This window comes from Mycobacterium bohemicum DSM 44277, from assembly GCF_001053185.1.
Classification (GTDB): domain Bacteria; phylum Actinomycetota; class Actinomycetes; order Mycobacteriales; family Mycobacteriaceae; genus Mycobacterium; species Mycobacterium bohemicum.
The window spans coordinates 1,430,391-1,660,219 of the sequence record NZ_CSTD01000001.1 but is presented as its reverse complement, the minus strand read 5'-3'; the positions used below and the strand labels follow the sequence as shown (position 1 = coordinate 1,660,219).

The following is a 229,829-nucleotide window of genomic DNA, read 5'->3' as shown; positions in this document are numbered from 1 at the left end:
CGCCGCGGCCCTGCACCTCCCACGCGTCGGGGCGGCCGATGTCCACCACCCGGATCGACACGTTGCCGACGAGTTCGGTGTCCAGCCGGCTGCGGACCATCCGCGCGGTCAGCTTGTGACCCGGCACCTTGCCCGCCAGCGGCGAAGTGTTGGTGCCGACGGTCACCGATATCGCCGGCTCGTCGACGGTGATGCGCGGCAACGCGTGAGCGTGATCGGGGTCGGCCAGGGTGTCCCCGATCATGATCTCGGGCAGCCCGGCGACGGCCACGATGTCGCCGGCGATCGCCTCGTCCGTGGCGCTGCGTTCGACGCCCTCGGTCGCGAGCAACTCGGTGATCTTGGCGCTGGTGATGACCGGTAACCCGTCGACCTCGCGCATCCACGCGACCTGCTGGCCCTTGCGCAGCTTGCCGTTGTAGATGCGGATCAGCGCCAGTCGCCCGAGGAAGGCCGACGCGTCGAGGTTGGTCACCAGCGCCTGCAGCGGCGCCTCCGGGTCGCCCGACGGCGGCGGGATGTGCTCCATCAACACGTCGAACAGCGGGTCGAGGTTGTCACCGTCGGGCACCTGGCCGTCGGCGGGCTGCGTGGTGCTGGCCACGCCGGCGCGACCGGACGCGTACAGCGTCGGCAGGCCCAGCGCGTGCTCGGCGGCCTTGGCCGCCTCGTCGTCCAGGTCGGAGGCGACGTCGAGCAGCAGGTCGTGGCTGGACTCGACCACCTCGGCGATCCGCGCGTCCGGCCGGTCCGTCTTGTTGACGACGAGGATCACCGGAAGATGGGCGGCCAGCGCCTTGCGGAGCACGAAGCGGGTCTGCGGCAGCGGCCCCTCCGACGCGTCGACCAGCAGCAACACCCCGTCGACCATGGACAGCCCGCGTTCGACCTCGCCGCCGAAGTCGGCGTGCCCGGGGGTGTCGATGACGTTGATCACCGTCACGGTCCCGTCCGGGTTGTGGCGATGCACGGCGGTGTTCTTGGCCAGGATGGTGATGCCTTTTTCCTTCTCGAGGTCACCGCTGTCCATGATGCGTTCCTGGGTGTCATCACCGCGGTGGTGCAGCGCACCGGACTGCCGCAGCATCGCGTCGACCAGGGTCGTCTTGCCGTGGTCGACGTGGGCGACGATGGCGACATTGCGGAATGGCACGTCGGTGATTGTGGCAGTGGGGGCCTCAGATAGCGAACCGGCGCCGGGGGCGGTGCCGCCCGTTCGCAGTGAATCCAGGGTGGCGCCCCCCGGCGTGTCGCCGCCCTGGATTCACCGCGAAAGCCCAGGCCGCGCCGGTTACCAGCCCCTGCGGGGCGGTGCCGCGCCGACCATCTCGCCCTCGGCCGTCGCCGCGCGGCTGCGGTAGACGATGTAGGGCCGGAACAGGTAGACGACCGGCGCGCTGAACACATGGACCAGGCGGGTGAACGGCCACACGGTGAACAACACCATGCCGATGAGGGCGTGCAGTTGGTAGTCCAGCGGTGCGTTGACCATCACCTCGCCATGCGGCTGCAGGAGCCAGATCCGCCGGAACCACAAACCGACCGTGTAGCGGTAGTGAAACTCGCCGCCGTGCGGCCCGGTGCCGATCAGGTCGCAATACAGGCCCACCACGATGGCGAGCACCAGCACGACATACATCAGCTTGTCGCTCCGGCTGGTCGCGATGGACACCGCGGGGCGCGTGAAGCGGCGGTAGATCAGCAGACCGATACCGGCGAGCGTCGCTGCGCCCGCGATCGAACCGGCGATCACCGCCTGCAGGTGGTAGGCGTAGTCGCTGACCTTCAACATGTGCGTGACCCGCGGCGGGATGCACAGGCCCATCACGTGCCCGGCGAAGACGGCCAGAATGCCGAAATGGAAGATCGGGCTGCCGATCCGCAACAACCGCGACTCGTAGACCTGCGAGGAGCGCGACGTCCAGCCGAACTTGTCGTATTTGTATCGCCACCACGTGCCGAGCACCAACACCGTCAGCGTGACGTACGGCGCGATGTCCCAGAAAAGTACGCTACTGAACATGTGCCGCTCCTTCCCTGCGCCGCGGCGGCACGGTCAACGTGAAAGGTTGCAGCCCAACGGCTTCCGCGGGTGGGCCCTCCCGGGCGAGGCGCTCCGCGCGGCGCAGGTCCAGATCGGTCCCCGCCGGCAGCGTCGCGCACACAGCGGCCACGGTGTGCTCGTAGGGCGACTCGGCATCCGCGAGGGCGCCCCGCAACACGTCGATCGGCACTCGGTGCTCGGCCAGCAACCGCCTGCCGGATCGGGGGTCGACCGTGGCGGCGAACTCCAGCACGACGGGCAGGTGGTCCGGCGCCTCGCCGCGCGGTAGGCGGCGGCGAACGCCAGCATCTCCCGCCCGCGGTTGCGGGTATCCCCGGCGGTCCAGTACGTCAGATACATCGTGCAGTTTCGCCGCATGTCGAACGTCGCCACGTAATCCGCCGCGGCATCCATGGGCGTGCGGGCGCGCAACGCCGCGACCGTGCGGTCGAGCAGCCCGGCCGGGGCGCCGCCGGCGTGACCGAGCAACTCCTCGACGGTGTCGAGCCGCGCGCCCAGGCGAGGGTCCGGATAGGCCAGCAGCAGGGACGCCGCCTGCCACACCAGCCGGTCCCGCATCGTCTTGGCGTTCGACCGTTCCCGCAGCCTCATCGCGTCTGCTCCCCGGGAAACAGTCCGGCGGGTGCCTGGCGGCCGTCCCAGTTGAGCAGATTCACCCGCTGCACGGAGTGAAAGGTCTCGACCGACACCGGCACCGGGTCGCCCGACTCGTACATGCCCGGGCCGCCGTCGCCGTCCAGCGCGCAGCCCATCCCTTCCAGCTCGCGGGCCTGTGGTCCGAATGCCGTCGGGATGACATAGCGCTCTTCGTATTTCGCGATGGCTAGCAGCCGGTACATCTCGTAGACCTGTTCTTCGGTCATGCCGACGGACTGCGGGATGTGCGGCTGGGTCTCCCGGCCGAGATTGATGTCGCGCATGTAGGAGCGCATCGCCGCGAGCCGGCGCAAGACCCCCTCGACCACCCGGGTGTCGCCGGCGGTGAAGAGTTCGGCCAGGTACTGCATGGGGATGCGCAGCGCCTCCAGCGCGCCGAACAGGTTTCCGGCGTCCTCCCCGTCATGACCGTCGCGGCTGACCGCGTCGACCACCGGCGACAGCGGCGGGATGTACCAGACCATCGGCATGGTGCGGTATTCGGGATGCAGCGGCAGGGCGACCTTGTAGGTGTTGATGAGCGCGTACACCGGGGAGCGCTGCGCGGCCCGGATCCACTCGTCGGAGATGCCCTCGGCCCGGGCGCCCGCGATCACCTCGGGATCGCTGGGGTCCAACAGGATCCGACGCTGCGCCTCGTAGAGGTCGGCGTCGTCTTCCACCGATGCGGCCTCGAGCACCCGCTCGACGTCGTAGAGCACCAGACCCAGGTAGCGCAGCCGCCCGACGCAGGTCTCCGAGCAGATGGTCGGCAGGCCGACCTCCATCCGCGGATAGCACAGCGTGCACTTCTCGGCCTTGCCGGTCTTGTGGTTGAAATAGACCTTCTTGTAAGGGCATCCGGACACACACATGCGCCAGCCGCGGCAGCGGTCCTGGTCGACCAGCACGATGCCGTCCTCGCTGCGCTTGTACATCGCCCCCGACGGGCACGACGCCACGCAGGAGGGGTTGAGGCAGTGCTCGCAGATCCGGGGCAGGTAGAACATGAAGGTCTCTTCGAGCTTCAGCTTCACCTCCTCGCTGACCTTCTTCAGGATGGGATCGCCGGCCAGGATCTCCGGCGAGCCTGCCAGGTTGTCGTCCCAGTTCGGCCCCCAGGAGACCTTCATCGGCTCGCCGGTGATCAGGCTTTTCGGGGCGGCCGTCGGAAAGGTGTCACCCGCCGGTGCGGTGGTCAGGTTCTCGTAGTCGTAGGTCCACGGCTGGTAGTAGTCGTCGATGGTCGGCAACCTGGGGTTGGCGAAGATCCGCAGCAGCTTGTGGATTCGCCCGCCGTCACGCAGCCGCAGGCGGCCCTTGCGGTCGCGCACCCAGCCGCCGCGCCAGCGCTCCTGGTCCTCGTAGGTGCGGGGATAGCCTTGCCCGGGCCGGGTTTCGACGTTGTTGAACCACACGTACTCGGTGCCCGACCGGTTCGTCCACGCCTGCTTGCAAGTCACCGAGCAGGTGTGACAGCCGATGCACTTGTCCAGGTTCATCACCATGGCCAATTGCGCCATTACCTTCATTCAGTACCGCACTTCCTGGCTGCGCCGGCGCACCACCGTCACCTCGTCGCGCTGGTTGCCGGTCGGGCCCATGTAGTTGAACGCGAACGCGTGCTGGCCGTAGCCGCCGGCCAGGTGGCTCGGCTTGATCCGCACGCGGGTCAGCGCGTTGTGGTTGCCGCCGCGCTTGTTGTTCTTCTCGGTGCGCGGCGTGTCCACGGTGCGTTCCTGCACGTGGTAGACGAACACCACGCCGTCGGGCATCCGGTGGGAGACGATCGCGCGGCACACGTAGATGCCGTTGGCGTTGACCGCCTCCACCCAATCGTTGTCGCGGACGCCGATTTTCGCCGCGTCCCCCGGGCTCATCCACATCGTCGGGCCGCCGCGCGACAGCGATAGCATGTACAGGTTGTCCTGGTAGGTGGAGTGGAACGACCACTTCGAGTGCGGCGTGAGATACCGCACGGTCAGGCCGATCCCGTCACCGGTGGGGCCGAGCGAGGGCTCGCCGAAGAGCCGCGTCATGTCCAGGGGCGGCCGGTAGACCGGCAGGTGCTCGCCCAGCTCCTCGACCCAGTCGTGGGCCAGGTAGAAGTGCATCCGCCCGGTGAGCGTGTGGAACGGCTTGAGGTTTTCGATGTTGATGGTGAACGGCGCGTAGCGGCGGCCGCCCGTTTCGCTGCCCGACCACTCCGGGCTGGTGATCACCTGGACGGGGCGTGCCTGGGTGTCGGCATAGGTGACGCGACGTTCCTCGCTGCCTTCGGCCAGGTGCGCCAGGCGCTGACCGGTGCGCTTCTCCAGCTCGCGGAAGCCCTCCACCGCCAGCCGGCCGTTGGTGGTCCCGGACAGCAGCAGCACGACGTCGGCCATCCGCGCGGCGCTGGTGATGGCCGGCCGGCCCTGCCCCGCACCGGAATTCATCACGCCGAATTTCGCGCCCAGCTCCTCGACCTCCTTGAAGGGATGCACGGTGACCCCCTTGGTGGTCACCCCGAACTGGTCGACGAGCGGACCCAGCGTCAGCCACTTGTCGTAGACCGCGGCGTAGTCGCGCTCCACCACGGTCAGCCTGCCCATCGTGCGCCCGGGCACCGGAGTCGCGCCGGTGCTCAGCCAATCTTCTTCCGTGCCACCGGGATAGGCCATCGCGTCGGGTGTGTCGTGCTCGAGCGCGGTGAGCACCACGTCGCTGCGGGTGCCCAGGTGGCGCTTGGCCATCGCGCTGAACGCGCGGGCGATGGCGCCGAAGGCGTCGAAGTCCGAGCGGGTTTCCCACGGCGGGTCGGTCGCGGCGCTGAACGCGTGCACGTACGGGTGCATGTCGGTGCTGGAGATGTCGGCCTTCTCGTACCACGTCGCCGCGGGCAGCACGATATCGGACACCAGCGTCGTCGACGTCATCCGGAAGTCGATCGACATCATCAGGTCGAGCTTGCCCTCGGGGATGTCCCCGGGGCGCGCCGGCTCGGCCTGCACGTTGGAGTCGGTGCCCAGCAGGTGGCGCAGGAAGTACTCGCCGCCCTTGCCGGATGATCCGATCAGGTTGGCGCGCCAGACCGTAAGTACCCGCGGCCAGTTGGCGGGATTGTCGGGATCGGTGACGGCCAGTTTGAGTTCGCCCCGTCCGAGCCGCTCGGCGACGTGCTCGGCGACGTCACGGCCCGCGGCGCGGGCCTCGTCGGCGACGTCGAGGCTGGACCGGTCGAACTGCGGATAGAACGGGCTCCAGCCCATGGCGGTCGCGGAGGCAAGCACGTCCATGGTGTGCTTGCCGGCGAACCTGCCCCGGCCGATCGGGCTGGCGAGTTTGTCGGCCTGGTACCCGCCGTAGCGCCACTGATCGGTATGCGCATACCAGTAGGAAGCGCCGGGCACCTGCCGCGGCGGCCGCACCCAATCGGTGGCCATCGCCATCGTCTGGAATCCGGTGAGGGGCCGAACCTTCTCCTGGCCTACGTAGTGCGCCCAGCCTCCGCCGTTTCGTCCCATCGACGCGGTCAGCATCAGCAGCGCCAGGACCGCGCGGTAGATGGCGTCGCCGTGAAACCATTGGCAGATCCCGCTGCCCATGATGATCATCGACCGACCGCCGGATTCCTCTGCGCTGCGAGCGAATTCCCTGGCGACCCGGATGACCTGGCCGGCCGACACGCCGGTGATCGGCTCCTGCCACGCGGGGGTGTTCGGCTGGGTGGGATCGTCGTAGCCGCTGGGCCATTCGCCGGGCAGTCCGGGCCGCGCCACTCCGTATTGGGCGAGCATGAGGTCGAACACCGTGCACACCAGGTGCTCTCCGACGCGGCGGACGGGAACCCCGCGCGCGACGGTGGCACCTTCGCCGCCGACGGTGTCAAAGCTGGGCAGGTGCACCAGCGCCGTGTCGCAGTCCGATCCGGCCACGCTGAGCGCGGGCACCAGATCACCGAGATCGAGGTTCCACTTGCCCAGGCCGTCCTCGCCGTAACGGAAACCCAGCGAGCCGTGCGGCACTACCACGGCGCCGCTGGCCTCGTCCAGCACGGCAGGCTTGAGCGCCGCATTCTCGACGCCTCTGCCCAGGTCCGCCGCCGTGAGATTCTTTCCCGGCACCAGCATGTCGCCGCGGTGTTCGAGCTTGATCAGGAACGGCAGGTCGGTGAAGCGGCGCGCGAAGTCAGCGAAGAACGGAACTTGCTGTTGCACATAACATTCCGAGAGGATGACGTGGCCCATCGCCATCGCCAGCGCGCCGTCGGTGCCCGCGGCGCACGGCATCCACTCGTCGGCGAACTTGGTGTTGTCGGCGTAGTCCGGGCTGACGGTTACCACCTTGGTGCCGCGGTAGCGCGCCTCGGCCATCCAGTGCGCGTCGGGCGTGCGGGTGATCGGCACGTTGGAGCCCCACATCATCAGGTACGCGGCGTCCCACCAGTCGCCGGATTCCGGGACGTCGGTCTGGTCGCCGAAAACCTGCGGCGAGGCGACCGGGAGGTCGGCATACCAGTCGTAGAACGACGTCATCGGAGCGCCGATCAGTTCGAAGAACCGCGAGCCGGCGGCATAGGACACCATCGACATCGCCGGGATCGGAGAGAAGCCGGCGACCCGGTCCGGGCCGTACGCCTTGATGGTGTGCACGTGGGCGGCGGCGATGATTTCGGTGGCCTCGGCCCAGGTCACCCGAACCAGTCCGCCTTTCCCGCGGGCCCGCTGGTAGCGACGACGCCGCTCGGGGTCGGCCTGGATGTCCGCCCACGCCAGCACGGGATCACCGAGCCGCGCCCTGGCCTCGCGGTACATCTCGACCAGCACGGCCCGGGCGTAGGGATACCGAACCCGGGTGGGCGAGTAGCTGTACCAGGAAAACGACGCGCCGCGAGGGCAGCCGCGCGGCTCGTATTCGGGCCGGTCCGGACCCACGGACGGATAGTCGGTCTGCTGGGTCTCCCAGGTGATGATCCCGTCCTTGACGTAGATCTTCCACGAGCAGGAGCCGGTGCAGTTGACCCCGTGGGTGGAGCGCACCACCTTGTCGTGACTCCAGCGGTCGCGGTAGAAGGCGTCTGCCTCCCGACCGCCCCGCCTGGTGACCGTGCGCAGGTCGGACGAGATCTCGCCCGGGGTGAAGAACCGACCGCTGCGCTCCAGCAGCTCCTCGAGTAGTCCGCCGACGCGAGGTGTGACAGTCAAGAAGCAAACCCCTCCACTTCCGTGGCGTCGCGCCTTTCACCAAGCGGCTGGCTGCGACCGGAGCGGGCGTCATACGCGAAGGGCACTGTCGCGCAGGGTATTCGCGCCCTGAGCACCGCCCGTCCGGGATGGCCGCGGCCACGCAAACACCGCCGCGTCAGGTTCGACCGACGTCTTTCTTACAAGTCACTTTGTTATATATCCTAGTTCACGCCGGCGACCTGCCACGCGCCTGTGGGCAGCCTGCCGAACGACTGTGGACTCGTTATGAGGTCGCTTCGAGGGCTCGTCTCAAGTCCGTCAACCAGCCGCGATCGGCCGGCACCCAATCGACGTCGCCGAGCTCCGCCGCCGTGACCCAGCGCAGCGCGCGGTGGTCGTGGGCGTGCGGCTCGCCGCGGCGCAGCCCCACCCGGTAGGCACGCAGCGTCATCCCGGCATTGAGCGCGACGTCCGCGCCGAGGCGCTCGCCGACGCTGACGTCGCCGACCGACAGACCGAGCTCCTCGGACAACTCGCGGGCCAGCGCCGCCGGTTCCGTTTCCCCGGGCGCGACCTTGCCGCCGGGAAGCTCCCAGCGCCCGGCCAACTCCGGGGGCCGCGCCCGCTGCGCCACCAGGAGCCGGCCGCGACGGATCACGGCGGCCGCGACGACGATCTGGGTCGGCATGGCCAGAGACGGTATACGGTCGAGGTATGGCTGTGTTATCGGACGAGGAAGTGGACGCCGCGCTGCAAGACCTCGACGGATGGGAGCGCGCCGACGGCGCCCTGCGCCGGTCGATCAAGTTCCCGTCGTTTCTCGGCGGAATCGACGCGGTGCGCCGGGTGGCCGAGCACGCCGAAAGCAAGGATCATCACCCGGACATTGATATCCGTTGGCGGACAGTGACTTTCGCGCTCGTCACGCATTCCGAGGGCGGCATCACCGACAAGGACGTCGCGATGGCCCGCGACATCAACGGCATCGTCGGCGACTAGGACTCGGGCCTGGGCCTGGGCCTGGCCGCGATCCACGCGAGGGTCGCGACGGCGCCCACGATGTAGACCAGTCCGCCCCAGGCCAGATACCACGGGCGGTTGACCTGCCAGATCGTCGGCTGGGCAAAGCTCAGCAACCACGGCACGCCAATGATGGCGAGCGCCAACCAACCCCAGCCCACCACGCGCGCCCCGTGCCGGGCGCGCTGCGGCCCGTGGATCGCCCAGATCATCAGCGGCACCAGCCACACCCAGTGGTGCGTCCACGAAATCGGGGATAGCAGCAGCCCGAACAGTTCGACCACCAACAGCTTGCCCAGCCGATCCGGGCCGTCCAGCGCGCGCCAGGCCAGGACGGCGGTGACGGCGGTGACCGCGAGCGCGGCCAGCACCGGTGGGCCGTAGCCGGCGTCGTGGCCGACGATCCGCGAAATGCCGCCGCGCCACGACTGATTGAACGATGTGGCGATCGGGCCGACCCGATGCGCGTCACCCAGCAGTTTGGTGAAGTAGTAGCGGGTCTGGTCGCCGGCCGCCAACACCGACGCCCCGACGGTCGCGAGGAACACGGCCGCCGAAAACACCGCCGCCCCCCACCGCCGAACGCCGAGCAGGTAGAGCCCGGCGATCGCCGGGGTCAACTTGATGCCGGCCGCCACGCCGACCAGCAATCCCGACAGCCACCACCGCGAGCTGTAGGCCGCCCACAGCACCGCGAGCATCAGCAGCACGTTGACCTGCCCGTAGTCGAAGGTGCTGCGCAGCGGCTCGATCCAGATGGTGACCGCCGTCCACAGCATCGCCACGCGGGGTCCGCCGGCCGCGTCGGCATCGAGGCCCATCATGCGCTGGCTGACCCGAACGCACGCGTACAGGGCCGCCATGGTCGCGACCTGCCAGAGGAAGGCGACGAGGCCGAACGGCAGGAAGTGCAAGGGGTAGAAGATCACGGCCGCAAACGGTGGATAGGTGAACGGCAGCGGGAAGTCAGGCGTCTGGTCGGCGTAGACGTAGCCGTAGAGCGTGCCGGGATGGTCCAGGGCCGCGGCGCCGCCGAGGTAGACGTGCAGGTCGACGAAGTTGGCCCCGTGGGGCGTGAGGTAGGTCCACGCGAGCCGCGCGGCGACGCTGGCGATCAACAAAAGCGGCGCGGCCGCGTGCAGCCTGGCCGACCGCCGGGTCTCCGGTGCCGCCGCGGCGGCCGAGGTGGTGTCTATCCGCCCGACTCTAGCGATCGCGCTGCCGCCGAATGCCCTTCTCGGCCTCCCCGCCGGCCCCGCGCGGCCGCCAGGTCACCGCCGCCGCTCGTATCAATAACGATCACATAAATGCCACACGTGTCACTTGAGTCACACCAGTATCAACGTAGCTTCAGGCACGGACCTTGTCGTCGATACCAGGGAGAGTCATGCCAACCATCTGGACTTACTTGCGTGCAACCGCCGTCGTAGTCGGTTCGTCCGCCGCACTACTGACGGGCGGCATCGCGCACGCCGACCCCGTGCCGGCGCCGCCGGTGCCCAACATTCCGCAGCAGCTGATCGCCTCGGCGGCCAACGCGCCGCAGATCCTGCAGAACCTCGCCACCGCGCTGGGCGCGACGCCGCCGGCGGCCCCGGCCACCCCCGGCATCAGCTTCCCGGGAGTTCCGGCGGCCGGTGCGACCTCGCCCGCCGCGCCGACCAACCCGGGCGGCCTTGCGGGGATGCTCCCCGGCCTGCTGCAGCAGACGCCCGCGGCGCCGGCCGCACCCGCGGCACCCGCCGCCCCGGCCGCCCCCTCGATCCCCGGCCTGCCGGCGATTCCGGGGCTGTCGACGCCGCCCGCGGCCCACCCGCGGCTCCCCCGGCGCCGGCCCCGGCTTCGGCGCCCGCGGCGAACCCGGATTTCGGTCCTGACGCGCCGCCCACACAGGACTTCATGTATCCCTCGATCGGCACGAACTGCCTGGCCGACGGCAGCAACGCGATAGCGACCGCCCTGTCGGTGGCGGGTCCGGCCAAGATTCCGCTTCCCGGACCCGGGCCCGGTCAGACGGCGTACGTGTTCACCGCGGTGGGCACCCCGGGACCCGCCGAGGTGCAGAAGCTGCCGCTCAACGTCACCTGGGTGAACCTGACCACGGGTAAGTCCGGCAGCGCCACGCTCAAGCCGCGGTCCGACATCAACCCCGAGGGCCCCACGACATTGAGCGTGATCGCCGACACCGGTTCGGGGAGCATCATGTCGACGATCTTCGGGCAGGTCACCACCAAGGAACGGCAGTGCCAATTCATGCCCACCATCGGTTCGACGGTGGTGCCGTAGAGGTTGCCAGCGCGGACGCGCGTGTCACCGGACGGTGGCACGCGCGTCCGCGTCAGTACGCCATGAACAGAATGGCGTCGCGGTCGTAGTCGAGACCGGGGTGGACGCTGGCGAGGTGGGCCTGGGTCAACTCGACCAGCTCGTCCTCGTCCTTGCCCACGATGGCCTCCCCGCACGGACACGTGATGTGTGTCTTCACGTTGCTGCCTTTCCCTTAGCTGCTGCCTTCATCTGCTTCTTGTAGGAACGCACCTGGCCGCGCGACTTGTCGTCGACGATGTCGGCGACCGAGAGGTAGGTGCCGGGCCGGCCGAACTCCCCGGCCGCTTCCCGCCAGCCCGTCGGCGTCACGCCGTACTGCTTGCCGAGCAGGGCCAGAAAGATCCGCGCCTTCTGTTCCCCGAAGCCGGGCAGCCCGTTGAGGCGGCGCAGCAGTTCCTTGCCGTCGGGCTCGCCGGCGGTCCACAGGCCGGCCGCGTCGCCCTCGTAGCGGTCCACGATGATCTGCGCCAGCGCCTGGATCCGCTTGGCCATCGACCCCGGAAAGCGATGCACCGCCGGCCTTTCGGCGCACAGCGCCGCGAACTTCTCCGGGTCGTGATCCGCGATCGCCGCGGCGTCGAGCCCGCCCATCCGGTCCGCGATCTTCTTGGGCCCCGCGAAGGCGGTCTCGAAGGTCACCTGCTGGTCCAGCAACATGCCGATCAGCAACGCGAACGGATCGTCGTCCAGCAGCGCGTCGGCGTCGGGGTTCTGGGCGAGGCAAAGTTTCACTGTCGGCGACCTTCCTTCCGCTGAACACCCTACGACCGGCACCCATTCGGTTCGAGACCAACCGCCGAAACGCCGCGTACGGCCAGCGCCTAACCACGGCGTTATGGTGACGTGGTGGTCGATGAAGCCCAATTGACGCTGATGCTGGCCCGCGACGAACTGCGCCACCTGGTCACTGCCTACTGCCGGGCCGTCGACCGTGCCGATTACGCGACGCTTCGTAGCCTCTACCACCCGGGCGCGACCGACTCGCACGGCTCGTTCTCGACCGGCGGCGTCGAAGAGTTCATCGCGCAGCTACAGGCCGCGGAGCCCTATGTGCTTGTGTCGCAACACAACATCACCACAACGAACTTCGCGATCGACGGCGACTCGGCCCAGGGTGAGATCTACTGCCTGGTGTTTCACACCTTCGCCGGCCCCGACCACGACGTGGATGTCATCATCGGCGGCCGGTATCTGGACGAATACGCCAAACACGACGGCCGCTGGAAGTTCAGTCACCGCACCATCGTCGCGGACTGGGCATACCAAAACGACCCGTCCCAAGTGAACTTCGACCACCCCAGCACCCGGGGAAGCCTGCGGGGCAAGCCAGGGCAGGCAGACCCGTCGATCGGCCTGTTCGCTCGTGACCGCGGCGCCGGATCAGGCGGGCACAATGCCGCGAATTCGCCTGTGCGCGAAGGTTATTAGCCGCTCTTGCGGCGAAATTCCCGGCGCCCCTCCACCGGCCCGTGCGCCCGCGGTTGCTTGCCGCCCGCGTCCTTGTGGTCTGATCCGCCCGACGATTTCGCCAGCTTGCGGTCGAGGGCTTCCTTGAACTTGCGCTTGGTGTCGTCCTCCCCGGCCGACTCCGCCGACTCGGGGGACTTCGATGCTGCCATAGCGGGAGCCTAGCCCTGATGGTGGCGACCCGCTGCGCCCGGCTTCGCCGCGCTTGCGATCGCACTGGCCCTTTGGTGGCGACCCGCTGCGCCCGGCTCCGCCGCGCTTGCGATCGCACTGGCCCTGATGGTGGCGACCCGCTGCGCCCGGCTCCGCCGCGCTTGCGATCGCACTAGCCCTTTGGTGGCGACCCGCTGCGCCCGGCTCCGCCGCGCTTGCGATCGCCACTGGCCCTACCGGACGCCGGGGGGCATGCCGTACACGTGGGCGATCGGGAGCGTCAGCAGCACCCGGCGGTCGGTGACCATCGCCTGCCGGTAGTCGTCCCAGTCCGGGTGTTCACCGGCGATGTTGCGGTACAACGCGATCAGCGCCTCGACGGTGTCGTCGTCCGGCGCGGCGGCCGGCGGGGTGAGTTCGGCCGTGCCTTCGGCCACGGCGTACGACCAGCCGTCGTCGGCGTCGACCAGGATGGACGCCCGCGGGTCGCGGCGCAGGTTGCGCGTCTTGGCCCGGGGCTCGGTGATCGACACCTGGATCAGCAGCGTGCGCGGGTCGAAGTGGTACTGCACGTTCGACAGTTGCGGACGCCCGTCGCGCTTGATGGTGGCCAGCACCCCCAGGGAGTTCCCGCTGATCACGGCCAACAGCTTGTCGTCGAAGACTTGGCGTCCCATGCGATGAGCCTACGTCTCGCGTCCCGCGCCCCCGCGCCTGAGCCCGACCTGGTGAAATCGGGTGATGACCAGATATGCGGCGTTCCTGCGGGGTGTCAACGTCGGCGGGGTCAACCTGAAGATGGCCGACGTGGCCGACGCGCTGTCCGGCGCCGGTTTCACCGACGTGCGAACCGTTCTGGCGACCGGCAACGTGTTGCTGCAGTCTTCCGCCCGATCCGCCACCGTGCGCACCAACGCCGAGGCCGCGTTGCGCGCCAGGTTCGGCTACCAGGCCTGGGTCCTGGTCTACGACATCGACACGGTGCGCGAGATCGTCGACGCCTACCCGTTCGAGCCGGAGGTGGACGGCTACCAGTCCTACGTCACGTTCGTGGCCGACGGCGCGGTCCTCGACGAGCTCGCCGCGCTCGGCGAGGGAGCCGGTCCCGACGAGAAGATCAGCCGCGGCCCCCTGGGCGTCCTGTATTGGCAGGTGCCCAAGGGCGCGACGCTGGACAGCACGATCGGCAAGACGATGGGCGAGCCGCGATACAAGTCATCGACGACCACCCGCAACCTCCGGACGCTGCACAAGGTGCTGCGGTGACACCGCCGTCGGCTCAGTCGTCGGGTACGGCCTCGACGTAGCGCACCGCGTCGGCCTTGGCCAAGCCGAGGTCCCGGGCTATCCGCATGTACTCGCGGGCCGCGGCCGCCATCGCGGCGTCCTTCGGGTCGTAGCGGGCGACGAAGGTGCCGAACCGGCCGCGGGTTTCGATGATGGCCGCGTGCTCCAGCTCGCGATAAGCGCGGGCCACGGTGTTGACGGCGACCCCGAGCTGGCCGGCCAGCTCGCGGACGGTGGGCAGGCGTGTGCCGGGCGGCAAGGCGCCGTCCCGCACGCCGTCGATGACCTGGGTGCGGAGCTGGTCGAACAGCGGTCTGCCCGCATTCATGTCGACCCGTAGCCATTCCCGCAGCTCCATGGTCCCAGTATCACTCAGGCCCGACTATCTTGGTGGGATGCGAGTAACGGTGCTCAGCGGCGCGGGGATCTCCGCGGAAAGCGGCGTGCCGACGTTCCGTGACGACAAGAACGGATTGTGGGCCCGCTTCGATCCCTACGAGCTGTCCAGCACGCAGGGCTGGCGCGACAATCCCGAGCGCGTCTGGGGCTGGTATCTGTGGCGGCACTACCTAGTGGCCAACGTGCAGCCCAACCTGGGGCATCGCGCGATCGCCGACTGGCAGAAGCACGCCGAGGTCAGCGTCGTCACCCAGAACGTGGACGACCTGCACGAGCGTGCCGGCAGCGCGCCGGTGCACCACGTCCACGGCAGCCTCTTCGAATTCCGTTGCGACCGCTGCGATATGCCCTACACGGGGCGGCTTCCGGAGATGCCCGAGCCGACGCTGGAGGTCGAGCCCCCGGTCTGCCACTGCGGCGGGCTCATCCGGCCCGACATCGTGTGGTTCGGCGAGCCGTTGCCCGACAAGACGTGGCAGCACGCCGTCGAAGCGACCGAGGCGGCCGACCTGATGGTGGTGGTGGGGACCTCGGCCCTGGTCTACCCGGCGGCCGGCCTCGCGGAGCTGGCGCTGTCCCGCGGTACGGCCGTCATCGAGGTCAATCCCGAGGTCACGCCGCTGTCCCGGCACGCCACCTTGTGCGTGCGAGAGACGGCGACCACGGCATTGCCGGGGCTTTTGCAGCGGATTCCCGCGCTGCTGAAGTAGCCGAGCCTGCGCTGACGGCGCCGAGCCTGCGCACAGATCGCCGTCGGTCCACAGATCGCGCCCTGAACGCGGATTCGGGAAGCGCCGCGACCGGGCGGTCGGCCACTCTGCCGGCATGGCGATCGGCGAACCGTTCATCGGCAGCGAGGCGTTGGCGTGCGGAGCGCTGCGGCGCCATCAGCTGCGATCCCGATTCCGGGCCGTCTTTCCCGACGTCTACGTCAGACGAGACCGACAGCCGACGATCCGCGACCGCGCGGTGGCGGCCTGGCTGTGGTCGCACCGTCGCGGCGTGCTGGCCGGGCTGACGGCGGCTGCATGGCACGGCTCGAAATGGGTGGACGAGGCCCTGCCCGTCGAGCTGATCTGGTCGAATGCGCGACCACCCCGCGGGCTGCGGACCTTCGACAGGCGGCTGTGCGCCGACGAATTCGAGGAACTGGCGGGCGTCCCGGTGACCACGCCGCAGCGCACCGCCTTCGACATCGGCCGGCGGAAGGCGCTGTTCTTCGCGGTGGCCCACCTGGACGCCCTGTTACGCGCGACCGCGGTCAAGGTGGACGAAGTCGCCGAACTGGCCGACCGGCACCGCGGGGCCCGCGGCCTCCGGCAGCTCGAGCGCTCACTTGACCTGGTCGATGTCGGTTCGCAGTCGCCGAGGGAGACCTGGCTGCGACTCCTGCTGATCCGCGCCGGCCTACCGCGGCCGACCACCCAGATAAAGGTGGTCAGCGCCGACGGGCAGGTGTACTACCTCGACATGGGCTGGGAGCACGTCATGGTCGCCGTCGAGTACGACGGCGAGCATCATCGGCTGGACCGCTGGCAGTACGCCCGCGATGTTCGCCGTCGCGAGACCTTGGAGCGGCTTGGCTGGGTCGTCATCCGGGTGCTCGCGGACGATCGACCATCCGACATCGTCCGCCGAGTGCGCGATGCGCTGGACTTTCGCGCATCGAGCCTGCGCTGACGGCGCCGAGCCTGCGCACAGATCGCGCTTCGGTCGCTCAAGCCGCCCTGGGCGCAGCCTCGGCACATTCAGACGCCCCGGAGGCCCAACGTGTCAGGGCCGGCGGGCCCGCCCCAGCACCAGCTCCGACACCGGCATCGGCGCCCACACCGGAAGCGTCATCTCGCGCCGCGAAACCTCGACCTCGAACCCGGCCTCGCGGATCGTGCGTTCGGTGTCGCGGTGGGTGTGGCAGTTGCCGAGGAGCCTGGGCCACAGCGTCGCGTCGGCCAGCCGCTGGAACCGGCCGCGGAAACCGGCGCTGGCCACATGCTCGAGATACCGCAATTCACCGCCCGGACGCAGCAGCGAATACAGCCGCCGCAAAACGCCGGCGGGATCGCGCACCGAGCACAACACCAGCGAGCACACCACCGCATCGAAGGGCTCCTCGCCCGCGACCCCCTCCGCGGTCTCACAGGTGACGGTGATCGGGACCGGCACCACGGCGGCCGCGGCCTGGGCCTGGGCCATCAGTCGGGGCTCGGGCTCGACTGCCACCACCTGCTGCACCGAGTCGGGGTAGTTGGGGAAGTTGGTCCCGATCCCCGCGCCCACCTCCAGCACGCGGCCCGACAGGCCGGCCAGATTCTCCCGGCGCATGGCCCGGATCGGCCCGGCTTCGTGGGTGGCGACGATCGGCCAGATCCGGGCGAAGAACGGGTTGTCGACCTTCGACGCGACTGGCTGCTTCATCTCCAGGGATCCTCCGATTGCCGATGCGCCGCCACCCATGCCGCCAGCTTCTGGGGCGTGGCATCGGTGTCGCAGTAACCGATGACCACCTGCCCGCAGAACACCGAGCACAGGATCCGGTCGGCGAACGCCTCGGCATCGCCGAACGGCAAGTGCGGTTTCGCGATCACCATAGCCGCCACGCCATGCACCGCGCTCCACAATTGCAGGGCGACGCGGGTCGGGTCGTCGGCCAGGAGGATGCCGTCGTCCATCAGCCTGAGCGCGGAGGCCCGCAGGTGCTGCAGCACCGAGGCTTCCAGCGTCGCGTCGACGTCGCCGGCGAAGAGCCATTCCCGCATCGTCGCGATCCGGTAGAGCTCCGGTGTCCGGGCGGCGAAGCGGAAGTAGGCCAGCCCTTGGGCGCGCAGCGCGTCCACCGGACATGGTTGCTCGGCGGCCCGCCGCATGTCCGCGTCGAGCTTGTCGAAGTGACGCGCGCAGACGGCGTCCAGCAGGGCTTCCTTGTCGGCGAAATGCAGGTAGATCGACGGCGGCGTGACCCCGACGCGCCGGGCCACCGAGCGGATCGACACCCCCCTCGCCCGCCCGGTTTCCAGCAGCAGGTCGGTGGCCGCGTCCAGGATCTCCTCGCGCAGGCGGTCGCCGGATCCGCGCGGGGCCCTGGGGCGGCGCAGACCCTCGATCGACACGTCAACCAATCTTGGTCACCGGCTGCGTGATCACGCGACCAGTGTGCTGCGCCGGCTCGCCGGCCTCCCGGGCCGGCTCGGCGCTTCGCGTCCGCGCGGCGGGTCCCTCGCTGACGCCGAACCGATCGTGCAGCCGCACGAGGGACTTGGGCGCCCACCAGTTCCATTGGCCCATCACGTGCATGAACGCCGGGACGAGGACCATCCGCACCAGCGTCGCGTCGGCGAAGACCGCCAGCGTCAGGCCCAGGCCGAACATCCTCATGAACGACACGTGGGCGGCGATCAGCGCGGCGAAGGACATCGACATCACCAGCGCGGCGGCGGTGATCACCCGGCCGGTCCGCGCAACGCCGTGCGCGACGGCCTCGTCGTTGGCGACCTGCGCCTCGTCCTTGTTGGACGCCGCGATCCGGTATTCCAGCCAGTACTCGCGGATGCGGGAGACCAGGAACACCTCGTAATCCATGGACAGCCCGAACGCGATGCAGAACAGCAGGACCGGCATGTTCGCCACGAGGGTGCCGCTGGGCGTCGTACCCAGGGCGCCCAGGTGGCCGTCCTGGAAGATCCACACCAACGCCCCGAACGCCGCCGTCAGCGACAGCACGTTGCACACCAGCGCCTTGAGCGGCAGCACCACGCTGCCGGTGAGCAGGAACAGCAACGCGAAGGTGATGGCGGCCATCAGCCCCAGCACCAGGGGAAGGCGATTGGTGACGGCGTCGACGCTGTCGCGGTTGACCTGCGCGACACCGGCCATCTCGACGGCGCGGCCGCCCGGCCCGGCGACCTGGTGCAGCCGCCGGAGCTGGGCGTCGGAGGCGTCGGAGAACAGCGGGGCCGTCGTGCTGACCGTCAAGAGGGCGCTGCCGTCGGTGATCCCGGCGGCCGCGGCGGGCGGTCCGGCCCGCCGTCCCCCGACGAACGTCCCGCCCGGGGCCGACACCGCCGACACTTCGGGGACACGCGACAACTTGGCCGCGTACTGGTCGAGTTCCGCCGGGTTCAGCCCCCGGGCGTCGGGGACGACGATGGGCACGGCGGTCGCCGAGTCGTTCGCGAAGTCGGTGCGCATCCGGTCACCGACCTGGTGCGACGACGCCGAGACCGGCAGCACGCGGTCGTCGGGGAAACCCCATTTGACGCCGGCGAACGGGAGCCCGAGCAACACCAGGATCGCGATGACGGCCATCCCGATCGGAAACCAGCGCCGCATCACGAACTTGCTCGACCGGTACCAGAACATCTGCTCGACGGGCTTGTGCGCCGGCTCCGGCCGACGGAACAGGCGGCGCACCAGGCGCCGCGCGTCCAGCGAGTCCAGTCGCGGGCCCAGCAGCACGATGGCCGCGGGGGTGATCACGATGGAGGCGGTCGCGACGAACGCGACGGTCGCCACCCCGGCGTAGGCGAAGGACTTCAGGAAATACATCGGGAACAGCGCCGTCGCGGACATCGACAGCGCCACGGTCACCGCGGAGAACAGCACCGTGCGGCCCGAGGTTGCCATGGTCCGGATCAGCGCCTCGTGCCGGTCGCTGCCGGCGGCCAACTCGTCCCGGTAGCGGCTGAGGATCAGCAACGTGTAGTCGATGGCCAGCGCCAGGCCCAGCGCGGTGCTGAGGTTGAGGGCGAAGATCGACACCTCAGTGGTGAAGGTGATCAGCCGCAGGACGGACATCGATCCGACGACGGCCAGCGCGCCGAGGGTCATTGGCAGCGCGGCCGCCAGCAGCCCGCCGAATACCCACACCAGCACCAGGAAGCTCAAAGGGATGGCGATGACCTCCATCACCAGCAGGTCTTCCTGATTTTGCTTGTTGATCTGCGCGTATTCCATCGCCGAACCGCCGGCGCGGACGGTCACACCGTCGCGATCGTGGACGAACTCGTCGGACAGGCTCTGGGCGTTCTTCTGCGCGTCGTTCTCGCCGCCCTTGAGGTTGACGACGATGATCCCGGACTTCCCGTCGTTGCTGATGAGGTTCTTCGCGGCCTGCGGTGGCGCGGTCCAGGCCGACGAGACGTTGTACACCAGCGGTGAACGCTGCAGGTCCAAGACGAGATCTTTGCCCACCCGGCGGGCCTCGTCGCTGTTGACGCCGGCCGGTGCGGTCACCATGACCAGCATCTGCTGGCCGCTCTGCCCGAACTTGTCGCCGAGCACGGCGATGGCGCGGGCCGACTCCGAATTGGGGTCTTGAAAGCCGCCCGGGGCCAGGCTCTTGGCGACCGGCACACCGAACACCGCGGCGGCGATGAAGATCAGAAGCCCGATCCCGAGAATGCGGCGCGGCGCCGCGATAGCCAGTCGAGCAATGCGCTGCAGCATTTTGAAGCCTTCCCCCCGGCCGCAAGCGACCGGTTGCTGCTGATGCGCTGGCCGCTATCCGCGAAAACTTACCAACGCTAACTTACAGGTGTCAAACAACGTCTGCCATGACTACGGGGGCCGACGGGCCGCGGTTCACCAGCCGAAAACGGCCGATTACGCCACCGCTCAGGGGCCGGTCGGCGCGCAAGCTACTCGCGGGTAAATTGCCACCATTTTCCGAATCGAGACTCAAAGATTCCTTAAGCGCGACCCATACGCTCAGTGTCATGTGGATCGACGACTCAAGTGCCGACGTCATCAAGGCTGACTTCGAGGCCCTCTACCACGGCGACATGCTGGTGGAAGGCGAGACCTCGGAGCAGTTCGAAGACTTCCAGTCCCTGCCCACGGCCAGCTGAGCGACGACCATGAGTGTGCTTGCTCGCCTGCTAATGGCCGAACCCGCCGTCAGTCGCTGGTTCCGCCGATAAATCGACTTCATCCACAAACGTCAGCCCCCTGCCGATGGCGGGGGGCTTTCGTTTATCCGGATCCTCAGCGCGGCGCCATCCGGATGGCGCCGTCCAGGCGGATGACCTCGCCGTTGAGCATCGGGTTCTCGATGATGTGCACCGCCAGGGCCCCGTACTCGTCGGGATCACCCAGCCGGGCCGGGTGCGGCACCTGCTTGCCGAGCGACTTCTGCGCCTCCTCGGGCAGCGAACCCAGCAACGGCGTCTTGAACAGCCCCGGCGCGATCGTCACCACGCGGATCAGTTCCCGCGACAGGTCGCGCGCGATCGGCAGCGTCATCCCGACCACGCCGCCCTTGGAGGCCGAGTAGGCGGCCTGGCCGATCTGGCCCTCGAACGCGGCGACCGAGGCGGTGTTGATGATGACGCCGCGCTCTTGCTTGTCCGGGCCACCGATGGGCTCAGTTCTGGCGATGCGCTCGGCCGCCAGCCGCAGCACGTTGAAGGTGCCGATCAGGTTGACCCCGACCACCTTCTTGAACGCGTCCAGCGGGAAAGGGCCGTCCTTGGACAGCGTCTTGATGGCGTTCCCGATGCCCGCACAGTTGACGTTGATGCGCAGCGGGCCGAGCGACTCGGCGGTGTCCAGAGCCTTGGCGACGCCCGCCTCGTCGGTGACGTCGGTCTGCGCGAAGTGCGCGCGGTCGCCCAGCTCGCGAACCGCGTCCTCGCCCCGCAGGTCGAGCACCACCACCTGCGCGCCGGCGTCCAGCAGCCGCTTGGTGGTCGCCAGGCCCAGGCCCGACGCGCCCCCGGTGACGACGGCTACGGCATCTCTGATCTCCATGCGAGTCCTTCCCTATCCACCAGTTGGTCGGGGACTATACCCAATCGTTGAGGACGGCCTCGATGTCGGGCAGCGGCGCCGCCGGGGGACGCGGGGCGTCGGCGGGCGTGCGGGAAAACCGCGGCGCCGGCAGCGGCTGCAAGCCGCCCTCGGCCTCGTAGAACGTGTGCCGCTCGCTGATGTGCGGCTCGGTCAGCACCTCCCCGAACGCCAGCACCGGCGTCACGCAGGCGTCGGAATCGGCGAACACCTTGGCCCAGTGGTCGCGGTCCCGGCCGGCGAACCTCTCCGTGAGGGCCGCCCGCAGCTCGGGCCAGCGGCCGACGTCGTTCTGCGCCGGCAGGTCCGCGCCCTCCAGCCCGAGCCCCGCCAGCATGGCCGCGTAGAACTGCGGCTCGATCGCGCCGACGGCGACGTAGCGCCCGTCGGCGCACTCGTAGGTGTCGTAGTAGGGCGCGCCCCCGTCGAGCATGTTGGTGCCCCGCGCATCCGTCCACATGCCCATGCCGCGCATCGCCCACATCATCTGGATCAGCATGCTCGAGCCGTCGACCATGGCGGCGTCGATGACCTGGCCCTTGCCGGAGGTCTGCCGCTCCCACAACGCGGCCAGGATGCCGACCAGCAGGAACATCGAGCCGCCGCCGAAGTCGCCGACCAGGTTCAGCGGCGGCACCGGGCGCTCGTTCGCCCGGCCGATGGCGTGCAGGATGCCGTTGAGCGAGATGTAGTTGATGTCGTGGCCGGCCTGCTGGCTGCGGGGACCCGTTTGTCCCCAGCCCGTCATGCGGGCGTAGATCAGGCGCTCGTTGACCTTCGCGCAGTCTTCGGGGCCCAGCCCCAGGCGCTCGGTGACGCCGGGCCTGAAGCCCTCGATCAGCACGTCGGCCCTGGCGACCAGCCGCAGCACCTGCTCGCGGCCCGGCTCGGACTTCAGATCGGCCGTCACCACGCGGCGGTTGCGCAGCATCGCGTCGCGTGCCGCCCCGGCGGGACCGCCCGTCGGGCGGTCGACGCGGACCACGTCGGCGCCGAGGTCTCCGAGGATCATCGCGGCATGCGGGCCGGGTCCGATGCCGGCCAGCTCCACCACCCGCAGTCCATTCAACGGTCCAGCCACGACCCACCGACCTTTCGTCCGCACCGACGTTTCGACCGGGATAACAACCGGCCGTTGGCATCTTCGCAGCCGCCCCGGCGGCCCGCGCACGCCGGTCGCCTAATGTGAGGACATGCCGGAATCCGGGATCGCCTCGCTGAAACCCGTCCCAGGTCTGCTCGTCGCGCTGGCCGACGGTGTGCTGTCGGTGACCATCGACCGCCCCGACAGCCTGAACTCGCTGAGCGTTCCGGTGATCACCGGGATAGCCGATGCGCTGGAGTGCGCCGCCACCGACCCCGCGGTCAAGGTGGTGCGCCTGGGCGGAACGGGTCGCGGGTTCTGCTCCGGGGCGGGCATCAGCGCCGACGACCTGGCGGGCAGCGGCGGGATCCCGCCCGACGAGATCGTCCTGGAGATCAACCGGCTGATCCGGGCGATCGCCGCGCTGCCGCACCCGGTGGTGGCGGTGGTTCAGGGCCCGGCCGCCGGTGTCGGCGTGTCGATCGCCCTGGCGTGCGATGTCGTATTGGCTTCGGAGCAGGCGTTTTTCCTGCTCGCGTTCACCAAGATCGGGTTGATGCCCGACGGGGGCGCGTCGGCGCTGGTCGCGGCCGCGGTCGGCCGGATCCGGGCGATGCAGATGGCGCTGCTGGCCGAGCGATTGCCGGCCGCCGAGGCGCTGGCCTGGGGCCTGGTCACCGCGGTCTACCCCGCCGGCGACTTCGAGGCCGAGGTCGACAAGGTGATCGAACGGCTCTCGGCCGGCCCCGCGGTGGCGTTCGCCAAGACCAAGGAGGCGATCAATGCGGCCACCCTCACCGAGTTGGACGCCGCCCTGCAGCGGGAATACGACGGCCAGGCGCGCCTGCTGGTGTCGCACGATTTCAAAGAGGGCACAACCGCTTTCCAACAACGGCGAACCCCCAACTTCGCCGACCGCTGAATGCGTCCGCATTAGTCAGGCGGTTATCGGGCAATCCTTGCGTCGGGTCCCATCTGACGGGCGAGGAACGGAGCATCGATGGTTGAACAGGTTCGCTGTCTGGTGACCGGTGCGACCGGTTACATCGGCGCCCGGCTGGCTCCGCGACTGCTGGACGAGGGCCACCGGGTCCGCGCGCTGGCCCGCGACCCGTCGAAATTGGCGGATGTACCGTGGCGGGATCGCGCAGAGGTGGCGCGCGGCGACCTGGGCGACGTCGACTCGCTGGTCGCGGCGTTCGACGGCATGGACGTCGTGTATTACCTGGTGCACTCCATGGGGTCGTCCAAGGATTTCGCCGACGAGGAGGCCCGCGCGGTCCGCAACGTGGTGACGGCGGCCCGAAGCACCGGGGTGCGGCGGATCGTGTATCTCAGCGGGCTGCACCCGGAAGGCCGCAAGCTCTCGCCGCACCTCGAGTCCCGCAAGGCGGTGGGTGAGGCGCTCATCGAGTCCGGCATCGAAACGGTGGTGCTGCAGGCCGGCGTCGTCGTCGGCTCGGGCTCGGCGTCGTTCGAGATGATCCGCCACCTCACCGACCGGCTGCCGGTGATGACCACGCCGAAGTGGGTGCACAACAAGATCCAGCCGATCTCGGTGAGCGACGTGCTGCACTACCTGGTCGCGGCGGCCACCGCGACCGTGCCGTCCTCGCGGACGTGGGACATCGGCGGACCCGACGTGCTGGAGTACGGCGACATGATGCGGATCTACGCCGACGTGGCCGGACTCGGGAAGCGCTACCTGATAGTGCTGCCGTTCCTCACCCCGACCATCGCCAGCCTCTGGGTGGGAACCGTGACCCCCATTCCGCCGGGCCTGGCCCGGCCGTTGATCGAATCGCTGGAGTGCGACGCGGTGATGCGCGACCACGAGATCGACAGCGTCATCGAGCCGCCGCCGGGCGGCCTGACCGGCTACCGCCGCGCCGTGGAGCTGGCGCTGAGCCGGGCGGCGCGCGGCCTGCCCGATCCGTCGTGGTCGTCGTTGCAGTCCGAGCCGGCCGAGGCCTTGCCCAGCGATCCCGACTGGGCCGGCGAGATCGTGTACACCGACGTGCACGGCGCCGACGTCGACACCCCGCCCGACGAGGTGTGGCGCGCCCTGGAGACGGCCGCGAAGAAGGCCGTGGACCGCGGGCGCTGGAGCGTTCAGGAGGAAGAGCCCGGCCGGATGCTGCGGCTGCGGGCGCAGAACCGCGCCCCCGGGCGCCAGTGGCTCGAAATCACCGTGACGCCGCGCGACGGCGGCAGCCGGTACAGGCAGCGGTCCATCTTTCTGCCCCGCGGCCTTCCCGGGCGGGCGTACTGGGTCTTCGCCCGGTCGGCCAACGCCAGAGCCCGGCGCGCCCTGGCCCGCGAGGTGATCGGTTCGGCCACCGGCTGATTCGGCGCTCAGACGCCGAACATCGGGGGCAGCACGAGCACCATGATCAGGCCCCACACCACGTGGGTCAGCACCGGCGCCAGCACGCCGCCGGTGGCCCGGCGTTCGAACGCGCACACGGTCCCCAGGATGACGGCGGCGAATCCGAGCATCGGGTTGCCGCTGGCCATGGTGGCGGCGGTGTACAGGACGGTCGAGATCACCACCGGGTAGCGCTGGCGCCCGAGGGCGCTGTACAGCGCTCCGCGGAAGAACAGCTCCTCGGCGATGCCGTTGACCACGGTGATCACCACGATGAACGCATACGACCCGTGGTGGGCGAACAGCAGCACCCGGGTGATCAGTTCGGCGACGGGGGGAATCTTGCGCACGATCAGCCCGCCGACCACAAATGCCCCGCCCACCAGCAGGCCGATGGTCGTCCCCGTGATGACCGGCCGCTGGTTGCGGCCACGCCAGCAGATGCCGCCCAGGTGCAGCGGCCCGGACAGCATCGCGCCGGCGACCCACACCGCAGCCAACACCAGGGTCAGCCAATAGAAGCTGGACTCGCCCGGGTGGCGGCGCAGCGAGTACCCCAGGACCGAGGCCCCGACCACCAGCGTGACCGCCACGACGAACCGCCGGCGGTGCACGACGTTGGGTGGTTCGTTGTGCGGCACGGCGACGTTGGTGAGGGCACGGCGAAACTCGGTCGTCACGGTTGACTGGCTCATGCGAAACGCACCTTCGGAGTCAGGGCAATCAGGATGTCGAGGCTGGCCCGCAGGGCGCCGGCGACCGGTCCGGGAACATTGTCAACCAAACCCAGGGTGGGCCGCGCGACGGGCGGGGTGACGGCGCGGGCGAGCCGGCGGATCCGCAGGGCGTCGCCGCCGGCCCAGCCGGGGTCGCTGTCGGCGAGGTCATGGGGGTCGGCCAGGGCGTTGACGGGCCTGGGCCTGCGGTTGGCCCGGCCGGCCAGCGCCAGGGTGATGGCGTCGTCGATGCCGAGCAGCCCGCCGGGCGGGTCGGGCACCAGGCCGCGCAGGCGGCTGCCGGAGGCCACCATCGGATGGTCCAGCGACTCGACGAGGTCGCCGGCCAGACCCGGGGGAACCGGCAGCGCGAGCCCGGTGACCAGCGAGGCCAACCCGGTGTCGACCCTGCCGACGGACAGGGCGGCGTGCCACCTGCCGGAGATGCGCGCGTAGGTCCTGAGCAGCTCCCGGTACGAGGTGGTGTCGGGGCCGCAGATGTCGTAGGCACCCGGGGGCACGCCGGGGTCGGCCGCGGCGACGAGATAGTGCAACACGTCGCGGATGGAGATCGGATCGATCGGGTTGTCCATCCAGTTCGGTACCGGTATCAGCGGGAACCGGTCGCCGACGTAGCGCATCATCTCGAACGAGGTGGAGCCGGCGCCGATGATGAGCGCGGCCCCGAGCCACACCAGCTCCGGTCCGCCGGGCACCGCCAGGGCCTCGGCCACTTCCGCGCGGCTGGCCAGGTGCTCGGAGAGGGCCTCGCCGTCGGGCACGAATCCACCCAGGTACACGATGCGGCGCACCCCGGCGTCGCGGGCCGCGGCCGCGACGTTGGCGGCCGCCGCCTTGTCCAGCGCGCGGAACCCGGGCTGGCCGATGGCGTGCACCAGGTAATAGAGCACGTCGACACCGGAGCTGGCGAGGGCAGCTCGGACCGACGCCGGGTCGGCGGCGTCGAGAGCGACGGGCGTGACGTCGGCAAACCAGCCGAAGCGTTTCAGGCCCCTTGGGTCCCGGCTGGCCGCAAGCACCTGGTGCCCCTCGCCCAGCAACGCCGTGACCAGCCGCGATCCGACATAACCGGTGGCCCCCGTCACCAGAATCCCCATACCGACGACCCTACCGGCGCCGCCCGGCGGCCCCCGAGGGCTTCCGGGCGCTTCCGGGGGGGTTGAACCCGCGCCGCGACGGTAGCGTGATGCACTCGGGACGAATCGCCCGACACCGAGTCGGCGCTGAGATAGTGGGAGCCATGTATTACCTGCTGATCCTGGCGGTCGGGATCGAACGCCTGGCGGAGCTGGTGGTCTCCCAGCGCAACGCCCGATGGTCGTTCGCCCAGGGCGCCAGGGAGTTCGGCCGGACCCACTATGCGGCGATGGTCGGCATTCACACCGCGCTGCTGATCGGCTGCGTCGTCGAACCGTGGGCGCTGCACCGGCCGTTCATCCCGTGGCTGGGCTGGCCGATGCTGGCGGTGGTGGCGCTGAGCCAGGGGCTGCGCTGGTGGTGCATCAGCACGCTGGGCCGGCGGTGGAACACGCGGGTGATCGTGCTGCCGGACGCGCCATTGGTGGCCGAAGGCCCGTACCGGTGGCTGCACCATCCCAACTACGCCGCCGTGGTGGCCGAGGGGGTGGCGCTGCCGCTGGTGCACACCGCCTGGCTGACCGCGGTGGCTTTCACGCTGGCCAACGCGCTGGTGCTGCGGGTGCGGCTGCGCGTGGAGAACTCGGCGTTGGGCTACGCATGACGGACTACGCATGACGGATTACGACGCCGACCTGCTGGTCGTCGGGGGCGGGCCCGGCGGCCTGGCCACCGCGCTGCAGGCGCGGCGCCGTGGACTGTCGGTGATCGTGGCCGAGCCGCGCGACGGCCCGATCGACAAGGCATGCGGCGAGGGCCTGATGCCGGGCGGCCTGGCCGAGCTGACGTCGCTGGGCGTCGACCCGGCCGGCATGCCGTTTCACGGGATCGCCTACGTCAGCGAGCACCGGCGGGCGCAGGCGCGTTTCCGTACCGGGCCGGGGCGTGGCGTGCGGCGGACCACCCTGCACGCGGCGCTGGAGGCGCGGGCGAAAGAGCAAGACACGGAATGGATTCGGGCGAAGGTCGCCGATGTCCGGCAGGACGCGCACGGGGTGGCGGCCGCCGGCGTGCGCGCGCGGTACCTGGTGGCCGCCGACGGGCTGCATTCGTCGGTGCGGCACGCCGTCGGCATCGCCGCGAAGGCCGGAAAGCCGCGGCGGTACGGAGTGCGCCGGCACTTTCACGTGCCGGCGTGGTCTGACGTCGTCGAGGTGCATTGGTCGCGCTGGGGTGAGGCCTACGTGACGCCGGTGGAACCCGACCTGGTCGGCGTGGCGATCCTCTCCGGCGGCCGCCCCGACCTGGCCTGGTTTCCCTGGTTGGCCCGACGCCTGGAGGGCGCCGAGCGCGGCAAGGCCCGCGGTTGCGGCCCGCTCCGGCAGGTGGTTTCGCGCCGCGTCGCCGGCCGGGTGCTGCTGGTCGGCGACGCCGCGGGCTACGAGGACGCCCTGACCGGCGAGGGCATCAGCCTCGCGGTCAAGCAGGCCGCCGCGGCGGTGGACGCGATCGTCGACGACGCGCCGGCCTCCTACGAGGCGGCCTGGCACCGGGTGACCCGCGACTACCGGCTGCTGACCCGCGGGCTGGTGCTGGCCAGCGCGCCGCCGGTGGCGCGCCGGGCTATCGTCCCGGTGTCCACGCTGCTGCCCGGGGTGTTCCGCTGGGGTGTGAACGTCCTGGCGAGCTGACGCGCCGCTTTTAGGCGCGAGCGGTCGTTAACGCGCCTTCCAGACCGGCTGCCGCTTCTCGGCGAAGGCCAGCGGCCCTTCCCTGGCGTCCTCGGACCTGATCAGCGTGCGCATCTCGCGCACGGTGCGCTCCCAGCCGGGTTCCTCGTCGACGACGACGCCGTCGTCGACGCCGTAGGCGATGCGCTTGCTGGCCTGCACCGAAAGCGGGGCGTTGACGGTCACCCGCGCGGCCAGCGCCAGCGCAGCGTCCAGCACGGGGCCGTCGGCGACCACCTGATTGATCAAGCCCCACCGGCATGCGTCGGACGCGGTGATCGGCTCGCCGGTCATCAGCAGTTCCATGGCCACCTTGCGGGGCAGGTGGCTCATGATGCGGAACACACCGCCGGCGGCCGCGATCAGTCCCCGCTTGACCTCCGGCAGGCCGAACGTGGCGCTTTCGGCGGCCACCACCAGGTCGCTGGCCATCGCGATCTCGCTGCCACCGCCCAACGCGGTGCCGTTGACCGCGGCGATCGTCGGCTTGTCGATGAAGTGGTGCACGTATCCGGCGAAGCCCCACTCCCCGTGGTCGGGGTGGTAAAGGTTCTCGCGGCGCGCGATCGCCTTGAGGTCGGCGCCCGCGCAGAACGACCTATCGCCCGCGCCGGTGATGACGACGGCGCGGACGTCGGGATCGTGCGCCGCCTCCTCCAGGGCGTCCCCGACCCCGACGCTCACCGCGGCGTTGATCGCGTTGCTGGCCTCCGGCCGGTTGATGGTGATGACGGCGACGTTGCCGCGACGTTCGACCAGCACCGCCGGCCGGCCGTCACCGGCTTCGGTCACAGAAGCTCCACGATGGTGGCGTTCGCCTGGCCGCCGCCCTCGCACATGGTCTGCAGGCCGTAGCGAATTCCCTTGTCCCGCATGTGATACAGCAGCGTGGTCATCAGCCGCGCGCCGGAGCCGCCGAGGGGGTGGCCCAGCGCGATCGCGCCGCCGTTGGGGTTGAGTTTCTTCTCGTCGGCGCCGATGTCCTTCAGCCACGCCAGCGGGACGGGCGCGAAGGCCTCGTTGACCTCGTAGGCGCCGATGTCGTCGATGGACAGGCCGGAGCGCTTCAGCACCTTCTGCGTCGCCGGGATGGGCGCCGTCAGCATGATCACCGGGTTGGCGCCGGCGAGCGTCGCGGTGTGCACCCGCGCGAGCGGCTTGAGCCCGAGCGCCTTGGCCTTCTCCGCCGACATGAACAGCAGTGCGGCCGAACCGTCGGAGATCTGCGAGGAGTTGCCGGCGTGGATCACCCCGTCCTCCTTGAACGCCGGCTTCAGCGACGCCATCTTCTCCATGGGCGTGCCGCGGCGGATGCCCTCATCCTTCAGCACGACGTTGCCGTCGGAGTCCTTGATGCCGACGATCTGGTCGTCGAAAGCACCGGAATCCTGTGCGGCGGCGGCCTTTTCGTGCGACGCGAGCGAGAACTCGTCGAGCGCGGTGCGGTCCAGCCCCCACTGCTCGGCGATCATCTCCGCACCGAGGCCCTGGTTGGGGATCTGGCCCTCGTAGCGGTCCAGGAAGGCTTTCGGGTACGGCCGTCCGCCGTTGGCCAGCGACGAGCCCATCGGGGTCCGTGACATCGACTCGACACCGCCGGCGACGACGACGTCGTAGTGCCCGGCGATCACTCCGGCCGCGGCGAAGTGAATGGACTGCTGGCTGGATCCGCACTGCCGGTCGACGGTCACGCCCGGCACGGTCTCCGGCCACCCGGCGGTCAGCAGTGCGGTGCGGCCGATGTCGAGGGCCTGCTCACCGGCCTGCATGACGCAGCCCCAGATGACGTCGTCGACGATCTCGGGGTCGATTCCGGTCCTGTCGACCAAGCCGTTGAGCACCTGTGCCGACAGGTCCGCCGGGTGCACCCCGGACAACCCGCCGTTCCGCTTCCCGATCGGTGAGCGCACTGCCTCGACGATGACGGCTTCAGCCATGGTGATGTCTCCTTTGACGGTGGGTCTTCTCGGCGCTTGCCTCGATTGTCAACCAAGGGGTTGGGAGGCCGCTGGGCGGGGTGGCCCACGGCCTCAACCCGACGTCCAGAATTTGTGCGTTTTCTCCATTTATGTAATGCCACTGGACATTTCGGGGTCGCGCGTCTAATTCGCGCAAAAGGCGGCGTGCGCCGCCCCCAAAACCTTTAGCATCATTTGCACCGCGATAAACCCGTGATAGCAGGGTTCAAACGTCACTCAGGGGGTCGCATATGTCGTTTGTGATTTCGGATCCCGACGCGATGGCGGCCGCCGCGTCCGACGTCGCCAGGGTGGGCTCCACGCTTCGCGCCGCCAACGCCGCGGCGGCGGGATCGACGACGGTGGTCGTGTCGGCGGCGGCCGATGAGGTGTCCGCGAGCGTGGCGGCGTTGTTCGGCAGTGCCGGGCAGGAATACCAGGCCCTCATCACCCGAGCGGCCGATTTCCACGCCTGGTTCGTGCAGACGTTGGCGCAGAGCGCGGGGCTGTATGCGCTGGCCGACACGTCGAACACTTCACCTTTGGGGATGTTCGCGCGGGAACTGCTGGGCGTCTTGGGTGCACCGGTTGGCGGCAACACCGCCAACGGCGCGACAACCACCGGCGGCACGAACACCGGGGGTACGACAACGGGCGGCACGGGCACCGGCGGCACCGGCGGCACCGGCGGCACCGGCAACGGAATAACGGCGACTTACACGCTGACATCGCAATGGAGTAATGGTTTCACCGGCAATTACACGCTGACGAATTCGGGGGTGACTCCGCTGACCAACTGGCAGGCCCAATTCAGCCTGCCCGCAAACGAATCCGCGACGAGTGCATGGAACGCGCAACTCGCCCAATCCGGCACTCAATACACCCTGACTCCCGAGAGTTACAACAGCACCATTGCACCGGGCGGTTCGGTCACGGTGGGCTTCCAGGCCAGCCAAACCGGCGCCTACTCGCCACCGACGAATCTGCTGGTGAACGGCCAGACGGTCACCATAGGCGGCACGGGCGGGGGCGGAACCGGCGGTGGCGGAACCGGCACCGGAGGGACCACCGGCGCCACGTTGATCTCCACCCAGTACGGAACGACCACGATCCAAAACGCCTACGTCGTCCAGAACAACGCCTGGAACAACCCCAACGGGCAGGCCATCAACGTGACGTCGACCGGCTTTTCCATCGCCACGGAAAACGGCTCGGCCCCCACCAACGGCGCCCCGCTGGGCTACCCGTCGATCTTCGACGGCTGGCACTACGGCACCGGTTCCCCCGGTACCAATCTCCCCATGCAGCTGAGCCAGATCCAAACCGCCACCAGCAGCATCGATTACACCTATCCCGGCACCGGAACCTATGACGCGTCCTACGACATCTGGCTGAACCCGACACCCATCACCACCGGCGTCAACCAGCAAGAGATCATGATCTGGTTCAACCACGTCGGCCCCATCCAACCGGTCGGCTCGGCGGTCGGTAACGCCACGATCGACGGGCGCAGCTTCGTGGTGTGGGTGGGCGGCAACGGTTCGAACAACGTGGTGTCCTACGTCGCGGCCACGCCGATGACCTCCTGGAACGATTTCGACGTCCTGGGTTTCGTGGACAACACGGAAACCCTGGAGCCGGTGACCAACTCCTGGTACCTCACCAGCATTCAAGCCGGCTTCGAGCCGTGGACTGGCAGCGTCGGCGCGTCGGTCGACTCGTTCTCCGCGAGCGTCAACGGCGTCAGCTAGCCGCCCCCGGTCAACCGACCGGGTACCCCACCGACTTGATCTCGGTGTACTGGTCGAACCCGGCGATACCGTTCTGGCGGCCCACCCCGCTGGCCTTGTATCCGCCGAACGGGGTGTCGGCGCCGTACGGGGCGCCGCCGTTGACGCCGATGAAGCCGGCCCGGATCCGTCGGGCCACCGCGAGCGAGCGCTCGAGCGAACCCGACATCACGTTTCCTGCCAATCCGTACTTGCTGTCGTTGGCGATCCGGATCGCGTCCTCCTCGTCGTCGAACGGGATGACCGACAGCACCGGGCCGAAGATCTCCTCCTGAGCGATCGTCATGGAGTTGTCGACGTCGGTGAAAAGCGTTGGGCGAACATAGAATCCCTTGTCGAAGCCGGTCGGCGCGTCCGGGCCGCCGACCAGCGCCGTGGCGCCCTCTTCCACGCCCTTGCGGATGTAGCCCATGACGCGGTCGCGCTGGACCTCCGAGATCACCGGACCGCACAGCGTTCCGGGATCCTGCGGATCACCGCACGTGACGTTCTCGTAGATGCTCTTGAGGATCGCCACACCCTCGTCGTAACGGGACCGCGGCAACAGCATCCGGGTGGGATTCGCGCAACCTTGCCCGGCGTGCATGCACGGGGCGATGCCGATCGCGCACGCCAGCCCGAAGTCGGCGTCTTCGAGCACGATGGTCGCCGACTTGCCGCCGAGCTCGAGGAACAACCGCTTCATGGTGGCGGCGCCCTTTTCCATGATCCGCTTGCCGACGACGGTCGAGCCGGTGAACGAGATCAGGTCGACCTTGGGCGACAGCGTGAGCTCCTCGCCCACGAAGTGATCCGATGCGGTGACGACGTTGACGACCCCGGGTGGGATGTCGGTCTTTTCGGCGATCAGCCGGCCGAGGCGGGTCGCGTTGAACGGGGTGTTGGGCGCCGGCTTGAGCACCACCGTGTTGCCGGTGCCCAGAGCCTGGCCGAGCTTGTTGAGCGTGACCTCGAACGGGAAGTTCCACGGCACGATCGCCCCCACGACACCGACCGGCTCACGCCATACCTTGATCGCGGTGTTCGCTCCGGTGAGGCTGATGACCCGGTCGCCCAGGTCGGTCTCCCAGGCATACTCGTCGATCAGCCGGGCCGGGTATTTCAGGCCGTCCTGCAGCGGCGCGTCCAGTTGGGGGCCGAACGTGATGGCCCGGGGCGCACCCACCTCGAGGATCAGCTCCTCGCGCAGCTCTTCCTTCTCCGACTCGATCGCCTCGTGCAGCTGCAAGAGGCAGCGTTGGCGCAGTTTGTGATTGGTCGACCAGTCGGTCTCGTCGAAGGCGCGCCGGGCGGCGTCGATCGCCCGGTGCATGTCCTCCTTCGAGGCGTCGGCGACCTCGCCGAGCGGCTCCTCGGTTGCCGGGTTGATGTTGGTGAAGGTCCCGGCCCGGCCCTCGACAAGTTCGCCGTCGATCATCATCTTCGGCTCGAAGCGGACCTTTACAGCCTCGGTCATGTTTGTCACTCTCTTCTGAGTCGTTAAGGGGCTACGGAGAGCCTTACTGGAAACTAGCCGAATGACAAGTTCCCGCCGTCGCGGGGTCGGTTATCGGGGGTCGAAAAGCACCGGCAGCGACGTCGGCGACCGGAAGATTTGGCCCCGGATGTGCGGGTCGTCCACGTCGGGGTCCAGCCGCAGATTCGGCAGCCGGTCCAACAGGAGGTTGACGGCGGTGCGCATCTCCAGGCGCGCCAGGTGCATGCCGAGGCAGACGTGCACGCCGTGGCCCCACCCCAGGTGTCCCCTGGCCGTGCGGAAGATGTCGAAGGTGTCCGGGTCGCGGTAGCGGTCCTCCTGCCGGTTGGCGGCACCGAGCATCGGCATCACCGTCGAGCCCGCCGGTATCGGCACGCCGCCGAGTTCGGTGTCGCGGGTGGCGACGCGGGTGATGGTCAGCAGGGGCGCCTCCCACCGCACCCCCTCCTCGATGGCCTGCGGCAGCAGCGACCGGTCCGCGCGCACGGCATCCAGCTGCGCGGGATCCGACAGCAGCGCGAAGAGCAGGTTGCCCAGCGATCGGTACGTCGTCTCGACTCCGGCGGGCAGCAGCAGCCGCAGGAACGAGTAGATCTCCTCGTCGTCCAGCTTGTGGCCGTCGATCTCGGCCTGGGCCAGCCCGCTGATTAGGTCGTCGCGCGGTTCGGCGCGGCGGGCGGCGAGGATGGGCGCGAAATAATCGCACAGGGCGGCCGAGGCCGCCAGACCACGTTCGGGGTTCAGGATCCAGCTCAGCAGCGATATGGACCAGCGTTGGAATTGCGGGTAGTCCTCCTCGGGCAGGCCCAGCAGGCCGGCGATGATCTGGCTGGGATAGTCGAAGGTGAACTCCTTGACCAGGTCGGCCTTACCTTTGGCCGCGAACCTGTCGATGAGGCTGTTGCCCACCCGCCCCACCAGTTCCTGCTCCCAGCGCGCCAAAGCCTTCTGCGAGAACGCCTTTGACACCAGGGAGCGCAGCCGGCCGTGCACCGGTTCGTCCATGCCGAGCATGACGCGCTCCCCCAGCACCGGCCCGAACGCCGCGATGACGGCCGCCGACGAGAACGTCTCGTTGTCGCGCAGCATCTGCTGGGCTTCCTCGTAGCGGTAGACGATGAAGACCGGCTTGGACTCCTCGTGCGGCATCCCGGAGACATCCAGGCGCTGGATCGGGTCCTCGCGGCGCAGCCGGGCCAGTTCCGTGTACGGGTCGCGCACGTCGCCAGAGACGGCGTCGTCGAAAGCGCCGAAGTCCTCCAGGTCGTCGAAAAGCTTTTCCATCGGTCTCCTTTAGTTCGCGCGCCGGCTCGCCAGCCGTTGCAGGATCGGCTTCGGCAGGATCCGCGCGGCAAGCACCATCCCCCGTTGAGGCATCGTCAACGGCCAGGCCCCGCCGCGCATCGAACCCCGTTTGGGGATGCCGAGCACGACGCGGGACACGTGATGCATGGCGGCGGCCGGCAGAATGCGGTTGGCGGCCAACAACATCGAGGCGTCCGGGCCCACCCCGCGGCGGCGGAACGCTCCCCGGTCGTCCAGCGCCTCGAGCAGTCCGTCGGTGAACCGCTCGGGTTGCCGTGCCAGGCTCATCGCGAAGCGTCCACGGGTGTCCATGCTTTGATGCAGCCGCGCGTAGGGGCCCGCGAAGTCGCGCTCGTCGGTGGTGCCGGCGTCGGTGATGATGTCGGTGTCGTACATGCCGGCCACCAGGATGGTGACGCCGAGGCCGAAGGGGGCGATCTCGACGGCCATCGCCTCGCCCCACCGCTCCAGGGCTCCCTTGGCCGCCGAGTACGGCGCGGTGGCCGGCTGGCCGCGGACCCCAGCCGCGCTCGAGACCAGCACGACGCGCCCCTCCCCCGCCGCCCGCATCGACGGCAACAACGCCTTGGTGAGCGCCACCGGACCCAGGACGTGCGTGGCTAACATGTTTTGCCACAACGCCGCATCGGTCTCCTCGACCATTCCGGCGGCCGAGATGCCGGCGTTGTGCACGAGGGCGTACGGCGCGCCGACGGCTTCCTCGATGGCCTTGGCCGCGGCGCAGATCGACGCGGCGTCCAACAGGTCGAGTTGAACAACGAGCAGCCGGTCGTCGTCGCCGCGGGCGCCGGTTGCGCTGCGCAGCAGCGGAATCCCGCGATCTGGTGTCCGCATCGTCGCGACCACGCGCCACCCTTCGCGATACAGGCGCACCGCCGAGGCGAAGCCCAGCCCGCGCGACGCGCCGGTGATGACAACGGTGCGCGGCTCAGCCATTCTTGCCCGTGATTGCACAGGGGCCTTGACCCGGCGGCGGCGGGTCGACGTGGGGCCGCCCGCCCGGCTGCCCGCTCATCCAGGTCGACCAGATGCCGACCGAGTACGGGCCCTCGGCGCCCGCCTTCTCGTAGAAGCCTTGCGGGTCATACACTTTGGCCTCCGGGTACGGCCAGGGGCAGGCAACCGCAGTCGCGGCGTGACTGACCTTGATGAGCCAGAACCAACCACCGTAGGCGAAGTAGGACACGTTGATGATCGCGAACATGACCAGGAACGTGCCGAGCGCCGGGCGGGCGGGGAAGATCTTCGCTCTCGCGGCGAGCTTTTCGGCCACCGACTTCCCGGTGTCGTCGCGGTAACACAGGATCGCGGCCGGGACCATCACGAACGTCACCGACAGCGACTCCCAGATCAGCGGGAACTGGAACGTGGTGCCGGTGAACACCGAACCCCAAGGGATCACCTGGGAGTAGATGTACATGCCCATGTGGACCAGCTGGTTTTCCAGCAGCGCGTCGAAGACGAAGCCGATCGCGCACGTCAGCGCGCCCAAGGTGACCAGCGGGTGGCGCGACACGAAGGACTCGGGTCCGTACCGGGCCTGCAGCCTGCGCACGAACCAGATCGCCGGGAAATACGGGCCGAAATAGAAGGTCACATAACCGAATACGACGAACGGTTCGACGGTGGGCGAGAGCGAGACCAGCGGCCACGACTCCGGCCAGTGGATGAGGTCCGGGTTGTAGACCGCGAACGGCGCCCAGTTCATGATCGGGTCCTGCCACACGATCAGCGTGGTGCACAGGAACATCAGCATGACCGGGCTGCCCGGATTGCGCCGCCAGCCCCTGATGAACACGACGAGCAGCACCACCAGCATGATCACGGTGGAGATCTGCAGGAACGCGATGTAGTCCCACCCGAAGAGGAACTTCACGGGGCGCGGGCGGCCCACCACGTTCGGGTTGGCGACGCGCGCGTCCAGCGCGGTGCGGCAGTTCGCGATGAAGAAGAGCGCGAACGCCGCCAGGGCGGCGCCGGCGATCCAGCCGCCCCGACCGCGTTTCCCGCCGGCGGCCGCCTCGTCGGTGGTCAATGGCGCGGACCGCTCGGTCGTCATCCGGGTCAGCCTTCTTCGCCGAAGCGGTCGACCAGATGCGAGTTGGTGCCGTCGGCGTCCAGGGTCCGCGCCACCAGGTAGCCGGCGCCCATCCACGCCCGGCGCGTCCACTTGCCGAAGGACACCCGGGTGCCGGGTGCGCCCGCGGCGGCAGGCATCATCTTGACCCGTTCCAGCGCGTCCTTGACCCCGCGCGGGCTGAGCGGATGCGCGTCGCCGAACGCTCGCACCAGCGTGGCGGCGACGTCGTGGTTGACCACGGGCACGCAGTATTCGGGTCGCCTGCCGCCGTAGGCGGCCGCGTAACGGTCGAGGAAGTCCTGGCCCATGCGGTTGCGCTCGTCGTACTGGTCGACTCCGATCCAGCCGATGAACGCGTTCCACATGATCGGGTTCACCCAGGCGTTCTGGAAGGCGGTGGTCGTGAACCTCGGCGGGTCCCAGTCGACGGCCTGCAGCGCCGGGTTGATGAACACGATGCCGAAGCCGAAGCCCAGATGGACGATCGCCTCCGCCTTCGCGTCGTGCAGGGTGCGCACGGCCTCGTTGATGTCCTGGGCGGTCTGCGCGATCGCCGATTCCGCAACGATGCGAATCCCCTTGCGCCGGCATGCGCTTCGCAGGTTCCGCAGGTAGCTCTCGCCGATCAGGTTCTGCTCGACGAGGACGCCGATCTCGGTGAGCCCCCGCTTGGCGACAAGGTCGGCGATGAAGATGGGCTCGTCGGTCATCGAGCCCTGGGGGAAGGCGAAGGTCCACTCGCCCAGCCAGTCATCGGTGCCCGTGACGCTGATCGCCGGAACCTTGAACCGCTCTTCGATCGCCTCGCGGGCGGGCACGCAGTTGTCGGTGATGTGCGGGCCGAACACCACCAGGCAGCCCTCGTCGACCAGCTCGCCGAAGGCGTCGATCACCGCCTTGACCGAGCCCTTGGGCAGCCCCTCCACTTCGCGGTACAGCATCTGCACGGGCCGGTCCAGCAGGCCCTGCTGCACGGCCTCGGAGAAGACCAGGTCGAAGCACCGCGTGAAGTCGGCCTTCATCTCCTCCGGGAAACCCGGCGGGAGCGTGAAGTCCATCAGGTAGCCGACCTTGATCGGCTCCGCGCTGCTTTCGTAGGACATCCGACCTCCCGAAGTCAGGCGCCCACGCGCCGATTCAATGTGAACCTAATATTTGTTCAGACTCTAGCCGCGGCTGTATACAGCGTCAATCACCCCGTCCCCGCCAGGTACAGGTCGATCATCTCGCTCAGGGCCCTGCCCACCGAGACGTCGTCGGTGAGCGGTCCGGCGATCGCGGCCCGCGCCGCCTCCGGCATGGTCAGCCCCTGCGCCACGAGCTTGCCCGCCGCGATCAGCACGCGGGTCGACGCGACCTCGCGCAGGCCGCCGGTCTCCAGGCGGCGGATCGCCTGGCCGAAGCGCACCAGCTCGGCCGCGGTGGCCGCGTCCACGCCGGCTTCGTGTGCGACGATGCCTTGCTCGACATCCGCCGCGGGGAAGCCGAATTCGATGGAAACCATGCGCTGGCGGGTGGAATCCTTGAGGTCCTTGAGCACGCTTTGATAACCGGGGTTGTAGGAGACCACCAGCCCGAACCCGGGCGCGGCATCGAGCGTGATGCCGAGACGCTCGATCGGCAACTGCCGCCGATGGTCCGCGAGCGGATGCAGCACAACGGTCGTGTCCTGCCTGGCTTCGACGACTTCGTCCAGGTAGCAGATCGCGCCTTCGCGCACCGCGCGGGTCAGCGGACCGTCGACCCACACCGTCTCGTCACCGCGCAGCAGGTACCGGCCGACGAGATCGGCGGTGGTGAGGTCGTCGTGGCAGGCGACCGTGATCAGGGGCCGGCCCAGATCGTGGGCCATCGCCTCCACGAAGCGGGTCTTGCCGCAACCGGTCGGTCCCTTCAGGACGAGCGCCAGGCCCTGGCGATAGGCCGCTTTGAAGACGGCCTCTTCGTTGCCGATCCGCGTGTAGTAGGGCCGCGCCGTTTCCGCCTCGCCGGCCATGGCCACCCTTCCGTCGTAGTGAATGCCTAGTGCGCACTGAGGTTTGCCTCAAGCACGACGCCGGCGCGAGCTCCGAACGCATTGTCATCAAGGCGGTTCGGCGGCGTCGGCCGCGCCGTACGCATGTCCGACACCCGCCGGCGCACCTCCGCCGAGCGCAGCGCCGACCGGAACAGCGGTCCGACCACGCCGGCGAGTTGGTCCGGTCGCGCGATCGACGCGTGGGCGCTGCCCCCGAACACTTCGCGCAGCGATTGCACGTCGGTTCCCGCACCGACCGTCAGGCAGACGCAACCGTTCCCCCGGCGGCGGGCCTCGGTCAGCGCGCGGCGCGCGTCGGCGGCCCCGTAGGCCCGCTCGTATCCGTGGTCGTAGGCCAGCCCGTCGGACAGCACGACCAGCAGCCGCCGTGACGTGCCACCGCGCTTCTCCAGGACCGCCGAGCCGTGCCGGATGGCCGCGCCGAGTCGTGAGTAGGCGCCGGGTTCCAGGCTGTTCAGCCGCCTGATGACGCGCGTGTCGAGGTGGTCGTCGAACCGTTTGACGGGCATCAAGCTCACCGCGCGCCGGCCCTGAGAGTAGTAGGCGTACAACGCAACCCGGTCGCCCAGGTCGTGTAACGCGACGGCGAGGCCGGCAACCGCCGCTCGCTGTTGTTGGTGTACGGTCCGCGCGGAGGTCGCGGCCTCGGCCGCCGACCCGGACACATCGAGGAGCAGCAGCACCGACAGGTCCCGACGGCGGCGCAGGCTGTCGAGGTACACCGCCTCGCCGGGGACCGCGCCGGCACGCACCTCGACGCGGGCTTCGACGGCGGCGTCGATGTCGATGTCGTCGCCCTGCGCCTGCCGGCGCCGACGGTGCAGGCCCATGCCCAGCCGCGACAGCGGGCGGCGCACTCCGATGGCGGGGTCGATGGCCTGGGTCGCGGACGCCTTGACCGCCGGCTCCACTTCCCGCACGGTGCACCACTCGGGCCGGTAGGCGCGACGCGCGAAATCCCATTCGGGATACGTCACGGCGCCCGCGACCGCGTGGGCCTGCGGATCGTCGGTGTCCTCGCTCGACATCGACGCGAGCGAGGACACGGAGTTCGGCCCGCTGGTTCCCGACGTCGTCCGGTGCGTCGTGGTGTCCGCCCCGGGCGGCCCGCCGCCGCTGCCGGTCTTGCGCGCCGACGAGAGCAGCTTCTTCAACCACTTGCCGATGAAACCTGCCCCGCCGACGGGGCTGGTGAACATATCCGGGCCCTCGGAGTCATCGATCTCACCGTCGTCGAGTTCCGCCGGCCGCCGGGTTGCCCGGCCCCTTGGGGAGTGGCGAGAGTTCGCCGAATCCTTTTGCTTGGCAGCCCGTCTCGCGGCCACGACTTTTCCCGGGCGGATCATCCCGAATCCCGGCGGCGGGTCGTCGATCGCCGCCCGCCCCCTGGCGATACCCAGCGAGGCCGCGGGCGAGTCGCTGCGACGCGCGATGTCGCGGTCGGCCAGCGAGGCCAGGACGGCGGGGAGAAGCTCGCCCTGGGCGACGAGCGCGCGGTGAGCCTCGATCGCCAGATAGCGGCGGGCCAGCCGGGGGCGGCGGGCCAGGGACCGCATCACGGCCGGGTCCAGGCTGCCCGTCGCGATCATCGATGCGTGCACGGCAACCGCTTCGAGCTTGGCGCGGACCGGTGCGGCGGTGTCGAGGTAGATCGTCTGGCCATCGGTCCACGGCGGCTCACCCGGTCGCAGCTCTGCAACGGCGACCGGGCTGCCGGCCAGTGCGGAGGCGAACATGCTCAGGCCTTCCGGACGGTCCGCACGGGCGTCGTTCCCCAAGGCTGGACCTCGATCCCGGACGTCGTTGACCAAATATCTGTTCCACCGTAGAGTCCGACTTTGTTGCGGTCAATGCGATCGGGTGTCGGCCGTACTTGGGCGGGAGCACAACGTGATTGATTTCACCGGCCGGGTGGCGGTGGTCACCGGTGCCGGCCGCGGCCTCGGCCGCCTTTACGCGCTGGACCTGGCGCGCCGTGGCGCTTCGGTGGTGGTCAACGACATCGGCGGGTCGATGCGCGGGGACGGCGCCGATGCCGCGGTAGCCGACCGGGTGGTCACCGAGATCGAGAAGGCGGGCGGGACGGCGATCGCCTCCCACGACTCGGTCGACAGTCCCGCGGGCGGGCAGGCGATCATCGACGCGGCCGTGGGCGCGTTCGGCCGGCTGGACGCGGTGATCAGCAACGCGGGCATCTTCGGCACCGTTGCGTTCGAAGACCTCTCGCATGACGAGTGGACGCGGATGCTGCGCGTGCACCTCGATGGGGGCTTTCATCTGTCCCAGGCCGCCTACCGGGTGATGAAGGACAACGGCGGTGGGCGGTTCGTGTTCATCTCGTCCTCCGCCGGGATCTTCGGCCAACCCATGGAGGCCCACTACGCCGCGGCCAAAGCCGGCCTCATCGGGTTGACCAACGTGATCGCCATCGAAGGCGAGGCCCACGGCATACTCGCCAACTCGGTTATGCCGACCGGATTCTCGCGAATGGTCACCGAGACCGTCGGCGATGCGAAGTTCCTCGCCGAATCCGGCTTCATGCGCGCGATCCGGCCCGAACTCGTGGTTCCCCTGGTGACCTTCCTCGCCAGCACCGCCTGCACGTTCACCCACCGCAACTTCTCGGCCGCGGCCGGGCGCTACGCGCGGGTGTTCGTCGGCCTCGGCCAGGGTTGGCTGGCCGACGCCGACAGCTGCCCCGCGGCCGAGGACATCGAGGCGCACCTCGATCAGATCTCGGCCACGGAGCAATTCCTGGTGCCCACATCGATCGTCGACGAGGTGCTCGAAGTCTGCGAGCGGCGCGGCATCAGCGCCATGCCCGACAACGCCGACGTCGCTTTCCCGACGCCCCCGCGCAACGGGTGAAACGCCAGCCACGCTGTTGACCAAAAATCTGCTCCACCGTAAAGTCCGGCTTGATCGCAGCCAATCACGCGAAGTCGAGGACCGTGGATTTCTCCTACCCGACGGAAGTCGAGCAGTTCCGCACCGAGTTGCGTGATTGGCTGTCGGGCAATCTCACAGACGAGCTCATCGCCGCCCGACGATCCCCGGGCCGGGACGACGAGACGTTCGAGCTGCTGCGCGCGTGGAACCGCACGATCGCCGACGCCGGGTGGGCGGCCGTCTCGTGGCCCCGCGAGTACGGCGGCCGCGGTGCGGGCGTTCTGGAGCAGCTCGTCTACAGCGAGGAGATCACCCGCGCGCGAGCGCCCCTGCCGCTCAACGTCATCGGCATGAACAACATCGCGCCCGCGATCATGCAATACGGGTCCGAATCCCAGAAGACGACACTGCTTCCCCGCATGATGCGCGCCGACGACATCTGGTGCCAGGGCATGTCCGAGCCCGAGGCGGGGTCGGACCTGGCGGCGCTGCGCACCCGCGCGGTCCGCGATGGCGACGACTTCGTCGTCAACGGCCAGAAGATCTGGACCTCGCTGGGGCACCGCGCCGACTGGTGTCAGCTGTACGTGCGCACCGATCCCGAAGCGCCGAAGCACAAAGGAATCTCGTGCCTGATCGTGGACATGACGCTGCCCGGCATCGAGGTCCGCCCGCTCGTCACGCTCAACGGCGACGCGGATTTCGCCGAAGTGTTCTTCCACGACGCGCGGGTGCCGGCCTCGGCCCTGTTGGGCCCGCTCAACGGCGGCTGGGGGGTGGCCACCACCACGCTCAGCCACGAGCGCGCCGGCGCGGCCCGGCTCTACGCCGAGCTCCAGATGCGACTGGAGGAAATCGTGGCGGACTTCGCGGAGGCCGGGGTCCTCGACGACCCGGTCACGCTGCGGCGCCTCGGCGAGATCGCGGTCCGCATCAAGTATCTCGAGGTGCTCTGCCAGCGATCGATCTCGGCCACGCTGCACGGCGGCGGCGACCCGGGGTCGGCCAGCCTCGCCAAGACGGTGTGGGGCGAGATCGGGCAGGACATGGCCGCGCTGGCCTTCGACACCCTCGGCGCCAGCGGACCCAAGGACCGCTGGGCCGAATACCGCCTGACGTCGCGGTCCCTGACCATTGCGGGCGGCACGACGCAGATCACCAAGAACATCACGGCGCAGCGCGTACTGGGACTGCCGCGCCGATGAACCTCGAACTGGATGACGACCAGCTTGCACTGCGCGACACCGCACGCCGTTTTCTGGCCGAGAAGGCGTCCATAGCAACGCATGTGCGTGCGTTGCTCGACGACGAGACGGGGACCACCACGACCGTGTGGCGCGGCCTGGCGGACCTGGGGACCACCGGCCTGTTGGTGCCGACCGAATGCGGCGGCGCCGGGATGACCATGCTCGAAGCCGGGATCGTCGCCGAAGAACTGGGCGCCGCACTGCACCCCGGGCCGTGGCTGTCCGCCGCGGTCGCCGCGCCGCGCGCGTTGCTCCGGGCCGGCGCGGCGGCGCCCACGATCTTGACAGGTATCGCCGACGGCAGCACCATCGCCGCGGTCGGTCCCCTGGAGATCGGCGCAGGTGTCGCGGCCGTCGAACGCGGCACGGACATCGGGCTGCGCGGTTCGGCCGTGATGCCCGACGCCGCCGCGGCCGACGTCTTATTGGTGTTCGCCGAATTCCGGGGATCGATCGGGCTCTTTGCGGTGCCGGCGCACTTCGCCGGCGTCTCGATGACCTGGGAGCGCGGAGTCGACCAGACCCGCAGGCGGTTTCGGGTCGAGTTCGACGACGCCGCCGCGCACTGGCTGGGCAGTCTTTCGCCCGGCGCATTCGGGGCGGTGGTCGATGACGTGCTCATCGCCACGGCCGCCGACGCGGTCGGCGCGGCCCGAGCCGTCATGCAGCTGGCCATCGAATACGCCAAGGTGAGAAAGCAATTCGGGCAGGCCATCGGCTCCTTCCAGGCCGTACAGCACCTCTGCGTCGACATGTTCGAGACGGTGGAACTGGCCCGCAGCGGCGTGATCCACGCCCTGTGGGCCGCCGACAACGCCGACGACGAGGAGCGACACCTGGCGGCGCTGCGGGCCAAGGCTTTCGCCGGCCGGTTGGCCGGCGTGGGCGACACCGCGATCCAGATCTTCGGCGGCATCGGCTACACCTGGGAGCACGACAGCCACCTCTACCTCAAGCGCCTGCTGGGCTGGAGCGCGTTCCTCGGTGGACCCGACCGCTACCTGATCGAGGTGGGCGGCCGCCTACGATGAATTCGACTGCCGCGTAATCTGGTAGCCTTTAACAAAGATTTGGTTCGGCTGGAGGGCCAGTGCAGTCAGTCGCGATCCCGCAGTCCTCACCCTTCGCGGACCGCTAGGCCATGGCCAAATCTCTGTCTGCGGCGAAGGGCCGTTCGTCGGCCACCGACGAATCCGGAACTCGCCGCGACGAGATACTCCAGACCGCGGCTTCGTTGATCGCCACCTCCGGCCTGCGCACGTCGCTGCAGGAAATCGCCGATGCCGCAGGCATTCTCCCGGGCAGCCTGTACCACCATTTCGAATCCAAAGAAGCGATCCTGATCGAACTGATCCACCGCTACCAGGACGAGCTGGACCGAATCGGGCGCGACGCGCTGACCAGACTGGACGTGCCCGACCAAAGGCCGATACCGGATCAGGTCATCGAGCTCGGATCGGCGATCGCCGGCTGCGCGGTGCGCCATCGCGCGGCACTCCAGATGTCGTTTTACGAGGGACCGAGCACCGACCCCGAGTTGGTGAAGCTCACGCAGCAGCGGCCCGTCGCCATCCAGGAGGCCATGCTGCAGACGCTGCGCGCGGGCCGGTGGAGCGGCTACATCAAAGCCGACATCGACCTGCCCACGTTGGCCGACCGCATCTGCCAGACCATGCTGCAGGTGGGGCTCGACGTCATGCGCCACCGATCCGCCGCCGATCAGGTCGCAGGACTGCTTTGCCGAATCATCTTGCAGGGCTTGGCCACTCGGGCGCCCAGCGACTCGGCGCTGGACCGGTCCCCCGCCTTCGCGGCCGCCGACCGCGTCATCGAGACGTGGTCGGACGACGGCTGCGCCGACCCCACCGACAAAGCCGCGCACGTGCGCGCCGTGGCCAGGTCGGAATTCGGCCGCCGGGGGTATGAGGTCACCACGATCCGGGACATCGCATCCGCGGCCGGCCTCGGCACCGGAACCGTCTACCGGGTGATCGGGTCGAAGGACGCACTGCTGGCCTCGATCATGGAATCGTTCGGGCGAAAGGTGGAGGCCGGCTGGGTCAGCGTCCTGCGCTCGGACGCAACCCCCATCGAGAAGCTGGACGCGCTGAGCTGGGTCAACGTCAACGCACTCGACCGGTTTTCCGACGAGTTCAGGATCCAGCTGGCCTGGATGCGCCAGTCGCCGCCCGACACCCCCAACCCGGGCTGGTTGTACGCCACCAGGCTTCGGCAGATGAAAACACTTATCGGGGAAGGGATCCGCTCGGGCGAGATCCACATCGGCGCCCCGTCCACCACGATGCTGGCGCGGTGCGTCATCGGACTGCAGTGGATACCGGAGAACATCCTCGGCGAAGTCGGCAAACGCGCCGGACTCGTCCACGTCCGCGACACCGTTTTGCGGGGTGTCGCGGTCCGGGGCGGGTAGGTATTGAACGAAAAAACTGTTACCCATACAGTTGGGCAACTAGAACCGGGTTAGCAGTTATTGAGAAGGGGATTTCCATGACCATCGTCGACCGGCTGCGCTACGACGGCAAGCGGGCACTGGTTGTTGGCGGCGCGACCGGCATGGGCGCGGCGGCGGCCAAGTCTGCCGGGGAGCTCGGCGCCGAAGTCATCGTGCTGGACTATGCGCCGGTGAGCTACGACGTCGCCCAGGCCATCCAGGTCGATCTGCGCGATCCCGCGTCGATCGACTCCGCGCTCGAGCAGGTGGGCGGCCCGGTTCATGCCGTGTTCTCGGCCGCCGGGATCGCCGACGGGCCCGACCTGATGAAGATCAACTTCATCGGCCACCGTCACCTCATCGACCGGCTCCTGGAGAACAATCAGCTTCCGTCCGGCTCGGCGATCTGCTTCATCTCCTCGGTCGCCGGCATGGGATGGGAGAACGACCTCGACCTGCTGAACGAATTCCTCGCCACGCCGGACTTCGCGGCGGCCGACGCCTGGGCCAAGGCACGCGAGCCCGAAGGCATCATCCACTACGGCTTTTCCAAGAAGGCGATCAACGCCTACGTCGCGACGCAGGGCTATCCCCTGCTCAAGAAGGGCGTCCGCATCAACGCGATCTGCCCGGGTCCCACCGACACCCCCCTGGCGCAGTCCAACGCCGACCTGTGGCTCACCTTCGCCCAGGACTACCGCGACGAAACCGGTTCCAAGGTGCACACCCCGGAGCAAATGGGCGACGTGATGGCATTCCTCAACAGCGCCGCAGCTTTCGGCGTCAACGGGATCACCCTGCTCGTGGACTACGGGCACACGATGGCCTCGCTGACCAACGCCTACCCGCCGGGCAAGCCGATCATCGACATCATCATGGGCCGCGTCAAGCTCTAGTGGCGATCGCGAGTGCGGCGTAGCCGGGCGACGCGGGTCGCCACCATCAACAGTGGCGATCGCGAGCGCGGCGTAGCCGGGCGACGCGGGTCGCCACCATCGAGCTAGTGGAGATCGCGAGCGCGGCGTAGCCGGGCGAAGCGGGTCGCCACCATCAACACAGTGGACCGTCGAGCGCCCGGCCAGTCGGGCGGCCGGCGCGGACGCTAACGTCGGGCTATGGCACGCATCGTCGTCATCGGCGGCCACGGCAAGGTCGCGCTGCAGCTGGCCCGGATCCTCAGCGTGCGCGGCGACCACGTCAGTTCGGTCTTCCGCAACCCCGACCACGCCCACGACGTCGCGGCCACCGGCGCGCACCCGGTGGTCGCCGACATCGAGCGACTGGGTACCGGTGCGCTGGAGCAAATTCTGGCCGGCCACGACGCAGTCGTCTTTTCCGCCGGGGCCGGCGGGGGCGACCCGGCGCGGACCTACGCCGTCGACCGAGACGCCGCCATCCGGGTGATCGACGCCGCCGCACTGGCGGAGGTGCGGCGATTCGTGATGGTGTCGTACTTCGGCGCCGGCACGGATCATGGCGTTGCGCGGGAGAATTCGTTCTTCCACTACGCGGAGGCCAAGGCGGCGGCGGATGCCCATTTGCGGGCCAGCGGCCTGGACTGGACCGTCCTGGGGCCGGGTCGGCTCACCCTGGACGCGCCGACGGGCCGGATCGCCCTCGGGGCGGGAACGGGGGAGGTCTCGCGCGCGGACGTCGCGCACGTCGTGGCCGCGGTCCTCGCGGACGACTCGACGATCGGCAGAACCATCGACTTCAACAACGGCGACACCCCCATCGCCGAGGCGCTGGCCGGCTGACTCGCCGGGACGACGGCCTGTTCCCGGCGGAACTAACCAAGCACTTCCACCGGGACGTCGTCGGCCCAGGGCTGGCGGGTCACCATGTCGGCGACCCGCACGATGCCGCGCTCGAATTCACCGGTCGCGGCGTCCACCAGCCGGTAGGCCTGGGTCTGCTTGTGGATCGGCTGCGCGTCGAGCAACACGACCCGCACCTCGCCGGGCTGGAAGTGGCAGCGTTGCTGCAGGGCGGCGATCAACTGCTCGTTGTGCATATGGCCGTCGCCGAAATTCCAGCCGATCGCGGTGCTGCAGATCCGCTCCCCGTCGGTGATGACGTAGTCGTCCTCGTTGTGCCCGGCCATCGCGCGGTGCGCCAGCGTGAACAGCGCGCGGCCGTGAGTGTTGAAGCCGCGGAACGCATATCCCATGTAGATGGGGATCTGCGCCGCCTCCGGACTGCCGTAGAACCGCTCCAGCTGGGCCTGCGGCATGCTGGCGATCGCCACGATCCCCCGGGTGATCTTCTCGCTGGCCGACGGCTTGATGCACCACAGCGTGGTGTCCCAGTTACCCGCGTAGTACCGCATGCCCGGCAGGAACGAGATCTTGCGCGGAAACATGTTGCCCGCGAGGACGATTCCCGCGATCACGACGAACAGTATGGCCACGGCCACCGGATGCCGCAGGTCGCTCAGCCCCAGCCGCGCGTGCGCGACGAACAACGACAACACACCGAAGATCATGAAGACGTTCCATTCCAGCGGCACGCCCATCGGGATCGAGACGAGGATCCCCAGGTGGAAGCACACCATGACGATCGCGGCCACCGTCGTCGGCCAGCCGCCATGGCAGAAGAACAGCGGCAGCGGAACCAGCATCTCGATGGCGGTGCTCACATGGGCCAGCCACCGCGACATCCAGCCGGGACGCAGATCATCCGGGAACCGTTCGAAGAAACGCCTTTTCAGCCACTTTGGCCGCATCAGCGGGTTGTTGGACATCATCGTCGAGATCACGAACGGGAAGTGCTTGTTGAGCTTCGAGGTCGCCGCGCCCATCCAGATGACCATGAAAACCACCTTGGACGCCACGATCATGTCCGCGCCGAAGAGGAACGTCACCGCCATGGTCGCGTAGACCTCGCCGCGGGCGGCCAGGAAGATCACCTTGTCACGCAGGCCGAGCACGGCGAGGATCAGCAGGATCAGTACGATTTGCCACGTCGGCAGCAGCCCGACGGTGGTGCCGAGTTCCGGTACCGGGCCGCTCCCGTCGCAGAACAGCACCCGCAGCGTCACCAGCAGCAGGAGCGCATACAGCGCGACGTCCACCGGCGTGCGTTTGGTGCCCTTGGTCCACGGGACCCGGTCCGGCCATGGTGGTAGCCGGATGGTGCCGAAGCGCAACCAATAAAGCATCGAGCCCATCGGCGGGAAGAACCGGTTGTTCAGCGGCCCGAAGCCGCAGCCGAGCCCGATCACCTCGAACAGCATCGTGTAGAGCACGACCTTTTCGAACACGATCGGTTCCGACCACCACGACGCGACGTGGGTGAACCCGCCGAGTCCGCTGGTGGCCGACGCGAACAGCCAGGCGCCGAGGATGTAGAGCAGGATCTTGACAACGTAGAAGAGGTGCAAGACGACCGGCGTGCCGAAGCCGACCTCGGCCCAGTGCCTGGCCATCGGACGTATCTTCTCGCTGCGGGTGCCCTTGTTCCATTCCTCCATCTCGATCTGCGGCAGGTCAGGCTTCAGGAATCCCATGGTTCCAAAGATTAGAACGCGTTCTAGCCGCGTGGGCAGACCTTCCCACAGCATTTATCTCCGGATACCGTGGATTGCCTGGTCAACCGCCGAGGAGATCCCGTCATGAGCAGACTTCAGTGGATCACGGGTGGGGGCATTGCCGCCGCGTCAACCATCGCCGTCATCGCCGGGGCGGGCGCCGCCGGAGCGGACATGACCGGCGCCCACCTTTTGGTGTGGCAATACGGCGGCCCTTCCTAGGCTCGAATCAGTCGCGGAAGATCCCCGGCGGGATCCGGGGCGCCGTCGCCAGCACCCGCGGATCCACGACCAAGTTCAGCGCGCTCACGGCGCCGCCCTCGAGGTCGGCCAATGATTCGACGGCGGACAGAAATCGCTGCTGCTCGAGCGGTTCCACTATTCCGTCGGCGAGTTCGGCGAACTTCTGCTCGTACTGCGGACGCCGGAACGGCCGGGCCCCCAGCGGATGGGCGTCGGGGATCGCCAGCTCGTCGGTGATCACCGCGCCGCCCTTCAGCGTGACCTCGGCGCGCGCCCCGAACGCCTTGTCGGCCGGATCGGTGGAGTGATAGCGGCGGGTCCATTCGGGGTCCTCGACGGTCGAGATCTTGCGCCACAACGCGACGGTGTCGGACCGGCGGGCCCGCTCGGGGGCGTAGGACCGTTCGTGGTGGAAGGTTGCGTCCTGCAGCGCGACGGCGAACACGTAGGGCAGCGAGTGGTCCAGCGTTTCCCGGGACGCGTCGGGGTCGAACTTTTGCGGGTCCCCGGATCCGGTGCCGATCACGACGTGGGTGTGGTGGCTGGTGTGCAGGACGATCGTCGCCACCTGATCGAGGTCACCGATGCGCGCGGACAGCCGCCGGGCCAGGTCGATCGGCGCCTGGCACTGGTATTCCGCCGAATGCTCTTTGGGGTAGCTGTCCAGGACCGCCCGCTTGGGCTCGCCGGGAGCGGGCAGCGGCACGCGGTATTCGCGCTCCGGACCGCCCAGCAGCCAGGCGATGACCCCGTCTTCGCCCTCCCAGATCGGCGCCGGCGCCCCCTCGCCGCGCATCGCCCGGTCGACCGCTTCGATGGCGACCTTTCCGGCGTGCGCCGGCGCGAACGCCTTCCAGCTGGAGATGTGACCCTTGCGGGACTGACGGGTGCTGGTCGTCAGGTGAAGCGCTTGGCCCACGGCCTGGTAGATGGTGTCGGTGTCCAACCGCAGCATCGTGCCGATGCCGGCGGCCACCGCGGGGCCCAGATGTGCCACGTGGTCGATCTTGTTCTCGTGCAGGCAGATTCCGCGGGCCAGGTCGATGTGGATTTCGTAGGCGGTCGCCAGGCCGCGAAGCAGATCGCTCCCGGCGACGTCCATCTGCTGGGCGATCGCGACGAGCGGGGGGATGTTGTCGGCGGGATGGGCGTATTCGGCGGCCAAGAACGTGTCGTTGAAATCGAGTTCGCGCGCCGCGACACCGTTGGCCCAGGCCGCCCATTCCGTCGGGAAGTCGCCGTCGACCCCGAACACCTTCGCCCCGCGCGCCGCGGGGCGCGCCATGGCTTGCGCCCGCGCGGCCGTGACCGACCGGCGCAGCACGGCGGCGGCGCTCACGGCCGCGTTGTCGATGATCCGGTTGGCCAGCATCTGCGCGACGTCCGCCTCGACGGCGACCGGGTCGGCGGCGACGTCTGCGATCTTGGCCGCCAAGTGTTCGCGGCGCGGGAAGTCCTCGGCGCTGCGCCGGGTCCGAACGGTGTGCACCAGCATGATCAATGATTACCTGGACGGGACCCTCGCGATTTATCGCCGGCTCCCGCAGGATGTGGGGCATGACGATCGTCTTCGTACACGGCAACCCGGAGACCGACGCCATCTGGGGCCCACTGATCGGCGCACTGGGGCGCGACGATGTGGTGCTGCTGTCGCCACCGGGGTTCGGCGCCCCGCTCGAGGACAGCTTTCCAGCCACCTATCTCGCCTATCGCGACTGGCTGGAGACACAGCTCGAGGCCATCGGCGGACCGGTTGACCTGGTCGGGCACGACTGGGGCGGCGGCCACGTGGTGAACGTGGTGATGCACCGACCGGAGCTGGTGCGCAGCTGGGCCAGCGACATCGTCGGCGTCTTCGACCCCGACTACGTCTGGCATGACCTCGCGCAGGTCTGGCAAACCCCCGTCGAGGGCGAAAAGCTGGTGGACACCATGCTGGGCGGGACGGTCGAGGACCGCGCGCAGCAGATGGCCGCATTGGGCGTACCGATGGACATCGCCACCGAGATCGCCGCGGCGCAGGGTCCGGAGATGGGCCGCGCGATCCTGGCGTTGTACCGCTCGGCGCGCCAGCCCGCTGTGGCCGAGGCCGGCCGCGACCTGCCCAACGCCGCCGCGCGGCCGGGGCTATCCCTACTCGCCACCGACGACCACTACGTCGGCTCCGACGAGCTGCGGCGCCGGGCGGCTGATCGGGCCGGAGCCCGCACGGAAGTGCTTGAGGGACTGGGGCATTGGTGGATGCTGCAGGACCCGGCCCGCGGCGCGGCGGCTCTTTCCGGATTCTGGGAAACACTCGATCAATAGGGCGCATCGACTTCCGGGAGATCCGGGTGAACGCGCTGTTGCCGCCGTCGTGATCGGTGTATTTTTCCTGCTGGGGCGGCCCGATGAGGAGTTGGTCGTGACGGACGTCGATTTTTGTGTGGTCGGTGCCGGGTTCGCGGGTCTGACGGCCGCCCTGCGCCTCAAACGGGCGGGACATTCGGTCGCCGTGCTCGAGGCGCGTGACCGGGTCGGCGGCCGCACGTTCACCGAGTACCGTCCCGACGGATCATGGGTCGATCGTGGCGGCGCGTGGATCGGCCCGGGCCAGGATCGCGTCCATGCCCTGATGCGCGAGTTCGGGGTGCCGGAGTACAAGCAGCACAACGACGGCGACGCCATGATGATCGTCGACGGCAAGAAACACCGCTACGGGGGCACCATCCCCTGGAGCATGAGCCCGTGGGCGGTGGCCAACCTGGGCGTCGGCCTGCTGTCGATCGAGAACATGTGCAAATCAATTCCGCGGGAAGCCCCTTGGGAGGCAAAGCAAGCCGCGGAATGGGACAGGATCAGCCTGGCCGAGTGGCTGGACAAGAACACGATGTCGCGGGCCGCCCGCGAGATGCTGGAAATGGCGATTGCGGGCGCGTACACGTCTGCGGCGTCCGAGGTCTCGATGCTCTGGGTGCTGACCCAGATGGGTTCGGCCGGTGGACCCACCTTCGTCATCTCGGGGGAGGGCGGTGCACAGGACGCCCGCCCGGTCGGCGGGATGGGCGCCATCTACGGCCCGATCGCCGCCGAACTCGGTGACGCACTGCATCTTTCGCAGCCGGTCCGGCAGATCGACCACGACGGCGCCGGCGTGACCGTCCGCGCCGACGACATGACCGTCCGGGCGCGACGGGTCATCGTCGCGATCCCGATGGCGATCGCGTCATCGATCCTCTACGAGCCGATGCTGCCGGTCGACCGGGCGTTTCTGAACCAGCGCATGCCCAGCGGCGCTGTCATGAAGATCTCGATCGTCTACGACGAGCCGTTCTGGCGCGCGGCCGGATTCTCCGGTCAGTCGGCGGCGCCGGGATCCCCCGCGAGCCTGACCATCGACGCCTGCACCAACACCGCGGACCCGGGGATCATGTGCGTTATCACCGAAGGACCGGCCGCGCGTCGGCTCGGCAGCCTCGACCCCGCCGAACGCAAGGCGATCGTGATCGGTGAGCTCGTCGATCGGTTCGGCGACAAGGCCAACGCGCACCGCGAGTTCCACGAGCAGAACTGGACGGTGGAGCGCTACTCCGGGGGCGGGATGATCGGCCACACGCCGACCGGGGTGCTCACCGAGTTCGGCTACACCCTGCGCGAGCCCTGCGGCCGCATCCACTGGGCCGGGACCGAGAGCTCCACCGTCATGTGCGGCTGGATCGACGGTGCGATCCGGTCCGGCGAGCGGGCGGCGAAGGAAGTGCGGGAAGCCGAGGCCGCCCGGGTGGGGTGATCAAATCACTTCTGCCCCAATAGTTTGCACTGGTTTCGGCGCGGCGGATTCTTGCCGGTGCGCCGCCATACCATTCGGACATGCAGGCAAGTACCGATGATGAGGTCGCGGCGGATTTCGCCGCGCTGCACGAGGTCATCTCGCGCGTCATCGGGCACTCCTACGACACTTGACCACCCGGGACCGAATGACCTACCTCGAGCGGCTGGAGCGCGAAACGCGCCGACTCCCGGTTGCCGGTCACCAACTGATCAACCAAATCGACCGCCAAGCCACGCCGGCCGAGATCGGCGGGAAGCTCACCCATGTTTTGGCCGACCGGCTGCGCATCTCGCGCAGCGAGGCCACCCGCCGCCTCAACGAGGCCCGCGACCTGGGCGCCCGCGCGGCGATGACCGCCGGGCGCATCGGCGCCGCCCACGTGGCGGTCATCCGCGGGTTCTTCGATGCGCTGCCCTGCTGGGTCGACGCGCCCACGCGGGACGCCGCGGAGGCCGATCTGGCGCGTTGGGCCTGCGAACAACGGCCCGAGACGCTGCGCAAAGCCGCCGACCGGCTGGCCTGTTATCTCAACCCCGACGGCAACTTCAGCGACGAAGAACGCGCCCGCCGCCGGGGACTGACGCTGGGCAAGCAGGACATCGACGGGATGTCGCCCCTGCGCGGGTGGCTGAGCCCCGAGGCCCGTATCACCCTGGAGGCCGCGCTGGCCAAGCTGGCCGCCCCCGGCATGTGCAACCCCGCCGACGAAACCCCGACGGTCGACGGCACACCGGGCGAGGAAGCGGTCCGACGCGACACCCGCAGCCCCGCCCAACGCAACCACGACGCCCTGAACGCCGCGCTGAGGGCGATGCTGGCCAGCGGAGAACTGGGACGGCACAACGGGTTACCGGTCTCCATCGTCGTCACCACGACGCTGACGGACCTGGAATCCGCGGCCGGGAAGGGGCTCACCGCCGGCGGCACCCTGCTGCCGATGAGCGATGTCATCCGCCTGGCCCGCCACGCGCACCACTACCTCGCCATCTTCGACAAGGGCAGGGCGCTGGCGCTCTACCACACGAAACGCCTCGCCTCGCCCGGGCAGCGAATCGTGCTGTACGCGAAGGACCGCGGCTGCTCGGCACCCGGGTGCGACGTGGCCGGCTACCACTGCGAAGTGCATCACGTCCGAGACTGGGCCAGCACCCGTCGCACCGACATCAACGAGCTCACCCTGGCTTGCGGAACCCACCACCGATTGCTCGACAAAGGCTGGGCCACCCGCAGAAACCCCGATGGCGACACCGAATGGATACCGCCGCCCCACCTGGACTACGGACAACCGAGAACGAACGGCTTCCACCACTACGAACGACCGGCGGCGGACGAGGACGACCCTTAGCTATCGGGCTTGTTTGACCGGCGGCCGGTAAAAGATCACCAGCTGGCCGATGGCGCCGGCCAGGCCGAGGCCGAGCGAGATCGCCAGGCCCTGCCAGCCGTCGAACCAGTTCTTGCCGAAAATCAGCCAGTCCAGGCTGAGCCGGCCCGCGCCGAGGGTGGCGACGACGACGGCGCTGAGCGCCAGGACCAGGTTGTACTCCCAGCCCTCCTTGACGATGAAGAAGCCGTTGGCGCGGTGCACTGTCCACGCCGCGACCAGCATCAACGAGACGAAACCCGCCGCCGGGATGGGCGTGAGCAGGCCGGCCGCCAGGCCCAAACCGGCGGCGGTCTCGGTGGTGGCGGCCACGGTGGCGTGAAACTTCCCGGGCTTCATTCCGATGCTCTCGAACCACCGGGCGGTACCGGGGATGCGGCCACCGCCGAAGAACTTGTTCAAACCGTGGGCGGCCAGTGTCAGGCCCAGCACCAGCCGCAGAATCAGCAATCCGACGTCATACGGAGTCATAGCTGCAAACCTAGATCATGCGGTAGACCGGACGACAGGAGCGCCGCGCGGATGGGGCCGGCGATTCGTGTGGGAACATAGCGGGCGTTCTGATGTTTGCCGGACCGACCGGCTGGAGAGGGAGGGGGTGCACCACGGCTCAGATCGCACGGGGCCTGTTCTCCCCCGAAGGCACCCTGCGCAACACCGTGGTCCTGCTGGACGGCCACGCAGACCACCCCCGGGAGATCCTGGGGAACAAGGGCCACGGCGTCGAAGCGATGCTCCGGCAGGGTTTGCCGGTACCGCCGGCGTTCTGCATCACGACCGAGGTGGGTGTCCGGTACCTGGCTGAACCCGAGGCGACGATGGACGCGATCTGGGACGACGTCCTCGACGGCATGGGTTGGCTGGAACGGGAGACCGAGCGGACCTTCGGGCGCGGTCCGCGCCCGCTGCTGGTCAGCGTTCGGTCGGGGGCCACCCACTCCATGCCGGGCATGATGGACACGATCCTGGACCTGGGCATCGACGACGGAGTCGAACGCGCACTCGGCGGGGCGGGCGCCGCGGCGTTCGCGGCGGACACCCGTCGTCGGTTCGACCGCATCTACCGGCGCATCGTGGGCGAACCGGTTCCCGACGACCCCTACGCGCAATTGCGGGCGGGCATCAAGGCCGTGTTCGACTCCTGGAACTCCCCGCGCGCGGTGGCCTACCGCAATCACTACGGCCTCGACGACCAGGGCGGCACGGCCGTCGTCGTGCAGGCGATGGTCTTCGGCAACCTCGGGCCCAACTCAGGTTCCGGCGCGCTGTTTTCGCGCAATCCGATCACCGGCGCGCGCGAGCCGTTCGGTGAATGGCTGCCCGGCGGCCAGGGCGACGACGTGGTGTCGGGATCCCTCGACGTCGAACCGATCGCCGCGCTGCGCGCAGAGCAACCGCGCGTCTACGAGGAATTGCTGGACGCCGCGGGCCGCTTGGAAGGACTCGCGTCCGACGTCCAGGAGATCGAGTTCACCGTCGAGGACGGCACGCTGTGGCTGCTCCAGACCCGGGCGGCCGAACGGTCGGCCCAGGCGGCGGTGCGGCTGGTGCTGCAACTGCGCCACGAGGGCCTCATCGACGAGGCCGAGACGCTGGCCCGCGTGACCCCTGGTCATGTCGAAGCCCTGCTGCTACCATCCCTGCAACCCGAAACCCGGTTATCCGCAAAGCTTTTGGCGAAAGGACAGCCCGCCTGCCCGGGAGTGGTCAGCGGCCGGGCCTACACCGACGTGGACGAGGCGCTGGACGCCGCGGACCGCGGCGAACATGTGATCTTGGTCCGCGATCACACCCGGCCGGAGGACGTGCTCGGAATGCTCGCCGCACAGGGCATCGTGACCGAGGTCGGGGGCGCCGCCAGCCACGCGGCGGTGGTCAGCCGCGAACTCGGCCGGGTCGCGGTGGTGGGCTGCGGCCACGGGGTTGCGGCGGCGCTCGCCGGCAGGCAGATCACCGTCGACGGCACCGAAGGCGAAGTGCGCGAAGGCATTCTGCCGCTGTCGGTGTGGTCGGAGGACGACACGCCCGAACTGCGGGAGTTGGGCGAGATCGCACGGCGCGTCAGTCCTTTGCGCGCCCACACCACCGGCGACCACCCACGGCTGGACGACACCACCGACGCCGCCGTGCGCGCGGCCCTGGAAAGCGGCCTCGCCGACGTGGTGTCGCCCGCCCCGCTCATCACCATGCTGACCGCGTTGCGGCTGGCCCGCGGATTCGGCAGGTGACCGAACTGACAGTGCTGCAGGCGGTTCGGCTCAAGGGCCGGACAAGCCTGGAGGGCCTGGCCGCGACCCTGGACGAGGACGCCGCCGACCTCAGCGCCGTCGTCGGGGACTTGGCCGCCGCGGGCTTGCTGATCGACGGCGCGGGGCTGCGGATCAGCCCCAGCGGCCGCGCCCGGCTCAACGCGCTGCTCGCCGAGGAGCGCAAGGGCATCGACTCCGCGGCGATGACCGCCGCCCACAACGACTTTCGCGCCGTGAACGGCGACCTCAAGTCCCTGCTGACCGACTGGCAGCTCAAGGGCGGACCAGACGGCACCCCCAACGACCACGACGACGCCGCATACGACGCCGCGGTGTTGGCCCGCCTCGACGACGTCCACGCGCGGGTCATTCCGATTATTGGGGCGGCGGCTGAGCAGGTACCGCGGCTGAGCGCCTACTCGACGAAGCTGTCTGCCGCACTGGACAAGATCAAGGCCGGCGACACCGCGTGGCTGACCAAGCCACTCGTGGACTCCTACCACACGGTGTGGTTCGAACTGCACGAGGAGATGATCGTCGCCGCCGGCCTCACGCGCGAGCAGGCGGCGAGAACCGGCGACGCGCACTAGTTCACAGCAACCCGTCGAGTAGCTCCATATACGCGTCGATGTCGGGAACGGCCGACTCCGCCGCGTGCACGCTGATCGCAATCGTGTCGCCGATGCCGTGCACGCCGTGCGTCAGGCCCATCGCCGGCGACAGCGCGTGCGGGACCTGCAGCACGGCGACGGTGCCGGGCCCGTCGACACCGGGAACGCCGAGCACCGGGCCGAATACGTGCAGCCGCCACGGCGTGCGACGGACGTCCAGTTGGTCGCGGGGCAGGCCGGCGACCGTGGACAGGCATTCGCCCCAGTCCGCGGCGTCGTGGCGGACCACCCGCTCGGGGCCGACGGTGGCCGGCACCCACACGGGGTACTTCGGGCCACCGTCGTCGCTGAGCCGCATTGTGAACTCAGGGCAGGCGCGCGCCCGCCGGCAGACGTCCTCGACGGCCCGCTCGTAGCGGGAGGGTTCACCCTCGAACGCGTAGAGCAGGAATTGGTCGCTGGGGACTTTCGCCGACATCCAGTAGAACTGCGCGTCGACGGCCGTCATCCGCTGCCCGGCGGCCATCAGCCCACCGGCGTTCAGTCGGCCGAGCCGATGAAGCCGAGGATCAGGTCGGCGACCTTGCCCGGCTGCTCGAGCTGCAGGAAATGCCCGGCCCGGTCGACGATCTCGGTCTGGCTGCCGGGCGGCAGCACCTTTTCCACCCAGCGGGTGAAAACCGGTGACATGCAACCGTCGTCGCGGCCGTGCAGGTACAGGCACGACAGCACGGGCTTCTCGGTCCACAGCCGATTCAACTCGGCGTACCGCTCCGGCGGCCGGGTGTTGCGGATGGTCGCCCGGTACGGTCCCAGCGCCGCCCGCCAGCTCTCCGGCGCGCCGATCGCCGCGTCGACGTGACGCAGATCCTTGTCGGCGTGATAGCCCGGCGACCACCGCCGCCATAGCAGCGGCACCACCCAGGACGCCGACCGTTCCGGCAATACCGGGGACTGGAAATAGATGATGTACCAGCTGCGCAGCAGCTGACGCGGGAGGTGGCCGGCCAACCGGGCCCGGTCGCGCGCGCCGTCGGGCTGCCGGAGCGCCGCGGACGGCGGCACGGACAGGATGGCCGCCTTGGCGAACGGGCTGTCCGGCATGGCGGCCAGTCCGGTGGCCGCGATCGCGCCCCAGTCGTGGCCGATGACGACGTCGCGGTCGGTGCCGCCGGCGGCCGAGCGCACCCGCAGGGCGTCGTCCATCAGCGCGCCGATGTGGTAGCTGCCGTCGGCCGGGATCGACGACGGCGCGTAGCCGCGCATGAAGGGCGCGACGACCCGCCACCCCGACTCGACCAGCCGGGGCGCGATCTTGCGGAAGCCGTAGGGGGTGTCGGGAAAGCCGTGCAGGCACAGCGCGATCGGGCCGTCGCTCGGACCCCAGGTGAGCGCCTTCAGGTCGCAGGGCGGCCCCGGCACGTCGATCCAGCCGGGCTCACCCATGGCGAACTACCCGGCCGGATTCCGGTGCGCGCCGCTCGACCGTGATGGGCCATCCAGCATCGTCCGCCATGTTCCCTCCATGCTCCGGGCATCCGCAGGGAATAACCTACCCCGGCGGCCCCCAGGCACATCGACGGGCGATGGACGGGCGACTTGCACTGTCCTAAACTCTCACGGCCACAGGCCGTTTGGCGAACAATCAGTGAGCGGTCACGCTCGCCGCCGCGCTTTCCAGGTCGGCGATCACGATCTTGCGCATGCCGTACATCGCCTGGGTGGCGGCCGCGGCGCGGGCGCGGTCGGGGTCGCCGATCAGCTCGTAGAGCCGGTCCGGGACGATCTGCCAGCTCAGGCCGAAGCGGTCCTTGAGCCAGCCGCACTGCGATTCCTCGCCGCCGTCGGTCAGCCGATCCCAGTAGTGGTCGACCTCGTCCTGGTCCTTGCAGTGCACCGTGAACGACACCGCCTCGCTGAACCTGAACATCGGGCCGCCGTTGATGCCGATGAACCGGGTGCCGTCCAGGATGAAGCTGCCCGACAGGACGGCGCCCGGCTCGCCGGGGCCCGCTTCGGTGGTCCCGTTGAAGCCCTCGATGTGCGAGTTCGGGAAGACGGAGGTGTAGAACCGCGCCGCGTCCTCCAGGTTGTTGTCGAACCAGAGCGTGGGCGTGATCGAGGGCATGGCGTCTCCTTGCGTCGTCGTTCGCGGTCTCAAACCGATAGACCGCGCTCGCGCCGGAAAGTCACCGCGCCAACCCGGGTGAAACTGCATAAGCAACCTATGTAACGTCAGACGGGTGAGCGCCGTGAGCAGCAGTCCCCGGACGGTCGAGTTCGCCGGCCACGACGGGATCACCCTGGTGGCCGACGAATGGAACCGCGGCGCCGATCTCGACGGGCATCCCAGCGTCCTGATGCTGCACGGCGGCGGACAGAACCGGTTCTCCTGGAAGAACACCGGCCAGATCCTGGCCGACGCGGGCTTCCACGTGGTGGCCCTGGACAGCCGTGGGCACGGCGACAGCGATCGCGCACCCGACGCCGACTACGACGTCGACACCCTGACCGCCGACGTCATGCGCATCCTGGACGCCATCGGCCGGCCGGTGATGATCGTCGGGGCGAGCATGGGCGGCCTGACCGGCATCCTCGCCGCTCACCAGGCCGGCCCCGAGCGGGTGACCCAACTTGTGCTCGTCGACGTGGTGCCGCGCTTCGAAAAGGGCGGCAGCGCCCGCATCCGTGACTTCATGATGGGCAACCTCGACGGGTTCGACACGCTGGAGCAGGCCGCCGACGCCGTCGCCGCCTACCTGCCGTACCGGGCCAAGCGGCGCAACCCGGAGGGGCTGAAGAAGAACCTGCGCCTGCGCGACGGGCGCTGGTACTGGCATTGGGATCCGGCGTTTATGACCAAGCCGGGCGACGACCCCGAACTGCGCACCGAGAAGTTCGAGCACGCGGCCCAGAACCTGAAGATCCCGGTCATGCTGATCCGCGGGAAGCTGTCCGACGTGGTCAGCCCCGAGGGCGTTCAGCATTTCCTGGAAACCGTCCCCAACGCCGAATTCGTCGAGCTGTCCAACGCCGGGCACACCGCGGCGGGCGACGACAACGACGCCTTCACCGACGTCGTGGTCGCCTTCGTCAAGCGCACTTAGCCTGGCCAGAGCGCGCCTCATCCGCTTCGAGTGTGCGTCTGACGACGCGACACGCCGTCGGGGCGTCGTGAAATGCACACTCGGCGAGCAAGAGCGCGAAAGCTAGTTCGCGGGTTTCTCCGCGTGCCCGCCGAATTGCTTGCGCATCGCCGACAGCGCCTTGTTGGCGAAGTCGTCGAGCTGCCGCGAGGCGAACCGGGACTGCAGAGCGGTCGTCAGAACCGGCGAGGGGACGCCCTCGTCGATCGCCGCGATGGCGGTCCACCGGCCCTCGCCCGAGTCGGAGACCCGACCCGAGAACTCCTGCAAATCGGGGGAATCGTGCAGCGCGATGGCGGTCAGGTCCAGCAGCCAGGATCCGATGACGCTGCCGCGGCGCCATACCTCGGCGATGTCCGGGATGTCGAAGGTGTACTGGTAGTACTCGGGGTTCGACAGCGGCGCGGTCTCGGCGTCGCCCGCCTGCGCCTGCTTGCCGATGTCGGCGCCGCGCAGGATGTTCAGGCCCTCGGCGAGCGAGGCCATCATCCCGTACTCGATGCCGTTGTGCACCATCTTCACGAAGTGCCCCGCACCGGACGGCCCGCAATGCAGGTATCCCTTTTCCGGTTGGGCGATCTCCCCGTCGCGGCCCGGGGTGCGCGGCGCCGCATCCACCCCGGGCGCGACGGAGGCGAAGATCGGCTCGGCGTGGGCGAAAGCCTCCTCGTGCCCGCCGATCATCAGACAGTACCCGCGCTCGCGGCCCCACACGCCGCCGCTGGTGCCGCAGTCCAGCAGATGAATCCCATTGTCGGATAATGTTTTCGCGTGCCGGATGTCGTCGCGGTAGTAGGAGTTGCCGCCGTCGATGACGATGTCGCCGGACTCCAGCGTCGTGGCCAGCTCCTCGATCACGCCCGTGGTGATGCTCCCGGCCGGGACCATCACCCAGACGACCCGAGGCGAGTCGAGCTTTTCGGCGAGCTCGTGCAGCGAGGAGACACCCGTTGTCCTCTCCTCCCCCGCCATGGCCTTGACCGCCTCGGGGTCGTGGTCGTACACGACGCAGTCGTGTCCATCCTTGGTCAGGCGGCGGACGATGTTGGCACCCATCCGGCCCAGGCCGATCATCCCTAGCTGCATGTTGTCCTGTTCTCCTTATTTCCGAGTTACTGAGGCAGCCATGGTTGCTGCCAACTGCGGTGACCGTGTAGCAGCGACTGCGCGGCCTCGGGTCCCCATGAGCCCGGGTCGTAATGGTGTATCCGCCCCGGTTTGTTCAGCACCGGCTGCACGATCCGCCACGTCTCCTCGATCGCGTCTTCCCGGGCGAACAACTCGCGGTCGCCGGTCAGACCGGCGTACAGCAGCCGCTCGTAAGGCCGCACCGGCTCACCAAGATCCACGGCGAACGACGAGTCGAGGTGGACGTCGCGCCAGGAATCGCCGACCTGGGCGGACAACTGCAGGCGCAGGCCGGGGTCCGGGTCGATGCGCAGCACGATCTGGTTGGGTTCCGGCGGCCGGCGGTTGGGCAGGAACGAGAAGCCGGGAACGTGGTGCAAAAACATCCGCACCTCGGTGACCCTCTCCGGCAGGGCCTTGCCGGCGCGGATGAAGATCGGCACCCCGGCCCAGCGCCAGTTGTCGATCTCGGTCCGCATCGCGACATAGGTCTCGGTCTGCGAATCCTTCGCCACGCCGGCGACATCCGTGAAGCCGCGATACTGACCCCGAATGCAGCGCTCGGGGTCCAGCGCCGGCATCGCGCGGAACACCTCGGCCTTCTTGTCGTTCAGGTCGTCGGCGCTGGGCCCGACCGGGGGCTCCATTGCGACCAGCGCCAGCACCTGCAGCAGATGGTTCTGCACGACGTCGCGCAGCGCGCCGACCGCGTCGTAGAACTTGCCGCGGTCCTCGATCCCGAAGTCCTCGGCCATGGTGATGTGGATTTCGGAGATGCTGTCCCGGTCCCACAGCTTGGCCAGCCCGTTGTTGGCGAAGCGCAGATACTGCAGCTCCTCGACCGGCTGCTTGCCCAGGAAGTGGTCCACGCGCAGGATCTGGTCCTCGTCGAGCACCGCACGCAGCCGGGCGTTGAGGTCGCGCGCGGAGGCCAGGTCGTGGCCGAACGGCTTTTCCACCGCGACGCGCGCGGACTCGAGCAACTCGGCCTTGGCGAGGTTCTCGACGATGGGAGCGAACAACGCCGGCGGCATCTCGAGGTAGTACAGCGGCCGGGCGCCCGAACTGATCAGCTTGGCCAACTCGCCGTAGAGCTTCTCGTCCGTGACGTCACCGTGCAGGTAGGACCAGCGGCCGGCGAACCGCTCGAACACCGCGTCGTCGAAATCCTCGCCGGATGCTTTGACGGCCTCGCGCGCCCGCTCGAGCAGCGCATCGACGGAGATGTCGTCACTTGCCACACCGATGATCGGGCAGTCCAGCATGTCGCGGCGCTCGAGCCGGTACAGGGCCCGAAACGTCATCTTGCGGGCCAGGTCGCCGGTGATCCCGAAGATGACCAGCAGGTCCGCGGAGCGATCGCCGCCGTCGGCCAAAACCGCACCTCCCGAAGTCACCAATGTGCGCCCTGAAGATCTACCCGCGGCGGCCGGTAACAACACTAGACACTGCGCCCAGGGCCGACAACCGCGCGGAATCGCCTCCTTGGAAGGATGGTGAACGTGGATTCTGCGCTGCATATCGCGGTCTACGTCGGGGCGGGGCTCGTCCTTGTCGAAGCCGGTGTGATCGCCGTACTGGCAAGGCTGCTCGTGCGCAGCCGGCAGGAGATCGACGAGCTGCGGCAACGGACCGATGCCCGCAACTGGCTGCTGTCCGGTGGCCGCGAGGCCGTCAAGACGGTATGGAACACCGCCAACCTGATGCGCAAGGAGGGGTTCGGCGCCGTCGTGCGCAGCTCCATCGAGGACCTCGCGGACTGGGCCGAGGTCGAGCGGCCCGACCTGGCGCGCGTGACTCCGGACGGCCGGGTGGTGATCCTGTTCTCCGACATCGAGGAGTCGACCGCACTCAACGAGCGGATCGGCGACCGGGCCTGGGTCAAGCTGATCGGGTCGCACGACAAGCTCGTGCAGAGGCTTGTCGGACGGCACGAGGGGCACGTGGTGAAGAGCCAGGGCGATGGATACATGGTCGCGTTCTCCCGGGCGGAGGCGGCCGTGCGCTGCGCCATCGACCTGCAACACGCGCTGCGTAAGGACGCCAAGAGGTTGCGGCACAACCAGATTCGCGTGCGGATCGGCATCCACATGGGCCGTTCGGTGCGGCGCGGTGACGACCTGTTCGGGCGTAACGTCGCCATGGCGGCCCGAGTCGCCGCGCAGGCGGCCGGCGGCCAGATATTGGTGAGCGAACCCGTGCGCGACGCGGTGCGCGGGTGTGACGACATCCGCTGCGACGACGGACACGACGTTGAGCTTAAAGGCTTTTCGGGAAACTATCGGGTGTTCTCCGTCGACACCGACGCGGACCCCGACCGGGACTGAAAACCCTCCCCGCCGGATTCCGCGAGCCGTTGATGCAGGCGGGCCCGCACCTCGTCGGCGGTGTAGGCGCGTCGTTTTCGTTGATCGCGAGCGACCAGCGCGCCGCCCGCGACGACGCCGGCGACCCCGGCCAGCCCGATCCACTTCCAGATGCTGCGCATGACGACAGGCTATTCGCCGCAAGGGCCCGGCGTGCGGGGTGTGGTTAACTTGTGTGCCCTTTTCAACCCCACACCAGGCCTCATGGACACTCTTCGCGACAAGGTCGCCGTCATCACCGGAGCGGCCAGCGGCATAGGCCGGGCCATCGCCCGCGTGCTGTCCGGTCGCGGCGCCCACCTGGTGGCCGTCGACATCGACGGCGCCGGCCTGAAAGACCTGGCCGGGGAATTGGGCGGGGGCGGCGGGGCGAGCGTGCTCCCGTGGCGCGCCGACGTGTCGAATCCGGATGCGTTCGAAGGCATTCGCGATGCTGCGCTGCAGCGATTCGGCCGCGTGGACGTCGTGGTCAACAACGTCGGGGTGCTGACCAACGGCCTGCCCGACGACATTCCGGTCGCCGAGTGGCAGCGCATCCTGGACATCAACCTGATGTCGGTGGTGCGCAGCAACGCCGCCTTCCTGCCGCTGCTGCTCGAGCGGGGCAGCGGGCATCTGGTCAACACGGCGTCCTTCGCGGGCCTTTTCACGTATTCCTACGACCGCCTGCCGTACGCCGCCAGCAAGGCCGCCATCGTCCAGATCTCCGAGGGGCTGGCAATCTACCTGCGGCCCAAGAACATCGGAGTCACCCTGCTGTGTCCCGGTCCGGTGCTGACCAACATCGCCGCCGCCGTGCCGACATTCGGCGGCGGCTCGCGCCTGCGGACACCCGGTGATCGATTCCAGCTGTTGGACCCGGCGCCTCTGGTCGCCGAAGCGATCCTGCGCAATCGATTCTTTGTGCCGACGCATCCCGGCGTCGTGGACGAATTGCGGCGCCGCGTTGATGACTGGGACGGCTACATCGACTATCAGATTTCCCGCGAACCGCACTGAAAGGCAGGAACGATGACCGACTCCCGCGCACAGGGGCTGGAAGTGTTCAGGGAGATGATGCCGGGATTGATCCCCGATGGTGTCACCAGTCTGCGCGACGGCGGTGTGGCCGGCGAACTCGGCGACCTGACCATCGATCACGTCTTCGGCGCACTGTGGACCCGTCCCGGGCTGGATCGCCGCTCCCGCAGCCTGGTGACCCTGGGAGCCCTCATCGCGCTGCGCGCGACCGAGGAATTGCGGTACCACTTTCCGATCGCGCTGCGCAACGGGCTGACCCAAGAGGAAGTCGACGAGGTGATCTACCATTCGGCCGGCTACGCCGGGTACCCCGCGGCGGCCACCGCGCGTGGCGTCGCACGCGAAGTGCTCTCGCCCTCATAATCGTTCCAAAGAACATGGGAGAAAAGGGCTTATCCGACAATGTTGACCCTGGACCAAGCGCTGGAGGAGACCCGGACCGGTGACCTGTGGCTGTTCCGCGGCGCATCCGGGCCCGACCGCGCCATCCAGGCCCTGACGAACAGCCCGGTCAACCACGTCGGGATGACGGTCGCCATCGACGACCTGCCGCCGCTGATCTGGCACGCCGAATTGGGCGACAAGTTGGTCGATGTCTGGACCGGCACCAACCACCGCGGCGTACAGCTCAACGACGCACGGGACGCGGTGCGGCAGTGGATGGAGCGCTACCACCAGGGGTGCTGGTTGCGGCAGCTGACGCCCTACGCCGGCCGCAAGCAGGAGGACGCGCTGCTGCGGGTGATCGCGCGGTTGGACGGCACCCCTTTTCCGCCCACCGCGCGCCTCACTGGGCGCTGGCTGCGCGGCCGGCTTCCCACCGCTTACGACTGGACACGCGGGATTCCGGTGCTGGACAAGAGGATCAAGGAGTCGACGCAGCGACGCAAGGCGCGCCAGCGCGGTGGCCTCGAAGCCGCGTACTGCGCCGAGACGGTGGCGATCACCTACGAGGAGATGGGGTTGATCACCACGGAGAAATACTCGAACTGGTTCGACCCCGGGTCATTCTGGAGCGGCGACCGGCTGCCGCTCGCGCCGGGTTACCGGCTGGGCGAAGAAATCGAGGTTGTGTTCGGCTAGCCGACCGGCATCTCGCCCATCTCCGACCATCCCGACGCGTCGATCGTCTGGCTGATGATCTTCGGCGTCGACGTCAGCGCCTGGGGGAGCTCGCGCATCGCGCGCTGGAAGTGATCGCTGTTGACGTGCTCGCCGCCGGCCTCGGCGTCGCGGAAGGCCTCCACCAGGACGTACTCGGCCGGGTTGTCCAGGCTGCGCGACCACTCGAACCACAGGTTGCCCTCTTCGGCGCGAGTGGCCGCAGTGAATCCGGCGACGAGCTCCGGCCAGCGATCGGCCCAGTCGGGTTTGGTCTCGAACTTGACGACGATGAAGATCATGGCCGCTCCCCGGTAGTGCCCGACGCCGACTTGCGCCCGGTCTGTGCGATCAGCGCCAGGATAGCGCCGCACCCTACCCCATTCCGCACGACCCCGGCTAACTGCGGTTTGCTGCATTAATTGATCCCCGGCGGCGACCTTATTTGACTTACGTCGGTCGGACATACGTCGGTGCCGTCTGGGTGACATGCGTCACAGTAGCCGACCATGGCACATCGAAATGTCTCGCCATTATTTCTCGTTTTAGCGTCCGAGTATTCTTTTCCGAATTCCGCTAGGGATTTGGATTTGCCGGCGGAGGCGGCGCGGGAGCCGGAGCGTCGACGAGAACCGCCGGGGGTGGGGCGTCGGGCGGCGGGGGCGGCTGGGGTGCTTGTTGTCGGCTAGAGGTGGCTCAGCGGCAAGAACATGTGGTGCGTGAAGCCGGCCTGGTAGGCGCCCGGCCCGCCGACGTGCACTCCACCGTGTTCGCCGCTGGACACGGGCGTGCCGTCCGGCAGGGTCACCGCGGTGTGCCCGCCGTTCCAGCCGATCACCAAGGCGTTGGGGGCGGTTCCGTACTGGAAGCCGCGCGCCAGGAGGGCGGCTTCCTCGTTGCCGGTGTTGAACCTGTCACCGAAGACGGGCCGGTCGGCCGCCGCGTTGGCGATCCACGAGGCGAGTCCGGAGCAATCGGTGCCGGCGGGAGAATCGCCGCCCGGAATATATGGCGTGCCCGAAACCTGATTGACGAGCGCCATCAATGCAGCTAATACAACCATGGGCAGGCACGCTAGCAATAGCGCTGTTTGCCTGGCAAAATTTGTGGCGCACCTCATTCGCTTATCCGGCAATGGCGTTCGTCGCATACCGGCGAATTGTTACGCCGCTGCGTTCCTATTGAGACCGGTTTGCTGTCCAGTTCTTCGGTCGCGCGCGGCGCCCGAACTTCTCAGCGGGAAGGCCGCGGCTCGACGCCCAGTTGGCTGAGCAGGCTGCGCACCCGTCCCTCGATCTCGTCACGGATCGGACGGACCCCGTCCACGCCGAGGCCGGCGGGGTCGGGGAGCTCCCAGTTCTCGTACCGCTTCCCGGGGAGATAGGGGCAGGCGTCGCCGCATCCCATGGTGACGACGACGTCGGCGGCGCCGACGAGGTCGTCGGTCCATGCCTTGGGACGCTCGCGGGCAATGTCGATGCCGACCTCCGCCATCGCCGCGACGGCCGCGGGGTTGACGTCGTCCGCAGGCGCCGATCCGGCCGAGTAGACGCCCGCCCGCCCGCCGGCGAGGTGCTTGAAGAAGCCCATTGCCATCTGCGACCGGCCGGCGTTGTGGGTGCACAGGAACAGCACGCTGGGACGGGCTACGGGTTCGGTCATCGGGCGCTCCGGTCGAATTGGAATCGACCTCGCAGGGCCAGCGAAACGTATACCAACGCGACCAGCGCGGGCACTTCGATGAGCGGGCCCACGACACCCGCCAGCGCCTGGCCCGAGGTGGCCCCGTAGGTCGCGATCGCCACGGCGATGGCGAGTTCGAAATTGTTGCCGGCGGCGGTGAAGGCCAACGTGGTGGTGCGCCGGTAGCCCAGGCCCAGCGCTGCGCCCAGGGCGTAGCCGCCGCCCCACATGATGGTGAAGTACGCCAGCAGCGGCAGCGCTATGCGGGCGACATCCCAAGGGCGGCTGATGATTTGATCGCCCTGCAGGGCGAACAGGATGACGATGGTGAACAGCAGCCCGTACAGGGCCCACGGGCCCACCCTCGGCAGGAAGCTGGTTTCGTACCACTGCCGTCCCTTCGCGCGCTCACCCAGTCGGCGAGACAGGTAGCCGGCGACCAGCGGGATGCCCAGGAAGACCAGCACGGACTTGGCGATCTGCCACGGCGAGGTGTGAATGACGTTCTGCGGCAGGCCAAGCCAGCCGGGCAACACCGACAGGTAGAACCAGCCCAGCACGGCGAACATGAGCACCTGGAAGACGGAGTTCAGTGCGACGAGCACCGCCGCGGCCTCGCGGTCACCGCAGGCCAGGTCGTTCCAGATGATCACCATGGCTATGCAGCGCGCCAGCCCCACGATGATCAATCCGGTTCGGTAGGCGGGCAGGTCGGGCAGCAACAGCCACGCGAGAGCGAACATCAGCGCCGGACCCAGCACCCAGTTCAACAGCAGCGAGCTGACGAGCAGCCTGCGATCACCCGTCACCGTGTCCAGGCGGTCGTAACGAACCTTGGCCAGGACCGGATACATCATGACGAGCAGACCCAGCGCGATCGGGACCGAAATCCCATCGATCCGAACACGGTTGATGCCGGTGTCCAAACCCGGCACGAATCGGCCGAGAAGCAGACCGAGGGCCATCGCGATGCCGATCCACACCGGCAGGAAGCGGTCCAGCGTCGAAAGGCGCTCGACGACGGGATGGTCGGGCTGGTGCGCCGTCTGGGTCACGTGCGTGCGTCCGCCGCGTCGGTGCTTCCGCAGCACACGCGGCCGTCGGCATTCTTGTCGTCCGCCGGTGCCGGGCCGAAGGAATCCGAGTCGGCGAGCACCGTGTAGACCTCCCACTGCTCCCCCGCCGGCCCGGTCACCCACACCTTGTCCTGAGTGGCGAAGCAACACGTGCCGCCCATCTCTTCCCGGGCGACCATGCCTTCCCCGGCGAGGCGGGCGATCTCGGCGTGGACGGCCTCGCTGGACTCCACTTCGACGCCCAGATGATTGAGAGTTCCTCCGCGACCGGGGTTTTCGATCAGGACCAGCTTCAGCGGCGGTTGTGTCACGGCGAAGTTCGCATAGCCCGGCTTGACCTTGGCCGGCGCGGTGTTGAACAACTTGGAGTAAAAGGTGATCGCCTCGTCGAGGTCGTCGACGTTGAGCGCGAGTTGAGCGCGGGACATGAGGGCTCCTACCTCTGTGACTTATGTCAAACTATCTGCAGCCGATACTGCTCGCCTCTTCGATATATGTCAAGGAACTGTGGCAGGATAGTCGGCATGCCGAAGACACTGCCCGTCGTGGACATGTCGTCGCCGGTCTCGTGTTCCCCCATGGCGGCCGGACCCGTCGACGACCGTGCGGCCCTGGACATCGCCCTGCGCTTGAAGGCACTCGCGGATCCGGTTCGGGTCAAGCTCGTTTCGCTGCTCTTCGGTTCACAGGACGGCGAGGTGTGCAGCTGCGACCTGGCGGCGGCGGTCGGACTGAGCGAGTCGACCGTGAGCCATCACCTGACTCAGTTGCGCCGGGCGGGAATCGTCGAGTCCGAGCGGCGCGGGATGAACGTCTACCACCGCGCTCGTCGGGACGCTCTCACGGCGCTGTGCACGGTGCTGGACCCGAACTGCTGCCGCTGACCGCCAAGCCGCCTATCGGTCAGGCGGGCGTCCAGATTCCGTTGTTCCAAAATCCCCACACGCCGGCGGTCGGGTTCCACATCAGCCGCGCCCCCGGCGCCCACGACGGCGGCGGCGGCTGCGGGCCCCCAGGCCGCCGGACCGCTCTGGCCGGCCGCGCCCTGCCAGTCGTGGCACTGGCTCCAGTCCCAGTCATAGACGTTGCCCCAGCCCGGATTCCATGCGTCGCCCGGGCACCAGTGCGACCCGGGAGCGGGCGCCGCCTGTGCCCCGGGTGCGGCGAGCCCGAAGGCCGAAAGGGCCACCATCAGGACGGTAAAGCGCCGAACCCGCGATCGCGTTCGCCGTGCAGTCGCCATCCCCCAAGGATTTGCCTTCAGCGGGCGAGAAGCAAGCAGTGATTCGGGCTCGAGCGGACGAACTCACGCATCGAACATCGCGACGCCCACGCCGTCCGCCGCACCCTTCCACCGCGTGTCCCTGGTCCAGAGCCGACCACCGTCGACCATCGCGACCGCCCCCATGAGCTGGAAATCGACCGCACTGGGGTCACGGCCCCAGAGCCTGCGTCGATCAATCAAATGAAGGATGTCGTCGTGATCGACGGTCCGTTGTCAACGATGCACGTAGTGCAAATACGCGGTGCCGTCGTCGAAGGTTCTGTGCTCGACGAGCGCCAGGTCGAGGCGCACGCCGTCGGGTAGGGCGCGCAGGCCACCACCCACCATCTTCGGAACCACGAAGAACCGGAAGTCCTCGACCACGCCCGCCTGGATCGCCGCGGCCGCGACTGTGGGCCCGAAGATCTCGACCACGCCGGTCGCGGAGGCCACGATCCGCTGCAACTCGATCAGGCTCAACTCGGGCACGAGCCGAACCCGGCCCGACCCGAGCTCTTCGTGCGTCAGTGTCGAAGACACCACCACTTTGTCGATGCGCTGCCAGCGCCGAGCGAATTCCCGCTCGTCGGCGGGATGGTCGTCGTCGTCCGGATAGGTGTCCCAATACCGCATCAGCGCATAGGTTTTTCGACCCAGCACCTCAGTCGACACCTCCGCCATGCGGTCGACATGAAAAGCGAACACCGCCCCGCCCGGGGCCGACCACTGGAAGTCGCCGCCGGCGTCGGCAACGCAGCCGTCGAGAGACACCGTCGCGGCGTAACTCAGAGTTCCCATGTGGCGATCACCCTCCCTCGCGCGCAAGCCTACGGGCGTCGAGAAGCGCACCGCCTACACGTTGAACCGGAACTCGACCACGTCCCCGTCGGCCATGACGTAGTCCTTGCCCTCCATGCGGACCTTGCCGGCCGCCTTGGCCGCTGCCATCGATCCGGCCGCGATCAGGTCGTCGAACGACACGATCTCGGCCTTGATGAAGCCCTTCTCGAAGTCGCTGTGGATCACCCCGGCGGCCTTCGGCGCGGTGTCGCCCTGGTGAATCACCCAGGCGCGCGCCTCTTTTGGGCCCGCCGTCAGGAAGGTCTGCAGCTTCAGAGTGTGAAAACCTGTGCGCGCCAAAGCATCCAGGCCGCGCTCGGTCTGCCCGATCGACTCCAGCAGCTCGGCGGCCGACTCGTCGTCGAGTTCGCTGAGTTCGGCTTCGATGGCCGCGTCGAGGAAGACGGCATCGGCGGGCGCCACGAGTTGGCGCAACTCGGTCACCCGCGCCGCGTCGGTCAACACCGCCTCGTCGGCGTTGAACACATAGAGGAACGGCTTGGTGGTCAGCAGGTTCAGCTCCCGCAGCAGCGAGACGTCGGCCCCCGCGGCGAACAACGTCGTGCCGCTGTCGAGCACCTGCTGCGCGCTCAACGCCGCCTCGTAGACGGGCCTGCGCTCCTTGGAAGTGCGGGCCTCCTTCTCCAGCCTCGGCAGCGCCCGCTCCAGGGTTTGCATGTCGGCCAGGATCAACTCGGTCTCGACCACCTCGATGTCGGACTTGGGGTCCACCCGCCCGGCGACGTGAGTCACGTCGTCGTCGGAGAACACCCGCACCACCTGGCAGATGGCGTCGCATTCGCGGATGTGGGCCAGGAACTTGTTCCCGAGCCCGGCCCCCTCCGAGGCGCCCTGGACCAGGCCGGCGATGTCGACGAAGGTGACCGGCGCCGGGACGACGCGCTCAGAACCGAAGAGCTCGGCCAGCTTGTCCAGTCGCGGATCGGGCAGCGACACGACACCCTCGTTCGGTTCGATGGTGGCGAACGGGTAGTTGGCGGCGACCACGTTGTTGCGCGTCAGCGCGTTGAAAAGGGTCGACTTGCCGACGTTGGGCAGCCCCACGATTCCCAGGCTCAAGCTCACAGGGAGCCAAGTCTAGGGCGCGACGACGGGATGGTCGGATCCGCCATGACGACCGATATCGCCCGCGCCATTGCATTCCAGCATCGGGTGGTGGTCCGGCCGTGGTGCCACTGTGACGAATGTGGCACGCGGCCTGCTTTAATACGGGCCTTTGGGCCGATTGCCGGTACGGTCTAAATGTGCCAGAGCAGCGGGCAAGGTCGACGGTGGAGGCATCCCACCGCTCGATCCACCCAAACATTCCAGGTGTGCCGTGGTGGGCGGCCCTGCTCATTGCGGTCGGCGCCACCGCAATCGGGTTCGCCATCGACTCCGGGTCCGGCCATAAGGAGCTCACGCACGTCTTCGCCGGTTTGTATGTCGCGGGCTGTGTGGCGGCGGTGCTGGCCGTGCGTCAGGACGGCGTGTTCACCGCGGTCATCCAGCCGCCCCTCATCCTCTTCTGCGCGGTCCCCGGCGGCTACTGGCTGTTCCACGGCCGCAAGGTGGGCCACCTCAAAGACGTCCTGATCAACTGCGGCTACCCGCTGATCGAGCGCTTCCCGCTGATGCTGGGCACCGCCGGCGCCGTGCTGCTGATCGGCCTGATCAGGTGGTATATCGGGACGTCGAACCGGGCGATCGCGGCCGCCCCCGCCCAGGAAAGCGGCGACACCGATGGCACCGGGGCCATGTCTTTCCTCGGCTCTTTTCTTGGCGGCACGATCGCCAAACTGCTATCGGCCGTGCGCGGCGAATCCAGCGAACTCGACGAGGAGGAGCCCGCCTCCAAGTCTCGGCGGACCCGGCCGTCGCGGCGTCCCTCGGACGCCCGCCGAACCACGCGCAGCGATCGATCGGCCACCCGCTCCACCCGGACCCAATCGCGGCGCACCCGGCCATCGGAGGATGCGCAGGAACCCGGTGCCGAGCGGCCACGCCGCCGCCAAGGCGCCCCCCGCGACGTCGACCCGGCCGACCCGCGGCGCTCCCGGCGCCCCAGGCCGCCGGCCGATCCCGACCGCACCCAGTCCCGCCGGGAACCTCGCGCCCGCCTCGACCCCTACGAGCGCCCGGCGCCGCGCACCAGCCGCTTCGACGACTTCGACCCCTACCAGCCGGCCGGCACCCCCGAGCGCTCCACCCGGCACGACCGGTACGCGCCGTACGAGCCACAGCGCCGGCGGCCCCGAGGCGCAAACGGCGCCGACCCGACGCACCACCCAATTTCCCGGGTCCGGTACCGCGACGGGTCCCCGTCGGATGAGCCAAGGGCCGAGCGGCCGAGCCGGTCACGGACGCCAGGCCCTTCGCGCGGCCGACCGCCGGCCGAATCCTGGGACTGAGACCGCCGATTCAGCGGGACACGCGAATCTCGCGCGGCAACGCGAACACCAGCGTCTCCTGCGCCGTCGTCACCGGTTGCACCACGCCATAACCGCATTCGGCGAGCCGTTCCAGCACGCCGCGCACCAGCACCTCGGGCACCGACGCGCCGGACGTGACGCCCACCGTCGTCACCCCGTCCAACCAGCCCGGGTCGATGTCGTCGGCCCAGTCGACCAGGTGGGCGGCCCGGGCGCCGGCGCCCAGCGCCACTTCCACGAGCCGCACCGAGTTCGACGAGTTCCGCGACCCGACGACGATCACGAGGTCGCACTCCGGCGCCATCGCCTTCACCGCCACCTGCCGGTTCTGGGTCGCGTAGCAGATGTCATCGCTCGGCGGATCCTGCAGCTTGGGGAAGCGTTGCCGCAGCCGCTGGACGATCTCCATCGTCTCGTCGACCGACAGCGTGGTCTGCGACAGCCACACCACCTTGTCCTCGTCGCGGACGGTCACGTCGTCCACGGCGGCCACCCCGTCGACCAGCTGGACGTGCTCGGGCGCCTCCCCCGCGGTGCCGACGACCTCCTCATGGCCCTCGTGACCGATCAGCAGGATGTCGTAATCGGCGCGCGCGAACCGCCTGGCCTCGTTGTGCACCTTGGTCACCAGCGGGCAGGTGGCGTCGATGGTGCGCAGGTTGCGTTCGGCCGCCGACGCGTACACCGTCGGCGCCACGCCATGTGCGGAGAACACGACGATGGCCCCCTCGGGCACCTGGTCGGTCTCCTCGACGAACACCGCGCCCGCTTTTTCCAGCGTCTCGACGACGTGGCGGTTGTGCACGATCTCGTGGCGCACGTAGACGGGGGCGCCGTGCTTCTCCAGGGCCCGTTCCACGGTCTCGACGGCCCGGTCCACGCCCGCGCAGTAGCCCCGCGGCTCGGCCAGGAGCACCCTCTTGCCGGTGGGGTCGCCGGCTACCGAGCTGGACGCACCGGGAATCCCCATGTCGATAGTCGGCGGCATGCCACCCAGGGTACTGACCGCCGACACGGGGCCGCCAGCTCACGGCGCGCAGCTTGGCGTTAGCGGCGGGTTGAGGCAGTCTTGGTGCCATGGCAACTGCACCGTACGGAGTTCGGCTGCTGGTCGGCGCGGCGACAGTCGCCGTCGAAGAGACGCTGAGGCTGCCCAAGACCATCCTGATGTATCCGATGACGCTGGCCAGTCAGGCCGCCCACATCGTGATGGTGTTCCAGCAGAACCTCGCCGAGCTGGTGAACAAGGGCGACAGCACCCTCGAGTCGATTTTCCCGCCCAAGGACGAGCAGCCGGAATGGGCGACGTTCGACGAGGACCTGCCCGACGCCGAGGCGGCGGCGATCCCGGCCGCGCTGGCCGAGGACGGCGACCGCCTGACCGAGGGCCGGTTCGCCCTGTATTCGGTCGCCGATGCGGCCGAGGCCCTGAACGCCCCGGCGACGCCCGCCAGGAAAGCCAGGAAGGCCGCGGCGCAGGCGCCGGAACCCGAGGTGGTCGCCGAGCTCGACTACCCGAACCTGACGCTGGCCCAGCTGCGGGCCAGGCTGCAGTCGCTGAGCGTCGACGAGCTGGAAGCCCTGCTGGCCTACGAGCAGGCCACCAAGGCCCGCGCCCCGTTCCAGACGCTGCTGGCCAACAGGATCACCCGCGCGACGGCGAAGTGAGCCCCGCGGCCAATTCCGAACCCAACTCCGCCGAGAACCCTTTTCCGGTTCGCGCGGTGGCGGTCCGCGTCGCCGGCTGGATCGACAAGTTGGGCACGGTGTGGGTGGAGGGCCAGTTGGCCCAGATCACCATGCGGCCCAACGCCGGCACCGTGTTCATGGTGCTGCGTGACCCGGCCGCCGACATGTCGCTGACGGTGACCTGCTCGCGCGACCTGGTGCTCAACGCGCCGGTGCGGCTGGCCGAGGGCACCCAGGTGGTGGTGTGCGGCAAGCCGTCGTTCTACACGGGCCGGGGCACTTTTTCCTTGCGGCTCAGCGAGATTCGCGCCGTCGGCGTGGGCGAGCTGCTGGCCCGCATCGACCGGTTGCGCCGGCTGCTCGATGCCGAGGGGCTCTTCGACCCGCGACTCAAACGGCCGATCCCGTTCCTGCCCAACATGATTGGCCTGATCACCGGTCGGGCGAGCGCCGCCGAACACGACGTGCGAACGGTGGCGGGCGCGCGCTGGCCGGCGGTGCGCTTCGCGATCCGCAACACCGCGGTCCAGGGGCCGAACGCGGTCGCGCAGATCGTCGAGGCGCTCGGCGAGCTCGACGGCCACACCGAGGTCGACGTCATCGTGCTGGCCCGCGGCGGGGGCAGCGTCGAGGACCTGCTGCCGTTTTCGGACGAGACGCTGTGCCGCGCGATCGCGGCGTGCCGCACCCCGGTGGTCACCGCGGTCGGCCACGAGCCGGACAACCCGCTGTGCGACCTGGTCGCCGACCTTCGCGCCGCCACGCCGACCGACGCGGCCAAGAAGGTGGTCCCCGACACCGCCGCCGAGCAGCGGCTGATCGGCGACTTGCGGCGGCGCAGCGCGCAGGCGCTGCGCAACTGGGTGGGCCGCGAACAGCGGGCCCTGACGCAGCTGCGCAGCCGCCCGGTGCTGGCCGAGCCGCTGACCGCCCTGACGGCGCGCGCCGAGGAGATCCACCGGGCCCGGTCGGCGGTTCGCCGCGATGTCACCCGGCTGGTGGCCACGGAGGGCGAGCGGATCGGTCACCTGGGCGCGCGACTGGCGACGCTCGGCCCGGCGGCCACCCTGGCCCGCGGCTACGCGGTGGTCCAGACGGTTCCCGCTGATCCCGCAGCCGGGCCCGCCGCGGTCCTGCGATCGGTCGGCGACGCACCGGCGGGCACGCGCCTGCGCGTCCGGGTCACCGACGGCGCCGTGACGGCGGTCAGCGAAGGGCGGGCCGGGTGACACCTAGGGAAGGCGATGCCGTTACGCCCATTAGTCGCCTCGGCTACGAAGCGTGCCGCGACGAGTTGATGGAGGTCGTCCGGCTGCTGGAGCAGGGCGGGCTGGATCTCGAGGAGTCGCTGAAGCTCTGGGAAAGGGGCGAAGAGCTGGCCAAGCGGTGCGAGGAGCACTTAGCCGGCGCCCGCAAGCGGATCGAGGACGTGCTCTCGGCGGGCCAGGCCGACGACGCCTGATCGGGGCAGGATTGCGAACACCGTCCGCTTGGGCATTCCCGAACTGGAACACGTTTTAGTTATGCTTCGGCGATGGGTGATCCAGCGCTGACGACCGAACTCGGCCACGTCCTCGTCACCGGCGGCTCCGGATTCGTCGGGGCGAACCTGGTGAGCACGTTGCTCGACCGCGGACATCGGGTCCGGTCCTTCGACCGCGCCCCGTCGCTGCTCCCGGAGCACCCGCAGTTGGAGGTGCTGCAGGGTGACATCACCGACGCGGCCGTCTGCGCGGCGGCCGTCGACGGCGTCGACACCGTCATCCACACCGCGGCGATCATCGACCTGATGGGCGGCGCCTCGGTGACCGAGGAGTACCGCCGGCGCAGCTTCGCCGTCAACGTGGGGGGCACGCAAAATCTCGTCCGCGCGGGCCAGGCGGCCGGGGTCAAGCGGTTCGTCTACACCTCGTCCAACAGCGTGGTGATGGGCGGCCAGAACATCCCCGGCGGCGACGAGACTCTGCCCTACACAACGAGATTCAACGACATCTACACCGAGACCAAGGTGGTCGCCGAACGCTTCGTCCTGGAGCAGAACGGTGTTGGCGGCATGCTGACGTGCGCGATCCGGCCCAGCGGCATCTGGGGGCGCGGCGATCAGACCATGTTTCGCAAGCTCTTCGAAAGTGTGATCGCCGGCCACGTCAAGGTGTTGATCGGCCGCAAGTCCGCGCGTTTGGACAACTCCTACGTGCACAACCTGATTCACGGTTTCATCCTGGCCGCCCAGCACCTGGTGCCGGGCGGCACCGCGCCCGGTCAGGCCTACTTCATCAACGACGACGACCCGATCAACATGTTCGAGTTCGCCCGGCCGGTGGTCGAGGCGTGCGGGGTGAGCTGGCCCCGGGTGCGGGTCAACGGCCCCATGGTCCGCGCGGCCATGACGGGCTGGCAGCGACTGCACTTCCGGTTCGGGATACCGGCGCCCCTGCTGGAACCGCTGGCCGTCGAGCGGCTCTACCTGGACAACTACTTCTCGATCGCCAAGGCCACCCGGGACCTGGGCTACCGGCCGCTGTTCACCACCGAGCAGGCGATGTCGGAGTGTCTGCCGTACTACGTGGACATGTTCGCCAAGATGAAAAGCCAAGCGCCGGCGGCGAACACGGGCGCCTAGCGGTTCACGCCCCCCGGGGGGTGGCGCTACCGGAAGCTCACCATCTCACTGCCCCAGGCTGCCCGGATGTGTGCGTCGACGTCGTCGACGACGCGGTCGCGTTTGTCGACGATCAGGCAGGCGCGATCGGGCACCCGATACGGCTTCCACTCCGGCTCGCCGGCTGGGCCGGCGGGGTCGCGGCGGGCGGCGAAGTTGACCCACCTCGTTCGAATCCGCTGCGACACCGCCCGGGCGGTCTTGGCGCCACCGAGTTTGAGCGTCGGGTCCTTGGGCCCACCGAGATTGCCCCACACGTAAGGCAATTCGGTGGCATGGGCGGCGTTGACCAGCAACAGCTTCAGCAGGGGGGTCGCGTAGTCGAACCGGTACAGGTAGACCGGCGCCACGCGGGAGTGCCCCTCGGCCATCCACACCGACGGCATCCGGAACCCCACGTCGGTGGCGATGTTCAGACTCCTCGCCCTGCGCCGCACCCGCGAATACGCCGACCCGATCTGCTCCTCGGTGGGCAGTTGCAGGTCGGGCTGCTCGGCGGCGATCTCGTCGAACATCGAGGTGATGGCGCGCGGCGTGATCGGCATCAGCCGGGAACGCATCAGCCGGAACAGCGCCGCCTCGTGCTTGTTGGTGCCGATGATCAGCGGGACGGGCAGCGAGCGGCCCTCCTGCGCCACCTTGACCGGGTAGTCGTCCAGCAGCTCGCCGTCGACGATCGGCACGTAGGCCAGCACGCCGGGATTGCGCACGGGCACTTCGTCGAAGACCTCCTGCGACGCGGCCAGCAGCACGGCGGTGGGGACCGTCGGCAAGTCGTTCGGGCCGGCCTCGAGGCGTTCGAGGATGGCGTCGGCGACCCGCCGCGCCCGGGCCCGGTCGTACACCGAGGTGGCCGGCGAGCTCTGGGCGATCGCACCGGCGAACAGCCCCTCGGCGGCGGGGGTGGCGAGCAGGGTCGTCACGATCCCCGCGCCGGCGGATTCACCGAACAGCGTGACCCTGCCCGGATCGCCGCCGAACGCCGCGATGTTGTCCCGCACCCACGCCAGCGCCGCCAGCACGTCGCGCAGCCCGACGTTGGAATCGAAACGTCGCGGGTTGAACGACGACAGGTCCACGAAGCCCAGCGCCCCCACCCGGTAGTTGACCGTCACCACGACGACGTCGCCGCCGCCGACCAACCGCCCCCCGTCGTACAGCGCCTGGCTGGCCGCCCCCAGGACGTAGGCGCCCCCGTGCAGCCACACCATCACCGGTTTCGCGTCGCCGGGCCGGGTGCCGGACGGCGCCCAGACGTTCACCCGCAGGCAGTCCTCGCCCTGCGGAGCCCCCAGGTCGAGCGGCATGTTCGGGAAGACCGGCTGCGGGCAGGCCGGCCCGTAACGGGTGGCGTCGGCAACCTCGGTCCACCGTTCGGGGGGCTGCGGCGCCCGGAACCGGAGGTCGCCGACGGGCGGCGCGGCGTACCTGACGCCTTTCCATACCCGGGCGCGGCCCGCCTCGCCACCGCGGACCGGGCCGTGGGTGGTCTCGACCACGAGGCTGTCGATTGCCATGCGTCGTGCTCCGTTCGATGCTTCAGCTCAGGTTAACGACCCGCGGGCCGGGCCTCACCCGCCGACGGTGGGGGGTCTGGACGAAAAATCCAACAAATCCGTGCATAGGCGCTCGGCGCACCGCGGCGACCGGCCGGCCCTCGATCGGAGCGCGTGCGGCTACGTGAGCCGCTGGGTGAGGAACTCGACCACCCGCTTGCGGGCCTCGTAGGCCGGCTGCCCGTCGACTTCGCGGACCTCGTCGGTCAGCACCGAGTGCGCCATCCTGCCGAACCCGCCCGGGTTTCCGGGCCGGGAGTCGATCTCGATCACCTCGAACGCGTCCCCAAGCCGCTGCTTGAGCGTGGCGAACCGTTCGGCCGGCGCCGTCTTGTCCTCGCTGAACCGCAGGCCCATCGCGCACAGGCCCTCGGCGGCGCAGCGCTCGGCCACCGCGGTGAGCTCGGCCTCGCTGAGCCCGGCGTCGCGCCGCCCAGCGGCAACGGCACCGAGGGCTGGCTGAGCACCGGGGCGAGCACGCTGTCGTCGACCGCGGCCGCCAGCGCGAACCCGCCGGTGAAGCACTGGCCGATCACCCCGACGCCCTTGCCCGGGGTGGACGCGTTGAGGTCGCGGGCCAGGGCCCGCAGGAACAACGACACCGGTCGCTCCTTGTTGGTGGCGAACGCGGCGAATTCCCTTGCGACACACGCCCGCGAGATCGAGGCGGCGATGTAGCCGACCGTCTTGGGTTTGCCGGGCTCGCCGAACAGCGACGGCATCGCGACGGTGAAGCCGTTGTCGACCAGGTGGTTGCCGAGGGCGAGCACACCGGGATGGATCCCGGGGATCTCCGGAATCAGCACGACGCCGGGCCCGGTGCCCTTGCGATAGACGTCGTGGGTGTAGCCGCCGCCGGTGAACGGCGCCACCGACCATCCGGAAAGGTCTGCCTGGGGTGCGGTCACGCTAGTCCTTCCGTCAGCGAGCGGGCAGCGGCGGCTGGGACTGCGTCGCCGACGCCAGCGTACGGAACTCATCGGTGCTTCCGGCGCCGGTGATCGCGATCTGGGCGGTACCACCGGGGCCGCCGGGGGGCGCGCCCAGCCTGGTCGTCCAGATCGGCTCGGCGTCGGCACCGCTCTGACCGACCCCGCGGTACACGACCCATTTGACGCCGGCGACGTCCTGCGCGCCCGTCGGGTAGGCCGAGGCATGGATCGAGGCGACCAGTTTGTCCTCGTCGGCGTTGCTCTGCGTCAGGCTCAGGTACATCCCGGTGGGACTGATGTAGCCCACGACCGAGGTGGCGGCGTTGAGCCGCTGGCCCGTCGCGGGATCGGTGCGCCCGTTCTCGATGCCGCCGCGGCTGCCCGAGTTGGGCCGCCAGCCCGCGGGCAACTTGGGCTCCCGGATGGGGAAGCCAAGCGTCTGGGCGTCGGCGCGCAGGGCGGCGGCCGCGTCGTAGGAGGGAACCGACCCGCGGTTGGCACCGCCCGGCTGGAAGGAGCACATCCCGACCACGCCCGCCAGCACAATGCAGGCGATGACCAGCGGGATGAGCGACCAGAACATGTCGCGGCCGTCCTGCAGGAGCCGAGGTTTGGCCGGTCTGGCCGCCGGAACGGGCTCGTCGGCGGCCCCGGCGTTGGGCAGCGGCTCCTCGGTCACCCTCCGAGTATCCCAGTTCCGGCAGGCCGATCCGCTTCTGGGAGAATCCCAGCCAGAGGACCCAGCCAGAGGATCCCAGCCAGAGGAGCCAGGCCCAAGCCCACGACAGCCAGGGGCGACGGCCGGAGAAGCCGGGGGGACGACCACGAAAGCCGAGGGCACCGACCATGACAGCTGACGGCGACCGCTCATCCGGGCCGGGTTCCGCACCGGCCCCGCGCGGGGGCAAGGGGCAGTCCCAGGCGCGCCCGCGCGGCGAGGCCCCGGACCGAAACCTGGCCCTGGAGCTGGTGCGGGTCACCGAGGCCGGCGCCATGGCCGCCGGCCGCTGGGTGGGACGGGGCGACAAGGAGGGCGGCGACGGCGCCGCGGTCGACGCGATGCGCGAACTGGTCAACTCGGTGTCGATGCGCGGCGTGGTCGTCATCGGCGAGGGCGAGAAGGACAACGCGCCCATGCTCTACAACGGCGAGGAGGTCGGCAACGGCGACGGCCCGGAGTGCGACTTCGCCGTCGACCCGATCGACGGCACCACGCTGATGAGCAAGGGCATGCCCAACGCGATCTCGGTGCTGGCGGTGGCCGAACGCGGGGCGATGTTCGACCCCTCGGCGGTCTACTACATGAACAAGATCGCCGTCGGACCCGACGCCGCGGACGTGCTCGACATCACCGCGCCGATCGCCGAGAACATCCGGGCGGTCGCCAAGGTCAAGAGCCTGTCGGTGCGCGACATGACGGTGTGCATCCTGGACCGACCGCGGCACGCCCAGCTGATCGAGGATGCCCGGGCGACCGGGGCCCGCATCCGGCTGATCACCGACGGCGACGTCGCGGGGGCGATCTCGGCGTGCCGGTACCTGTCGGGCACCGACATGCTGGCCGGCATCGGCGGCACGCCGGAGGGCATCATCGCCGCGGCCGCGATCCGCTGCATGGGCGGCGCCATCCAGGCCCAGCTCGCCCCCAAAGACGACGAGGAACGCCAGAAGGCCATCGACGCCGGCTACGACCTGGACCAGGTGCTGACCACCGAGGACCTGGTTTCCGGGGAGAACGTCTTCTTCTGCGCCACCGGGGTAACCAACGGCGACCTCCTCAAGGGCGTGCAGTATTACCCCGGTGGCTGCACCACCCAGTCGATCGTGATGCGGTCGAAGTCGGGAACCGTCCGCATGATCGAGGCCTACCACCGGCTCTCGAAGCTCAACGAATACTCCGCCATCGATTTCACCGGCGACAGCACCGCCGCCTATCCCCTGCCCTGACCGAAACGAGCAAGGACACATTTCTATGGCATCTCCTGCCTCCGATACCGAGTACCGCATCGAGCACGACACCATGGGCGAGGTCCGCGTGCCCGCGAAAGCCCTGTGGCGCGCGCAGACCCAGCGTGCGGTGGAGAACTTCCCGATTTCGGGCCGCGGCCTGGAGCGCACCCAGATCCGGGCGCTGGGCCTGCTCAAGGGCGCGTGCGCGCAGGTGAACAAGGACCTGGGGTTGCTGGCGCCGGAGAAGGCGGACGCGATCATCGCCGCGGCGGCCGAGATCGCCGACGGTCAGCACGACGACCAGTTCCCGATCGACGTGTTCCAGACCGGCTCGGGCACCAGCTCCAACATGAACACCAACGAGGTGATCGCGTCCATTGCGGCCGCGAACGGTGTGACGGTGCACCCCAACGACGACGTCAACATGTCGCAGTCGTCCAACGACACCTTCCCGACCGCCACCCACATCGCGGCCACCGAAGCCGCTGTGCGCCACCTCATCCCGGCTCTGGAGGTGCTGCACGAGGCGCTGGCGGCCAAGGCACGCGAGTGGCACACGGTGGTCAAGTCCGGCCGCACCCACCTCATGGATGCCGTGCCGGTCACGCTCGGACAGGAGTTCAGCGGCTACGCCCGCCAGGTGGAGGCCGGGATCGAGCGGGTGCGCGCGACGTTGCCGCGGCTCGGTGAGCTGGCGATCGGCGGGACGGCGGTGGGTACCGGGCTCAACGCCCCAGAAGGATTCGGCGCCCGGGTGGTCGAGACCCTGGTCGCCTCCACCGGCCTGAGCGAATTGCGCACCGCGGTCAACCCTTTCGAGGCACAGGCGGCGCGGGACGGATTGGTCGAGGCGTCCGGCGCGCTGCGCACCATCGCGGTGTCGCTGACCAAGATCGCCAACGACATCCGGTGGATGGGCTCCGGTCCGCTGACCGGCCTGGCCGAGATCCGGCTGCCGGACCTGCAGCCGGGCAGCTCGATCATGCCGGGTAAGGTGAATCCCGTTCTGCCCGAGGCGGTTACGCAGGTCGCGGCGCAGGTGATCGGCAACGACGCGGCGGTCGCCTGGGGCGGCGCGAACGGCGCCTTCGAGCTCAACGTCTACATCCCGATGATGGCCCGCAACATCCTGGAATCGTTCAAGCTGCTGACCAATGTGTCGAGGCTGTTCGCGGAGCGCTGCATCGTCGGGCTGGCGGCCAACGTCGAGCACCTGCGCGAGCTGGCCGAGTCGTCGCCCTCGATCGTGACGCCGCTGAATTCGGCGATCGGCTACGAGGAAGCCGCCGCGGTGGCCAAGCAGGCGCTCAAGGAGCGCAAGACGATTCGCCAGACCGTGATCGATCGCGGCCTGGTCGGCGACAAGCTGTCGGTCGAGGAACTCGACCGGCGCCTGGACGTTTTGGCGATGGCCCGCGTACAACCGGAAGGGCAGTGACAGTGAGGGTGGTTCAGCGATGACGGCTCCTCCGGGGGGTCCCTACGGCCAGGACCCGTACGGGTCGAATCCCTACGGGCAGCCGCCTTATTGGGGCGGCCAGCCGCAGGGCGGACAGCCGCAGGGCGGCCAGCCACAGGGCAACCCTTACCCGTACCCGCCGCCGGGCGGCCAGTACCCGCAGTACCCGCAACCCGGCCAGCCCTACCCCCAACCGGGTTGGCCGGGCGGGCCGTACCCGCCCCCCGGGCCACCACCTCCGGGCGGCCCGCGCTCGAAGCTGCCGTGGCTGATCCTCGCCGGTGTCGCGGTGCTGGGCGTCATCGCCCTGGTGATCATCCTGGTCGTCGGTCTCAGCGGCGGGAACACGTCCTCGAAGACGCCGACCGCGCAGCCGTCGACGAACGCCCCGACCTCGCAACCCGGCACCTCGGAGCAGAACGCGACCGGTTGCACCCCCAATGTGTCGGGAGGTGACAAGCCGACCGGTGACACGATCAGCGCGGGCAAGCTGTCGTTCCCGGTCAGCGCGACACCGGGATGGTCGGGCTTCTCGGATGATCAGACGCCCAACCTGATCGGCGCGGTTGGCGTCGGCCAGGAGGTGCCCACCGCCAACCAGTGGATGATGCAGGCCGAGGTCGCCGTCACCAACTTCGTCCCCAGCATGGACGTCGGCACCCAGGCCTCGAAGTTGATGGACTGCGTCGCCAATGGGCCGGGTTACGCGAACGCGTCACCCACGCTCGGCCCGTCCAAGACGTCGTCGCTGACCGTCGACGGGACCAAGGCCGCACGGGTGGACGCCGACATCACGATCGCCGACCCGGCGCGCAACGTGAAGGGCGACTCGGTCACCATCATCGCGGTCGACACCAAGCCGGTCACGGTCTTCCTGGGCGCCACCCCGATCGGCGATGCGGGCTCGGCGGGCATCATCAGCAAGGTGATCGCGGCGCTCAAGGTCAAGAAGTAGCGGCGCCCGTCGGCGCCGAGACGTGGGTGGCCTCCGAACGCCCGCGCAGCACGGTGGAATAGCACTCGGCCCAGTGCGCGCGCTCGACCTCTCCGGCGCGGTCGATCGCGGCGGCCGAGCACAGGATGCGCCGGTCGGCGGCCTTGGCGAGATCGGCCAGGCGCGCGGCCTCGTTGACGGCGTCGCCGATCACCGTGTATTCGTAACGGTTTTCGGCGCCGATGTTGCCGGCGAACACGCGGCCCGCCGAGACTCCGATGCCGAAATCGACGGGCAGTGTGCGCAACTGAGTTCCGAGTGTGCGCGCCGTGGCAAGCGCCGCCGACGCCGGCTCGCCGGTGGGCAGCGGCGCCCCGAAGACGGCCAGCGCCGCGTCGCCGGCGAATTTGTTGATCAGCCCGCCACGCTCGTCCACGGCGTGGACGACGATGCGGAAGAAGTCGTTGAGCACCTCCGCGACCTCTTGCGGGGGGCGGCTTTCCGCGAGCTGCGTCGAACCCACCAGGTCGATGAACAGGACGGCGGCTTCCACCACGTCACCGGATAGCGACGCGCCCTCTTGCAGGGCGCGGTGGGCGACGTCGGCGCCGACGTGGCGCCCGAACAGATCCCTGATCTTGTCACGCTCGGCCAGGCCGGCGACCATCCGGTTGAATCCGCTTTGCAGGCGCCCGATCTGGGAGCGCTCGTAGGCTCCCAGGTACGTTCCCATGTGGCCGCGTTCCACCTCCGCCATCGCGTCGACCACCTCGGAAATCGGGTCGGAGATCGACCGCGAGGTCAGGATCATCGTGGTCAGCCCGAGAACCAGCGCGGCCAGCGAGACCACCAGGATCGGCGCATCCAGGGAAGCCGACTTGTCGAACAGCCATCCATACGAGCGAAGGGCGACAAGGGCCGCGATGATTCCGATCGGGCATGCGCTGCACATGAACCACATGAGGACCAGCCGCGCGTAGACGCCGGGCACCATGAGCCGGGGCTCGTGGCCCAGTGTGGCGGCCCCCATGATGGGCCGCAGGATGCGCTGCGAGAGCAGCATTCCCGTCCCGATGGCCGCCGGTGCGCCGAGCACCGCGCCGAGCGCGATCGGCAGCAGGAACTTCGCCCCGGCGAGGTTGAGCAGCATGAAGATTCCGCCGCTGCCGGCCCAGGCCACCGCCAGGATCGCCGACTGCCGGCCGGGCAGCCTCATGGCGGCCTCGCGTTGCGGCGCCGTCGGCACGTCTCCGGGGACGTACCAGCGCAGGGTGGGAGCCAGGCTGGCGATGCCGGCGACCACCACGCCCGCGACCGCAACGGCGATCAAGGACACCAGGATGGCGATCCGCGGAAAGCCGGCGTCGATCGGGGCGGACGTGTGTCCCCGCAGCGGGATCAGGATCGCCGCTGCTTCGACGACGGCCAGCAGGTAGGCGACGGCGAGAGTGAAGGCGTACTGAATGGACAACCGCCGGGCGGACTTTGGGCGCCGCGCCCCCAGTCCGCCGGATCGCGATGGGATCCAGGCCCGACGCCAATCCACCGTGATCACCCTATAAAGGTAGCCGCAAGGTAGCCGCGCGGGACTCAAATCTCCTGCTAGGCACCGTTGTTTGGTCCGCCCGAGTTCTGCCCCGGGATGTCGGTGATCGGGAAGTTGGGCATCGGCTTGGGCGAGGGCGTATTGGGCAGCGGGGGGATCTCGTTGGCCGGGATGTCGTGCAGGCCGTTGACGGGTGGCCCGTTTTCGCGTCCGCCATAGCTGCTTCCGGGCGCCCGCGGCCCCAGCAATTCGCTGACCGTCACCACCCGGTAGCCGTTGGCCTTCAGCACCGGCATGAACTGGTAGACCAGGTCGACGGTGCTCGAGTAGGTGTCGTGGAACAGCACCACCGAGCCGGGCTTGATGTAGGTCATCAGCATGTAGCGGGTGGCGGCGGTGTTGGAGTCGTTGATCCAGTCGAACGGGATGACGTCCCAAAGGATTTCGGCCAGCCCGTACCGGCCGGCGACCTGGTTCACGACGGCGTCGGACAGCCCGCCCGCCGGACGCCACAGGCTCGGTGTCCGGCCGGTGGCGGCGGCGATCGCGTCGTTGGCCTTGGAGAGCTGGCCGGCGACGTCCTCCGGCGGGATCGTCGTCATGTTGGGGTGTTCCCAGGTGTGGTTGCCGATCTCCATCCCCGCGTCCGCGACCTGCCGGGCCCCGGCGGGGTTGGCGGCCACCTTGTTGCCGATCTCGAAGAACGTGGCCTTGGCGTCGTTGTCCTTCAGGACCTGCAGCAGGCGGCCGTCGAACGGGCTGGGCCCGTCGTCGAAGGTCAGCGCGACACACTTGACCACCGAGCAGCTCAGGTCGTCGGCGCGTGTCACGTGGCCGGTGAGGGCCCCGATCACCAGCACCGCGGCCGCCGCGACGACACCCACGACGGTGCGCCAATAGCGCCACGCCAGGCTGTCGGGTCGTTTCCGCACGCCAGCAGCCTACCGCGGCGAATCATGCGGTTCGGGCCGTCAGTGCGGACCGGCGATCTCCTCGAGCATCTCGGTGACCAGCGCCGCGATCGGCGAGCGTTCGCTGCGCAGCAACGTGATGTGGGCGAACAAGGGGTGCCCCTTGAGCTTCTCGATCACCGCGGCGACCCCGTCGTGGCGCCCGACCCGCAGGTTGTCGCGCTGCGCGATGTCATGGGTCAGCACCACCCGCGACCCGGTGCCCAGCCGCGACAACACGGTCAGCAACACGTTGCGCTCCAGCGACTGCGCCTCGTCGACGATGACGAACGAGTCGTGCAGCGAGCGGCCCCGGATGTGGGTCAGCGGCAGCACCTCGAGCATGCCGCGGGAGAGCACCTCCTCGAGCACCGCCGGGCTGGCGAGTCCCTCGAGGGTGTCGAAGACCGCCTGGGCCCACGGGCCCATCTTCTCGCTCTCGCTGCCGGGGAGGTAACCGAGCTCCTGGCCGCCGACGGCGTACAGCGGACGGAAGACCACCACCTTGCGCTGGGTCCGTCGTTCCAGCACCGCCTCCAGGCCCGCGCACAGCGCCAGCGCGGACTTGCCGGTCCCGGCCTTGCCGCCCAGCGACACGATGCCCACCGACTCGTCGAGGAGCAGGTCCAGGGCCACCCGCTGCTCCGCGGAGCGGCCGCGCAGCCCGAACACCTCGCGGTCGCCGCGGACCAGCTGGACGCGCTTGGCGGCGGTGACCCTGCCCAGCGCGTGGGAGCTGCCGCCCAGTAGCCGAATCCCCGTGTGGCAAGGCAGGTCTCGCGCCTCGGCCAGGTCGATCTCGCCGTCGGCGAACAGGGTGTCGATGTCGTCGGCCGCGGTCTCGATTTCGTGCATCCCCGACCAGCCCGAGGCCACCACGTCCTGGGCGTGATACTCGTCGGCGGGCAGGCCCACCGCGGCGGCCTTCACCCGCAGCGGAATGTCCTTGCTCACCAACGTAACTCGCCTGCCTTCGGCGGCGAGGTTGGCTGCGCAACTCAGGATCCGGGAGTCGTTGCTGTCGGTGCGGAAACCGGCGGGCAGCACCGTCGGGTCGGTGTGGTTCAGCTCGACGTGCAGCGTGCCGCCTTGCGCCCCAACGGGAATCGGCTGATCGAGGCGCCCGTGCTCGAGCCGGAGGTCGTCGAACAGGCGCAACGCCTGGCGGGCGAACCAGCCCAGCTCGTGATGGTGCCGTTTGGCCTCGAGTTCGCTGATCACCACCAGCGGAACCACCACTTCGTGTTCGGCGAACCGGCTGCAGGCCCAGGGATCGGACAGCAGTACGGACGTGTCGAGCACGTAAGTCCGGATTTCGGTCACGTAGCGCTCCTCGAGCGGGGTAAGCCCGCGCGGACCCGCACGGGAGTATCGGCGGGAACCGCGGCACCAGGACCGGGGCCGGTCCTGCCGTTCGTGTGACGGAAGGTGCCGCCCTGGCAGCAGAGCATGTCGCTGGCCATCGACAACGACGCTACTCTCGTCGCCGCGTGCCCGCCGGTCAGACGCGCCGAGTCAGCCTGTGCGGCTGCGAAGATGCGCGATGTGCGCCCGGATCGGGCTCAGCCCGCGACGAACTGCGCCAGCGCGGGCTCGCCGGCCAGGCCCCACTCGGTGATGCGGTCGGCAATCGCCTGCCGCACGTCGGCCGGCCCGAAGATGCCGGCCTCGGCGACGTTTCGCAGCTTGTCCTCGTACCCCGGGATGTCGGCGCCCGGGACCGCAAGGTCGGCGGACCGGGCGGCGATCGCCGCGATCGTCTCGTCACGGGTGTAATCGAGGCAGTGCGCCACCAGATTGGAGAAGAACTCCTCGTGGCGCGCCTCGTCCTTGGCGATCCGGTCGATCAGGCCGGCGAGCACGGGCTCCTCGATCTGGGCGGCCAGGTTGCGGCAGAAGACGGCGTGGGTGCGCTCGGTCAGCGCCATGTACACGAGCGTCTCGACCTGCGAGTAGTGGTCGGCGCGGTAGCCCTGCATCACGTACCGGACCCGCGCCTCCTCGTTGGCGGTCGGGTCCACCTCGCGGGTGACGATCAGGTACTCGCGCAGGGCGATGGCGTGCAGGTGCTCCTCGGCGGTCCACCGGCCCAGCCAGCGACCCCACCACTCCTCGAGGATGAAGTGCTCGACGAGCTCGCGGTGATGGCCGGCGAGGTTGTCCTTGAGCAGGAGCAGGATCTCGCACGCGTCGGTGAACTGCCTCGGCAGGCTCGCCTGCGACGGATCCCAGTCGCGGCCGCCGAGGAAGGCGAAGTTCTCGCCGCGATCGAACGGGACGTAGTCGTGGGCGAACCAGAGGTTCTCGGTGTTGAGGTGACGGTCCATGTTCACCTCGACCACCGGCTCGAGTTCCAGGGTCAGCGCGTTAGCTACAGGTTTCTGTGCCATGGGGTAACTGTAACTTGTCGACACAGGTTCGTGAAACCGCTGCCCCGTGTCGCGCCGAAAATGTGACTTTGGTCCTCGGAGACCGTTTCGGGCTCGTGGTGCGCGGCCTAGCGGTCCACCAGCGTCCACTCCTCGAGGCCCTCGTAGAGCGGGAACTGCCTGGCCAGGCGGGTGACCCGCTCGCGCAGGGCGGGCACGTCCAGGCTTGGGCCGGAGCCCGCGCCCGCGGACAGCGCCGTGGCGATGATGTCGGCGACCTCGCCGAATTCGGTGTCCCCGAAGCCGCGGGTCGCCAGGGCGGGGGTCCCCACCCGCAGGCCCGACGTCACCATGGGCGGCCGCGGATCGTTGGGGACGGCGTTGCGGTTGACGGTGATCCCGATGTCGTGCAGCAGGTCCTCGGCGGCCTTCCCGTCCAGCGGGGAGTCGCGCAGGTCGACCAGTATCAGGTGGACGTCGGTGCCGCCGCTGACCACCGACACGCCCGCCTTCGCGACGTCGGCGGCCAGCAGCCGCTCGGCGATGATGCGGGCGCCGGACAGCGTGCGCTGCTGCCGGTCGGCGAATTCGGGGGTGGTGGCGATCTTGAGCGCGACGGCCTTGCCCGCGACGACGTGCATGAGCGGCCCGCCCTGCTGCCCGGGGAACACCGCGGAGTTGATGGCCTTGGCGTACTCCTGCTTGCCCAGGATCATGCCCGAGCGGGCGCCGCCGAGCGTCTTGTGCACCGTGGTGGACACCACGTCGGCGTGCGGGACCGGCGACGGGTGCAGGCCCGCTGCGACCAGGCCCGCGAAGTGCGCCATGTCGACCCACAGCTTGGCCCCCACCTCGTCGGCGATCGACCGGAACGCCGCGAAGTCCAGGATCCGCGGGTACGCCGACCAGCCGGCGATGATGACCTTCGGGCGGAACTCGAGCGCCTTGGCGCGCACGGCGTCCATGTCGATCAGGTGCGTCGTGGGGTCCACGCCGTAGAAGCCGGCGTCGTAGAGGCGGCCGGAGAAGTTCAGCTTCATCCCGTGCGTCAGGTGGCCTCCGTTGGCGAGGTCGAGGCCCAGCAGGTGCTCCCCCGGCGTCATCAGCGCGTGCAGCACCGCGGCGTTGGCCTGCGCGCCCGAATGCGGCTGGACGTTGGCGAACTCGGCGCCGAACAGCGCCTTGGCGCGGTCGCGGGCGACGTTCTCGATCACGTCGACGTACTCACAGCCGCCGTAGTAGCGCCGGCCCGGAAGCCCCTCGGCGTACTTGTTAGTCAGCACGCTGCCCTGGGCCTGCAGCACCGAACGCGGCACGAAGTTTTCCGAGGCGATCATCTCCAGGGTGTCCCGTTGCCGGCCGAGCTCCTTGTTCATCAGCTCGGCGATCTCCGGGTCGACCTCGGCCAGGGGCGCAGACATCACGGACGCGGTGGTGTGGGGTGCGGCGGTCACGTGGGCAAGTCTATCCAGCGGGCAAATTCGCCAGCCCAACCGTCGGCCTCGCGTCCCCCCCTGCAACACTGAGCACTATGCCGCGGCTTAGCGAGCCGAGCCCTTACGTGGAGTTCGACCGGAAGCAATGGCGCGCGCTTCGCATGTCGACGCCGCTGGCCCTCACCGAGGAGGAGCTCGTCGGGCTGCGCGGTCTGGGCGAGCAGATCGACCTGCTCGAGGTCGAAGAGGTGTACCTGCCGCTGGCCCGGCTCATTCATCTGCAGGTCGCCGCCCGCCAGCGGCTGTTCGCGGCCACCGCGGAGTTCCTGGGCGAACCCCACCAGAACCCGGACCGCCCGGTCCCGTTCATCATCGGCGTGGCCGGCAGCGTGGCGGTCGGCAAGTCGACGACCGCCCGCGTGCTGCAGGCGCTGCTGGCGCGCTGGGATCACCACCCCCGGGTCGACCTGGTCACCACCGACGGATTTCTCTACCCCAATGCGGAGCTCGACCGACGAAACCTGATGCACCGCAAGGGTTTTCCGGAGAGCTACAACCGCCGGGCGTTGATGCGGTTCGTGACGTCGGTCAAGTCGGGATCCGACTATGCCTGCGCCCCGGTGTATTCGCACCTGAAGTACGACGTCATCCCGGGCGCCAAGCACGTGGTCCGCCACCCCGACATCCTCATCCTGGAGGGCCTCAACGTCCTGCAGACCGGGCCGACCCTGATGGTCTCCGACCTGTTCGACTTCTCCTTGTACGTCGACGCCCGCATCGAAGACATCGAGCAGTGGTATGTCTCCCGGTTCCTGTCGTTGCGCGGCACGGCGTTCGCCGACCCCGAATCGCACTTCCATCACTACTCGGCCCTCAACGACACCAAGGCCGTCGCCGCCGCCCGCGAGATCTGGCGGTCGATCAACCGGCCGAACCTGGTCGAGAACATCCTGCCGACGCGCCCCCGCGCGACGCTGGTGCTGCGCAAGGACGCCGACCACTCCATCAACCGGCTACGGCTGCGCAAGCTGTAGCGGGACCCCGGCGGCCGGGGCCCCGCACCAGCAGGCATCTGCCGGGCCTGATCGCCGCTAGGCGACCAACCGGCGCACGCCGAGGTACTGCAGCGCGGCGAATCCCGCGGTGAACACGCCGGTGGCCAGCGTCGCCGCGACACCGGTCGCGGTCATCGGCACCGCCTCGGCGGCCACGATGGCGGCCAGCGTGCAGGCGACGTTCGCGACGACGACGCCGTTGCCGACCCGCCGCAGGTTGGGCAGCGAGGCGAGCGCGAACACCACGAGGCCGTAGAGCACGAAGGCCGCGCCCAGGGCGTGTTCCTGCGCGGACGTCAGGCCGGTCAGCGAGGACAGCGGGTCGGCCACGAAGGCGACCGCCAGTCCGCACAGGCCGGTCAGCGTGGCATCGGCGCGCATGGCGAAACGCAACAGCGAGTCGGTCGAGTCGTAGAGGGGACGGGTGGGCTGACCTGAAACGGCGGTCATGTGATTACTCCTCGCGGTGAGCGGGTGGGTCGGACAGTCCCGAGCGTTGCGACCGGGCACTGCCATATCGACCCGTGGCGCTGCCAACTGCTGCCACCCAAGGAACGACCTGGGGATTTGCCCGGTTATTCCGTCTCCCGCAGCACGTTGACCGGCGCATCCTTGTCGGTGGGGCCCGTGGCGCGAATCGTGGGGTCACCCCCGACGAGCCGCCCGTCAGACCGCCTGCGCCTCGATGACGCAGAAGGGGGATGCGGTTTCGACCACCCGGGTCATGCGGAAGCCGGCCCGCTCGAGCAGCCGGGCGTATTCGTCCGCGGTGCGTTCCCGCGCGGCGGCGCTGACGAACATGTCGAGGTCGAGCCATTTGCCGGCGCTGTCCCGGTTATGCGTGGGGATGACCAGTTCGACGAGCACCAGGTGCTTGCCCGTCGCGGCCGCCGCGCGCACATTGCGCAGGATTCGCTCGGCGTCGTCGTCGAGCCAGTCGTGGATCACGTTCTTAAGCACGTAGAGGTCACCGCCGGCCGGTATGACGTCGTCGAAGAACGAACCCTCGGCGATCTCGACGCGGTCGTCGACCTGGTACTTGCGCAATTCCTCGGGGGCCCCCACCACGACCCCGGGCTGGTCGAAGAGCACGCCCCGGGCGTGCGGTGTGGCGGCCAGGATCGCGGACAGTAGGCGGCCGTGGCCGCCCCCCACGTCGACGATCGTCGGGCCGAAGCGGCCGAAGTCGTACGCGGCCATGAGCGGTGCGATCGACAGCTCGGAGACGTTGGTCATGGCCTCGTTGAAGATCTCCTGCAGTTCGGGCTGCCCGGCCAGGTAGTCGAACATGTTCTGGCCGCTCATTTCCGCGGCGGTGCACCGGCCGGCGCGGATGCCGTCGCTGAGGTGGCTCCACCGCTCGCGCAGCTGGGGCGAACCGGCCCATCGCGCCCACGCGGCCAGGGACACGTCGGCGTCGCGACGAAGGGGCTGCGCCAGCGGGGTGAGGTCGTAGCGGCCGTCGCGGCGCTGGCGGAAGATCCCGCGGGAGATCAGCGCCCGCATCAGGCGGCGCAGCGCGTCGGTGTCCGCACCGACCGCGCGCGCCAGCTCCTCGGCCGAGAGCGGGCCGGCCGCCAGCGCGTCGGCGATGCCCAGATCGGCCGCCGCCGTGATCGCCTGCGCGACGAACGCGTCCATCAGCATCTCCAGCAGGCCCGCCGGCGCGGGCAGCGTCCGGTGGTAGAGCCGACCGAGGTGGTGGCGGGCGCGTTCGATCACCCGGACCACCTTCGCGGGCGGAATTGTCGACAAAGCCACTGCGCGCTCTTTTCCGTGTTCGAGCCCCCGCGCGAGCGTAACCCGGCGGCCAACGGGCCGCTTGACGCACCGAACGCCGCTAGTCGCTGTGCACCGGCACGCGCCCGCGCAGATCGGCGGCGATCAGCCGGGCCGCCGCGTTCTGCCAGTTATGCAGGGAGCGCTGGGGCACCTCGGTGACCAGCCACTGCCAGGCCTGCCGCGCGGTCGGATCCAGTCCGGCGGCGGTGGCGTTCTGCGCGTACGCCCGCACGCCGACCACGTACGGGAAGTACAGCGAGTCGTAGTGGCGCCACTGTTCGGTGGTGCCGAAATCGCCGACAGCGCAGCCATGCGTCCAGTCTGGCACGCGGCGGCAGGCCCTTACTTGCCGTATCTGCGGTGCCGCTGGCTGTAATTACGCAGCGCGCGCAAGAAGTCGACGCGCCGGAACGCGGGCCAGTGCGCCTCGGTGAACCACATCTCCGAATACGCGCTCTGCCACAACAGAAAACCGGACAGGCGCTGCTCGCCGGACGTGCGGATCACCAGGTCGGGGTCGGGCTGGCCTGAGGTGTAAAGGTTTTCGGAGATGCCGTCGACGGTGACCGCGTCGATGAGCTCCTCGGCGGACGCGCCGTTGGCCAGTTCCTTGCTCAACAACGCGCGCACCGCGTCGACGATCTCGCGCCGGCCGCCGTAGCCGACGGCGACGTTGACGTGGAAGGGCGCCACCGCCGGAGTGGACTCCACCGCGTCCCGCAGCCGCCGGGCAGGCTCCTCGCCGATCAGCCCGAGATCCCCCACGGTGCGCACGCTCCAGCGGTTGGCCGGCGCGCAGATCTCCTCCACCACGTCGGTGATGATCTCGATGAGGCCGGCCAACTCGCCGGGGTCGCGCTGCAGGTTCTCGGTGGAAAGCAGGTACACGGTGGTCATCTCGATGCCGGCTTCCTGACACCACCGCAGCATCTCGGCGATCTTGATCGCACCCATCCGGTAGCCGTAGCTGACGTCGTCGTAGCCGGCATTGCGGGCCCACCGCCGGTTGCCGTCGCACAGGACCGCGATATGGCGGGGCAGGTGGGATCTGGAGGAGGCCAGTTCCTGCTTCAGCCGCAGCTCATATACCCGGTACAGCGGCTCTTTGAGCCGGGGCGGAATGATCTCCACGAACCAACACCCTACTGCGCGGGGCGGCCAATCCCGGCCCTCATTGGGCGCAATCTCACCGCACGTCGAGCCCCTGCCGTGACCGTTCGCGGCTACTGTTGACGGGTATACGCCCCGGCAACCCGATTTGTATGCGAGGCACTACGACACATGAGCAGCCAGATCGACGCGGCCACCGGTAACGACCCACAACCCGAAGCGATCACGCCCGGCAACACCGTCGATCAACTCGTCGAGGACGCCACCCACGCGCTGTCCAAACCGCGGCTGCGCGGCTGGATCCACTTCTTCTCGGCGTGGCTGGCGATCATCACCGGCGCGACCCTGGTGTCGGTGTCGTGGGCGGCGTCGTCGCCCCGCGCGGGGCATTCGACCCTGGTCTACGCCGCGGCCACGGTGGCGATGTTCGCCGTCAGCGCCACCTACCACCGGGTGCACTGGAAATCCGCGGCGGCTCGCAACCTGATGAAGCGGCTCGACCATTCGATGATCTTCGTGTTCATCGCCGGCAGCTACACGCCGTTCGCGCGCCTGGCCATGCCGCAGCAGACCGGGGTCGAGGTGCTCTGGATCGTGTGGGGCGGCGCGCTGGCCGGCATCCTGCTGAAGGTGTGCTGGCCGACGGCGCCGCGCTGGCTGGGGGTGCCGCTATACCTGCTGCTGGGGTGGGTGGCCGTGTGGTACTGCCCGACGATCCTGCACAAGGCGGGGGTGGCGGCGACCGTGCTGCTGGCGGTCGGCGGCGTGTTCTACAGCGTCGGCGGGATCTTCTACGGGCTTCGCTGGCCCGACCCGTGGCCCAGGACGTTCGGCTACCACGAGTTCTTCCACGCCTTCACCGTGATCGCGGCGATCCTGCACTACATCGCCATGTGGTTCGCGGTCTTCTACGTCGGCGAGCAGGCGTGGCTGCATTGAGCCCGACGGCTATAGCTGCCTGACGTCGGCCGGCGACCAGTAGGCCTTCATCGCGGCGACCTTGCCCTCGTCGTCGAACACCATCACGTCGATGGGCTCGATCACCATCCGGTGCTCCGCCCCCTGAGAGGGGAGGGCCACCGTCAGCCGGAAGTGGAACGCCGCCTCGTTGCCGCATACCCGCAGCGTCACCAGCTCGCACTCGCGCTGCACGTTGTCGACCGCCGAGTAGAAGCCGTGGATCGCCCGCCGGCCGATGTGGATCTCGCCGCCGACCGGGTCCTCGACCGTGGCGTCCTCGGCGTACAAATCGGCGATGTCGTCGGCGCTGCCGTCGGCGACCAGCCGTAGGTAGCGGTGGACCGTGTCGGTGATCCGTTGGGCGTGATCGGCATTCGGCATGGGACGCACGCTACTACCCGCGCACGCCCAGGGCCGCGGCCAGTTCCCGCGGCCGGGTCACCGGCAGGTCGCAGACGCGACCGCGGCACACGTAGGCGGCGTCGGCGCCGGCCACCCGGCCCCGCCCCATCAGGAGCGGCGAGGAGTCCATTTCGCCGCCGACGACGATCGCCCCGCCGGGGGCCAGCCGGCGGGCGTCGGCCAGCAGAGCCGACTGCGAGGGGTCGCAGGACACGACGATCTGCAGCGGCCCGCGGACCGCGGCCTCGGCGACCGCGAGCCAGTATCCCGCCGAGCGCGGGCCCTGGGCCAGCAGCACCGCGTGCGCACGCAGCGCGTCACTGGCCGCCCGCAGATACCGGTCGGCGCGCTCGCCCTCGACGAGGTGCGCCGCCGTCAGCAGCGCCTCGGTGATGGATGACGCCCCCGACGGAGTCGCGCCGTCCAGCGGGTCGCCGGGGCGCAGCAGCAACCGCTCGGCATCGTCGGGGGTGTCGAACCAGCGACCGGCCCGCTCCCAATCGGCGAAGTGCCGCAGCGCGATGTCCAGCAACTCCGACGCAGAGGCCAGCCAGGCCTGTTCGCCGCTCAGCTGGTACAGCGCCAGCAGCCCGGTCGCCAGCATCGCGTAGTCCTCCAGGACGGCGGGACTCTCCCCGACCGCCCCGCCCAGGCTCGCGCGCCGCAGCCGTCCGTCGACCAGGTGCAGGTCGAGCAGCGCCGTGGCGCAGCGCCGTGCGGCCTGCACCAACCCCGGGTCGTCGAGGGCCACGCCGGCCTCCGCCAGCGCCGTGATCGCCAATCCGTTCCAGGAGGTGACGACCTTGTCGTCGCGGCCGGGCTGCGGCCGGGCGCGACGGGCCGCCAGCAGCTGGGCCCGGACGCGTTGCAGGCGTTCCGGGTCGTCGGGGTCGGCGCGCAGCTGCAGCACCGACGCCCCGTCCTCGAACGTGCCGCCCCTGGTGACCCCGAAAACCTCTGCGGCCCAACGGCCGTCGGCGTCGCCGAGCACGTCGCTGAGTTCGCGGCGGGTCCAGACGTACGTCGAGCCTTCGCGGCCGTCGGCGTCGGCGTCCAGCGACGAGGTGAACATCGCGCCGTCGGCCAGGTCGTGGAGCAGGAAATCCGCCGTCTCGGCGGCGACGCGGCGGGCCAGCGGGTTCCCGGTGCGCCGCGCCCAGTGTGCGTAGGCCCGCAGCAGCAATGCGTTGTCGTACAACATCTTCTCGAAGTGCGGGACCACCCAGGCCTCGTCGACGCTGTACCGCGCGAAGCCGCCCGCGAGCTGGTCGTAGATGCCGCCGCGGGCCATCGCCTCGCCGGCCCGGGCGACGGCGTTGAGCGCCGCCGTCGAGCCGCTGCGCTCGTAGTTGCGCAACAGCGCCTCGAGGACCGCCGACGGCGGGAACTTGGGCGCACCACCGAAGCCGCCGTTGACCGCGTCCTCGTCGGCCAACAGCGCCGCGACCGCGTGATCGCACACCGCAGGCACCAGGTCCGGGCCCCCGGTCGGCTGCTCCCAGAACGCCTCCGACATGCGGCGCAACTCGCCGGCGATGCGTTCGGAGGCCTCCTCGACTTCGTCGCGGCGCTCGCGCCACGTTTCAGACACGGCCGAAAGGAGTTGCAGAAAGCCCTCTTTCGGGTAGTACGTGCCGCAGAAGAAGGGCCTGCCGTCGGGCGCCAGGAAGCAGGTCATCGGCCAGCCGCCCTGCCCGGTGAGGGCGACGGTCGCGTTCATGTAGACCGCGTCAATGTCGGGCCGCTCCTCGCGGTCGACCTTGATGCAGACGAACTCCGCGTTCATCACCGCGGCCACCTCGGCGTCCTCGAACGACTCGTGGGCCATGACGTGACACCAATGGCAGGCGGCGTAACCGATGGACAGCAGGATCGGCTTGTCGCGCGCCGCCGCGTCCGCCAGCGCCTGCGGCGTCCACTCCTGCCAGTGCACCGGGTTGTCGGCGTGCTGCCGCAGGTAGGGACTGGCGGCCAGCCCCAGCGTGTTCGTCGCCGACGCCCCGAATTCCTCAGCCGGGCTCATCGGCGGATCCCGGAGCGCGCGCCGAGCCGTTCCCCGGGCGCGGGGTCCTTCCCGGGGCGTCGTCCGGCGTCTCGACGACCGCGTCGGTACCCTCGTCGGCCGCCTGGTCGGGCTCGGGGTGCTTGGGGTCGAACGACTCGGGCACCTTCTTGAGCTGACGGTTCATCGACCGCAGCAGCAACAGCGTGGCGACCAGCAGCAGCACGATGACCACCAGCCCGACCGGACTGGCCTTCCCGAAGTCGGGCCCGGTGTTGTGCGGCGCGTCGTCGGCGATGACCGCGAGCAAAAAGCTGTTCACCCGTCGTTCTCGATTCCGGCGAACAGGTCGTCCTCGGGCAGCCGGACCGGAACCCGGGAGCGTGCCAGTTCGAATTCCTCGGTGGGCCAAAGCCGTTGCTGCCATTCGATGGGGGCGGCGAAGAAGTCATGGTTGGGGTCGATCTGGGTGGCGTGCGCGCGCAGGGCGTCGTCGCGCTGGCCGAAGTAGGCCGAGCACTCCACGCGCGTGGTCACCCGCGACTCGAACGGGTCGTGCTTGGGATCCCAATGCTCGAGCCACTTCTTGAACGGGGCTTCGTGCCCGTGTTTGACGGCCTCGTCGTGCAGCAACTGCATCCGGGCCCGCAGGAAGCCGTGGATGTAGTAGAGCTTGGACACCGTCCACGGCTCGCCGGCGTCGGGGAATTGCCGGTAGTCGCCGGCCGCCTCGAAGGCGCCGATCGACACCTGGTGGCAGCGGATGTGGTCGGGATGCGGGTAGCCGCCGTTCTCGTCGTAGGTGGTGATCAAGTGCGGGCGGAACTCCCGCACGACCCGCACGAGCGCCCTGACCGACTCCTCCAGCGGCACCAGCGCGAAGCAACCCTCCGGCAGCGGCGGCGGCGGGTCGCCCTGGGGCAGCCCGGAGTCGACGAAGCCGAGCCACGTGTGCTCCACCCCGAGAATCTCGGCGGCCTTGGCCATCTCGTCCCGGCGGATCTCGGCCATGTGTTCCAGCACGTCGGGCAGGTCCATCGCCGGGTTGAGAATGTCGCCGCGCTCGCCCCCGGTCAGGGTCACCACCATGACGCGGTGCCCTTCCGCCGCGTAGCGGGCGAGGGTGGCCGCGCCCTTGCTGGACTCGTCGTCGGGGTGGGCGTGCACAGCCATCAAGCGCAGTTCGCTCACGAGCCCCCTTGTCGGTCTGATGGTCGGCCGGTCTGACCCTATAATTCCAGTCCTGCGACCGCTGCCCGCCCTCGGCAGCCCACCACCCAGGCATACCAGGCATGACCGAGACCGCCATTCCCCGTCCCCCGGCCCGCTACGGGCGTCCGCGGATGTCGCCGCGCTCCCGCCGCCGGCTGGCCATCGCCGCCGCGGCGCTGGCGGTTGTGGCGGGCATCGGCGTCGCGGTCCTCGGCTATCAACGGCTGGGCACCAGTAGCGTGTCGGGCTCGTTGGCCGGCTACCGGGTGATCGACGACGAGACGGCGTCGGTAACCATCAGCGTGACGCGATCCGACCCGTCGCGGCCGGTGGACTGCATCGTGCGGGTCAAGGCGGCCGACGGCAGCGAGACCGGCCGGCGGGAGGTGCTGGTCCCGCCGGCGACCCAGTCCACGGTGCAGGTCACGACCACCGTCAAGTCCTCCCAGCGGCCAGTGATGGCCGACATCTACGGCTGCGGGGCCGACGTACCCGGCTACCTGCGCCCTTCCTGACCGCACGAGGCCGGATGCGCAAATCGAGTCATCGAATGTTTGCGCGGTGGTAACATGAGTGAATGCACGGTTCCGACTGGGACCGTGTATTGCTGCATTAATGGCCCGAGCGATCCGAGCGGCAGCACGCGGGGAGGACCGGGCAACCCGTCAGGGCTGCGGAGGCTTTCGCGCTGCGCGGAACGACGAATACTGCGATCGACCACGAGGAGCACGACGAGATGACGGACACTCAAGTGACCTGGCTGACCCAGGAGTCACATGACCGACTCAAGGCCGAGCTCGACCAGTTGATCGCCAATCGTCCGGTCATCGCCGCCGAAATCAACGATCGCCGCGAGGAAGGCGACCTGCGCGAGAACGGCGGCTACCACGCCGCCCGCGAGGAGCAGGGCCAGCAAGAGGCCCGGATTCGCCAGCTGCAGGACCTGCTGAACAACGCCAAGGTCGGCGAGGCGCCCAAGCAGTCCGGCGTCGCGCTGCCCGGATCGGTGGTGAAGGTCTACTACAACGGCGACAAGTCCGACACCGAGACCTTCCTGATCGCCACCCGCCAGGAGGGCATCAACGACGGCAAGCTCGAGGTCTACTCGCCGAATTCACCCCTGGGCGGCGCCCTGATCGACGCCAAGGTGGGCGAGACGCGCAGCTACGTGGTGCCCAACGGCAATACCGTCGAGGTCACGCTGGTCAGCGCGGAGCCCTACCACTCCTGAGCTTTTCCGCCGCCAGCCGGCCGCGAGCGTGCGTGCGGCGACGGTTCAGCGGCGTGTCGCGTCGCCGGATTATCCGGCGCGCGCAAGCGCCTGATCCAGGTCGGCAATGAGGTCGGCGACGTCCTCGATTCCGACCGAGAGCCGCACCAGGTCGTCGGGCACCTCCAACTGGGAGCCGGCCGTCGACGCGTGGGTCATGGCGCTGGGCAGTTCGATCAGCGACTCGACCCCGCCCAGCGATTCGGCCAGGATGAACACCCTGGTGCCGGCGCACAGCTGCTCGGCGGCCCGGCGACCGCCGCGCATGCGGACCGACACCATGCCCCCGAAGTCGCGCATCTGCCGCGCGGCGATCGAGTGGCCGGGATGGCCGGGCAGGCCCGGATACAGGACGGCCCCGACGGACGGATGCCCGGCGAGGAACTCCGCGACGGCCATGGCGTTCTCGCTGTGCCGCTGCATCCGCAGCACCAGCGTCTTGAGCCCCCGCATCGTCAGGTAGGCGTCGAACGGACCGGGAACCGCGCCGGCCCCGTTCTGCAGGAAGCCGAACGCGTCGTCCAAATCCCGATCGTTGGTCACCAGCGCGCCGCCGACCACGTCGGAGTGCCCGCCGATGTACTTCGTGGTCGAGTGCAGGACGACGTCGGCGCCCAGCGTCAGCGGCTGCTGCAGGGCGGGCGAGGCAAAGGTGTTGTCCACCAACACCTTTGCCTGATGTGTTGCGGCCAGTTCGGCGATCGCCCCGATATCGGCGATGGTCAGCAGCGGATTGGTCGGCGTCTCGACCCAGATCAGCCGGGTCCGGGGGGTGATCGCGGCGCGCACGGCGTCCAGGTCGGACAGCGCCGCCGGCGTGTACTCGACGTTCCACCCCGTGAAGACCTTGTCGATCAGCCGGAAGGTGCCGCCGTAGGCGTCGTTGGGGATCACCAGGTGGTCGCCGGGGCGCAGCATCGCGCGCAGGGCGCAGTCGGTGGCCGCCATCCCCGACGCGAACGCCCGCCCGTACGCCCCGGCCTCGACGGCGGCGAGCGCCGCCTCGAGCGCCGCCCGGGTCGGGTTGCCGGTGCGCGCGTACTCGAACCCGCCCCGCAGCCCCCCGACACCGTCCTGGGCGAACGTGCTGCTCGCATAGATCGGGGTGTTGACCGCCCCGGTCGCCGGGTCCGGCGGGTAGCCGGCGTGGATCGCCTTGGTCGCCAGCCCGGTGAACTCGTGGCGTCGGTCCTCGCTCATCGACGATCAGCCTAGTGACCGCCCCGAGCCGTCACCCCTCCTGGATCGGCAGGACCACCGTCGTCATGATCTTGTCGGCCAGCGTCTGCCGTTTGGAATCCCACAGCGGAAAAAGGAAACCGATGAAGCAGATGATCGCGTCGACGAAGTGGGCGAGCTGGCGTACCACCGACATGCCGAAACCGATGGGCTGGCCGGTGACCTCGCTGACCACCTTGATCTTCATCGCCGACTTGCCCAGGCTCGACCCGGTGGTGCCCTGGCGGTAACCGTAGTTCCAGACCAGGTAGGCCAGCCCCAGCAGGTTCGCCGCCCACTGCAACAGCTGCCCGATCACCGTGGGCTGGTCGGCGCAGACCTGGGTGACGTCGTACTGGGTGATATCGGTGACGCACGAACGCTGCGTGAGGCTGAAAAACAGCAGGGAACCGATGCCCAACACGACGGCGTACGGCGCGTAGTCGATCACGAACGCGAGCGCGCGGGTGAGCCACGGCGCGTAGGACTCGGTCGGCAGGGTGCGGATCGCCGGCCCGGGCGGCGGCGGGGCGTAGCCGCCCGACGACGGCGGGGGCGGCGGGTAGGAGCCCCCGCCCGGCGGGGGCGGAGGGGGCGGGTAGGAACCCCCGCCCGGCGGCGGGGGGGGGGGGGGGTCTGGCGGTCGTGGTGGGGGCGCCTCGGGGGACGGCGGGGGTGCCGAGGGCGGGGTCGGTTGCGCCTCGGGGTACGGCGAAAAACTGGGCGGGGTCGGCTGCGCCTCGGGGTACGGCGAGGGATTGGGCGGGAATGCGCCGCCGGGGCGCGGTTCTTCGGTCATTGCAACCCTTCCAGTGGCGGATTGGCTGAACTCGGCCGCATTACAGTACCTGAGCAACGTCCCCGCGCGGGAGGTGCGCGCCCGGCGTCGCTACCGTCGCCCGGCCAGGCCCCGCGGGCCTTCCGAGAGGAATCCCAGCAGGTCATAGCGGGTGATGACGCCGACGGGCTTGCCTTCCTCCACCACCATCAGCGCGTCCCAGTCCCGCAGCGCCTTGCCCGCCGCACCGACCAACTCGCCGGCACCGATCAGCGGCAGCGGTGGGCTCATGTGCTGGGACACGGCGTCGGCCAGCTTGGCGCGGCCCTCGAAGACGGCGGACAGCAGCTCGCGCTCCGAGACGCTGCCGGCGACCTCGCCGGCCATCACCGGCGGCTCGGCGCCGACCACCGGCATCTGGGACACCCCGTACTCGCGCAGGATCCCGATCGCATCGCGAACCGTCTCGGCGGGGTGGGTGTGCACCAGGGCGGGCAGCGCGCCGGACTTGTCGCGGAGCACGTCGCCGACCGTCGACTGCTGGGTCGACCCGTCCAGGCGGCTGCGCAGGAACCCGTACGACGACATCCACGCGTCGTTGAAGATCTTCGACATGTAACCGCGGCCGCCGTCGGGCAGCAGGACCACGACCAGCGAGTCGGGGCCGGCCCGCTCCGCGACTTTGAGCGCGGCCACCACCGCCATCCCGCACGACCCGCCGACGAGCATGGCTTCTTCGCGGGCCAGCCGCCGCGTCATGTCGAACGAGTCCGAGTCGGAGACCGCGATGACCTCGTCGGGAACGGTCCGGTCGTAGGCGTCCGGCCAGAAATCCTCGCCGACGCCCTCGACCAGGTAGGGCCGGCCGCTGCCGCCGGAATACACCGAGCCCTCCGGGTCGGCGCCAACGATGCGCACCGCGCCCCCGGACACCTCTTTCAAGAAGCGGCCCGCGCCCGTGATGGTGCCGCCGGTGCCGATGCCGGCCACGAAATGGGTGACCTTGCCGTCGGTGTCGGCCCACACCTCCGGACCGGTGGTGGCGTAGTGGCTCGCCGGTCCTTGCGGGTTGGCGTACTGATCGGGTTTCCAGGCGCCCTCGATCTCGGAGACCAGCCGGTCGGAGACGCTGTAGTAGCTGTCCGGGTCGTCCGGCGGCACCGCTGTCGGGCACACGACGACCTCGGCGCCGTACGCCATCAGCACGTTGCGCTTGTCCTCGCTGACCTTGTCGGGGCACACGAACACGCACTTGTAGCCGCGCCGCTGCGCGACGAGCGCCAGCCCGACCCCGGTGTTGCCCGACGTCGGTTCGACGATGGTGCCGCCCGGCTTGAGCTGCCCGGCCGCCTCGGCGGCGTCGATCATCTTCACCGCGATGCGATCCTTGGAGCTGCCGCCGGGGTTGAGGTATTCGATCTTGGCCGCCACCGTGCCGGCGCCTTCGGGGACGACGGAGTTCAGCCGAACCAGCGGCGTACCGCCGATGAGGTCACTGATGTGCTGGGCGATCCGCATGCGTTCATCGTGTCAGGGACCCCCACGCCGCGCACAGCCGCGCCGTGCGTCAGCCGGTGGCCTCGCGGATGTAGTCGCCGATCTGACGCAACGAACGCATGGCCTCCGGCACCAGGGGCGCGGCCAGCTGGAAGTCGTGCACCTGCCCCGGCCACACCCGGACCTCGGCCGGCACGCCGACCGCGGCCAGCCTGGTCGCCGCCAGCCGCGCGTCGTGCAGCAACACCTCGGTCCCCGACACGTGAATCAGCGTCCGCGGCAATCCCGGCTTGATGTGCTCCAAGGGCTCGTAGATCTCTTCGGGTTTGCCGTCGACGATGTTCTTGCGGGCCGCCCCAGCAACGAGGGCGATGAGGGCGTCGAACGCCTTGGAGGAGAACATGGCGTCGGTGTTGATGTTCGGGTGGGCCTGCTTGAATTCCTTTGCTAGCTGCAGCAGTGGCGAGATGGCCACCAGCGCGGCGGGCTCCTCGCCCTCGGCCTGCAGGCGTTGCGCCAAGGCCAGCGCCAGGTAGCCCCCCGCGGAGTCGCCGGCCAGCACGATCTGGTCCGGCTGGAAGCCGTGCAGGCGCAACCATTGGTAACCGTCGTGGCAGTCGTCGAGGGCCATGCCAACCGAATGCTTGGGCAACAGTCGGTAGTTGACCACCAGCACGGGCGAATCAGCAAACTTTGAGAGTGTCTCGACCAGCCTGCCGTGCGAGTTCGCCCCACACGTCAGGAATGCGCCGCCGTGCAGGTAGATGATCACCCGGCGGGTGCCGTCGGCGGGCAGCACACCGGGGGCGCGCACCAGCTGCGCGGAAGCGTTCCGCAAGTTCACCGTCTCGCGGACGGTGGCCGATACCGGGAGCACGACCCGTGCCGCGAGGTCGATGAGGCCCCAGGGCCAGGGGAAGTTGGGGACGTGGCTGCCGACGGCCAGAACGGGCCGGACCGTCCATCGCGCGGCGAGCGTGGCAACCCGCGCAGCAACGCTGGGACCGGACTCGAGGACCTCGACCGGTGCGCCGTCGCTGATTGCGAATCTGCGTGCCTCAACCCTACGTGCCTTGAGGATGTCACGTTGGTGAACGGCATACCGGGGCGAACCGGATACGTTGTTCGGTGCGCTCATGCTCAACACTTTCTACGTCTTTGTAGTGCGAAATAGCATGTGACGAGCCAGCTAACCGTCTGGTTCAGCCCGAGTCCCAACCGTTCAGCCAATCCGTTGAACTTAGCTTGGCAGGCGTTCCTAAGCGCTGCATTTGAATAATCTAATTTGATACCACTTTTGATTCGCACCGTGACCACATTGTTCGTTACTCGCCTCCGCAAACAGTCGAGCCGATCTAAACTGGACTGCGTGACCATCCGGGTGCCGCGTCGTTCGACGATCGCCCTGGCCACGGCGGGGGCACTGGCCTCGACGGGTACGGCCGTCCTGGGCGCACGCAACCTGCTGGTCGGTCAGGCGACGCACGCGCGCACCGTCATCCCGAAGGCGTGGGAGGTTCCCCCGCGCGCCGACGGCGTGTACACCCGCGGCGGCGGGCCGCCGGAGCGGTGGCGGCGCGGCGTGCCCGCGGACCTGCACCTGATGATCTTCGGGGACTCGACGGCCACCGGCTACGGCTGCACGCACGCCGACGAGGTGCCGGGCGTGCTGATCGCGCGCGGGCTCGCCGAGCAGACCGGCAAACGCATCCGGCTGAGCACCAAGGCCATCGTCGGCGCCACCTCCAAAGGCGTGTGCGGCCAGGTGGACGCGATGTTCGTGGCGGGCCCGCCGCCGGACATCGCCGTGCTGATGCTCGGCGCCAACGACGTGACGGCGCTCAACGGCATCAGCCAGTCGGCCCAGCGCGCCGGCCTGGCCGTTCGCAAGCTGCGCACCCGCGGCGCGGTCGTGATCGTCGGGACGTGCCCCGACCTGGGCGTCATCGGCGCCATCCCGCAGCCGCTTCGCTCCCTGGCCCACGAGCGCTGCCTTCAGCTGTGCCGCGCCCAGACCGCGGCCGTGCGGGCGGCCGGCGGCGTGCCGGTCCCGCTGGCGCAGCTGCTGGCGCCGAAATTCCGGGCGATGGGCGACGCGATGTTCTCCGCGGACGGCTACCACCCCTCGGCGATCGCCTATGCGCACGCCGCCGACGCGCTGCTGAACGCGCTCTGCGAGGCGCTCGGCGAAAAGGTCGAGCGTCCTCTGCTGACCTTGCCGGTGCCGCCGGCCAATCCGACGCTGGGTCAGCGCCACACCCGGCTCAGCATCATGTCGCGACTGTTGCGGGGCCCGGTGAGCGCCGGGCGCACCCCGTCTTCGTGCGGCCCCGCGGTCAACGATTAGATTTGTTCTGGCCCGTCGGAGTGGAGCTACCACCCGCCTGGCCCGCGAGCCCGCAATTATTTGGAGGGAACCCCCATGCCCGAAGCCGTCATCGTCTCAACCGCTCGCTCGCCGATCGGCCGCGCCATGAAGGGGTCCCTGGCGAGCATGCGGCCCGACGACCTGGCCGCCCAGATGGTGCGCGCGGCGCTCGACAAGGTGCCCGCCCTCAACCCGCACCAGATCGACGACCTCATCCTGGGCTGCGGGCAACCGGGCGGTGAATCCGGGTTCAACATCGCGCGCGCCGTGGCCGTCGAACTGGGCTACGACTTCCTGCCCGGCACCACCGTCAACCGGTACTGCTCGTCCTCGCTGCAGACCAGCCGGATGGCGTTCCACGCGATCAAGGCGGGCGAGGGCGACGCGTTCATCTCCGCGGGCGTGGAGACCGTGTCCCGCTTCGCCTTTGGCAGCGCCGACTCGTGGCCGGACACCAAGAACCCTCTGTTCAACGAGGCCCGGGAGCGCTCGGACGCCGCGGCCGCCGGCGCCGACGAATGGCACGACCCGCGCGCCGACGGGAACCTGCCCGACGTCTATATCGCGATGGGCCAGACCGCCGAGAACGTGGCCCTGCTGACCGGCATCAGCCGCGAAGACCAGGACCGCTGGGGCGTGCGCAGCCAGAACCGCGCCGAGGAGGCGATCAAGAACGGGTTCTTCGAGCGCGAGATCGTGCCCGTGACCCTGCCCGACGGCAGCACCGTCAGCACCGATGATGGCCCGCGGGCCGGGACCACCTACGAGAAGGTCAGCGAGCTCAAGCCGGTGTTCCGGCCCAACGGCACGGTGACCGCGGGCAACGCCTGCCCGCTCAACGACGGCGCCGCCGCGCTGGTGATCACCAGCGACACCAAGGCCAAAGAGCTGGGACTGACCCCGTTGGCGCGCATCGTGTCGACCGGCGTCAGCGGCCTGTCCCCGGAGATCATGGGCCTGGGCCCGATCGAGGCGTCCAAGCGGGCGCTCGCCCGCGCCGGGATGTCGGTCGCCGACATCGACCTGTTCGAGATCAACGAGGCCTTCGCGGTGCAGGTGCTCGGGTCGGCCCGCGAGCTGGGCATCGACGAGGACAAGCTGAACGTGTCCGGCGGGGCGATCGCTCTGGGTCACCCGTTCGGCATGACCGGCGCGCGCATCGCGACCACGCTGCTCAACAACCTGCAGACCCACGACAAGACGCTCGGCCTGGAGACCATGTGCGTCGGCGGCGGCCAGGGCATGGCGATGATCCTCGAGCGGTTGAGCTAGCTTCGGCCGCCGGCCGTCGCGGGTGAAGCCTGGGCGGCGGCACGCGGCGCACGGAAAAGGCCGGCACCTAAGTGCCGGCCTTTTCCATCGTCGAGCTTGCTAGTCGTTCTGCAGGTAACTGAGCAGGCGCAGGATCTCGAGGTACAACCAGACCAGGGTCACGGTCAGGCCGAGGGCGATGCCCCAGGCCGCCTTCTCCGGCGCACCGGCCCGGACCATCTGGTCGGCCGCATCGAAGTCGATCAGGAAGCTGAACGCCGCGATGCCGATGCACACCAGCGAGAAGATGATCGCCAGCGGTCCGCCGCTGCGCAGACCCAGACCGGCGCCGCCGCCGACTCCGAACATGCCCAGCACCAGGTTGCCGAGCATCAGGGCCAGCACCCCGAAGAGGGCGGCCACGACCATGCGGGTGAACTTGGGCGTGACCCGGATGGCGCCGGTCTTGTAGACCACCAGCATCCCGAAGAACACGCCGAAGGTGCCCATGACGGCCTCCCCGATCAGCGCACCCGCGTTGGCGTGCGACACCGAGAAGTTAGCGAAGATGAACGAAATCGCGCCCAGGACCATGCCCTCGAGCACGGCGTAGCTGAGCACGATCGCCGGGTTGTCCTGCTTGCGGCCGAAGGTCGCGACCAGGATGAGCGCCAGACCGCCGAGCGCGCCGACCATGGTCAACGGCAGCGCCAGGGCGCGGTCGGACTCCACCAGGAAGTAGGAGACGACGGCGCTGAACGACAACACCGCCAGCGTGATGCCGGTCTTGGTGACGACATCATCGATGGTCAGCGGGCGCGAAACCTTGCCCGCCTCCTGGTACGGGGCGGAGTAGCCGCTGTAAGGGCTGTAGGGGTCGTACCCCGGCTTCGGGGCCGTGCCAGTGCCGAATTGCGCGTATCCGCCCTGCTGCTTGGGCAGCGAACGAAATACCGGGTTGCTTGTCTCCCGCACCGTCGGTTCCTCTCTCGATGGACTGTCGTTCTCGCGATGGATTGTGGGTTCGAATGTGACTATGGGTTCGAACTGTTTCGAACAACTGCTCAACGATCGGCCGCCCGCCCGAGTTCCCCGGCGACGTGGCGTTTGCCCGAAACTCGGGCCGTTTCGTGCCCCTTTTGTCGTGGTCTTGGTTCGTGTCGCGTCAAAGATAACCCCTTACCCGCGGGTACCGCCTCACCCGCGACGATCTAGATTGCTGGTCGAGACCGGGCGGCATCGGATTTGTAATGGGAGGCTGTGGGCGTGACCGAGGGATCCGACGAAGTTCTGGCCCGCGTCGAGCGCAACGTCGGGGTGATAACGCTCAACCGGCCGAAGGCGATCAACTCGCTGAACCAGGCGATGGTGGACACGCTCAGCGCGCTGCTCGGCCGCTGGGAAGCCGATGACCAGGTGGGCGCGGTGGTGATCGCGGGCGCCGGCGAGCGCGGCCTGTGCGCCGGAGGCGACCTGGTCCCGCTCTATCACAGCGCTCGCGCCGACGGGTCGGAGGCGAGAAAGTTCTGGTACGACGAGTACCGGCTCAACGCTCAGATCGCCCGGTTCTCCAAGCCGTATATCGCGCTGATGGACGGCATCGTGATGGGCGGGGGCGTCGGGGTCGGCGTGCACGGCAGCGTCCGCGTGGTCACCGACACCACGAAAATGGCGATGCCCGAAGTCGGTATCGGCTTCATCCCGGACGTCGGCGGGACGCTGATCCTCTCGCGCGCCCCCGGACTGCTCGGCCTGCACGCCGCGATGACCGGTACAACGTTCGGGGCCGCGGAGGCGATCGCGCTCGGCTTCGCCGACCACTTCGTCCCACACGACGCGCTCGCGGACTTCACCAACGCGATCGTCGCCGACGGCATCGACGCCGCGCTCACCGCGCACGCCGCCTCACCGCCGCCGAGTCAGCTTCTGTCGCAACGGGAATGGATCGACCGATGCTACGCCGGCGAGAGCGCGACCGACATCGTCGCCGCGCTGCGCGAGTACGACGCGGGCCCCGGCGCCGGGCCTGGAGACGCCGCCAACCTGATCGAGAGCCGCTCGCCCGTCTCGGTGTCGGTCGCACTGGAGGCGGTGCGACGGGCCGCAAAGCTCGAGACGCTGGAAGACGTTCTGCGCCAGGAATATCGGACGTCTTGCGGCTCGCTGCGCAGTCACGATTTCGTCGAGGGCATTCGCGCCCAGGTCATCGACAAGGACCGCAATCCGAAATGGTCGCCCGCGTCGCTGGCGGCCGTCACACGCGCCGACGTCGAGGCGTACTTCGCGCCGGCCGACCGTGAATTGGAGTTCTCATGACCGCAACGGAATACGAAACCATCCTCGTCGAACGCCAGGAGCGCGTCGGCATCATCACCCTGAACCGGCCGCAGGCGCTCAACGCGCTCAACAGTCAGGTGATGAACGAAGTCACTACGGCTGCAACCGAATTGGACAATGACCCGGGGATCGGTGCGATCATCATCACCGGTTCGGCCAGGGCGTTCGCCGCCGGCGCGGACATCAAGGAGATGGCCGGCCTGTCCTATGCCGACGCATTCGGCGCCGACTTCTTCGCCCCCTGGGGCAAACTGGCCGCCGTCCGCACGCCGACGATCGCGGCGGTGGCCGGACACGCGCTCGGCGGCGGCTGCGAGCTCGCGATGATGTGCGACCTGCTGATCGCGGCCGACACGGCCAAGTTCGGCCAGCCGGAGATCAAGCTCGGGGTGTTGCCGGGCATGGGCGGCTCCCAGCGGCTCACCCGGGCCATCGGCAAGGCCAAGGCGATGGACCTGATTCTGACCGGGCGCACCATCGACGCCGCGGAAGCCGAACGGAGCGGCCTGGTTTCGCGGGTGGTGCCGGCCGACGACCTGCTGACCGAGGCCAAGGCCGTCGCGACCACCATTTCGCAGATGTCGCGGTCGGCGGCGCGGATGGCCAAAGAGGCCGTCAACCGGGCCTTCGAATCGACGCTGTCCGAGGGGCTGCTGTACGAACGCCGGTTGTTCCACTCGGCCTTCGCGACCGACGATCAATCCGAAGGCATGGCCGCCTTCATCGAGAAGCGTCCCCCCAACTTCACCCACCGGTAAAGTATTTGCGATGAGCGAACCGGCGGCTGCGGCCACGGAAACCTCGTCCGGGCCAACGGCAACCGGGACGAAACCCGAAGCCGGGCAAAAGGAAACCCCGGCGAAGCAGCCGGCCGGGGTCCGCGAACCCGGGCGGGCGGCCAGCCGATGGTGGGTCCGCCATTACACCTTCACCGGCACCGCCGTCGGCCTGGTGTTCATCTGGTTCTCGATGACACCGTCGCTGCTGCCGCGCACCGCGCTGTTTCAGGGTCTGGTCAGCGGGATCTCCGGCGCGATCGGATATGGACTGGGGGTGTTCGCCGTCTGGTTGGTCCGATACATGGCCGGGAAGGAGTCCAGCCCGCCGGCGCCGCGCTGGGCGTGGATGGTGCTGATACCGATCGGCGCGGTCGGCATGGTCGTCATGGCGATCCGCTTCCACGTCTGGCAGGACGACGTCCGCGACCTGATGGGCGTCGCGCACCTGAAGTGGTACGACTACCCGGTGGCCGCGGGGCTGTCCCTGGTGGTGCTGTTCACCTTCGTCGAGATCGGCCAGTTCGTCCGTTGGCTGGTCCGCTTTTTGGTCGGAGAGGTGGACCGGGTCGCGCCGTTCCGGCTGTCGGCGACCATCGTGGTGGTCGCACTCACGGTGTTGACCATCACAATCCTCAACGGTGTGGTGCTCAAGTTCGCGATGCGCACCATGAACAACACGTTCGCCTCGGCCAACAACGAGATGAGTCCGGACACCGCGGCCCCGAAAACACCGCTGCGATCGGGTGGCCCGCAGTCGCTGGTGTCGTGGGATTCGCTGGGCCGCGAGGGCCGCATCTTCGTCGAGAGCGGCCCGACCGTCGACGAGCTGACCAAGTTCAACGGCGCGCCGGCCACCGAGCCGATTCGCGCCTACGCCGGGCTGAATTCGGCGGACGGCATCACCGCGACGGCGGACCTGGCCGCGCAGGAATTGCAGCGTGAGGGCGGGCTGCAGCGCGCCGTCGTCGCGGTGGGCACGACCACCGGCACCGGCTGGATCAACGAGGCGGAAGCCGCCGCGCTGGAGTACATGTACAACGGCAACACCGCGATCGTGAGCATGCAGTACTCCTTCCTGCCGAGCTGGCTGTCGTTCCTGGTGGACAAGGAGAACGCCCGGCACGCCGGCCAGGCGCTCTTCGAGGCGGTGGACCGGCTCATCCGGCGGATACCCGAGGCCCAGCGCCCCAAGCTCGTCGTCTTCGGCGAGAGCCTCGGCTCGTTCGGTGGCGAGGCGCCCTTCATGAGCCTCAACAACGTCTTGGCCCGCACCGACGGCGCCCTGTTCAGCGGGCCGACGTTCAACAACACCATCTGGACCGACCTCACCGCGACCCGCGACGCCGGTTCGCCGGAGTGGTTGCCGATTTACAACGACGGCAAAAACGTCCGGTTCGTCGCCCGCGCAAGCGATCTGGCGCGCCCGGACGCCGTCTGGGCCCAGCCGCGGGTGGTCTACCTGCAGCACGCGTCCGACCCGATCGCCTGGTGGACCCCCGACCTGCTGTTCGCCCGGCCGGACTGGCTACGGGAAAAGCGGGGCTACGACGTGCTCCCCCAGACGGAGTGGATCCCGGTTGTGACCTTCCTTCAGGTCACCGCGGACATGGCGGTCGCCCTGAACGTGCCCGACGGGCACGGTCACCACTACGTCGCCGACGTCGCCAATGCCTGGGCCGCGGTGCTGTCGCCGCCGGGTTGGACGCCGGACAAGACCCAACGGCTGCGCCCGCTCCTGCACGCCAGCGACTAGAGCCGGCGGCAACGCAACTGCGGGCCCACGCCCGTGCCGCCGGTGTGCTTACACGGCGGTAACGTCGCCTTAACTGAAAGCGGCTGATTTCGGTGGAGTATCGGCCTGTATACCCCCGTTACGGGAATTGAAGGAGTGGTCAATGAAGACCTGGTCGAAATCACCATCCGTCCGCAGTGGAATCACGAAGTTGATGTTGACGGGGGCGCTGATCGCAATCCCTATGGCCCCCACGGCCGTTGGCGGCGGCGTTCCCGCGATGCCCGCCGGGACGCCGAACGCATCTGGTCCCTACGCAGTGCTACCGGCGGATCCGCCGAGCCCCGTTCCGCCGCCGCCCGCACCGCCGGCCCCGGCCCAGTACAACACCACCGGCGACTACTACTGCGGCAGCTGCGACGGCGGCGGCGGTGGCGGTGGTGGCGGCTAGCTGGTCCTGTGGGCGGCGACCCACTGCACCCGGCTACGCCGCGCTGGTGATCGCCGCTAACCCCAACCGCGGCGACCCACTGCACCCGGCTACGCCGCGCTGGTGATCGCCGCTAAAGCCAGCGGCGAACGAAACCGGCGTCGGCCAGATCACCCCGCCGTGCGACGGCCGCGCAGTCCGGCAGCTGTTCCAGCACACCGGCACCCGCCAGGGCGTGGTAGCCGCCGATGACGTCGGTGGCGCGGTGCAGGCCGATGTCGAGCAGGGCGGCCGCGGCGAGGCTCGAGGTATAGCCCTGCGAGCACACGATGACCCATTCCACGTCGTCGCCGACCGCCTCGGGGAGCGCGGCATCACTCGTCGGGTCGCAGCGCCATTCGAGCACGTTGCGTTCGATCACCAACGCGCCGGGGATCTCCCCCTCGTGCAAGCGCTGGGCCTGCGGCCGGATGTCCACCAGCACCGCGCCGCGCCGCAGGGCGTCCGGAACCTCCGCGGCGGGCAGGCGCCGGTAGCGGCGCCGGGCGGCTCTGAGGACAAGGTCGATGCGGCTCGTCATGATCCCTCCGGTTGGTCGGTCAGTTCGGTGCGCCGCCGGCGCAGCCGATTGCGGTGCGTGACTTCGTAGTACGACATCGCGGTCAACGGCGGCGAGTAGGCGTGCACGCTCAAGGTGGGCGCCTTGCCGGCGTCCTCAGACCCGATTCCGGCCACGCCCCTGGGCGCCCACACCACGTCGTGCACCCAGCCGAGCGGAAATCCGGCCTGGTCGCCGGCCTCCAGCCGGCGCCGCCTCAACGCCGTTCCGTCCCAACGGAATTCGTTCAGTGAGCCGGACAGCACGGTCAGCGCGCCCAGCGATCCGCCGTGGTCGTGCAATTCGGTGGGGTGACCCGGCGTCCAGCTGATCAGCCAGACGTCGAGCTCGTCGTCGCCGTGGATGCGGGTGAACCAGCGGCGCGACTCGGGCAAACCGGCCTCGGGCAACAGGTGGTCACAGCGCCCACTGAGCACGGCGTCGGCGGCCTGGTCGGTGGCGTGCAGCAGGTCGGGCACCCGCAGCCGGGTCGGCCCGGGGGCGGGGAGCACCGCGGGAAAAGCGACGGGCGCGGGCATGGTGAGAGACCTGGTCAAAGGCAAAGACATGGGGAAAGCTCCAGAGTGAACGGACGGACAAGCGGCGGCGGGTCAGGGCCGACAACACTCGCAGAATCCGAAGCGCTCGATCACGGCCGCCAGTGTTGCATAGATTGATCGGGTGCACTGGCGCGGTCATCGGCCCCTGCGGTGGGGCGCGGTTGCGATCGGGGCCGCCGTGCTGGCGGTCGGGGCCTGCTCCCAGCCGGGCCCGAACGCCCACACCGGCGGTGGGGCGACGTCGTCGCCGCGGCCCTCGGGAATCCCCGCGGGGCCGACTTCGGCCCCGCCGGGCGCCATCGGCCGGTCCCCCGCCGGGGTGACCACCAGGGTCGATATCCCGGCGGATTCCACCGAGGAGGAGTACTACCAGGCCTGTCACGCCGCAAAACTGTGGATGGAGGCCCAGCCCAAGACCGGTTCGCCGCCGTTGGAGCCGTATCTGGCGATGGTGCAGGCGTCGCCGTCGGGCACCCCGGGAAGCTGGAACACCCGGTGGGCGGACCTGACGCTGGCACGCCAAGCCGCGGTCATCACCGCCGCGCGCGCGGCCGCCAACGACGAATGCGGGTAGGCCCGGCGCCTCGCCACGGGCACCCGCGCAATTCGAATCACGGGCAGCGAAAGTGCCTACTCGGACGGTGCGGGCTCGGACGGCCGCGCAGAATGAGGAGATGGCCGACGCACCCGGGGCGGACGTGGCGCGTTCGCGCGGGGCGACACCGGTCCGGGTGGCGCTGGCGCTCGGCAGCGGCGGCGCCCGGGGCTACGCCCACATCGGCGTCATCGAGGCGTTGCGGGCGCGCGGCTACGACATCGTCGGCATCTCCGGCTCGTCGATGGGGGCTGTTGTCGGCGGACTGCACGCGGCCGGGCACCTCGACGAGTTCGCCGAGTGGGCGAAGTCGTTGACTCAGCGCACGATCCTGCGGCTGCTGGACCCATCCATCAGCGCGGCCGGGGTACTGCGCGCCGAGAAGATCCTCGACGCGGTGCGCGACATCCTCGGTCCGGTCACCATCGAGGAGCTGCCCATCCCCTACACCGCGGTCGCGACGGATCTGCTTGCCGGCAAGTCGGTGTGGTTTCAGCGCGGTCCCGTCGACGAGGCGATCCGCGCGTCGATCGCGATCCCGGGCGTGATCGCCCCGCACGAGGCAGACGGGCGGCTGCTCGCCGACGGGGGCATCCTCGACCCGCTGCCCATGGCACCGCTGTCCGCCGTCAACGCGGACCTGACCATCGCGGTCAATCTCAGCGGCAGCGAGACGATCGCCAACCGAGACCCCGAGCCGGGCGCCACCGCCGAGTGGTTGAGCCGCATGGTGCGCGGCACCTCCGCCCTGCTCGACACCGCGGCCGCGCGTTCGCTGCTGGACCGCCCGACCGCCCGGGCGGTGCTCAGCAGGTTCGGGGCGCCGATGACCGAAACCGACGACTGGGCCGCCGATGACGACGCAGACCCAGCGGACGCGGACGAGCATCACGACGACGCCGCACCGGCCCCCGGGATCCCGAAATTGGGCAGCTTCGACGTGATGAACCGGACGATCGACCTCGCCCAGTCGGCGCTGGCGCGCCACACACTGGCCGTCTACCCGCCCGACCTGCTGATCGAGGTGCCCCGCTCCGTCTGCCGCAGCCTGGAATTCCATCGGGCGGTGGAGGTGATCGACACGGGCCGGGCACTGGCCGACCGGGCGCTGGACGAACTGGAGAATGACGACCGGGACGCGCCCGGGATCGACGGCTGACGGGTTCAGGCGGCCAGAAACCGCGCGACGGCCGGGGCCTCGCGGCGGCCCTGTTCCCGTCCGGCCCTGGCCGAGGCGATGCGGCAGCGCGGATCGAGCGGGTTGGGGCCGAAGGCCGCGAGCGAGCCGTCGTCGGCGAACACCGCCAAGGTCGGGCCGGGGAACGCCGAGACCTGCGCGGCCGGGCCGTCGCCGAACGGTGACGGCGCGTCCGGACCCGACGGCACCAGCACCACCGCCGCGTCGCAGTCCCGCGCCACGGACAGGTTGACCGAACTGGCCACCCCGCCGTCCATGTAGCGCCGGCCCGCGATCGTCACCGGGGGCCATGCGCCCGGGACCGCGCAGCTGGCCGCCACCGCATCGATCAGCTCTACACCCGAATCCCGTTGAAAGACAACGAGTTCACCCGACTCGACATCGATCGCGGTCACCCGCAGCGCCCGGTCGGGCCAGTCGTGCGACGGCAGCCGCTGCGCGATGACGGCGCGCCGGACGGATTCGGGGACGGTCTTGGTCGCCACCGCCACGGCCCCGATCCGCTGCACCTGCTGGCGGGTGAGGGGCACGGACTCGTCGTACGGGGCGCGCAGGGCCGCCAGGAACATCTCGGCGATGTCGTCGGTGTCGACGCCGGAATCGATTTCGGCCGACGAGTCGGCGACCTGCCGTTCGTAGAGGTCGTCGAGCGAGGCGCCGCTGCCGATCTGGGCCGCGACCGCGGCGCCCGCCGAGGTCCCCACCAGCACGTCGGAGCCCAGCAGCAGCCTGGCGGTCTCCGGTGACTCGTCGGCGATTCCCCGTAAAATCCCTGTCTCCCAAGCGATTCCGGCTATCCCCCCGCCGGCCAGCACGAGCGCTCGTCTGGTCGTCACGGCTCAAGCCATCACGTGCTGCGCCTGCTCGGCGCGCGCGCTCAGGTCGGCCCGGCGCACCAAATGACGGGGCGGGTCGGGCAGCGCCAGGCTGCGGGTGATCCGCAAGCCCGCGTCCACGTGGACCAGCTCGCCCGGTTCGAGCAGCCGCCAGCGCGGGTCGTCGTCCATGGGTTCGCTGGCGAACACCACCGACGACCGGGTGCATAGGTGCTGCGACCACGCGCGGATGCGCGCGGTGCGCAGGTGGAAGTCCCGCCGCGAGGCCTCGTCGTGACGCCGGTCCAGGAGGTACAGCTCGTGGGTCTGCGGATAGCGCAGCGCCCACACGTCGGTGGCCGTGCTCAGCAGCACGTTGACCGCGTAGATCGGCACGTTGGCGCGCAACCACGTCATCGCGTCCAGCAGGCCCGCGGGAACGTCGCCGTGGTGGGCGCGGACCGACGCGGTGATCAGGGCGAAGACCCGTTCCGAGTCCGTCTCGCCGAGCACCAGATCCGCGGCGCCCACCTCGCGCAGCCGTTCGTCGATCACGTCGAGCCCCTCGACGATGCCGTTGTGCGCGAAGATGCGCCCGTCCTGCAGAAAGGGGTGGGTGTTGCGCACGTCGTGTGACCCGGTCGTCGCGTAACGAACGTGCGCGACGAACGTCGTGCCGCTCAGCTCGTGCGCCTCGGTGGCGAACGCGGCGTCCTCCCATGCCGCCATCGGCTCCTTGTACACCCGTGGCCGGCCGCCCTCGTCGAAGACGCCAAGGCCCGTGCCGTCCGGGTTACGCGTGCTCTGCCTGGCCAGGCTGTCCGGGGCGTCCAGCAGCCAGAAGGTCGCGACGCAAGGCTGGGTCCCGGCGTGCAGGCCAAACAGTCGACACACGATGTCCGACGCTACCGGGTGCAGCGGAGATCAGCGTCGGGTGCGCAGCACGATCACGCCGGCGCCGGCGACGGCCAGCACGAGCCAGCCCGCGCCGAACCACCAGAGCCAGTCCAGGTCCGAGTGGCTCTGCCCCGCCGCTCCGTTTTGACCGGGCGCGGACGACGATTGCTGATCGACGGTGACGGGATCTTGGCCGGGCGCGGAGACCACCGCCACTCCCTTGAGTCGCTGCCAGCGCTTCTTGTCGCCGTTGAGCCACCGCAGCAGCTCGTCGAGTTGCGCGGGCGCGCCGTTGGAGGACGCGACCAGTAGGGACCTGCCCCGGTTGAAGACCGTTTGCAGAGAGGCGAACCGCAGCGTCGGATCGAGGGTGAGCTTGGTGGGCTTGTCGCCGGACTCCATCGCGTTGACCGTGATCGGACCGCTGGGCCCGGCGGCCACCGGCAGCGCGACGTCGGAGTGGTTCCAGCCGTCGGCGGCGATCAACAGCGCGGGATTCGAGGAATCGATCGCCTGCTTCACGCTGGTGACCGTGGTGGCGATCGGGGTCGCGCTGAGGCGCTGCAGACCCACCATGATCTGGACCGCGCGCACGGTGTCAATCAAGGAATGAGCGTCCATGCCCACCTGGACGCGGGGCATCAGCGTTTGGGGTATCGATTGGAAGCCACCGGGCACCGGCGGTGCGGCGGGGTTGCTCTGGACGGTGCTGTCGCCGCTGATGTTCAGGGTGAGCAGCTGCGTCCCGGGACCAGCGGTGTAGAAGTCGCCGCAGTGTCCGACGTTGCCGGCGACGTCGAGGACCAGATCCAGACTGGTGTATCGCTGCAAGAGCCGGTCCGGGACGTCGACCCAGTGGTCAACGGTCCCGTGGCCGTCGGTCGGCCAATGGTCGATGGTCTCCGGGCCGATGTTGACGGCGACCTGGCCGGCGATATTGCCGGGCGTCGGGGTGTAGGACCCCTGCAGGTGCACCCGCACGTCATGAACGGATCGGCCGAACTTGGTCTGGTCGATTCCGACGGACACCCGCGGCTGCAGGGACGTCGCGTTGGCGAAGGGCTGACCCAGATCACGCAGGGACACGGAGTTCCCGGGCAGGCGCGGTGCGATCGTCGGGGTTTCCGCGGCGGCCTTGGACGAAATGGCCAGCTCCGACAGGTCGCCGAACAGGATGGCCGTATCCGAATCGTCGGTCTGGGCGAGCGAACCCGAGACCAACAGCCACGGCACTCCGGTGGCGCCCTGCAGGGAAAGCCCGTTGTCGGGGCCGTCCTTGACGACGATCTGGCGTTCCAGCGGTTGCGGTGGCGCCGGCGGCGCGGCTTGCCCCTCCGGCAAGGCGACCACCGCGATGTCGGGATTCTGCTTCCCGTAGCGCGCGGCCGCCGAGGTGGCCAGGCGGATGGCCATGTCGGCCTCGCCGGTCGACGGCGACTGCGGCAGATAGATCGTGAGCTTCCGCAGTACCGGGGGCAGGAAGTGGGCCACGGTGGTCGGCGGCAGTTCGGTTCCGGTGTAGGTGACCGTCCCGTTGGCCAGGCGCAGCGGGCTCTCCGGGTACAGGCAGTACCCGTCCAGCGGCACCAGGTAAGAGCGCATGGTCACCGTCAGCCAGTCGTCGGTGACTTCCGCGCCGCCCAGCGGGATCGTGATCGGCGTCTGATCGGCGGTCGGCAGGGTGAGCCTGGCGATCGTGCGCTCGCCCTGCGTCACGGTCAGCTCCCCGGATCGCAAGTTGACCGGCAACTCGACGGTCGCGTTGAGCGCGGTCGGCGTGAGCCCACGCAGCACCGGCACGGTGAGCTGCTGGCTGCTGGTCAGGCCCCAGAACTCCAGCATGGCCGAGGAGCCGAGGTCGGATAGGGCAAGCGTCGGCGAGTCCGCCGCAGCGGGGTCGGCGTGCGCGCTCCACGACGCCGGCGCACCCGTGGCCACGAATGCGATAGCGCCGAACAGCGCGATGGCTTTGGCCACCCATTTCCGGTAGATCACCGGAATAGTATGCATTGATACGGACCTCGAAACCCTCGGCTTATTCGTGGCTTTTCCGGTCCGCCGGCGATTCGGCGGCGGCTCCGCACGCGTGAGGCCGGACGCGGGTGCCGCGCCGCCCGGCAGGTCAACTGCGGAGACCGCACCTCACCAAATGCCACAGTGGTCCGCATCACACCTGTGACCAAAGCCTCGGTTTATGACGCAAATATTCGTGCACGCTTCCGTTTTAACGAATGGTATGGTTTCCCCATAATTGACGCAGAGCCAGTCTGCACACCTGCGATCACTTGAGAATATTCCGGCCGATCGGCCGGGGAGGAAACTGATGGGCTCACCGAGAGCTACCTGTGGGGCTTGGGGCCGCATGTGCCCGGGCCGTACCGGCGCGAGCCGGGCCTCCTGATAGTCGAGGTTAGGTAGAAATGGATTTTGGCCTCCTACCGCCGGAGATCAACTCGGCGAGGATGTACGCCGGTCCCGGCTCGGGATCGATGGTTGCCGCCGCGGTGACCTGGGACAACTTGGCCACCGAGTTGATGCAGACCGCAAGTTCGTACCGCTCGGTGATCGCGTCGCTGACCACCGGTCGGTGGCTGGGTGCCTCATCCCTGACCATGGCATCCGCGTTCGGCCCGTACGTCGCATGGGCGATGGGCGCCGCCGCGCGGGCCGCCGAGGCGGCCAGCCACGCCAGGCTCGCCGTCGAGGGGTTCGAAGCCGCCTTCGCGATGACCGTCCCGCCGGCGGCCGTCGCCGCCAACCGCGTTCAACTGGCCACCCTGGTCGCCACCAACTTCTTCGGTCAGAACTCGGCCGCGATCGCGGCGACCGAGGCCGAGTACTGCGAGATGTGGGCGCAGGACGCCGCCGCGATGTACCAATACGCGGCCCATTCCGCGGCCGCCACCGACGTGACACAGTTCACCTCGCCCCCCGAGGTCGTCAACGTGAGTGGGCTGGGACAACAGGCGTCCACCGTCGCCCAGGCGGCCGCGTCGGCGACGTCGCAATTCTCACTGCAGACCCTGATGTCCGCGGTGCCGACCGCGCTGCAGAACCTGACGATTCCCGGGATCGGCAGTACTACCACCGCCACGACCCTGTTCGCCTCGAACGCGCCCGCGTGGCTGATGGCGGCGGCCACGCCGATGTACGCCATGTCCTCCGTCTTCGGGATCGCCGCGAGCAGTCAGGGCATGCTCAGCAGCGCCGCCGCGGGGGCGGCGAGTGCGGGTGCCGCGGCCGCCCAGGCAGCGGCGGGTTTGGGTGCCGCCGCCTCGGGGGCCGCCGCGCTGCCCGGTGTGCTCGGCAGCATCGGCACCGCCTCGGCGCTCGGCCCCCTGTCCGTACCGGCGAGCTGGACCAGCGTGATCCCCGCGACCACGGTCAGCTCCGTGACGCCGCTGGCCAACGTCGGCTCGAGTGGGACGAACATTCCGCCCATCCTGGGATCGCTCCCCCGCTCGGGTGGCACGACCCGAAACCTGGGCCCCCGGTACGGGATGGTGCCCACGATCATGACGCGCCCGCCGTCGGGTGGATACGGCTAGGCCACGCGATGACGTTGCTGCACAGCGCCCCCGCTGGCGCCCCCGCCCACCGCTCCCCGGTCGTTGCTCCCCCGGAGTCCACCCCAACCGGCGGTTCCCCACGCCGCTGGCAATACGACTACTCGCGGCGTCTGGTCATCAGCGACGCGGTGATCATCGTCGCGTCGGTGACCCTGGCGCAGTACGTCCGGTTCGGGGACTTCCCGAACACCTCGGGTTACCCCGACGCGGTCATGGCGCTCATCTCGTGCGTTTTCGCCGGGCTGTGGCTCGCCTCCCTCGCGATATTCCAGTCGCGGTCGCCGCGGATCATCGGCGCGGGCATCGACGAGTACCGGCGGATCGGCAGCGCGACGTTCTGGACGTTCGGGATCATCGCGATGGTCGCGCTGCTGGCCAAGGTCGACCTGGCCCGCGGCTATCTGGCGATCGCCCTTCCCGTCGGCACGCTCGCCCTGTTGAGCAGCCGCAGCCTGTGGCGCAAGTACATCCGCGGCCAGCGGGAGCGCGGCCGTTGTCAAACATCGGTCCTGGCGATCGGGGACCGGCAGGCCGTCTCGCACCTCGCGCACGAGCTGGCCCGCAACCCCGGGGACGGCTGCGTCGTGGTCGGCGTCTGCATTCCCGGCTACGGAGCGCCGCGCGGCAACGTGCTCACCGTCGGCGGGCGCAAGATCCCGATCCTCGGTGACGAAACCCATGCGGTGGCCGCGATCGGCAGTTGCGGCGCGGACACCGTGGCGGTGACGCAGACGGGCCACTTCGGCGTGCAGGCGATCAGGGAACTGATGTGGCAGCTGGAGACCATGGACGTCGACCTCGTGGTGTCGCCCGGGGTGATGGACGTCGCCGAGACGCGACTGACCCTGCGCCTGACCGGCGGGTTGCCGCTCCTGCACGTCGAAAAGCCGCAATACGAGGGCACGCAGCGCTTCCAGAAGCAGGCGTTCGACTTCTGCTTCTCGTTGGCGGCCCTCATCGCGACGTCACCGCTGCTCGTCGCGGCGGCGATCGCCGTCAAGCTGACCAGCAAGGGACCCGTCTTCTACCCGTCCGAACGGATAGGCATCGGCGGCAAGCCCTTCCCGATGCTCAAATTCCGCACCATGACCGACGGCGCGGACAAGCACCTCGACCGGCTGTTGGCGCTGAACGAGGGCGCCGGTGGCGTGCTGTTCAAGCTGCGCCAAGACCCCCGTGTCACCCCGGTCGGCCGGTTCCTGCGCCGATTCAGCATCGACGAGCTGCCACAGTTCATCAACGTGCTCAAGGGCGACATGAGCGTCGTCGGCCCGCGTCCCCCGCTGCAGCGCGAGGTCGAGCGCTACGACGGTGACGTCAACCGACGGATGCTGGTGAAGCCGGGCGTCACCGGATTGTGGCAAGTAAGCGGCCGTTCGGACCTTTCGTGGGATGAGTCCGTCCGGTTGGATCTGTCGTATGTCGATAACTGGTCGATGGCGGGCGATCTGATGATCATCGCCAAGACGGTCAAGGCCGTTTTGACAAGCCACGGCGCCTACTAGGCCCACGCTCCATGACTGAGCCGACGGCTCCTGGTGCGGTCGTGCCGTCCGTGCCGCTGGCCCGGATGGCTCACGCATTCTCGATCCAGCTGATCTGCCGGGCGCTGGGGATGGTGGCGTCGGTCGTTTCGGTGGCGATGACCGCGCGTTATCTGGGTCCCGGCCGCTACGGCCAGCTCTCGATAGCGATCCTTTTCATCGCGATGTGGAACAGCCTTGCCGATCTCGGCATCGCCACCGTGATCGTGCGCCGGGTGACCGGGGGCCGCGGTGACCTCGAGCGACTGGTCCGGGTGAACAGCGGCATGGCCTTGGTCTACTGCGTTCCGCTGGCCGTGTTGGCGGCCGGGTCCGGGCTGCTCGTCTATCACGACAACGACGTGCGGCTCATGCTCGTCGTGCTGTCCGGGGCGCTGCTGATGCAGACCATGGTGACCCGGTTCGAACCGGTCTTTCTGGCCACCGTCCGGTTCTCCGCGGTGGCGGTCTCCGACGTGGCGGGCCGGGTGGGCGCGCTGGTCATGGTCGCCTTCCTGGTGGGGGCGCATTCGAATGTCGTCTGGTTCGCCGTCGCTCAGCTCATCCCGCCGGCCGTGGCGCTGCTGATCCAGGGCGCCGCGGCGACGCGGCACATCTCGGTCCGCCCGGTCTTCGCTCCGCGGGAGGCCTTCGATTTGCTGCGAGAAAGCCTGCCGCTCATCGGGTTTCTGGTGGTCGGGCTGCTGTACTGCCGCGCCGACGGGGTGATCCTGTCCCTGCTGAGCACGCATTCGGAAGTGGGCGTCTACGGGCTGGCCTTCACGATCGCGTTCAACACGATCGTGGTGTCGCTGATCTTCCTGAAGTCGACGCTGTCGACGGCCACCGAGCTGTTCGCCCGCGATGTCGCCGCGTTCGCCGCCTTCCTGCGCCGCAGCGTCGAGCTGATGTACTTCGCGGCGGTTCCCGTCGCGGTCGTCGGTGCGCTGCTGGCCGGCCCGTTGATCGCGCTCTTCGGCGAACAGGCCTTCGTCGCCCGCGGGACACCAACGCTGGCGCTGTTATTCGTCGCCGCGGCCCTGCGGTTCGTCAGCGGCACCCTGGGCCAGGGTTTGGTCGCCAGCCATCATCAGCGGATCTTGTTCTGGTTGACGATGGCGACCCTCGCCCTCAACGTCGCCCTCAATCTGGCCCTCGCGGGGCGGTATGGCGCCGTAGGACCGGGCGTCGCGCTGGTGTGCACTGAGTTCTTCAACATGGTGGTCAGCAGCTGGTGGCTCCGCCGGCGGTGCGGGTATCGCACTCCGGTGCGGTTCCTGCTGCGGCTGCTGGTACCGACGGGAGCGAGTGTCCTTGTGACGCTGCTGCTTTCGGGCTTCAACGTGGTGCTCGTGCTGGCGGCCGCCGCCGCCGCCTACCTGGCCACCAGCGCGGCGGCCGGTCCGTTGCGCTGGTCGGCTCTGGACTCCGTGCGGGCCTCATTCCGCGGGAATCAGCTGGTGGCATGACGCGTGAGATGGATCGGGCTTACCTGAAACGCCCGGCCGGGGAAACGGCCGCCCTGCCCGCCGATCGGTCGCTCGCGGTGCTCATCGTGGCCGACCAGGGCCTCGACCCGCTCGAGCGCTCCATCGACAGCGTCACCGCGCAGCTGCCCGGTTTGCCGGTGTACGTCTACGGTGATGAAACCTGCACGGGGAGTTCCGAACTGGAAGCCCGCCGCCCGGCGGTGCACTGGGTGCAGGGTGCGGGCAACGTCGGCTTCGCCGCGGCCTTCAACGCCCTCGTCGAACATGCCCCGGGCGACGCGGACCTGTTGTTGCTGAGCGCCGGCGCCCACCTGCTCGGGCCGTTGACACGCACCCGAGAGTTGCTGCGCGGGCCGCATGTGGCGGCGGTGTCGCCGATGGTGGGCGACGACACCGCACCCGATTGGGCGCCGTGGGACGTCGCCACCCGCCGCCAGACGCTGACCCGGGCGCTGATCGCGGAAGCCGGCCGCGCCGATTCGCCACGCGGAGCGCCCTTCTCGCGACTCTATACGCGCCAGCCGCCCGAATCGCAGGACGTCGACCACCTGGCCGGGATCTGTCTGGCGATCAGCCGCGCCGCCTGGAACGCCGTCGGCGGCTTAGACGAGGAGTTCTTCGGCCACGAAGCGGTGGCCGATTGGCAAGACCGGGCCCGCGCGGCGGGTTGGCGCCTGCTGCTGGCCGACGAACTCGCGGTCGACCGCGGTGCGGTAGGGGGCGGAGAATCCGCGCCGGCCGCCGAAACGTGCCGCGACCGAGACCTGGTGCGCGCCAACACGGCGCTGCTGCTCGAACATCAAAGCAGCGTTCACCACGCGGACGCCTACCTCGCCGGCGGAGCGCTGATGCGGCGGCTGCGGCGGCCGGACCGCAATGCCGCGCACGGCGTCCGCACCACCCGTCGCTCGGGGTTGCCGGCGATCGTGATCACCACCAACCGGCTCGTCTACGGGGGCGCCGAACGACAGAAGGCCTTGCTGGCAACCGAATTGGACCGCCGCGGCTACGACGTCACCATCGTCTGCGTGCAACGGTTCGGCCCGTTGATCTCCGAAATCGCGCCCACAGTGCGGGTGGTGCGCCAGCCCTGGTGGGCACCCATGATCGACCTGCCCGACGGTCCCGCGGTGCTCATCACCGCCGATACCAACACCGAGGCCGGCTTCGCCACGCTGTGGCGTGCGGCGGCCAGGGACCGGCGCTGGCTGGTCGCCCCGCACGTTCCCCCGGCGGAGGACGGACCCATCTACTCGCGGCCACTGACCGCCGCGATGCGCCGCGCGGACGGATTCATCGTGCTGGCCCAACGGCATTGGGACATGCTCGCCGCCCAGCACCGGCTTTGGGGGCGACGATTCATCGCACCCAACGGGGTGGCCGCGGGCGACGAGCCGCCCCCCCGTGCCGTAACCGTCGGCGAGCCGCCGCGCTTGGTCATGCTCTCGCGGATCGTGGAGCACAAGAACCCGCATCTGCTCATCGAGGCCCTCGCCGATCTGGCCGATATGCCTTGGACGCTCTCAATTTTCGGCGACGGCCCGGACCGGGAGCGGCTGCAAGCACTCACACCCGCCGGGTTGCGCGACCGGGTGCACTGGCGGGGATGGTCCGCCGGCCCGGGGCCGGCGCTGGCGGATGCGGACCTGCTGTGCGTTCCCAGCCGCTCCGAGGCATTCCCGGTAGTGATCCTCGAGGCGATGGCCCGGGCGATACCGGTTGCGGCGTCGGCGGTATGCGCCGCTCCGGAGATGCTGGACTTCGGGAGGGCGGGCTTTCTCGTCGAACCGGTTTCGGTATCGGGATGGCGAGAGCACCTGGCGAAGATCTTGGCCGACCCCGCCGCGCTGCCGGCGATGGGCCGGAGCGGTTTCGAGCGCATGCGCACGTACTACACGGTGGAGGCGATGACCGACGCGTACCTGGAGGCGATCGGCGCCGTGCTGGCGAATTAGGTTCGTCCGCACCCACTTCCGCGGATCAGGGTACGTCGCCGCGCATTCCCAGGATCTTGGCGACCGTGCGGGGCGACGTTTTGTGCTGCCCGAAACCCCCGTAGAGGAAGTAACGCGGCTCCACGTAGATCTGGCCGATGTCCGTCGGCACGTCCGCGAAATGCTGCGACACGGACGCGTCGACGAAGAAGGCATCCGAACCCGAATGGGAATTGCAGCACACCAGGCGATACTCGAAGCGGGCGAACAGCGCCGCATAACTGGACAGCGATGCGCCGAAGTAGTCGTCGGACTGCCAGACGTGGTCGGGGTCGTAGGCGATCTGAAATTTCACCGGGGGCGGGAACTTGCCGTTGTACTCGACGATGAAGAGTTTCGGCCGGATACCGTCCGCCAACAGCTTTTCGACCAAATAGATGTCGTTGCCATCCAGGTCGAGGGAGACCACGTCGAGGCGGGTGGCGCCGATTCTCTGCAGGCACGAGCGGCTGAGCGCCACGATGTTGTCCGCGGTGATCCACGCCTTCGCGTAGGTGAAGCGGGGGTTGTCTTCCCATGCGACGGCCAGGTCCTGGCCGCCGACCCAGAAGCCCTTCCAGCCGAGCGCGGCGAGGATCAGCGTGTTGTTCTCCGTCCCGTCGCCGACGCCGAACTCACCGAATACGCCGTCTTCGAGCAGGCCGATGCGGCGCAGGATCTCCAGCGTTATCCCGTCCTCGTCGGTCGCGGAGAAACACTTCTTCCCGGCGCGGTTGAGCGGATTTGGATGGTTGGCCTTCAGCGACTGTGAGTGGTCGAAAAGGATCAGATCCTTGAGCTGGTCGCGCGTCTCAGTTCCGGCGAGACGCCGGATCTTCTGCCTGAGCGACCTTTTGGGCGGCGGTGTCGCGCTTCTGGCCATTTGGGGACTAAAGCTACCATGCCAACTGCGCCGTGCCAGGACGCGGCCGCCGACCAGCGGCACGCCGGAATCCCGGTAGCCCAGCCACGATTGCCGGTGCACGCCACCGCAAATGAGGACGCGGGCGCCGTCGCGCGGCCCCGCATCAAAGTGCCGGCATGACTTGCCCAGCGCGCCGCGCGTGCCGTAGGTTCTGCGTTGTCCTCTCCCGGGTTCGCTGATGCCGCGGGAGCGTCAGGAGGATTCCAGAGCATGCTGTGCCGCATCTGCAGTTCCGGCACCCGGCTGGCGTTCACACACCAGGTGCTCGACAAGTACGACTGCGGCTTCTACTTGTGCAGCAACTGCGGCGGCCTGCAGACCGAAGAGCCGCACTGGCTGGACGAGGCGTATGCGAGCCCCGTGGCGGCGGCCGACACCACCATCCTGTGGCGCAACCTGTATCTTTCGCGCGCGCTGTCGGTGCTGCTGTACTTTCTGTTCGATCGCAACGGCCGCTACCTCGATGCGGCCGGCGGCTACGGGCTTTTCACCCGCCTGATGCGAGACGCCGGCTTCGACTACTACTGGGCGGACAAGCACTCCCCCAACCTGACCGCGCGGGGCTTCGAGGCGGACGCCGGCCCCGGCGGCCCGTACACCGCGGTCACCGCGTTCGAGGTGATGGAACACCTTGCCGACCCGGTCGCGTTCGTGGCCGAGCTCCTGGAGAGCACCGGCACCGACACCATCATCTTCACGACGGAACTCTTCGACGGAGCACCCCCGCTGCCGGAGGAATGGATGTACTACGCCTTCGCCACCGGGCAGCACATCACCTTCTATCAGAAGTCGACGCTCGAGCTCATCGGCAGGCGCTTCGGCATGCAGTTCCACACCTCCAAGACCCGATGGTGGGCGCTGGGGGGCATGGGCATCCACATCTGGACGCGAGCGAAGATCAACCCCGTGGCGTGGCGGTTGCTCGCCTCGCCGCGGGTGACCGCGCTGCTGCAGGGCTGGCCGCGGCGCGCGCTCGAGACCCGGATGTGGACCGACGCCGACATCTTCCTGCACGCCAATGAGAACAATGACACGTAAAGCCGCCGTCTCGTGAAATCGCCTCGGGTGCTGTGGCTTTCGCCGTGGACCCGGCCGGCGGTGCGCGTCCAGTCCGAAGCGCTGATGCGGCACGGCGCCGACGTCCTGCTGGTCACCTCCGACCGGCATCCGGAGTCCGACGCCGCGCGGGACTACGAGCTGGTGCTCGATCCGCGGTTCCGATCGGCCGCCACCTGGCTCCCGACCCTGAAGGCGTGGCGCCGAATCCGCAAGTACCGGCCCGACGTCGTGATCGCCGAAATCGTCCGCGACCCGCGCTGGATCGCGTTGGCCGGGCGGGTTCCCCGCATCCAGGTGGTCCACGACGATCGGCCGCACGATCCCGACGAACAGCGACCGGCCTACGAGCGCGCGGTGTTCGACCGCTGGGGCGCCCGCTCGGCGGCCACCATCACCTACAGCGACTACGTCGCGTCGGCCGTGGCCGGGAACCGCGACGTGGCGGGCACCCCGGTGCACGTCGTGCCGCTCGCCAGCGACATCGACCCGCACCGGGTCCCGCCCTTTGTGGGCCCCGAGGGCCGCCACGACTTCGTCATGTTCGGCCGGCTCAACCCATACAAGAACGCCGACGTCGTGCTCGAGGCCTGGCAGCGCCACGTCGGCGGTGGCGGCTGGCGCGGGGACGACCTCGTGCTCATCGGGGGCGGGACGCTGGATGCCGGATCGCTGCCCAAGCACGTGCGCTGGCGCAGCGGCAGCTACCGCTACTCCGACGTCATTCCGGTGCTGGCCGCGGCGAAGGGTTCGATCGCCCACTACCGGCGGGCGTCACAGAGCGGCGTGCAGGTGCTCTCGATGCAGTTGGGCGTCATGCCGATCGTGTCGACCGCCGGGGCCTTGCCCGAATACCAGCCGCCGGGCTGTCCGCCAATCGGGATCGACGACGTGGCGGAGCTCACCGCGGCGTTCGACCTGCTGGCCGATCCGGTCACCGCGGCGACGCTGGGGGCCGAGGCGGCGCGCCACTACGCGAGCCGATGCGCCGTCGATCATGTCGCGGAGCGCTTCTTGGAGGTCATCGCCGAGGTGCTGGCCCGTCGGCGCTGACCGGCGAGGCGCTCGGCGAGCCGGACCCCCAGCGCGACCCCGACCAGCGTCGGGTTGGCCTGGCTCGACGTCGGCAGGACGGACGTGCTCGCGACGTAAAGCCCACGCACACCGTGGACTTGGAGATTGGGGTCCACCACGCCGCCGTCCGGGGTCGCCGACATCCTCGTGGTGCCGGCCTGGTGAAACCCGGCGTAGCCCTTCATGAACGCGTGCACCGAGCCCTCGACGTCCTCGGTCAGCCACTCCACCCGTCCGGCGCCGTGGCGGCGAAGGTGTGCGTCGATGAGATCGATTGCCTTGCGCACGCTTTCGTAGTCGGCGTCGGAGAGATGCATGCGGGTGCGGACTCTGCGCATGCCGAGCGCATCGCGCTCGTCGGTCAGTTCGACCCGGCTTTCCCAGTGGGGCAGGTGCTCGCCGTGGTAGTGGAGCAGGTAGCGGTTGGCGGGACTCTTGACGAAGAACCCCGGGGCCTTGCGGCCCCTGCGGAGGAATCGCGCGTAGAAGAAGGTGACCGCGAACCGGATCGACGGGAGCAGGTCCCGCGCGATATTGCCCAGATGCGCCAGGATCCGCGGTGGCCCCTCGGATTTGGTGTGGGTCTCCCGAATCGCCGCCGCGAGCAGGAAGCGGCCCAGCGGTGAGATCAGGGTGAGATAGACGCCCGAGAGAATGCCGCTGCGATGCGCGGGGTCACCGATCGGCGGATTCACCATCCAGACGGCCGCATTCGGGATCCCGAGTTCGCGCTGCACGTCGGGACTGAAGGTGAAGCGGCGCCGGACGTAGACGCCGTCGCCGTCGCGCTCGTGGTCGTAAATGACGTCGTCGGTGGAAAATTGCACGCGCGCCACTCGGCCCTCGACGTGCGACATGTACCAGCGCCCCAGGTGCCCGCCCGCGTTGCCCAGCCCCGCCGGATGGTGGCGATCGGAGGCGAGCAACAGCCGCGTCGCCTCCAAACCGCCCGTGGCGAGGACGTAGTCGGCCGCGACGACTCGTCCCTCCCCGCCGTCGAGCGCCTTGATGACGAGGTGGTCGACGGTGTCCCCGGCGTCACTGGTGACGACCTCGGTGCACGTCAGGCCCGTCCACAGCGTCAGGCACGCGGAGTCCCGCAGCACGGCCCGGTACTGGAGCCCGAAACGCGTTGGTAAAGACCAGCGTTCGAGGTCGGTGGTGCGCACGCCGGCATCGGGCAGGCCCGCCACCATGTCCCGGCGGGCGAGTTCCGGGACCTCGCGCGCGTTGAACACCGCCCGCCCGCAGCCCGTCCAGTCGCAGGCCCGCTGCAGGTAGGGCTCGACGTCGTCGTACCCGATCGGCCAGGGCGCCTCGGCGGTGAGCGGCCGGTCCTCGTAGTCGATCGCGTCGAACTTGACGCAGCGCCCGCCCCACAGCGCCGACGTTCCGCCCACCTGCCGGCGGACCATCACCTCGCTGCGCGGGTGGAAGTAGTCGTCCTGCCGCGAGTCGAAATCCGCGAGGTCCTGCGCGGCGTGATCCGAGCGCTTGAGCCCGCTTTCGATCAGCGCAACCCGCACGCCCGCACTCGCCAGCTCCAGCGCCGTCACGATACCGATCGGACCCGCGCCGACGACCACGACGTCGGTATCGATCGTCATGCCCGGGGTGAAGTCGCCACGGCCGCGGATCACGTGGCGCCACCCTCGCGGAATTCGCGGACGAGACCGAGGAACCGCGCCAGGGTCTCCGGGTCGGGCGGCGACGAGACGGCGGCCGCCGCTTCGGCGACGCGCCGCGGCCTGGTGGTGCTGTAAAGCATTGCGCGGCAACCCGTCGCGCCGACCGAGGACCCGAGGATCAGCCGCGGCAGCGCCCCGTCGGCGAGCGGATCGAGACCGAGCGCCTCGCGCCAGCGCGTCGCCATTCCGGTGTCCGACCGCAACGCCGCCGTCAGCGTCGCGTACGGCCGGTTGAGCACCCCGAACACCAGGTCCGCTGGACGCGGCGGGGGGCCGAGCAGGTCGCCGCGCAGCTGGCTTACCCCGTCGGGCGCGAAGGGCTCCGCGAAATCGACGTCGAACCCCTCGTCCTGAGAGACGCCCCAGGCGCGGATCTTGCCCTGGTCGCGGGCGCGTTCGAAGAAGTCGCGCAGTTCCTCGGTCGCGACCGTGTCGCCGGGCCGCGGGCCGTGAACGAACAGGATGTCGACGTGGTCGACGCCGAGTGCCGCGAGGCTCTCCTCGAGGCTGCGCGCCGCGATGGCCGCGTCGTACACCCGGGCGGTCGGGTCCGGCTCCTGGCGCCGCTTGACGGCGGCGGCGCCGCCGGCGTCGATCCCGAACTTGGTGGCGACGGTGACGCTGTCCCGCCGGACCGTGCGCAGGAACACCCCGAGTTCGGCCTCGGCCATTCCCAGGCCGTACATGCGGGCCGTGTCGAAGTGGGTGATGCCGCACTCGACCGCGCTGCCGAGCACGGCCATCCGCTCCTTACGCGACGGCGACTGCATCAGGCCACCGCATCCGAAGCCGACCGCGCTCACCGTGAGGCGCGGTCCGGAAAGTTCAACCCGCTCCAACGCCGCAGCCCTGGTAAATCCGCCGGAGCTCCGCATCGATGACCTCGGGGCTGCGGGTCGCCGCGATATGCGTCTGTCCGCGCAGCCCGTCGCGTTCGGCCAGCCCCGGGTCGCGCAGGTAGTCACCGACCGCCGCGGCCAACGCGGGCGCATCACCAACCGGAACCAGCATGCGCGGGTCCGACGCGATTTCCGGTATGGCGCCCACGGGCGTCGACACGAAGGGACGCGCCCCCGCGAGGGCCTCGGTGAGGATCATCGGCATCGCCTCGGCGCGCGAGGGGAGCACCACGACCCGCACCGATCGCAGCAGCTCACGAATGCCGTCCGGGTGCACCGCGGGCTCGACCGAGATCCGCTCGGTGGGTGGCGGCGCATAGTCGTCGACCGGACCCAGTATCCGGACCGACCCTTCGATTCCCTCGGCGAGGAGCAGCCGCCAGGCCGCGACGAGCACGTCGACGCCCTTGCGGTAGCCGATGGTGCCGGCAAACAGCGCCACCGGTGGCGTCGAGGCGGCGCCGGGTGCGTCCCGGTCGATCGGGACGGGGTTGGCCACGATGGAGGTGGTCACCGACGGGGCGACCTCCAGCGCGGCCGCCCGCGCTGCCTCCGAGAGCAGGATCACGTGATCGGCACGCGCGAGGGTCGCCCCCACGAAGCGCGGCCGCGACCGGGCGAACTCGGGGAAGTCCGAGCCGTGGATCGTGACGATCACCCGGAAACCTCGTGCCCTGGCGAGCCGGATCAGCGGTCCCTCCCGCAGCCAGGCCCCGCCGTTGGCCATGTGGAAGTGCACGATCGTCGTCCGCGGGGTGCGGGCCAGCGTCATGCCCGCGCGGGCCGTGAGGAGGAAGTTTTTCAGGTGGTGCCGCCCGTTCCAGGTCGACAGGACGCGGATGTCGTCGGCGCCGATCTTGTTGTCGCGGATGACCCGGATCACCGACTGCGTTCCGCCGAAGCTGTACATGTCGGGCCCCACGTGCGTGACCGCGATCATGTTCCGTCCGCGCCACCGGTCCGCGAGCGCATCGCTACAGGGAGGCTCAGCACGCGGCGGGCTCCAGTTGCGGACTCTCCACCCCGTCTCCGGCGGCGTCCCGGGGCCTGCGACGCACGCCGGCGAACCCCATCGTCGCCCCCAACGCCAGGCCCAGAGCCAGCGCGTCCATCGGCATCTCGGGCAGCGGCCAGACGGCGGATATCGCCAGCAGGCCGGCGGTGACCGCCGCGCTGATCTTGGCCGGCGCCGACGCGCGGCGCAGCGCCGCGAAGATCGGGGTGAGCGCGAACCAGGCGAACACGACCATGCCGACCGCCCCGGCTTTGGCGAGCCACCATTGGTAGAACAGGTGGGAGTAGGTCGGGCCCAGTTTCCAGGCGAAGGCGTTCGGGTCGTTGCCGTGCGGCAGCTGGTATGCATAGCCCAGGCCGTGGCCGAACAGCGGCGCCTGGGCGATGGCGTGGTTGAGTTGCGCGTTCTCCCGCAGCCTGTCCAGCGTCGACTCGTCGGTGGCGAGCGCGCTCGCCGAGATCCCGCCGAAAACCCGCTGATTGAACGCGGTGAACTGATCGCTGAGCCATGCGCCGGCCTCCGAATGCTGCAGCAGGAACAGCGATCCCGGGACGGTCAGCGCGAACACGACCGCACCCATCGCGGTGACGACGGCAGTCCGGCGCAGGGCATGCCAGCCGAAGCTGGCCAGGAACGCGACCACGGCCGCCACGCCCACGGCGATCAGCGTGTTGCGGGAGAAGGACAACAGCGAAATGATCAACGCCGGCGGACCCAGCGCGAAAAACACTGCGGCCCTTCCCCGCCCGACGATCGCGGCGGCGGTCAGCGCGCTCAGCGCCGCGGTCGCCGGCGTCTGGGTGGACAAGACGATGCGCAGTGCCTGCCCGGCGCCCGTGGCCTCCTCCAGGTTTTCCGCCCGGCCGGCCAGCCGGATCGCGTGCAGGGAACTGACTATCGCCATGAACGCCGAAAACCACAGGATGACGACCATCACCCGGATGCACCATTTGACGTAGTCGCCGTAGACGACCAACATGCCCAGCACGAACCCGACCACCATCTCGAGCAACGTCGTGCACTCGCGCATGACCATCGTGGTGTCATGCCCGCTCTCCAACCCGACCACGGTGTAATACGCCACGGTCAACGTGAACGCGCCCGGCAGCACGTAGTCGGAGAACCGCAGCTTGACCAGTGGGAGCAGGTACAGGATCGCCAGCAGCGCGGCGATTTGGTAGGCGAAGATCGCCACCGGGCCGATCACCTTGCCGACGTGCAGGCCTTCGGGCAGGGCCGCGAACGCTCCGAACAGCGCAACCCCCACCATCCCTTCGCGTTTCACCCAGAACACCACCAGGCAGAACAACGCGGCGATCAGCAACACGCCCTCGGTGGTCCGGCGCACCGACAGCACGCCGAAGACGAAGCACCCGAACACGAAGACCGCCAAGAGCGCCGCGTCCACCGCGAGGCGATGACGGCTGCGCAGGTAGGGGATCACGCCTGCCCGCTGACCTTTGCCCGGTAGTTCTTGACCGCGGCCCGCACGTGCAGGGAAGGCCGCGCGTCGGTCAGCACCGTGCCGACGATCTCGGCGCCGGCCGAGCGCAGCGTGGTCAGGGCGTCGTTCAGTTCGTCGACGGTGGTTCGACCGGCCCGCACCACCAGCACGGTGGCTTGAACCGCGCCGGCCAGCACGGCACTGTCGGCCGCGGCGAGCACCGGCGGGCCGTCGACCACGATGCGATCGAAATGCGACGACAACTGCAGCAGCACTCCGTCGACGACTCCGGGCAAATACGCGCTGCACGGCAGGGTTTCGCGGCGGACGGCTCGCGACGCGAGAACGAACAGCTTCGAAATCGGCGTCGGCTTGACGGCTTCGGGAGCGATCTCGGGATTGGCCAGCGCATTGCCCAGCCCCTCCCCCGATTCGACTCTGAGCAAGCCGGCGATGACGTTGCGGCGGGTATCGCCCTCGACAAGCAGGACGTCCTCGCCGATTTCGGCGAGCGCCATCGACAGGTTGACCGCCGTCATCGTCGTTCCCTCGCCGCCGAAGGGCGCCGCGAGCAGCACTCGCCGGGCATCGGGCCCCATGGCCCGAAGCAGCCGCGCGCGCAATCCCCGCACGGCGTCGTCGAGGGCGGCGTCGGTGCCGAACCGCGGCGCGCTGCCGCGCTTTCCGGGCAACTCCGCCAGCGTCGGCAAGCCCGAAAGCTGTTCCAGTTTTTGGCGATTGCGCACGGTGCGATCGGCGGCCTCGCGGGTCACCGCCACCGCGATGCCCAGCAGGATCCCGGCGACGAACCCCATCGCCACGTTGCGCACCGGCACCGGCGTGATCGGATGATCGGGGATGCGGGGCGGCTCGACCACCTTGGCCCGGGCGACCGGCATCGGCTTCGACGTCGGCGGTGCCGGCCCTTCGGCCGGCAGGCCGGGGCCCGTGGTGGGCTCGCCGGGTTGCGTCCGGGGTCCCGGCGCGTCGCGGCCGTTCGGCCCCGCGTTCGCCCCCAGGGTCGGGACGAGGGCGGCGAATTGGTCGGCCATCGCTCCGGCCAGCGCCGCGGCGCGCCCAGGGTCGGTGTCCTTGACGCTGATCGTGAACAGCATCGACTTCGCGGTGTATTTCACCTGCGTCTGGCTTACCAGGTCGTCGGCGCTGATCGGGGCCTGGATCTGAGTGATCGCGCGCGCGGCCACGGTGCGACCGCCGGCGATCTGTGCGTACGACGACAGCCGTTCCTGGGCGGTGAGCGTCCCGTTGTACAGCTCGGTCAGGTCCGTGGCGCCGGGAAACGAGATGAGCACGGTCGCCGTCGACTGGTAATGCTTCGTCTGCAGCGCGGTGACGGCCGCCGCGCCGATGGTGCACGCCAGCAGCGCGCCCAGGGCTAGCTTCCAGTGCGCAAGAAGAACCTGGACGAAGGTGCGGAAATCCATCCACTAGCCTTTCTCAGCCGGGGCCGTTCGGTTCGCGTCGATATTGTTTTGCTTCACCACCGCCGCGAAAAGCCCCTTGGACATTATGCAGCATCACGTGCTGCATGGTCGCAACCAAAATGGGGGCATCGTGGGTGGTCGGAGACTTTGCTGGCGACCCAGAATGCCGCTCACTGGCCGGGCGCAGAAGTCGACTCGTCCCGCGGAATGTCCAGGGTCGCGAGCGGATAGCACCCGGAGCCGTCGCGACCGCCCCGCGCCAGCGACATCGGCGGATAGTCCACGACGTGCGACGCGCCCGGCTTGTGCTGTTGCCAGTCGACGGATGCGCACAGCGTGTAGAAACCCGGCGCCAACCCGCCCATGTCGACAGCAACGGATTCGCTGGACGACGCCGGCACCGGCTCGTTGCCGGAGGCCCCGCTGACCAGCGCCTTCAGCGCCACGGCGGAAGGGAGTGTGCGGACGACCGCGCCGGAGAAATCCACCAGCCGAAAGCCGGGAACCCATTTCTCGACCGCGGCCGCGGCGCCGTGGTTGGTCCACACCACCGATATGGTCGCCACGCGGTCGCGCACCGACTGCGAGTCCGGCCGCGCCTCGACCGAATATCGGTAGCCGGCGGCGACGTTGGCCTGCGCCCACAGCAGATACAACGCCGGGTCCATCGCCGAGGCCGAATCGACCGCCGGGAAGTTGAAGCTCGACGTCATCGACACGTGGTACTTGACGACGTCGCGCAGGCCCCTTTCGTAGTAGGCCCGCGGATCGCCTCCGTCGGGCAATTGGCACCATTCGGTGATCACCAGCGCCGAGGCCATCCGGTCCTTGATCGCACCGACCAGCGGGTCCTTCTTCTGCACGTAGTACGAGCCGTCCGCCTCGGCCCACGCGGGCAGCGGCGACAGCACGCCAAGGCAATCCGAGCGGATGCCCGCTGGCGCGGAGAGCTTCTTGGTGACGTCGTCCGCGAGCAGTTGGCGCACGATCTCCGGGTTCAGCGCGGTGGTCACCAGTTGGGTGTGGGGGAAGGCGTTGACGTTGGCCGCGACCAGTTGTGCGATGGCGGCTTTGGTGATGCTCTGATCACGAAACTGGCTGTAGTAGCCCAGCTTTGCGATGCTGTCGTCGGGCGGCGCGCCGGGTGCGCCGAGCTTGTCCCGAAGATACGCGATGTGGTTCTCGCTGAAGTCCCCGTAGCCGGAGAACTCGAAAACGCTCAGCCGCTCGTCGCCGTCGTAGCGGCGACCGAGCGCCTCGAGCAGCTGCCCGAAAGCGGTGAGGTAGCGGGGATCGTTCCAGTTCGGCACCACCTGGGTCACACCGGGTGTCCACCAGTACCTTTCGGGCCCGACGTAATCGATGGCCGCGGGCCGCATCCAGTCGGGGATGGCGATGTTCGTGTTGTTCGCATAGGTGACGTCGCAGCACGAGTTGTAGGCGTAGACCCGCAGGCTCAGCCGCATGTTCCCGGCGGCCGCCTTGGCCAGCGCGTCGTCGATCACACTGAAGTCGAACTTGCGATCGTCGGGCGCGTCGGGGGGCAGCGTGCCGGGGTCGGTCGGCTGCAATTGGCGCCAGGACACCCGCACGCTGGCGTCATGCGCGGCGGGCCACGGCGGATACCGTCGCTGCGCGGGATTGCCTTGCGGGAAAAGCGGCATCAGCAAGTCCTCGTACTGGCCGCGCAGCGGGTTGGCCACCTCCTGAACGCCCAGCGGTATGGCCGGGCTCGAGATGACGGTCAGCGGCAGGGGGCCGCCCGAGTGCGCGCACCCGCTCAGCGCGAGAGCCGAGCAGGCGAACAGCACCGCCGCGGTTTTCCTCAATGTTGCGACCACCGTTGCGATGCTAGATGGCCCTCGGCGCGAATGCCCCACGGCACGAGAGGAAACGCGTCGGCGAGCCGTGCCGCCGCGTAGTAGGACCCGGCGACGCGATCGGGCATGATACTCAGGCGCAAACACGCTGCGATCGCAGGGAAAAGGGGTTCGAGAAGTTACGTCGCCGGAGCCCGGTCGGGCAATCACCGTCGAGGTGAGCGGTCTGTCGTTCGACGCGCTCACCCAGGATCAGGTCGTCGACGTTGTGCGCGAGGCGTGGGCCGGCGGTCGCGGCGGATCGATCGTCCCCGTCAATGTCGACGTGGCCCGTGCGGCCACCCGGAATCCGGAGCTCGCCCGCCTGATAGCCGGGGCGTCGCTCGTCATCGCGGACGGGATGCCCCTGGTGTGGGCGGCGCGCATCAAGGGCGACGGGCTTCCCGAACGCGTCGCGGGCTCGTCGCTGCTGTTCGCGTTGAGCGCGGCGGCCGCCGCCGACGGCCGGTCGGTCTACCTCCTCGGCGGCGCCGAAGGGGTCCCCGAGCGGGCGGCCGAGGCGCCCGCCGCGCGGACTTCCGGCCTGCGCGTCGCCGGCGCCCTGTCCCCCGCCTTCGGGTTCGACCGAACCGAGGAAGGGACGCGGGAGGTGCTCTCGACCGTGGCGGCCGCCGCCCCGGACCTGGTATTCGTCGGCCTGGGCTTCCCCCGGCAGGAGCGCCTCATCGAACGCCTGCGCCAAGAGCTGCCCGCCGCCTGGTGCCTCAGTTGCGGGGGCGGCATCCCGATGGCCGCGGGGGTCGTGCGACGTGCGCATCCGGTGCTCCAACGACTCGGCCTGGAGTGGCTGCACCGGCTGATGCAGGAACCGCGCCGCCTCGCCGGCCGTTACCTTCGCGACGATCTGCCTTATGCCCTCATGCTTTTGGCACGCGCGACGGTCGACCGTGTGCGCGCTGGCCGCGCGGGACCCCGGGCGCGGCACGGGCGGTCAAGATGAGTTGCACTGCGGCGGCAAGGTCTTCGGCCACAGCGTCGGCGCCGTAGGTATCGCCGACGCCGCGCCGCAGCAGCACGGTCGCCGCGCCGGCCGCCCGCCCCGCCCGCACATCGCCTTCGGTGTCACCGATCATCACCGAGCGGGCCAGATCCAGGCCCTGCTCCCGCGCCGCGCGCAACAACAGGCCGGCGGCGGGTTTGCGACAGTCGCAGCTGGCCGACGCGTGCGGGCAGTGATAGGCGGCGTCCAGCCGGGCGCCCTCGTCCGCCAGAAGTTGTTCCAGGCGTTCGTGCACGGCGGCGTAGGACGCCGGATCCGCGGAATCTTCGGACAGCCACCGCTGGTTGGTCACCAGGACCGTGCGCAGGCCGGCCGCATTAAGGGCCGCAACCGCTTTCGCGGCGCCGGGCAGCAGCACCAGCTCCTCGGGCGACCGGATGTACTCGCCCGCGGCGGCCTTGACGTTGATCGTTCCGTCTCGGTCCAGGAAGACGGTTCGCACGTCGCGCAGATCGGGTGGTGCCACCGTCAGGAGGGCCTGGGAAACAGTGCGGCTTCGACCATTTCGCAGATCGTGTGACCCAGGTGCAGGCACGCCTCCTGGATCCGCGCGGTGTCGTCGCTCGGCACGCGGATGCCGATGTCGGCCATCTCGGCCACCTTGCCGCCGCGCGCGCCGGTGAGCGTCACGGTGGTCATCCCCGCCGCCGCGGCCGCCTCCAGCCCGCGCACGACGTTCGGCGAGTTGCCCGACGTGGTGAGACCGACCACGACATCGCCCGCACGCCCGGCGGCCAGCACCTGGCGGGCGAACACCTCGTCGTAGGAATAGTCGTTGCCGATGGCGGTGATCGCCGCCGTCGCGTCGGGGAGGCTGATCGCCGCCAGGCCCGGACGGTCGAACGCGAAACGGCCCATCAGCTCGGCGGCGAGATGCCCTGCGTCCTGCGCGGATCCGCCGTTGCCGAAGAAGATCACCTTGCCGCCCGCCCGCAGGGCGCCGATGATGACCCGCGCGACCTCGACGGTCTGCGCCGCGTAATCACCCTCCAGCATCCGCTGCTTGACGGCGATCGTCTCCGCGAGCCGTTCCTGCACCAGGCGCTCGCTCGGTGTCACGACGTCGGAGGTGTTCAGGCCGGCCATGTGGTCAATCCCTTGCCCTCGAAGGCGAATTCGCTCGCGGTGGCCCCGGCGGCCACCAGCGCCTCGATGAGGCGGTGCTTCTTTTCGAAGTCGCAGAACAGCAAGATGTAGCCGCCGCCGCCGGCCCCGGTGAGCTTGCCGCCCAGCGCGCCGTTCCGCAGGGCGAGATCGTACAGCTCGTCGATGTGCTCGTTGCTGATGTAGGGCGACATCCGTTTCTTCTGCGTCCACGCCTCGCCGAGCAATGCGCCGAACTCATGCAGCTTGCCCGTCAGGAGCGCGGCCTTCATGGCCACCGCGAGTTCCTTCTGGGCCCGCAGTCCCGCGAGGGTGTCGTCGGCGCCGGTGGTGGCCCGCCGTGTTTGGTCCTCGATCACCCTGGCGGAGTCGCGCGTGATGCCGGTGAAGCACAGCAGCAGGCTGAGTTCGAGCTCGAAGGCGGTCTCTTCGCGGATCCGCAGGGGATTCACGATCACCCGGTCGGTGAACTCGATGAAGTTGAATCCGCCGAAGGTCGCCGCGTACATGTCCTGCAGGCCACCCGTGATGCCGAGGTCCTCGCGTTCGATGGCGCAGGCCAGCTGGGCGGTCTCGTACTCGGCCATCGGCACGCCGTAGTGCTCGGCCAGCAGGCCCGTGAGCGCGACCATCATCGTCGACGAGGAGCCCAGCCCCGAACCCGGCGGGGCGCTGGAACGCAGCACCAGGTCGTAGCCGTCGGTGCCCTCGCTGCCGAACCTACGAACGGCGGCCTTGATCAGGTCCAGGCTGCCGTCGTAGGGGATCTCGCTGTCGAGGCTGATTTCGGTGGTGGTCTTGAAGTCCACCGACTCGATGGTGACCTTGCGGTCGGTCCGGGGGGCCAGCGATCCGTAGGCGTAGCGGTCGATGGTCGCCGACAACACGCAGCCGCCTTCGGTCGACGGGAAGGGCGGCACGTCGGTGCCGCCGCCGGCGAACGAAATCCGCAGCGGCGCACGGGCCCGGATTCGCGGACGCGTCAGGGCGGGCCGTCGCTGTACCGCGGCCCCCGAGAGAGCACCCTCGCCTGGTGTCACGGCCACCGTCATTGCCAATCTCCCAGTGGGCCATAGAAATTCATTCCGCGCCTCACGAAAGGACCTGTCCGCGCCGCAATGCGTTCGGTCTCGATGCGGCCCGGTTAGCTTAACAGGCCGGCGCGCCGTCAAATGCGGGATTTTCCGCGGGTCACCCTCTGCCGCGAGCAGACGCAGAATCGCACGATAGGAGGCGAAACAACGCGATTCTGCGTCTGCTCGCGCCGGTTGCGCGCGCGCCTGCTCGCGGTCAGTCGCGCGCCTCGACCACCCAGTAGCCGTGCTCGGCGTATCGCGCCCTGATGGCTTTCTTGTCGTACTTGCCCACGCTCGTGCGCGGTATCTCGTCGACGAACGTCCACCGCTCGGGCAGCCACCACCGAGCGACCTTGTCCTCGAGGTACTTTCGCAGTTCTTCGGCGCTCAGCGACGAGTGCTTCGAGACGACGACGGCCAGCGGGCGCTCCTGCCAGCGCTCGTCGGGGACCCCCACCACCGCCGCCTCGACGACGTGGGGATGCGCGATCAGGCAGTTCTCAAGCTCGACCGAGGAAATCCACTCGCCGCCGGACTTGATGACGTCTTTGGCCCGGTCGGTCAGGGTGACGAAGCCGCGCTCGTCCAGGCGCCCGACGTCGCCGGTGCGCAACCACCCCGAGTCGAACTTGGAGTCGTCGCGGCCCAGGTAATACGACCCGGTGATCCACGGCCCGCGAACCTCCACCTCCCCCACCGCGGTGCCATCGTTGGGCAGCACCTCGCCGCCGTCGTCGACGATCCGCATCTCCACGCCGCACAGCGGTTGGCCCTGCGTGGCCCGGTAGTCCCAATGCCGGTCCTCGGGCGTGTCGGGCGGCGGCCAGGCCATGGTGGCCATCGGCGAGGTCTCCGTCATGCCCCACAGCTGCCGGATCTGCACGCCGTGCTTCTCCTCGAAGGTCCGCATCAACGAGACCGGGACGGCGGAACCCCCGCAGACGACCAGCCGCAGCGACGAGATGTCGTGGTCGGGATCCTGTTCGAGGCGGTGGGCGACGTCGTTCCAGATGGTCGGCACCGCTCCCGCCAGGGTGGGCCGCATGGTCTCGACCATGCCGATCACCGATCCGGCGTCCAGGTGCCGATCGGGCAGCACCAGGTCGGCACCGGCCATCAGCGCCGCATACGGCAGCCCCCAGGCGTTGGCGTGAAACATCGGCACGATGGGCAACAAGCGGTCGCTCGCCCCCACCCCGACGCCGTTGCTGGTGCACGCCGCCATCGCGTGCAGAAAGCTGGAGCGGTGGCTGTAGACCACGCCTTTGGGGTTGCCGGTGGTGCCGCTGGTGTAGCACATCGCGGCCGCCGAGTGCTCGTCGATGTGGGGCCAGTCGAAGTCGGCGGACTCCGCAGCGACGGCATCGGAGTAGCGCAGCACGGTCTTGCCGGCGTCCTGCAGCGGCGCGGTGTCGCAATCCCCGACCACGATCACCGTGTGCACCGTCGTCAGCTCACCCAGAATGGGCGCCAGCAACCCGACCAACGACGCGTCGACCAGCACCACCCGGTCCTCGGCTTCGTTGGCGACGTAGGCGATCTGCTCGGGGAAGAGCCGAATGTTGAGGGTGTGCAGGACGGCGCCCATCGACGGCACCGCCAGGTACGCGGTCAGGTGCTCGGCGTTGTTCCACATGAACGTCGCGACCCGCTCGCCTCCCGTGACGCCGACGCGGCGCAGCGCGTTCGCCAGCCGGCCGGCGTGCCGGCCCAGCTCGCGGTAGGTGCATTGCCGGTACCCGTCGCCGGTGAAGGTGGTGACGATGCGCGGCCCGTGGACACCGCAGCCATGCCGCATGATCGCGGTGATGGTCAACGGAAAGTCCTGCATCGTGCTGTCCATCGAGCTCCCGCCTCCAAAGTCCCGGGCGCGGCAAGGCGTCCCGCCGGGCGAATGCTATCGCCGCGCGCGGCTACTTCGAAACAGTTCCCGCCATTGGGCAGGCCCCAATCCGCCGGCTACACGAGCGCCGGTTCGCGCCAGACCGCATCGTGCGCCGGGAGGCCCTCGGTCGCGGCGTCTGGGGCGCCCTGCCACGCGGAGGACCGCACCGGCGCGACGGTGACCGCCCCGCACTGGTCCGCGACGTAGAGCCATGTGGCGTCGGGGCTTTCGATCACGCACGACGGGTGGTCCGTCACCGCCACGGCGCCGACGACGTCGAGAGTGGGGGCGGCCAGCACCGTGATACCGGTGTCGCCGATCAGGTAGATGCGAGCACCGTCGGCGCTGACGGTCAGCCCGGTCAGCATGCCGCGGACGTCACCGACCTTGCGCGTGCCGGTGATCCTGTGGGTCCGCGTGTCGACCGCGTCGACCACGGCGCCCTCATCGGGGGCGCAGCTGGCCACGTATGCCAGGGCGCCGTCGGGGCTCAACGCCACGTCGCGGATCGGCATTCCGATACCGACCGTCGCAACCGGCCGCGGTGCGTCGGTCGCCCGCATGATGAGCAGCTGACCGCCGTCGGGCCCGTTGGCCGCCAGGTAGAGCCGGGCGCCGTCGGGGCCGATGCGCACGCATTCGGCGGTGGCGTGCGGCGCCGTCGGCAGCCCGACCGCCGCGACGCGTCCCGTCGCGGTCTCCAGCACGGCCAGGTCGGCGCGGTCGCGGCCGTTTCGGGTCGCGTAGACCCGGCTGCCGTCGAGGCTCGCCGCCAGTCCGGTGACGTGGTGCTCCAGCGGGTGGGTCGCGACGACGGAGTTTGCGTGCGGGTCGATGACGGCGATCGCGTCGCACGCCGGTGACACGATGCTGACGTATGCCCGGTCGCCGAGACCGTCCATCGCGATCGAGAAGGGCTCACCGAGGCCGGCCACCGTGCCCGTCACCCGCCACGTGTCGGTGTCGATCACCGACACGCTGTCGCGGCCGTAGTTGGCCGCCAGGAGCAGGCCGCCGTCGGGGCTCCCGAGGAGGTCGCTGATCGGGCCCTCGTCGACCGCAATCCGGACTCCGGGCGCACGGTGGCGGCCCTGTCCATCGTTCCGGGTGGTATTCCGGCCATTCAGCTTGCTCACGTTTGGCACCGCCTTGTTCTTCATGCACGGGCGGGGCAGGCATCGCTGCCGTCGTGCGACCTGCGTCGCCCGACGCCGCCCGGATCAAATGGGATTTCGCGCCGAATGGCGCCCTGTGAAGTGGCCCTGTCGGTCGAGTCTAGCGACCGCGGTCACGCGGAAATGCCGGAAAGTCGTTACTGCCGGCGCCGCACGGTTGTTCGCCTTATTTTTCTCTTAAGGAAATGCTTGTGAAGCGCGGCGGGGTATTGCCTCAGCTAATACGGAAACCTCGTCTCGCCGGAGGTTCAGCGGTGACAGCGACGGCGGCGAGAAAGTTCCCGTCCGCCGCGGTCTGCAAAGAATTCTCAGTATCGCCGCCCGGGAGAGGCAAATATCACACGAGCGGACCCCGCGTGGCGGGCTGTGTCACCCGGGTTGTCGTCGACACGCTTCACCCGAACACCAGGTCGGGAAGAGATGTTGGCCAGGTTGAAGGTCGCGGCGCGCGCCGCCGAACGGGGATATTCAGGGAAGTTGGCCGTGGCGCGGGAGACAGACCCTCACAGCGCGTTCTGGTCGTGCTCCCCGGTGCGGATGCGAATCACTCTGTCGACCAGCGATACCCAGACTTTGCCGTCGCCGATCTTGCCGGTGTGGGCGGCGCTGACGATGGCCCCCACGATTCGCTCGGTGAACTCCTCGGCTACGAGTACCTCGATACGGACCTTCGGGACGAACTCGATCCGGTACTCGGCGCCGCGGTAGACCTCGGTGTGCCCGCGCTGCCTGCCGAATCCCCGGACTTCCGTGACGGTCATACCCAGCACCCCGACGGACTCCACGGCGTGCCTGACATCGTCGAGGGTGAACGGCTGGAGGATCGCGGTGACCAGCTTCATGGCCTTTTCGCAATCTCAATCATCCACGGGCTCAGCGGACTTGGCGACCACGGTCCGCGTCGGCGCCGACGCATCGACCCGCCGGCCCGTGACTAGCGTTTCGTCGGGGTAAGCCTCTTCATCGTGCACACCGAGGTCGCCGGTTTCGAGCACCTCGTCGGGCAACCGCAACTTCATGAACAGGCCAAGGACACGCAAAATGACGAACGTCACCACGGCATCCCAGACGATGACTGTGGCCGCGGCGCCGGCCTGAATCAGTATCTGCTTGGGATGGTGGCCGTAGAGCCAACCGGCAAACGTCACGTCCTGTCCCGTGCTGCCGCCGAGGTATTCGACGATGTGCGGGTCGGCGAGCACTCCGACGAGCAACCCGCCCGCCAACCCAGCCACGCCGTGGGTGTGGAACACACCGAGGGTGTCGTCGACCTTCTTGAACGGCCTGGTCTTACCGAGCCAGTTCCAGGACATCCAGACGAGGGTCGAGGCGACAACCCCGATGATCATCGCGCCGAAGCTGTTGACGAACCCGGCGGCCGGCGTGATCGCGACCAGGCCGGTGATCATGCCGTTGACGGCGCCGAGGAACGTGGGCTTGCGCTGCTTGCTCGCGAAGATGTCCCACAGCACCCAGGTGAGCAACGCGACGGCGGTGGTGAGGTTGGTGTTGATCACCGCCAGCGACGCGTCAGCACCGGAGAAGTACGGGTCACCGCCGTTGAACCCGTTCCAGCCCAGCCACAGTACGCCCGCGCCGACCGCGGCCAGAGGAAGGTTGTTCGGCACGGCGCGTTCCCGGTCGCGCGCCAGCCGCGGACCGATCACCGCGGCCGCGACGAATCCGGACGTTCCGGCGGCGAGGTGGATCACGTATCCACCGCTGTAATCCAGGGCCCCGGCGTGTGACCACCAGCCGCCGCCCCACAGCAGGAACGCATTGACCGAATAGGCGAAGGTGGACCACAGCGGCACGAAGATCAGCCAGACCTTGAAGCTAATCCGGCCGATGACGCTGCCCAGGAAAAGCAGCGGGGTGATAGCGGCGAACACGAACTGGAAGTACGCCAGGGTGGTCTCGGAGAAGCGGAACGACGGCATGGTGCCGTCCAGCAGCGGGATGTAGGCGATTTGCTGGTTGTTGCTGCTCAGAATCGTCCTGGGTTTCCCGACCGCCGACTGCAGAATGCCGGGGCCGAGCTTCAGCGGCTCGCCGAAGCCCATCTTGAAGCCCCACAGCACCCATACGACCAGCACCAGGGAGAACCCGGTGAAGGCCATCAGCATGGTGTTGACGGCCCACTTCTTCTGCACGATTCCGCCGTACAGAACGGCGATGCCTGGAATGCTCATCAGGCCGACCAAAGTCGCCGCCACCAACTGCCAGGCGTTGTCTCCGGGATTCAGCCAATCGGGATAAGGCAACATGGTTCAGGCACACCCCAATTCGAGCCGGCGGGCAATAAATCAGCCGCGGTGCGAAGTGATGTTGTAGACGGGTGAAGCGTCGAATGGCAATGTTTCGACTGTGTGTGCCCGAGTTTAAGAATTGATTTCTAAATCGCCGTGCGGCTAGCTGAACTGGGTCTTAGGCCGCGGCAAAGCGATCCCGTCGACGACGATATCGAGCTTCTCGTTGTAGAACGCGACGAGACCGGCTATCTGGCCGACCGCCGGAAGCGGGTAGTGGTAGGTCCACGCCAGGTCGGCATGCAGGGTGTCGCCGGCGCGCACCGACCAGTAGCCCGACGTCACCCCCTTGTACGGGCACAGGGTCTGGGTGGCACTGGGTTCCAGGTGTTCGAAGGCGACATCGGTCGGGTCGATGTAATACCTTGTGGGCAGACCTGTTTCGAAGAGGAGCACCGGAGTTGCGGTGTCGGCCAACACGATCCCGTCGAGCTCGATCCGGATGTGGCGGTGCGAGCGCAGGGCGTCGACCCGCGAATACGGGTTCCGCGGGTGGCCGTAGATCTGCTCGTCCTCCTCGAACCACCGCAACGGCTCCCAGTCGAACCGCACGGTGCCGCTCAGCGGGCCGGCGCCGTCGAACACGCGCGCGGCGGAGGGATGGGTCGCACGCCCGCCCACCAGGGAGTACAGCCGCGAAGCGCCGAATTGCACGTGCTGGGAATGGTTTTCGTCGCGAAGGAACTCGTCCCTGACGTCGGCCAGGGGGATGTAGTACTGCGGATAGTAGGGCACCTCCCACACGTAACGGGCCGCGACGGTGTCGAACACGAGCGCGTCCCCGAGGTAGCCGCGGACGCGCCGTGGCGCGGGTTCGATCCGGCCGCGCTCGGCGGCCATCCGGGGGTAGTCCGGGTCGGGTGCCATCGGTCGCCTACTGGTCCCTCGAGGCGAGCCCGGCCGGCGCACGGTCGATCGCGGCGCGGATGGCATCGGCCAACGCCAGGGCACTCTCCTCGGTGAGCTCGAGGGCGACCCGCGCCGACGGTCCCAGCCGCGGATTGATCACGTCGATGTTGACCGTGTGGCCGTACGGCGCGTGGACGGGATGGTCGACGTAGACCGTCGCCAAGTTGGCGCTGAACCACCCCGTCGCGCCCTTGCCGCTGCCGTCGATCTCGACTCGTTCCGTGAGATAGGTGCACATGGCCGGGACCTAGCCTTTCAGGTGGGTGGCGAAGAACTCGTCGATGTGGCGCCAGCCGTCCAGCGCCGCCTCCACGCGGTAGGCGGGGCGGTCGACGGCGAAGAATGCGTGACCGGCGCCCTCGTAGGAGTGGAACTCATGCTGCTTGCCCAGCCTGTTCAGTTCGGCGTCCAGCGCGGCCACGGCGTCGGGTGAGGGGAACTGGTCCTCGAGCCCGAACAGGCCCAGCAGCGGACAGCTCAGGTTGGGCGCCAGGTCGAGAATCGGTTTGAAGGCCTTGGGCATGCCCTCGGGCGGATCCTCGACGATGAACGCGCCGTAGCAGTCCACCGCGGCGTCGAACGGGAGCGAGCACGCCGCCAGGTAGGCGTGCCGTCCGCCGGAACAGTGGCCGATGACACCGAACCTGCCGTTGGCGCCCGGCAGTGAACGCAGATGCTCGACCGCACCCGCGACGTCACCGACCAGGCGGTCGTCGGGAACCCCGCCGGCAGCCCGGGCCGCGGCGGCAGCATCATCCGGGGAAGCGCCCGGGGCCTCGCGGGAATACAGGTTCGGGGCCACGGCGTGATAGCCGTTGACGGCGAGGCGCCGGACGAATTCCTTGGTCGCCCGGTCGTATCCGGGCATGTGGTGGATCCAGACGATTCCGCCGCGCGATCCCTCGGCAAGCGGCATGGCCCGATAGGCCTCGATCTCGTCGCCGCCGTGGCCGGTGATGCTGATCGTCTCGGCTCTGATGGCGTCCGGGCTGACTGCGTTCATCGCGATGCTCCTCGTTCGGCCGCGGGGGACGCGGAAACCAACGTATCCGTCAGTGCCGCTTGTCGCGGACCTTGTAGGTGGAGGGCCAGGACTTGCGGGATTCGTCGCCGGTCAGCGGGGTCCCCATGCCCCCGACCTTGACGTTGTAGGCCTCCTTGCCGGGACCGACTTCGCGGTTGGCGTGTTCCTGGGCCAGGTAGTACAGCTCGTCGATGCTGGCCTCGTCGTACGCGACGAAGGAGGTTTCCCGCACAAGGTCGTCGATTCCTGCAAGCATCCGGTCGGGCAGGTACCGCGAAACCAGCGCCGCCGCCCCCAACATCGAGAACGGAATCACCCAGTAGCAGACGAAGGACAGCGGCGTCCTGGTGTCCAGGAGGCTCGGGTCGCCGCCTACGATCGGCGGAATCGCGGACGACACCGTCATGCCGGCGAACGTCGCAACCCATATCCACGTCTGCACGCTGACGTACCGCCCGAACAGCTCGGTCTTGACCACGTCCGGGGGTTGCTCGGCGGCCGCGAACCTGCGCACGAACGGCCTACCGATCAGCGCGCCGCCGAGTGTCACCAGCAATAGCCCCGCGAAACTAACCGGCAGTATCCAGCGCTGCAGCAACGTCTGCGTGAGGGTGAAGGTCAGCACCGTCAGCACGGAAAACATTGCCAGAGAGCCGGTCTCGAGTTCCAGCCCCAGCGCGCGCGGGGCGCATCCCTGCGCCGCTGTGGCCGTCACCATCACGAGGGTCAGCGCGAACGCGACCAACACGGCGGCGCCGAAGGGGACGTTACCGACAAGGACCCAATAAATCATCCACGGCGCAAGGCCGGCCAACATGCCCACGATCGGTCAGTGTATTGAGTGGCGCTTCGTCGCGGTGTCGGCGGCAGGCTTTAGCTTGGCGAGCGCCGGCCGTACAGCATCCGATAATGTCAGCGGGCTCGCACACCACCCGGGCGGGTGAATGCTGTTCGTGCCCGGTATTTCGTGGCCCACGGACAACGGCGCACAACGGTGGATCACCCGGGCCGCTGGGCCGTGTGGGACAACAGGCCGAGCCGGAGCGGCCCTGACCGTCATTGACTTAAAGGGTCTCCAGCGCAGTGGCCGTGGTCTTTCAGCACCGTTCCCCCGCCGGCTGCTGCCAGTGCCGCTGCCTCCGCGTCATCGATTGTCGGGCCCCAGCGTCCGAAGTAATGTGTCTTCGCAGCGTTCATCACCATCGCGATGCAACCACCCGGCCCGCCGCTCGCCAGAACACGACAGTCGCTGAGGTGACACGCCGAGGTTGCCTCCTGCTCGGCCTTCGATTGGGTAGATGCTCCATCAATGATGTTTATGTGCCCAGTCGAATCCGATATCGCCATCGCAATCCAGTTGCCGTCGGCACGCGCGAGCGGCGCCGCCGCGAATGCCACGCAGATCGCTAGCGATGCCGCTACTGCTGCTCGTTTCGTCATAGGCTTCCCAACCCTGTTTCCCGTGCGCTGCGCCGTCGACCGGGGCCTCTCGCTCAGCCGGCGCCGAGCGCCAGCGCGTCGCCATATAGGCAAGCTCTCCCAGCGGGAAGATTTTACGCAGTAATCAGCGCAGTCAGCAACGCGAGACGGCGCTCGCACCCCGGCAGCCGACGGGAGCCCCACGCATCGTCCAGGTCGTTGCGGATGGGGCGGTCCGGCGGGCGCTACTATCGACTCAATCCGCCGGCGGCGCGTACGCCGCCTCACAACGTGCCTCCGCTCCCGGGCTGACGCTTACCCGACGGCTTCCCTCGAAGGCCGGACAACTTGACGTCCGGACAACTTGAAGTCCGGAGAATGGGGAGCCGATACGCTCCTGGCGTTCCTGAGTGCACCACCCGCCTGCCAAGCCAAACCACCGTGACCGGATTGGAGTAGCGTGACTTCGCCGCCGTTACACTTCAAAGAGAGTCCGTCTTTTACAGCGGATCGCGCGGCGTATTGGCGTCACATGCGCGAGCTGGGCCCGGTGGTGAAAGTCGACACGGGCGAGCCGGCGCTTCGCGGTTACTTTCTCACCAGGCGGGACGATGTGCGCGCAGCTTTGCTCGACCCGGACACGTTTGTGTCGCCGCCGAAAACCTTCAAGCTCGCCTGGGGCGGGGTACCCCTTCCGCAGGTGCCCCTTTCTTGCGGGACGCCAGAAGAGCATGCCCGTTTCGCCCGCGTCTTGCATCCGCTCTTCAGCCCCAAAGCCCTGGCGCCCTACGCTCCGGCCTTACGCGCCCAGGCCGCCGCGCTGATCGATCCGATCGCCGCCAAAGGGCAGTGTGACGCAACGAGACTCGCCGACAACTACGCCTGTCAAGCGATGTGCACGGTGTGTGGGATGCCGGGCAAACGGCCGGCTCGGCTTATCCAGGCCGCAGTAATCGGCGACTCCACCGGGGCGGCCGAACTTGCTCTGCTCAAGTGGCTGAATTCCCAGCTGGGAGCCGCTATGGCAGATCCGCAGCGCCCGCCCGGCGTTCTCTGGCCCCTGCTGGAGGGACTCGAAGGCGATCACGACTTGTCGCTCAGCAGGTTCGAAGTGACCGCAGTCATCCTCTTGTTGTTCTCCGTTGCCGGCATCGAGATGGTTTCCGCGGCAATTTCTTTCACACTTCTACGTCTCGCGCGCGATACACAGCTGCAGGCCCGGCTGCGCGAAGACCCGGCACAGATTCCGGCGTTCCTCGAGGAAATCTTGCGACTGGAGACGCCAGGGCCGGCCATTCCGCGCGTCACGACGCGGGACGTCACGATCGGCGGCGTCACAATACCCGCGGGCAGTGCGGTGTGGCTGGCTTTGGAAGCCGCGGGCAGAGAGAACGGCGGCGACGAGATTTCGACGGCCGGCGACGGAAGGATCCGACGGCAGCGCCACTGGGCATTCGGCAGCGGGATGCACAGATGCTTGGGCCTCTCTCTGGCCCGTCTTGAAATGGCCGAGTTCGTGAGTGAGTGGTTGAGCTCCATCCCGCAATTCGAACTAGCGGCGGGCTCCGCCCCGGCGATTGTGCACAAACCGGTCGGCGTGACGCACCTGGACACCCTGATGCTGCGCTGGGAGGCCCGTTGAGCGCGCCGGCGCGGGCCACCTTCGGCCGCTCGCCGCGTCTGCCATAGCCTTACGTTCGCCGGTGGCGTGATTCTCTCGACTGTTGCACAAGAGATTTGACGCGTAAGCCGCCGCACTTGCTGTCCCGGGTCGCGCGTGGAGCACGCGACCATGCGCGTACAACGTCAGCCGTCCTTCAGGGGCCCAGCCGACCGCCGGCCAGCGCGTGGCCGGTGCTCGCTCCAGCGATCATCGGCGTGCCTCGAGTACCGTGCGGTAGATGACAGACGCCGTCGCTGGAATTCTGCAGGCGCAACTCATTGCGCGCATTTCACAGCGGGCGCTGCGTGGCATGCAATTGGGCGAATGGGAACCCACACGCCATCCGGTGGATGCCGGCAGCAGTCTTGCGCTTGATGATCAGGACTTCATGCCCGACCTTGGCCCGGGCCTCGTAAGCTCGACCGCGCGATTTCCCGCGATGAACGCCACCGAGAACGTTGTGGCTGCCGGGCAGGTATTTTCGGCCGCACTGACTCAGGAGCGAAAGCTCAGAACCGCGTCGGTGGCGACGCTGTGCCGCTCGGCAGTCGAGGCATCAGCCAAGACGATATGGCTTCTCAGCGACACCGACCGTGCGGTACGACGGGCCAGGTGCCTTGGCTCGATCGAGCGTGAGAGCGAGGCTCAATCTCGCGATATCGACATCGAGGAAGCAACTTTTGCGATTCGGATCGATGAAGCGAGACATGCTGAATACCAACGGTTTCAACAGCGTCGACAGAAGTTCAACGAGCGTCTGGAAGCGATCGCGTCGTTGCCCGAATCGGCGCGGGAACGGCCGCCAGACTCCACCGGTTATCTGCTCCAAGCGGCGGCATGGATTGACGCGAATCCCCCGGCTGATCCCTTTGGTGAACTCGAGTCCCTGGGCATGTCTCTCCTGGCGAGGAGCTTCTGCTCCGTGGGTTCCAGCTTCGCTCACGGACTCAGATGGGTTCGCGAATACATGCAGAGAGAAACGGACTTACTACGACTGACGGTAATAGGATTCGCCTCCGCTGTCAGCATGACTGAGTGCGCCCTCGCTTTGCTCGAAGCGCAATCGATCAATGCAGACAGCCGGGCCACTCGGGCGCAGAGCTATCCAGCCGGAATTGCTGCGACGGTGGCCTCCTGGTCGGTGCGGTACCAATGAATATGGTCGTCGGGAAAATCATGCACCGGCTCACGGCGAACGTAAACGTGTAGCAAGGGCAGGAAAAAACTTCCCGCCGGCGGGGACGGTGAAATTCCGATGTGACCGCCTGCCTGAGCCGCGGCTAACGGCATCCGTTGGCGTTCGCACTGCGGCTGTCAGAAATCACCGGACGTGTGGCGCGGGGAAAATCGGGATCAGATAAGGCGCGCGCGATGGGTCACCGATTGGGCGGCGCGAGATAACGCCACCCAATGCGGTTTGAGGATACCGTCAGGACGATGCCTTGAGTGATATGTGGTTGGTTTGCGTGTAGCCCGGCGGTTTGCCGCAGGCCCCGACGATGTAGGTGATTTGAGACGTGCCGTCGAGGCTATCCGGATCCCACGTCATGTGGGCGTTCGTGGCGTACTGGTTGAAGGTACCGTCCGCACAAGTCAAATTATTCATCGTGTCAAGTACCCATTGACCGTCGCGGAAATACGCCATCCCGCCGCCCGCCCCAGCTTTGACGTAGGCGCATCCATTACCGCAGGGACTGACGGTCCAATCGTTGGTGACGGATAGGCCACTCGGCGAGGTCGAGGTCTCGGTGTAAGTGCCGTTCATAGACGGTGTGTCAGCCCACGCCGCATCAGCTGTGCAAACAGCCAGACCGGCGAACACAGCGGTTGCGGCGAAGCCCCGTGCGATAGCCATGCTCTCGTTCCTTCCGTTGAGCTAATCATTGCGTCAGGCGCTGTTGATGGTGTACCACACGTTCAGGCTTGTCGCGATTTGGAAAAGTTTCCGTCGGCGACGAGCGACGCCCGGCCGGGTTTCCATACCGCGGGGGCCGCCGTACGTCCAAATCGACAGCGGCGTAGATGAAGTCCTGCCATCGGTCGGCCGGCCGCCGAGACGCGACAATGGACCGAATCGACGCCACGCGGGCCAATCGTTGCCGTCAGAGAACGTCGCCGGCCGAACTCAGACGAACGCGGGCCTTCCGCCCTGAGCCGCCTCTTCCATTGCTGCGGCTTCTGCGGCCGGCATCCAGCTGCCGGAACCCGGGTGCCCCCAGTCGGGCTCGAACCGACACTGGACGGATTTTAAGTCCGCTGCCTCTGCCAATTGGGCTATGGGGGCCCGGCGGCGAATGTAGCGCGCGGCGCCGTGATCCCGGCGCCGCACCCCGCGATAGGCGACGTTCCGCCGAACGCGCACGCGCGCCGACCGTCGAGTAATATCCGCGCCCCACCCACCGGGTTAATGTGCGTTGCCACCGGCGGCAGATTGCACGGCTATGTCCGCCGAAAGAATCGTGTTAACACGGCCAGCACCGACGTTAAGAAACCGTAAACGGCCGCCCAGCTACCCCTTTCGGTCGCGACGGTGGAGTCGTGGATCGTTAGCGTTACGCCAGCACACACGGGTTGTTGCGACAACACACAGGGGTCGATCCGCGGGACGGATTCGGCAGGTCTCACACACGAGGAGCTACAGATGTCACTTCTGACAGCAATCCCGCAAGAGCTGCTTTCAGCGGCGCAGCAGTTGGAGGGGATCGGGACGTCACTCGCGGCGCAAAACGCCGGCGCGGCGACGGCGACGACGGCCGTCTCCCCGGCGGCCTCCGACCCGATATCGGTCCTGCAGTCGGCAGTCTTCTCGTCGTACGGCACCCTGTACCAGCAACTCGCCGCCGAAGCTCAAGCCATTCAGCAGCAGTTCACCAGCACCCTGAGTTTGAGTTCCGGCACCTACTCGGCCACCGAGGCCTCCAACGCCAGCAGCGCGGCGGCGGGCCCGGTCCAGGACATCATCAGCTTGCTCAGCACGCTGTCCGGTGGCCCCAGCACAAGCTTCGCTTCGAGTGCCGGGCCGTTCAGCCTGTCGGGTAACGCGGCCAACTTCGTCAACTTCGAGACCGGCAACTGGGCCTCGGCCATGTCCGACGTCCTGGGTGTGGCCGGCGGTGGTCTGCTGCCCGCAGCCGGCGCCGACGCCGCCGACGTCGGCGCCGTGGACGCCGTCGACACGGTCGCGCCGGCCGGGGTTGGCGGCATCGGCGCCGTCGGCATGCCGATGGGCGCCGCCGGAGGCATCGGTCAGGCCACCATGGTCGGCAAGTTGTCCGTTCCGCCGAGCTGGGCCGGCGAATTCGCCTCGGCGGCGACCCCGGCCACCGCAGTTCAGACGGTGGGCTGGACGGCGGCGGCGCCTCAGGCCGGAATGATGAACGTGGTGCCGGGAATGCCCGGGCTGGGCGCGGCCGCGCGCAACAGCGCCGGCTTCGGTGCGCCGCGCTACGGCGTCAAGCCCATTGTCATGGCGAAGATCAAGGCCGTCTAGCCGGCGGGCGTCAACACGGTCACCCGATCAACCAGCGAAATTCGAACGAGGAGAACGGAACTCAAATGGCTTTCGATTTTGCGGCTCTTCCCCCCGAAGTCAACTCCGCGATGATGTACACGGGCTCGGGTTCGGGCCCGCTGATGGCCGCCGCGTCGGCCTGGAGCAACTTGGCCGCCGAGTTGAGCACCACGGCTTCGTCATGGGAGTCGATCATCGCGAACCTGTCCGACCAGTGGACGGGTGTGGGATCGACAGCGGCGGCCGCCGCTGCCCAACCCTACGTGGGTTGGCTCAGCACCACCGCCGCAGCCGCCGAACAGGCGGCCACCCAGGCATCGGCATCAGCGGCCGCCTACGAGGCGGCGTTCGCCGCGACGGTGCCGCCGCCGGTGATCGCCGCCAACCGGACGCAGCTCGCCGCACTGGTCGCGACCAACTTCCTGGGCATCAACACCCCGGCGATCATGGCCACCGAGGCCCAATACGCGGAGATGTGGGTCCAGGACGCCATCACGATGGCGACCTACCAGGCCGCCGCTACCGCCTCGAGCGTCCTGCAGCCCCTGACCTCGGCGCTGCCGACGGCCAGCCCCGCCGCGGCGGCCACCCAAGCCGCGGCGGTTCCTGCCGCTACCGCGAACAGCGCCGCCACGTCGGCGGCCGGTGGCCTGATCGGCGACCTGGAGGGCTTGCTGAGCGGCAATGCCATCGGGACTGGTCTGTGGAACGTGGCGCAGGCGGTTGGCCTGGGGCCCCTCCTGACCGACCTCGACGGCTTCTTCGGCACCCCGTTGATATTCGACGGCGTCCAAGAGGTCGGTGTCACGGCGGCGTGGTTTGTCGGCAACACCATCCCGACCGCGATTTCGCTGGGGCACACGCTGGCCGCCACCACGCCGGCCGCCATTGGAGTGAGCAGTGTTACGCCACTCGCCGGTGCGAGCATCGGAACGGGCGGGTCGCTGGTGAACTCGGTTTCGGGAGCCGGTGCGTCGGCGGCGCTGGGCGAGGCGTCCGCGGTCGGCGGTCTGTCGGTGCCGGGCAGCTGGTCCGCGGCGGCCCCGGCAACCCTGGCCTCGTCCACAGCTCCGCTGGAGGGTTCGGGTTGGACCGCCGCCGCCGAGACGGCCGAGCCGGTCACGGCGATGCCCGGCATGCCCGGGATGGGGGCAGCCGCCAAGGGTGCCGGCGCATACGGTTCCGGGCCGCGGTACGGCTTCAAGCCGATCGTCATGCCCAAGCAGGTCGTCGTCTAAAACGGGAAAACAAGGGAGGATAAACAACCCATTTGAGGCGAGCAATTAACCGGTAGGCCGTAACCTATCGGTCCTGCGGCCACCGCCGCATCACGAGCATCTACACGACTTCCAAGTAAAGGAGAAAGACAACATGGCAACTCGTTTTATGACCGACCCGCACGAGATGCGGGCCATGGCGGGCCGTTTCGAAGTGCACGCCCAGACCGTTGAGGACGAGGCCCGCAAGATGTGGGCGTCGTCGATGAACATCGCCGGTGCCGGCTGGAGCGGCCAGGCTCAGGCGACCTCGTACGACACCATGGGCCAGATGAATCAGGCCTTCCGCAACATCGTGAACATGCTGCACGGCGTGCGTGACGGGTTGATCCGCGACGCCAACAACTACGAGCAGCAAGAGCAGTCTTCGCAGCAGATCCTCGGCAGCTAGTAATACAAGCCGCGGCTGCGTAACCTTTCAGACGTTAGGAGAACACCGCAATGACCATCAATTACCAGTTCGGCGATGTGGACTCCCATGGCGCCACGATCCGCGCGCAGGCTGCGTCGCTGGAGCAGGAGCACCAGGCCATCGTTCGTGATGTGCTGGCTGCCGGTGACTTCTGGGGCGGCGCCGGTTCGGTGGCCTGCCAGGAGTTCATCACCCAGTTGGGTCGCAACTTCCAGGTGATTTACGAGCAGGCCAACCAGCACGGCCAGAAGGTGCAGACCGCCGGTAGCAACATGTCCAGCACCGACAGCGCCGTCGGGTCCAGCTGGGCCTGACGCACTTTCGCTAGCGCGGGGCCGCACACCGAAAGGTGTGCGGCCCCGTCATTTTGTCCGGAGCTGCATCAAGCATCGAAAAGCCTTGCCCCTCAATGACACAGCGGCATAGGTGGGCATAGGTGGGCATAGCGGCGTAGGCCCGCGCGTATCGGCCCGATCACCCGGCCACCGGCGACCTGGGAATCAGCGAGGGGCGGAAGCCGATCCGCTGGACCGCACCGTCGGATTCCCGGCCGACCATCGCACCCAACGGCAGCTTCGAGACCCCGGCGGTACTCGGCGCGGACGGCGTCGGTGTCCCACCCCATCCCGCCGACACGGCATTGGCCTCCATGGCGGGCAACGGCGTGACAGATGAGACCGCGTCGGCCCAACTCGGCGGCACCGACAGGGTGCCGAGGGAGGCAGCCTGCCCGACGCCGGCGGAAGCGGATTCGCCCAGGCCGCCGAGTGGGGCGAGGCCACCCACGTCGCCCAGGCTCGGGGCCCCTGCCTCGGCTCCGATGATCGAGCCCGCGCCCGCAAAGTCCAGCGACAGGCCATACCCGTCGAAACCGAGCCCGGCGCCGTCGCCGCCCAATCCGGCGCCGTCGGCGCCGAGGCCGGCCAGATCGGAGCCCAGGCCGATCACGTCGAGACCCAGGCCACCGTTGGCTCCGCCGAACAAAGACGTCAGACTGGACGTCAAGCCGGACAGCGGCCCCGCCGCCGTGGTGGCGCTCGCTGCTTTCCCCGACGCGCCAGTCAAGTTCGACAGTGCACTGAGGGGGGCCGAAAGCCCCGACGATCCCAGGGACGCGGCGCTGCCACCCACCGCCGTCGGCGAAAGACCCAGCGCGGACGTCGAACCGGGCGTCGCCAGACTCTGCAGCGCTTGTGGGACAGCGGACATCGCTTGTGTCGTGGTCGATTGGACATTGGTGCCGGCCTGGGTGGCGGCCGGATTCGTCGTCTGCGGCGGTGAGGCGAAGGCGCCGAAGGCCGACGCCGAGGCCGAACTTGCCGCGTAGTTGTACATCGCGGTGGCGTCCTGCGCCCACATTTCGCTGTAGGCGGCCTCGGTGGCCATGATCGCCGGCGTGTTTTGTCCGAACAGGTTGGTCGCAACCAACGCCATGAGCTGAGACCGGTTGATCGCGATCAGCGGCGGCGGCACCGTCATCGCGAAGGCCGTTTCGTATGCGGCCGCGGCGGCGGTGGCCTGGGTTGCCGTCTGCTCGCACTGCTCCCCGGTGGCCCTGATCCATATCACGTACGGTGCGACCGCGGCCGCCATTGCCATCGAGGCCGGCCCCTGCCAGTCTCCCGTCAGAGTGGATATCGCCGACTGATAGCCATCGGCAGTCACGTTCAGCTCGGCAGCCACCGATTCCCACCCTGCGGCCGCGGCGAGCATGCTCGCCGGCCCAGGTCCCGAATACATCCGCGCCGAGTTCACTTCCGGCGGCAACGCGCCAAAATCCATGTTTCCCTTCTTCGTCTGAATTTGCTAGCTCCGCCACGCGAGGCGGCTATCGGCGAGTGTCGGCGCGGCGTACCAATCCGGCCGAGGACGCGGCGGCGAGTCTGGCGAGCGCTTGAATCGCCCCTTCGGACCGGCGCCCGCGGTCGGCGCACAGCGTTTCGGCTCGGGGCACGATGCCCGTCCGGCCGCCACTGGTCCGCTCGGGTAACCCGCAGCACGCAACGGGCGCTTTGGTCGGCACCATCCGCTCCCCCCGGGAAACCGATGCCACGCAATCGACACGCCCTAACAGGCCACTGCCCCGAGACGACATGTGGGCCCTTTGCCATGAAAGACATATCAGCTCATTGGTATTCGTAACACTACGTAACGTGTAATTAATGGGCACCGAGTTGCCGTCGGAGCTCGCCGCAATGCCGCATTGTCGAGCCCCGGACGGCACCCAACGAGGCCAAGCACTGCACGGCGACCCAAATACTCTGTTGCACAGTCTAATTGGAGATCATATCCACGGAGCGGTTCGGTCTTTCAAAGCCAACAACCATGCATACCAGTATTTTTGGTAACTAAGCCGCTCTCAACTTGGCTGATGAAACTCATATAAGACACATATTTGTGCGACGTTCAGTGTGAGCCTTGCAACAGCGCGTCATTTGAGAAACCTATGAGTCTCGTGACAACTTCGTGTGAGCCTGGGAAGGTGGGCAACATGATCGCAACGTCGGGACAGGCAGGCGGTCAGCGCCCGCGTCAGGCGATTTTGGGGCAGCTCCCCCGGATCTACCGCGCTGACGGGTCGCCGATTCGGGTTTTGCTGGTCGACGACGAGCCGGCGCTGACCAACCTGGTGAAGATGGCGCTGCACTACGAGGGCTGGGTGGTCGACATCGCCCACAACGGGCGCGAGGCCCTGGCCAAGTTCGAGAAGGTGGGCCCCGACGTGCTGGTGCTGGACATCATGCTGCCCGACGTGGATGGCTTGCGAATCCTCAAGCGGATCCGCGAATCCGATAGCTACACCCCGACGCTGTTCCTCACCGCACGTGATTCGGTCATGGACCGGGTGACCGGGCTGACCGCGGGCGCCGACGACTACATGACCAAGCCGTTCAGCCTGGAGGAATTGGTCGCTCGGCTGCGCGGCCTGCTGCGCCGCTCCGGCCAACAGGCTCCCCGGGCCGACGAGACGTTGACGGTCGGCGACCTTCGCCTGGACACCGCCAGCCGGGAGGTGACGCGCGACGGCACGCTGATCTCGCTTTCCTCCACCGAGTTCGAACTGCTGCGCTTCCTGATGCGTAATCCTCGCCGGGCACTGACCCGCAGCGAGATCCTCGACCGGGTGTGGAATTACGACTTCGCCGGTCGGACCAGCATCGTCGATCTGTACATCTCCTACCTGAGGAAGAAGCTCGATTCGGGTCGGGAGCCGATGATCCATACCGTGCGAGGGGTGGGGTACATGCTGCGGCCCCCGGAATGACCGACCAACTCGGCTCCGCGCCCAAAGACCGTCCACGGTGGCTTCCCCGTTCGTTGCGCCGCCAGGTCCTGCTGGGCGTGCTGTCCGTCGTCAGCGTGGTGCTGGTGACGGTCGGGGTCGTTTCGGTGCTGAGCCTGCGCGGCTACGTCACCGCGATGAGCAACGCCGACGTCGCGGAATCCCTTGACGCGTTGAGCAATTCGTACGCCCGGTACCGCAACGGTGAACACACGTCGGCGGATCGCAGCACTCCCCCGATCTCGCAGGCGCTGCTGGAGTTCACCGGGCAAACCCCGGGCAACCTCATCGCGGTGCTGCACGACGGCCGCGTCGTCGGCTCGGCGGTGTTCTCCGAGGACGAACCGAAGGCCGCGCCGCCCGACGTGGTCCGCGCCATTGAAACCCAGGGTTGGCGCGACGGGCCGCCGCGTACCGAGCGGCTCGGCAGCCTGGGTTCCTACCGGGTGGACAGCCGCGCCGAGGGATCTGACCTGCTGGTCGTCGGGGTGTCGCTCAACGTCGCCGAGCGGATCATCGCCCGCAAGCAGATCACGACCACGGTGCTCGTCGCCGCCGCGTTGGCGATCACCGCCGGGCTGACCGGGTGGGTGGTCGGGTACACCCTGCGGCCGCTGCGACGGCTCGCTTCCACCGCCGCCGAGGTCGCCGCGATGCCCCTCACCGACGACGACCTCCGGATCGGCGTCAGGGTGCCGCCGCGCGACACCGATCCCGACAACGAAGTGGGAATCGTCGGCCACACGCTCAACCGGCTACTGGACAACGTCGACGGCGCACTGGCGCAACGCGCCGAATCCGACTTGCGCACGCGCCAATTCATCACCGATGCCAGTCACGAGCTACGCACCCCGCTCGCGGCCATTCAGGGGTACGCGGAACTGACGCGGCAGGACAGCTCGGCGCTGCCGCCGACCACCGAGTACGCGCTGGCCCGAATCGAGTCGGAGGCACGGCGCATGGCGCTGCTGGTCGACGAGCTGCTGCTGTTGTCCCGCCTGGGGGAGGGCGAAGACCTGCAGACCGAAGACGTCGACCTGGCCGAACTCGTCGGCAACGCGGTCAACGACGCCGCGGTCGCCGCGCCGACGCATACCTGGGTGAAAGACGCCTCAGACCAACCGGTTTGGGTGCGGGGTGACCATGCCCGGCTCTATCAGCTGGTCAGCAACCTACTCAACAACGCGCGGCTGCACACGCCCCCGGGGGTGACCGTCACCACCGCGATAGTCTGCCACCGCCGCGGTCCCGAGGCGCCCTACGCGGAACTGACCGTCACCGACGACGGCCCCGGCATCGACCCCGATCTCGTGCCCCGGTTGTTCGAGCGCTTCGTCCGCGCCGACACGTCGCGGTCCGACGGTTCCGGCATCGGCCTGGGCCTGGCCATCGTGAGTTCCATCGTCAAGGCGCACCGCGGCTCGGTGAGCGCCGAATCCGCCGCCGGCCGAACGGTGTTTCGCGTGCGGCTGCCGATCGTCGACGACTCGGCCGCAGAGACGCGTTAGCCACCGGCGACGCTCGGGCGCGATGAAGACGACTCCAGTAGTGGACGGTCAACAAGACCGTCGCGGCGGCGACGGGCCCCGCAATTGTCAGATTGCGTCAGACACGCGTGATCGCACTCACGCGGTCGTAGGCGGCCCACCAGATCGCCTCGTAGTCGACCAACGAAATCGCACCATCAGCCACGGCGCGGTCTGCTTGGGTCAGCATGCTGACAACGACCGCCCATTCGGTGTGCTTGCGTCGCTCGTCGGCATCGGCGTTGCCGGGCAAGAGGATGGCCGACAAAGACCTGACGTGCACACGCACCGGCCCGCCCCGCAGGAAGAGCAGCGCCCCGATCCCGACGTAGGCAGCCACGGCATATTCCAGCACCGTGGCGGGCGGTGCCGCTGTGTCGCCGAGAAGAATGACCGCCAGCAGTCCCAGCGCCCCGCCGGCTGTCGGCCATCCCCGCCAGATCCGCGCCAGCCTGCGGTCTGCGGTAGTGGTTCCCGGGGGATAAACGATCAACCCGTAGTGCCGAACCCCGTATCGGCCGACGGTGGCATCGAACGATCCCCACGGGTGGGGTCCGTCGAGCAACCGCGGCCACCACTGCGGTCGCGCCGGGGCCTGCACACTCGACTGCCGAACACCCGGTTCAACGGGGCGGGGCTGGGTCATTCGCATCATTCGGGTGTACGCCCGAACCCTGCGCGCCGACCCTTGCCAAAACAGAATTCATACGCGCGAACCGCCAACCTTTACGGATCCTTTTCGGGTTGGCGACGGCCCTGACAGCAGGTGCGGGCAGGTCGCACCCGGAACTTGTCAGCCACCCGCTTGCGCTTATCGGGACAGCTCAGTTGAATATCGGCCGTGATGGTGAACGCGACGACGTTCGTTCGGCGGGCGGACACACTGATGTGATGCCACGCCTTACCTTGGTGTGGCCAGAGTGGCAGCGAGAAGAGCTGCGCACTAATTTGTGGTTGGTGCCGACGATCTTAATCCTCGGTGCGCTGGGTCTTTTCGGGCTCACACTGTGGCTGGACCGAGCGGCTTACCACGGGGAGTTTCAGCCTCCCTCATGGGTGATCAGCGGCGCCGCCGACGCGGCGCGTCAGCTCCTGACCTCGATTGCGGCGTCGGTGATCACGGTCGTCGGCATCGTCTTCTCCATCACCATCGTGACATTGACGCTGGCGTCGACGCAGTTTGGTCCGCGGATGCTGCGCAACTTCATCCGTGACCGCGGCACCCAGCTGACGCTGGGCACGTTCGTCGCAACGTTTGTGTATTGCGTCGTGGTGCTGGTCTCCATCGGGCCCGGCGACCGGGGGGAGTTCGTTCCCCACATCTCGATCACCGCCACCTTCGGTCTCGTGCTCGTCGATCTCGCCGTACTCGTCTACTTCATCCACCACATAGCCACCCAGATACAGCTGCCGCAGGTCATCGCCGGTATCGCCAAGGACCTGTCTCAAGCCGTGGCGGTGCAAAGCGAAGACCAGCCCGGGTTTGCGACGCGAAAGCCCGCGCGAGGTCCCTCACTGGAGGAGCTGCTCGAGAAAATCGAAACCTCCGGCGGCGTCATTCGCACCCCCAAAAGTGGCTACCTGCAATTCATCCGACACCGGACGCTGATCCGCATAGCCACCGAGGCTGACGCGGTGATCCGGTTGCCCTACCGCCCCGGTCATTTTCTCGTCGAAGGCCGTGAACTGGCCAGCGTGTGGCCCCCCACCGCGGCCGAGCAGGTGGCCACCTACCTGGCCCGGGCTCAGGCGACCGGACCGCACCGTACCCTCACACAGGACGTCGCCTTCGGCGTCGATCAGCTGGTCGAGATCGCCATCCGAGCCCTATCACCCGCAGTCAACGACACCTTCACCGCACTAACCTGCATCGACTGGCTCGGCGACAGTTTGTGCAAGATCGCGCCGGTGTGGACGCCGACCCAGGTTCATCGCGACCATCTTGGAGTTATCCGCGTCATCTCCGATCAAGTCAGCTATGAGCGTCTGGTTCAACGGGCATTCGAGAAGATCCGCCAGGCCGGCCGCGGTATGCCGGCGGTGATGATCCGTCAGCTCGACGCGTTGACCACGATCATGGAACAAACGACGGACGCGCAACGGGCTTCCGTCCTGATGCAGCAAGCGACCATGATCCACCGCGCGAACCTCGAATCGGTTCCCGATGACTCCGATCGCGCCGACGTCGATCGCCGATACGTCGCGCTATGCGCCCGGCACGCGCGGCTCGGCGAATAACTTTCTGCCGCCCGGCTTCCCGCCGGGCGGCATTCCTGCGCGATCGCCGTGTGCCGTGCGGCGACAAAACCAGATGTGGGGGCGTCGGGCCCGTTCGGCGGCGGGTGTAAAGAATCCATAAAGGCGCACAGCGCCGGCGTTAGGAAAATGTCAACCAAAGGCCCTATCGGGCCGGCCGCCCCTACCGTCAAGCTGACCGTGCCTCCGAGGACTCGCGTCGTTGCGACCTCGATGAGGACTTTTCGTATGCGTGCGACTGGCGCGGAATGGAGACACGATGGGCGTGCTGATCTACGTCCTGCTGACGGTGGCGGTGTTCGCCTTACTCGGGCTGACCCAAAAGCTGGTCGAGCGGCTGTGAGCTACGAAAACACCGTCGGATTGGTGCTGTCCATCCTGCTCGCGGTTTTCCTCGCGTGCGCCCTGCTGTTCCCGGAGAGGTTCTAGTGAGCACCACAACAGCGGGGCTCATCTTCCTCGCCGTACTCATCTTGGCGCTGGTGGCGGTGCATGTGCCCTTGGGTGACTACATGTACCGCGTGTACACCTCGGACAAGGACTCCTACGCCGAGCGGGTGGTCTACCGGCTGATCGGCGTCGATTCCCGCTCGGAGCAGACGTGGGGCACCTACGCCCGCAGCGTCCTGGCGTTCTCGTCGGTCAGCATCCTGTTCCTGTTCGCCTTCCAGCTCGTGCAGGGCAAGTTGCCCTTGCACCTGCACGACCCGGCCACCAAGATGACGCCCGGGCTGGCCTGGAACACCGCGGTCAGTTTCGTCACCAACACCAACTGGCAGGCCTACTCCGGTGAGTCCACCGACGGTCATCTGGTGCAGATGGCCGGGCTGGCGGTGCAGAACTTCGTCTCGGCCGCCGTCGGCATGGCCGTGGCGATCGCGCTGGTGCGCGGGTTCGCCCGCAGACGCACCGGCGAGCTGGGCAACTTCTGGGTCGACCTGGTGCGCACGGTATTCCGCATTCTGCTTCCCATCTCGATCATCGCCGCGATCGTGCTCATCGCGGGCGGTGCCATCGAGAACTTCCACCTGAACGACCAGGCGGTCACCACGCTCAACGGGGCCCAGCAGACGCTCACCGGCGGCCCGGTGGCCAGCCAGGAGGCCATCAAGGAACTGGGCACCAACGGCGGCGGCTTCTACAACGCGAACTCCTCGCACCCGTTCGAGAACCCGGCCACGTGGACGAACTGGCTGGAGATCTTCCTGCTGCTGGTGATCAGCTTCTCGCTGCCGCGGACGTTCGGCCGGATGGTGGGCAGCAGGAGGCAGGGCTACGCGATCGCGTCGGTCATGGCCACGCTGTACGCGATCAGCGTGACGTTCATGCTGTTGTTCCAACTGCAGCACCACGGCACGGTGCCCACCTCGGTCGGCGCGGCCATGGAGGGGGTCGAGCAGCGGTTCGGCATCGCCGACTCGGCGGTGTTCGCCGACTCGACCACGCTGACATCCACCGGCGCGGTCGACTCGTTCCACGACTCCTACACCAGCCTCGGCGGGATGATGGCGCTGTTCAACATGCAACTCGGCGAGGTCGCACCCGGCGGCACCGGGTCGGGCCTCTACGGCATGCTCATCCTGGCGGTGATCACCGTCTTCGTCGCGGGCCTCATGGTCGGCCGCACACCGGAATACCTCGGCAAGAAGATCAACCCCCGCGAAATCAAGCTCGCCGCAAGCTATTTCCTGGTCACGCCGCTCATCGTGCTCACCGGCACCGCGATCGCCATGGCGCTGCCCGGTGAACGCGCCGGCATGCTCAACAGCGGCCCGCACGGGCTTTCGGAGGTCCTGTACGCGTTCACCTCCGCCGCCAACAACAACGGCTCGGCATTCGCGGGCATCAGCGTCAACACCGACTGGTACAACACCGCCCTCGGACTGGCCATGGTCTTCGGCAGATTCCTGCCCATGGTGCTGGTGCTCGCCCTGGCCGGCTCGCTGGCCAAGCAGGGACACACGCCGGAATCGGCGGGCACACTGCCGACCCATCGACCACAGTTCGTCGGCATGGTCGCCGGCGTCACCGTCATCCTCGTCGCCCTCACTTTCCTGCCCATGCTCGCGCTTGGGCCGCTCGCCGAAGGAATCCACTGATGTCCCCGACCGCTCTCCGTTCGGCTGAACAGACGCAGCCGAGCGACCACACGGGCAGCAAACGGGTCCAGGGCGGCCTGCTCGACCCGAAGATGCTGCGGAAGTCGACGCCGGATGCCCTGCGCAAACTCGACCCGCGCACCTTGTGGCGTAACCCGGTGATGTTCATCGTCGAAATCGGCGCCGCCTGGAGCACGGTGTTGGCGATCATCAACCCGACCTGGTTCGCCTGGTTGATCGTGGTCTGGCTGTGGTTGACGGTGCTGTTCGCGAATCTCGCCGAAGCGGTAGCGGAAGGCCGGGGCAAGGCGCAGGCGGAAACGTTGCGGCGGGCCAAGACTCAGACGCTGGCGCGCCGCCTCAAAGATTGGCGGCCGGGCGGCCCGGCCGTCGAGGAACAGGTCGCCGCGCCGCTGCTCCAGCAGGGCGACTTCGTCGTGGTCGAGGCCGGGCAGGTGATACCGGGTGACGGCGACGTGATGGAAGGCATTGCGTCGGTGGACGAATCGGCCATCACCGGGGAATCGGCCCCGGTGATCCGCGAATCCGGCGGTGACCGCTCCGCCGTCACCGGTGGCACCACCGTGCTGAGCGACCGGATCGTCGTGCAGATCACCCAGAAGCCGGGCGAGAGCTTCATCGACCGGATGATCGCGCTCGTCGAGGGCGCCAACAGGCAGAAGACGCCCAACGAGATCGCGCTGAACATTCTTCTGGCCGCGTTGACGATCATCTTCGTCTTCGCCGTCGCGACCCTGCAGCCGCTGGCCATCTACTCCAAGATGAACAACCCCGGCGTCCCGGACACCCAGGCGCTCAACGCAAGTGGCGTCACCGGGATCGTGATGGTGTCGCTGCTCGTCTGCCTGATCCCGACGACGATCGGTGCCCTGCTGTCGGCGATCGGCATCGCGGGGATGGACCGGCTGGTGCAGCGCAACGTGCTGGCCATGTCCGGGCGCGCGGTGGAAGCCGCCGGCGACGTCAACACCCTGTTGCTCGACAAGACGGGCACCATCACCCTGGGCAACCGGCAGGCGGCCGCCTTCGTCCCGCTCGACGGTGTCACCAGTGAGCACCTGGCGGACGCGGCACAGTTGTCCAGCCTCGCCGATGAAACACCGGAGGGACGTTCGATCGTCGTATATGCCAAGCAGCACTTCGGGTTGCGCGCACGCACGCCGGGCGAACTCGCGCACGCGCAGTGGGTGGCGTTTTCGGCCGCGACGCGAATGTCGGGCGTGGACGTCGACGGGCACCAGCTGCGCAAGGGAGCGGCCAGTTCGGTCGCCGAGTGGGTGCGCGGCGAGGGCGGCACGGTTCCTCCGCAGCTCGGCGAACTCGTCGACGGCATCGCCGCCGGCGGCGGCACCCCGCTGGTCGTCGGGGAGTGCCTCGACGGAAACGCGGCCGTGCTCGGCGTCATTCACCTCAAGGACGTCGTCAAGCAGGGCATGCGCGATCGCTTCGACGAGATGCGCAAGATGGGCATCCGCACGGTGATGATCACCGGCGATAACCCGTTGACCGCCAAGGCGATTGCCGACGAGGCGGGGGTCGACGACTTCCTCGCCGAGGCCACGCCCGAGGACAAGCTCGCGCTCATCAAGCGCGAGCAGGAGGGCGGCAAGCTGGTCGCGATGACCGGCGACGGCACCAACGACGCGCCCGCGCTGGCCCAGGCCGATGTCGGCGTCGCGATGAATACCGGCACGTCGGCGGCCAAAGAGGCCGGCAACATGGTCGATCTGGACTCCGACCCCACCAAGCTCATCGAGATCGTCGAGATCGGCAAGCAGTTGCTGATCACCCGCGGGGCGCTGACCACCTTCTCGATCGCCAACGACATCGCGAAGTACTTTGCGATCATCCCGGCGATGTTCGTCGCGCTGTTCCCCGGACTGGACGCGGTCAACATCATGCGGCTGCACAGCCCTCAGTCGGCCATCCTGTCGGCGGTGATCTTCAACGCGGTGGTGATCGTGGCGCTGATCCCGCTGTCGCTGCGCGGGGTTCGCTACACGCCGAGCAGCGCGTCAAAGCTGTTGAGCCGCAACCTGTACATCTATGGGCTCGGCGGCATCGTCGCCCCGTTCATCGGGATCAAGCTGATCGACCTGATCGTCCAATTCGTCCCCGGGATGTCCTGACATGAAGTTCTCCAGTTTCGTCCGCATACACTGGGCGGCCTTTCGCGCGCTGCTGGTGCTGACCGTGATCACCGGCCTTGCCTACCCGCTGCTCATCTGGCTGATCGCCCAGTTGCCGGGGCTGCACGACAACGCCGAGGGATCAATCGTCACCGCCAGCGGCAAGCCGGTCGGCAGCCGGCTGATCGGTCAGCTCTTCACCGACAAGGACGGCAACCCGCTGCCGCAGTACTTCCAGAGCCGCCCCTCAGCGGCCGGCACCGGCTACGACCCACTGTCGTCCGGCGCGAGCAACCTCGGGCCGGAAAACATCGTCGACACACCCGCCGATCCGTCGCAACTGGCGGCCGGCAAGTCCGCGTCGGACGCCGGATTCAAACCGAGCCTGCTGACGCAGGTGTGCACGCGCAGCGCCGCCGTGGGCCAGCTCGAGGGGGTGGACGGGTCGCGTCCGTTCTGCACGGGCGGCGGTGTGGGCGCGGTGCTGTCGGTGATCGGCCCGCGTGACGCGCGCGGAAACGTCGTCCACCCCACCCGGGCGGTCAGCGTCAACGAGCCGTGCCAGTCCGCCCAGGCGCCGTTCCTGACCGTCTTCGAGGGCGTGCGGGTCGAGTGCGCCAAGTACGGCGAGGACTACACGATCGGCCAGATCGTGCCCATCCGCGGCGCGGCACCCGCTAACCCAGCCGTGCCCGCCGACGCGGTCACCGCCAGCGGGAGCGGCCTGGACCCCGACATCTCACCGGCCTACGCCGACATCCAGGTCGCCCGGGTGGCCAAGGTCCGGCACGTCAGTCCCGATCAGATACGCGCAGTCGTGGCCCAGTACCGCAGCGGCCGCGCCCTGGGGCTATTCGGTGAGCCCAGGGTCAACGTGCTGCAACTCAACCTGCAACTCGACCACGCGTTTCCGGTCGGCAGCTAAGGCCCGGGTGGATGATGGTTGACGTGAGCGACGTCGGCCTTCGGGACCACCCCAAGCGCGGGGAGCTGCGCATCTACCTTGGTGCGGCGCCGGGTGTGGGCAAGACATACGCCATGCTCGGCGAGGCGCACCGGCGGCTTGAACGCGGCACCGACTTGGTGGCGGCCGTGGTGGAGACGCACGGCCGCACCAAGACCGCCGAGTTGCTCGAGGGCATCGAGGTGATACCGCCGCGCTACGTCGAATACCGCGGCGGCCGCTTCCCCGAACTCGATGTCGACGCGGTGCTGGCCCGCCATCCGCAGGTGGTCCTGGTCGACGAACTCGCGCACACCAACACCCCGGGCAGCAAGAACCACAAGCGCTGGCAGGACGTCGAGGAGCTGCTCGATGCGGGGATCACGGTGATTTCCACCGTCAACGTCCAGCACCTGGAAAGCCTCAACGACGTCGTCGCGCAGATCACCGGCATCGAACAGCGCGAAACGATCCCGGACTCGATCGTGCGGCAGGCCTCGCAGGTCGAGCTCATCGATATCACGCCGGAAGCTCTGCGCCGCAGGCTCTCTCACGGAAACGTCTACGCGCCGGCCAAGATCGACGCGGCACTGTCGAATTACTTTCGCCGCGGAAACCTCACGGCCCTGCGGGAATTGGCGCTGCTGTGGCTGGCCGATCAGGTCGACACCGCCCTCGCCAAGTACCGAGCCGAGAACAAGATCACCGATCTGTGGGAGGCGCGCGAGCGGGTCGTGGTGGCGGTCACCGGCGGCCCGGAGTCGGAGACCCTGGTGCGGCGCGCCTCCCGGATCGCATCGAAGTCCAGCGCGGAGCTCATGGTGGTACACGTGGTCCGCGGCGACGGGCTGGCCGGCCTGTCGGAATCCCGAATGGCCAAGATCCGTGAGCTGGCGAACAGCCTGGACGCATCGCTGCACACTGTGGTCGGCGACGACGTCCCCACCGCCCTGCTGGATTTCGCCCGCGAGAACAACGCCACCCAACTGGTGATCGGGACCTCACGCCGGCCCCGCTGGGCGCGGATCTTCGAGGAGGGCATCGGCCAGACGATCGTCGAGCGCTCCGGCAAGATCGACGTGCACATGGTCACCCACGAGGAGTCCAAACGCGGCTTCCGGGTGACGTCGCCCTCGGTGCGTGAGCGACGGGTCGCGTCGTGGCTGGCGGCCGTGATCGTCCCGTCGGCCATCTGCGCGGTCACGGTGACCGTGTTGGACCCGTACTTGCAAATGGCCGGCGAGAGCGCCCTGTTCTTTGTCGGGGTGCTGCTGGTCGGCCTACTCGGCGGCGTTGCGCCGGCGGTCCTTTCGGCGGTGCTATCCGGGCTGCTGCTGAACTACTACCTCACGCCTCCGCGGCACAGCTTCACCATCGCCGAACCCAACGCCGCCGTCACCGAGTTGGTCCTGCTGATGATCGCGGTCGCGATCTCGGTGCTGGTCGACGGCGCCAGCAAACGCACGCGCGAGGCGCGGCTCGCCGCGCAGGAGGCGGAACTGCTGACGCTCTTTGCGGGCTCGGTGCTGCGCGGCGCCGACCTCGACACGCTGCTGGAGCGCGTGCGGGAAACCTACTCGCAGCGCTCGGTTTCCATGCTCAGGGAACCCGGCGACGCCGAACGCGCCGACGGGCAACGGGCTTACGTCGTCGCGTGCGTGGGCAACGACCCTTGCGTGAGCGTTGATTCGGCGGACACCGCGATCGAGGTCGGCGACGCCGAGTTCTGGATGCTGCTGGCGGGCCGGAAACTCTCCGCGCGTGACCGCCGAGTTCTCAGCGCCGTGGCCCGGCAGGCCGCGGCGCTGATCAAACAGCGCGAATTGGCCGAAAAGGCGAGCCGGTCCCAGGCGATAGCGCAGGCCGACGAACTGCGGCGATCCCTGCTCTCGGCGGTCAGCCACGACCTGCGCACTCCGCTGGCCGCGGCCAAGGTCGCGGTGTCCAGCCTGCGCTCCGAGGACATCGCCTTCTCCGCCGAGGACACCGCGGAATTGCTGGCCACCATCGAGGAGTCGATCGACCAACTGACCGCGCTGGTCGGAAATCTGCTCGACTCCTCTCGTCTGGCGGCGGGCGCCGTGCGTCCGGAGCTCCGGCGGGTGTACCTGGAAGAAACGGTGCAACGCGCCCTGGTCAGCATCGGCAAGGGCGCGACCGGCTTCTACCGATCCGCGATCGACCGGGTCAAGGTGGACGTCGGCGACGCCGTGGTGCTGGCCGACAGCGGATTGCTCGAGCGAGTCCTGGCCAACCTGATCGACAATGCGCTGCGTTACGCGCCGAATTGCGTCGTCCGCGTCAACGCGGGCCGGGTCGGGGATCGGGTGCTGATCAACGTGATCGACGAGGGCCCGGGCATCCCGCACGGCACCGCGGACCAGATTTTCGAAGCGTTCCAGCGCCTTGGGGATCAGGACAACACCACCGGGGTGGGGCTGGGAATGTCGGTGGCGCGCGGGTTCGTCGAGGCGATGGGCGGCACCATCGCGGCGAGCGATACGCCCGGCGGCGGGCTCACCGTGGTGGTCGACCTTGCAGCGCCGCAGGCGGACCAATGACACGCGTCCTGGTGATCGACGACGAGCCGCACATCCTGCGGGCCTTGCGGATCAATCTGACGGTGCGGGGCTACGAGGTCGTCACTGCGTCAACCGGAGCCGGCGCGCTGCGCGCCGCGGCCGAGCACCGGCCAGACGTGGTGATCCTGGACCTCGGTCTGCCCGACATCTCGGGAATCGAGGTGCTGGCCGGCCTGCGCGGGTGGCTGAACGCACCCGTGATCGTGTTGTCGGCGCGCACGGATTCGTCGGACAAAGTGATGGCGTTGGACGCCGGTGCCGACGATTACGTCACCAAACCGTTTGGGATGGACGAGTTTTTGGCGCGTTTGCGCGCGGCGGTGCGACGCAACGCGGCCGCGTCGGAAACGGATGAACCGGTCATCGAGACCGACGCGTTCACCGTCGATTTGGCCGCCAAGAAGGTCACCAAGGGTGGGGTCGAAGTTCACCTGACCCCGACCGAATGGGGCATGCTCGAAGTACTGGTGCGCAATCGCGGCAAGCTGGTCGGCCGGGAGGAGCTGCTCAAGGAGGTGTGGGGGCCGGGGTATGCGACCGAAACCCATTATCTGCGTGTGTATTTGGCGCAGCTGCGGCGCGAGCTGGAAGACGACCCGTCGCACCCGAAGCACTTGGTGACGGAGTCCGGCATGGGTTATCGGTTCGAGGCCTAGGGTTTTCACATCCGCCTCACGAGTCCCTCCGCGCAGGCGATGAACTTTTTGCCCGCCTCATAGCGACAATTCCACCGGCCAGGTCACACGGGCCACACCCGTCCCTCGCCCCCGAGACCGACCTTTTGCCCGCCTCGTAGCGACAATCTCGCGGATTCACGAAGCGCCAAGACGCGTAGGTGGATTCGGTGCTCGGTCGAGCGGGGGATGCCCCGCGGTCCGTACAGACCTCGCCCGATCCTGCGCACCCGGCCGCGTCCCATCTCCCATCGCAGGGCGTCCGACACGGCCTTCGACGGCCTGCCGCGAACTCGGAACCCTTGCCTGCTGAGTGCATCGACCATTTCGGCGACGGTGGCCGGTCCGTTGCGGGCCAGATGCATCGTGAGCACGTAACGCAGCTCGATTCCATGAATGATCATCGGCGAACGATCGCATGCGGGTACGACAACCCCGCATTTGTCGCTATGAGGCGGGCAAAAAGACTGTCCAATCCTTCGGGAGACGGGTGGGGCGGATGTGACTCAACCGGCGCCACCGCGCATTTGTCGCTATGAGGCGGGCAAAATGAGTGCCCGCTCCTTCCGGAGACGGGTGGGGCGGATGTGACTCAACCGACGATCGAGAGCACGATGCCGTCCAGGATGTCGTGTTCGCTGACGGTCAGCTCATCGATGCCGGCACGGACCCGCAACTCGCGCGCCAGCTCCTCGACCACGATCGCGCCGCCGCCGATGACGTCGGCGCGGCCCTCGTGCATCGGCCCCAAGGCCGCACGCTCGCCGCGGCTCATGCCGATCAGCCGCTCGCACACCGCCAGCAGGTCGCCGCCGGAGACACGCGAAAGGTGAATGGCCGCAGAGTCATAGGCCGCCAAATTGTGCGCCAGCGCCGACAGCGTCGTCATCGTTCCGGCGACGCCCACCCAAGTCCGCGCCCCTGCGACGGGGACCACACCCAGCGCGACGTCGAGCCGCTCACGCACCACCCGCCGGGCCGCCGCCACCTCCTCGGGCGTCGGCGGATCCGAATGCAGACACCGTTCGGTCAGCCGGACACAGCCGATGTCGGCGGAGTAGCTCGCTTCCACCCGCTCCGCGCCGAGCACCATCTCGGTGGACCCGCCCCCCAGGTCGACGACGACGAAAGGCGCTCGGCTGCTTTCCAACTCACCGATGGCGCCGCGGAACGACAGCTCGGCCTCCTCGGCGCCAGAAATGACCTCCGCCACGGCGCCGGGAACCGCGGCGCCCAGCACCTCGGCCGTCATCGCGAAGAACTCGTCACGGTTGGCGACGTCGCGCGCGGCCGACGTGGCCACCATGCGCACCCGTTCGACGCCGTGCACCCCGAGCAGAGCGGCGTAGTCGGACAGCGCGGCCCGGGTCCGGGCGATCGCATCCGGCGCGAACTGCCCCGTCGCGTCGACGCCCTGGCCCAGCCGCACGATCCGCGTCTCGCGATGCACGTCAGACAAACCACCATTCGCGGCATCGGCGATCAGCAGTCGAATCGAGTTGGTGCCGCAGTCGATTCCGGCGAGCCTGTTCACCATTGGCCGGCCACCAGAATGCCGGCCATCGCGGGTTCGGCGGCCAGCAGGGCCAGGGCCTCATCGCCAAAGGGGTTGCAGCCCGGTCCTTTAGCCAGCGAATGCGCGATCAGAACGTGCAGGCACTTGACCCGGTCGGGCATGCCGCCGCCCGAAAACGTCGTCCCCAGCGGGTCGATCGCGTCCCGCTCGGCCAGATACGACTCGTGGGCGCGGCGATACCTGGCCGCCAATTCGGCGTCCCGGCTTAACCGTTCGGTCATCTCCCGCATCAGGCCGGTCGTCTCCAGCCGGCTCGCGGCCGCGGTCAGTACCGGATGCGTGAGGTAGTACAACGTCGGAAACGGTGTGCCGTCGGGAAGCCGCGGCGCCGTCTTCACCACGGCGGGTTCACCATTGGGGCATCGGTACGCAATCTCCAGCACCCCGCGCGGTTCCCGGCCGAGCTGGCGCGCCACCTCCTCCAGGTCGGCACGGTCAACCACCGGGCCCCACGGGGTTCGGTGCGGGCGGCCCGGGCTCGACGGGGGCGGGCGCCGCCGGCGGCAGGTGCGGGGCGTCGGCGATCGTGTGCCACAGGGCGGTGTACCAAGGATCGTTGCTGGCCGGCCGGCCCGTCTGGTCGCCCGGCTGGGGGGCCACCCCCGCCGTCGGGGGCAGCTGGACTTGGAAGGGAATGTCCCCCGGCATCACGAAACCGAGCCGCTCGCGGGCCTGCGCCGCAATGTAGGCGGGATCGGCGAGCTTGCTCTTCCGCTGCTCGAGCTCGGAGATCTGGCGATGCAGCGCGGCCTCGCTGGCCGACAACTGCTCCATCTCGGTGCGCTGGGCGAAGTAGGTGCGCACCGGGCCCGCGATGGTCAGTGTCAACACGCAGACCACCGCGGCCAGCACGGCAGCGCGCCGCGCGGTGAATCCCAGCCGCTGTTCGGACCGCAGCTCGACTGATTCGGCGGCCTGTCGCTTGATGGGTTCGACCACATGCTCTTGGGTGCGCGTAGCGTTGCGCGCGGCCTGGACGGCCGTCTGCTGCGGCTTCGAGGATGGCTTTGCCCGACGGCGCCGACCCGAATCACCGGCCTTGCCCGGCCGCGATGCCGGGGAGCGCCGCTTCGGATCGGGCTTGGCTCCCAACCTATTTCAGCCTATTTCGGCTCGACGGCGAACCGCGGGAACGCCAGATCGCCCGCGTAGCGGGCGGCGTCGCCGAGCGCTTCCTCGATGCGCAACAGCTGGTTGTACTTGGCGACGCGTTCGCTGCGGGCGGGCGCGCCGGTCTTGATCTGTCCGCTGCCGACCGCCACCGCCAGGTCGGCGATCGTCGTGTCTTCCGTCTCCCCGCTGCGGTGGCTGATCATCGTGCGGTAACCGCTGTGATGGGCGAGCGCGACCGCGTCGAGCGTCTCGGTCAACGTCCCAATCTGATTCACCTTGACCAGCAGGGCATTTGCCACGCCCTTTTCGATGCCCTCTTCGAGGCGCTCGGGGTTGGTGACAAAGATGTCGTCGCCGACGATCTGCACGCGGTCGCCGATGGCCGTGGTGAGGGCCGCCCAACCGTCCCAATCGCCCTCGAACAGCGGATCTTCCAGCGAAACCAGCGGATAGGAACCGAGCAGGCCGGCGTAGAACTCCGTCATCTGCTCGGCGGTCCGGGTCGACCCCTCGAACCGGTACCCGGTGCCGTCGGCGTAGAACTCGTTGGCCGCCGCATCCAGGGCCAGCGCCACGTCGGCGCCGACCTTGAGACCCGTCGACTCGATGGCCGAGCTGATCAGGTCCAGCGCCGCCGTGGTGCCGGCCACGTCCGGGGCGAAACCGCCCTCGTCGCCCAGGCCGGTGCTCAACCCCTGCTTCTTGAGCACCGATTTGAGCGCGTGGTACACCTCCGCTCCCCAGCGCAGCGCCTCGGCGAAGCTCGGCGCCCCGATCGGCGCCACCATGAACTCCTGGATGTCCACCGCGGTGTCGGCGTGCGCGCCACCGTTGAGGATGTTCATCATCGGGACCGGGAGGATGTGCGCGTTCGGGCCGCCGATGTAGCGGAACAGCGGCAGCTCGGCGGAATCGGCGGCCGCCTTCGCGACGGCCAGCGAGACGCCCAGCATCGCGTTGGCGCCCAGCCGCGACTTGTCGGGGGTGCCGTCGAGGTCCACGAGCGCCTGATCCACCAACCGCTGATCGTCGGCGTTGAGCCCGATCACGGCGGGGCCGATCTCGTCGAGCACGGCCTGCACCGCCTTGCGGACGCCCTTGCCGCCGTACCGGTCGCCGCCGTCGCGCAATTCGACCGCCTCGTGCTCCCCCGTCGACGCGCCGGACGGCACCGCCGCGCGGGCAAACGTTCCGTCGATCAGGGCTATCTCGACCTCGACGGTCGGGTTGCCCCGCGAGTCCAGAATCTCGCGGGCTCCGACCTGCTCGATAATCGGCACTGGGTTCTCCTTGCGTCCTGGCCTCGCGTCCTTGCCGAGCGTGGGCGTCCTGTTCGGGCCCGGGCCGCCATTAGCGTACGGCCTGGGTCAGCGATACATCCTGCTACAGCGGGTGACCCGCCGCGTAGGCGGTCGCCCAGTCCCGCACCGCCCGCGCATAGACACCGGAGTTGTTGTAGGCCCGCAGCGCGGTGATCCACCCGCGGGGAGTGCCGAGGTCCTTGCCGCGCCAACACAGATACCCCGCCGCCGCCAGTGCGGCGTCGTCGATGTTGTCCGGGCTGAAGCGGCCGTCGTTGTGGGCGTCGACGCCGTAGAGCCGCCAGGTCTCGGGAATGAACTGCATCGGTCCCATCGCCCGCGCCAGCCCGTCGTCGTTGCTGGTGTCCTCGTCGACGATGCGCAGGTTGCCCCCGCTACCGTCCAGGCGGACGCCCCGGATGGGCGGACTCACATCGCCGTTCGGCGACAGCGTCGCGCCGCGGTAGGTGCCGTGGTGGCTTTCCACCTGTCCGATGCCCGCCAGCGTGGTCCACGCGATGTGGCACTTGGGGTTCTCGACCTCCGCCACCCGCGCGGCGTAGGCGTAGGCCTCCAGCGCGATGACCGGGATCTCCAGCGCCGCCGACCGCTGCTCGGCCCACCCCCGCAGCTGGTCCGCCGGGCGTCCGCTGGCGTGGGTGTTCACCGGCGGGACCGGGTCCCCCGCCGGGGGCGGGACGCCCTCGGGGATGAACAAGCTGAGCTGCCAGGTGCAACTCGAAGCCAGGAGCATCGCGGTCGCGCCGATCACGGCGGTCGCGCGCAACCAACGCCTCGGCGACACCATGCTCCCTAAACTCCCCTATGCCAATCGCATCTCAACCATCGTCCCATGGGTTTCGGCATTTCCGGCCCGCGTTGGGGCCCGGCCTCGCACACGAGCCGTCGATTCCAGCTAATCGACGATTAGCTGCCGGCCATCTTGGCTAGCAAGGTCCGACCGGGGTGCGGCACCGGGATTGACGACCTCAGGCGCGATATTACCGACCCGGGCGTGCCCGAAGCGGCAAACCGCGGCACGGTCGCTGGTGAAAATCCGGAAATTCGCAGGCCAGTGGCGGTCGCGCACCGCGCTTTCGGACCTCACAGCTCGCCGTCGACAGACGACTCGCCGCCGGGCCAGTGCTCGCGCCACTCCGCCTCGGTGATCTCGCCGAGCGGGACCACGTCGAACTCCTCGGGGACGCCGGCCCCGCGGCGCGCCGCGGCGACCGCCCGCTCGGCCGCGCGCACCCTGTCCACGAACTCCAAAACCGCCCCGCGCAGCCAACCCTCCGCATCGAAATCCGCGGAGACCGAGACCGAGGTGATCTCCGCGGGGACCAGATCCGCGGGCAGCCCGGCCTTTTCGGCCCGTGCAATCACCTTCTGCGCCAGCGCCAATGCCGGTTGACCGGTGTGGACGTCGTCCATCACCGACTTGCGCGGTTTCTCGGCCGCTTTGCGCTCCTCCCACTGCGCCAGCTGCTGCTCCAGCGAAATGGATTGGCCCGCCAGCACACCCGGAACCCGGTTGCCCAATTTGCGTATCAGCGCGCCGGCGACGTCGTCGATCGTGAACGCGTGCCGCGGCGCCTCCTCGGCGATGCGGGCGTGAAACAGCACCTGCAGCAACACGTCTCCGAGTTCCTCACGCAGCTGGTGGGCGTCGCCGCTGCGGACGGCGTCCAGCACCTCGTAGGTCTCCTCCAGCAAAAACCTGCGCAGCGAATCGTGCGTTTGCTCGCTCTCCCACGGCCCGGCGGTGCGCAGCTTGTCCATCATCGCGACGGCGTCGACGAGCCGTTCGCCCCGCGGCGTGTCCGGCGCCGAGATCAACCGCGCCCCCGCGGCCAGCCGCGCGGTGACGGCGGGGTGATCGCGGTCCGACGACAGCAGCACCGGCGCCGGGGCCTCGGGGTCGCCCGAGTGCACCGGACGCGCCGCGGGCAGCGACCACGGCACCGCGACCGGCATCTCCTCGGTGTACTGCACCTCGCCGCTCAGGTGCTCGATGGCCTCGACGGGCACCAGCGAGGGGCGCCGCGGGTCGAACAGGACGACGATCATCGCGCCCGGCGCTCCTGAGCCGTCATTCCCATGTCCTTCTGCGGTTCACCCTGCAACGCGGTCACCAGGTTCGCGACCATCTGCACCAATTCCACGTCGCGGATGCGGGGGGCGCCGATGCCCCCGGACCGGGGAATGGGCACCTGCACCGTCGCCGTGGTGGCGCGGTAGCCGGCCGAGGGATACATCCTCTTGAGCCGCACCTGGGCGGAGTCCGGGAGGGTCAGCGGCGCCAGGCGCAGCGTCGCCGCCGAAGCCGCCGACGCGACCGAGACCTCGGTGATGCCGGCGCCGCGGCACAGCAGCCGCAATCGCGCCACCGCCACCAGCCGCTCCGCCGGTTCGGGCAGCGGCCCGTACCGGTCGACGAGCTCCTCGACGACGGCGCCGATCTCGCCATCGGAGGCGGCGGCGGCCAGGCGCCGATAGGCCTCCAGGCGCAGCCGGTCGCTCGCGATGTAGTCCGGCGGCAGGTGCGCGTCCACCGGCAGGTCGATGCGCACGTCCTTGGGCTCCTGCGCGGTGGTGACCGTCTGCCCGTCCGCGGCCGCTCGGTACGCCTCGACGGCCTCGCCCACCAGGCGCACGTAAAGGTCGAAACCGACGCCGGCCACATGGCCGGACTGCTCGACCCCCAGCACGTTGCCCGCACCGCGGATCTCGAGGTCCTTGAGGGCGACCGCCATGCCCGCGCCCAGCTCGTTGTTCTGCGCGATGGTCGCCAACCGGTCGTACGCGGTCTCGGTGAGCGGCGAGTGGGGCGGGTACAGGAAGTAGGCGTAGCCGCGCTCGCGGCTGCGGCCGACGCGACCGCGCAGCTGATGCAGCTGGGAGAGCCCGAAGGTGTCCGCGCGCTCGACGATCAGGGTGTTGGCGTTGGAGATGTCCAGGCCCGTCTCGACGATCGTGGTGCAGACCAGGACGTCGTATTCGCGGTTCCAAAACCCCTGAACGGTGCGCTCCAGCCGGTCCTCGGGCATCTGGCCGTGCGCGACGGCGATCCGCGCCTCCGGCACCAGCTCGCGCAGCCGCGCGGCGGTCCGGTCGATGGAGCTGACCCTGTTGTGCACGTAGAAGGCCTGCCCGTCGCGCAGCAGTTCGCGGCGCAGCGCGGCCGCGACCTGCTTGTCGTCGTGGGGGCCGACGTAGGTCAGCACCGGGTAACGGTCCTCGGGCGGGGTCAGGATCGTCGACATCTCGCGGATGCCGGCAAGGCTCATCTCCAGCGTCCGCGGGATGGGGGTGGCGCTCATGGTCAGCACGTCGACGTGGGTGCGCAGCGACTTGATGTGCTCCTTGTGCTCGACGCCGAAGCGCTGTTCCTCGTCGACCACGACCAGGCCCAGGTCCTTCCATCGCACCCCGGTCTGCAGCAGCCGATGCGTGCCGATCACGATGTCCACGCTCCCGTCGGCCATGCCCTCGAGCACGGTGCGGGACTCCGCGGGGTCGGTGAACCGCGACAGCCCCTTGACCGTGACCGGGAAGCCGGCCATCCGGTCGCTGAACGTCTGCAGGTGCTGGTCGGCCAGCAGCGTCGTCGGCACCAGCACGGCGACCTGCTTGCCGTCCTGCACCGCCTTGAACGCCGCGCGCACCGCGATCTCGGTCTTGCCGTAGCCCACGTCGCCGCAGATCACCCGGTCCATCGGGATCGGCTTTTCCATGTCGGCCTTGACCTCGGTGATCGCGGTGAGCTGGTCGACGGTCTCGGTGAACCCGAACGCGTCCTCCATCTCGGCCTGCCACGGCGTGTCGGGCGCGAAGGCGTGCCCCGGACTGGCCTGTCGTTTGGCGTACAGCGCGACCAGCTCGCCGGCGATCTCGCGGACGGCGCGGCGGGCCTTGGTCTTGGTGTTGGCCCAGTCGCTGCCGCCGAGCTTGCTCAGCGCGGGCGCCTGCCCGCCGACGTACCGCGACAGCTGGTCGAGGGAGTCCATCGGGACGTACAGCTTGTCGGATCCCCCACCCCTCTTGCTGGAGGCATACTCCAGCACCAGGTATTCGCGCCGGGCGCCGCCGACCGTGCGCTCGACCATCTCCACGAATCGCCCGATGCCGTGCTGGTCGTGCACCACCAGGTCGCCGGCCGTGAGCGCCAGCGGGTCCACGGTGTTGCGCCGCTTGGCCGCCAGCCGCTTGCCCTCGACGGCCGTGGCCCGGCTACCCGTGAGGTCGGTTTCGGTGATGACGACGAGGTTCGCGCCCTCGACCCCCGATATCACGACGCCCTCGTGCAGCGGGCCCTTGAGCACGCCGACGACCCCAGGTTTAGGTGCCGCGCCGCACTCCAGCATCGAGGCGGGCGTGTCCGACTCGGCGAGCCGCTCCACCACCCGGTGGGCGGTTCCGGCGCCGGGTGTGACCACGACGGCGTGGCCGCCGGTGGCGACGTGGGCGCGCAGCATCGCGAAGATGGCTTCAATATTTTCGCCGAAGGCGCTCTGCCGCCCCCGGGCCGACGGCGACGGTCGGATCTCGAGCTCCAGCGCGGACTCGTCGGACAGCTGGCTCAGCGTCCACCACGGATGGCCGGAGCCCGCCGCCGCCGCCCGCACGTCGTCGAGGTCGGCGAACCCCGAGCCGCCGAGCTGTTCGACGTCGACGGGGGCTTGATTTTCCGCCGTGCCCATCGCCGCCACCGACCACGACGCCTCAAGGAATTCCCGGCCGGTCTTGATCAGGTCGGCGGCCCGGCTGCGCACCTTCTCCGGGTCGCACACCAGCACCGGAGTGCCCTCGGCCAGTTGATCGGTCAGCAGCGCGTGGGCCCCGTTCGCATCGCTTTCCGGGGGCAGCAGCACCGGCAGCAGCGCCTCCATGCCGTCGACCGGGATGCCTTCGGCCAGCTTGGCCAGCATGTCGCTGACGCCGCCGGTGATGGCCGCCGCGCCGGCCGGGTGCCGGGCCGACAGCTCGGCCGCGCGGGCCCGCACGTCGTCGGTCAGCAGCAGCTCGCGGCAGGCGACCGCGATGAGGGTGTCCACCTCGAGTTCCGGGATGGAACGCTGGTCTGCCACGGAGAACATCCGCATCTCGCTGACCTCGTCGCCCCAGAACTCGACGCGCACCGGGTGTTCGGCGGTGGGCGGGAAGACGTCGAGGATGCCGCCGCGGACCGCGAACTCCCCGCGCCGCCCGACCATGTCGACCCGGGTGTAGGCCAGCTCCACCAGGCGCGCGATGACGTCCTCGAACGCGACCTCGTGGCCGACTGTCAAGGTGACCGGTTCCACCAGCCCTAGGCGCGGCGCCATCGGCTGCAGCAGGGAACGCGCGGCCGTCACCACCACCCGAAGCGGCGGCCCCAGCCGGGCGTCGTCGGGGTGGGCCAGGCGGCGCAGCACCAGCAATCGCTTGCCGACGGTGTCGACCCCGGGCGAGAGCCGCTCGTGCGGCAGGGTCTCCCAGGACGGGAAGTCCGCCACGGCGTCGCCGAGGACGCCCCGCAGTTCGGCGGTCAGGTCTTCGGCTTCCCGGCCGGTCGCGGTGACTACCAGCAACGACCCCACCCGGGACAGCGCGGCGGCGGCGAACACCCGAGCACCCGCCGGACCGACGAGGCTCAGTTCCGCGGGTCGCGCCCCGGCCCGGTCGATCAGCTGCCGGAAGGTCGGCGCGGTGAGCGCCAAGTCCACGAGCCCGGCGATCGGGGTTTCTGGATGAGCAGTCCCCGGTGCGGTCATGATGAATCCATTCTAGGGGCGCCGGGACACGTCGATTTCGGCCCGGCGCCCGGCCTACTCGTCCCGCAACCGCGGGTCGGCCTCCAGATGGGTCAGGCCGTTCCACATCAGGTTGACCAGGTGCGCGGCCACCACTTCCTTCTTCGGCTCCCGGGTGTCCAGCCACCACTGCGCCGTCATCGAGACCGAACCGACGAGCGCCTGGGCGTACAGCGGCGCGAGGTCCGGATCCAGGCCGCGGCGGGCGAAGTCGCCGGCCAGGATCGAGCTGACCTGGCTGACGGCGTCGTTGAGCAGGCTCGAATAGGTGCCCGAGCTGATCGCGGCCGGCGAGTCGCGGATCATGATCCGAAAGCCGTCGGTGCGTTCTTCGACGTAGGTGAGCAGCGCCAGCGCGACCCGCTCGACCCGCACCCGGGACCGGTTGTTGGTCAGCGAGGACGTGATGCCGTCCAGCAGCGCGGACATCTCGCGGTCGACGACGACCGCGTACAGGCCCTCCTTGCCGCCGAAGTGCTCGTAGACCACCGGCTTGGACACGTTGGCGCGCTGGGCGATCTCCTCGATGGAGGTGCCCTCGTACCCGCGCTCGGCGAACAACGAGCGGGCGATGCCGATGAGCTGCTGGCGGCGCTCGGTGCCGGTCATGCGGGCGCGCGGCGCGCGCACCTCTTTGTCCGGCTTGTCGGGCTCCCGTTCCAGCGCGGCCACCCACTGAGCGTATCGGTAGACGCGTCAGGGCCCCATACCGTCTAAAGTCACAAGGTGCGCGGCCCGTCCGATGCCGGTGGGCAGGCGATCCGTCGTGGTGTAATCGGCAGCACATCAGATTTTGGTTCTGAGAGTTCAGGTTCGAGTCCTGGCGACGGAGCTACCCTCGCGGCCTTTGCCTTCACCGCGGGCGAGATGACACGCTGGACACCTCGGCCCCGGACGAAGCAATAGGAGAGTCGATGTCCTTTCGTGGTGATACCGCGGTCCTGGTCCTGGCGGCCGGGCCGGGCACCCGGATGCGGTCGGACACCCCCAAGGTGCTGCACACCATCGCCGGCCGCAGCATGCTGGCGCATTCCCTGCACGCCATCGCCAAGGTGGCTCCCCGGCATCTCGTGGTCGTGCTGGGCCATGACCATGAACGCATCGCGCCGCTGGTCGCCGAGCTGGCCGACGGCCTCGGGCGCACGATCGACGTGGCCCTGCAGGACCGACCGCGGGGCACCGGCGATGCCGTGCGCTGCGGGTTGTCCGCCCTGCCCGACGACTACGCCGGGATCGTCGTGGTCACCTCGGGCGACACGCCGCTGCTGGACTCCGACACCGTGGCCGGGCTGATCGCCACCCACAGCGCCGGAGGACCCGATCGCGGGCCGGCCGCGACGGTGCTGACCACCACCCTCGACGACCCGTCCGGCTACGGCCGCATCCTGCGCACCCAGGACAACGAGGTCACCGCGATCGTCGAGCACGCCGACGCGACGCCGTCCCAGCGCGAGATCCGGGAAGTCAACACCGGCGTCTACGCCTTCGACATCGCCGCGCTGCGCTCGGCGCTGAGCCGGCTGAGCTCCGACAACGCCCAACAGGAGCTCTACCTGACCGACGTGATCGCCATCCTGCGCGGCGACGGCCACACCGTGCACGCCCAGCACGTCGACGACAGCGCGCTGGTGGCCGGCGTCAACAACCGCGTCCAGCTGGCGCAACTGGGCGCCGAGCTCAACCGCCGGATCGTCGCCGCCCACCAGATGTCCGGCGTCACCATCGTCGACCCGGCCACCACCTGGATCGACGTCGACGTGACGATCGGCCGTGACACCGTGGTGCACCCGGGCACCCAGCTGCTGGGCCGCACCCAAATCGGCGAGCACGCCGTGATCGGCCCGGATTCCACCCTGACCGACGTGGCCGTCGGCGAGGGCGCGTCGGTCGTCCGCACGCACGCCACGTCGTCGGCCGTCGGCGCCGGTGCGACGGTCGGCCCGTTCGCCTACCTGCGCCCGGGCACCGCGCTGGGCGCCGACGGAAAGCTGGGGGCGTTCGTCGAAACCAAGAACTCCACGATCGGCGCCGGCACCAAGGTCCCGCACCTGACGTACGTCGGGGACGCCGAGATCGGCGAGCACAGCAACATCGGCGCCTCCAGCGTGTTCGTCAACTACGACGGCGAGTCCAAACACCGCACCACGATCGGGTCCTACGTGCGCACGGGATCGGACACGATGTTCGTCGCTCCCGTGACGGTCGGCGACGGGGCCTACACCGGCGCCGGCACGGTGGTTCGGGACGACGTCCCGCCCGGGGCGCTGGCGGTGTCGGCGGGACCGCAGCGCAACATCGAGGGCTGGGTGCAGCGCAACCGGCCGGGCAGCGAGGCCGCCCGGGCCGCCGACCGGTCCACCGAGGAGCCCGACGCGGAACGGACGCCATGAATTCGTGTCCCGGCAACCCGACAGCACCATCCGGGTCCTTCGCCGCTTACGATGGGGCGTCCATTCCCGATCGAACGGCGAGGGCAGTGCGTTGAGCCACGACTGGACCGACAACCGCAAAAATTTGATGCTCTTCAGCGGCCGCGCCCATCCCGAGCTGGCCGAGCAGGTCGCCAAGGAGCTGGACGTCCACGTGACCGCGCAGGACGCGCGGGAGTTCGCCAACGGCGAGATCTTCGTGCGCTTCAACGAATCGGTGCGCGGCTGCGACGCGTTCGTCCTGCAATCGTGCCCGGTGCCGGTGAACACCTGGCTGATGGAACAGCTGATCATGATCGACGCCCTCAAGCGGGGCAGCGCCAAGCGGATCACCGCCGTCCTGCCGTTCTATCCCTACGCGCGGCAGGACAAGAAGCACCGCGGCCGCGAGCCCATCTCGGCGCGGCTGGTCGCCGACCTGCTGAAGACGGCCGGCGCCGACCGGATCGTGACCGTCGACCTGCACACCGACCAGATCCAGGGCTTCTTCGACGGGCCGGTCGACCACATGCGCGGCCAGAACCTCCTGACCGGCTACATCCGGGACAACTACCCGGACGGCAACATGGTGGTCGTCTCCCCCGACTCGGGTCGCGTACGCATCGCCGAGAAGTGGGCCGACGCGCTGGGGGGCGTGCCGCTGGCATTCATCCACAAGACGCGCGACCCGCGCGTCTCCAACCAGGTGGTGTCCAACCGCGTCGTCGGTGAGGTCGCCGGACGCACCTGTGTGCTGATCGACGACATGATCGACACCGGCGGCACCATCGCCGGTGCCGTGAAGCTGTTGCACGACGACGGCGCCGGCGACGTGATCATCGCCGCCACCCACGGCGTGCTGTCGGACCCGGCGGCCGAGCGGCTGGCGGCGTGCGGCGCGCGGGAGGTCATCGTCACCAACACGCTCCCGATCGGTGACGAGAAGCGCTTCCCGCAGCTGACCGTCTTGTCGATCGCGCCGCTGGTTGCCAGCACCATCCGCGCCGTCTTCGAGAATGGCTCGGTGACAGGACTTTTCGACGGGGACGCCTAGATGGCTGACGCGGTCCGCGAGATTCTGTGAGTGGTCGCCGCCGGGCTGCCGTCGCGGTTGTTGCGCTGACGCTCTCCGCGGTGGCCTGCGGGACGGAAGCGCCGGATTACCAGTCGATTTGGTCGAAGAGCTCGACCGCGGCCCCGACCACCGGCACGCCCACGGCGAAGCCCGTCCCGCTGTCGCAGTACCTGCAGAACCTCGGCGTCACCGGGCAGCAGGTGGCTCCCGCCGCGCTGACCGACCTGACCGTGTCGATACCGACACCGCCGGGATGGACGCGGGTGGACAATCCGCACATTCAACCGGGGACCGTGATGATCTCCAAGGGCGGTAAGTATCCGACCGCGCGCCTGGTGGTGTTCAAGTTGGTCGGCGACTTCGACCCGGCCCAAGTGATCAAGCACGGCAACGACGATGCCCAATTGTTCGAGAACTTCCGGCAATTGGACGCCTCGACGGCCGACTACAACGGGTTTCCGTCGTCGGAGATCCAGGGCAGCTACGACCTGGACGGCACGCGGCTGCACAGCTGGAATCGGATCGTCATCCCGACCGGCTCGCCGCCCGCCGATCAGCGCTACCTGGTTCAGCTGACCATCACCGGCCTGGCCGACCAGGCGGTCGCGGAGTCGGCCGACATCGAGGCGATCATCAAGGGGTTCGTCGTCGCGCGGAAGTGACTCGGGCCGACGCGGAGCCCTGGCCGTCGATGGGCGGCATCACCCTAGCCACCCCGCCGCCGGAGTCCGACGCCGGGCACTAGGTTGGCAGCCATGACCAACTGGACCGCCGCGGAGCTACCGTCGTTCGCCGGGCGCACCGTCGTCATCACCGGCGCCAACAGCGGCCTCGGCAAGGTGACCGCCCGCGAGCTGGCGCGCAGCGGCGCCTCGGTCGTCATGGCCGTCCGTGACACGGCCAAGGGCGAAGCCGCCGCCCGGAAGATGAACGGCGACACCGAAATTCGTGCCCTCGACCTGCAGGACCTGTCGTCGGTGCGCCGGTTCGCCGACGGCGTGGACAAGGTTGACGTGCTGATCAACAACGCGGGCATCATGGCCGCCCCCTACGCGTTGACCGCCGACGGCTTCGAAAGCCAGATCGGCACGAACCATCTCGGTCACTTCGCGCTGACCAACCTGCTGCTGCCCAGGCTCACCGACCGGGTGGTCACGGTGTCCTCGATGGCGCACTGGGCCGGCCGCATCGACCTCGACGACCTCAACTGGACGAACCGCCGGTACTCGCCGTGGCTGGCCTACAGCCAGTCCAAGCTCGCGAACCTGCTGTTCACCAGCGAGCTGCAGCGGCGCTTGGAGGCGGCCGGTTCGCCGCTGCGCGCCCTGGCGGCCCACCCCGGTTACTCGCACACCAACCTGCAGGGCGCCTCGGGCCGCAGGATCGGCGATGCCCTGATGTCGGCCGTCACCCGCGTGGTGGCCACCGACGCCGACTTCGGTGCCCGCCAGACGTTGTACGCGGCGTCGCGGGACCTCCCGGGAGACACCTTCGTCGGTCCCCGGGGCGGGTACCGCGGACGCACCCAGCCGGTGGCGCGCGGCCGGCGCGCGCGGGACGCGGCGATGGCCGCCGCCCTCTGGTCGTTGTCCGAGCAGCTGACGGGGACCACCTTCCCGCTCTGAGCCTCCCCCGCCACATGGGCCACACCAGCCCCTGGAGAAGGTGGGTGACGATGTGCCCACCTCCGAGCGACAACGGGGGGCCACCCAGTCGCCGGGGGGTAATTGTCGCTATGAGGCGGGCAGATCGGGTGCCGCCCCATCCAGGGACGCGTGTGGCGCATGTGACTCGAATTTTCCGCACCCACCCCGATGCGCTAACCTGACCAGGCGTCACGGCGAGGGTGTCGACCGGCACCGTTATCGACGGAGACCGACCTAACAGTCGCGACCCTGGCCGTGCCCCGAACCCACGAGCGAGCACACAGGAGCGACCACATGGCCAAGTCGGCAGTCAACCAGTTGAAGGTTTCGGTGCGAACCGAGACGGGCAAGGGCGCCTCCCGCCGGGCCCGCCGCGAAGGCCGGATCCCCGCCGTCCTCTACGGCCACGGCGCCGATCCCCAGCACCTCGAGCTGCCCGGACACGACTTCGCGGCCGTCTTGCGGCACGCCGGCACCAACGCGGTGCTGACGCTGGACATCGAGGGCAAAGAGCAGCTGGCGCTGACCAAGGCGCTCGACATCCACCCGATCCGCCGCAGCATTCAGCACGCCGACCTGCTGGTGGTGCGCCGCGGCGAGAAGGTCACCGTCGAGGTCGCCGTGGTGGTCGAGGGCGACGCCGAATCCGGCACGCTGGTCACCCAGGAGACCAACCACATCGAGATCGAGGCCGAGGCGTTGTCGATCCCCGAGCAGCTGACGGTGTCCGTCGAGGGCGCCACCCCCGGCACGCAGTTCACCGCGGGCCAGGTCCAGCTCCCCAGGGGGGTCACCCTGATTTCCGACCCGGAGCTGCTGGTGGTCAACGTGGTGAATGCCCCGACCGCCGAGGACCTCGCGGAGGAAGGCGCCGGCGAGACCGCCGGGGCCGAAGCGCCGGAGGCGGCGGGCGAGCAGGAGTCCGAGGCCGGCGCCGAGTCCGAGGCCGAGTAGGCGGGACGCAACATGGCCGAGCCGTTGCTGGTCGTCGGCCTGGGCAATCCCGGAGACAACTACGCCCGCACCCGGCACAACCTCGGGTTCATGGTGGCCGACCTGCTCGCCGCTCGGCTCGGCGCAAACTTCAAGGCGCACAAGCGTTCCGGTGCCGAAGTGGTCACCGGAAGGTTGGCCGGGCACTCGGTGGTGGTCGCCAAGCCGCGCTGCTACATGAACGAGTCCGGTCGCCAGGTGGGGCCGCTGGCGAAGTTCTATTCGGTGGCTCCGGGCGAGATCATCGTCATCCATGACGACCTCGACCTCGACTTCGGCCGCATCCGGCTCAAGGTCGGCGGCGGCGAGGGCGGCCACAATGGGCTGCGCTCCGTGGTTGCGGCACTGGGCACCAAGGACTTTCAGCGGGTCCGGATCGGAATAGGGCGCCCGCCCGGCCGCAAGGACCCGGCGGCGTTCGTGTTGGAGAACTTCACCGCCGGCGAACGCCCCGAAGTCCCCACGATCTGCGAGCAGGCCGCGGACGCCACCGAAATGCTGATCGAGCTCGGGTTGGAGTCCGCCCAGAACCGCGTCCACGCCTGGTAGACCCGGGCGGTCAGGCCGACAGGTCCTCGAGTGCCTGGCGGGCGGCGTTGTAGCCGGGAATGAAGGTGATGCCCGGTCCCCCGTGGCATCCCGCGCCGCCGAGGTAGAGACCGTCGATCGCGATGGGCAGGTCGATGAAGCCCTTGGGCCCGGGACGGTTGGGGCCCATCAACTCCGGCTGCAGCAGCCCGTGGCAGAAGTCACCGGACGGGGCGGCGAACATCGTCTGCATGTGGTACGGCGCAAACGTGATGTGCCGGATCAGGATGTCCTTGAAGTTCGGGGCGAATCGGGTGATCTTGTCGATAACGCGTTGTGCCATCTCGTTTTTCAGGTGGCCGTGCTGGTCGCGGCTGGCCTCGACCGGGAAGGCGTACGCGTAGGCGCTGGCCGCATGCTTGCCGGGAGGAGCCAGGCTGGAATCCATGCAGGACGGGATCTGCATGCCCAGCGACGGATTGTCGGGGATCAACCCGTGCGTGCACATCTCCCACTGACGCTGTTGTTCTTCCGGCGAGCCGAAGATCCCTATCGACTGCTGCATGCCCGGCTCGTTGAGCAGCTCGTAGGGCGGGGCGAATTCGGGCAGCCCGTCGAGCGCGAAATGCATCTGCACGAACGTCGCCCGGTGGTCACGGCCCTCGAGCCGGGTGACGAGGTCAGCCGGCAGGTGCTCCGCGCCGACCAGGTCGTTGAGCGTGGTGTCGGGGGCCAGGTTCGAGACCACCACGGGCGCACTGATTTTCGTGCCGTCCCTCAACTGCACACCGATGGCGCGGCCGTCCTCGACGACGATCTTGTCGACCTTGGCGCGGAACCTGAGCTCACCGCCGGCGCTGACGAAGAGGTCGCGAACATGGTCGGTGAGCGCCCCGATGCCACCCTCGAGCTTGGTCATCATCGCGGTGCTGCCGTCGGGAACCGCCAGGGCGAAAGCGAGACAGGTGGCGCTGCCGGGCGTGTACGGCCCGCGGTAGGTGGAGTTGATCGCCAGGAACGCCAGCATCCCGCGCAACACCGCGTGCTTGTCCTTGTCGGGCAGGAAGCGGTCGATGGGGTCCATCGCCGTGCCGAAGAGCATTTCGTGGATGGCCCGGCGTTCGGCCTCGTTGGTCGCGCTGGCATACATCTGATCGAGCGTCTCGGGCGGGGTGCACACCTCGAATCGGCCCAGCGCCCGCGCGGGCCCCTGGCTCCACGCGTACAGCTCGGCCATCCCGGTGACGGCCTCGACACCGTGCTTTTCGCCGAGGTGCGTCATGAGCTGCATCGGATCGCGGTAGAAGACCATCGGCTCCTCGCCGGATTCGCCGATGTTGACGCTCATCACGTCGGCGTCCACCGTCGGCAGCGTATTGAGTCCAAGCTCCTCGGCGATCCGCGGGGCGGTGGGGAACTGCACCGAACCGGCGATCTCGAAGTGGAATCCGTCCATCAGCTCGACGGTCGCCGCCATGCCACCGCTGTAGGTGTTGGCCTCCAGGCACAGCGTGCGCAGGCCGGCGCGCTGCAGGACCGCCGCCGCCGTCAACCCGTTGTGACCGGCACCGACCACGATCGCGTCATAGTCCGTCATCGCGCACGCTCCTTCGGAGAATCGCCCCGCCCAAGCGCCAAATATATGTCAGTACTGACTCAATTGGAAGGAGAAGCGGCTGCGGCGCAGTCCGGTGTGATGGGATGTCAGCTATGGGCGAGCGGCCGAATCTGCACGCGCTGCGCCGCAACCGGACCCGGGAGGCGCTGCGGCAGGTCGCCCTGAAAAGGTTCGCCAGCGAGGGCTTCGGCAACGTCACGGTGCAACAGCTCGCTCGGGAGGCCGGCGTCACGGAACGCACGTTCTTCCGGCACTTCCCCACCAAGGAAGCCGTGCTGTTCCAGGACTACGACACCGAGGTGGACTGGCTGGCCGAGGCGCTCGCGCGGCGCCCCCGCTCGGAGTCGGTGTTCGAGGCCGTGCTGGCCAGCGTGGACAGCTATCCGCACGACGTCGAGGTGGTCCGGCAGGCGGCGCTGGCCCGCGCCGAACTGATCACCGGTGACCAGATCGCCGCCCACCTGCGGGTGGTCCAATCGTCGTTCGCCGAGGTGCTCACCGATTTCGTCCGACAGCGTTATCCCGACGTGGCAAACATCGAGCTGGTCGCCAAGGTGGCCGGATCCACGCTGGCCGCCGCGCTGATCGTCGGAGTGGAAACCTGGGGGCGCGACGGCTGCACCCAGGATTTGGGGTCTATCACCGCCACCTGTCTGGAGGTGGTGCGGTCGGGGCTCGCCCCGATCGCCTGACGGCCGCCGGTGCCCTAGGTGACCAGGGTGACCGACGTCGACCGGCGCAGCTTGCCCGACGGCGTCTTGGGGATGGTGCCGGGGCCCAGCACCACGACATTGCGCGGCCGCATGTCCACCTCGGCCACCACCTCGTGAGCGACCTGGTGCTCGATGCGGCGCACCTCGACCGGGTCCTGCCAGGCGTTGGACTCGACGGCGACGGCGAATGTCTCGCGTGAGTGGCCGGCGTCCAGGCGCACCGCGACGGCGCAGCCGGGACGCACCCCCTCGACGCGGCACGCGGCCCGCTCGATGTCCGTGGGATAGATGTTGCGGCCCGCCATGATGATGACGTCCTTGACGCGGCCGCACACCACGACGTGGCCCTCCTCGGTCAGGTAGCCGAGGTCGCCGGTGTCGTACCAGCCGTGCTCGTCCTGCGCCGGGATGAAGCCGCCCATGGTGAGGTAGCCGGGCGTCAGCGATTCGCCGCGCAGCTCGATGACGCCGACGCCGCGCGCGGGCATCACGTTGCCGTTCTCGTCGACGATGCGGGCCTCGAGGTCCTTGAGCAGCGGGCCGAGCGTGGCCAGCCGGCGGGTGTTGCCCTTGGTGGCCGGCACGGCCCGGCGCAGCGCGGCCAGCAGGTCGGCGTCCACCTCGTCGACCACCAGGCCCGAGTTGCACTTCGAGAACGACACCGCCAGCGTCGTCTCGGCCATGCCGTAAGCCGGCAGGATCGCCGAGGACCGCAGTCCGAACGGCTTGCCCGCATCCAGCAGGTCCTCGACGTCGGCGGGCTCGACGGGCTCGGCGCCGGACAGCGCGAACCGCAGCGTGGACAGGTCGAAATCGCCGGGCTTGGCGTTGCGGCGCAACCGCTTGGCCAGCAGCGCGTAGGCGAAGTTCGGCGCCGCGGTCATGGTGCCCTTGTACTTGTCGATGAGCTTGGCCCACAGCAGCGTGTCGCGCAGGAAGTCCATCGGGGTGACCTTGACCAGCTCGGCGCCGAAGTACATCGGGATGGTGAGGAAGCCGACCATCCCCATGTCATGGAAGCAGGGCAGCCAGCTGACCATGACGTCCTTGTCGACGTCGTATTCGGCGCCGATGAACATCGCCTCGGCGTTGGAGTAGATGTTGCGGTGGGTGATCTGCACGGCCTTGGGCGATCCGGTGGAACCCGACGTCAGCTGCATCAGCGCCAGGTCGTCCTCGCCGACCTCGATCGGGTCGATCGGGTCGGAGGCCAGGAGGTCGGCGACGGTGAGGACCTTGATGCCCTTCTCCTCCAGCACGGGGATGGCGACCAGGAAGGGCTCGGACACGATGACGGCCTTGGCCTCGATCATGCCGATGACGGTCATGGTGTCCTCGGCCCACACCATCAGGTCGGTGCGCGGCGTCGGCTGGTGCAGCATGGTCAGGCTGGCCCCGCGCATCCACAGCGCCTGCGCTGTCGGGGCGATCTCGACGGGGAAGCCGGCAAGCACGCCGACGGCGTCGCCGAGCTCGATGCCCGCGGCCGCGAGACCGCCGGCGATGCGGCGGGCGCGCTCGTGCACCTCCCCCCACGTGTGGCGAACCGGGGCGTGAGGTTCACCGGTGACCATGCCCGTCGTCGCGGTGCGGGCGTTGCGGTACATCTTCTCGGTAAACCTGCTCACGAAAACCTCCTCGGTTCCGGCATACCAGCCAAGGCCGCAGATCTCATATTCCGCCCGCCCCGTGTCGCCCGGTAGCAGGCGCACGAGCACAGTTGGGCGGCGGTTAGGTCTCGAAGCGGTGATGGGTCGTCGAAACCCCGTCCCATCGCGTCGAACGCGCGAGCAGCGAAAACCGAAGTCGGTCCAATCACACGCCCGCCGGGGCTCCCGGCGGACGACGAAATCGAGGGGTTCTGCTTACCGCTACTCGTCACCGCAGACGATCTTAAACTCCTCTTAAGTAACTGCCAAACTCAGCGGCGTTTTGAGTGCGATTTCACACTTCGGTGGGCGCGGGCACCACGCGCGCCCCCGCCACCGGTCCGGTGGCGACCCGCACCGTGCGGCAGACGCCCGCGCCGGACAGTTCGGTGCCGACGTCGACCGCCGACGCCGCCGAGGCGCACAGGAAGGCACACGTCGGGCCCGAACCCGACACGATGCCCGCCAGGGCGCCCGCCTCCACGCCGGCGCGCAGGGCACGCCGCAGGCCCGGGTGCAGGCTCAGGGCGGCCGCTTGCATCTCGTTGCCCAGCAGGGGCGCCAGCTGCCCGGCGTCGCCCGCACCTCCGACCGCAGCCGCGCCGGCGTGAGCCTCCGGGCCGGCAGCCGGACACCGCACCCCGCCAACTGCACGCGGCGGGCCACTTCGGCCTGGTCGCGCGCGAAGGGCACGACGACCACGGGCACGCCGCGGTCCAGCGCTTTGAGCGTCGTGCCCATACCGCCGTGGGTGATCGCACAGCAGGCCCGGTCGAGGACGGCCGCGTGCGGCACGAATCGGCACACGGTGGCGTTGGCGGGACGCGGCAGGCCCGCCGGGACGCCGGCGGGGAAAGGCGCCACCACGTGGACGTCCTCATCGGCCAACGCCTCCAAGGCGGTTCGGCCCAGGGCGGTGTCGGGTTGCGGTATTGAGGAGGTGTTGACCAGCACCACCGGCCGTTCGATGGCGCCGAGCCAGTCCGGCGGCGGCGCGGTGGTGGGTTCGAACACGCACGCCCCGATGTGGTGCACTAGGTCACCCCAGTCCGGATGCGGGTATTCGAACGGCTCCCCGCCGACCGCGAGCAGCAGCGGCGCGCGCCGCATCAGGTCATCGACGGACGTCACCGGCGTCACGCCGAGCCCGTCGCGAATCGCGTTGACGCGCGGCAACATTGGGCGGTCGAAGAGGTATCGCACGATAGGGCGGACCGCGGCGTCGCGCAGGTCGCCGACGATCCCGGGCAGGGGGCGCATCCCCGGGCCGAAGGGCGGTGCCCCGCGGGACCGCAGGTAGGGGGTGAACGGCGAAAAGACCAGCCACGGAATCGTTCCGGCCTCGGCGGCCGACATGGCGCCCCAGCAGTTCGCATCGACGATGATCGCCTCGGGTTCGACGGCATCGACGGCGTGCCGCAGGTCGTGCACTTCCAGCGCCGCGCGCCGGCACAGCACGTCGAGGGAGAGCTTCAACACCCCCAGCGCGCCGCGGGCCTGCCAATCCCCCCCGGCGATCGCCTCGATCGCCGGGTCGACGGCCTCGGCGTGCAAACCCTGCCCGCGCATCATCGCCACACCGGCGGACATGGTGCGCACGTGCACCTCGTGGCCGCGGCGGTGCAGCTCGCTCAGCAACGCCCCGATCGGCAGCAGATGGCCGAGCTCGGGTGAGCAGTACGCCAAGATCACGGACATGTCGCCGGCCTCACGGGTCGCGGATCAGGTTGACCCCCCGCAGGCTACCGAGATCCGCCACCCCGCATCCGTGCAGGCAGACCGCGAGTTCTTCGATGACCGGCTGCAGGCAATCGACAACCGCGGCGGCGGACTCGATCGCCGCGGCCAGCAGGGGCCGCGCCATCGCCACCACGTCGGCGCCCAGCGCGATCGCCTTGGCCGCGTCCATGCCCGTGCGGATCCCGCCCGACGCCACCAGGGGGACGTCCGGCAACGCCTCGCGCACCTCGACGATCGCCCGCGCGGTGGGGATGCCCCAGTCGGCCAGCTGCGGGTAACGCAATTCCCCGTAGCGCACGAGTTGTTCCACGCGTGACCACGAGGTGCCGCCGGCGCCCGCGACATCGATGCCGGCGACCGGCAATCTGCCGTCGGCGCCCAGCAATTCGGCCACGGCCGTCGCGCCGATCCCGTGGCCCACCTCCTTGAGCAGCACCGGGTAGCCCAGTTCGCCGGCCGCCTCGCGCAACCTGTCCAGGGACCCGGAGAAGTCGGTGTCCCCGTTGTCCTGCATGGCTTCCTGCAACGGATTCGTATGCACCGCAAGGACATTGGCGCCCACCCGATCGAGGGCCTTGGCGATCTCGGGCACCGCCGTCTTGGTCAACTGAGCCAAGCCGATGTTGCCGACCAGCAGGACGTCCGGGGCCACGTCACGAACGCTGAAGCTGACGGCGGCCCGCTCGCCCAGCACACTGTCCAGCATGATCCGCTGCGAACCGAGCATCATGCCGACGCCGAGTTGTTGTGCGGCGGTTGCCAGATTCCGGTTGATCGTGCCGGAGAGCTCCGCGCCACCGGTCATCGCGCCGATGAGCACCGGCGCCCGCAGATCGACACCGAAAAATTCGGTGGACAAATCGATGTCGGCCAGGCTGGTCTGCGTGCACGCGTTGTAGGGCAGCTGATAGCGTTCCAGCCCGGTGCTCACGCCGACATAGTTGACGGGCCCGGTCAGGCAGACGTCGATATGCCGCCGCTTGCGGGTCGTCATCGCGCGCGGGTCGTTGGTCATGCCACCCGTGCCGCCGTCCGCCGGAGAACCCGGGTCGTCTGCATGTCGTCCATAGTGCCTCCTGATGAACAGGCCTCACAGCATTTCAGTTGATTAATGTTTAAGCAACTGAAACAATTGCCGGGTGGTGTGGGAAGGCTTTGCGGCCGCCGTGACGGGCCGGCGTTCGTGGCTCGTGGGGCTGGGCGCCGTGCTGCTGGGCACCGCACTCATGGTGCTCATCGGCGCAAACGCGGCGGCGGGCCAGGCGCCGCTGTCCGTGCCCCCGGCCTCCGACTCCGCCAAGGTCGACGCGATGGCCCGCCAGTTCACCGGAGGCGATACCGCCCCGCTGATCCTGGTGGTCAACCGGGCCGACGGCGATCTGCTCTTCGCGGGTGGCGAGGTCGGCGCGCGGTGCGAACCGCAACCCGCCGTTGCGCTCCCAGGTGCCCTGGTCGAACTGCACACCGCCGTAATACCCGTTGCCGGTGTTGATCGCCCAGTTCCCGCCGGCCTCACAGCCCGCGATGGCGTCCCAGACGGACCCGTTGGTCACCGGGGGCACGTCGGTGCCCGGCTTGGTGCCCACCCGCACCACGGCGTCGTGGGCCGGGGCGATGACCGTGTTCGCGACCGGCAGCCGGCCGGTCTCGACACCGTTGACCTTGAGGACGTCGAACGTCACGTCCTGGGTTCCGGGGCTGCCCGGGTCCTCGACCACCTGCCGGCTCACGTTCATGTCCGGGTCCTCGACGCGATGCGAGGCGGGCGGCAGCGGGATGCGCTCGGTGACACGCTCGATCCGGTTGCGGGTGACCTGGATCTGCATCCCGTCGGCGATCGGGGACGTCGCGCCGGGCGCCACCTGGTCGCTCTCCTGCAGCGGCGCCCCGATCGCGCTGAGCAGCGCGCCGACGTTGGCCGCCGGGAGGTGGACCGTGCGGACGGCGCCGCCGTCGTTGACCAGGACCGTCTTCGCACTCACGACCGGCAGGGCCATGCCCGCCAGGGGCACGCGGCTGGCGCGGGAGGCCGCGGCCGGGGCGGTGTCGGTCATCGCAAGCTGGGCCAGCGCCTCGTCCACGGTGGACGCCGTCGTCCACACCTGCTTGGTGTCGCGGCCGTCCAGCGAGATCTGCAGCGGCCTGCTGCGCCGCAGCACGATGTTGGCGGCGTCGTGCACCTGCACGTCGGCGGCGGGATACAGGTCGTCGCGCTCACCGATGGTGAACCCGTTCTCCTGGACGATGTCGATCACCCGTGACTTCATGGTCGTGACGCGCATCGCGACGCCGTCGACGTTCAAGGTCACCGTCTTGGACACCGACACCGCGAACCCAGCGGCAAAGGCCAGGACTACGAGCAGCCCTCCGACTACGAGACGCAATAACGGTGATGGAGATTGATGAAGTTTTGCTAATACGTTCAAAACGCTTCTACTCCGACCTCAACCAGTTACGAACCACTCAGCAACAAAAATGACAAATGGGCCCGGGGGCCCCCTTACGATCACAAGACGGTAACGAACGGGCCAATGTTGAGCAACTCCGACGCGACTTTCTTACGAGACAGCCTCATTCGGCCGCCAGGCCATAAGCGCGACGGGCATTGCTGGTCGTGACGGCCGCCACTTCCTCCGCGGGGCGATCGACCAGTTCAGCGATCGCGCGCACGGTATACGGCAGGCAGTACGGTTCGTTCGCCGAGCCCCGGTAGGGGTGCGGCGTCAGAAAGGGCGCATCGGTTTCGACCAGCAGTTGCTGCGCCGGTATCAGGGGGACCGCGTCGCGCAGGGCGCGCGCGTTGCGGAAGCTCACCGTCCCGGAGAGGCTGAGCAGCCATCCGGCGTCGATGCAGCGGCGGGCCATTGCGCTGTCCGATGAAAAGCAGTGAAAGATGACGACCTCGGGCGCGCCCTCGGCCTCGAGCACGTCGAGCACCTCGGCGTCGGCCTCCCGGTTGTGGATCATCAGCGGCTTGCCGCATCGCTTGGCCAGATCGATGTGCCAGGCGAAGGCCTCGCGCTGCACTAAAGGCTCGGCGCAGCCGTCGAGGCGCCCGGGCCAGTACAGGTCCAGGCCGGTCTCTCCGACGGCCACCACCCTGGGGAGGGCCGCCAGTCGCTCGATCTCGGCGCGCGCGTCGTCGTCCAGCGCGTCCGCGCGGGTGGGGTGCAACGCCACCGCGGCGTAGACCCGCGGATCCCAGTCGGCGGCCCGGGTAACCCAGCGCGCCGACTCCAGGTCGTCGGCGATGGTGACCACCGCACCCACCCCCACCGCCGCGGCGCGGTCCACGATCGCGCGCACCCCCTCGCCGTCGCGTGCGCCGCACGCGTCGAGGTGGGTGTGGGCGTCGATCAACGGCGCCAACGGCGGCGGGGCGGGCGGCGTCTTGCGTTCACCGGGTCGGCTGGAGCTCACCGCCACACAATAGGGTGGACCCCGAAATGGAGCCCTATTACGTCACCACCGCGATCGCCTATCCCAACGCGGCGCCGCACGTGGGTCACGCGTACGAGTACATCGCCACCGACGCGATCGCCCGGTTCAAGCGGCTCGACGGCTTCGACGTGCGATTCCTGACCGGTACCGACGAGCACGGCCTGAAGGTCGCGCAGGCCGCGACGGCCGCCGGCGTGCCGACCGCGCAACTGGCGCGGCGCAACTCGGACGTCTTCCAGCGGGTCCAGGAGGCGCTGAACATCTCCTTCGACCGGTTCATCCGGACCACCGACCCCGACCATTACGAGGCGTCCAAGGAAATCTGGCGGCGGATGGCGGCGTCGGGCGACATCTACCTGGACAACTACTCGGGGTGGTATTCGGTGCGCGACGAGCGGTTCTTCGTCGAGTCCGAGACCCGGGTCCTCGAGGACGGCACCCGGGTGGCGGTCGAAACCGGGGCCGCGGTGACCTGGACCGAGGAGCAGTCGTACTTCTTCCGGCTGTCGGCCTACGCCGACAGGCTGCTCGCCCATTACGAAGCCAATCCCGTCTTCATCGCACCCGAGGTGCGGCGCAACGAGGTGGTCAGCTTCGTCTCCTCGGGCCTTGCGGACATCTCGATTTCGCGGACCTCGTTCGACTGGGGCGTCCCGGTGCCCGACGACCCCGGCCACGTCATGTACGTGTGGGTCGACGCGCTCACCAACTACCTGACCGGTGCCGGTTTTCCCGATACCGGTTCGGAACTCTTCCGCCGGTACTGGCCCGCCGACTTGCACATGATCGGCAAGGACATCATCAGGTTCCACGCCGTGTACTGGCCGGCGTTTCTGATGTCGGCCGGAATCGAGTTGCCGCGCAAGGTTTTTGCGCACGGTTTCTTGCATCACCGGGGCGAGAAGATGAGCAAGTCGCTGGGCAACGTCGTGGACCCGGTGGAGTTGGCGCAAACGTTTGGTGTGGACCAGGTTCGCTATTTCCTGCTGCGCGAGGTCCCGTTCGGTCAGGACGGCAACTACAGCGAAGAGGCCATCATCACGCGGATCAACACCGACCTGGCCAACGAGCTGGGAAACCTGGCCCAGCGGTCGTTGTCGATGGTGGCCAAGAACCTGGGCGGCGCCGTGCCCGAACCGGGCGAGTTCACGCCCGCCGACACCGAACTGCTGGCGACGGCCGACGGCCTGCTGGGGCGGGTGCGCGCCAGTTTCGACGAGCAGGCGATGCACCTTGCCCTGGAGGCGATCTGGCTGATGCTGGGCGACGCGAACAAATACTTTTCGGCCCAGGAGCCGTGGGTCTTACGCAAGAGCGAGTCCGAGGAGGATCAGGCGCGGTTTCGCACCGTCCTCTACACGACGTGCGAGGCGGTCCGCATCGCGGCGCTGCTGGTTCAGCCGGTGATGCCGGAGTCGGCCGGCAAGCTGCTGGGCCTGCTCGGACAGGCCGAGGATCGACGGGGTTTCACCGCCGTCGGTGACCGGCTGGTTCCCGGCACCCTGCTGCCGCCCCCCACGGGCGTTTTCCCGCGCTACCAGCCGGACGATACCGGCGAGCGAACAACGGCCGGTGGGCCCCAGGGCGGCCCGCGCGGACCCCGCGTCTGACCGTGCCGGGCCGCCGCACCGAAGAAAGCGTCGGGAACACCCCCGGCGATGAGCAATAATCGCCCTGTGGAGCGACGAAAGCGCCAGCACGGCCAATCGCCGATGACTGCATTGAAGGAGCTGCCCGCGTTGGTGGTGCTGGAACGGATTCCCGTTCCCGTGCTCGCCATCGGGCACGACGGCAGCATCCTGTTCACCAACACGGCATTCGCGGAGATGGTCGGCTTCGACGCCGAGGAGGTGATGTCGCTGCGGTTTCAGCAGATCTTCCACCAGGCACCCGACTCCGAGTCCCTGCTATCGGTGGTTCACGCGCTGGCGAACATGGTCGTCGAATTGGCGCACAAGGACGGCTCGGTCGTTCGGGCGTTGATGAGCAAATCGGCGGTCATGCGGGCAGACGACCAGTTCGTCCTCGCGACCTTCCAGGACCTCACCGAACAGTTGTGGCAGGAAGAACGCTGACGCCGCGCGCCCTACTCGGGTTCGGGCGCCACCGCGGCGGGACCGGCCTGCGGCGCCGGCGCGGCGTGGCGCAGCGCCTCGCGCGCTAGGAACTCGCGGAAGTACGGCAGCGACTCGTCGGTTGCGACACCGGCCAGCACGAGCTCCCAGATCTGACGCGGGCGGCCGACCAGGTCCACGATGGCCTGCTCGCCGAGGGGCCCCGCCGGCTCGGTGGCCGACATCGCGTTGGTCAGCAGGCGCGTTCCGAGGACGCCGCCCAGGACCGACTCACTGAGCGCCACCGGATCGAGGTCGGGTCGGACGTCCCCTTCGGCCTTCGCCCGCCGCGCCTCGGCGGCCATCAGGTCGACCAAACTCTCGCAGAAACGCGCCGCCGCTTTGTTGAATCCGGCCAGGGCTGCGGTCAATTGCTCGGCCGCGCGGGCCAGCCTGTCCGAGCTGAACACGTTCGCCAGGGTGAACGTGCCGTGAATCATGTTCTCCAGCGCGGGCGACGACGATCCGCAGACGTTGCGGAAGGCGGTCAGGACGACGTCGGAGCCTTCCTCGATGATGGCGGACGCCAGTGATTCCTTCGAGTCGAAGTGATGGTAGAGGGCGCCCTTGGTCATGCCGGTACGCTCGATGATGGTGTTCCAGCCGGCGGCGGCGTAACCAACGTCACCGAAAACGTCTATCGCGGCGTCCAGAATCCTGCGCCGGGTGGCTTCCGATCGAACCTGGCGTGCCATGTGCTGCACCACCTCCGGATTCGTCCACCTGCTTTGATCCCGGATCTCGGCGTTTCGACGTCCGACCCGGAACTCAGACTAACAGCCGCGGCCACCAAATTCGGTCGGCGCGGGCCGCCGGTTAACCACCCGTCGAGCCGGCCTTGATCGCCAGCGCCGCACGCCGGTGCAGAAATTGGCGGAAGTACTCGACGCGGTCCGGTTGCAGAATGCCGGTCAGCAGCAAGGCCCAGCACCTTTCGAGGTCGAGCAGGAACCGCTCGGGTGCGTCGAGGTTGCTGGTCTGCCGAATACCCATGTGCAGGGACACCATCAGCTGGGCGACGCCCTCGGCATCGCATTGCGCGCCGACATCGCCCTCGGTGATCGCCTGCTCGACGACTTGGGTCACCGCCTGTGTCCAATCGGACAGCACGGTTTCCTGCAGCCCCTCGGCACGGCCGACCGACTCGAGTAGGTTCAGCGCCGCTCTGACGCCGTCGAGCTTGATGTCTTGGACGGCGATCAGATACGAGAAGTCGATGAGGGTCTCCAGGCCCGAAAGGCCCCGACTGAGTAGCTCATTCACGGCGGTGGTACCCGCGGCCGTCTGCTGGTCGATGATGGCCACCGCCAGCGCGTGCTTGGAGCGGAAATGGAAATACATTGCGCCCTTGGTCAGTTCGGCCTGGGCGAGGATGTCATCGAGGCCGACGTCGTGATATGCGCGGCGGGCGAACTGCTGCGCGGCGGCCCGCAGAATGTGACGACGCGTGGTGTCGGCGCGCCCGTCGGTGGTGTGCGGCTTCATCAGAGGCGAGTGCCTCGCTGCGTGCACCACCGCGGCCGGCGGCGAACGACAGGCCTACCGATAACGCGCACCGCCGTGACGCACGCCTCGCGGCCGTGGCCCTCGGCCGAACCCAGCACTTTCACGTTCACAACGCCTTCCTCGAGCAAGGGCGCACTAGGCGGTTTTCCGGTCCTTCAGCGGTCTGGGGCAGCGCTGACGGGCGGTCTCTATTCGGCATTCGGGCCGCTTCCGAGGTTATCAGGGACGCGCCGACGCCAACCGCACGACGCGACCAACATCGCATACTTTGTGCTCTTTTTCCAAGCGTTTTGCATACTAATTATATGATTTTTCTCAGCTTTGATGGCGCGACCGGCAACAACCCCGTGCTCTCCGACCGCGGGGCCGGATAGGCCCTCCACGCTCGCTAGTCGGCGGCCGCCGCACCAACGCGCCGTGGGCCGCCGGCCAGGACTCGCGACGGCCGGCCCGCGGCCGGCACCGAGCGTGGGCTCACGTCGTGGCGCCGCGCGGAATGTCCAGCGTGGCAACGGGGTACAGGCCGGAGCCGTCGCGGCCGTCACGCGCCAGCGCCATCGGCACGTAATTGACGGTGTGCGAAGCGTCCGGCTTGTGCTGTTGCCACTCGACCGACGCGCGCAACGTGTAGTGGCCCGGGGCCAATCCGGTCAGGTCGACATGAACCGATTCCGTCGACGAGGCCGGGACCGGTTCGTCCCGCGAGGGGCTGGAGTCGTCGTGGACCAGCGCCTTGAGGTCCACCGCCGCCGGCAGGCTACGCACCACCGTTCCGGAGAAGTCGACCAGTTTGTAGCCCGGTGACCAGTGCTCGCTCGCCGCGGCGGAGCCGTAATTGGTCCAGGCCACCGAAATGGTCGCGGTCTTGCCGTCCAGGGATTGCGATCCCGGCTGAGCATCAGCCGAATACTGATAGCCGGCCGACGCGTTGGCCTGCGCCCACAGCGAGTACAGCTTGGGGTCCATCGCCGACGTCGCATCCCGGTCGGGAAAGTTGGCGCTCGACGTCATCGACACGTGGTACCTGATGACGTCGTGCAGGGCCTTCTCGTAGTAGGCGCGGGGATCGGTTCCGCTTGGCATTCGGCACCATTCGCTGATCACCAGCGCCGACGTCATGCGCTGCTTGAGGGCATTGACGAGCGAATCGTCGGACTTGACGTAGTGGGAGTCGGCGGATTCCGCCCAGGTCGGCAGCGGTGCTTGCGCGCCAAGGCAATTCGCGCGCAGGCCCACCGGCGCGGACAACTTCTTGGTGACGTCGTCGGCGAGCAGTTCGCGCACGATCTCCGGGTTGTCGGGGGTCACCACCAATTGCGTGTGCGGGAACGCGCCGACGTTGGCCGCGACCAACCGGCGAACGGAGTCGGCGGTGATGCTCTGATCGCCGAATTGGCTGTAGTACCCGAGCTTGGCGACGCTATCGTCCGCCGAGGGCCCCGGCGCCTTCAGGACGTCACGCAGATAGTCGATGTTGTTCTCGCTGGCGTCGCCGTAGCCGGAGAACTCGAAGACGCTCAGCCGCTCGTCGCGGTCATACCGGCGACCGAGCGCGGCGAGCAGATCCGCGAAAGCGCTGAGGTAACCGGGATCGTTCCAATTGGGCACCACCTGCGTGACGCCGGGGGCCGGACCGTTGGTCGGCGCGGGATAGCTGATGGACGCCGGCCGCATCCAGTCGGGGATGGCGATGTTGGTGTTGTCGGGATACGTGTCGCTGCAGCAGGAATTGTAGGCGAGCACCCGAAGGGTCAGGCGCATGTTGCGGTTGCCCACCTTGTTCAGAGCGTCGTCGATCGCGCTGAAGTCGAACTTGCGGTCGTCGGGCGCGTCCGGCGGCAGCGTCCGGGGATCGACGGGCTGCAACTGCCGCCAGGAGATACGCATGCTGGCGTCATACGAAGCCGGCCACGCCGGGTACCGCTGCTGGGCCAGATTCCCTTGCGGGAACAGCGGAATCAGCAGATCTTCGTACTGGCCGCGCAGCGGGTTGGAGATGTCCTGGACGCTGGGCGGTATGGGCGGGCTGACCATCGCCGACAGCGGTCCCGGATTGCTCTTGCCGCCGCACCCGCTGACGAGAGCGACCGCGCACACGACAGTCACGAGCGCTTTCATCCGCACCGAATTCACCGTCGTCACCCGGGCGTCAGAGCGCGCCTGACGACAACGCCTCGCGGTCGGTCAAAAACGGCATCGGCATCCACCGCGCGGCGAACAACGCCTCCATGGCGACGCCGGGGACGGGCCTGGACAACAGGAAGCCCTGCGCCCTGTGGCATCCGTGCTGCATCAAAGTCAGTGCCGCGGCGGGCGTTTCGACCCCCTCGGCGACGACCTGCAGGCCGAAGGCCTCGGCGAGCCCGATGATCGCCCGGACGATCGCGAGATCGCCCGCGTTGGTGCCGAGGTCACGCACGAAGCCGTTGTCGATCTTGAGCATGTCGACCGGCAGCGACTTCAGATGCGACAGAACGGCATAACCGGTCCCGAAGTCGTCGATCGCGATCTGCACCCCGACGTCTTTGAGCTCCGCCAGCGTCCTTCGCGTCGTTTCGATGTCATGCACCACGGCGCGTTCGGTGATTTCCAGGCACACCGATCCGGCGTCGATGCCGAACTCGTCGATGGTGTCGGCAACGCTGCGCACGAAGCCGCGGGTGATCAGCTGCACGGGCGATACGTTGAGCCGCAAGGTCGCGCTCTGGGCGACACCGTTGGATCGCCAGCGGCTGAATTCCGCGCAGGCGCTTCGCATCACCCACCGGCCCAGTTCCCCGGCGAGGTTCGTCGACTCGGCCACCCCGATGAACGAGTCGGGCAGGAGCAGCCCCCAGATCGGGTGCCGCCACCGGACCAGGGCTTCGGCCGCCACGACGGCGCCGGTCCACAGGTCGACCTCGGGCAGGTAGTGCAGCAGCAACGCCTCGCTGTCGATGTCACCCTGCAGGTGGAGCTCAATGTCGTTGCGGAAAGCGTTTTTCAGCGACATATCGTCGGTGGACATCGCAACCTGGTTGCCGCCGCCCCGTTTGGCCGTCAGCACCGCCTCGTCGGCCCGGCGCAGCAAATCGGTGCCGTTGTCGCGCCCGGGCCTGCCGACCGCCACGCCGATGCTGACGGTCCGGGTGATCATGTGGCCGCCGATCGCCAACCGTTCGCGCAGCATCGCGCCCAGCCGACGGGCGAACGACTCCGCGGCCGTCGCCGACATCGGCTCGTTGGGGATCACGACAAACTCGTCGCCGCCCAGCCGGGCGATCATGCTCTCACCGCCGGCGCACGCCCGAATGCGTTGCGCGAAAACCCGAATGAACCAGTCTCCGGCCGAATGGCCCAGGTAGTCGTTGATCGGCTTCAGCCGGTCCAGGTCGAGATACAGGACCGCCACGGGTCCGGGGCTTCCGGCCGCGAGCCGGTCCGTCAGGTGCGCGACGAGCGCCCGGCGGTTGTACAGGCCGGTCAAATCGTCGTGCTCAGCCAGGTAGCGGAGCTTCTCCTCGGCCGCGATGCGCGCTTGCAGCTGGGCGAACAGCGCGGCGACCGCTTCGAGCGTGTTGATCTCTTCCTGCTTCCACCTGCGCGCGCCGAACTTGACGAAGCCGAGCACGCCGGTGGTCACCTCCCCCGAGACGAGCGGTGCGGCGGCGACCGACGGGGAGTCTGATCGCTTCGCTCCCCCGGGCCGACGCAGAAAGGAGCGGGACGTCTGTTCCGGCCGGATCACCACCGGCTTCCTGCCGTGCTCACACTCGGCAAGTATCGGGTCGGCGCTGCTGAAGTGGACGACGGCCATCGGATCGGGGTTGTCAACGTCGGTCCGCGGCGGCCACTCGGCGACCAGCAGCGAAGCCCGGCGGTCGTGGTCGTGGTGGCGCAGGAAGCTGCCGTCCAGATCGAACTGGTCGACGAGTTGCGCGAGGACCCTTTCGCTCACCCGGCCCACGGTCGGCCCGGTGGCCTCCATGAGCTGAGTTGCCACGGAGGTGACGACGAGATCCAGGCTGCGCGGCACGGGCTCCTCCCGGTAGGGCACAGTCCCAGCTGGGCTTGGATTTCCGGGGCCCATCAGGGGGATGGTCGTCTTCATGGCTCCTCGTTCCGTCCGCGGCTACGTGGACTGAAGAAGCCCCCAGATCTCGCGGGCGTCCGTCGCAGTTCGCGCAGGACAAGCCACGAAATGGTGTAGCGCAGCCTAACACGCGGCGACCGCCCGGACGGCTGCCGCGCGGGCTCCCCGCGTGAGTCAAGTCACACTTGTGGCCGGTGTTGTCACGCTTGGCGGAGCCGCGGTGTCTCCAGGGCACAAGCCCGAAGAGATCAGGAGGAAACATGACCGAGGTGCACGCTCAGAGAACCCGCGTCGTCGTCGTCGGCGGTGGCTACGCCGGAGCCGTGGCCGCCAACCATCTGAGGCAGCGCCCGGACGTCGATATCACGATGGTCAATCCGCGCCGCGTCTTCGTGGAGCGAATTCGCCTGCACCAGTTGATCGCCGAGACCGGCAGCGCGACCGGCGATTACGGCTCGCTGCTCGGCGAGGGGATTCGTCTGGTGGTCGACACCGTGCACCACATCTCGGCCGGCGATCGGCGGGCACTGCTGACCTCGGGCGCCGAGCTGGATTACGACTACCTGATCTACGCCGTCGGCAGCACCGGCGCAACGCCCGCCGGGGTGCCGGGTTTCGCCGAATTCGCCCACTCCGTCGCCGACCTCGAGAGCGCCCAACGGCTGCGGTACGCGCTGGCCGACCTGCCGTCGGCCGCACTCGCTGCAGCGCCCGGACGGTCCGGGCGTCGCGAAGTTCGTCCGCAAGCACGCGGACTCCGTCGATTTCCATCGGTGGCTGCAGTGGCAGCTCGACGAGCAACTGGCGGCCGCGCAATCGCAGGCGGTGCGGGCCGGGATGGCGCTGGGCATCATGGCGGACCTCGCCGTCGGCGTGCACCCCCACGGCGCCGACGCGTGGGCCCTGCAGGACGTGCTGGCGCCGGGCGTGACCGCGGGCGCGCCGCCCGACGAATTCAACCAGCTCGGCCAGGACTGGTCGCAGCCGCCGTGGCGGCCGGACCGGCTGGAAGATCAGGAGTACCGGCCCTTTCGCGCGCTCATCCGGGCGATCCTGCGGCACGCCGGCGGGGTGCGCATCGACCACATCATCGGGCTGTTCCGGCTGTGGTGGATCCCCGACGGCGCGCGGCCCACCGAGGGCACCTATGTCCGCTACAACCACGAGGCGATGCTCGGCGTCGTCGCGCTGGAGGCGCACCGGGCCGGCGCGGTCGTCGTCGGCGAGGACCTGGGCACCGTCGAACCCTGGGTGCGCGACTATCTATTATTGCGCGGCGTGCTGGGCACCTCGATCCTCTGGTTCGAACTGGACCGCGACGGAAACGGCGGGCCGCTGCCGGCCGACCGCTGGCGGGAGTACTGCCTGTCCTCGGTCACCACCCACGACCTCCCCCCCACCGTCGGCTACCTGGCGGGCGACCAAGTCCGGCTGCGCGAGTCGCTCGGCCTGCTGACCAGGCCCGCCGCGGACGAGCTCGAGGCCGCCCGCGCCGAGCTGGCCGCCTGGCTCGCCGAACTGCGCCGGGTCGGGCTGCTCGGCAGCGACGACAGCGACCCGGAATCGATCGTCACGGCGCTGTACCGGTACCTGGGCCGAACGCCGTCGCGGCTGCTGGGAGTCGCGCTGACCGACGCCGTGGGTGACCGTCGCACCCAGAACCAGCCCGGCACCACCGACGAGTACCCCAACTGGCGGATCCCGCTGAGCGGCCCGGATGGCCACGCGGTGCTGCTGGAGGACGTGTTCACCGACCGCCGGGTGGCCGCCCTCGCCGAGGCGGTGCGCGCAGCCATCGCGCCCCCGGCCGGCGGCTGCTAGCCGCCCTGTAGCTTCAAGCCCCATGAAGGTTTCGGTCGTCGCCCCGGTGGCCGATGGGGTCACCGCCGACCCCCAATGGATGGTGAGCTTCGCCCGGCACCTCGAGGCGTGCGGTTTTGAATCGATCATCGTCGCCGAGCACACCGTCCTGGCCACCAGCTACGACAGCGTCTATCCCTACGACAAGTCGGGGCGGGTCGGCATGGCCGCGGACTGCCCCATTCCCGATCCCCTGGACGTGCTGGCGTTCCTCGCTGCCCACACCGGCCGGCTGGGCCTGGCGACCGGGGTGCTGGTCCTGCCCAACCACCACCCCGTGGTGCTGGCCAAGCGGGCCGCGACCGTCGACGTGCTCTCCGGCGGCCGGCTTCGGTTGTGCGTGGGCGTCGGCTGGCTCAGAGAAGAGGTCGAGGCGTGCGGCGCCGACTTCGCGACCCGGGGCAGGCGCGCCGACGAACAGCTGGCGGTGCTGCGGACGCTCTGGGCGGACCGGCCCGAAGGCGCCTCACATCACGGCGAGTTCTTCGACTTCGACGGCGTCATGTCGTATCCCAAACCCGTTGCCGGGGAACGGCTTCCGGTCCACATCGGCGGGCACAGCCCGGCGGCGGCGCGCCGGGCCGGGCGGCTGGCTGCGAGCGAGGTGCGCCGGGATGCGGTGGCACTCGGCGACGGCCGGGTGGTGCCCGGCGCCGTGACCGTCTGGACGGCCGGCTTCGCCGTGCCGGACCTTGCTGCACGCAGCGGGCTGACGACCGACGCGGTGGGGCGGCTGATCACCGACGAGACGCTGACGAGCATCGACGACGACCGCATCGTCGCCGCGGGTGATGCCGCCGCGCCGTCGGGCCGGCCGCTGCGGATGAGCTGCCAGGCGGCCGGGCCGCTGGGCGCGCAAGCGGCCAATACCGTCCTGAGCCGCATCGCCGGGCGCACACCGGCGGCGGTCAACCAGGCGTTCATCGGCCAGTGCATCAGCCTCGGCCGCTCCGGCGCGGCGATCCAGCTCTCCCACACCGACGACACCCCGATCAACCTCGTCATGGGCGGCCGCCTCGCGACGTCGCTCAAGGAGGCGATCTGCAAGGCCACCCTGTGGTCCATCCGGCGCGAGGCCGCCAAACCCGGCTCCTACCGTTGGCTCAAGGGCGGCAAGCGTCCCGCGCGGATGCAAGCCAGCCGGCAGGTCGTCAGCCGATGACGGCGGCCGGCGACGAGCACGCCGAGCGCTTCACCCTCCTGCGGCCGCTGCTGTTCACCGTCGCCTACGAGATCCTGGGCTCGGCGACCGAAGCCGACGACGTGCTGCAGGACAGCTACCTGCGCTGGGCGGAGGTCGACCTGACGCGGGTGCGCGACACCAAGTCCTACCTCGCCCAGCTGGTGACCCGTCAGGCGCTCAATACGCTGCGTGCCGGCGCCCGCCGCCGGGAGGAGTACGTCGGGCCGTGGCTGCCCGAGCCGCTGCTCCTCGACGATCAGGACCCGTCGGCCGATGTCGTTCTGGCGGAATCGGTTTCGATGGCCATGTTGGTCTTGCTGGAGACGCTGACTCCCGATGAGCGGGCGGTGTTCGTGCTGCGCGAGGTGTTCGGCTTCGAGTACGCCGAGATCGCCGCGGCGGTGGGCAAGCCGGCGCCAACAGTGCGGCAGGTCGCGCACCGGGCCCGCGAGCACGTGCGGGCCCGGCGCAAGAGATTCGATGCGACCGATCCGCAACGCAACGCACGGATCACCATGCAGTTCCTGCAAACCGCCGCCGGCGGCGACGTCGAGGCCCTGATGGCCTTGCTGGCCCCGGACGCCACCTGGACGGCCGACAGCGGTGGCAAGGTGAGCGCCGCGCGCAGGCCGGTGGTCGGCGCCGCCCGGGTCGCCGCGGCGATTGCCGGATTGATGCGCAAGGGCGGGGCCCGCCTACGGACGGAAATGGTGACGTGCAACAGCGCGCCGGCGGTGCTGTTCTACCTCGACGGGCGCCTCGAGGGGGTGATCACGGTGGAGATCGTTCAGGACAAGATCACCAACTTCTACGTGATGCGCAATCCGGACAAACTGGTGACCCTGGCGGCGGCGCGCGACATCAGTCGCCGCTGAAACTCCTCACCTGCCAAGCTAGGGCGGTGCGAATCGACCGGCTTGGCGACCTCGGCACCGCGCCGCGGGTGCTGCGGGCGATCGGTGACGCGACCGCCCGCCTCGGTCTGCCGCCACCGGCGGCGCTGACCGGCGAGTGGTTCGGGGCGCTGGCGGTGATCGCCCCCAGCCTGTCGGTGGGCCCGGTGGATGCCGACGAGGCGTTCCCGGCGCCGCCGAGCGGCGCCGGGAGCGCCAGCCCCGACTCGACGGCGGTGGGCGGCGGCTGGCTGGGCTACCTGTCGTATCCGGACCCGGGCGCGGACGGGCGACCGAACCGGATCCCCGAGGCCGCAGGCGGCTGGACCGACTGCGTGCTGCGCCGGGACGCCGCCGGCGATTGGTGGTACGAAAGCCTTTCCGGCGCAACGATGCCCGACTGGCTCGCCACCGCGTTGGCGTCGCCCTGGGCGACGCCGCGCGACTGCCTGATCGACTGGGGAACTGCCGATCGTGCGGCGCACCGTGGCGGCGTGCTGGCCTGCCTGGAGGCGATCGCGGCCGGGGAGGTGTACCAGGCGTGCGTGTGCACGCAGCTGAGCGGGAAATTCCGCGGCGACCCGCTGGATTTCTTCGTCGACGGCGTCGCGCGCACCGCTCCCGCGCGCGCCGCCTACCTCGCCGGACCCTGGGGCGCGGTCGCGTCACTGTCGCCGGAGCTGTTCCTGCGCCGCCGCGGGGAGGCCGTGACCTCCAGCCCCATCAAGGGCACGCTGCCGCTGGACGCCTGGCCATCGGCGCTGCGGGCGTCCGCGAAGGACGTGGCCGAGAACATCATGATCGTGGATCTCGTCCGCAATGACCTGGGTCGGGTCGCGATCACCGGCACCGTCACCGTCCCGGAACTGCTGGTGGTGCGCCGCGCGCCCGGCGTCTGGCACCTGGTGTCGACCGTCTCGGCCCTGGTCGCCGCCGAGGTTACGACGTCGGCGCTGCTGGACGCCGCCTTCCCGCCCGCTTCGGTCACGGGAACGCCAAAAAGCCGCGCACGCCAGCTCATATCGACGTGGGAACAGAAGCGGCGAGGGATCTACTGCGGGACGATAGGGTTGGCGTCGCCCGTGGCCGGGTGCGAGCTCAACGTCGCGATCCGCACCGTCGAGTTCGACACGTCGGGCAACGCCGTGCTGGGCGTCGGCGGGGGCATCACCGCGGATTCCGACCCCGACGCCGAATGGGCGGAATGCCTGCACAAGGCGTCCCCGATCGTCGGGGCGCCGCATCCCACGCCCGCGGCGGCGCGCGGTTAGCCGGGATAATCGGCAACCTGCGGATTTCCCATAACGCCCGCATCACGGGGCGGTTGCGCTTAAGCTCTGACCATTGACCCGGGGTGACTCGTACCAATTGCGTTTCGACTGCTGGATATGAGGTTTTTGTCATGAGAATCGCTCTGCTCGGCGCAGCGGCATCCGCGCTGCTCGGTGGAACGCTGGCGGTGACGCCGCTGACCTCGGTCAGTACGCCGCTGCCGACGGGAGGCAGCTGCGGCGGGGCGGCGAAGTGCGAGCGAGTGGCCTCGGTCCTGATGCCCGAGACACCCAAGCCCGCGCCCGACGCGGTGTCACCGCAGCCGCCCACACCCTTCGCCCAAGCAGCCAACGCGACGCCGCCCGGCCCGCCCGCCGGGCCGGGCCCCCACCGCCCGCGTTGCCCTCGCTACCGAACCCGCTGAACCTGCCGCACCTGTAGGCCGGCCGGGTTCACCCACGGCGTGACCGCAGGACCGCCTCGTAGAGTTCTCGCGAGCGGACGCCCGCGTGGGCCGCGGCCACCTCACCGCAGGCGTCCTTGACGCGGGCCCCCGCCCCGACGAGGTTCTCCACCTGCGCCACCAGCGAGGGCACGTCCGCGCGCGGGGTCGCCCCGGCCAGGACGATCGTGATTTCGCCGAGCACGCCGCCGTCCGCCCACGCGGCCAGCTCCTCGAGCGATCCGCGCACCACTTCCTCGTGCACCTTGGTGAGCTCGCGGCAGACCGCCGCGCGGCGGTCGCCGCCCAGCTGCTCGACGGCGTCGTGCAGACAAGCGGCGAGCCGGCGCGGTGATTCGAAGAACACGCAGGTGCGCCGCTCATCCCCCAGCGCCGCGAGCCACGTCCGGCGCGCCGCCTTCTTGCGGGGCGCGAACCCCTCGAAGCAGAACCTCTCCGAGGGGAGACCGGAGACCGCCAGCGCCGTCGTGACCGCCGACGGCCCGGGCAGGCACTGCACCGGAAGGCCGGCCTCGGCGCACGCGACCACCAGCCGGTAACCGGGATCGCTGATCACCGGCATCCCGGCATCGCTGACCACCAGCACCGTCGCGCCCGCCTGCATGGCCTCGATCAGGGGGTCCACCCGCGCGGCCTCGACGCTGTCGAACAGGCTGACTACCCGGCCGGTGATCCGGACCTCGAGCGCCTTGGCCAGGGTCCGCACCCGGCGGGTGTCCTCGGCGGCCACCACGTCGGCCCGGGCCAGGGCGTCGATCAGCCGCGGCGAGGCGTCCGACGGCCGGCCCAGCGGCGTCGCACCCAGCAATAGCCGCCCAGTGGTCATGCCCGACAGCCTACGATCGACACCGATGACCGCCCCGCCCCGCGAAACCTCCCTGACCGAAGGGGCTGCCGAGCAGGAACGCGTCGTACCCGTCGTCAGCCCGGGGCCGCTGGTTCCGCCGGCCGACTTCGGGCCGCTCGACCACGTCCGCGGGTGGGTCGCCACGGGCGTGATCACCGTGCTGGCGGCGATCACCCGGTTCATCAACCTGGGTTCGCCGACCGACGCCGGCACGCCGATCTTCGACGAGAAGCACTACGCTCCGCAGGCCTGGCAGGTGCTGCACAACCACGGGGTCGAGGACAACCCCGGGTTCGGCCTCGTCGTGCACCCGCCGGTCGGCAAGCAGTTGATCGCGATCGGCGAGGCCGTGTTCGGATACAACGGGGTGGGCTGGCGGTTCACCGGGGCGCTCCTCGGCGTGGTTCTGGTGACGCTGGTGATGCGGATCGTGCGACGGATCAGCCGCTCCACCCTTGTCGGCGCCATCGCCGGCGTCTTGGTCATCTGCGACGGCGTGAGCTTCGTCGCCGCCCGGACCGCGTTGCTGGACGGCATCCTCACCTTCTTCGTGGTGGCGGCGTTCGGCGCGCTCATCGTCGACCGCGACCAGGTGCGCCAACGGATGCACGTCGCGTTCATGCAGGGCCGCATCGCCGAGACGGTGTGGGGCCCACGCCTGGGTGTGCGATGGTGGCGCTTCCTGGCCGGAGTCCTGCTCGGATTGGCTTGCGGCACAAAGTGGTCCGGGCTCTACTTCGTGTTGTTCTTCGGTGCCATGTCGTTGGCGTTCGACGTGGCGGCGCGGCGCCAGTACCAGGTCACCCGGCCCTGGGCCGGGGTGTTGCGACGCGACCTGATTCCCACCGCCTATGCGCTGGCGGTCATCCCGGTGGCCGTGTACCTGGCCAGCTACGCGCCGTGGTTCGCGTCCGAGACGGCGATCGACCGGCACCAAGTGGGCCAGACGATCGGGACGAAATCGGTTGTGCCCGTGCCCGACGCGATCCGCTCGCTCTGGTATTACAGCGCCAAGGCTCTGCAATTCCACGCCGGTCTGACGAACGCGGCCGGAAATTACCACCCGTGGGAGTCGAAACCGTGGAGCTGGCCGATGTCGCTGCGGCCGGTGCTCTACGCGATCGATCAGCAGAACGTTCCCGGCTGCGGCGGGCAGTCGTGCGTCAAGGCGGAGATGATGGTCGGCACGCCGGCCATGTGGTGGCTGGCGGTGCCGGTTCTGGTGTACGCGGCCTGGCGCACCCTGGTGCGCCGCGACTGGCGATACGCGACGGTGCTGACCGGTTATTGCGCGGGGTGGCTGCCCTGGTTCGCCGACATCGACCGGCAGATGTACTTCTTCTACGCGGCGACGATGGGGCCGTTCCTCGCCATGGCCATAGCCTTGATCTGCGGCGACATCCTGTACCCGCCCGCGCGTGGCCACCGCATGGCGCAAGGCTCGGAGCGCCGCACGCTGGGGCTGATCGCCGTTTCGGCCTATGTGGCCCTGGTGGTGACGAACTTCGCGTGGCTTTTCCCGGTCCTTACCGGCCTCCCGATTTCCCAGCAGACGTGGAACATGGAGATCTGGCTGCCCAGCTGGCGCTGAGGTGTCGACGCGCCGGTGCGCGTCACCTCAGGTGGGGTCGCGAGCCACGGGACAGGACATGCAGCGCGGGCCCCCGCGGCCGGTGCCCAGTTCCGAGCCCGCGATCGTGAGCACTTCGATGCCGGCGTCCTCGAGGCGGGCGTTGGTCTGCACGTTGCGTTCGTAGGCGACCACCACTCCCGGCGCCAGCGCTAGCGTGTTGTTCCCGTCGTCCCACTGCTCACGTTCGGCGATGAGCGGATCCAGGCCAGTGTCGATGACCCGCAGCTTGTCGATCCCCATCGCCCTGGCCGCCGCCTCGCGGAAGGGGGCTTCGTCGCTGATGGTCACGCCATCGGGGGTTCGCTCGATGGTGAACGCCGACAGCGTGTCGACGATGTTGGCGTACATGACGACGGTGTCGGTGTCGACCATCGTGCACACCGTGTCCAAGTGCATCTGCGCGCGCCGCTGGGCGATCGGGACCGCGAGCACGGTGCGTGCCAGCCCGTCGTCGAAAAGGCTGCGGGCCAAGGCTTCCGCGCCGGCCGGGGTGGTCCGCTCCCCCACCCCCACCGCGACGACGCCCGGGGCGAGCAGCAGCACGTCACCGCCCTCGACCGGCGCGGTGCGCGACTCGTAGGCGCGGCGCACGCCGGTGAACCGTGGGTGATGGGCATAGATGAGATCGGTCAACGACGCTTCGCGGATTCGGGCGCGCAGCGCCAGCGTCGGGATCACCACCCGCGGCCCCACCCAGATCGACGAGTCACGCGTGAAAACCAGGTTGGGCAGCGGCTCGATGACGAAGTCCGCCCCGTGGTGCATGCGAAGCACCAGCGACACGTCGGTCCGAGTGTCCGGGGGCAGCTCGTTGAACGTCATGCCGGCCATCAGCACCTGGGCCAGCTTGCCCGGCTCGAGGCTGCGCAGATAGGCGGACAACTCCTGCGCCAACGGCACCCCGAGCCGGCGCGCGTCGACCGCGGCGGCCACGCCCTGCATCCGGGCGGCGCCGCTGTGGTGCAGCGCCTCGGTCAGCAGGTCCGACAGCAACAGCACCTCCACGCCCCGCGCGCGCAGCAACTCGGCGAACCGATCGTGTTCCTCCTGCGCCCGCGCCACCCAGGGCAGCCCGTCGAACAGCAGCTGGTCGACGTTGCGCGGGTTGAGCCGCCGCAACTCGGCCCCGGGGCGGTGCACGATCACGACCCGCAGCCTGCCCACCTCGGAATTGGTGCCCAACTCGACAGCGCCCACGATGAAAACCGTAGCCGCAACCCCGTCGTCGAACGAATGTGCGATAAAGTGGCGTGGTGGAGATCGCGGTCCAGGACTCCCTGTTCCAGCACACCGAGCGCAGGGATCTCGGTGACGGCGCGTTCCTCGAGATGCGCGCCGGATGGCTGACGGGCGCCGACGAACTCCTCGAGGCCCTGGTGTCGGGCGTGCCGTGGCGGGCCGAGCGCCGCCAGATGTATGACCGGGTGGTCGACGTGCCGCGGCTGGTCAGCTTTCACGACCTGACGGTCGAGGAGCCGCCGCATCCCATGCTGGCCCGGCTGCGGCGCCGGCTGAACGACATCTACGCCGGCGAGCTCGGCGAGCCGTTCACCACCGTCGGGTTGTGCTGCTACCGCGACGGCTCGGACAGCGTCGCCTGGCACGGCGACACCATCGGCCGCAGCAGCACCGAGGACACCATGGTGGCGATCGTCAGCCTCGGCGCCACAAGGACTTTCGCACTGCGCCGACGCGGCGGCGGCCCCTCGCTGCGGCTCCCGCAGGCGCATGGCGACCTGCTGGTGATGGGTGGATCATGCCAGCGCACCTGGGAGCACTCGGTGCCCAAGACGTCGGCGCCGACGGGCCCGCGGGTCAGCATCCAATTCCGGCCGCGTGGGGTGCGTTAAACCCGGATTGCCACAGCTGTCACACGAGTCCCTGGCGGGGGTGGCACTCGATGTGCCCGCCTCATAGCGACAATCGGGCCGGGACGGGCGGTGTGAACCCAGTTTGTCGCTAAGAGGCGGGCAGAACCAGACGCCGCCGCACTCGGAGACGCAAGAGACAGGTGTGACTCGCGGCCCGGCTGGCCGAGGACAGCTAACTCCGCACCGCCTGGACCGCCCTGACGAGCAAGTCGCGGGCGCGCTGGGTGTCCACCGGGACCACGGGCTGATCGGGGACCACCAGCGGGTTGGCGACCACGATCACCTGGTAGTAGCCGAATTGCGCCGAATAGTCATACAGCTCGCCGGTGCGGGCGCCCCCCGGCACCACCGCCTGCAGCACCCGGTGCACGCCCAGCGTGGTGGTCCCGTCGATGTGCGGCGCGTCGACCACCTCCATGCCGCCGCGGACCTGCGGCCCCGAGAAGGCGATCTTGGCGCAGTCTTTCCCGGGATCGTTGATCGGCAACGCTTTTGACGTTTCCAACGCGATGATGACGAAGCGGTTGCCCTTCCCCTCCGCGGTCACGGCAGCCATGTTGCCCTGGAGGTCGGGCGGCATCTCGGGCCCCACCGCCGCCTTTGCGCAGTTCGGCGGATCGAACGCCAGCCCCTCGGGCAGCTTGCGGGACGCGAAGAACTTCGGGTCGATCGCCCGTTCGGTGATGTCGGTGACCTTGTAGTCGGGGCCGAAGCTTGACTTCACGTCCGCGACCTTGGCGATGTCGACCTTCGCCGAGGAGCTTTCCCCACCCGACGAGCAGCCGGCCATCACGCACGCCGCCGCGATCGCGAGCAAGACCCTGGACACCGGGGCCAATCTACCCAAGGCGGCGGCTCAGCCGCGCAACGCGGACACCGTTTTGACCAGCAAATCCGCCGCGAATTTCGGCGGCAGCGCCGGCAGCGCCGAACCCGGGTCGGTGGTCAGCGTGGTGAACGCGTAGTAGTTACCCAGATATGCGACGAAAGTGTATGTCCGCGAGTCTATTTCGGTTCCCGATTCGACCGATGACTTGGTCTCGGCCAGCATCCCGACGGTGTCGGCGTCGTTCACATGCGGGGCGTCGGTCAGCTGCACACTGGCCGTGGTGTGCCCGGAGTTCATCGACCACCGGGGGCACTGTTCGACGACGTTGTGGTCGAGCTGAGCCGGTCCGGGCAACGCGACCACCACCGCGCGGATGATGCCGCCGGTTCCGGAGGCCGAGACGCCCTGGGCCGATCGGCCCCGCCCATTGCCGGGGTCGGCGAGGGCGGCGCATTGCGCCGGGGCGGACTCGACGGCCGCCGCGTCGGCGGGCAGGTTCCAGATCGTCCGAGGAGAAACATCGTCGGGGACTCCGGTGGTCACTTCGTAACCGGGCGGCAGGTCGCCGACGATCCTCTTGATGTGGGCCGGGTTGACCGCAACGCTATGGGCCGTAGGCGAATTCGCGGTCGACGCCGAGGGCGGGGCCGACGGCGAGTGGGCGCAGCAGGCGAGCGCGGCGATCAACAGGGCAGCGGCCCCCGGGCCGATCCGGAATGACCGCATGGGGCCGTTCATACCACGGGCCGCCGGCGAACCGGCGTCATTCAGCCGACCGCCTCGATCACCTGGCGGGCCATGCGCTGGATCTCCTCAGCCATGTCGCGGCGCAGCGTCAGGTCCCGGCCGCTTGGCACATCGATGACGGTGGTGATGACGCCGATGTCCTCGCGCTGCCAGACCGCTCCGTGACGGTCCATGATCGCCCGCATCGGCGCGTTGTCGGAAAGCATTCGTGCAGAGAACCTTTCGACGCCGTTGACCCGCGCGGCGATGGACAGGGCGCCGATCAGGAAGGTGCCGATCCCCCGGCCCTGGTAGGCGTCGGCGACGGTGAACGCGACCTCGGCGACGGTGGGATCAGCCTCGTCACGAACGAAGCGGGCGTCGGCCACCGGATCGTCGCCGTCGGTCACCACCCACACGAAGTGGTCGACATAGTCGACTTCGGACAGGTAATGCATCAATGCCGGCGTGGGCAGCCGGGCCGACATGAAGCGCCGATACAGCGTCTCGCTGGAGAAGTGCACGTGACCGTGCACCGTCCGCTCGGTGTCGCCCGGCAGGACCGGACGAAGCATCAACAGCGTTCCGTCGCGCACCCGGATAGGGATGGGCGTGATGAAGGCCGCGAGGCGCTGACGCACCGTTCGCAGCAGCCGCGGCATGATCTCGGGGATGTGCACCAGCCGGGCGAAGGCGTCGCTGCCGCCGATCCAGCCGGTGAGGGGTTCGGAGGTGACGACCGTGGCGGTGCGCGGGATGTCACGCAGCAGGGCGATCTCCCCGACGATCATGCCCGGCGACGCCTGCCCGACCACCACTTCGTCGTCGGCGCCGAGGTGCTTGATCTCGGCGGTGCCGGAGGAGATGAGCAGGAACGAAACGGCCTGCTCGCCTTGCTGCATGAGCACCTGGCCGGCCGGGGCGCTCAGCGGCGCAACCGCGGACGCCAACGCGATCAGGTCCTCGAGCGGACATCCCTCGAAGATGTCCATCGTCGCCAGCTCTTCTGCCCGCGCGCCGGTCAGTTCGGCCACTGCGCTGTCCCGCCGATCGGTGTTCTGGTGATGGTGCCCAGGTTATGAGGTGGGTTCCGGCCGCGGCAAGGAGCCGACGTGGCGAACCGATAGCGTGGGCGGTATCAACCAACCCGTGAACGACGATCCGGTCGAGTTGACGCGAGCGCTGCTCGACCGCGGCGCCGTGCTGCGCGACGGCTTCCTCGACCTGCTGGGCGCGTCGACGAGCTCACCGGCCCCGACCCTCGCCCAGCGCGCCGAACAGCCCGTTCGTCGCCACCGTGTACGAGCGGCTGTGGCGGCCGACGTCCTTTTACCTCGCCAGCGGCGTCACCACCGGCGCCGAGCAGCGGCGCGCGGCGGCGGCCCTGCGGCTCCCGCAAGCGCGGCGTTTGCTCGACGTCGCCTGCGGCCCCGGCAATTTCACCAGGCCCCTGGCCGAGCAGCTCGCCGACGGCGGGCTGGCGGTCGGGTTCGACATCTCCGAACCGATGCTTGCGCGGGCGGTGCACGACAACGGCGGGCCGCGGACCTGTTATGTGCGCGGCGACGCGCGCAGCCTGCCGTTCGCCGACGCGACGTTCGACGCCGTGTGCTGTTTCGGCGCGCTGTACCTGATGCCGGAGCCGTTTGGCGTCGCCGGTGAGATGGTCCGGGTGCTTGGGCCCGGGGGCCGCATCGCCGTCCTCACCAGCTATGCCACGGAATTGGCGCCGGTGCGCTATGCGCTGTCCGGCGGGGCGCGGCTGATCGGCTTGACGATGTTCGACCGGCACGCCTTCGTCGACTTCTTCTCGTCCGCCGGCCTGGTGGACGTCGAGTTGCAGGCCCAGCGGGCGCTGCAGTTCGTGGCCGCCGCGAAGCCGGGCTGACGCCGGGCGACTCAGGCGGGTTGGCGCAGGAAGTCGACGATGACCGTGGCCATGTCCTCGACGGCGCCCCGGTGGATGACCTCGTAGCCGTGGGTGCTCAGCGTGGGCAGGCACAGCAGCCCCGCGCGCGGTGTGACCCCGCTGGCTTTCGAGTGCGACGCGTCGGACTCGAAGGCGCCCAGCACCGCCGCCTGCGGGGAGAGGCCGCGGTCGGCAGCGATTGCCATGAGCCGGTCGGCGACGTCCTTGTCGTAGACGCATAGGGCGTCGCTGTACCCGACGATCGGGCCGCCGCTGACGGTGGTGGTGTACTCCCGTTCGGTGGGCCCCACCTCCAACGCGAGGGTGAGCGTGCCGGGCAGGCTGGCGCTGGCATAGGTGCCGCCCACGCCGCCGATCTCCTCGTTGGTGGTGAACGCGAAGTAGGCGTCGTCCGTCGGGCGGTGGTTTCGCTCGCGCAGCAGGCGGGCGGCGCGCAGCAGGGCCGTCACCGCGGCGCGGTCGTCGAGGAAGTAGCAGCCTATATAGTCGCCCACCTCGACCAGCGACCTCTTGCTGCGGTGGACGCACACCCGGGTGCCGGGGCGGACCCCCAGGGCCTCCAGTTGTTGGGGTGTGCGGCCGGTGAACACGTAGACGTGGTGCCAGTCCAGCGAGTGGTCGCCCCGGTCGGGCTTCGTCTGCCAGATCCGCTGGCTCTCCTGGGTGGTGTGTTCGGAGCCGAGGGTGAGCACCGCGGTGAACGTCTCCTGCGCGCCGAGTACCGCGACCGGTCCGAGCCCGAAGTTGCCGGGGTACATGGTGCCCAGCTGGGTGACGTGCAGCGTGCCGTCCGGCTCGACCCGCTTGACGAGCATGGACAGCTCGTCCATGTGGGCCATTACCCGCGTGGCGGCGCCGAGGCCGGGGGTCGCGGTGGTCCGGTGGCGGTGGTCGGCCGTCGCGGCGTCGAAGGAACCGTCGGCGGCGATGTAGCCGATGAGGTTGCCGGCGCCGTCGACCCACATGTCGTCGACCAGGGGTTGCAGTTCGCGGGCGCAGACGGCGCGCACGGCGTCCTCCTGGCCGCACGGTCCGTAGCTCCAGAGCAGTTCTTGCAACAGCCGTTCGGTGGAGTCGTAATCGCGGTGCGCCATCTGTCCCTTCCGTCGCCGGGCGCACATCGGCGCCGGCGGCTTTCGCCGGATACGACATCAGTACCCGCATTCGCCGCCGGGAATCCGGGAGTTCGTCGTCGCTTGAAGGATCCTTTGAGAAAACGTCAAGACAGAGGACCGATCCTCGTGCTCATGTCGAGGGTGAAGATCGCGGCCATAGCTTGGGCCGCCGCCATCGCGGCCGGTGTCGTTCCGGGATTGGCCGGACCGGCCTGGGCGATGCCGGGCTCCATGTACGGGGACCCGGTCGCCGCCGCGAAATACTGGCACTACCAACAGTATTGGGATGACTGCGTCATCATGTCGAGCGCCGACGTGGTCGGCGAAGTGACCGGGGTCGAGCCCTCCGAGGAGGACATCATCGACATGGCGCAGTCGACGCCGAGCTCGCAGGGCCCGGGACCGATCTACACCCGGCCCGCCGACCCCACGGACCCGAATTCGGGCGAGGGCGCGTGGTTCAGGGACATCCCAACGCTGCTGGCCCGCTACAACGTCGGCGCGGTGATCATGGACGGCAACATCGACGCACTCGAGCGGCAGTTGGGGGCCAGCCACAAGGTGGTGGTCAGTGTCAACGGCGAGATCCTCTGGCACAAGCCGGTCGAGGACCGCGACAGGCACGGCAAGCCCGCGCACAACCACAGCGTGGTGGTGACCGGCGTCGACACCGCCAACCAGGTCGTGCACGTCAACGACAGCGGCAGCGAGTCGGGCCGCGACGAACAGGTTCGGATGGCGCTGTTCATGCGGGCGTGGGACGCCGGCAACGAGCTGATGGCCGTCACCAGCTGACGGCCGCTCGGGTCGGAGTCAGAGCCAGCCGGTGCGGGCGGCGGCGACCGGCTCGGGCGGTGCCGGGGCCAGTTCCCCGTCGCGCACGCGCTCGAGCATCCGTTTGACGACGGCGACGATCTCCGGGGCGGCCGAGGCGAGTCCGGTCAGGTCGGCCTCGGTGACCTCGTCGAGGTCGACGCCGGCCCGGGCCAGCACCGCGGCCGGGTCGGCCAGCTGGCCGGCCAACCAGGCCGACGGGTCGGCGGTCAGCTCGGGGACGAAATTCCGCCGTCCGGGTTCCCAGCCGTCGAAGCGGGGATGGTGATGGGCCCGGTCCAGCGTCCCCGGCGGGCTCTCGGTCGACCCGAACAGGTCCACTCGCCACAACGGGCGGGTGAAGGCGATCGGGACGCCGGCGTAGATCGACCCCCGGGGTTCGCCCCGGTCGACCATGCGGAGTTCCAGCCTGACCCCGCGCTCCGGGGTTTCCTGACCCTCCAGCGGGTTGGGGTCGACGAAATACATGTCCCCGACGACCACACCGATGGTTTCGAATCCGAACGCTGCGAACATGGCGTGCCTTTCCGTGTGCCTACTCGAGCGTAGACCCGTGGGTGGGTAAGGGCCGTCGCACCAACGCCTTTGGCTCAGAGATTCACTCGGGGATGAGGGTCGTGATGCAGAACGGATGACCCGCCGGGTCGATCAGGACGCGCCAGTTGTCGGGATTCGGCTGCACGTCGGCCTTCGCGGCGCCCAGTCCGATGATCCGGGCCTCCGCGGCGTCGAGGTCCTTGACCGCCAATTCCAGGTGCAACTGTTTGGGCACCGCGCCGGTTGGCCAGCTGGGGGGCTGATGATCGGCGACGCGTTGAAACGTCAACAGCACCCCGGCGCCTTGCAGCGCGACGAAGTCCTCGGAGGAAAACATCACCCCGACGTCCAGAACGTTCTTGTAAAAGTCAGCCAGCGCAGCCGGATCCGCACAATCGATCGAGACTGCGCCCAAACGAACGTCGCCCATTGATCCTCCTGGTCGCGCTTCACTGCCGATACGCCCAAGTGTTGCACGCGGCGCCGACAAGACGGCCGTCGTCGAAATGCCGAGGGCTTCGGTCAACTACTGAATGGCGATGCGCTGACCTGCTCAAACTCTGTGGAGCTAAGGGGATTCGAACCCCTGACAATTCGAGCAAAAAGGCCTCCGGGCGGCGCAAACTGCCGCTACGCTGCGTTACGCCAGGCCTGGCTGTGCTGGCGTTATGCACGCGCGTGTTACGCGGCGAACAGCGCTGGGCGCCACCACAGACAATTATGGCAACGATTCAGCATTCAGCACTCCCAGCCAGTCGTCGGTGAAACACCACGGTCGTCCGTTCGGGGCGTATCGCTTGGCGAGTTCGGGGACTCGCGCGTGGTCGCGGACGGAAAAGCCGACCGCGTTGAGCGCGTGTGTGAGTTCGGTCCGCGACAAGGCGGTACGCCAAGGCTCGCCGCGGCGGCGTACCAGGCGGGCGGTGCGGCGTGCACCGATGAGTGGATGCGTTCCGGTGACGGTCTCGGGGTCGCCGTGGTCGGTGACGAGGAGACTTCCGCGCGCGCGCATGCTGGTCAGATCGGCCAGAGTGCGGTCAATCGCGGTTCGCGTGAGGTAGACAGAGACTCCGATCCACACGACCAGGCACGGTCGTGTCGCGTCGAATCCCGCCTGTGCAGACGCTGCGGCAGCCGATCGGATTCGAAATCGCACGAAACCCAGTGCACTCGCGAGTCGACAGCACGGTGGGCGCGGTCCAGGAGTCGTCGCTTCTGTTGCGGGATTGTGGGGGCGTCGACCTCGAAGATAGCGGGCCCGGCATCCGTGAAACGTGTGCGCAAGCTGGTGGTGTCGAATCCCGCGCCCAGCAGGATGATCTGGGCCCCAGCCCAGACAGACGCGGGCAGGCGAGGTTGACCACATGTGAGGCGTCCTATTGGATTTGCACACGTGCCGGAGGTGAGCGCGCGATCGTTGACAGCAGGCTAGGAGGGATATCGTGGCACAAGGTATCGCATTGTATTCACAAGTTGCGGCGACCCTACTCATCGCTGGAACTCTAGTTGTGTATATGCGCCAAGCTGGCCTAATGAAGGGAAGTCTTGAAAGTTCACATCTTCAAATAGCTGATTTGCAAGAGACACGTTCTCGCCAGCAATTATATCAGGTCTTCATCCTGCTAACCGACATGATAGACGATTTGGAAAGGGTGCTGTCACTTAGGAATAAGCCCCACACAAATTGGACAGCTGAAGAGAAAAGTTCAGCTTTTAAAGTTTGCACGAGATTTAATATTGTCGGAATATTGGTGGCCGAAAACATGATTAGAGTCGATTTGCTAGCTGAGGGTTGGTACTACAGCATTCCGACGACTCATAAAATTTTGATGCCGTATTTAAAGGTCATCAGAGACGAGCGAAGCCCGTACTATTGGAGCGCGTACGACTATTTAGCCGACGCGGTATCAAAACATACGACGGATTTTAGGGGATTTCCACACCAGACTGCGGTGGGGCGAGATGGCAGCGCTGCGGGTGCAGGATTTTGGCACGCTGCCGCTCATCACCTCGCCGCATTCCCGCGGTGCGGTGATAGGTGCCGCTGAAGCACAAGCCGCTGGACTGCCCGCCACAGAACTAAATCCGACGTGTGAGCAATGGCGGCGGATCTGGGATCTATGGACTCACTACTTCGCAAGTTCGATATACCAGCTTAGAGCTTATGAAGGGGCCAAAGCCTCGCAGATCTATCAATACGACGACTAGCGACATTGTCGCCAGCACTGGACACGGCGATTCGGGCCGTCGCTGGCACCGCCTAAATCTGTTGGTTGTGATGGTCACCGGAAGTCTTGCGCGTGATTTCCTGCGCGATTTGGGGGTTCGACACTCGGATTCAGCTAACCACCATTATAGCCTCTAACTGGTTCTTCTCCGGTGGAGCTAAGGGGATTCGAACCCCTGACCTTCTCGATGCGAACGAGACGCGCTACCAACTGCGCCATAGCCCCTGATCGCTAGCAGGCTACCAGCCGCCGCGCCAACCGCAGAACCGCTACTGGCCGACGGCCCGCGGCAGGTCGCGCGACCACCCGTAGACCCGCGCCGGCATCGCGTCGTCGAGGTGCTCGAAGATCGGGTCCTCGTCGTCGATCTCCAGCACGACGGCCCCGGGGCGCCTCAGGCGCGAGGGGACCACGTCGTAGTCGCGGTCGTAGGCGTTCTCGACGCCGAGCCGTGCGCGCGCCATCCGCTGCATCCGGCGCCGCCGCACCCTCTCCTCGATCCGGGTCTGGCGCCGCAGGTAGGCCAGGTAGAGCACGGTCACACCGGTGGCGGTCCCGCACACCCACCACGCGCTCGACGACACCTCGAACGCCGCGGTGGCCGAACCGACCAGAATCACGGCCATCACCATGAGCACCCGCTTGCGGAACGCGTACTTGCGGGCGCTGACCGCGGCGGCCTTCTTGGTGTCGAACCGGCGCCGCCGCGAGCGCGGCGCCACGTTCGCCCACTCGGCTTCGTCGTCGTGGTCGTCCGCCTCGGGCTCCAGCCCCGAGGAGTCCTCGACGTACTCGTATTCGTCGGCCGCCGCCTCGTCCTCGTCGCGGCCGACGGCCTCCGGCTGCGTTTCGGGCTCCTCGGCCTCTTCTTCGTCGGCGGCGACGACAGCGGACTCGGAGGCGTTCTCGGCCTCGGCCTCGGCGGCGGCCGCCGGCAGGGCCGCCGACTCCTCGATGACGTCCACGTCGATGTAGTCGGGCTCGGTGGTTTCGTCGACCGTCATCCGCATGACCACGGGCCGGGTGCGCTCCGCCTCGTCGGCGTCGGCGTCCGCGTGCTCGTCTCCGTCGGAGTCGGCGAACTCGGGCTCCGCCGGTTCTTCCTCCGGCTGCCAGTCGGGGTCGCTGCGGTGGCCCGCCGCCGGACCGCTGCGCTTGATCAGCCGGGCACCCGCCCCGCCGTTGAGGACACGGGTCGCCAGCGCGACGTCGCTGGTGCGCCGCACGGCGTCGCGTTTGCTGACCAGCATCGGAACCAAGACGAAGAGCCAAAGCACCACGAGCGATATCCACAACAATGATTGCGGGATGCTGGGCATGTGACTTGCTCCTTACTCGTCCCGATCCCCTCGCGGCCGAGTGACCGTCGTGGCGAGATCGCGGTGACCAGCACAATTACACACCTGTAATTTCGCTCTCACAAGCACCACAAGTCACTCGTGTCGCGGTAGCCACAACACCGCGGCGGCGAACGGTCACGCCCATCGCGCATGACCGGCCTGGACCAGCGCCGATGCCATGGACCCCTGCACCTCTTCCACGGTGATCGCCATGAGCAGATGGTCCCGCCACGCCTTGTCCACCTCGAGGTAGCGCAGCAGCAGGCCCTCCTGCCGGAACCCCACCTTTGCCAGAACCGCCCGGCTGGCTGCGTTCTCGGGACGCACGGTCGCCTCGACCCGATGCAGCATCACCGGCCCGAAGCAGTGGTCCACCCCCATCGCCAGGGCGGCCGTCGCCACGCCCCCGCCGGTCGCCGACTTGGCGACCCAGTAGCCGATCCACGCCGAGCGCAGCGCCCCATGGACGACGTTGCCGATGGTCAACTGCCCGCAGAACCGCCCGTTGAGCTCGATGACGTAGGGCAGCATGCGCCCCTTGCGCGCCTCCGCGCGCAGGCCCGAACACAACACGGGCCACGCCGCGACCGAGTGGCGGACCGTCCAGTCGTCCTCGGCGCTGGGCTCCCAGGGCTCCAGGTGAGCCCGATCGGCCAACCGGGTCCGGCTCCACTGGGCGCCGTCGCGCATCCGCACCGGCCGCAGCCGGACGACGCCCGAGGGAACCCGCAGCGGCCCCACGTTCAGCGGCCAACCGGGGTGGCGGGCGTTGGTACGCAAGAGGTTCACGCGCGCGGGCGGTCTTCGGCTCAGCCGCGCTGGGCCAGGAAGGCGACGTCGACGACCTCGCCGGTGCGAATCTGCTCGGCGCCGGTGGGCACCACGACAAGGCAGTTGGCCTCGGCGAGGGTGGCCAGCAGATGCGACGACGCGCCGGGAGCGCCGCCGAGCGCCTGCACCAGGTATTCGCCGCTCTCCTGGTCGCGCATCAGCTGCCCGCGCAGGTAACCCTTGCGCCCCGCGACCGACGTGATGGGCGAGAGCGTGCGGGCCTGCACGACGCGGCGCATCGGCTGCCGCTTGCCCAGCGACAACCGGATCAGCGGCCGGACCATCACCTCAAAGACCACCAGGGCGCTGACCGGGTTGGCCGGCAGCAGAAACGTCGGAACGCCGTCACGGCCCAGCTGGCCGAAGCCCTGCACGGACCCCGGGTGCATGGCGACCCGGACCACCTCCATCTCGCCGAGCTCGGACAGCGCCGACCGGACCGCCTCGGCGGCCGCGCCCCCGACCCCGCCGGCGATCACCACCACCTCGGCGCGGTTGATCTGCCCCTCGACCACCTCGCGCAACTCCTGGGGGTCGCTGCTGACGATGCCGATGCGGTTGACCTCCGCGCCGGCGTCGCGGCCCGCGGCCGCCAGCGCATAGGAGTTGACGTCGTAGACCTGCCCGTTTCCCGGGGTCCGGGAGATGTCGACCAGTTCCCCGCCCACGGCCATGACCGTCAGGCGCGGACGCGGATGCACCAGCACCCGTTCGCGGCCGACCGCCGCCAGCAGCCCCACCTGGGCCGCCCCGACGACGGTTCCGGCCCGCACGGCGACGTCGCCGGGCTGCACGTCGTCACCCATGCGGCGCACGTAGGCGCCCGACGGGGCCCCGCGATAGATCCGCACCCGCGACGTCCCGCCGTCCGTCCACCGCAGCGGCAGGACGGCGTCGGCGAGCGTGGGCAGCGGCGCCCCGGTTTGCACCCGGACGGCCTGCCGGGGCTGCAGCCGGCTGGGTGTGCGCGTCCCGGCCTCGATGGTGCCCATCACCGGCAGGACCAGCCCGTCGCGGAGGTCCTCCTCGGTGTGGGTGTCATCGACGGGTGCGGGCAGCCCGTCGACCCCGACCTCCCCGACCCCCAGCACGTCGACGCTGCGCACCGCGTAGCCGTCGATCGCGGCCTGGTCGAACCCCGGCATCGGCCGCTCGGTCACCACTTCCTCGGCGCACAACAAACCCTGCGCCTCGGCGATCGCCACCCGGATCGGCCGCGGGGCAACCGCGGCGGCGGTGATCCGGGCCTGCTGCTCCTCCACAGAACGCACGGCGTGCCTTTCTGCCCTCTGATGCCGTGACGGGCCCGGCTAGCGCGCGGTCAGGCCCAGCCGCTGGACCAACCACCGCCGCAATTCCGGGCCGTAGTCGTCACGATCCAACGCAAAGTCAACCGCAGCTTTGAGGTAGCCGCCGGGATTTCCCAGGTCGTGTCGAGATCCGTGGTGCACGACGACGTGGACGGGGTGGCCCTCCGAGATCAGCAACGCGATCGCATCGGTGAGCTGCACTTCGCCGCCGGTCCCGGGGTCGATGCGGCGCAGGGCGGAGAACACGGCACGGTCGAGGATGTACCGGCCGGCCGCGGCGTACAGCGACGGAGCGTCCTCCCGCCGGGGCTTCTCGACCATGCCCTTGACCGTCAGCACGTCGGGATTGTCGTCATCGGGGATCGGCTCGACGTCGAACACGCCGTAGGCGCTGATCTCCTCGGGGGTCACCTCGATGGCGCACAACACGGTGCCGCCGTAGTGCGCCCGCACCTTCGACATCGTCTCCAGCACGCCGGTGGGCAGCACCAGGTCGTCGGGCAGCAGCACGGCCACGGCGTCCTCGTCGTCGGACAGTCTGGGCTCCACGCATCCGATCGCGTGCCCCAGTCCCAGCGGTTCGTACTGCACGACGGACTCGACCTTGATCAGCTGCGGGGCCCGGCGGACCTTGGCCAGCATCGCCTTCTTGCCCCGCTCCTCCAGAGTGCTCTCGAGCACCAGGTCCTCGACGAAGTGCGCGACGACGCCGTCCTTGCCCTCGGAGGTCACGATGATCAGCCGCTCGGCGCCGGCCTCGGCCGCCTCGGCGGCGACGAGCTCGATGCCGGGAGTGTCGACGACCGGCAGCAGCTCCTTGGGCACCGTTTTCGTCGCGGGCAGAAAGCGGGTACCGAGTCCGGCCGCGGGCACGACCGCCGTGCGCGGAACCCCCGCAATTGGGCATGACATCGTTCACACCATAACCGCCATTCGCTTTTCCGAGTCGATGTGGCGGCGCGAACGCCCGGCCTGTCATCGTTGACGAATGCCGACCGCGAGCAAGGCCGCGTTGCGAGAGCAGCTGCTCGCGGGCCGCCGGGGCGTCGACGACGAGGTCCGGGCCGCAGAGGCGCGACTGCTCGGCCGCCAATTGGAGCAGGTGGTCCCGCGCGGCGCCACGGTGTGTGCGTACGTGCCGGTGGGAACCGAGCCCGGGTCGATAGACATGCTCGACACGTTGCTGCGCCGGTCGGCGCGGGTGCTCCTGCCGATCGCCCGCACGGCCGCCGACCAGACCCCGCTGCCGCTGTCCTGGGGCGAGTACCTGCCCGGCGCGCTGATGCGCGGCCGCTGGGGTCTGCTGGAGCCGCCCGAGCCGCACCTGCCGCCGTCGGCCCTGGGCGAGGCCGTCCTGGTGCTGGTGCCGAGCCTGGCGGTGGACCGCCGCGGCGTGCGGCTCGGCCGCGGCGCCGGGTTCTACGACCGCTCCCTCGGTGAGCGCAACGCGCGGGCCCGGCTGGTCGCGGTCGTCCGCGACGACGAGGTGCTCGACGAGCTGCCGGCCGAGCCGCACGACGTCCGCATGACCCACGCGATCACGCCGCACGGCGGGCTGATCGCCCTGTTTTGCGGGGGACGCGCCGGGGAATGCGACACATCACGTGGCGGTTCTAGCACTTGAGACGTTAGAGTGCTAATCAGGGTTTTGACCATCCGGAGGTTTTTGTGCCGACTTACACCTACGAGTGCACCGAGTGCGGCGACCGCTTCGACATCGTGCAGGCCTTCAGCGACGACGCGCTGACCACCTGCGAGCGCTGCGCGGGACGGTTGCGGAAGCGCTTCAACTCGGTCGGCATCGTGTTCAAGGGCAGCGGCTTCTATCGCACCGACAGCCGCGAATCCGCGAAGAGCTCCACCAACGGGTCCGCCAAGAGCGACAACGGGTCCGGTTCCGGATCGGCGGAGAAGTCCACCGAGAAGTCCACCCCGAGCGAGAAGTCGGGATCGGGCGAGAAGTCGGCCAGCAGCAGCACTCCGTCGACCGCGGCCGCCACCACCTGACGAGTTATCCACAGCCGGCCTCGCGCCGGACCCCCGCACGGCGCGCCGCGCCTACGGTTGCGCCGTGGGCGACTCCTCGCTGAACGCAACGCTGGTGCGCCGCCTGTCGGCATCGCTGCGCCCGGACTGGACCCGGACCGTGCGGGCCCGCCGGGCGGCCGCGGGCTTACTGGTCGCGGTGGCCGCCGTCGCGGCGCTGCGCCCCGACCCCTCCGGCGATCGCGCCGAGGTGGTGGTGGCCGCACGTGATCTGTCCCCGGGCACCGCGTTGACGGCCGACGATGTTCGGCTCGAAAAGCGTTTGGCCACAAGCGTTCCCGACGGTTCCCAGGCCGATATGGTCGCCGTGCTCGGCGCGACGCTGGCCGGCCCCGCGCGGCGCGGCGAAGTCCTCACTGACGTCCGGCTGCTGGGCAGCAGGCTCGCCGAGGCCGCGGTCGGGGCGAAGGCCGGTCCCGGCGCCCGCATCGTGCCGCTGCATCTGGCCGATGACGGCCTGGTCGACCTCGTCCGCGTCGGCGATGTCGTCGACGTGCTGGCCGCGCCGACCGGCAACTCGTCCGAGGGCACCCAGCCGGCCCCGCGGGTGGTGGCGACCGACGCCGTCGTCGTTCTCGTGTCGGCGAGGCAGAAAGGCCGGGCAGAGGAGGGCGACCGCGTAGTCTTGGTTGCGCTGCCGGCTCGCGTAGCGAACACGGTGGCAGCCTCAGCGCTGGGCCAAGCGGTGACCCTCACCCTGCACTGAGCCCCTGCCCGCCGCCCGGTATCGGACCCGCAGCAAACCTTGTCCAGTCCAGAAAGGG

General features: G+C 68.9%; 205 protein-coding genes, 3 tRNA genes and 16 pseudogenes (1 of these 224 only partly in view). 96 read left to right on the top strand and 128 right to left on the bottom strand.

Translation table 11 applies throughout. The features are described 5' to 3' along the window. From typA to BN971_RS07560, 6 genes and pseudogenes are all read right to left on the bottom strand, one after another. On the bottom strand, positions 1-1,153 hold the 5' portion of the coding sequence (typA, locus tag BN971_RS07585; RefSeq protein WP_085180399.1) for a translational GTPase TypA. 737 nt of this gene lie to the left of the window's left edge; only the first 1,153 of its 1,890 coding nucleotides appear in the window; its start codon is at positions 1,151-1,153; its stop codon lies off the left edge, out of view. A gap of 138 nt (positions 1,154-1,291) precedes the next feature. Further along, positions 1,292-2,023 carry a respiratory nitrate reductase subunit gamma gene (gene narI, locus BN971_RS07580; protein ID WP_085180401.1) on the bottom strand — a complete coding sequence of 244 codons (732 nt, stop codon included), beginning with the start codon at positions 2,021-2,023 and terminating at the stop codon, positions 1,292-1,294. Continuing rightward, positions 2,013-2,656 (bottom strand): annotated as a pseudogene (narJ, locus tag BN971_RS07575) (nitrate reductase molybdenum cofactor assembly chaperone). Before narJ ends, narI begins: the two are co-directional and overlap by 11 nt. Beyond that, positions 2,653-4,233, bottom strand: a complete 1,581-nt coding sequence (gene narH / locus BN971_RS07570) for a nitrate reductase subunit beta (RefSeq protein WP_085180405.1) — start codon at positions 4,231-4,233, stop codon at positions 2,653-2,655. The pseudogene narJ and the gene narH overlap by 4 nt, the downstream one beginning before the upstream one ends. Continuing rightward, positions 4,234-7,887, bottom strand: coding sequence for a nitrate reductase subunit alpha (locus BN971_RS07565; RefSeq protein WP_085180407.1), 3,654 nt, complete (start codon positions 7,885-7,887; stop codon positions 4,234-4,236). A 265-nt stretch (positions 7,888-8,152) separates the two neighbouring features. After that, the gene (locus BN971_RS07560; protein WP_085180409.1) at positions 8,153-8,557 is read right to left on the bottom strand and encodes a (deoxy)nucleoside triphosphate pyrophosphohydrolase; all 405 of its coding nucleotides are present in this window, start codon (positions 8,555-8,557) and stop codon (positions 8,153-8,155) included. 26 nt (positions 8,558-8,583) lie between these two features. Between BN971_RS07560 and BN971_RS07555 the strand changes: the two genes are divergently transcribed. Further along, positions 8,584-8,868, top strand: coding sequence for a 4a-hydroxytetrahydrobiopterin dehydratase (locus BN971_RS07555; protein ID WP_085180411.1), 285 nt, complete (start codon positions 8,584-8,586; stop codon positions 8,866-8,868). Here BN971_RS07555 and BN971_RS07550 read toward each other — a convergent pair. After that, a complete protein-coding gene (locus BN971_RS07550) occupies positions 8,865-10,103 on the bottom strand; it encodes a mannosyltransferase (RefSeq protein WP_085180413.1) in 1,239 nt (412 codons plus the stop codon). The two genes, BN971_RS07555 and BN971_RS07550, sit on opposite strands and share 4 nt — an antisense overlap. A 173-nt stretch (positions 10,104-10,276) precedes the next feature. Between BN971_RS07550 and BN971_RS07545 the strand changes: the two are divergent. Beyond that, a pseudogene (locus BN971_RS07545) lies at positions 10,277-11,175 on the top strand (Rv1157c family protein). Between the two features lie 52 nt (positions 11,176-11,227). Here BN971_RS07545 and BN971_RS07540 read toward each other — a convergent pair. Together BN971_RS07540 and BN971_RS07535 are read right to left on the bottom strand one after the other, a co-directional pair. After that, positions 11,228-11,374, bottom strand: a complete 147-nt coding sequence (locus BN971_RS07540) for a hypothetical protein (RefSeq protein WP_063892814.1) — start codon at positions 11,372-11,374, stop codon at positions 11,228-11,230. Further along, positions 11,371-11,949: an HhH-GPD-type base excision DNA repair protein gene (locus tag BN971_RS07535; RefSeq protein ID WP_085180418.1), complete on the bottom strand. Its 579-nt coding sequence runs from the start codon at positions 11,947-11,949 to the stop codon at positions 11,371-11,373. The genes BN971_RS07540 and BN971_RS07535 overlap by 4 nt, the downstream gene beginning before the upstream one ends. Before the next feature lie 111 nt (positions 11,950-12,060). On the opposite strand from BN971_RS07535, the gene BN971_RS07530 reads away from it, so the two are divergent. Continuing rightward, a complete protein-coding gene (locus tag BN971_RS07530; protein ID WP_085180419.1) occupies positions 12,061-12,645 on the top strand; it encodes a nuclear transport factor 2 family protein in 585 nt (194 codons plus the stop codon). Here BN971_RS07530 and BN971_RS07525 read toward each other — a convergent pair. Beyond that, entirely contained in the window at positions 12,642-12,836 is a 195-nt protein-coding gene (locus BN971_RS07525) for a DUF5302 domain-containing protein (RefSeq protein WP_085180421.1), read from the bottom strand. The genes BN971_RS07530 and BN971_RS07525 overlap by 4 nt on opposite strands. Positions 12,837-13,070: 234 nt before the next feature. Continuing rightward, a complete protein-coding gene (locus BN971_RS07520) occupies positions 13,071-13,514 on the bottom strand; it encodes a PPOX class F420-dependent oxidoreductase (RefSeq protein WP_085180424.1) in 444 nt (147 codons plus the stop codon). A 64-nt stretch (positions 13,515-13,578) separates the two neighbouring features. On the opposite strand from BN971_RS07520, the gene BN971_RS07515 reads away from it, so the two are divergent. Further along, a complete protein-coding gene (locus tag BN971_RS07515; RefSeq protein ID WP_085180426.1) occupies positions 13,579-14,103 on the top strand; it encodes a DUF1697 domain-containing protein in 525 nt (174 codons plus the stop codon). Positions 14,104-14,116: 13 nt separating this feature from the next. On the opposite strand, the gene BN971_RS07510 is transcribed toward BN971_RS07515, so the two are convergent. Beyond that, on the bottom strand, positions 14,117-14,482 hold the full coding sequence (locus tag BN971_RS07510) for an Rv1152 family transcriptional regulator (RefSeq protein ID WP_085180428.1): 366 nt from the start codon (positions 14,480-14,482) through the stop codon (positions 14,117-14,119). A gap of 37 nt (positions 14,483-14,519) precedes the next feature. Between BN971_RS07510 and BN971_RS07505 the strand changes: the two genes are divergently transcribed. Next, positions 14,520-15,233: an SIR2 family NAD-dependent protein deacylase gene (locus BN971_RS07505; RefSeq protein WP_085180430.1), complete on the top strand. Its 714-nt coding sequence runs from the start codon at positions 14,520-14,522 to the stop codon at positions 15,231-15,233. A gap of 115 nt (positions 15,234-15,348) precedes the next feature. Beyond that, positions 15,349-16,203, top strand: a complete 855-nt coding sequence (locus tag BN971_RS07500; protein WP_085180431.1) for a type IV toxin-antitoxin system AbiEi family antitoxin — start codon at positions 15,349-15,351, stop codon at positions 16,201-16,203. A 93-nt stretch (positions 16,204-16,296) separates the two neighbouring features. Here BN971_RS07500 and BN971_RS07495 read toward each other — a convergent pair whose 3' ends face one another. From BN971_RS07495 to BN971_RS07485, 3 genes are read right to left on the bottom strand one after another with little or no spacing between them, the layout of a single operon-like run. Then, positions 16,297-16,938 (bottom strand): class I SAM-dependent methyltransferase, encoded by a 642-nt coding sequence (locus tag BN971_RS07495; protein ID WP_085180433.1) that lies wholly within the window; start codon positions 16,936-16,938, stop codon positions 16,297-16,299. Next, a complete protein-coding gene (locus tag BN971_RS07490) occupies positions 16,935-17,630 on the bottom strand; it encodes a TetR/AcrR family transcriptional regulator (RefSeq protein ID WP_085180434.1) in 696 nt (231 codons plus the stop codon). Before BN971_RS07490 ends, BN971_RS07495 begins: the two co-directional genes overlap by 4 nt. Before the next feature lies 1 nt (position 17,631). Then, positions 17,632-19,965, bottom strand: coding sequence for an MMPL family transporter (locus BN971_RS07485; RefSeq protein ID WP_085180436.1), 2,334 nt, complete (start codon positions 19,963-19,965; stop codon positions 17,632-17,634). A 269-nt stretch (positions 19,966-20,234) separates the two neighbouring features. On the opposite strand from BN971_RS07485, the gene BN971_RS26270 reads away from it, so the two are divergent. After that, a complete protein-coding gene (locus BN971_RS26270; RefSeq protein WP_139027063.1) occupies positions 20,235-20,366 on the top strand; it encodes a hypothetical protein in 132 nt (43 codons plus the stop codon). 136 nt (positions 20,367-20,502) lie between these two features. Here BN971_RS26270 and BN971_RS07480 read toward each other — a convergent pair whose 3' ends face one another. Next, on the bottom strand, positions 20,503-21,267 hold the full coding sequence (locus BN971_RS07480) for a 3-hydroxyacyl-CoA dehydrogenase (protein WP_085180438.1): 765 nt from the start codon (positions 21,265-21,267) through the stop codon (positions 20,503-20,505). A 34-nt stretch (positions 21,268-21,301) separates the two neighbouring features. Continuing rightward, positions 21,302-22,387 carry a CaiB/BaiF CoA transferase family protein gene (locus BN971_RS07475; RefSeq protein WP_085180440.1) on the bottom strand — a complete coding sequence of 362 codons (1,086 nt, stop codon included), beginning with the start codon at positions 22,385-22,387 and terminating at the stop codon, positions 21,302-21,304. Between the two features lie 112 nt (positions 22,388-22,499). Between BN971_RS07475 and BN971_RS07470 the strand changes: the two genes are divergently transcribed. Next, on the top strand, positions 22,500-23,312 hold the full coding sequence (locus BN971_RS07470; protein ID WP_085180442.1) for an enoyl-CoA hydratase: 813 nt from the start codon (positions 22,500-22,502) through the stop codon (positions 23,310-23,312). 78 nt (positions 23,313-23,390) lie between these two features. Then, positions 23,391-24,737, top strand: a complete 1,347-nt coding sequence (locus BN971_RS07465) for a DUF2867 domain-containing protein (RefSeq protein ID WP_085180444.1) — start codon at positions 23,391-23,393, stop codon at positions 24,735-24,737. Positions 24,738-24,745: 8 nt separating this feature from the next. Here BN971_RS07465 and BN971_RS07460 read toward each other — a convergent pair whose 3' ends face one another. Continuing rightward, the gene (locus tag BN971_RS07460; RefSeq protein WP_085180446.1) at positions 24,746-25,453 is read right to left on the bottom strand and encodes a CPBP family intramembrane glutamic endopeptidase; all 708 of its coding nucleotides are present in this window, start codon (positions 25,451-25,453) and stop codon (positions 24,746-24,748) included. Then, positions 25,450-26,592, bottom strand: a complete 1,143-nt coding sequence (locus BN971_RS07455) for an NAD(P)H-binding protein (RefSeq protein ID WP_085180448.1) — start codon at positions 26,590-26,592, stop codon at positions 25,450-25,452. The genes BN971_RS07460 and BN971_RS07455 overlap by 4 nt, the downstream gene beginning before the upstream one ends. 143 nt (positions 26,593-26,735) lie before the next feature. Between BN971_RS07455 and BN971_RS07450 the strand changes: the two genes are divergently transcribed. Both BN971_RS07450 and BN971_RS07445 read left to right on the top strand, forming a co-directional pair. Next, positions 26,736-27,236, top strand: coding sequence for an isoprenylcysteine carboxyl methyltransferase family protein (locus BN971_RS07450; RefSeq protein WP_085180451.1), 501 nt, complete (start codon positions 26,736-26,738; stop codon positions 27,234-27,236). A gap of 10 nt (positions 27,237-27,246) precedes the next feature. Continuing rightward, positions 27,247-28,263: an NAD(P)/FAD-dependent oxidoreductase gene (locus tag BN971_RS07445; protein WP_085180452.1), complete on the top strand. Its 1,017-nt coding sequence runs from the start codon at positions 27,247-27,249 to the stop codon at positions 28,261-28,263. A gap of 27 nt (positions 28,264-28,290) precedes the next feature. Here BN971_RS07445 and BN971_RS07440 read toward each other — a convergent pair whose 3' ends face one another. Next, positions 28,291-29,094, bottom strand: coding sequence for a crotonase/enoyl-CoA hydratase family protein (locus tag BN971_RS07440; RefSeq protein ID WP_085180454.1), 804 nt, complete (start codon positions 29,092-29,094; stop codon positions 28,291-28,293). Next, positions 29,091-30,239, bottom strand: a complete 1,149-nt coding sequence (locus tag BN971_RS07435) for a thiolase family protein (RefSeq protein ID WP_085180456.1) — start codon at positions 30,237-30,239, stop codon at positions 29,091-29,093. Before BN971_RS07435 ends, BN971_RS07440 begins: the two co-directional genes overlap by 4 nt. Positions 30,240-30,511: 272 nt before the next feature. Between BN971_RS07435 and BN971_RS26595 the strand changes: the two genes are divergently transcribed. After that, a complete protein-coding gene (locus BN971_RS26595; protein WP_085180457.1) occupies positions 30,512-32,011 on the top strand; it encodes a GH12 family glycosyl hydrolase domain-containing protein in 1,500 nt (499 codons plus the stop codon). Between the two features lie 10 nt (positions 32,012-32,021). On the opposite strand, the gene BN971_RS07425 is transcribed toward BN971_RS26595, so the two are convergent. The 7 genes from BN971_RS07425 to BN971_RS07395 form a co-directional block, all read right to left on the bottom strand. Continuing rightward, positions 32,022-33,506, bottom strand: coding sequence for an aldehyde dehydrogenase family protein (locus tag BN971_RS07425; protein WP_085180459.1), 1,485 nt, complete (start codon positions 33,504-33,506; stop codon positions 32,022-32,024). A gap of 90 nt (positions 33,507-33,596) precedes the next feature. After that, positions 33,597-34,811 (bottom strand): cytochrome P450, encoded by a 1,215-nt coding sequence (locus BN971_RS07420; RefSeq protein ID WP_085180460.1) that lies wholly within the window; start codon positions 34,809-34,811, stop codon positions 33,597-33,599. Between the two features lie 9 nt (positions 34,812-34,820). Further along, positions 34,821-35,789: an SDR family NAD(P)-dependent oxidoreductase gene (locus BN971_RS07415; RefSeq protein ID WP_085180462.1), complete on the bottom strand. Its 969-nt coding sequence runs from the start codon at positions 35,787-35,789 to the stop codon at positions 34,821-34,823. Then, entirely contained in the window at positions 35,782-36,912 is a 1,131-nt protein-coding gene (locus BN971_RS07410; protein ID WP_085180464.1) for a spirocyclase AveC family protein, read from the bottom strand. The genes BN971_RS07415 and BN971_RS07410 overlap by 8 nt, the downstream gene beginning before the upstream one ends. Positions 36,913-36,917: 5 nt before the next feature. After that, a complete protein-coding gene (locus BN971_RS07405; protein WP_085180466.1) occupies positions 36,918-38,036 on the bottom strand; it encodes an ABC transporter substrate-binding protein in 1,119 nt (372 codons plus the stop codon). Between the two features lie 89 nt (positions 38,037-38,125). Then, the gene (locus tag BN971_RS07400; protein ID WP_085180467.1) at positions 38,126-38,929 is read right to left on the bottom strand and encodes a CbbQ/NirQ/NorQ/GpvN family protein; all 804 of its coding nucleotides are present in this window, start codon (positions 38,927-38,929) and stop codon (positions 38,126-38,128) included. Positions 38,930-38,955: 26 nt separating this feature from the next. Further along, complete coding sequence (locus tag BN971_RS07395) at positions 38,956-40,749, bottom strand: nitric oxide reductase activation protein NorD (RefSeq protein ID WP_085180469.1); 1,794 nt, start codon at positions 40,747-40,749, stop codon at positions 38,956-38,958. 112 nt (positions 40,750-40,861) lie between these two features. Between BN971_RS07395 and BN971_RS07390 the strand changes: the two genes are divergently transcribed. From BN971_RS07390 to BN971_RS07360, 6 genes are all read left to right on the top strand, one after another. Next, the gene (locus BN971_RS07390; RefSeq protein ID WP_085180566.1) at positions 40,862-41,839 is read left to right on the top strand and encodes an SDR family NAD(P)-dependent oxidoreductase; all 978 of its coding nucleotides are present in this window, start codon (positions 40,862-40,864) and stop codon (positions 41,837-41,839) included. An 83-nt stretch (positions 41,840-41,922) separates the two neighbouring features. Continuing rightward, positions 41,923-43,065, top strand: a complete 1,143-nt coding sequence (locus BN971_RS07385; RefSeq protein WP_085180567.1) for an acyl-CoA dehydrogenase family protein — start codon at positions 41,923-41,925, stop codon at positions 43,063-43,065. Continuing rightward, entirely contained in the window at positions 43,062-44,138 is a 1,077-nt protein-coding gene (locus tag BN971_RS07380) for an acyl-CoA dehydrogenase family protein (RefSeq protein WP_085180471.1), read from the top strand. Before BN971_RS07385 ends, BN971_RS07380 begins: the two co-directional genes overlap by 4 nt. Positions 44,139-44,248: 110 nt before the next feature. After that, on the top strand, positions 44,249-45,538 hold the full coding sequence (locus BN971_RS07375; protein ID WP_085180472.1) for a TetR/AcrR family transcriptional regulator: 1,290 nt from the start codon (positions 44,249-44,251) through the stop codon (positions 45,536-45,538). A gap of 77 nt (positions 45,539-45,615) precedes the next feature. Continuing rightward, the gene (locus tag BN971_RS07370) at positions 45,616-46,455 is read left to right on the top strand and encodes an SDR family oxidoreductase (RefSeq protein ID WP_085180474.1); all 840 of its coding nucleotides are present in this window, start codon (positions 45,616-45,618) and stop codon (positions 46,453-46,455) included. A 219-nt stretch (positions 46,456-46,674) separates the two neighbouring features. After that, entirely contained in the window at positions 46,675-47,316 is a 642-nt protein-coding gene (locus tag BN971_RS07360; protein WP_085180475.1) for an SDR family oxidoreductase, read from the top strand. Between the two features lie 32 nt (positions 47,317-47,348). Here BN971_RS07360 and BN971_RS07355 read toward each other — a convergent pair whose 3' ends face one another. After that, the gene (locus tag BN971_RS07355) at positions 47,349-49,067 is read right to left on the bottom strand and encodes a DUF3556 domain-containing protein (RefSeq protein ID WP_085180477.1); all 1,719 of its coding nucleotides are present in this window, start codon (positions 49,065-49,067) and stop codon (positions 47,349-47,351) included. A gap of 105 nt (positions 49,068-49,172) precedes the next feature. On the opposite strand from BN971_RS07355, the gene BN971_RS24970 reads away from it, so the two are divergent. Further along, positions 49,173-49,310: a hypothetical protein gene (locus BN971_RS24970; protein ID WP_169718580.1), complete on the top strand. Its 138-nt coding sequence runs from the start codon at positions 49,173-49,175 to the stop codon at positions 49,308-49,310. A gap of 7 nt (positions 49,311-49,317) precedes the next feature. Here the strand turns inward: BN971_RS24970 and BN971_RS07350 are convergent, their stop codons facing one another. After that, positions 49,318-50,826, bottom strand: coding sequence for an MmgE/PrpD family protein (locus BN971_RS07350; RefSeq protein ID WP_085180478.1), 1,509 nt, complete (start codon positions 50,824-50,826; stop codon positions 49,318-49,320). A 62-nt stretch (positions 50,827-50,888) separates the two neighbouring features. Here BN971_RS07350 and BN971_RS07345 point away from each other — a divergent pair, with 62 nt between their 5' ends. The 3 genes and pseudogenes from BN971_RS07345 (at position 50,889) to BN971_RS07335 (ending at position 54,487) form a co-directional block, all read left to right on the top strand. Beyond that, positions 50,889-51,638: an alpha/beta fold hydrolase gene (locus BN971_RS07345; RefSeq protein WP_085180480.1), complete on the top strand. Its 750-nt coding sequence runs from the start codon at positions 50,889-50,891 to the stop codon at positions 51,636-51,638. A gap of 97 nt (positions 51,639-51,735) precedes the next feature. Continuing rightward, positions 51,736-53,100, top strand: coding sequence for a flavin monoamine oxidase family protein (locus tag BN971_RS07340; RefSeq protein WP_085180568.1), 1,365 nt, complete (start codon positions 51,736-51,738; stop codon positions 53,098-53,100). 80 nt (positions 53,101-53,180) lie between these two features. Continuing rightward, a pseudogene (locus BN971_RS07335) lies at positions 53,181-54,487 on the top strand (HNH endonuclease signature motif containing protein). On the opposite strand, the gene BN971_RS07330 reads toward BN971_RS07335, so the two are convergent. Beyond that, positions 54,488-54,997, bottom strand: coding sequence for a DoxX family protein (locus tag BN971_RS07330; protein WP_085180482.1), 510 nt, complete (start codon positions 54,995-54,997; stop codon positions 54,488-54,490). 188 nt (positions 54,998-55,185) lie between these two features. Between BN971_RS07330 and BN971_RS07325 the strand changes: the two genes are divergently transcribed. Then, a complete protein-coding gene (locus tag BN971_RS07325; RefSeq protein ID WP_245836658.1) occupies positions 55,186-56,754 on the top strand; it encodes a pyruvate, phosphate dikinase in 1,569 nt (522 codons plus the stop codon). Beyond that, entirely contained in the window at positions 56,751-57,365 is a 615-nt protein-coding gene (locus tag BN971_RS07320; RefSeq protein WP_085180486.1) for a MarR family transcriptional regulator, read from the top strand. Before BN971_RS07325 ends, BN971_RS07320 begins: the two co-directional genes overlap by 4 nt. 130 nt (positions 57,366-57,495) lie before the next feature. On the opposite strand, the pseudogene BN971_RS07315 reads toward BN971_RS07320, so the two are convergent. The 3 genes and pseudogenes from BN971_RS07315 to BN971_RS07305 all read right to left on the bottom strand — a co-directional run. Next, positions 57,496-57,912, bottom strand: a pseudogene (locus BN971_RS07315) (DUF1298 domain-containing protein); the annotation flags it as partial. A 14-nt stretch (positions 57,913-57,926) separates the two neighbouring features. Next, the gene (locus BN971_RS07310) at positions 57,927-58,832 is read right to left on the bottom strand and encodes an alpha/beta fold hydrolase (protein ID WP_085180487.1); all 906 of its coding nucleotides are present in this window, start codon (positions 58,830-58,832) and stop codon (positions 57,927-57,929) included. Positions 58,833-59,031: 199 nt separating this feature from the next. Further along, a complete protein-coding gene (locus BN971_RS07305; RefSeq protein ID WP_085180489.1) occupies positions 59,032-59,514 on the bottom strand; it encodes a VOC family protein in 483 nt (160 codons plus the stop codon). Between the two features lie 115 nt (positions 59,515-59,629). On the opposite strand from BN971_RS07305, the gene BN971_RS07300 reads away from it, so the two are divergent. Further along, a complete protein-coding gene (locus tag BN971_RS07300; RefSeq protein WP_085180490.1) occupies positions 59,630-60,493 on the top strand; it encodes an alpha/beta fold hydrolase in 864 nt (287 codons plus the stop codon). 102 nt (positions 60,494-60,595) lie between these two features. Here BN971_RS07300 and gnd read toward each other — a convergent pair whose 3' ends face one another. Both gnd and BN971_RS07290 read right to left on the bottom strand, forming a co-directional pair. Continuing rightward, positions 60,596-61,618: a phosphogluconate dehydrogenase (NAD(+)-dependent, decarboxylating) gene (gnd, locus tag BN971_RS07295; RefSeq protein WP_085180492.1), complete on the bottom strand. Its 1,023-nt coding sequence runs from the start codon at positions 61,616-61,618 to the stop codon at positions 60,596-60,598. 26 nt (positions 61,619-61,644) lie between these two features. Then, positions 61,645-63,036, bottom strand: coding sequence for a glucose-6-phosphate dehydrogenase (locus BN971_RS07290; RefSeq protein ID WP_085180494.1), 1,392 nt, complete (start codon positions 63,034-63,036; stop codon positions 61,645-61,647). Positions 63,037-63,153: 117 nt separating this feature from the next. Between BN971_RS07290 and BN971_RS07285 the strand changes: the two genes are divergently transcribed. Continuing rightward, a complete protein-coding gene (locus tag BN971_RS07285; protein ID WP_085180496.1) occupies positions 63,154-63,987 on the top strand; it encodes an adenylate/guanylate cyclase domain-containing protein in 834 nt (277 codons plus the stop codon). Here the strand turns inward: BN971_RS07285 and BN971_RS07280 are convergent. Next, the gene (locus BN971_RS07280; RefSeq protein WP_085180497.1) at positions 63,939-64,148 is read right to left on the bottom strand and encodes a hypothetical protein; all 210 of its coding nucleotides are present in this window, start codon (positions 64,146-64,148) and stop codon (positions 63,939-63,941) included. The two genes, BN971_RS07285 and BN971_RS07280, sit on opposite strands and share 49 nt — an antisense overlap. Before the next feature lie 82 nt (positions 64,149-64,230). Here BN971_RS07280 and BN971_RS07275 point away from each other — a divergent pair, with 82 nt between their 5' ends. The 3 genes from BN971_RS07275 to BN971_RS07265 are packed head-to-tail and all read left to right on the top strand — an operon-like array spanning position 64,231 to position 66,129. Then, positions 64,231-65,025 carry an SDR family oxidoreductase gene (locus BN971_RS07275; RefSeq protein ID WP_085180499.1) on the top strand — a complete coding sequence of 265 codons (795 nt, stop codon included), beginning with the start codon at positions 64,231-64,233 and terminating at the stop codon, positions 65,023-65,025. 12 nt (positions 65,026-65,037) lie between these two features. Beyond that, positions 65,038-65,409 carry a carboxymuconolactone decarboxylase family protein gene (locus BN971_RS07270; protein ID WP_085180501.1) on the top strand — a complete coding sequence of 124 codons (372 nt, stop codon included), beginning with the start codon at positions 65,038-65,040 and terminating at the stop codon, positions 65,407-65,409. A gap of 39 nt (positions 65,410-65,448) precedes the next feature. Further along, positions 65,449-66,129 (top strand): guanylate cyclase, encoded by a 681-nt coding sequence (locus BN971_RS07265; RefSeq protein WP_085180503.1) that lies wholly within the window; start codon positions 65,449-65,451, stop codon positions 66,127-66,129. On the opposite strand, the gene BN971_RS07260 is transcribed toward BN971_RS07265, so the two are convergent. The 4 genes and pseudogenes from BN971_RS07260 to BN971_RS07240 all read right to left on the bottom strand — a co-directional run bounded on the left by BN971_RS07260 (position 66,126) and on the right by BN971_RS07240 (position 69,334). Then, positions 66,126-66,449 (bottom strand): putative quinol monooxygenase, encoded by a 324-nt coding sequence (locus BN971_RS07260; RefSeq protein WP_085180505.1) that lies wholly within the window; start codon positions 66,447-66,449, stop codon positions 66,126-66,128. The two genes, BN971_RS07265 and BN971_RS07260, sit on opposite strands and share 4 nt — an antisense overlap. 274 nt (positions 66,450-66,723) lie before the next feature. Then, positions 66,724-67,267 (bottom strand): annotated as a pseudogene (locus tag BN971_RS07255) (peptidoglycan endopeptidase). 113 nt (positions 67,268-67,380) lie between these two features. After that, positions 67,381-68,885, bottom strand: a pseudogene (arsB, locus tag BN971_RS07245) (ACR3 family arsenite efflux transporter). Next, on the bottom strand, positions 68,882-69,334 hold the full coding sequence (locus BN971_RS07240) for an ArsI/CadI family heavy metal resistance metalloenzyme (protein ID WP_085180512.1): 453 nt from the start codon (positions 69,332-69,334) through the stop codon (positions 68,882-68,884). The pseudogene arsB and the gene BN971_RS07240 overlap by 4 nt, the downstream one beginning before the upstream one ends. Positions 69,335-69,430: 96 nt before the next feature. Here BN971_RS07240 and BN971_RS07235 point away from each other — a divergent pair, with 96 nt between their 5' ends. Continuing rightward, on the top strand, positions 69,431-69,790 hold the full coding sequence (locus BN971_RS07235; protein WP_085180514.1) for an Rv2640c family ArsR-like transcriptional regulator: 360 nt from the start codon (positions 69,431-69,433) through the stop codon (positions 69,788-69,790). Here the strand turns inward: BN971_RS07235 and BN971_RS26840 are convergent. The 3 genes from BN971_RS26840 to ychF form a co-directional block, all read right to left on the bottom strand. Continuing rightward, a complete protein-coding gene (locus BN971_RS26840) occupies positions 69,721-70,098 on the bottom strand; it encodes an Mtp family mycobacterial-type pilin (RefSeq protein ID WP_487348991.1) in 378 nt (125 codons plus the stop codon). The genes BN971_RS07235 and BN971_RS26840 overlap by 70 nt on opposite strands. A gap of 306 nt (positions 70,099-70,404) precedes the next feature. Next, positions 70,405-70,968, bottom strand: coding sequence for a dihydrofolate reductase family protein (locus tag BN971_RS07225; protein WP_085180518.1), 564 nt, complete (start codon positions 70,966-70,968; stop codon positions 70,405-70,407). 54 nt (positions 70,969-71,022) lie between these two features. Next, complete coding sequence (ychF, locus tag BN971_RS07220; RefSeq protein WP_085180519.1) at positions 71,023-72,096, bottom strand: redox-regulated ATPase YchF; 1,074 nt, start codon at positions 72,094-72,096, stop codon at positions 71,023-71,025. A 179-nt stretch (positions 72,097-72,275) separates the two neighbouring features. Between ychF and BN971_RS07215 the strand changes: the two genes are divergently transcribed. Further along, entirely contained in the window at positions 72,276-73,421 is a 1,146-nt protein-coding gene (locus BN971_RS07215) for a DUF6542 domain-containing protein (RefSeq protein ID WP_211279795.1), read from the top strand. 10 nt (positions 73,422-73,431) lie between these two features. Here the strand turns inward: BN971_RS07215 and BN971_RS07210 are convergent, their stop codons facing one another. Next, entirely contained in the window at positions 73,432-74,430 is a 999-nt protein-coding gene (locus BN971_RS07210) for a 4-hydroxy-3-methylbut-2-enyl diphosphate reductase (protein ID WP_085180521.1), read from the bottom strand. Between the two features lie 89 nt (positions 74,431-74,519). On the opposite strand from BN971_RS07210, the gene BN971_RS07205 reads away from it, so the two are divergent. The 4 genes from BN971_RS07205 to BN971_RS07190 all read left to right on the top strand — a co-directional run bounded on the left by BN971_RS07205 (position 74,520) and on the right by BN971_RS07190 (position 77,754). Beyond that, positions 74,520-75,110 (top strand): lipid droplet-associated protein, encoded by a 591-nt coding sequence (locus BN971_RS07205; RefSeq protein ID WP_085180522.1) that lies wholly within the window; start codon positions 74,520-74,522, stop codon positions 75,108-75,110. Then, complete coding sequence (xseA, locus tag BN971_RS07200) at positions 75,107-76,360, top strand: exodeoxyribonuclease VII large subunit (protein ID WP_085180523.1); 1,254 nt, start codon at positions 75,107-75,109, stop codon at positions 76,358-76,360. Before BN971_RS07205 ends, xseA begins: the two co-directional genes overlap by 4 nt. Beyond that, complete coding sequence (locus tag BN971_RS07195; RefSeq protein ID WP_085180524.1) at positions 76,357-76,593, top strand: exodeoxyribonuclease VII small subunit; 237 nt, start codon at positions 76,357-76,359, stop codon at positions 76,591-76,593. Before xseA ends, BN971_RS07195 begins: the two co-directional genes overlap by 4 nt. Before the next feature lie 72 nt (positions 76,594-76,665). Next, positions 76,666-77,754: a 3-beta-hydroxysteroid dehydrogenase gene (locus tag BN971_RS07190; RefSeq protein ID WP_085180525.1), complete on the top strand. Its 1,089-nt coding sequence runs from the start codon at positions 76,666-76,668 to the stop codon at positions 77,752-77,754. Between the two features lie 26 nt (positions 77,755-77,780). Here BN971_RS07190 and BN971_RS07185 read toward each other — a convergent pair whose 3' ends face one another. From BN971_RS07185 to BN971_RS07175, 3 genes and pseudogenes are all read right to left on the bottom strand, one after another. Then, a complete protein-coding gene (locus tag BN971_RS07185) occupies positions 77,781-79,310 on the bottom strand; it encodes a carboxylesterase/lipase family protein (RefSeq protein ID WP_085180526.1) in 1,530 nt (509 codons plus the stop codon). A gap of 159 nt (positions 79,311-79,469) precedes the next feature. After that, positions 79,470-80,257 (bottom strand): annotated as a pseudogene (locus BN971_RS07180) (dienelactone hydrolase family protein). A gap of 13 nt (positions 80,258-80,270) precedes the next feature. Continuing rightward, positions 80,271-80,960 (bottom strand): DUF4245 domain-containing protein, encoded by a 690-nt coding sequence (locus BN971_RS07175; protein WP_085180528.1) that lies wholly within the window; start codon positions 80,958-80,960, stop codon positions 80,271-80,273. A gap of 167 nt (positions 80,961-81,127) precedes the next feature. Here BN971_RS07175 and glpX point away from each other — a divergent pair, with 167 nt between their 5' ends. From glpX to BN971_RS07160, 3 genes are read left to right on the top strand one after another with little or no spacing between them, the layout of a single operon-like run. Further along, positions 81,128-82,228 (top strand): class II fructose-bisphosphatase, encoded by a 1,101-nt coding sequence (glpX, locus tag BN971_RS07170; protein ID WP_085180529.1) that lies wholly within the window; start codon positions 81,128-81,130, stop codon positions 82,226-82,228. Between the two features lie 25 nt (positions 82,229-82,253). Next, positions 82,254-83,669: a class II fumarate hydratase gene (locus BN971_RS07165; protein WP_085180530.1), complete on the top strand. Its 1,416-nt coding sequence runs from the start codon at positions 82,254-82,256 to the stop codon at positions 83,667-83,669. 19 nt (positions 83,670-83,688) lie between these two features. Next, a complete protein-coding gene (locus BN971_RS07160) occupies positions 83,689-84,645 on the top strand; it encodes a hypothetical protein (protein ID WP_085180531.1) in 957 nt (318 codons plus the stop codon). On the opposite strand, the gene BN971_RS07155 is transcribed toward BN971_RS07160, so the two are convergent. The 5 genes from BN971_RS07155 to glyA all read right to left on the bottom strand — a co-directional run bounded on the left by BN971_RS07155 (position 84,635) and on the right by glyA (position 90,910). After that, positions 84,635-86,089: an adenylate/guanylate cyclase domain-containing protein gene (locus BN971_RS07155; RefSeq protein WP_090350036.1), complete on the bottom strand. Its 1,455-nt coding sequence runs from the start codon at positions 86,087-86,089 to the stop codon at positions 84,635-84,637. The genes BN971_RS07160 and BN971_RS07155 overlap by 11 nt on opposite strands. Before the next feature lie 137 nt (positions 86,090-86,226). Further along, complete coding sequence (locus BN971_RS07150; RefSeq protein WP_085180532.1) at positions 86,227-87,102, bottom strand: polysaccharide deacetylase family protein; 876 nt, start codon at positions 87,100-87,102, stop codon at positions 86,227-86,229. Positions 87,103-87,141: 39 nt separating this feature from the next. Next, positions 87,142-88,443, bottom strand: coding sequence for an RNA 5'-3' helicase PhoH2 (gene phoH2 / locus BN971_RS07145; protein ID WP_085180533.1), 1,302 nt, complete (start codon positions 88,441-88,443; stop codon positions 87,142-87,144). 239 nt (positions 88,444-88,682) lie between these two features. Next, positions 88,683-89,510 (bottom strand): acyl-ACP desaturase, encoded by an 828-nt coding sequence (locus BN971_RS07140; protein ID WP_085180534.1) that lies wholly within the window; start codon positions 89,508-89,510, stop codon positions 88,683-88,685. 107 nt (positions 89,511-89,617) lie between these two features. Further along, a complete protein-coding gene (gene glyA, locus BN971_RS07135) occupies positions 89,618-90,910 on the bottom strand; it encodes a serine hydroxymethyltransferase (protein ID WP_085180571.1) in 1,293 nt (430 codons plus the stop codon). A 110-nt stretch (positions 90,911-91,020) separates the two neighbouring features. Here glyA and coaA point away from each other — a divergent pair, with 110 nt between their 5' ends. Then, on the top strand, positions 91,021-91,959 hold the full coding sequence (gene coaA / locus BN971_RS07130) for a type I pantothenate kinase (protein ID WP_085180535.1): 939 nt from the start codon (positions 91,021-91,023) through the stop codon (positions 91,957-91,959). Between the two features lie 57 nt (positions 91,960-92,016). Here the strand turns inward: coaA and BN971_RS07125 are convergent, their stop codons facing one another. The 4 genes and pseudogenes from BN971_RS07125 to BN971_RS07110 form a co-directional block, all read right to left on the bottom strand. Continuing rightward, positions 92,017-92,430, bottom strand: coding sequence for a hypothetical protein (locus tag BN971_RS07125; protein ID WP_085180536.1), 414 nt, complete (start codon positions 92,428-92,430; stop codon positions 92,017-92,019). A gap of 216 nt (positions 92,431-92,646) precedes the next feature. After that, positions 92,647-93,741, bottom strand: coding sequence for a methyltransferase (locus BN971_RS07120; protein ID WP_085180537.1), 1,095 nt, complete (start codon positions 93,739-93,741; stop codon positions 92,647-92,649). Positions 93,742-93,820: 79 nt separating this feature from the next. Further along, positions 93,821-94,060, bottom strand: a pseudogene (locus BN971_RS07115) (hypothetical protein); the annotation flags it as partial. Positions 94,061-94,104: 44 nt separating this feature from the next. Continuing rightward, on the bottom strand, positions 94,105-94,893 hold the full coding sequence (locus tag BN971_RS07110) for a (2Z,6E)-farnesyl diphosphate synthase (protein ID WP_085180538.1): 789 nt from the start codon (positions 94,891-94,893) through the stop codon (positions 94,105-94,107). A 150-nt stretch (positions 94,894-95,043) separates the two neighbouring features. On the opposite strand from BN971_RS07110, the gene trhA reads away from it, so the two are divergent. Next, entirely contained in the window at positions 95,044-95,811 is a 768-nt protein-coding gene (gene trhA / locus BN971_RS07105; RefSeq protein WP_085180539.1) for a PAQR family membrane homeostasis protein TrhA, read from the top strand. Positions 95,812-95,820: 9 nt separating this feature from the next. Here trhA and BN971_RS07100 read toward each other — a convergent pair whose 3' ends face one another. From BN971_RS07100 to mca, 4 genes are read right to left on the bottom strand one after another with little or no spacing between them, the layout of a single operon-like run. Beyond that, on the bottom strand, positions 95,821-96,213 hold the full coding sequence (locus BN971_RS07100; protein ID WP_085180540.1) for a nuclear transport factor 2 family protein: 393 nt from the start codon (positions 96,211-96,213) through the stop codon (positions 95,821-95,823). 13 nt (positions 96,214-96,226) lie between these two features. Next, entirely contained in the window at positions 96,227-98,257 is a 2,031-nt protein-coding gene (locus tag BN971_RS07095) for a thioredoxin domain-containing protein (protein WP_085180541.1), read from the bottom strand. Beyond that, positions 98,244-98,558 (bottom strand): hypothetical protein, encoded by a 315-nt coding sequence (locus BN971_RS07090; RefSeq protein ID WP_085180542.1) that lies wholly within the window; start codon positions 98,556-98,558, stop codon positions 98,244-98,246. The genes BN971_RS07095 and BN971_RS07090 overlap by 14 nt, the downstream gene beginning before the upstream one ends. Beyond that, on the bottom strand, positions 98,555-99,427 hold the full coding sequence (gene mca / locus BN971_RS07085; RefSeq protein ID WP_085180543.1) for a mycothiol conjugate amidase Mca: 873 nt from the start codon (positions 99,425-99,427) through the stop codon (positions 98,555-98,557). Before mca ends, BN971_RS07090 begins: the two co-directional genes overlap by 4 nt. Before the next feature lie 101 nt (positions 99,428-99,528). Between mca and BN971_RS07080 the strand changes: the two genes are divergently transcribed. Further along, on the top strand, positions 99,529-99,963 hold the full coding sequence (locus BN971_RS07080; protein ID WP_085180544.1) for a DUF4307 domain-containing protein: 435 nt from the start codon (positions 99,529-99,531) through the stop codon (positions 99,961-99,963). Between the two features lie 221 nt (positions 99,964-100,184). Continuing rightward, complete coding sequence (gene greA, locus BN971_RS07075) at positions 100,185-100,679, top strand: transcription elongation factor GreA (protein WP_085180545.1); 495 nt, start codon at positions 100,185-100,187, stop codon at positions 100,677-100,679. 69 nt (positions 100,680-100,748) lie between these two features. Here the strand turns inward: greA and BN971_RS07070 are convergent, their stop codons facing one another. The 4 genes from BN971_RS07070 to BN971_RS07055 all read right to left on the bottom strand — a co-directional run bounded on the left by BN971_RS07070 (position 100,749) and on the right by BN971_RS07055 (position 105,349). Then, the gene (locus BN971_RS07070) at positions 100,749-101,918 is read right to left on the bottom strand and encodes a cystathionine gamma-synthase (protein ID WP_085180546.1); all 1,170 of its coding nucleotides are present in this window, start codon (positions 101,916-101,918) and stop codon (positions 100,749-100,751) included. A gap of 31 nt (positions 101,919-101,949) precedes the next feature. After that, complete coding sequence (locus tag BN971_RS07065) at positions 101,950-102,735, bottom strand: RDD family protein (protein ID WP_090349891.1); 786 nt, start codon at positions 102,733-102,735, stop codon at positions 101,950-101,952. Positions 102,736-102,825: 90 nt separating this feature from the next. Further along, complete coding sequence (locus BN971_RS07060) at positions 102,826-104,232, bottom strand: cystathionine beta-synthase (RefSeq protein WP_085180075.1); 1,407 nt, start codon at positions 104,230-104,232, stop codon at positions 102,826-102,828. 49 nt (positions 104,233-104,281) lie between these two features. Further along, positions 104,282-105,349, bottom strand: coding sequence for an alpha/beta hydrolase fold domain-containing protein (locus BN971_RS07055; RefSeq protein WP_085180074.1), 1,068 nt, complete (start codon positions 105,347-105,349; stop codon positions 104,282-104,284). 243 nt (positions 105,350-105,592) lie between these two features. On the opposite strand from BN971_RS07055, the gene BN971_RS07050 reads away from it, so the two are divergent. Further along, positions 105,593-106,558 carry an SGNH/GDSL hydrolase family protein gene (locus BN971_RS07050; RefSeq protein WP_090350032.1) on the top strand — a complete coding sequence of 322 codons (966 nt, stop codon included), beginning with the start codon at positions 105,593-105,595 and terminating at the stop codon, positions 106,556-106,558. A gap of 75 nt (positions 106,559-106,633) precedes the next feature. Beyond that, positions 106,634-107,851 (top strand): acetyl-CoA C-acetyltransferase, encoded by a 1,218-nt coding sequence (locus tag BN971_RS07045; RefSeq protein ID WP_085180072.1) that lies wholly within the window; start codon positions 106,634-106,636, stop codon positions 107,849-107,851. A gap of 99 nt (positions 107,852-107,950) precedes the next feature. Here BN971_RS07045 and BN971_RS07040 read toward each other — a convergent pair whose 3' ends face one another. Next, positions 107,951-108,805 carry a Bax inhibitor-1/YccA family protein gene (locus BN971_RS07040; protein ID WP_085180071.1) on the bottom strand — a complete coding sequence of 285 codons (855 nt, stop codon included), beginning with the start codon at positions 108,803-108,805 and terminating at the stop codon, positions 107,951-107,953. A 291-nt stretch (positions 108,806-109,096) separates the two neighbouring features. Here BN971_RS07040 and BN971_RS07035 point away from each other — a divergent pair, with 291 nt between their 5' ends. From BN971_RS07035 to BN971_RS07025, 3 genes are read left to right on the top strand one after another with little or no spacing between them, the layout of a single operon-like run. After that, positions 109,097-110,146: an enoyl-CoA hydratase/isomerase family protein gene (locus BN971_RS07035; protein WP_085180081.1), complete on the top strand. Its 1,050-nt coding sequence runs from the start codon at positions 109,097-109,099 to the stop codon at positions 110,144-110,146. Further along, positions 110,143-110,925 carry an enoyl-CoA hydratase gene (locus BN971_RS07030; RefSeq protein WP_085180070.1) on the top strand — a complete coding sequence of 261 codons (783 nt, stop codon included), beginning with the start codon at positions 110,143-110,145 and terminating at the stop codon, positions 110,923-110,925. The genes BN971_RS07035 and BN971_RS07030 overlap by 4 nt, the downstream gene beginning before the upstream one ends. Positions 110,926-110,935: 10 nt before the next feature. Next, positions 110,936-112,699, top strand: coding sequence for an alpha/beta hydrolase (locus tag BN971_RS07025; protein WP_085180069.1), 1,764 nt, complete (start codon positions 110,936-110,938; stop codon positions 112,697-112,699). Between the two features lie 542 nt (positions 112,700-113,241). Here the strand turns inward: BN971_RS07025 and BN971_RS07020 are convergent. After that, complete coding sequence (locus BN971_RS07020) at positions 113,242-113,688, bottom strand: rhodanese-like domain-containing protein (RefSeq protein ID WP_085180068.1); 447 nt, start codon at positions 113,686-113,688, stop codon at positions 113,242-113,244. Beyond that, positions 113,685-114,245, bottom strand: a complete 561-nt coding sequence (locus tag BN971_RS07015) for a cysteine dioxygenase (RefSeq protein WP_085180067.1) — start codon at positions 114,243-114,245, stop codon at positions 113,685-113,687. Before BN971_RS07015 ends, BN971_RS07020 begins: the two co-directional genes overlap by 4 nt. A gap of 142 nt (positions 114,246-114,387) precedes the next feature. Between BN971_RS07015 and BN971_RS07010 the strand changes: the two genes are divergently transcribed. Both BN971_RS07010 and BN971_RS07005 read left to right on the top strand, forming a co-directional pair. Beyond that, complete coding sequence (locus BN971_RS07010) at positions 114,388-114,840, top strand: lipoprotein LpqV (protein WP_090349890.1); 453 nt, start codon at positions 114,388-114,390, stop codon at positions 114,838-114,840. A 100-nt stretch (positions 114,841-114,940) separates the two neighbouring features. Beyond that, a complete protein-coding gene (locus BN971_RS07005) occupies positions 114,941-116,020 on the top strand; it encodes a patatin family protein (protein ID WP_090350031.1) in 1,080 nt (359 codons plus the stop codon). A gap of 5 nt (positions 116,021-116,025) precedes the next feature. Here the strand turns inward: BN971_RS07005 and BN971_RS07000 are convergent, their stop codons facing one another. From BN971_RS07000 to BN971_RS06990, 3 genes are read right to left on the bottom strand one after another with little or no spacing between them, the layout of a single operon-like run. Then, a complete protein-coding gene (locus BN971_RS07000; RefSeq protein ID WP_085180066.1) occupies positions 116,026-116,895 on the bottom strand; it encodes a patatin-like phospholipase family protein in 870 nt (289 codons plus the stop codon). 3 nt (positions 116,896-116,898) lie between these two features. Beyond that, positions 116,899-117,768 (bottom strand): class II glutamine amidotransferase, encoded by an 870-nt coding sequence (locus tag BN971_RS06995; protein WP_085180065.1) that lies wholly within the window; start codon positions 117,766-117,768, stop codon positions 116,899-116,901. Between the two features lie 30 nt (positions 117,769-117,798). After that, a complete protein-coding gene (locus tag BN971_RS06990; RefSeq protein WP_085180064.1) occupies positions 117,799-119,781 on the bottom strand; it encodes a hypothetical protein in 1,983 nt (660 codons plus the stop codon). A 410-nt stretch (positions 119,782-120,191) separates the two neighbouring features. Here BN971_RS06990 and BN971_RS06985 point away from each other — a divergent pair, with 410 nt between their 5' ends. The 4 genes from BN971_RS06985 to BN971_RS06970 are packed head-to-tail and all read left to right on the top strand — an operon-like array spanning position 120,192 to position 126,308. Then, on the top strand, positions 120,192-121,319 hold the full coding sequence (locus tag BN971_RS06985; protein WP_085180063.1) for a PPE family protein: 1,128 nt from the start codon (positions 120,192-120,194) through the stop codon (positions 121,317-121,319). An 8-nt stretch (positions 121,320-121,327) separates the two neighbouring features. Next, the gene (locus BN971_RS06980) at positions 121,328-122,845 is read left to right on the top strand and encodes a sugar transferase (RefSeq protein WP_085180062.1); all 1,518 of its coding nucleotides are present in this window, start codon (positions 121,328-121,330) and stop codon (positions 122,843-122,845) included. Between the two features lie 11 nt (positions 122,846-122,856). Continuing rightward, positions 122,857-124,332, top strand: coding sequence for an oligosaccharide flippase family protein (locus BN971_RS06975; RefSeq protein WP_085180061.1), 1,476 nt, complete (start codon positions 122,857-122,859; stop codon positions 124,330-124,332). Beyond that, entirely contained in the window at positions 124,329-126,308 is a 1,980-nt protein-coding gene (locus BN971_RS06970) for a glycosyltransferase (protein ID WP_085180060.1), read from the top strand. Before BN971_RS06975 ends, BN971_RS06970 begins: the two co-directional genes overlap by 4 nt. A gap of 25 nt (positions 126,309-126,333) precedes the next feature. Here BN971_RS06970 and BN971_RS06965 read toward each other — a convergent pair whose 3' ends face one another. After that, positions 126,334-127,272, bottom strand: coding sequence for a hypothetical protein (locus tag BN971_RS06965; protein WP_245836608.1), 939 nt, complete (start codon positions 127,270-127,272; stop codon positions 126,334-126,336). A 189-nt stretch (positions 127,273-127,461) separates the two neighbouring features. Between BN971_RS06965 and BN971_RS06960 the strand changes: the two genes are divergently transcribed. Then, complete coding sequence (locus BN971_RS06960) at positions 127,462-128,289, top strand: class I SAM-dependent methyltransferase (RefSeq protein ID WP_085180058.1); 828 nt, start codon at positions 127,462-127,464, stop codon at positions 128,287-128,289. 27 nt (positions 128,290-128,316) lie between these two features. Then, complete coding sequence (locus BN971_RS06955; RefSeq protein ID WP_085180057.1) at positions 128,317-129,360, top strand: glycosyltransferase family 4 protein; 1,044 nt, start codon at positions 128,317-128,319, stop codon at positions 129,358-129,360. On the opposite strand, the gene BN971_RS06950 is transcribed toward BN971_RS06955, so the two are convergent. The 6 genes from BN971_RS06950 to BN971_RS06925 all read right to left on the bottom strand — a co-directional run bounded on the left by BN971_RS06950 (position 129,303) and on the right by BN971_RS06925 (position 137,722). Next, the gene (locus BN971_RS06950; RefSeq protein ID WP_085180056.1) at positions 129,303-131,021 is read right to left on the bottom strand and encodes a GMC oxidoreductase; all 1,719 of its coding nucleotides are present in this window, start codon (positions 131,019-131,021) and stop codon (positions 129,303-129,305) included. The genes BN971_RS06955 and BN971_RS06950 overlap by 58 nt on opposite strands. After that, positions 131,018-131,908 carry an aldo/keto reductase gene (locus BN971_RS06945; RefSeq protein ID WP_283159868.1) on the bottom strand — a complete coding sequence of 297 codons (891 nt, stop codon included), beginning with the start codon at positions 131,906-131,908 and terminating at the stop codon, positions 131,018-131,020. The genes BN971_RS06950 and BN971_RS06945 overlap by 4 nt, the downstream gene beginning before the upstream one ends. Beyond that, positions 131,895-132,908: a glycosyltransferase family 4 protein gene (locus tag BN971_RS06940; protein ID WP_085180054.1), complete on the bottom strand. Its 1,014-nt coding sequence runs from the start codon at positions 132,906-132,908 to the stop codon at positions 131,895-131,897. The genes BN971_RS06945 and BN971_RS06940 overlap by 14 nt, the downstream gene beginning before the upstream one ends. Positions 132,909-132,954: 46 nt before the next feature. After that, on the bottom strand, positions 132,955-134,427 hold the full coding sequence (locus BN971_RS06935; RefSeq protein ID WP_085180053.1) for an O-antigen ligase family protein: 1,473 nt from the start codon (positions 134,425-134,427) through the stop codon (positions 132,955-132,957). Further along, positions 134,424-135,872 carry a tyrosine-protein kinase domain-containing protein gene (locus BN971_RS06930; RefSeq protein ID WP_085180052.1) on the bottom strand — a complete coding sequence of 483 codons (1,449 nt, stop codon included), beginning with the start codon at positions 135,870-135,872 and terminating at the stop codon, positions 134,424-134,426. Before BN971_RS06930 ends, BN971_RS06935 begins: the two co-directional genes overlap by 4 nt. Before the next feature lie 170 nt (positions 135,873-136,042). Further along, on the bottom strand, positions 136,043-137,722 hold the full coding sequence (locus BN971_RS06925; RefSeq protein ID WP_372511999.1) for a hypothetical protein: 1,680 nt from the start codon (positions 137,720-137,722) through the stop codon (positions 136,043-136,045). Between the two features lie 187 nt (positions 137,723-137,909). On the opposite strand from BN971_RS06925, the gene BN971_RS06920 reads away from it, so the two are divergent. Beyond that, positions 137,910-138,692, top strand: a complete 783-nt coding sequence (locus BN971_RS06920) for a WecB/TagA/CpsF family glycosyltransferase (RefSeq protein ID WP_245836606.1) — start codon at positions 137,910-137,912, stop codon at positions 138,690-138,692. Here the strand turns inward: BN971_RS06920 and BN971_RS06915 are convergent. The 12 genes and pseudogenes from BN971_RS06915 to BN971_RS06860 all read right to left on the bottom strand — a co-directional run. Beyond that, positions 138,610-139,311: pseudogene (locus BN971_RS06915) on the bottom strand (D-glycero-alpha-D-manno-heptose-1,7-bisphosphate 7-phosphatase); the annotation flags it as partial. The gene BN971_RS06920 and the pseudogene BN971_RS06915 sit on opposite strands and share 83 nt — an antisense overlap. Further along, positions 139,221-139,838, bottom strand: a complete 618-nt coding sequence (locus BN971_RS06910) for a D-sedoheptulose-7-phosphate isomerase (protein WP_085180050.1) — start codon at positions 139,836-139,838, stop codon at positions 139,221-139,223. The pseudogene BN971_RS06915 and the gene BN971_RS06910, both read right to left, overlap by 91 nt. Then, on the bottom strand, positions 139,826-140,842 hold the full coding sequence (locus tag BN971_RS06905; RefSeq protein ID WP_085180077.1) for a GHMP family kinase ATP-binding protein: 1,017 nt from the start codon (positions 140,840-140,842) through the stop codon (positions 139,826-139,828). The genes BN971_RS06910 and BN971_RS06905 overlap by 13 nt, the downstream gene beginning before the upstream one ends. Positions 140,843-141,146: 304 nt before the next feature. Further along, positions 141,147-142,775, bottom strand: a complete 1,629-nt coding sequence (locus BN971_RS06900; RefSeq protein WP_085180049.1) for a fatty acid--CoA ligase — start codon at positions 142,773-142,775, stop codon at positions 141,147-141,149. 116 nt (positions 142,776-142,891) lie between these two features. Continuing rightward, positions 142,892-143,953 carry a YncE family protein gene (locus BN971_RS06895; protein WP_169718569.1) on the bottom strand — a complete coding sequence of 354 codons (1,062 nt, stop codon included), beginning with the start codon at positions 143,951-143,953 and terminating at the stop codon, positions 142,892-142,894. A gap of 542 nt (positions 143,954-144,495) precedes the next feature. After that, complete coding sequence (locus tag BN971_RS06890; RefSeq protein WP_085180047.1) at positions 144,496-144,834, bottom strand: P-II family nitrogen regulator; 339 nt, start codon at positions 144,832-144,834, stop codon at positions 144,496-144,498. Positions 144,835-144,849: 15 nt separating this feature from the next. Further along, positions 144,850-146,259 (bottom strand): ammonium transporter, encoded by a 1,410-nt coding sequence (locus tag BN971_RS06885; RefSeq protein WP_085180046.1) that lies wholly within the window; start codon positions 146,257-146,259, stop codon positions 144,850-144,852. Positions 146,260-146,403: 144 nt separating this feature from the next. After that, positions 146,404-147,168, bottom strand: a complete 765-nt coding sequence (locus BN971_RS06880; RefSeq protein ID WP_085180045.1) for a DUF427 domain-containing protein — start codon at positions 147,166-147,168, stop codon at positions 146,404-146,406. Positions 147,169-147,175: 7 nt separating this feature from the next. Beyond that, positions 147,176-147,448 (bottom strand): DUF6295 family protein, encoded by a 273-nt coding sequence (locus tag BN971_RS06875; RefSeq protein WP_085180044.1) that lies wholly within the window; start codon positions 147,446-147,448, stop codon positions 147,176-147,178. A gap of 9 nt (positions 147,449-147,457) precedes the next feature. After that, positions 147,458-148,213: a dienelactone hydrolase family protein gene (locus BN971_RS06870; RefSeq protein WP_085180043.1), complete on the bottom strand. Its 756-nt coding sequence runs from the start codon at positions 148,211-148,213 to the stop codon at positions 147,458-147,460. Between the two features lie 49 nt (positions 148,214-148,262). Beyond that, on the bottom strand, positions 148,263-149,057 hold the full coding sequence (locus tag BN971_RS06865; RefSeq protein WP_085180042.1) for a hypothetical protein: 795 nt from the start codon (positions 149,055-149,057) through the stop codon (positions 148,263-148,265). A 233-nt stretch (positions 149,058-149,290) separates the two neighbouring features. Continuing rightward, positions 149,291-149,674 (bottom strand): DUF4189 domain-containing protein, encoded by a 384-nt coding sequence (locus BN971_RS06860; RefSeq protein ID WP_085180041.1) that lies wholly within the window; start codon positions 149,672-149,674, stop codon positions 149,291-149,293. Positions 149,675-150,185: 511 nt separating this feature from the next. Here BN971_RS06860 and BN971_RS06855 point away from each other — a divergent pair. Together BN971_RS06855 and BN971_RS06850 are read left to right on the top strand one after the other, a co-directional pair. Beyond that, a complete protein-coding gene (locus BN971_RS06855) occupies positions 150,186-151,295 on the top strand; it encodes a cytochrome P450 (RefSeq protein WP_085180040.1) in 1,110 nt (369 codons plus the stop codon). A 259-nt stretch (positions 151,296-151,554) separates the two neighbouring features. Beyond that, the gene (locus tag BN971_RS06850; RefSeq protein WP_090349887.1) at positions 151,555-152,472 is read left to right on the top strand and encodes a hypothetical protein; all 918 of its coding nucleotides are present in this window, start codon (positions 151,555-151,557) and stop codon (positions 152,470-152,472) included. A gap of 273 nt (positions 152,473-152,745) precedes the next feature. Here the strand turns inward: BN971_RS06850 and BN971_RS24530 are convergent, their stop codons facing one another. Both BN971_RS24530 and BN971_RS06845 read right to left on the bottom strand, forming a co-directional pair. Next, on the bottom strand, positions 152,746-153,171 hold the full coding sequence (locus BN971_RS24530; RefSeq protein ID WP_139027062.1) for a hypothetical protein: 426 nt from the start codon (positions 153,169-153,171) through the stop codon (positions 152,746-152,748). Between the two features lie 355 nt (positions 153,172-153,526). Then, a tRNA-Leu gene (locus tag BN971_RS06845) sits at positions 153,527-153,600 on the bottom strand. A gap of 357 nt (positions 153,601-153,957) precedes the next feature. Here BN971_RS06845 and BN971_RS06840 point away from each other — a divergent pair. The 4 genes from BN971_RS06840 (at position 153,958) to BN971_RS06825 (ending at position 156,830) form a co-directional block, all read left to right on the top strand. After that, positions 153,958-154,806, top strand: coding sequence for a PPE family protein, SVP subgroup (locus tag BN971_RS06840; RefSeq protein ID WP_085180039.1), 849 nt, complete (start codon positions 153,958-153,960; stop codon positions 154,804-154,806). Between the two features lie 65 nt (positions 154,807-154,871). Beyond that, complete coding sequence (locus tag BN971_RS06835; protein WP_085180038.1) at positions 154,872-156,065, top strand: PPE family protein; 1,194 nt, start codon at positions 154,872-154,874, stop codon at positions 156,063-156,065. 133 nt (positions 156,066-156,198) lie between these two features. Then, complete coding sequence (locus BN971_RS06830; RefSeq protein ID WP_068212109.1) at positions 156,199-156,495, top strand: WXG100 family type VII secretion target; 297 nt, start codon at positions 156,199-156,201, stop codon at positions 156,493-156,495. 50 nt (positions 156,496-156,545) lie between these two features. After that, on the top strand, positions 156,546-156,830 hold the full coding sequence (locus BN971_RS06825) for a WXG100 family type VII secretion target (RefSeq protein ID WP_085181383.1): 285 nt from the start codon (positions 156,546-156,548) through the stop codon (positions 156,828-156,830). A 160-nt stretch (positions 156,831-156,990) separates the two neighbouring features. Here BN971_RS06825 and BN971_RS06820 read toward each other — a convergent pair whose 3' ends face one another. Continuing rightward, positions 156,991-158,298 (bottom strand): PPE family protein, encoded by a 1,308-nt coding sequence (locus BN971_RS06820; RefSeq protein WP_085181384.1) that lies wholly within the window; start codon positions 158,296-158,298, stop codon positions 156,991-156,993. Positions 158,299-159,007: 709 nt separating this feature from the next. Between BN971_RS06820 and BN971_RS06815 the strand changes: the two genes are divergently transcribed. Continuing rightward, positions 159,008-159,781 (top strand): response regulator transcription factor, encoded by a 774-nt coding sequence (locus tag BN971_RS06815; protein WP_085181475.1) that lies wholly within the window; start codon positions 159,008-159,010, stop codon positions 159,779-159,781. Then, positions 159,778-161,307 carry a sensor histidine kinase gene (locus tag BN971_RS06810; RefSeq protein ID WP_085181385.1) on the top strand — a complete coding sequence of 510 codons (1,530 nt, stop codon included), beginning with the start codon at positions 159,778-159,780 and terminating at the stop codon, positions 161,305-161,307. Before BN971_RS06815 ends, BN971_RS06810 begins: the two co-directional genes overlap by 4 nt. 97 nt (positions 161,308-161,404) lie before the next feature. Here the strand turns inward: BN971_RS06810 and BN971_RS06805 are convergent, their stop codons facing one another. Next, on the bottom strand, positions 161,405-161,971 hold the full coding sequence (locus BN971_RS06805) for a DUF6611 family protein (RefSeq protein ID WP_308203751.1): 567 nt from the start codon (positions 161,969-161,971) through the stop codon (positions 161,405-161,407). Between the two features lie 98 nt (positions 161,972-162,069). Here BN971_RS06805 and BN971_RS06800 point away from each other — a divergent pair, with 98 nt between their 5' ends. The 8 genes from BN971_RS06800 (at position 162,070) to BN971_RS06765 (ending at position 172,011) form a co-directional block, all read left to right on the top strand. After that, on the top strand, positions 162,070-163,563 hold the full coding sequence (locus BN971_RS06800) for a DUF2254 domain-containing protein (RefSeq protein ID WP_245836787.1): 1,494 nt from the start codon (positions 162,070-162,072) through the stop codon (positions 163,561-163,563). A 250-nt stretch (positions 163,564-163,813) separates the two neighbouring features. Next, entirely contained in the window at positions 163,814-163,924 is a 111-nt protein-coding gene (locus BN971_RS06795) for a potassium ABC transporter ATPase (protein WP_211279815.1), read from the top strand. Further along, positions 163,921-164,010 carry a K(+)-transporting ATPase subunit F gene (kdpF, locus tag BN971_RS06790; RefSeq protein ID WP_090349884.1) on the top strand — a complete coding sequence of 30 codons (90 nt, stop codon included), beginning with the start codon at positions 163,921-163,923 and terminating at the stop codon, positions 164,008-164,010. The genes BN971_RS06795 and kdpF overlap by 4 nt, the downstream gene beginning before the upstream one ends. After that, positions 164,010-165,680, top strand: coding sequence for a potassium-transporting ATPase subunit KdpA (gene kdpA, locus BN971_RS06785; RefSeq protein WP_085181389.1), 1,671 nt, complete (start codon positions 164,010-164,012; stop codon positions 165,678-165,680). Before kdpF ends, kdpA begins: the two co-directional genes overlap by 1 nt. Next, positions 165,680-167,830 carry a potassium-transporting ATPase subunit KdpB gene (kdpB, locus tag BN971_RS06780; protein ID WP_085181390.1) on the top strand — a complete coding sequence of 717 codons (2,151 nt, stop codon included), beginning with the start codon at positions 165,680-165,682 and terminating at the stop codon, positions 167,828-167,830. The genes kdpA and kdpB overlap by 1 nt, the downstream gene beginning before the upstream one ends. Position 167,831: 1 nt before the next feature. Then, a complete protein-coding gene (locus BN971_RS06775; protein WP_085181391.1) occupies positions 167,832-168,755 on the top strand; it encodes a potassium-transporting ATPase subunit C in 924 nt (307 codons plus the stop codon). Positions 168,756-168,766: 11 nt separating this feature from the next. Beyond that, entirely contained in the window at positions 168,767-171,334 is a 2,568-nt protein-coding gene (locus BN971_RS06770) for a sensor histidine kinase (RefSeq protein WP_085181392.1), read from the top strand. Then, positions 171,331-172,011 carry a response regulator gene (locus BN971_RS06765; protein ID WP_085181393.1) on the top strand — a complete coding sequence of 227 codons (681 nt, stop codon included), beginning with the start codon at positions 171,331-171,333 and terminating at the stop codon, positions 172,009-172,011. The genes BN971_RS06770 and BN971_RS06765 overlap by 4 nt, the downstream gene beginning before the upstream one ends. A 127-nt stretch (positions 172,012-172,138) precedes the next feature. On the opposite strand, the pseudogene BN971_RS06760 reads toward BN971_RS06765, so the two are convergent. The 9 genes and pseudogenes from BN971_RS06760 to BN971_RS06720 all read right to left on the bottom strand — a co-directional run. Next, positions 172,139-172,433 (bottom strand): annotated as a pseudogene (locus BN971_RS06760) (hypothetical protein); the annotation flags it as partial. A 188-nt stretch (positions 172,434-172,621) separates the two neighbouring features. Further along, positions 172,622-173,566: a Ppx/GppA phosphatase family protein gene (locus BN971_RS06755; RefSeq protein ID WP_085181395.1), complete on the bottom strand. Its 945-nt coding sequence runs from the start codon at positions 173,564-173,566 to the stop codon at positions 172,622-172,624. Beyond that, entirely contained in the window at positions 173,560-174,048 is a 489-nt protein-coding gene (locus BN971_RS06750) for a DUF501 domain-containing protein (RefSeq protein WP_085181396.1), read from the bottom strand. Before BN971_RS06750 ends, BN971_RS06755 begins: the two co-directional genes overlap by 7 nt. Next, positions 174,041-174,697, bottom strand: coding sequence for an FtsB family cell division protein (locus BN971_RS06745; protein WP_085181397.1), 657 nt, complete (start codon positions 174,695-174,697; stop codon positions 174,041-174,043). Before BN971_RS06745 ends, BN971_RS06750 begins: the two co-directional genes overlap by 8 nt. Positions 174,698-174,708: 11 nt before the next feature. Then, the gene (eno, locus tag BN971_RS06740; protein WP_085181398.1) at positions 174,709-175,998 is read right to left on the bottom strand and encodes a phosphopyruvate hydratase; all 1,290 of its coding nucleotides are present in this window, start codon (positions 175,996-175,998) and stop codon (positions 174,709-174,711) included. A 103-nt stretch (positions 175,999-176,101) separates the two neighbouring features. After that, positions 176,102-176,824: a lytic transglycosylase domain-containing protein gene (locus BN971_RS06735; RefSeq protein WP_090350030.1), complete on the bottom strand. Its 723-nt coding sequence runs from the start codon at positions 176,822-176,824 to the stop codon at positions 176,102-176,104. A 299-nt stretch (positions 176,825-177,123) separates the two neighbouring features. Further along, a complete protein-coding gene (locus BN971_RS06730) occupies positions 177,124-178,089 on the bottom strand; it encodes a nucleoside triphosphate pyrophosphohydrolase (protein ID WP_085181400.1) in 966 nt (321 codons plus the stop codon). Continuing rightward, on the bottom strand, positions 178,086-181,775 hold the full coding sequence (mfd, locus tag BN971_RS06725; protein ID WP_085181401.1) for a transcription-repair coupling factor: 3,690 nt from the start codon (positions 181,773-181,775) through the stop codon (positions 178,086-178,088). Before mfd ends, BN971_RS06730 begins: the two co-directional genes overlap by 4 nt. 54 nt (positions 181,776-181,829) lie before the next feature. Further along, positions 181,830-182,423, bottom strand: a complete 594-nt coding sequence (locus tag BN971_RS06720) for a TetR/AcrR family transcriptional regulator (RefSeq protein ID WP_139027088.1) — start codon at positions 182,421-182,423, stop codon at positions 181,830-181,832. A 151-nt stretch (positions 182,424-182,574) separates the two neighbouring features. Between BN971_RS06720 and BN971_RS06715 the strand changes: the two genes are divergently transcribed. From BN971_RS06715 to pth, 7 genes are all read left to right on the top strand, one after another. Further along, positions 182,575-182,646: transfer RNA gene (locus BN971_RS06715), tRNA-Gln, on the top strand. 82 nt (positions 182,647-182,728) lie between these two features. Beyond that, positions 182,729-184,204: a bifunctional UDP-N-acetylglucosamine diphosphorylase/glucosamine-1-phosphate N-acetyltransferase GlmU gene (glmU, locus tag BN971_RS06710; RefSeq protein WP_085181403.1), complete on the top strand. Its 1,476-nt coding sequence runs from the start codon at positions 182,729-182,731 to the stop codon at positions 184,202-184,204. Positions 184,205-184,295: 91 nt separating this feature from the next. After that, the gene (locus tag BN971_RS06705; protein WP_085181404.1) at positions 184,296-185,276 is read left to right on the top strand and encodes a ribose-phosphate diphosphokinase; all 981 of its coding nucleotides are present in this window, start codon (positions 184,296-184,298) and stop codon (positions 185,274-185,276) included. A 26-nt stretch (positions 185,277-185,302) separates the two neighbouring features. Continuing rightward, entirely contained in the window at positions 185,303-185,959 is a 657-nt protein-coding gene (locus BN971_RS06700; RefSeq protein ID WP_085181405.1) for an LpqN/LpqT family lipoprotein, read from the top strand. Positions 185,960-186,052: 93 nt separating this feature from the next. Beyond that, the gene (locus BN971_RS06695) at positions 186,053-186,922 is read left to right on the top strand and encodes an oxidoreductase (RefSeq protein WP_085181406.1); all 870 of its coding nucleotides are present in this window, start codon (positions 186,053-186,055) and stop codon (positions 186,920-186,922) included. Between the two features lie 315 nt (positions 186,923-187,237). Then, positions 187,238-187,897: a 50S ribosomal protein L25/general stress protein Ctc gene (locus BN971_RS06690; RefSeq protein WP_085181407.1), complete on the top strand. Its 660-nt coding sequence runs from the start codon at positions 187,238-187,240 to the stop codon at positions 187,895-187,897. 12 nt (positions 187,898-187,909) lie between these two features. Continuing rightward, complete coding sequence (pth, locus tag BN971_RS06685; RefSeq protein WP_085181408.1) at positions 187,910-188,485, top strand: aminoacyl-tRNA hydrolase; 576 nt, start codon at positions 187,910-187,912, stop codon at positions 188,483-188,485. Positions 188,486-188,495: 10 nt separating this feature from the next. Here the strand turns inward: pth and BN971_RS06680 are convergent, their stop codons facing one another. Beyond that, positions 188,496-190,061: a phytoene desaturase family protein gene (locus BN971_RS06680; RefSeq protein ID WP_085181409.1), complete on the bottom strand. Its 1,566-nt coding sequence runs from the start codon at positions 190,059-190,061 to the stop codon at positions 188,496-188,498. 104 nt (positions 190,062-190,165) lie between these two features. Between BN971_RS06680 and BN971_RS06675 the strand changes: the two genes are divergently transcribed. Beyond that, positions 190,166-190,774, top strand: a complete 609-nt coding sequence (locus tag BN971_RS06675; RefSeq protein ID WP_085181410.1) for a TetR/AcrR family transcriptional regulator — start codon at positions 190,166-190,168, stop codon at positions 190,772-190,774. A gap of 14 nt (positions 190,775-190,788) precedes the next feature. Here the strand turns inward: BN971_RS06675 and BN971_RS06670 are convergent, their stop codons facing one another. The 6 genes and pseudogenes from BN971_RS06670 to BN971_RS06645 all read right to left on the bottom strand — a co-directional run bounded on the left by BN971_RS06670 (position 190,789) and on the right by BN971_RS06645 (position 197,610). Continuing rightward, complete coding sequence (locus BN971_RS06670) at positions 190,789-192,423, bottom strand: fatty acyl-AMP ligase (RefSeq protein WP_085181476.1); 1,635 nt, start codon at positions 192,421-192,423, stop codon at positions 190,789-190,791. A 316-nt stretch (positions 192,424-192,739) separates the two neighbouring features. Next, a pseudogene (locus BN971_RS06665) lies at positions 192,740-193,132 on the bottom strand (4-(cytidine 5'-diphospho)-2-C-methyl-D-erythritol kinase); the annotation flags it as partial. Continuing rightward, positions 193,084-193,554: pseudogene (locus BN971_RS26590) on the bottom strand (glycosyltransferase); the annotation flags it as partial. The pseudogenes BN971_RS26590 and BN971_RS06665, both read right to left, overlap by 49 nt. Positions 193,555-194,152: 598 nt before the next feature. Further along, complete coding sequence (gene fni, locus BN971_RS06655; protein WP_085180675.1) at positions 194,153-195,199, bottom strand: type 2 isopentenyl-diphosphate Delta-isomerase; 1,047 nt, start codon at positions 195,197-195,199, stop codon at positions 194,153-194,155. A 322-nt stretch (positions 195,200-195,521) separates the two neighbouring features. Beyond that, positions 195,522-196,610: pseudogene (locus tag BN971_RS26265) on the bottom strand (resuscitation-promoting factor); the annotation flags it as partial. A gap of 145 nt (positions 196,611-196,755) precedes the next feature. Continuing rightward, positions 196,756-197,610 (bottom strand): TatD family hydrolase, encoded by an 855-nt coding sequence (locus BN971_RS06645; RefSeq protein WP_085181414.1) that lies wholly within the window; start codon positions 197,608-197,610, stop codon positions 196,756-196,758. 20 nt (positions 197,611-197,630) lie between these two features. Here BN971_RS06645 and metG point away from each other — a divergent pair, with 20 nt between their 5' ends. Next, positions 197,631-199,235: a methionine--tRNA ligase gene (gene metG / locus BN971_RS06640; RefSeq protein WP_085181477.1), complete on the top strand. Its 1,605-nt coding sequence runs from the start codon at positions 197,631-197,633 to the stop codon at positions 199,233-199,235. Between the two features lie 102 nt (positions 199,236-199,337). Next, on the top strand, positions 199,338-199,700 hold the full coding sequence (locus tag BN971_RS06635) for a PAS domain S-box protein (RefSeq protein WP_085181415.1): 363 nt from the start codon (positions 199,338-199,340) through the stop codon (positions 199,698-199,700). Between the two features lie 11 nt (positions 199,701-199,711). Here the strand turns inward: BN971_RS06635 and BN971_RS06630 are convergent, their stop codons facing one another. The 4 genes from BN971_RS06630 to BN971_RS06615 all read right to left on the bottom strand — a co-directional run bounded on the left by BN971_RS06630 (position 199,712) and on the right by BN971_RS06615 (position 205,260). Then, positions 199,712-200,434, bottom strand: a complete 723-nt coding sequence (locus BN971_RS06630; RefSeq protein WP_085181478.1) for a TetR/AcrR family transcriptional regulator — start codon at positions 200,432-200,434, stop codon at positions 199,712-199,714. A gap of 121 nt (positions 200,435-200,555) precedes the next feature. Further along, positions 200,556-201,224: a TetR/AcrR family transcriptional regulator gene (locus tag BN971_RS06625; RefSeq protein WP_085181416.1), complete on the bottom strand. Its 669-nt coding sequence runs from the start codon at positions 201,222-201,224 to the stop codon at positions 200,556-200,558. Between the two features lie 495 nt (positions 201,225-201,719). Further along, positions 201,720-203,363 (bottom strand): hypothetical protein, encoded by a 1,644-nt coding sequence (locus tag BN971_RS06620; RefSeq protein WP_170322114.1) that lies wholly within the window; start codon positions 203,361-203,363, stop codon positions 201,720-201,722. Between the two features lie 31 nt (positions 203,364-203,394). Beyond that, positions 203,395-205,260, bottom strand: a complete 1,866-nt coding sequence (locus BN971_RS06615) for a putative bifunctional diguanylate cyclase/phosphodiesterase (RefSeq protein WP_085181479.1) — start codon at positions 205,258-205,260, stop codon at positions 203,395-203,397. Positions 205,261-205,577: 317 nt separating this feature from the next. On the opposite strand from BN971_RS06615, the pseudogene BN971_RS06610 reads away from it, so the two are divergent. The 6 genes and pseudogenes from BN971_RS06610 to BN971_RS24525 form a co-directional block, all read left to right on the top strand. Further along, positions 205,578-206,016: pseudogene (locus BN971_RS06610) on the top strand (FAD-dependent oxidoreductase); the annotation flags it as partial. Then, positions 206,005-207,138, top strand: a pseudogene (locus tag BN971_RS06605) (4-alpha-glucanotransferase); the annotation flags it as partial. The pseudogenes BN971_RS06610 and BN971_RS06605, both read left to right, overlap by 12 nt. 22 nt (positions 207,139-207,160) lie before the next feature. Further along, a complete protein-coding gene (locus BN971_RS06600) occupies positions 207,161-208,339 on the top strand; it encodes a TIGR03619 family F420-dependent LLM class oxidoreductase (RefSeq protein WP_090349881.1) in 1,179 nt (392 codons plus the stop codon). Further along, positions 208,336-209,235 (top strand): RNA polymerase sigma-70 factor, encoded by a 900-nt coding sequence (locus BN971_RS06595; RefSeq protein WP_085181418.1) that lies wholly within the window; start codon positions 208,336-208,338, stop codon positions 209,233-209,235. The genes BN971_RS06600 and BN971_RS06595 overlap by 4 nt, the downstream gene beginning before the upstream one ends. A gap of 26 nt (positions 209,236-209,261) precedes the next feature. Next, complete coding sequence (locus BN971_RS06590; RefSeq protein ID WP_085181419.1) at positions 209,262-210,524, top strand: aminodeoxychorismate synthase component I; 1,263 nt, start codon at positions 209,262-209,264, stop codon at positions 210,522-210,524. A gap of 131 nt (positions 210,525-210,655) precedes the next feature. Further along, complete coding sequence (locus BN971_RS24525) at positions 210,656-210,949, top strand: hypothetical protein (RefSeq protein WP_139027060.1); 294 nt, start codon at positions 210,656-210,658, stop codon at positions 210,947-210,949. A 28-nt stretch (positions 210,950-210,977) separates the two neighbouring features. On the opposite strand, the gene rsmI is transcribed toward BN971_RS24525, so the two are convergent. Then, positions 210,978-211,814 (bottom strand): 16S rRNA (cytidine(1402)-2'-O)-methyltransferase, encoded by an 837-nt coding sequence (gene rsmI / locus BN971_RS06585; RefSeq protein ID WP_085181421.1) that lies wholly within the window; start codon positions 211,812-211,814, stop codon positions 210,978-210,980. Positions 211,815-211,839: 25 nt separating this feature from the next. On the opposite strand from rsmI, the gene BN971_RS06580 reads away from it, so the two are divergent. Then, positions 211,840-213,426: a dolichyl-phosphate-mannose--protein mannosyltransferase gene (locus BN971_RS06580; RefSeq protein ID WP_085181422.1), complete on the top strand. Its 1,587-nt coding sequence runs from the start codon at positions 211,840-211,842 to the stop codon at positions 213,424-213,426. A gap of 27 nt (positions 213,427-213,453) precedes the next feature. On the opposite strand, the gene arcA is transcribed toward BN971_RS06580, so the two are convergent. Next, a complete protein-coding gene (gene arcA, locus BN971_RS06575; RefSeq protein ID WP_085181423.1) occupies positions 213,454-214,665 on the bottom strand; it encodes an arginine deiminase in 1,212 nt (403 codons plus the stop codon). A gap of 56 nt (positions 214,666-214,721) precedes the next feature. Between arcA and BN971_RS06570 the strand changes: the two genes are divergently transcribed. Continuing rightward, positions 214,722-215,318, top strand: a complete 597-nt coding sequence (locus BN971_RS06570; protein WP_085181481.1) for an alpha-ketoglutarate-dependent dioxygenase AlkB — start codon at positions 214,722-214,724, stop codon at positions 215,316-215,318. Between the two features lie 193 nt (positions 215,319-215,511). Here BN971_RS06570 and BN971_RS06565 read toward each other — a convergent pair whose 3' ends face one another. From BN971_RS06565 to pat, 3 genes are read right to left on the bottom strand one after another with little or no spacing between them, the layout of a single operon-like run. Then, positions 215,512-216,168 carry a DUF5642 family protein gene (locus BN971_RS06565; RefSeq protein WP_085181424.1) on the bottom strand — a complete coding sequence of 219 codons (657 nt, stop codon included), beginning with the start codon at positions 216,166-216,168 and terminating at the stop codon, positions 215,512-215,514. A 27-nt stretch (positions 216,169-216,195) separates the two neighbouring features. After that, positions 216,196-216,894: a DUF5642 family protein gene (locus BN971_RS06560; protein ID WP_085181482.1), complete on the bottom strand. Its 699-nt coding sequence runs from the start codon at positions 216,892-216,894 to the stop codon at positions 216,196-216,198. Positions 216,895-216,935: 41 nt separating this feature from the next. Then, entirely contained in the window at positions 216,936-217,886 is a 951-nt protein-coding gene (gene pat, locus BN971_RS06555; protein ID WP_090350028.1) for an acetyltransferase Pat, read from the bottom strand. A 305-nt stretch (positions 217,887-218,191) separates the two neighbouring features. Between pat and BN971_RS06550 the strand changes: the two genes are divergently transcribed. Then, the gene (locus BN971_RS06550) at positions 218,192-218,782 is read left to right on the top strand and encodes a class I SAM-dependent methyltransferase (protein WP_245836789.1); all 591 of its coding nucleotides are present in this window, start codon (positions 218,192-218,194) and stop codon (positions 218,780-218,782) included. Between the two features lie 11 nt (positions 218,783-218,793). Here BN971_RS06550 and BN971_RS06545 read toward each other — a convergent pair whose 3' ends face one another. After that, the gene (locus BN971_RS06545; protein WP_085181426.1) at positions 218,794-219,918 is read right to left on the bottom strand and encodes a M20/M25/M40 family metallo-hydrolase; all 1,125 of its coding nucleotides are present in this window, start codon (positions 219,916-219,918) and stop codon (positions 218,794-218,796) included. Positions 219,919-220,071: 153 nt separating this feature from the next. Between BN971_RS06545 and BN971_RS06540 the strand changes: the two genes are divergently transcribed. Further along, positions 220,072-220,734 (top strand): C39 family peptidase, encoded by a 663-nt coding sequence (locus tag BN971_RS06540; protein ID WP_090350027.1) that lies wholly within the window; start codon positions 220,072-220,074, stop codon positions 220,732-220,734. 18 nt (positions 220,735-220,752) lie between these two features. Here BN971_RS06540 and BN971_RS06535 read toward each other — a convergent pair whose 3' ends face one another. From BN971_RS06535 to BN971_RS25635, 3 genes and pseudogenes are all read right to left on the bottom strand, one after another. After that, on the bottom strand, positions 220,753-221,289 hold the full coding sequence (locus tag BN971_RS06535; protein WP_085181427.1) for a hypothetical protein: 537 nt from the start codon (positions 221,287-221,289) through the stop codon (positions 220,753-220,755). 82 nt (positions 221,290-221,371) lie between these two features. Further along, entirely contained in the window at positions 221,372-221,740 is a 369-nt protein-coding gene (locus tag BN971_RS06530) for a VOC family protein (RefSeq protein ID WP_085181428.1), read from the bottom strand. Positions 221,741-222,028: 288 nt separating this feature from the next. Next, positions 222,029-222,621: pseudogene (locus BN971_RS25635) on the bottom strand (class I SAM-dependent methyltransferase). A 131-nt stretch (positions 222,622-222,752) separates the two neighbouring features. Between BN971_RS25635 and BN971_RS24520 the strand changes: the two are divergent. Next, a complete protein-coding gene (locus BN971_RS24520; RefSeq protein WP_139027058.1) occupies positions 222,753-223,358 on the top strand; it encodes a hypothetical protein in 606 nt (201 codons plus the stop codon). Positions 223,359-223,690: 332 nt separating this feature from the next. Here BN971_RS24520 and BN971_RS06515 read toward each other — a convergent pair. The 5 genes from BN971_RS06515 to BN971_RS06495 all read right to left on the bottom strand — a co-directional run bounded on the left by BN971_RS06515 (position 223,691) and on the right by BN971_RS06495 (position 227,931). Continuing rightward, a tRNA-Ala gene (locus tag BN971_RS06515) sits at positions 223,691-223,763 on the bottom strand. 44 nt (positions 223,764-223,807) lie between these two features. Further along, a complete protein-coding gene (gene sepX / locus BN971_RS06510) occupies positions 223,808-224,857 on the bottom strand; it encodes a divisome protein SepX/GlpR (protein WP_085181431.1) in 1,050 nt (349 codons plus the stop codon). A gap of 156 nt (positions 224,858-225,013) precedes the next feature. Next, a complete protein-coding gene (locus tag BN971_RS06505) occupies positions 225,014-225,667 on the bottom strand; it encodes a GNAT family N-acetyltransferase (protein ID WP_211279816.1) in 654 nt (217 codons plus the stop codon). A gap of 20 nt (positions 225,668-225,687) precedes the next feature. After that, positions 225,688-226,980 (bottom strand): molybdotransferase-like divisome protein Glp, encoded by a 1,293-nt coding sequence (gene glp / locus BN971_RS06500; protein WP_085181432.1) that lies wholly within the window; start codon positions 226,978-226,980, stop codon positions 225,688-225,690. 39 nt (positions 226,981-227,019) lie between these two features. Next, positions 227,020-227,931, bottom strand: a complete 912-nt coding sequence (locus tag BN971_RS06495) for a UTP--glucose-1-phosphate uridylyltransferase (RefSeq protein ID WP_085181433.1) — start codon at positions 227,929-227,931, stop codon at positions 227,020-227,022. Between the two features lie 76 nt (positions 227,932-228,007). Between BN971_RS06495 and BN971_RS06490 the strand changes: the two genes are divergently transcribed. The 3 genes from BN971_RS06490 to BN971_RS06480 all read left to right on the top strand — a co-directional run bounded on the left by BN971_RS06490 (position 228,008) and on the right by BN971_RS06480 (position 229,771). Further along, the gene (locus BN971_RS06490; protein WP_085181434.1) at positions 228,008-228,643 is read left to right on the top strand and encodes a 5-formyltetrahydrofolate cyclo-ligase; all 636 of its coding nucleotides are present in this window, start codon (positions 228,008-228,010) and stop codon (positions 228,641-228,643) included. Between the two features lie 44 nt (positions 228,644-228,687). Continuing rightward, a complete protein-coding gene (locus tag BN971_RS06485) occupies positions 228,688-229,026 on the top strand; it encodes an FmdB family zinc ribbon protein (RefSeq protein ID WP_085181435.1) in 339 nt (112 codons plus the stop codon). A gap of 64 nt (positions 229,027-229,090) precedes the next feature. Continuing rightward, positions 229,091-229,771, top strand: a complete 681-nt coding sequence (locus BN971_RS06480; protein ID WP_085181436.1) for an SAF domain-containing protein — start codon at positions 229,091-229,093, stop codon at positions 229,769-229,771. Positions 229,772-229,829 lie beyond the last annotated feature (58 nt).

Excerpts from the sequence above, each read along its gene's own strand:
- BN971_RS06835 (WP_085180038.1), top strand. The coding sequence starts at position 154,872 with ATGGCTTTCGATTTTGCGGCTCTTCCCCCCGAAGTCAACTCCGCGATG.
- BN971_RS07355 (WP_085180477.1), bottom strand. The coding sequence starts at position 49,067 with ATGGGATTCCTGAAGCCTGACCTGCCGCAGATCGAGATGGAGGAATGG.
- BN971_RS07520 (WP_085180424.1), bottom strand. The coding sequence starts at position 13,514 with ATGGGACGCCAAGTCTTCGACGACAAGCTGTTGGCCGTGATCAGCGGG.
- BN971_RS07005 (WP_090350031.1), top strand. The coding sequence starts at position 114,941 with ATGGCCGACGCACCCGGGGCGGACGTGGCGCGTTCGCGCGGGGCGACA.
- BN971_RS07260 (WP_085180505.1), bottom strand. The coding sequence starts at position 66,449 with ATGATCTTCATCGTCGTCAAGTTCGAGACCAAACCCGACTGGGCCGAT.
- sepX (WP_085181431.1), bottom strand. The coding sequence starts at position 224,857 with ATGCCCAGCATCCCGCAATCATTGTTGTGGATATCGCTCGTGGTGCTT.
- BN971_RS06860 (WP_085180041.1), bottom strand. The coding sequence starts at position 149,674 with ATGACGAAACGAGCAGCAGTAGCGGCATCGCTAGCGATCTGCGTGGCA.
- BN971_RS07525 (WP_085180421.1), bottom strand. The coding sequence starts at position 12,836 with ATGGCAGCATCGAAGTCCCCCGAGTCGGCGGAGTCGGCCGGGGAGGAC.
- BN971_RS07125 (WP_085180536.1), bottom strand. The coding sequence starts at position 92,430 with ATGACCGCCGTTTCAGGTCAGCCCACCCGTCCCCTCTACGACTCGACC.
- BN971_RS07360 (WP_085180475.1), top strand. The coding sequence starts at position 46,675 with ATGGCACGCATCGTCGTCATCGGCGGCCACGGCAAGGTCGCGCTGCAG.
- BN971_RS06620 (WP_170322114.1), bottom strand. The coding sequence starts at position 203,363 with ATGAAAGCGCTCGTGACTGTCGTGTGCGCGGTCGCTCTCGTCAGCGGG.
- BN971_RS07055 (WP_085180074.1), bottom strand. The coding sequence starts at position 105,349 with ATGAGCGCACCGAACAACGTATCCGGTTCGCCCCGGTATGCCGTTCAC.
- BN971_RS06960 (WP_085180058.1), top strand. The coding sequence starts at position 127,462 with ATGCTGTGCCGCATCTGCAGTTCCGGCACCCGGCTGGCGTTCACACAC.
- pth (WP_085181408.1), top strand. The coding sequence starts at position 187,910 with ATGGCCGAGCCGTTGCTGGTCGTCGGCCTGGGCAATCCCGGAGACAAC.
- BN971_RS07505 (WP_085180430.1), top strand. The coding sequence starts at position 14,520 with ATGCGAGTAACGGTGCTCAGCGGCGCGGGGATCTCCGCGGAAAGCGGC.
- BN971_RS07345 (WP_085180480.1), top strand. The coding sequence starts at position 50,889 with ATGACGATCGTCTTCGTACACGGCAACCCGGAGACCGACGCCATCTGG.
- metG (WP_085181477.1), top strand. The coding sequence starts at position 197,631 with ATGGAGCCCTATTACGTCACCACCGCGATCGCCTATCCCAACGCGGCG.
- BN971_RS07460 (WP_085180446.1), bottom strand. The coding sequence starts at position 25,453 with ATGAGCCAGTCAACCGTGACGACCGAGTTTCGCCGTGCCCTCACCAAC.
- BN971_RS07095 (WP_085180541.1), bottom strand. The coding sequence starts at position 98,257 with ATGAGCCCGGCTGAGGAATTCGGGGCGTCGGCGACGAACACGCTGGGG.
- BN971_RS07435 (WP_085180456.1), bottom strand. The coding sequence starts at position 30,239 with ATGGCTGAAGCCGTCATCGTCGAGGCAGTGCGCTCACCGATCGGGAAG.
- glmU (WP_085181403.1), top strand. The coding sequence starts at position 182,729 with ATGTCCTTTCGTGGTGATACCGCGGTCCTGGTCCTGGCGGCCGGGCCG.
- BN971_RS07025 (WP_085180069.1), top strand. The coding sequence starts at position 110,936 with ATGAGCGAACCGGCGGCTGCGGCCACGGAAACCTCGTCCGGGCCAACG.
- BN971_RS06560 (WP_085181482.1), bottom strand. The coding sequence starts at position 216,894 with ATGCGGTCATTCCGGATCGGCCCGGGGGCCGCTGCCCTGTTGATCGCC.
- BN971_RS07235 (WP_085180514.1), top strand. The coding sequence starts at position 69,431 with ATGCCGAAGACACTGCCCGTCGTGGACATGTCGTCGCCGGTCTCGTGT.
- BN971_RS07185 (WP_085180526.1), bottom strand. The coding sequence starts at position 79,310 with ATGGCAATCGACAGCCTCGTGGTCGAGACCACCCACGGCCCGGTCCGC.
- BN971_RS07330 (WP_085180482.1), bottom strand. The coding sequence starts at position 54,997 with ATGACTCCGTATGACGTCGGATTGCTGATTCTGCGGCTGGTGCTGGGC.
- narI (WP_085180401.1), bottom strand. The coding sequence starts at position 2,023 with ATGTTCAGTAGCGTACTTTTCTGGGACATCGCGCCGTACGTCACGCTG.
- BN971_RS06975 (WP_085180061.1), top strand. The coding sequence starts at position 122,857 with ATGACTGAGCCGACGGCTCCTGGTGCGGTCGTGCCGTCCGTGCCGCTG.
- BN971_RS07370 (WP_085180474.1), top strand. The coding sequence starts at position 45,616 with ATGACCATCGTCGACCGGCTGCGCTACGACGGCAAGCGGGCACTGGTT.
- BN971_RS26270 (WP_139027063.1), top strand. The coding sequence starts at position 20,235 with ATGTGGATCGACGACTCAAGTGCCGACGTCATCAAGGCTGACTTCGAG.
- BN971_RS06875 (WP_085180044.1), bottom strand. The coding sequence starts at position 147,448 with ATGTGCACCTATCTCACGGAACGAGTCGAGATCGACGGCAGCGGCAAG.
- rsmI (WP_085181421.1), bottom strand. The coding sequence starts at position 211,814 with ATGACCACTGGGCGGCTATTGCTGGGTGCGACGCCGCTGGGCCGGCCG.
- BN971_RS07515 (WP_085180426.1), top strand. The coding sequence starts at position 13,579 with ATGACCAGATATGCGGCGTTCCTGCGGGGTGTCAACGTCGGCGGGGTC.
- BN971_RS07205 (WP_085180522.1), top strand. The coding sequence starts at position 74,520 with ATGGCAACTGCACCGTACGGAGTTCGGCTGCTGGTCGGCGCGGCGACA.
- BN971_RS06680 (WP_085181409.1), bottom strand. The coding sequence starts at position 190,061 with ATGACGGACTATGACGCGATCGTGGTCGGTGCCGGTCACAACGGGTTG.
- BN971_RS07425 (WP_085180459.1), bottom strand. The coding sequence starts at position 33,506 with ATGACCGAGGCTGTAAAGGTCCGCTTCGAGCCGAAGATGATGATCGAC.
- BN971_RS07165 (WP_085180530.1), top strand. The coding sequence starts at position 82,254 with ATGGCATCTCCTGCCTCCGATACCGAGTACCGCATCGAGCACGACACC.
- BN971_RS06495 (WP_085181433.1), bottom strand. The coding sequence starts at position 227,931 with ATGTCATGCCCAATTGCGGGGGTTCCGCGCACGGCGGTCGTGCCCGCG.
- BN971_RS07500 (WP_085180431.1), top strand. The coding sequence starts at position 15,349 with ATGGCGATCGGCGAACCGTTCATCGGCAGCGAGGCGTTGGCGTGCGGA.
- BN971_RS07265 (WP_085180503.1), top strand. The coding sequence starts at position 65,449 with ATGTTGACCCTGGACCAAGCGCTGGAGGAGACCCGGACCGGTGACCTG.
- BN971_RS06720 (WP_139027088.1), bottom strand. The coding sequence starts at position 182,423 with ATGACCGGCACCGAGCGCCGCCAGCAGCTCATCGGCATCGCCCGCTCG.
- BN971_RS07415 (WP_085180462.1), bottom strand. The coding sequence starts at position 35,789 with ATGGCTGAGCCGCGCACCGTTGTCATCACCGGCGCGTCGCGCGGGCTG.
- pat (WP_090350028.1), bottom strand. The coding sequence starts at position 217,886 with ATGGACATCTTCGAGGGATGTCCGCTCGAGGACCTGATCGCGTTGGCG.
- kdpB (WP_085181390.1), top strand. The coding sequence starts at position 165,680 with ATGTCCCCGACCGCTCTCCGTTCGGCTGAACAGACGCAGCCGAGCGAC.
- BN971_RS26595 (WP_085180457.1), top strand. The coding sequence starts at position 30,512 with ATGTCGTTTGTGATTTCGGATCCCGACGCGATGGCGGCCGCCGCGTCC.
- BN971_RS06825 (WP_085181383.1), top strand. The coding sequence starts at position 156,546 with ATGACCATCAATTACCAGTTCGGCGATGTGGACTCCCATGGCGCCACG.
- glpX (WP_085180529.1), top strand. The coding sequence starts at position 81,128 with ATGACAGCTGACGGCGACCGCTCATCCGGGCCGGGTTCCGCACCGGCC.
- BN971_RS06870 (WP_085180043.1), bottom strand. The coding sequence starts at position 148,213 with ATGAACGCAGTCAGCCCGGACGCCATCAGAGCCGAGACGATCAGCATC.
- BN971_RS06630 (WP_085181478.1), bottom strand. The coding sequence starts at position 200,434 with ATGGCACGCCAGGTTCGATCGGAAGCCACCCGGCGCAGGATTCTGGAC.
- BN971_RS26840 (WP_487348991.1), bottom strand. The coding sequence starts at position 70,098 with ATGGTGGCCCTTTCGGCCTTCGGGCTCGCCGCACCCGGGGCACAGGCG.
- BN971_RS07410 (WP_085180464.1), bottom strand. The coding sequence starts at position 36,912 with ATGACGACCGAGCGGTCCGCGCCATTGACCACCGACGAGGCGGCCGCC.
- BN971_RS06890 (WP_085180047.1), bottom strand. The coding sequence starts at position 144,834 with ATGAAGCTGGTCACCGCGATCCTCCAGCCGTTCACCCTCGACGATGTC.
- BN971_RS06910 (WP_085180050.1), bottom strand. The coding sequence starts at position 139,838 with ATGGCCGGCCTGAACACCTCCGACGTCGTGACACCGAGCGAGCGCCTG.
- BN971_RS06540 (WP_090350027.1), top strand. The coding sequence starts at position 220,072 with ATGTCGAGGGTGAAGATCGCGGCCATAGCTTGGGCCGCCGCCATCGCG.
- BN971_RS06625 (WP_085181416.1), bottom strand. The coding sequence starts at position 201,224 with ATGAAGCCGCACACCACCGACGGGCGCGCCGACACCACGCGTCGTCAC.
- BN971_RS07455 (WP_085180448.1), bottom strand. The coding sequence starts at position 26,592 with ATGGGGATTCTGGTGACGGGGGCCACCGGTTATGTCGGATCGCGGCTG.
- BN971_RS07350 (WP_085180478.1), bottom strand. The coding sequence starts at position 50,826 with ATGCTGGTGCACACCGTTCGGACCCGGCGCAGCGCCGAGGACTTCCCG.
- gnd (WP_085180492.1), bottom strand. The coding sequence starts at position 61,618 with ATGCAGCTAGGGATGATCGGCCTGGGCCGGATGGGTGCCAACATCGTC.
- BN971_RS06900 (WP_085180049.1), bottom strand. The coding sequence starts at position 142,775 with ATGGACAGCACGATGCAGGACTTTCCGTTGACCATCACCGCGATCATG.
- BN971_RS07470 (WP_085180442.1), top strand. The coding sequence starts at position 22,500 with ATGCCGGAATCCGGGATCGCCTCGCTGAAACCCGTCCCAGGTCTGCTC.
- BN971_RS06600 (WP_090349881.1), top strand. The coding sequence starts at position 207,161 with ATGAAGGTTTCGGTCGTCGCCCCGGTGGCCGATGGGGTCACCGCCGAC.
- BN971_RS06930 (WP_085180052.1), bottom strand. The coding sequence starts at position 135,872 with ATGGATTTCCGCACCTTCGTCCAGGTTCTTCTTGCGCACTGGAAGCTA.
- BN971_RS06980 (WP_085180062.1), top strand. The coding sequence starts at position 121,328 with ATGACGTTGCTGCACAGCGCCCCCGCTGGCGCCCCCGCCCACCGCTCC.
- BN971_RS06690 (WP_085181407.1), top strand. The coding sequence starts at position 187,238 with ATGGCCAAGTCGGCAGTCAACCAGTTGAAGGTTTCGGTGCGAACCGAG.
- BN971_RS06530 (WP_085181428.1), bottom strand. The coding sequence starts at position 221,740 with ATGGGCGACGTTCGTTTGGGCGCAGTCTCGATCGATTGTGCGGATCCG.
- BN971_RS07160 (WP_085180531.1), top strand. The coding sequence starts at position 83,689 with ATGACGGCTCCTCCGGGGGGTCCCTACGGCCAGGACCCGTACGGGTCG.
- BN971_RS07015 (WP_085180067.1), bottom strand. The coding sequence starts at position 114,245 with ATGCCCGCGCCCGTCGCTTTTCCCGCGGTGCTCCCCGCCCCCGGGCCG.
- BN971_RS07190 (WP_085180525.1), top strand. The coding sequence starts at position 76,666 with ATGGGTGATCCAGCGCTGACGACCGAACTCGGCCACGTCCTCGTCACC.
- BN971_RS06815 (WP_085181475.1), top strand. The coding sequence starts at position 159,008 with ATGATCGCAACGTCGGGACAGGCAGGCGGTCAGCGCCCGCGTCAGGCG.
- BN971_RS06880 (WP_085180045.1), bottom strand. The coding sequence starts at position 147,168 with ATGGCACCCGACCCGGACTACCCCCGGATGGCCGCCGAGCGCGGCCGG.
- BN971_RS07225 (WP_085180518.1), bottom strand. The coding sequence starts at position 70,968 with ATGGGAACTCTGAGTTACGCCGCGACGGTGTCTCTCGACGGCTGCGTT.
- BN971_RS06595 (WP_085181418.1), top strand. The coding sequence starts at position 208,336 with ATGACGGCGGCCGGCGACGAGCACGCCGAGCGCTTCACCCTCCTGCGG.
- trhA (WP_085180539.1), top strand. The coding sequence starts at position 95,044 with ATGAGCAGCCAGATCGACGCGGCCACCGGTAACGACCCACAACCCGAA.
- BN971_RS07240 (WP_085180512.1), bottom strand. The coding sequence starts at position 69,334 with ATGTCCCGCGCTCAACTCGCGCTCAACGTCGACGACCTCGACGAGGCG.
- BN971_RS07140 (WP_085180534.1), bottom strand. The coding sequence starts at position 89,510 with ATGGCACAGAAACCTGTAGCTAACGCGCTGACCCTGGAACTCGAGCCG.
- BN971_RS07485 (WP_085180436.1), bottom strand. The coding sequence starts at position 19,965 with ATGCTGCAGCGCATTGCTCGACTGGCTATCGCGGCGCCGCGCCGCATT.
- BN971_RS06970 (WP_085180060.1), top strand. The coding sequence starts at position 124,329 with ATGACGCGTGAGATGGATCGGGCTTACCTGAAACGCCCGGCCGGGGAA.
- BN971_RS06775 (WP_085181391.1), top strand. The coding sequence starts at position 167,832 with ATGAAGTTCTCCAGTTTCGTCCGCATACACTGGGCGGCCTTTCGCGCG.
- fni (WP_085180675.1), bottom strand. The coding sequence starts at position 195,199 with ATGACCAACGACCCGCGCGCGATGACGACCCGCAAGCGGCGGCATATC.
- BN971_RS06855 (WP_085180040.1), top strand. The coding sequence starts at position 150,186 with ATGCGCGAGCTGGGCCCGGTGGTGAAAGTCGACACGGGCGAGCCGGCG.
- BN971_RS07080 (WP_085180544.1), top strand. The coding sequence starts at position 99,529 with ATGACCGAGACCGCCATTCCCCGTCCCCCGGCCCGCTACGGGCGTCCG.
- BN971_RS24970 (WP_169718580.1), top strand. The coding sequence starts at position 49,173 with ATGAGCAGACTTCAGTGGATCACGGGTGGGGGCATTGCCGCCGCGTCA.
- narH (WP_085180405.1), bottom strand. The coding sequence starts at position 4,233 with ATGAAGGTAATGGCGCAATTGGCCATGGTGATGAACCTGGACAAGTGC.
- BN971_RS07070 (WP_085180546.1), bottom strand. The coding sequence starts at position 101,918 with ATGAGCGAGGACCGACGCCACGAGTTCACCGGGCTGGCGACCAAGGCG.
- BN971_RS07420 (WP_085180460.1), bottom strand. The coding sequence starts at position 34,811 with ATGGAAAAGCTTTTCGACGACCTGGAGGACTTCGGCGCTTTCGACGAC.
- BN971_RS06755 (WP_085181395.1), bottom strand. The coding sequence starts at position 173,566 with ATGGTGAACAGGCTCGCCGGAATCGACTGCGGCACCAACTCGATTCGA.
- BN971_RS07275 (WP_085180499.1), top strand. The coding sequence starts at position 64,231 with ATGGACACTCTTCGCGACAAGGTCGCCGTCATCACCGGAGCGGCCAGC.
- BN971_RS06770 (WP_085181392.1), top strand. The coding sequence starts at position 168,767 with ATGATGGTTGACGTGAGCGACGTCGGCCTTCGGGACCACCCCAAGCGC.
- BN971_RS06985 (WP_085180063.1), top strand. The coding sequence starts at position 120,192 with ATGGATTTTGGCCTCCTACCGCCGGAGATCAACTCGGCGAGGATGTAC.
- BN971_RS06885 (WP_085180046.1), bottom strand. The coding sequence starts at position 146,259 with ATGTTGCCTTATCCCGATTGGCTGAATCCCGGAGACAACGCCTGGCAG.
- BN971_RS06545 (WP_085181426.1), bottom strand. The coding sequence starts at position 219,918 with ATGGCGCACCGCGATTACGACTCCACCGAACGGCTGTTGCAAGAACTG.
- BN971_RS06765 (WP_085181393.1), top strand. The coding sequence starts at position 171,331 with ATGACACGCGTCCTGGTGATCGACGACGAGCCGCACATCCTGCGGGCC.
- BN971_RS06830 (WP_068212109.1), top strand. The coding sequence starts at position 156,199 with ATGGCAACTCGTTTTATGACCGACCCGCACGAGATGCGGGCCATGGCG.
- BN971_RS07210 (WP_085180521.1), bottom strand. The coding sequence starts at position 74,430 with ATGCCGCCGACTATCGACATGGGGATTCCCGGTGCGTCCAGCTCGGTA.
- BN971_RS07510 (WP_085180428.1), bottom strand. The coding sequence starts at position 14,482 with ATGGAGCTGCGGGAATGGCTACGGGTCGACATGAATGCGGGCAGACCG.
- BN971_RS07445 (WP_085180452.1), top strand. The coding sequence starts at position 27,247 with ATGACGGATTACGACGCCGACCTGCTGGTCGTCGGGGGCGGGCCCGGC.
- BN971_RS07280 (WP_085180497.1), bottom strand. The coding sequence starts at position 64,148 with ATGCGCAGCATCTGGAAGTGGATCGGGCTGGCCGGGGTCGCCGGCGTC.
- BN971_RS06990 (WP_085180064.1), bottom strand. The coding sequence starts at position 119,781 with ATGCATACTATTCCGGTGATCTACCGGAAATGGGTGGCCAAAGCCATC.
- BN971_RS06730 (WP_085181400.1), bottom strand. The coding sequence starts at position 178,089 with ATGATCGTCGTCCTGTTCGACCCGCGGCGCCCCTCGCTGGTGCCCGTC.
- greA (WP_085180545.1), top strand. The coding sequence starts at position 100,185 with ATGACGGACACTCAAGTGACCTGGCTGACCCAGGAGTCACATGACCGA.
- BN971_RS06850 (WP_090349887.1), top strand. The coding sequence starts at position 151,555 with ATGACAGACGCCGTCGCTGGAATTCTGCAGGCGCAACTCATTGCGCGC.
- BN971_RS24530 (WP_139027062.1), bottom strand. The coding sequence starts at position 153,171 with ATGGCTATCGCACGGGGCTTCGCCGCAACCGCTGTGTTCGCCGGTCTG.
- BN971_RS06940 (WP_085180054.1), bottom strand. The coding sequence starts at position 132,908 with ATGATCGCGGTCACGCACGTGGGGCCCGACATGTACAGCTTCGGCGGA.
- BN971_RS07380 (WP_085180471.1), top strand. The coding sequence starts at position 43,062 with ATGAACCTCGAACTGGATGACGACCAGCTTGCACTGCGCGACACCGCA.
- BN971_RS07100 (WP_085180540.1), bottom strand. The coding sequence starts at position 96,213 with ATGCCGAATGCCGATCACGCCCAACGGATCACCGACACGGTCCACCGC.
- BN971_RS07405 (WP_085180466.1), bottom strand. The coding sequence starts at position 38,036 with ATGTCCTACGAAAGCAGCGCGGAGCCGATCAAGGTCGGCTACCTGATG.
- BN971_RS07375 (WP_085180472.1), top strand. The coding sequence starts at position 44,249 with ATGGCCAAATCTCTGTCTGCGGCGAAGGGCCGTTCGTCGGCCACCGAC.
- BN971_RS07400 (WP_085180467.1), bottom strand. The coding sequence starts at position 38,929 with ATGGCCGGCGAGGCGGAAACGGCGCGGCCCTACTACACGCGGATCGGC.
- BN971_RS07495 (WP_085180433.1), bottom strand. The coding sequence starts at position 16,938 with ATGAAGCAGCCAGTCGCGTCGAAGGTCGACAACCCGTTCTTCGCCCGG.
- BN971_RS06840 (WP_085180039.1), top strand. The coding sequence starts at position 153,958 with ATGTCACTTCTGACAGCAATCCCGCAAGAGCTGCTTTCAGCGGCGCAG.
- coaA (WP_085180535.1), top strand. The coding sequence starts at position 91,021 with ATGCCGCGGCTTAGCGAGCCGAGCCCTTACGTGGAGTTCGACCGGAAG.
- BN971_RS06535 (WP_085181427.1), bottom strand. The coding sequence starts at position 221,289 with ATGTTCGCAGCGTTCGGATTCGAAACCATCGGTGTGGTCGTCGGGGAC.
- BN971_RS07450 (WP_085180451.1), top strand. The coding sequence starts at position 26,736 with ATGTATTACCTGCTGATCCTGGCGGTCGGGATCGAACGCCTGGCGGAG.
- BN971_RS07030 (WP_085180070.1), top strand. The coding sequence starts at position 110,143 with ATGACCGCAACGGAATACGAAACCATCCTCGTCGAACGCCAGGAGCGC.
- BN971_RS06805 (WP_308203751.1), bottom strand. The coding sequence starts at position 161,971 with ATGACCCAGCCCCGCCCCGTTGAACCGGGTGTTCGGCAGTCGAGTGTG.
- glyA (WP_085180571.1), bottom strand. The coding sequence starts at position 90,910 with ATGTCTGCGCCCCTGGCCGAGGTCGACCCGGAGATCGCCGAGCTGATG.
- BN971_RS06580 (WP_085181422.1), top strand. The coding sequence starts at position 211,840 with ATGACCGCCCCGCCCCGCGAAACCTCCCTGACCGAAGGGGCTGCCGAG.
- mfd (WP_085181401.1), bottom strand. The coding sequence starts at position 181,775 with ATGACCGCACCGGGGACTGCTCATCCAGAAACCCCGATCGCCGGGCTC.
- BN971_RS06820 (WP_085181384.1), bottom strand. The coding sequence starts at position 158,298 with ATGGATTTTGGCGCGTTGCCGCCGGAAGTGAACTCGGCGCGGATGTAT.
- BN971_RS07310 (WP_085180487.1), bottom strand. The coding sequence starts at position 58,832 with ATGGGTGAGCCCGGCTGGATCGACGTGCCGGGGCCGCCCTGCGACCTG.
- BN971_RS24525 (WP_139027060.1), top strand. The coding sequence starts at position 210,656 with ATGAGAATCGCTCTGCTCGGCGCAGCGGCATCCGCGCTGCTCGGTGGA.
- BN971_RS07045 (WP_085180072.1), top strand. The coding sequence starts at position 106,634 with ATGCCCGAAGCCGTCATCGTCTCAACCGCTCGCTCGCCGATCGGCCGC.
- BN971_RS06635 (WP_085181415.1), top strand. The coding sequence starts at position 199,338 with ATGACTGCATTGAAGGAGCTGCCCGCGTTGGTGGTGCTGGAACGGATT.
- BN971_RS07285 (WP_085180496.1), top strand. The coding sequence starts at position 63,154 with ATGGTGAACGTGGATTCTGCGCTGCATATCGCGGTCTACGTCGGGGCG.
- BN971_RS06695 (WP_085181406.1), top strand. The coding sequence starts at position 186,053 with ATGACCAACTGGACCGCCGCGGAGCTACCGTCGTTCGCCGGGCGCACC.
- BN971_RS07270 (WP_085180501.1), top strand. The coding sequence starts at position 65,038 with ATGACCGACTCCCGCGCACAGGGGCTGGAAGTGTTCAGGGAGATGATG.
- BN971_RS07060 (WP_085180075.1), bottom strand. The coding sequence starts at position 104,232 with ATGCGGATCGCCCAGCACATCAGTGACCTCATCGGCGGTACGCCGCTG.
- BN971_RS07555 (WP_085180411.1), top strand. The coding sequence starts at position 8,584 with ATGGCTGTGTTATCGGACGAGGAAGTGGACGCCGCGCTGCAAGACCTC.
- BN971_RS07465 (WP_085180444.1), top strand. The coding sequence starts at position 23,391 with ATGGTTGAACAGGTTCGCTGTCTGGTGACCGGTGCGACCGGTTACATC.
- BN971_RS06810 (WP_085181385.1), top strand. The coding sequence starts at position 159,778 with ATGACCGACCAACTCGGCTCCGCGCCCAAAGACCGTCCACGGTGGCTT.
- BN971_RS07560 (WP_085180409.1), bottom strand. The coding sequence starts at position 8,557 with ATGCCGACCCAGATCGTCGTCGCGGCCGCCGTGATCCGTCGCGGCCGG.
- BN971_RS07480 (WP_085180438.1), bottom strand. The coding sequence starts at position 21,267 with ATGGAGATCAGAGATGCCGTAGCCGTCGTCACCGGGGGCGCGTCGGGC.
- BN971_RS06490 (WP_085181434.1), top strand. The coding sequence starts at position 228,008 with ATGCCGACCGCGAGCAAGGCCGCGTTGCGAGAGCAGCTGCTCGCGGGC.
- BN971_RS07305 (WP_085180489.1), bottom strand. The coding sequence starts at position 59,514 with ATGCCCTCGATCACGCCCACGCTCTGGTTCGACAACAACCTGGAGGAC.
- BN971_RS06675 (WP_085181410.1), top strand. The coding sequence starts at position 190,166 with ATGTCAGCTATGGGCGAGCGGCCGAATCTGCACGCGCTGCGCCGCAAC.
- BN971_RS07065 (WP_090349891.1), bottom strand. The coding sequence starts at position 102,735 with ATGACCGAAGAACCGCGCCCCGGCGGCGCATTCCCGCCCAATCCCTCG.
- BN971_RS07020 (WP_085180068.1), bottom strand. The coding sequence starts at position 113,688 with ATGACGAGCCGCATCGACCTTGTCCTCAGAGCCGCCCGGCGCCGCTAC.